This is a genomic window from Sphingobium agri, from assembly GCF_023051225.1.
GTDB classification, from domain to species: Bacteria; Pseudomonadota; Alphaproteobacteria; order Sphingomonadales; family Sphingomonadaceae; genus Sphingobium; species Sphingobium agri.
In genome coordinates, this window is sequence record NZ_JALKHS010000008.1 from 112,346 (window position 1) to 292,691 (window position 180,346).

Here is a 180,346-nt window from a genome sequence, read left to right on the forward strand (position 1 = left end):
TTCGGGCGTTACCGCGATTGCTCCGCCGTGCGGAGACAAGTGCAGGAGAAGTGCCATGCGTGCATGGATGTGTCTGGCGCCGCTGATGCTGGCAGCGTGCGCGGGTGGTGACGAACCCGCGCGTCTTACGGAAAAGCAAGCCGACCGGCTGGAAGCGGCGTTGGACGGCAAGGTCGCCGGTGATCCGGTCAGTTGCGTGAGCCGCTATCCCGGTTCCAGCCTGACCGCGATCAGCGAAAGCGTGTTGCTGTACCGGGTGAGCGGACGCCTCGTCTACCGCAACGACCTTAATGGCAGTTGCACCGGGCTTGGGCGGGGCGACACGCTCGTCATCAGGCCGACCGGCGCCGGGTCTCAATATTGCCGTGGCGACATCGTGCGAAGCGCCGATCTGGTTACCGGGTCCATCACGGGCGGTTGCGCGCTTGGCTCCTTCACACCTTATCGCACGCCGGATCGCTGACGTTCAACCTTTATACAAGGCGTCCAGCTGTTCGCTATAGCGCGCCTTGATGACATGGCGGCGGATTTTCATCGACGGTGTCATCTCGCCATTTTCTATGGTGAAGGGCTCCTCGGCCAGGATGATGCGGCGCACCCGTTCGGTCACGGAAAGCTCTTCATTCACCCGGTCCATCGCCGCCCTTAGCGCCGCCAGATATTGGGCGTCTTTCGCAAGCTGATCGGCCGTCTTCCCTCCGGCCAGCGCCCATTCGCGTGTCCACTCGGCATCCGGCACCAGCAGACCCACCAGATGCGGCCGCCGGTCGCCATAGACCATAGCCTGGCCGATCTCGGGCTGCAGCGTCAACATGCCCTCGACCTTCTGAGGCGACACATTGTCGCCCTTGTCGTTGACGATCAGGTCCTTCTTGCGGTCGGTGATCCGGATCCGGCCCTTGTGGTCGATCTCGCCAATGTCGCCGGTATGCAGCCAGCCGTTCTTCAGCGCTTTCTCGGTCTCCGCCGCGTTGCGCCAATAGCCCTGCATCACCAGTTCCCCGCGCACCAGGATCTCGCCATCATCGGCGATCTTTACCTCGACCCCGTCCAGCGGCGGCCCGACCGTGTCCATAGCGATGCCAACGCCGGGCCGGTTGCAGCTGACGACTGGCCCGGCCTCCGTCTGGCCATAGCCCTGTAGCAGCGTCAGCCCCATCGCATCGAAGAAGAGTCCGACATCAGGGTTGAGAGGCGCGCCGCCCGATACCAGAGCCTTCATGCGCCCGCCGAAGCGCTTGGCGATCTTGGGTTTCAGCGTCCGGTTCAGCAACAGCTTCACCGGCAGGTCGGCAATGGACCCCTCGCCCCTCTGCTCCTTGGCCGCGATCCGCAGGGACTGGGCCAGAAGCCAGGCCGGAAACTTGCCCTGCTTCTCGATCGATTTGATGATCCGTGCCCGCAGCACCTCGAACAGGCGGGGGACGACGACCATGATCGTGGGCCGCGCTTCCTCTATGTTGCTGGCGAGCTTCTCCAGCCCCTCGGCATAATAGATCTGCCCCGCCAGCATGATCGGCAGGAACTGGCCGCCGCTATGCTCATAGGCGTGGCTGAGCGGCAGGAAGGACAGGAAGACCTCGTCCCCCCATCCGAAATCCTCCGCCACCAGCTTTCCCGCGCCCTCGATATTGCACAGGATCGCTCCATGATGCTGCATGACGCCCCGAGGCGCGCCCCCAGTGCCGCTGGTGTAGATGATGCAGGCAAGGTCGTTCCGCCCGGCGGTCTGTTCCGCCGCGCAGGCATCCGGATCGGCGATGTGCGACGCGATCATGTCCGCCCACAGATGGCAGGACAGATCGCCCTGCGCGCCGCGCAGCGGTTCCATGCCGACGATGAAGCTCGCCTGCGATCGCAGGACGGCGGGCATCAGCGTCTGGGCCAGCTTGGCGGTCGACACGATCACCGCCCGCGCGCCGCTGTCGGTAAGGATATGTTGATGATCGCGTGTCGTGTTGGTGGTGTAGGTTGGCACCGTCACGCAACCGGCTGCCATGATGGCAAGGTCGGCGATGCAGAATTCCGGCCGGTTCTCGCTCACCAGCATCACCGGGTCGCCTGGCTTCAGCCCTTGTGCCTTGAGGGCGGCGGCAAGGCCCGCAACCTGCAACGCCACCTCGGTCCAGCTAAGCGATTTCCAGCCGCCTGCTGTCTTGCGCCACAGGAAAGGCAGGTCACCCATTTCCTTCGCCCGCGCGAAGAACATGGTCACCAGATTGGGATACTGTTCGATCGCCCGCAAGCAGCGCAACTCCTTGATTGAGGGCGCGTATCACCCGCGCATCCGCTCCTTCGGCCGCTATAGCCGTGCCTTGCCGTAGCGGTCACGCATTTTCAGTCGAACAGCCCGTCCTGGAGACCGCTAGGGGGATTGAGGCCGAGATGCTTCCAGCCCGGCCCGTTGAGGCAGCGTCCGCGCGCCGTGCGCGCGATAAGGCCAAGCTGGATCAGATAGGGCTCGATAACTTCTTCGATCGTGTCGCGCGGCTCCGACAACCCCGCCGCCAGCGTTTCGACGCCCACCGGCCCGCCGCGATAAATGTCGGCGATCATCATCAGGTAGCGGCGATCCATGAGGTCAAGGCCCAGTTGATCGACTTCCAGACGGCTGAGCGCCGCGTCGGCGGCCTTGGCGTCCACCGCTTCGACACCAGCGACGTTCGCGAAATCGCGCACCCGCCGCAGTAATCGCCCCGCGATGCGCGGCGTTCCGCGCGACCGCCGGGCGATCTCGATCGCTCCGTCAGACGTGATGCCAAGGTCGAGCAACCGGGCAGCGCGCCGCACCACCAGTTCCAGTTCCTCGACGGTATAGAATTGCAGCCGCACCGGAATGCCGAAACGGTCGCGCAGCGGCGTCGTCAGCAGTCCCTGCCGGGTCGTCGCGCCCACCAGCGTAAAGCGCGGCAGGTCGATGCGCACCGACCGAGCCGATGGTCCCTCGCCGATCATCAGGTCCAGCGCCCGGTCCTCCATCGCGGGATAGAGGACTTCTTCCACGGCTGGATTGAGCCGGTGGATCTCATCCACGAACAGCACGTCGCCTTCATCAAGGTTGGTGAGCAGCGCCGCCAGATCGCCCGATTTGGCGATCACCGGGCCCGATGTCGCGCGAAAGCCGACGCCCATCTCCTTCGCAACGATCTGCGCCAGGGTCGTCTTGCCAAGGCCGGGCGGGCCAAAGAACAGCACATGGTCCAAAGCGTCGCCGCGCTGCTTCGCCGCCTCGATGAAGACGCGCAGATTTTCGCGCGCTGCCTGCTGCCCGATAAATTCGGTGAGCGATTTGGGCCGCAGCGCTGCGTCCACATCCTCGGGACGGCGCGTCGAGGCGATCAACCGGTCCTCGCTCACTTGGCCGCCTTCCGCAGCGCCAGCCGCACCAGCGCATCCAGCGTCGCGCCTTCACCCAGCTCTTCTTCCGCCGCGGCAACCGCGCTGCTGGCCTCGACCGGCTTGAAACCGAGATTCTGAAGCGCAGACACGGCATCCGCGCCAAGCCCTCCGGCAGTCGCCGGGATGATGCCGGTGCCCGATATTCCACCCGCGCCCGGCGCGGCGCCGATCTTGTCCTTGAGCTCATTGACGATGCGCAGCGCCAGCTTGGGGCCGACGCCATTGGCGCGCGCCACCATGGCCTTGTCGCCCGTCGCCACCGCGCGATGTAGTTCGGCTGGTTCAAGCGCCGACAAAATGGCCAGCGCCACGCGCGACCCCACGCCCTGTACGCCGATCAGCAGGCGGAACCAGTCGCGCTCTTCTCCGCGCGCAAAGCCGACGAGCCGGATCGAATCCTCCGACACCAGCATTTCGGTATGCACGGTCACGGCTTCGCCCACCGGCCCCAGCGCAGCCAGCGTCCGGGACGATGCCCCGACCAGATAGCCCACGCCCGCCACATCGATGATCGCATGGTCCAGCCCGGTGCTGTCCAGCCGCCCTTTCAATTTCGCGATCATGCCCCGCACCCTTTGGTCATGGTCTGTTCTTTACAGCGTCTCCGGCGCAGCGCCAGTCAAAAGCGTGTTTGTCACGGCACCATTTGGTCTGCCGGGCGTAATGCAGCGAAATCCTCCCTTTTTTCAGGAAGCCATTGATGTCCATGCAAGCGCCGCTGCTCTCGCCGCAGGATTTCGTCTGCCCCGCCATTCGCCTTTCCGGCCCCGTCGACCAGGCGATGTATCTGCACTTCAAGGATGCACTCGCCGCCGCTCCTTCTGAAGGCTTGGTGGTAATAGAAATCGCGACGCTGGGGGGCGATCCCGAAATCGCCCGGATGATGGGCGAGGATATCCGGTTTCATTCCGAGCTTAGTCCCGGCCGTAGGCTCGTCTTCCTTGGCAAGACCGCCGTCTATTCGGCAGGAGCTACCTTCATGGGCTTCTTCGCCAAGGAGAATCGCTATCTCACCCGCGGGACGCGGGTCATGATCCATGAGCGGCTGATCACGAAGGACATCCATTTGCAGGGGCCGCTCACGACCTGCATCGCGCCGCTCAAAGCTGCGCTCAATGAGATAGAGTCTTCGATCACCATTCAAAATGAGGGCTTTTCGAACCTTATCCTTGGTTCCGACATCACGCTTGAGGAAGTCCTGCGCCGCGCCCCCGAAAACTGGTATCTGGAAGCCAATGAAGCTGCGTCGCTCGGTCTGGTGGCAGCCGTGCTCTAAAAGCGCGCAGCATTTGATCTGAAAGCTGAAATTGATCCGAAAAACTAAAAGCCGTTCAGGCTGAGCCTGTCGAAGCCTTTCTCATTTTAAAACGTAAAACCCTTCGACAAGCTCAGGGCGAACGGTAGGAGAAGCAAATTCAGGGCGAACGGTAGTGAAAAGAAAAGCCGATTGAGCGCGGTCCTGAAATCCTTCTTTTCGCTGCTCTTTGTGCAGTCAGGGGCGAACGGGCGCGCTCAGAAATAGCCCACCCTTGCCAGCCTCCGTTTTTTGCGGCTTCCTGATGGACATGAAGCCTGCCTCTTCGCGTCGCGCGCTTTTCCCCTGGCGCTATGGGATGTTCCTGATGCTTCTGGCGACGGCCTTGCCCTTCGGCCTGATGATGCCTTGGCATCAGGCGGTGATGGCGGGGTTCGATTGTGCCTCTTCCGCTTTCATCGCCGCCGCAGCATCGCTCATTCATGCCGATCCGGACAGCATGCGCCGCAATGCCGAGGTGAACGACGCCAATCGCCGCCTCATGCTCCTTCTCACGGGTATCGTCTCATTGGTCGTTCTGGTTGCCGTGGGCGCTGCCGTCAGCCAGCATGGCGGCCCGAACGCGGCGGTCATAGCCCTGCTGCTCGTGACACTGGCGCTCGCCTGGCTCTTTTCGAACCTTGTCTATGCCATGCACTACGCGCATCTTTTCTATCTGGCCGATGCGCAGGGTTCAGATAGGCAGGGGCTCGAATTTCCCGGCACGCCGGAGCCCGGCTACAGCGACTTCGTCTATTTCGCCTTCACCCTCGGCATGACATTTCAGACCTCGGACGTCACGGTCACCGGCACGCCCATGCGCCAGGTCGTCACGACGCACTGCCTCGCTGCCTTCCTGTTCAATCTCGGCATCCTCGCCTTCACGATCAACGTGCTCGGAGGCGCCTGAGCCAAGCTTCACGGCTTGCTTACCATTTGCAGGCATAAGCGCGATCATGCCTCCTGCTGCCGACCCCTGCCCCCCATCCGCCGTCAGTCATGGTGTCGGCCTTGTTGGCCTCGCGGGCCTGGCTCTTTGGGCAATGGTGGCTCGGCATTATGGCATGAACGGCCCCAATGCAGGCTTTGCCGCAGTCGTCGCCTGCGGACTGCCGATGGTATTGTGGTCGCTGCTGGTGGACAAGGTTCATCGCAATGCTTCGACCGGTATCGATTGGCAGGCTTCGCCCCGGCGGCTGCGCGCCGTGCTCGACATCAGCCTCGTAAAGGTCGCCGGACTTTGGGCGACATGGCTGGCGATCGCTATCTTCTACTGTCTCGCCCGCTGGTATTGGAACGGTAACTATCGCTACTCCATGGACCTGTTCATGGACGCCGCCCCTTGGCTGCTGCTGTTTTCCTTTCCTTATGTCGCATGGCTCGACCGGCGGCTGGTTGAGCCTCGTGACGCGACCTACGCTTTTGGCCAATGGGTCATCGGCGGCGCCGCAGGGAAACCTGACATGGCGCAGGTCGCCAATCACGCGCGCGCCTGGGCGGTCAAGGGCTTCTTCCTTGCCTTCATGCTCTCCATCGTGCCGGGCAATTTCGCCAGCATCGTCGACTGGCGGCTGGATCATGCCTTCGCGAATCCTGTGAGCCTGGCGGCCTTCCTGATCGCGGTCATGTTCATGATCGATGTCTGCATGGCAACGGTGGGCTATCTGCTGACATGCAAGCCGCTCGATTCCCACATCCGGTCAGCCAATCCGTTGCTCGCTGGCTGGGTCGCGGCGCTTATCTGCTATCCGCCCTTCGTGCTGATGGGGGGAGGGGGTCCGCTGGACTATCATGCGGGCGGCGCGGAATGGGACGTGTGGACGCAAGGGCACAGGGCGCTGCAATGGCTGCTCGGCGGCTGGCTGGTCCTGCTGACCGCCATTTACGCCTGGGCGACGGTCGTCTTCGGCATCCGCTTTTCCAACCTTACCCATAGGGGCATCCTGACCCACGGCCCTTATCGCTGGAGCCGTCATCCGGCTTATCTCTCGAAAAATCTTTTCTGGTGGTTTTCCGCGCTACCCTTCCTGACGGTTTCGGGAAGCCTCACCGACATGGTGCGCAACTGCGCGATGCTGGCGATCACCAACGCCGTCTATTATTGGCGCGCGCGGACGGAGGAGGCGCACCTCTCCACTGACTCCGCCTACCGCGCCTATAGTGATTGGATGGAGCGCAACGCCCCCGTGCCCCGCCTCTTCGCCTGGATGACGGGGCGCGGGCGCAAGGCCGAACCGGCACTTAACCCAGCGGAATAGGTCAGAAGCTCTCGTCGGCATAGGCGCGGGAAAGATCGCCCGCCCAGTCGCCATGATAGCGCTCCAGCAACTCTTCGGCATGCGTCCGCCCCGCCGCCACGATCGCGTCCAGCGGCGCCAGATAGGCCGCTTCATCCGCGCCGCCATCGTTCAGCCGCGCCCGCGCCTTGAGCCCGGTGCGGCTGATATCCAGCACCTGAGCGGCGATATCCCGCAACTTGCGCCCGCCGGGAACCGGCGCGTCGAGCGCCAGCTTCGGCGCTGCGTCGCGCAACATCTGCCGGTCCTCCATCGTCCAGTCCTTCACCAGATCCCATGCGGCATCCAGCGCGCCCTGGTCATAGAGCAGGCCGACCCAGAATGCGGGCAGCGCCGTGATACGATCCGCCCTTCCGCCATCGGCCCCGCGCATTTCCAGGAAGCTCTTCAGCCGCACCTCCGGAAAAGCGGTTGAAAGATGATCCTCCCAGTCCTTCTCCGTCGGCCGTTCACCCGGCAGCACCGATAGCCTGCCGTCCAGAAAGTCACGGAAGCTCAGCCCCGCCGCATCGATATAGCGGCCGTCGCGATAGACGAAGTACATCGGCACATCGAGCGCATAGTCCGCATAACGCTCATAGCCGAAGCCATCCTCGAACACGAAGGGCAGCATGCCCGTCCGGTGCGGGTCCGTATCCGACCAGATATGGCTGCGATAAGACAGAAAACCGTTGGGCTTGCCCTCTGTGAAAGGAGAATTGGCGAACAGCGCCGTCGCCAGCGGTTGCAGCGCCAGGCTGACGCGGAACTTCTGCACCATGTCCGCCTCGCTGCCATAATCGAGGTTCGTCTGGATGGTGCAGGTGCGCAACATCATGTCGAGGCCCATCGTGCCCACCCGTGGCATGTGCCGCAGCATGATGTCGTAGCGCCCCTTGGGCATCACCGGCAGTTCGTCGCGCGTCTTGTCCGGCCACATGCCAAGGCCCAGGAAGCCCAGGCCCAGCATGTCGCCGACATATTTGACCTGTTCCAGATGCCGCGCCGTTTCCGCGAAGGTCTGGTGCAGATTTTCCAGCGGCGCGCCGGACAATTCCAGCTGCCCTGCCGGTTCCAGGCTGACCGTCCCGTCAGAGCCCGACAGCGCGATGATATTGTCGCCCTCGAACACCGGGCTCCAGCCATAGCGGGTCAGGCCGATCAGCAATGTGTGGATGCCGCCCTGCTCGTCATAAGAGGGCGCATGATGATCGGCCTTGGAATAGACGAACTTCTCATGCTCGGTGCCGATGCGCCAGCGCCCCCTGGGCTTCGCGCCCTTGGAAAAGGCCAGGATCAGCTGATCGCGGCTTTCGATGACGGGATCGAGTCCCCCTGAGTCGGTTCTGGTGCTCATGCCCCGCCTTGTCTTGCCCCCCTTGCGCGTCAATCGACAGCGCTCGACGATCAAATAGGTTGCGCTGGCGGGGGCTGCAATCCAATTTCGGATTGCAACTGGCCCAGCTTTCCTATCGCCAGTCGCCGTTCAGCGTCATCCAGGCGGCCGTTGCTGCGATCGCGGCCGTCTCCGCTCGCAGGATGCGGGGGCCCAGCGAGACCGGAACGGCCTTGCCGACAGCGCGGATCGCCTCCCGCTCCGCCGGGTCGAATCCGCCCTCCGGCCCGATAAGGAACGCCGCTGCGCCCGGATGCGCGCGCAGCGTTTCGTTCAGCGGTTCGCCGCCACTCTCATCGGCAAAGAACAGCCAGCGGTCATCCGGCCACTCCCGCAGCAGTGCGTCCAATTTCACCATCGCGCCCAGTTCCGGCAAGGCGGTGCGGCCGCACTGCTCCGCCGCCTCGACAAGATGCGCGTGCAACCGGTCGAGGTTCAGCTTGTCCACAACAGCCCGCCGCGTCAGCACCGGCTGCAGCTTCGCCACCCCCAGTTCGCAAGCCTTTTCGGCGATCAGGTCTATGCGGCCCTTCTTGATCGGGGCGCAGCATAGCCAGAAATCGGGCACCTCTTCCGGCGCTTTCGTCTGGCTAATGCACTCCAGCACCAGGTCGCGCTTTCGCATGTCCCGCACCCGCGCGGCCCATTCGCCGGATCTGCCATCGAACAGCAATATGATGTCATCCGGCTTCACCCGCATGACGCTGATCAGATAATGGGCGGGATTGCCATCGACCGGCACGGCCACGCCATCGCCCAACTGCGTCTCGACATGCAGGCGCGGCGCGCTCTGCGGCGGCCAGGCGGGGGTTGCGGTCATCGAACATCCATCCCTTCGGGCTGCGCCATTCAACAAGCGCAGGACAGGCTTGTTGCGGCTCTCCACTCCTCTAAAGAGGAAGAACGGCCTTTCGACAAGCGAGCGTGACGTTGAGTGAGAGTATAGTACCCGACACCCAGGCGCGCAGCCTGCTTGCCCGCCTGCCCGCAACGCCTCGCGCCCTCGCCCTGCTCGCCCGCCTCGATCGTCCGATCGGCTGGTGGCTGCTCTTCTGGCCGGGTGCCTGGGCGGTGGTTCTGGCGGGCGGGGCAGGGGAACGCTGGCCGCTCATCCTCTGGCTGTTGCTCGGCAGCATAGCCATGCGGGGCGCTGGCTGCGTGTTCAACGACATCGTCGATCGTGACCTTGACCGAAAGGTCGCTCGCACTGCCGCAAGACCGCTTGCCAGTGGTGCGGTGAGTTTGAAGGCGGCCTGGGCATGGCTGATCTTTCTCTGCCTCATCGGGCTGGTCGTCCTGCTGCAACTGCGCCCCTATGCGCAACTCGTCTCGCTCGGCAGCCTCGCGCTGGTTGCCGCCTACCCCTTCATGAAACGCATCACCGGCTGGCCGCAGGTCTGGCTCGGGCTCGTCTTCTCCTGGGCGGCGCTCGTCGGCTGGAGCGAGGTCGCGGGCGCGCTTACCCTGCCGGGGCTACTCCTTTACGCAGGCACCATCTTCTGGGTTGTAGGTTATGATACCATCTATGCATTGCAGGACAGGGAGGATGACGCGTTGATCGGTATCGGGTCGAGCGCCCTTTCCATGGGCCGCCATGTCCGTGCTGGCGTAACATTCTGCTATATGGCCGCACTTGCCCTATGGGCCGCAGCGCTGTGGCAGATCCGGCCGCAATGGCTTGCTCTCGCCGCGTTGCTGCCGATGGCGGCGCATCTCCTCTGGCAGGTGGGAACGCTGAAGGAGGATGGAGCCGATCCTCTCACCAAATTCCGGTCGAACCGTTTTGCCGGGCTCCTCATGTTCCTCGGCTGTCTGGTGGTAGGCAGCGCATGAGCAGCGGTCCCCTCCCGGGCGAGGATTGTTGGCGCATCGCCCGCGCCACCAAGGCCAGCGTGATCATCGACGCGGAAGCCTATTTCCGCCACGCCCGCGCCGCCATGCTCAAGGCGAAGCGCCGCATCATGCTGATCGGATGGGATTTCGATGCAGCCATAAGCCTCATCCGCGAAGATGAGGCGAAAGATGACGCGCCCGTCATCATCGGCGACTTCATCAGTTGGCTCGTCGCAGAGAAGCCGGAGCTTGAGATTTTCCTGCTGCGCTGGGACGTTGGCGCGATGAAGTCGATGGTGCAGCCCGCCAATCTCTTCACCACCGTCAAATGGATGGCCAACAAGCGGATTCAGGTGAAGCTGGACAGCCATCATCCGCCCGCGGCTTCGCACCACCAGAAGATCGTCGTGATCGACGACTGCTTCGCCTTTTGCGGCGGCATCGACATGACCGGCGACCGTTGGGACACGCGCCACCACCGTGACGAAGACCCTGGCCGCCACCATCCGGATGGCTCGCCCTATGGCCCCTGGCATGACGCCACCACCGCGTTGCAGGGCGATGTGGCGATGGTGCTGGGCGACCATGCCCGTGCCCGATGGCAGGGTGCAGGCGGTGGCGAGTTGGAGCCCATCTTCGGCGAACATGATTGCTGGCCCGACGCGCTGGCGGTGCAGTTCGAAAATGTCGACATCGCCATTTCCCGGTCAGCGCCGGAAATGGAGGATCAGCAGCCGCACCGGGAGATCGAGAAGCTCTATCTGAACCAGATCGCGGCGGCCCGGCACAGCATCTATGCCGAAAGCCAATATTTCGCGTCGCGCCGCATAGCGGAGGCGATCGCTGCACGGCTCGGCGATCCCGACGGCCCGGAAATCGTCATCATCAATCCCGAACAGGCTGATGGCTGGCTGGAACAGCAGGCGATGGACACGGCCCGCGCCCGGCTGGTGGAAGCGCTGCGCGCCCGCGACACCTATGGCAAGCTGCGCATCTACCATCCTTTCACCGTGCGCGGCGAACCCATCTACGTCCATGCCAAGATCATGATCGTCGATGACCGCAGCGTGCGCGTCGGGTCATCCAACATGAACAACCGCTCGCTGCGGCTCGACACTGAATGCGACGTGACGATCGACACGGTACTGCCTGCGAACGCCGGGCAGAAGGCGACCATCCTTGCCATCCGCGACGACCTCATCGCAGAGCATCTGGACCTGCCTGCGGAACGCGTCTCCGCCGTCATCGCAGAGCGTGGACTGATCGCCGCCATCGAACAGTTGCGCGACAAACCGGGCCGAACCTTGCGTCCCTATGTGACGCCGGACCTTAACGACGTGCAGGCCTGGCTCGCCGACAATGAGGTGCTCGATCCCGAAGGTCCTGAGGAAATGTTCGAGCCCGTCGCTGACCGCAGCCTGTTCCGGCGGTTGCGCAAGAAGCGCTGACGGCGCGCTCTTTCACCTGAACCAATGTGCTTTTAACCGGCGCTCCGTTTAATTCCGTTCGCCCTGAGCTTGTCGAAGGGCTCAGGCCGAACGGCCGAGTGCTCGGATTTGACGCCCTCTGCTCTATTCAGCCGCCAGCAGCTCTTCCGCACCACCCAAACTGACGGATACCAGACGGCTCACGCCGCGCTCGACCATTGTCACGCCGAACAGGCGGTGCATGCGCGCCATCGTGACCGCGTTGTGACTGACGATCAGGTAACGGGTATCGGTCTGGCCGACCATCACGTCCAGCAGGTCGCAGAAGCGCTCGACATTGGCATCGTCCAGCGGCGCGTCCACTTCGTCCAGCACGCAGATGGGCGCCGGATTGGTGAGGAACAGGCCGAATATAAGCGCAACGGCCGTCAGCGCCTGCTCACCGCCCGACAAAAGGGTCAGCGCCGCCAGCTTCTTGCCCGGCGGCTGCGCCATGATTTCCAGTCCGGCCTCCAGCGGATCGTCGCTGTCGATCAATTCCAGATGCGCTTGCCCGCCGTTGAACAAGGTGGTGAACAGACGCCGGAAATGGCCGTCCACAGCCTCGAAGGCCGCGAGCAGCCGCTGCCGTCCTTCGCGATTGAGGCTTCCGATCGACCCGCGCAGCCGGTTGATGGCTTGAGCCAGCTCCTCGCTTTCGGCCCGGCTGGCGGCCTGTGTGGCCTCCAGTTCTTCCAGCTCCTGCGCCGCCACCAGATTGACCGGCCCGATCCGCTCGCGCTCCGCGGACAAACGATCATGTTCGCCTTGCTCGCTTTGCGCGATCCGGATTTCGGCGCTGGCGAAGCCCAGCTTTTCGGGAAGAACTGGCGGCGGACATTCAAAGCGTTCGCCTGACAGGCGATTGGTCTCTATCCGCTTCTCGTCCGCCGCTTCGGCCCGCGCTGCGGCAGTGGCGCGCCGTTCGCGTGCCTCAGCCAGTGTTTCGCCCGCTTGCGCGGCCTTGGTCTCGGCAGTGCGCAAAGCCGCTTCCGCCTCGCTCTCCGCGCGCCGCGCCGCCTCGGCGGTGTCCACCAACGCCGCGCCCTCATTGGAAAGCCGTGCGATCGCTTCCGCCAGCTGCTCCGGCTGATCGGTCAAAGCGTCGCGTTCGGCAGTGATCGTCTGGCCCCGATCGACCATGGCGGCGATTCGCTTTGCCGCTTCCCCCGCGCGCGCGCGCCACCCTTTGGCCTCCGCATCGGCCGCCGCCATCCGTTCCCGATCGCTCGCCAACGCCCTGTCGGCCAGCGCCTGATCCGCCTGCAACTGACTGACGGAAAGACGCGCCTTGTCGCTCAGCTGCGAAAGGGACGCGACCAGCGCCCGTGTCTCCGCGCCATCCGGCACCGCCGCCCGGGCGGCATCCGCCTTGTCATGCTCGATCCTGGCGGTCTCCAGGTCAGCACGGGCTTCCGCCAGACGTTCTTCGATCGCCTCCCGCCGACCGGCAAGCCGTTCGAGCGCGGTGGCGGCCTCATCGGCGGCGCGCAGGGCCGCCCGCAAGCGTTGGTCGGCCGCGCCAAGCTGCGTGCGGGCAGTCGCCAGCGCTTGCGCTGCCGCCTTCTCCTGCGCCGCGGCTTCATCCTGTGCCTGGCGAGCTGTTTCGACCTCCGCTTGCGCCGCTGGCCGGGTGGCCTCGATCGCCTCCAGCCGGTTGAGCCGGATCAGCCGCTCGGCCGCCGCCGCTCCGCCCTCGGCCGCGACATAGCCGTCCCAGCGCCGGAGCTGCCCGTCCTTCGTGACCAGCCGCTGTCCCACCGCCAACGGCTGTCCCTGATCTGTGTCCACAACGGCCACCTGCGACAGCCGCCGCACCAGTTCCTCGGGCGCGCTGACATGGGCCGCCAGCGCCGTGCACCCGGAGGGCAAGGCTGGGTCACCTTCCAGCAGCACCGCGCCTCCCCAGCGCCGCGTGCCCTGCGCACCCACCGCAGCTTCCAGGTCGTCGCCCAGTGCAGCGGCCAGCGCGCGTTCGAACCCCGGCGCTGCCTTCACCTGATCCAGCGCCCTTTTCCGCCCGCTGCCGCTCTCGACAGCGCGTTTTAGCGCGGCGGCCTCGCTGTCGAGCGCGGCCAGGCCTGCCCGCGCGGCCGATAGCGCTGCTTCCGCCGCTGCGCGTGCCTCGGACGCCCTCTGCCGCGCGGCTTCCGCCTGCCCGATCGCCCCCTCCGCGCTATCGCGATCCGCTCCTGTCTGCGCCTGGGCGGTCAGCGCGTCGTTTCGCTTCGCTTCCAGCGGCGCAACATCGGGCAGGGCAGCCGCCTCGGCGCCGAGCCGCGCCACCTCACGCTCCGCTCGCTCCAATCGGCTTCGCGCTGCCGCCAGCGCCGCTTCGGCGACGCGCAACTCGGCCTGTTCGCTCGCCTGCAGCGCCATCGCCTTGGCCAGTTCCAGTTCCGCGTCGCGCGCCGCATCCTCCGCCTGCGCGATCCGGCCTGCAAAGTCGGGCCGCATCGCCTCAGTCTGCGCAATTCGCTGTTTCAATCTTGAAATCTCACCCGAAAGCCGGGCAATCGCCTCCGCCGCGTCGTTGGCGAGGGTCCCTTCCCGCGCGCGATCCTCTTCCAGCCGTTCGGACTGCTGCGCCAGATCATGCAGCCGCCGCACCACGCCATCACGCTCGGTCTTCAGCGCCGATAGTCTATGGCCCGCCTCATTGGCCTGATCCCGCGCTGCCTGCGCCGCCGCCCGCCGCTCAGCAAGCGTCTCGACCGCAGCATTGGCATGCACGGCCGCCGCCGCTTGCGCCTCCTGAGCAGTCCGCACCGCGCCTTCAGCCTCGGCGGCTTCCTTCCGCGCGGCATCTGCACTCGCCGACGCTTCACGCCAGCGCGCGAAGATGACGCGCCCTTCGGCGACCCTGATCTGCTCGGACAGCTTGATATAGCGTTCGGCGGCCTTCGCCTGCCGCCGCAGGCTGCTCGCTCGCGCTTCCATGTCGGTCAAAATCTCGTCAAGGCGGGCGAGATTGGCCTCGGCCGCGCGCAGCTTCTGCTCCGCATCCTTGCGCCGGACATGCAGGCCGGAAATGCCCGCCGCTTCCTCCAGCATGGCCCGCCGTTCCTGCGGACGCGCGGCGATAACGGCGGCGATCCGGCCTTGGCTTACCAGCGCCGGGCTATGCGGCCCGGTGGCGGCATCAGCGAAGATCAGCGATACGTCCTTCGCCCGCACGTCGCGGCCATTGGCGCGGTAGGCGCTGCCTGCGCCGCGCTCGATCCGCCGCGTGACTTCCAGTTCACCGTCCGCGCCGACCTCGACCGCATTGAACAGCTCGCCCTGCTCCTGCACGGTCAGCAGCGACACTTCGGCAAAGTCACGCTGCGGCCGGGTGGAAGTACCCGCGAAGATCACATCCTCCATGCCAGCGCCGCGCATCGACTTGGCGCTGGATTCGCCCATCACCCAGCGGATCGCCTCAAGCAGGTTGGACTTGCCGCAACCATTGGGACCGACGATCCCGGTAAGGCCGGGTTCGATGCGCAACTCCGTCGGATCGACGAAGCTCTTGAAGCCGGAAAGCTTTAGGCGCTTTATCTGCATGACCGTCCGCCGGGGCAGCGCGCGGCCGCCCCGCCTTCAGCGGGCAAGCTCATTGCAGATGTCCGCCCCCCTTCAGTCAATCAGAGACCCGCTTCCTTCAGCTTGGGCTGCAATGTCGCCCAGTTTGCGACATTGTCCACCTTCACATCGTTGAGGACGAAGGTGGGCGTACCGTCGATCTTATATTGATTGCTTGCGGTTTCGACACCCTTGGCCAACTTTTCAGCCGCCGCCGTGTCGGCAAGGCACTGCTTCGCCCTGTCTTCCGCTATGCCGCGCTGCTTGGCGAAGTCAACCAGCCCAACGGCCTCGGCGAGATTGCCGAAGCGCTGCGCCGGGGGGCTGCTCATCAACCGCTGATAATTCGCATCGCCCAGCGCCTGCGCCTTTTCGAACATGGCATTCTGGTTGGCAAAGAACTGTTCGCTCAGCGGATAGAAGACATCCTTGCCGCCGCAGCGAGCGAGGAGCGAGGTCGAGATGTCGATCGGATCGCGCACGAAGTTGCGCAATTCATAGCTCATCTTGCCGGTATCGACGATCTTGCGGATTTCCTCGGAAGCCTCGGCGGAAAAATCGCGGCAATGGCTGCAAGTATAGCTCGCATATTCGACCAGCTTCACCTTCGCCTGCGGGTTGCCCATGACGAAGCCGCCCTCGGGCGTTTCGGTCACTGTGCTGGACCAACTGGTCCCTGCCGGCGCGGCAACCGCGGCGACGGGCTCGGCGGAAGAGTTGCTGGCCGCGTCCTTTTTCCCGCAGGCGGAAATGGTCAGCGAGAGGGCGATAAGGGCAAGTCCGGTAATGGCTTTCACTGGGTGCAGGCTCCGTTGCTCGGGCGTCGGTATCGGGGGTTTAGTTCACTGTGCGGCGGCGGGCAATGCATCGCGCAAGCTCGTCCAGCTTGATCCCCCGGCCCGCGTCCCGTTGATCGTGAAGGCAGGCGTTCCACCGATCTTCACCTTGTTCCACGCCTCGTCGGTCATCGCCAATATCTGCTTCATCGAGGCCGGATCGGCAATGCACGCATCAAGCTGCGCGGGCGTGAAGCCCCGCTTGCCCATCAACGTGTAAAGCCCGGTATTGCGCCCGATGTCCTTGAGCGCAGGGATTTGCTCGGATGGCTTGGCAGCACCCCGGTCATAGGCCTGCAACTGCGCCATCCAGGCGTCCTGATTGGCAAACAGTGCCTCATGATTGCCAAAGAAGCGCCTTGGGCCTCCACAGCGGGCCAGCAGCGCGGCGGCAAGGTCATATTTATCGCGCACGGCATTGCGCACTTCGACTCTCACCTTGCCGCCCTTCACATAGTTCGCCTTCAAGGGGGCACTCGCCTCACCCACGAAATGTGCGCAGTGCGAACAGGTATAGCTTACATATTCGACCAGCTTCGTCGGCGCGGCAGGATTGCCGAGCACGTGGCCGCCGATGGGTGAAAGCGCGACCCGCGCGGTCCAGTTGGCAGCGGGAGCCGCCATCAGGATGGAGGGCAGGGCAAATAGAGCAAGCACGGCAAAGCGGAGTTTCATCATGCGATCACCCAATGAAGCGCCGCCCCTGTACGGCTGTTGAATTGATGCAGGCGGCAGTACCGGTCGCAGCATAGCTGTCAGAACCACGCCCTTCTTTTGCTAGCTGATTTTCGGCAAGCCGTTCGAATTGGCAAGCCCCTGTGCCAGGGATTCCAGCACGGCGCGCAGTTCCGGGTCGCCGATATCCCGCAGCGAATCGCCGAGCTCGATCGGGACCGGCCGCAAGTTGCGCGGCGGTGGCCGCCGCTCGGCCGCTGTTCCACGTACTTCTCCCTGCTTCATCGCGATCTTCGCCACGGCGGCATAGCCGAAGAATCGGTTCACCCGCTCGATAATGTCCGGCAGCACATGCTGGATCATCGGGGCATGGCCACTCATGACCGTGAGCTGGAGCGTCCCGCCTGCCTTCTTGCCAACGGGGAAGCGGATCGATTCAGGCGCGGAAATCTCCGCATAATGCGATCCGACGATCTCGGCCCAGCGGGTGACGATGCTGGATTGGACAAAACCGAACTTGCGAAAGGCCGCAGCGCCAATTTGCGGCATCAGGTCGGCGATCTGGCGCGGGCCGCCGACCCGGGGCCGTTCGGCCGCAGCTTCTGCACGGCTTTTCAATTTGGGTGTCGCGGGCCGTTCCGTCATGCGCCGCTTAATGGCATAGGGCGGCCATGCACGTCGAGGGGACCCCGCAGAAAATCGCAGAAGATCTGCTCGCGCATTATGATGTGCATGCCCGCCGCCTGCCATGGCGCGCGCCGCCCGGAAGCAACGCAACAGATCCCTATCGAGTCTGGCTGTCCGAGATCATGCTTCAGCAAACGACGGTGGCGGCGGTCGCCCCTTATTTCGCGAAGTTCACGGCCCGCTGGCCCACGGTGCAAGCACTTGCGGCAGCCGAGGATGCCGATATCATGGCGGCATGGGCGGGCCTTGGCTATTATGCCCGCGCTCGCAACCTGCTCGCCTGCGCCCGCGCCGTGGCGCAGCAGCATGACGGCATCTTTCCGGGTGATGAAGATGGGTTGCGTGCCCTTCCAGGGGTTGGCGCCTATACCGCCGCTGCGGTGGCTGCGATCGCCTTTGGCCGCCGCGCCGTCGTGGTGGATGCCAATGTGGAGCGCGTGGTTGCTCGCCTGTTTGCGATCGATACCCCGTTGCCCGCAGCGCGTCCCGCGATCCGCGCTGCCGCCGATCGCATTACCCCCGATGTGCGTGCTGGGGACTTTGCCCAGGCTATGATGGACCTTGGCGCGACCATCTGCACGCCCCGCAACCCTGCCTGCGGCATCTGCCCGTTGCGCCAGGATTGTGCGGCCTTCCGCACCGCCGATCCAGCCGCCTTTCCGGTCAAGGTCGCGAAGAAGGCAAAGCCACACCGTCTGGGCCATGGCTGGTGGATCGAGCGACCGGACGGCCATGTCTGGTTGATCCGCCGTCCGGCCAAGGGCCTGCTCGGCGGCATGCGCGCGCTCCCGTCTTCGGACTGGAGCGACGCGCCCACCGCCGCCCCACCCATGGCTGCTGAATGGAAAACAGTTTCCCAACCTGTCGGCCATGTCTTCACCCATTTCTCGCTGGCCTTGACCGTCCATGTCGCCCATGTGGCAAATGAAAGCATACCTCCCGGCGAGGGGGAATGGTGGCCGCTCGCCCGGTTGGAAGAGGCGGGATTGCCGACCTTGTTCCGTCGCGCGGCAGATGTGGCGATGAAGGAGAGTGAAACACATGCCCCTTGAGCAGCTTGGCTATGTCGGCGGCCGTCTCGACAGAGCCGATCATATACGCATGAACCCCGATCAGGCAGCGCAAGCCCTCGCTTCGCCCGGCGCGCGTTGCCTCGTACTCGATGGACTGGATCCCGTCACGCAGGATGGCCATCTGCTGATGGAGCCGGTCGCTACAGACGCCAGCCTAGACGATCATCTGCTGCTCGGCCTCGACGACGAACAGCGCCCGGTCTTCGTCCGCCTTGCTCAGGAAGTCGGCAGCAATTTCTTCCCCAGCCCCCGTAGCCGTGCCATCGTCACTGAAATCCCGGCCGACGAAGTTGCGCTCTATGGCGCGGCTCGCAGCCTCGTCCATTGGCATGGCCGTCACCCCTTCTGCTCGGTGTGCGGATCGCGCACATCGCCCGAAAAGGCCGGGTGGGCACGCCGTTGCGGCGCCTGCAACGCGGAGCATTTCCCCCGTGTCGACCCGGTCGTCATCATGCTTGCCGAGCATGAGGGCCGCGTGCTTGTGGGGAGGCAGCATAGCTGGCCCGAAGGCTTCTATTCCGCTCTCGCAGGCTTCGTCGAGCCTGGTGAGACGATCGAAGAAGCGGTCATGCGTGAGATCAAGGAAGAAGCGGGCGTCACCGTCCATGCCGTCCGCTATGTGATGAGCCAGCCCTGGCCTTTCCCCTCCTCGCTCATGATCGCCTGCATCGGACAGGCCAACGATGATGCGTTGAAGCTGGACGAGACTGAAATCCAGCATGCCTTCTGGTGCGATGCGGCGGGTGTTCGCGCGGCTCTGGCGGGTAAGGCCGACGCACCCTTCACCGCGCCGCCGCCCATGGCGGTCGCGCATCATCTGCTTAAGCATTGGGCTGATGCGCAGGTTGCCCCGCCCGGCCCAAGCGCGTAAGGCCAAAGCCCGACCCCTTATCAGGAACGCCCCGCACATATGCTCAGCCTCGAAGAAGCCCAGTCGCGCGCGCAGGATCTGGTGACGGCGGCACGCAGGGCAGGGGCTGATGCGGCAGATGCCATCTATGCCTGCAATGCCTCCACCACTGTAGCCGTACGCCTTGGCACGCTGGAGGATGTGGAGCGGTCCGAAGGTGAGGAAATCGGCGTGCGCGTTTTCGTCGGCCAGCGCTCGGCCAGCATCGCCGCGTCGGACATGAATCCAGCCACCCTTGCTACGCTGGTCGACCGCTGCATCGCCATGGCGCGGGAGGCCCCGGAGGACCGCTATGCGGGACTCGCGCCCGAAGATCGGCTGTTGCGCGGCAGCTTGCCGGAACTCGATATAGCCGACCCGAGCGACCCGGAACCTGCGCTGCTGCGCGCCCGCGCTCTCGAGGCGGAAGGAGCTGCTCGCGGCGTGTCGGGCGTCACGAACAGCGAGGGCGGTGGGGCATCGAACGGCCGGAGCCAGGTTGCCCTCGCAACCAGCCACGGCTTTGCCGGCGCGTATGCTGGTACGAGCCATTCGACCTGGGCCAGCGTCCTCGCAGGCACGGGCGCGGATATGCAGCGTGACCATGCCAGTCACAGTGCGCGCTACCTTGACGACCTTGATGACCCTACGGCGATCGGCCAGCGCGCCGGGGAGCGGGCGGTTGCTCGCCTCAATCCCGCCAAGATTGAAAGCGGCGTCCTGCCCGTTGTCTTCGATCCGCGCATTGGCTCCGGCCTGCTCGGCCATTTGATCGGCGGGATGGTCGGCGCTGCCATTGCGCGGCGGTCGAGCTTCCTCCTCGACTCCCTCGGAGAAACACTGTTCGACAGGGCCATCACCATCATCGACGATCCGTTGCGCCCGCGCGGCCTGCGTTCGCGTCCTTTTGACGGGGAAGGGCTTCCCGTCGCTCGCAGCGCCTTGATCGACAAGGGCGTGCTGACCGGCTGGCTGATGGACAGCGCCTCCGCCCGCCAGCTCGGCCTAGAACCCACGGGTCATGCGAGCCGGGGCGGCAGCGGCGCGCTTGGCGCTGGTGTCACCAACGTCCATATGGAGCCGGGCAGCGTCTCGCCAGCCGAGCTCATGGCGGACATCAAGCGCGGCATCTATGTCACAGAATTGATCGGCATGGGCGTCAACGGCGTCACGGGGGATTATAGCCGCGGCGCGGCCGGTTTCCTGATCGAGGATGGCGAAATCACCCGGCCGGTGTCCGAAATCACCATCGCCAGCAATCTCAAGGACATGTTCCGCGTCCTTGTTCCTGCAAACGACCTTGTATTTCGCTATGGCATGAACGTGCCAACTATCCGCATCGACGGGATGACCGTTGCCGGGGGCTGAGATCGATCTGCGTGCGCTCGTCGGCGCGGTATCGGATGCGGCTGACCGGGCGCTTACCCTCTGGGCGGGCGGGCAGACCCAGGTGCGCCAATGGGAAAAAGTCCCGGGCCATCCCGTGTGCGAAGCGGACCTCGAAATCGACGTCATGCTCCGCCAGAGCCTCAGCCTCATCGATCCTGCGGCCGGATGGTTGTCCGAAGAAACCGCCGATACCGTTCACCGGCTGGACCTTGCCCGCGTCTGGGTCGTCGATCCGATCGATGGCACCCGCGACTATTTGCGTGGGCGTCCTGGATGGGCGGTTTCGGTCGCACTGGTCGAACATGGGGCGGTAAGCATAGGAATACTCGCTGCGCCCGCGCGCAATGAGTTGTGGATTGCCAGGGCAGGGGAGGGCGCTACTCGAAACGGCCGAACCCTCACCGCCGGTTCGCGCATGATCCTGCCGGGCGCCCGCGTGCCCGCCGACCATCTGCCCCGTCACGACAGCGATCTTCGCGCCGTCCACAAACCCAACAGCATCGCCCTGCGCATGGCGATGGTCGCCGCTGACGAAGCCGATATCGTCGCCACTGTCCGTTGGGGCAATGAATGGGACGTCGCCGCAGCCGCCCTGATCGCACAGGAAGCGGGCGCAATAGTCACCGACGCGCTCGGCGATCCCCTGTCCTTTAATCGCCCCGAACCCACCGCCTTCGGTCTGCTTTGCACGGCCCCAGGCATCCACGAAGCCGCCACCAACCGCCTCGCCCCCCGCGCGCGTGAGTTGCTGGGGCGGGCTTAGCGCGCGGCCTGTGCCGGTTGTTGGAAGAATTGGGCTGACCTCAGCCGCAGCGCTCGCGGCTTAGAGCTTGCCATACTTGGCTTCGAAACCGGCGAAATCTCCCGCTGCGAGATATTTCGCCTGATCGATCCACTGATCGCGGACCGGACGCCCTTTGAAGTTGCCGAGTTTCGCGTCGATCGCCGTTAAGTCAGCGTCGGTCCAATTGGCGATCTGCTCATAGCGGGTGACACCCAGTTCGATAAGCAGCTGGTTGAGCTTTGGTCCTACGCCCTTCATTCTCAGCAGATTATCCTGACCGCCTTGCACGGGGGCGGTGGCCTGAGACGCGATTGGCGGGGGTGCCACTGGTGCGACTAACGGCTGGAGCTCGGCCGCAATAATCGGGGGAGCGGGCGTTACCGGCTCTGGAATGGCCGCAGCTGTCGGCGCTACTTCCTTCTCGACCAAGGCGGGCCGTTCGGCGGCAGGCGAGTCAACCGACGCCTTGCGCCCCGCGAGCAGGAATATGGCGCCGATCAGGACGAGCAATCCGATCAGCAGCCAAAGGCCATAGTCCATGAAGAATTCCTGCATCGCGCTCCCTCCAGCTTTCAGCCTTTATCTAGTGGCGCTCGACGGGAATGAGCAAGAGGCCGTGTTGAGCGTCTCTCACCGCCCCTCGCGTTCAACCTCGCGCCATCCGATGTCCCGGCGGCAGAAGCCCGTCGGAAAGTCGATTGCATCTACTGCGCGGTAAGCGGCTGCCTGGGCTTCATTGACGCTGTGGCCGCTGGCGGTGACGTTCAGCACGCGTCCGCCATTGGCGACCAGCGTGCCATCCTTTGCTGCCGTGCCAGCATGGAAGACCAGCGCGCCGCCTGCTTCTGCCGCATCGATGCCGGCAATCGCCCCGCCCTTTTCAGGCGTGCCGGGATAACCATTGGCTGCCATCACTACGGTCAAAGCCGTCCGGTCAGCCAGCTTCACCGGGCCCTGCTCCGCAAGCCGTCCCTGCGCAACGGCAAGCAGCAGGTCCACCAGATCGCCGTCAAAGCGCATCATCAGAACCTGGCATTCCGGGTCCCCGAAGCGCGCATTATATTCGATGAGCTTGGGCCCCTCTTCGGTCAGCATGAGCCCGGCATAGAGGACGCCGGAATAAGGCGTCCCTTCAGCCGCCAGCGTTTCCACCGTCGGCCGGATGATCTTCTCTACGACTTCGGCTTCCAGTTCGGGCGTCAGCACCCGCGCTGGGCTGTAGGCGCCCATACCGCCGGTATTGGGACCGGTGTCGCCATCGCCGACGCGCTTATGGTCCTGGGCGGAACCAAACGGCAGTATCGCGCTGCCGTCGGTGAGCGCGAAGAAGCTCGCCTCTTCACCGATCATGAATTCTTCCAGCACAACTTCCGCGCCCGCTGCGCCAAATGCGCCAGAGAACATATCCTCTATCGCTTCTACGGCCTGGCTGTGCGTTTCGGCGATGATGACGCCCTTGCCCGCTGCTAGGCCATCTGCCTTGATGACGACCGGCAGCCCGAAATCGGCCAGCGCTGCAATCGCGCCGTCCTGGCTGTGGACGCGCTCATAGGCAGCGGTGGGGATGCCGGCGCGCTTGCACAGATCCTTCGTGAAACCCTTGGACCCCTCCAGCTGCGCCGCCTTCTTGCCCGGCCCGAATACCGGATATCCCTTCACCCGAAGATTATCGGCAAGGCCGTCGACCAGCGGCGCTTCCGGCCCGATCACCACCAGTCCGATGGAGTGGCGCAGGCAGAAATCGACCACAGCACGATGATCGGTGACATCCAGATCGACCAAAGTCGCATGCTGGGCTATGCCGGGGTTGCCTGGTGCGGCATAAAGGGTCGTGAGGCTGGGCGATTGCGCCAGCTTCCAGGCCAGAGCATGTTCGCGGCCGCCGCTGCCCAATAAAAGGATGTTCATTTCGCCCATGTCCCCGGAATATGAAGCTGGTTTCGATGTGTCGGGCCGCCTGTTAGCGGAGGAAAGGGCGGGGGACAACGCGCCGCCGCTTTCGGTGAGCGAATTGTCCGCCGTGCTGAAGCGCACGGTCGAGGACCGCTTTGGCCATGTTCGTCTGCGTGGCGAGATTTCCGGGTTCAAGCGCGCTGCATCGGGCCATCTGTATCTGTGCCTGAAGGACGACAATGCGGTCATAGATGGAGTGATGTGGAAGGGCGGAGCACAACGGTTGCCGTTCGCGCCTCAGGACGGCGTCGAGGTGATCGCCACCGGCAAGCTAACCACCTATCCCGGCCGCTCCAAATATCAGATCGTGATCGACCGCATGGAACTGGCGGGCGAAGGCGCGCTGATGGCGCTGCTCGAAAAGCTGAAGGCAAAGCTCGCCACCGAGGGGTTGTTCGACCGCTCCGCCAAGCGGGCGATCCCGTTCATGCCTCGCACCATCGGCGTCGTCACCTCGCCAACCGGCGCGGTGATCCGGGACATCCTCCACAGGCTGGAAGATCGTTGCCCCACCAATGTGTTGCTCTGGCCAGTTCTGGTGCAAGGGCAGGGCGCAGCCGACCAGGTCGCCCGTGCGGTTCGCGGCTTTTCGGCAATGCAGCCCGGAGGCCCCCTGCCGCGCCCCGACCTGGTGATCGTTGCGCGTGGCGGCGGCTCCATCGAGGATTTGTGGAGCTTCAACGAGGAAATCGTCGTGCGGGCGGTGGCCGAATGTTCGATCCCGGTCATCTCCGCCGTTGGTCACGAAACGGACACGACGCTTTGCGACTATGCCGCCGACATGCGCGCGCCCACGCCGACCGCCGCTGCGGAGATGGCGGTGCCTGTTCGCGCCGATCTGATGGCGATGCTGACTGAGCAAGGGCTGCGTATGGACAGGGCCGTGCGGCGCGGTGCTGCGCAAGCCCGCGAACGGCTGGAGATGCAGGCCCGGCTCATGCCGACGCCAGACATGCTGCTGGCTCCGCAACGTCAGCGGCTCGACCAATTGTCCGGCGAGCTTGGCAACTGCCTGCGTCATCGCGTGTCGGACGCGCGGGCACATCTCAATCAAGCGGGTGGCGCTCTGCGACCGGCTCTCCTGCACCAGCATCTGGCCCGCGCTAAAGAGCGGCTTGATCGTCAACGGCTCCGCCCGGACTATCTGTCGCGCGTTTTTCGTGACCGCGCCACTGCCTTTGACAGGCTTTCCCGCCTGTTCGTTTCGGTCAATCCCGACTTGCCGCTTGCGCGTGGTTTTGCTCGGGTGATGGCGGAAGGCCGACTCGTCAGATCGGTCGCGGAAGCTCAAGCTGCGGGGGCCGTGTTGCTCCATTTCAGCGACGGAGCAGTCGGTGCAGACGTAGGACCAAGATCTACATCGCCAACCCTTGAGATGGCACCGCCGCAAGCTATATCCCCTTCATCACGCTCTTCTCACAAAGCGCAGGAGAGAGGGGAAAATCGCCAACAGGATTTGTTCTCCTGATGTGCATGACCAAGAAGAAGGCCGTTTGATCTCATGCTGATGTCCAACCGCGATCGTCCGGCTCGTCTCCACTATATGGCCTACAGCTTCCGTGTGCTGCAGGCGGGCGATCATGTCGTGTGCGCGGTCACTGGGCAGAAAATCCCCCTCGACGATCTGCGCTATTGGAGCATCGCCCGGCAGGAGCCTTATGCCAGCGCGGAAGCCTCGGCGCAGGCTGAACTGAAGGCGCGCGGCCTGCGATGAGGCGTTGGGCGGTCGCGCTCCTGCTGATGATAGGCAGTGTAGGGGCGGCAAAAGATCCAACCTCCAACTCCATTACCGGCATCATCCTTGATGGTGAAGCACAACAAGGCGGCGTCCTCATCGGCACAGCGCCGGCCGCGACAGCGGAACTGCGCCTTGATGATCAGCCAGTCCGTTTCGATCGGGACGGACGCTTTCTCATCGCTTTCGACCGTGACGCCAAGCCGCAGGCGCGCCTGACCGCGCGCCTCGCCGATGGCCATATGCTTAGCCAGATCATCAACGTCGCCCCTCGTGCTTGGCGGATAGAGCGGGTCAACACGGCACTTCGCCCTGTGCGGGATAATAAAGCCTATCTTGCGCTTCGCCGACCCGAACTGGCCCGGATTGCCGCAGCGCGCAGCGTGGACACAGGCGCGACCGGTTGGCGCCAGCGCTTCCTGTGGCCCCGGGTCGGCCGTATTTCCGGATTGTTCGGATCGCAGCGCGTTTACCAAGGCGTGCCGGGCGCCTATCATGGCGGCATCGATGTCGCGGCGTTGACCGGAGATACAGTCCTTGCTCCTGCCGACGGCGTCGTGGTTCTGGCCGCCGACCGGCCACTCACGCTTGAGGGCAATCTGCTGATGATCGACCATGGTCATGGTCTCAGCAGCGCTTTCCTTCATCTGTCCCGCATCGACGTGAAGCTTGGGCAAAGCATCCGCCAAGGTCAGCGCATCGGCGCCGTGGGCGCAACCGGCCGCGCGACGGGGCCCCACCTTCATTGGGGTATGCGGTGGAACGAGGCGCGGATCGACCCGCTTCTTCTGGCAGGCCCCATGCCTTAGCATGAATGGGCGATGCAATCGCGCAACTTAGCGCCACCAGCCGCAACCGTGGAGCATCAAAGTTCTACCGGCCTGCTCCCTTCGCCAATAATATTGTTAAACAGCGGTAAAATCGCCGTTTTCCAAGATGTGGCAAATTTACGACAGTGCAACAGCAAAGTGTCTGTGTGTCTGTAGCATTGCTTTACACGCATAAAACGACTGCGCAGACTGTCGCACAGCACGGATGAAGAGGGGTCTGCTGTCGGGCTCCAATGCCCCTCTTCATGCGTCAAACAAAGGACGCGGGTTCGCTTGCGTCGCTCCAGAGCAAGGGACTGGATTGTGAAGAAACTCTCGAACAATGCGTGGCTGCGCAATAGCGCGGCGCTGCAGGCGCTCGCATGCGCGGGCGCGGGCTTTGCGGCGCTCGCCGCCCCTGCCTTTGCGCAGGATACTCCGGCCGGTACGGTGGCCGAAGAACCGGAGGCTACGATCGTCGTCACTGGTTCCATTTTGCGGCAGGACGTCAACAACACGCCCTCGCCTGTTTCCGTTCTCACCTCCGAGTCGCTCGAGCAGCGCGGCATTCAGACGACCCAGGAAGCGCTTCAGCGCATTTCGTCCAACAACGGCGCGGCGCTCACCAACAGCTTCTCGGCCAACGGCGCTTTTGCCGCCGGCGCATCCGCCGTGTCGTTGCGCGGCCTGACCACCAGTTCCACGCTTGTGCTGTTCGATGGTCAACGCGCCGCTTATTATCCGCTCGCGGATGACGCGACGCGAAACTTCGTCGATCTCAACACCATCCCAGATGACATCGTCGACCGTGTCGAAGTGCTGCGCGATGGCGCATCATCGACCTACGGCGCGGACGCCATTGCGGGCGTGATCAACGTCATCACGAAAAAGCAGTTCAAGGGCATCGGCGGCCGAATCGAAGGCGGCCTCACCGAGCGCGGCGATGGTGAAAACTATCGCATCAGCCTGACGGCGGGCACCGGCGACCTCGGCCGTGATGGCTACAACATCTACGCCAGTGGCTTCTGGTATCGCCAGAACGCTCTTTATAATCGTGACCGACCATATCCGTATAATTCACAGGATCTGTCCGGTATCTGCCGCGACGGCGTCTGCGGACCGCAGGTTGGCCCGAATGGCGGTTCGATCAACCCGTCCAGCACTGGTTATGTGGGCTGGGCAGACGCGACCTCGTCGAGCGACCGCCGTTCGTTTGCCACGACCTTCTTCGTTGCGCCCACCAACTCCAACAGCGCGCTCGATGACCCGCTTGGCCGATATCAATTCCTCAATCCTGCCGCCGGCTGTATTGCCGGGGAGACGCCTTACACGCTCACTGCGGCCGAACTTGCGGACACGGAGCAGAATGCCTTTGCGCCGACCACCGTCTGCCAAGGTGATTTGGTTCGTCAATATGGCGTCATTTCGCCACGTATCGAACGCTTCGGCGGTGCGTTGAAGGCGACTGTCGCGGTCACGGACGATATTGAAGCGTCCTTCACCGCCAACTATCTGCAGAGCAAGGTCAGCTATACCGGCGAACCGGCGACCATCCGGGCCAATGGGCCCGCCGGCATCGCCTTCCCCCGATTCAGCACGTACAACAGCGGACCCCCCAACGCACCTGGCTCCTTTGCCTTGGCGCTGCCGGTCTTTGTCTGCCCCTTGGTCAATGGTCTCCCGCAAGCGACTTGCGATGCGACCAACGGCACGCTTAACCCCAACAACCCCTTTGCGGCACAGGGATTGCAGGCACGAATTCTCGGACGCATTCCGAACCTGACCGAGTATAATGAGACGCTCAGCCGCACTTATCGCGGTGCCTTCTCGATTTCCGGACCCGTGACCGACAACTGGAACTTTGCGGCGGATGTCGTGGGCATGGTCACCGATCTCACCCGCACGTCGAAAGGCTACGTTTACATCCAAAATCTGCTGAACGTTGTCGCCGACGGCAGCTATAATTTCGTCAATCCGCTGTCGAACAGCCAGTCAGTGCTCGATTATCTGGCGCCAGACAACATTACCAAGTCCAAGTCGGAGCTTTACGCCGCACAGGTCAGCTTTAACGGCACACTGTTTGAACTACCCGCAGGCCCAGTGCAGCTTGGCTTTGGTGGTCAAATCCGTCTGGAAGCGATCGACGCCCCCAGCGCCAACCCCGACTTTGCAGGTCCGACAAACCGCTATTTTGTTCTCAATGCCTTCGGCACAAAGGGTGAACGCGTGGTGCGGTCGGGCTTCTTCGAACTGAACGTGCCTGCGTTCGAAGGTTTCGAAGTCAATGCTTCCGGTCGTTATGACAATTATAACAGCGGTCAGGATGCTTTCTCGCCGAAGATTGGGTTCCGCTACAAGCCGATCGATGCGCTCACGCTCCGCGGCACCTGGTCGCGTGGCTTCCGCATTCCGAGCTTTGCAGAAGCGAATGCGCTGCCAACAACGGGCTTCGTCAACAACACTGCATCGACCTTCCCCGAATCCTATCTGGCTCAATTTGGTTGTACCCGGGACACTTTTACCAGCTGCCCGACCTATCTCAGCTCCAGCAGCTATGGTCAGACGCAATTGGCCAGCCCTGACCTCAAACCAGAAAAGTCGACCAGTTGGACAGCGGGCGTGATCTTCGAGCCAACCCGCAACATCCGCCTCAGCGTCGACTATTATAACATCAAGAAGAAGGGCGCGATCATTCCGGCCCCATTCGGCCCGGCTTTGGCGGCCTACTACTCGGGCCAAGCGATCCCGGCGGGGTATAACATCATTCAGGACTCCCCTGATCCGCAGAATCCCGGCGTTCTGCCCCGTGTCGCCTATGTTCAGGCACCGCTGATCAACGCCACGACGATCCGGTCCGAAGGCCTGGACTTCGCCGCTACTGGCAGGTTCGATTTTGGCGATGTGCGTTTCACCAGCTCAGTGGAAGCAACTTACATCATCAATCTGGACACGACCTTCGCAGACGGTAGCCGCGAAAGCTATGAAGGCACGATCGGAAATTACAGCCTGACGGCGGGTTCCGGCACGCCCGAATGGCACGGCAGCTGGACCAACACGCTAGAATGGAAGAGGTGGACCCTATCTGCCACTGCCGAATTCTTCGGTGGATATAACCTTTCGGCAGAAGACGTCGAAGGGCCCGGTGCATCGGGCGGTTGCGGCTTGCTCTCGCCCCGCTTCGTGAAGTGCAACGTTGACGACTACGTCACTGTCGACCTCACCACCAGCTACAAGCTCAATGACAATTTCACGCTCTACCTGAACGTGCTCAATGTCTTTGACGACCTGCCGCCTATCGATCCGGTCACCTATGGCGCGAACAACTACAACCCGGTTCAGGGTGGAACGGGCATTTATGGCCGCGCTTACCGGCTGGGCGTCCGCGCCAACTTCTAGGCAAGCGGATATTCAGGAAGAAAGGGGCGCCACTCCGGCGCCCCTTTTTCATGCGAGGCTGAGTTTCAGCGCTCCATCGCCTTCATCCACGCGCACTCGTGATCCATCCGGCACTTCGCCCCGCAGAATCAGGTCCGCCAGCGGATCTTGCAGATACCGCTGCACCGCCCGCTTCAATGGCCGCGCGCCATAGACCGGATCATAACCGACCCGCCCCAGCCACGCCCGCGCGCCGTCTGTCAGGTCCAGCGTCACCTTGCGGTCCTTCAGCAGCTTGCCGATCCGCGCCACCTGGATATCGACGATCGGCGCCATGTGCGTTGCACCGAGCCGATGGAACAGGATCACCTCGTCCAGGCGGTTGAGGAACTCAGGCCGGAAATGCGCGCGGACGATGTCCATCACCTGATCTTCGACCTTCTCCACCGGTTCATCATCGGCAAGGCCCGCGATGAACTGGCTACCCAGGTTCGACGTCAGAACGATGATCGTGTTGGTGAAGTCCACCGTCCGGCCCTGCCCATCGGTCAGGCGGCCGTCGTCCAGCACCTGCAACAGCACATTGAACACGTCGCCATGCGCCTTCTCGACCTCATCGAACAGCACGACCTGATAGGGCCGCCGCCGCACCGCCTCGGTCAGCACGCCGCCCTCCTCATAGCCGACATAGCCCGGAGGCGCGCCGATCAGCCGCGCGACCGAATGTTTCTCCATGAACTCGCTCATGTCGATCCGCACCATCGCGCTGTCATCGTCGAACAGGAATCCGGCGAGCGCTTTGGTCAATTCGGTCTTGCCGACGCCGGTCGGTCCCAGGAACAGGAACGACCCAAGCGGCCGGTTGGGGTCCTGCAAGCCCGCGCGCGAACGTCGCACTGCGGTCGACACGGCCTTCACCGCATCGGCCTGCCCGATCACGCGCTTTCCGAGTTCCTCCTCCATGGCCAGCAGCTTCTCGCGCTCACCCTCCATCATCTTGTCGACGGGAATGCCGGTCCAGCGTGACACGACGGAGGCGATATCCTCACTCGTCACTTCCTCGCGCAGCATCGCGTCTTCGGTCGCGCCCTCTACTTCGGCGATCTTGCGCTCCAGTTCAGGGATGCGGCCATAGGCAAGCTCGCCCGCCTTGGTGAGGTCGCCGGCTCGCTGCGCCTGCTCCAGTTCGACGCGCGCGGCTTCGAGCTGTTCCTTCAGCTTGCTTTCGCCTGCGATCTTGTCCTTCTCCGCCTGCCAGCGTTGCGTCAGCGCGGCGGATTGCTCCTCCAGATTGGCCAAGTCTTCCTCAAGCGCCTCCAACCGATCTTTCGACGCCTTGTCAGTCTCCTTGCGCAGAGCCTCGCGCTCGATCTTGAGCTGGATGATCCGCCGGTCGAGCGTCTCAATCTCCTCGGGCTTGCTCTCCACTTCCATCCGGAGCCGCGAAGCCGCTTCGTCCATCAGGTCGATCGCCTTGTCCGGCAGGAAACGGTCGGTGATGTAGCGGTTGCTGAGCGTTGCCGCTGACACGATCGCGCCATCGGTTATCCGCACGCCATGGTGCAGCTCATATTTCTCCTTAAGCCCACGCAGGATGGAGATGGTGTCCTCCACCGTCGGTTCACCCACGAACACGGGCTGAAACCGCCGCTGGAGCGCAGGGTCCTTCTCGACATATTTGCGATATTCATCGAGCGTCGTCGCGCCAATGCAGTGCAACTCGCCACGCGCGAGGGCAGGCTTCAAGAGGTTGCCCGCGTCCATCGCGCCCTCAGACTTGCCCGCGCCGATAAGCGTGTGCATCTCGTCAATGAACAGGACGATCTGGCCTTCGCCAGCTTTCACCTCGTCAAGGACGCCCTTGAGGCGCTCTTCAAATTCGCCGCGATATTTGGCGCCCGCGATCAGCGACCCCATGTCGAGCGCCATCAGCGTACGGTCCTTCAGAGTGTCGGGCACGTCCCCATTGGCGATGCGCAACGCGAGGCCTTCGGCGATCGCGGTCTTGCCGACGCCAGGGTCGCCGATCAGTACAGGATTATTCTTGGTCCGCCGCGCCAGGATCTGGATCGTCCGCCGGATTTCCTCGTCCCTGCCGATTACGGGATCGAGCTTGCCCTCACGCGCCGCCTCGGTCAGGTCACGGGCGAATTTCTTGAGCGCGTCGTAACGATCTTCAGCGCCAGCAGTATCGGCGGTGCGCCCACCGCGCAGATTGTTGATCGCCGCGTTCAGTGCCTCCGCCTTCACGCCCGCTGCGGCCAGCGCCTTGCCCGCCATGCTCGTGGTTGCCAGCGTCAGCGCCAGCAACAGCCGTTCGACTGTCACAAAGCTGTCGCCAGCCTTCGCCGCCACCTGCTCCGCGCTGTCCAGCACCCGAACGGCATCATTGTCGAGCCCCGGCGTCTGCTGCGCCCCGCTGCCCGACACGGCAGGCACCTTGGCCAAAGCCGCATCGGTTTCGCGCAATGCGACCGCCGGGTCGCCGCCCGCCGCCTTGATAAGGCCGGACGCCATGCCCTGATTGTCTTCCAACAACGCCTTGAGCAGATGCTCGGGACTTATCCGCTGATGGCTCATACGGATCGCGACGGTCTGCGCCGACTGGAGGAATCCCTTGGCGCGATCAGTGAATTTATCGAGGTTCATAAGAAGCCCTTCGTGAAACTTGCCACGATGTAATGTTGCATAAAAGCAACACAAGAGGCGCTACGCAAATATCCTTGCCATCGGTCAAAAATCCACCACGAACTCGTTTGCTCCAACGCGGACCACCATCCGCAGGTCGGCGATGCCTGTTGCGCCGTGGACCTTCGCCGCTATGTTGCTGCAATCCCTGGCCGGTTCTGCGGCTATGACCCCGACCTTGATGAGGGCGCTTCATGAGATTCTTCCCCCGTCCGTTGACGCTCGGCCTTTGCTCCTTGGCTTTCACAGCCATGGCAGTTGCGGTCCCGGCCATATCGGCTGCTTCGGCGAAAACAGATGCAGCGGCACCCGCGGCGCTCTCTAGCTTAGTCGCAGCCGTGAATATTCCCTATGAGCAGTTCACGCTGAAGAATGGCCTTCGCGTGATCGTTCATACCGACCGGAAAGCGCCCGTCGTTGCCGTGTCGGTCTGGTATCATGTGGGTTCGCGCTTTGAACCGGCAGGCAAGACCGGCTTTGCCCATTTGTTCGAACATCTGATGTTCTACGGCTCGGAAAATGCGGACGGCCCTTTCTTCGGGCGCCTGGAGGATATCGGCGCGACCGATTGGAACGGGACGACCTGGTTCGACCGCACCAATTATTTCGAAACGGTCCCGACCGGTGCGCTCGACCGCGCGCTGTTTCTTGAAGCCGACCGCATGGGCCATCTGCTCGGCGCGGTAACGCAGGCGAAGTTGGATACGCAGCGCGGCGTCGTTCAGAATGAAAAGCGCATGGGCGAAAACCAGCCTTACGGCCTTGTCGAATATGCTCAGCTTGCCGCCATGTTGCCGGTAGGCCATCCCTATCGTCACTCGACCATCGGTTCGATGGCTGACCTGAACGCGGCCAGCCTGGCGGACGTGCAGAACTGGTTCAAGACTCATTATGGGCCCAACAACGCCGTTCTGGTGCTTGCTGGCGACATCGATGTGGCTACGGCAAAGGCAAAGGTGGAGAAATGGTTTGGAGCCATTCCATCCGGCCCGGTTCCAAAAGATGTGGATGCGACCGTCCCAACCTTGCCGCGAGACGCTGAAAAGCTGATGCACGACAATGTCGCGGCGACCCGGCTCTATCGCAACTGGATCGTGCCCGGCGTCAATTCCGCCGACCTGCCACAGCTGGATCTCGCGATGGCGGTGTTTGGCGGGCTCAAATCATCGCGGCTCGACAATATCCTGGTCCGCGGCGAAAAAGTCGCCGTAGGCGTGAGCGCAAGCATCCAGCCTTTTGAAAAGCTGAGCATCGCCGAAATTACCGTCGATGTGAAACCGGGGCAGGATGCTGCGGCCGTGGGCAGGCGGCTCGACCAGTTGCTGGCTGACTATCTTGCCAAGGGGCCGACCGCCGATGAGGTGCAACGCGCGGCCACCCGTCAGCTTTCCGGCACGATCGGCGGTCTTGAGAAAGTCGGCGGATTCAGCGGCAAGGCTGTGACCCTGGCGGAAGGCGCCGTTTATTCCGGCGATCCGGGGAAATACAAGAAGGACCTTGCGCTCTATGCAGCGGCAACACCGCAGTCCGTCGGTGCGGCTGCCCGGAAATGGCTGGGGCGGCCAGTGTTCCGCCTGACCGTGGCACCGGGTGAGCGCTCGGCTGAAGATAATGCGCTTGCGGGCAACGCGACCCATCGCCCTGCCTTCTTCCGGGACCCGAAGAAGCCCGCCCCCTCCGCTGGCACGCCGCCGCCGCCAACCAAGATCGCTGAACCTGCCATTGAGCCAGTCAAGGACCTGGAGTTTCCAGAGGTGGAGCATGCCACCTTGAAGAATGGCATTCCCATCCTGTTCGCGCGCCGGGCGACCGTGCCGGTGGTCCGAGTATCGGTTGCGTTCGACGCGGGTAATGCCGCCGATGACAAGGCAAAGCTAGGCACGGCCGGATTGGTGACTGCCTTGCTCGACGAGGGGACCAGGAGCCGCAACTCGATCCAGATCGCCGAGGAGCAGGAGAGGCTGGGCGCATCGATAAGCGCGGGCAACGGCATGGATACGACCAATGTCGGCCTCTATGCGTTGAAGCCCAATCTGGACGCGTCGCTCGAACTGCTGGCGGACGTGATCCGCAATCCCGCTTTCGATCCGAAGGAGGTGGAGCGGCTGCGCGGTCAAGTGCTGACGCGGATCGCTGCTGAAAAGACCGAGCCGATGCCGATCGCGCAGCGCCTGCTGCCGCCGCTCCTCTATGGGGAGGCGCACCCCTATGGCATCCCCTTCACGGGATCGGGAACGGAAAGCGGGGTCAAGGCGGTGACGCGGGCGGATTTGGCCGCCTTCCACGGCAAATGGATCCGGCCCGACAATGCGACCATTTTCGTGACGGGCGACACGACATTGGCCGAGATCCTGCCGCTGCTGGAGAAGCGCTTTGGCGACTGGAAATCTCCGCAGGGAGAGAGGGGCAGCAAGCTGTTTCGCATGGACAGGATGATGCGGCCAGCACGGATCATCTTGGTCGACAAGCCGCAAAGCCCCCAGTCTCTGATCCTGGCCGGACTGCTCACGGGCAAGCGCGGGACCGACAATCCGCTGACCCTGCTGACCGCCAATGAGGTGCTTGGCGGCAGTTCGACATCCCGTCTGATCATGGATCTGCGCGAAACCAAGGGGTGGGCCTATTCCGCCGGCACCGCCATGCCGGGGGTCAAGGAAACGATTCCGCTGCTCGTCTATGCGCCGGTGCAAACCGACAAGACTGGCGATTCGATCATTGCCGCGCGCAAGGACATCGCCGAATTCCTGACGAGCAAGGGCACGACAGCCGCCGAACGGAACCAGACGATCAACAGCCAGATCCTGTCTCTGCCAGGCAGTTTCGAAACCTCATCCGACCTCCTGGGCGCGATGATGCGCAATCGGCTGCTGGGGCGGCCTGATGATTTTTATGAAAAGCTGCCGGGGATCTATCGGGCGATGACGCCTGTTGACCTGGACAAGGCGGCGCGTGAGGCGATCGATCCTGATCGGCTGATCTGGGTGGTGGTAGGTGACGCGAAACTGGTGCGGCCGCAGCTTGACGCTGTCGGGCTGCCGGTCGAAACGGGCACGCTCGCGGATTGAGGGTTGATAAGGAGAATGAAGATGGCAGGTGTCGATGGAGCTTATGATTGCGTGGCGAAAACGCCGCTGGGTGAGCAGAAGGGCGTGCTGACCGTCATCAGCTCGGGCGACAGCTTTCACGGGACCTTCGCGGGCATGATGGGATCGCTGGATGTTGCCGAGGGCAAGGTTCAGGGGAACAAGCTCAGCTGGAAGATGAACATGACCATGCCGATGCCGATCACGATGGATTGTGAGGCGGAAGTCAGCGGAGACAGCATCAACGGGACGATGCAGTTGGGTGCGTTTGGGGCGGCTGGTTTTTCCGGGACGCGGCGGGTTTGAGCCACGGATTCCGGGAGTTTTGAAGCTCCCGGAATTTAAATGCATTAATGAAGTGGCGGATTAACGGGGTGCAGACTTGAACAGGGGTATTAGTTAGCTATCTAAGCGCCATGTCGAGATCGGAAATGAAGCGGGTGCTGGCGCACAAAATGCCGCAGGTGGCGCGCAACTGGCGCATGTTGGCGGATGAGGCGCTGGCGGAGTTTCGTGTGTCAAACAGCGCGGGCTGGTGCCTGGTCCATCTGTCCAGGATGGAGCCGGAGGCGCGGCAGGCGGACCTGGCTGAACAGTTGGGGATTACCCAACCGTCGCTGGTACGTACACTCGATCAGTTGGAGGCGATGTCCTTGGTGGAGCGGGTTCCCAACCCCGACGACAAGCGATCGAACCGTATTGCCCTCACTCCTACCGGCAAAGAACTGGCGGGCCGGATCGAAGAACGGCTCGACAATCTGCGCCGCGAACTGCTCGACGGCGTGCCGGACGCCGCGATCGAGATCACCGTAAACCTTATGGAGCTGCTCGGTCGCCGCATCGCCGAGCGCCGCCAACAGGCATGAGCGCGCGCTTCGGCTGGCCCGCGGCGCTTTTTTCCCTGAAATGTTTCGGGGCCAGCATGTTGGCCTTGTTCGTTGCACTCAGCATCGGGCTGGAGCGGCCCTATTGGGCGTTCCTGACATCCTATATCGTGGCCCAGCCCATGGCGGGCGCCGTGGTCTCGAAGGGATTGTTCCGGGTGATCGGCACCATGGCCGGCGGCGCGTTCGCGGTCGCGATCGTGCCGCCGCTCGTCAACGCGCCGGAACTGCTGTCGCTGGCGATGGCGTCGTGGCTGGCGCTCTGCGTCTTCGTGTCGCTGCTCGACCGCACCCCGCGGGCCTATATGTTCGTTCTGGCGGGTTATACCGCCTGCCTCATCGTCTTTCCCAGCGTCGATGCGCCGGATACGATCTTCACCGTGGCGAGCCTGCGCGTGCAGGAGATCATGATCGGCATCGCCAGCGCGAGCCTGGTGCATAGCGTCATATTTCCCGGATCGGTCAGCAACGTCCTGCTCGCGCGGGTGAAGGCGATGCTGGCCGATGCCGAGCGATGGTCGCATGACGCCATCGCCATCCATCCCGTCGAGGGGCTGGAGGATGAGCGGCGCAGGCTGGCGCAGGACATCAGCGAACTGCACCAGCTGTCGATCCACTTGCCGTTCGACACGTCGCGCCTTGCGCCGCGCGTGCGGACAGTGCGCGCCTTGCAGGATGAACTGGCCCAATTACTGCCCCTTGGCGCGGCGGTCGAGGACAGGCTGGCGGCGCTGAAAAGCGCGAGCGGCGGCGTGGTGCCGCCCGAAACGCAGGCGCTGATCGCCGATGTGCGGGATTGGCTCGCCGCGCCGGGCGAGGACCGGCCCGAGCGCAGCGCGGCGGCGCAGGCGCTGATCGACCGTTGCGCCGCGATGGAACCGGCGGCCCGGCGCGACATGGATTGGGGCGAGATGATGCGGATGAGCCTGTTCGCGCGGCTCGCCACGCTGATCGCCGCGCATCGCGACTGCCGGGACCTGTATGAACAGATGGCCGTCCACAGCCGGGAACCGGTGACGCCCCGCGTGGCCGAACTGTTGGAGGGAAGGCGCAGCCGTGAGCTGCACAGGGACGTGGCCGGTGCCGCGCGAGGCGCGTTCGGCGCCTTCGTCACCATCATCACCGGCTGCGCGCTGTGGATCGGCAGCGGCTGGACCGACGGCAGCACGGCGGTCATGCTGGCGGGCGTTTTCCTGGCGCTGTTCGCCGGGTCGGACAATCCCGCCGCGCCGATCAAGGGTTTCATGATGGGCACCCTGATCGCCTCTGCACTGGCGGCGGTCTATGGCTATGCGATCCTGCCCCGGCTGGACGGCTTTCCGATGCTGGCCGCCGCCTTCGCGCCGATGCTGCTGGCGCTCGGCGCAATGCTGGCATCGCCGCGCTTTTCCGGTATCGCCCTGCCGGTGCTGCTCGGGCTCGGGAGTCCCGCGCTGATCGCCGATCGCTATGTCGGCGAGTTCGCGGCGTTCCTGAATGGCACGATCGCGCAGCTGGTAGGGGTCTGGTTCGCGATCATCATGGCCGGGCTGTTGCAGTCGGCGGGGGTCGAAAATGCCATCCGGCGAACGATCCGCGCCACATGGACCGACCTGGCCACGCGCAGCACGATGATGACCACGCCCGATGTGCGCGGCTGGGTAAACCGGATGCTCGACCGCATCGCCCTGCTGGCGCCACGGCTGGCGACCGCGCGGCGGGACGGAGGCGACCTGCTGTTCCATGCGCTGCGGGATCTGCGCACCGGCGTCGCCATCGGCGAATTGCGGCAATTGCGGCTGACATTGCCGGCGCAAGAGGGGCAGCCGCTGGCGGAGGTGCTGTCGGGCGTCGCCCGCCATTATCGCGGGCTGGACCCGGACGCGCCACAGCCTGCCGAACCGGCGCTGCTGACCGGGATTGACCATGCCGTGGACGCGTTGTCGGACAATGAGAGCGCGGCGGTGCGCAGGCAAGGCGTGCTGGCGCTCGTCAGCCTGAGGCGGAACCTGTTTCCAGAAGGGCCACCCTATCGGAGGATGGCGGCATGACAGGCGAGATCGCCCTGGGTGGGGTGTTCATGCCGACCCTGCTGCTGCTGGGCGTGATGGCGCTGGTCATCAGCTGGGGCGTCACGCGGCTGATAGGCGCCTTCGGGCTCTACCGTTTCCTTGCCTATCGGGCGATCGTCGACCTCAGCATCTTCGTCCTGGTGCTGGGCGGCCTTAGCCTCCTTCTCCCCTTCCTTGGGATTCGTCCATGAACCGTCTGTCGAGCGGGCTGGCGCGCAGCGCCGCCACCATCATCATCGTCGCCCTGGCTGTCATCGCCGCCATCGCCATGTGGAACCATTATGAGCGAAGCCCGTGGACGCGCGACGGGCGGGTGCGCGCCGATGTGGTGCGGGTGACGCCGGACATTGGCGGGCTGGTCACGTCCGTCGCGGTGCGGGACAATCAGGAAGTGAAGGCGGGCGATCTGCTGTTCGTGATCGATCGGCCCCGCTATGCACTCGCGTTGCAACAGGCCGATGCGCAGGTAGCGAGCGCAAGGGCGACGCTGGGGCAGGCGCGGCGGGAGGCGAAGCGCGATCTGGCGCTGGGCGATCTGGTGGCGGCGGAGGCGCATGAGCAGAATGTCGCGCGGGTTGCCACGGCTGACGCGGCGCTTGCGCAGGCGATGAGCAGCCGCGATGCCGCCGCGCTCAATCTGAAACGCACTCAGGTGACGGCATCGGTAAACGGCGTTGTGACCAACCTCGACCTGCATGTCGGCGACTATGTGGCGGCGGGCAAGCAGGCCATGGCGCTGGTGGATCGCGACAGTTTGCGGGTGGAGGGCTATTTCGAGGAGACCAAGCTGCCGCTGGTGTGCGTCGGCGCGCCGGTGACAGTTCGGCTGATGGGCGAAGCGGCGGACCTGCATGGGCGGGTGGAGAGCATCGCCTATGGCATCAACGACACGACGCGCAGTGATTCGGGCAATTTGCTGCCGACGGTGCAGCCGACCTTTTCCTGGGTGCGGTTGGCGCAGCGCATTCCGGTGCGGGTGAAGCTCGACAAGGTGCCGGCCAGCGTGCGCCTGATCGCTGGGCGTACGGCGACGGTGACGGTGGAACCCGTGGAGAAGGATCGGGCGGGGAGCTGCCGCCATGCGTGAGGGCGATATCAGTAATTCATACTCATCTGCGTTCGGGCTTTTTGAACGAGCCGCTCATCTCGTGCGAATGTCGAAGCGCTTCTTTTACCTGACGGGAAGGAAGACCCCTCGACAAGCTCAGGGCGAACGGGGGAGAGGGGGTGTCTGGCCACTCGGGGCGGCTTTGGCGCTCACCGCTTGTTCGACCGCTGGCCCCGATTATCGCCCGCCCGAACATGACGTCGCCACGGCTCCAGCGGCGCAAGGGAGCTTCCAGTCCGCGCAAGGGACCGTGTTCAGCAATGCCGATCTGCCCGATCACTGGTGGCGGCTTTACAATGATCCGCAGCTGGATGGTCTGGTCGAGCAGGCGCTGATCGCCAATGCCGACCTTCGCCGGGCCGAAGCGAATGTGAATGCAGCCCATGCCGTGTTGCGCGAGGCGGAAGCCGGGCGGTCGGTCAGCACGGCGTTGAGCGGCGGCGCGACGCTGGCGCGGCCTTCGGGAACGGCTGAAAGTCTGCCGGGTGTCGTGGGCTATGACCTGGGGCTGAGCGCATCCTATCCGCTCGACCTCAACGGTCGGATCAGGCGGGCGATCGAAGCGAGCACGGCTGACCTGGAGGCGATGGTGGCGGCGCGCGACTATTTGCGGGTGAGCGTCGCTGCGGCGACGGCGCGGGCCTATGCGCAGGTGTGCGCGGCCAATTATTCGCTGGCCGTCAACCGGCAGGTGGTCGGCCTGCAGCGGCAGACGCTGGACGCGACGGGGCGGCTGTTCCGGGGTGGACGAGGAACGGCGTTCGACGTCAGCCGCGCGCAGGCGGCGGTTGAAGCAAGCGCGGCGAACCTGCCCGCTTTCGAAGCGCAGCGGCAGGTGGGGCTTTATCTGCTGGCAGCATTGCTGGGGCGGCCGCCTGCCGACTACCCGCGTGAGGTGGAGGGCTGCGCTGTCCTGCCGGTGCTGGGCGGCGCTTTGCCGGTGGGCGATGGTGCGGGGCTGATCCGGCGGCGGCCCGACATCAGGCAGGCGGAGCGGACGATCGCGGGCGACACGGCGCGGCTGGGGGTCGCGATGGCGGACCTTTACCCGCAGGTGCGGATTGGTGGGTCGGTCGGCCTGTCCGGGCCGCTGGAAACTTTGGGGTCCGGCACCGCGCTGGGGATCAGCCTTGGGCCGATCCTTAGCTGGAGCTTCCCCAACCGTCCAGTGGTGCGGGCCAGGATCGCGCAGGCCGATGCGCGGGTGCAGGGCAGCATCGCCTCCTTCGATGCGGTGGTGCTGGAGGCGCTGCGGCAGGCGGAAACGGCGATGGAAACCTATCGGCGGGATACGCAGCGGGCGGCGGCGCTGGAACGGGCACGGGCTAGCGCGGCGGTGTCGGCAGGGCAGGCGGGCAAGCTGTTCCGCTTCGGGCGCGGGGACTTCCTGTCGCTGCTCGACGCGCAACGGAGCCTGGCGAGCGCGGAAGCGGCGGCTGCTGCGGCGCGAGTGCAGTTGGTGCAGGATCAGGTGGCGGTATTTCTGGCGCTGGGTGGCGGCTGGAGGTGAGGGGCATGAAAAAGCCCGCCGATGCTGTGACCGGCGGGCTTTCCCGTAGCTGTTGAGGGACCGATGGCCTCAATATTGGACAGTGACCGTCACCGCGCGGCGGTTCTGTGCCCAGGCGGATTCGTCCGAACCGAGCGCGGCGGGGCGTTCCTTGCCATAGCTCACGGTGTTGATGCGGCTGGGGTCGATGCCGAGCGAGGCGAGATAGTTTTTCGCGGCGTTGGCGCGGCGGTCGCCCAGCGCGATATTATAGTCGCGGGTGCCGCGCTCGTCGGCATGGCCTTCGATCGTGACGCGGACATTGGGGTTCTGCTGGAGCCAGGCGGCTTGGCTTTGCAGCGTCTGTTGGTCCTGCGCGTCGACATCATATTGATCGGTGTCGAAGAAGATGCGGTCGGACGAGACGGAGGCGACGAAATCTTCCTGGCTGCCCTTGACCGGGGCGCCCGTGCCGGTGCCCGTGCCGGTCCCGGTCTGCGCGCTGCTGTCAGTCGCGGGCGGGGGCGGCAAATCCTTGGGCGCTTTCTTGCCACAGGCGGCGAGCGCCAGGACCGAGACGGCGATGAGGAGGGGGCGGTTGAGTTTCATCAGGGGTCTCCTTGAAGAGCATAGGGTCGTTACGTCTGCGCGACGATGTTGTTCCCGATCAGGGGAGCAGCGGACCCCAGGCGGGGTCTGAACCGCTCAGCGGCGTGGGGATGCGGCGTTCGTTGACGCCGGTCAGGTCGACTTGCCAGACCTGGCTGGTGCCTTCGCGCCCGGCGGTGGTGCGGAAATATTGCAGGACGCGGCCGTTGGGCGACCAGGTGGGCTGCTCATCCTGCCAGCCATTGGTGAGGATGCGTTCATTGCCACCATCCGGCGTCATGACGGCGATCTTGAAGTCGCCGCTGATCTTGGTGAAGGCGATGAGGTCGCCGCGCGGGCTCCATTCTGGCGTCGCATAGCGGCCGCCGCCATGGCTGATGCGGCGCTGGCCCGAACCATCGGCGTTCATGACATAGATTTGCTGGCTGCCCGAACGGTCGCTTTCGAACACGATGCGGGTGCCGTCGGGCGAATAGCTGCCGCCGACGTCGATGCCCGGCGCGGTGGTGAGGCGGACGGGTTGGCCGCCCTGCGCCGAGACGCGGTAGATGTCGGTATTGCCCGCGACCGCCATCGAAAAGAGGATGTTGCGGCCGTCGGGCGACCAGCGCGGCGCGAAGGTCGCATTGTTGCTTTCGGTGACGAGCCGCTGACGACCGGTGCCGATGTCATAGACATAAATGCGCACCCGGCTGCCGATATAGCTTACATAGACGATCGACTTGTAGTCGGGCGAAAAGCGCGGGGTGAGCGCGATCGACTGGCCGTTGGTGATGAAGCGGTGGTTGGCGCCATCGCTATCCATGATGGCGAGGCGCTTGGTGCGGTTCCCCTTGGGGCCGCTCTCCGCGATATAGGCGATGCGGCTGTCGAAGAAGGGGCTTTCGCCCGACAGGCGGGCATAGATGGCGTCGGCGCATTTATGCGCGGCGCGGCGCCAGTCGCGCGGGGCAACGACATAGCCCTGGCGGGTCAGTTCCTGCTTCAACGCGACGTCGTAGAGATAGCAGCCGACCGTGATGTCCGCTTCCCCGCCAGTGGTGCGGACGAAGCCCTGCACCAGCGCCTGGTAAGCGCCCCATTTGTCATAAGCGGGATTGGTGACTTCCGGGAAGCCGATGGCGGGAATGCCGGCCGGGCCGGATGGATCGAACAGGCCCGATCCCTTGAGGTCCGTGGCGATCACTTCGGCGATCTTGCGGCCAAGTTCGGATGACGAGCCAGCGGGCGTCGATACTTCGGCCTGCGGCGGCAGGGCGGGCACGACGATCTTGAGGTTGCTGTCGATCTCGCCCGTCACATCGACCGACAGCTGCGCCATCGCAGGGCTGGCAAAGGCTGCGCAAAGGGCGAGCAGTGCGGTTATTCCAAAGCTTCTCATCGCGCTTTCCTTGCGTAGACTCTCAACGGTTTGAGCCATTTCCATTGTTCATAATATTCGTCCGGCAGCCCCTGGAAAGGGGAAGCCTGCATAACCGCTTGCACGGCGCGTTCCTTGTAGATGGAGACCTGCGGCTTGTTGCTGGCGGTCTGGCCCTGCACGTCGATGACTTCGGGCCTGCCGATCACCCGGCCGTTGCGGTCGATCTTCACCTCCAGGAATGCCACCAGCTGCTCGACATCCGCGCCGGAAGGGAGCTTCAGGTGCCGGTATATCTGGTCCCCGATCAAGCGGTCGAGCGCGGCCTTTTGCGCGGGGCCCATCGCCGCGGCGGGCGGCGGCGCGGCCTTGCGCGGGGCGTCGGCTTCGGTGTCGATGCCCTTCAGGAAGTCCTTGCCGAGTAGCGAACCCTTGGGCTTTTCCGCCTTGCCCTGACCGGATGCGCGGGCCGGGGCATCAGGTTTCGCCTTGGCAGCAGGCTTTTGCGCCGACTTGGCTGGGACGGGCTTAGCGGCGGCGGCGGGCTTCGCCTTGGCTGGCGTGGGCTTGGCCGCTGGCTTTTCGGGCGCGGGCTTGGGCTTTGGCTTGGCCTTGGCCACGTCCTTCTTCGCCGGAGCGGGTTCGGGCTTGGCAGGAGCAGGCTTCTCCACCTTCTTGGGTGGAGCAGGCTTTGGCGGCGGCGGCGCGGGTGAAGGCTCTGGCTCGGGAACAGGCGCGGGCTCTGGAACGGGCGCAGGGGCCGCGTCCTCGGTCGGTCCTTCTTCCGGCGCGACGCTGGGCGGGGGCGGCTGGGTCGAGATTTGCGGCGCGGTCGATTGGAGCGCCGCTTCATCCACCAGGCTGACGTCCATCGGCGGGGAGTTCAGCTTGAGCGGATTGGGCGTGGCCAAGAATCCGGCGGACAGCAGGCCGAACAGCAGGACATGTCCCGCCGTCGCGACGCCAAGGCCGATCTTCTCCGCGCGTTCCATTCGTTAAGTCCCTATGGCCCTATTCCGAACCGCCGCTGGCGGCGGCTTCGTCGCCGCCGGTGCTGACCAGCGCGACCTTGTTCAGACCGGCGCGGTTGAGTTCGCCCATCACGCGCATCACCCGGCCATAGTCCAGCCCGGTGTCGGCGCGCAGGAATATCTGAGGCGGCTCGGCCTTGCCCGCATTGGCGGAAACGATCTCCGCCAGACGGTCGGGCAATTCCGCGTCGCTGATCTGCGTCTCGTCAATATAGAGGCCGCCGTCGCGATCGATCGAGACCACGGCTGGCTTGTCGTCCTGATCAAGGCCCTTGGCGCGGGTTTCGGGCAGGTTCACCGGCACGCCCGTGACGAGCAGCGGGGCAGTCACCATGAAGATGATGAGCAGCACCAGCATGACGTCCACCAAGGGCGTGACGTTGATGTCCGCCATCGGCGCGCGGCCACGGCCACGGCGATGGGATGGGGGGCCGGACATTGCCATTTACGCAATCTCCGCCAAATTCGTCATCCCAGCGAAAGCTGGGATCGCAGGCCGGATAGGGCGGAGGGTGAGGCATGAGATGCCAGCGTTGGCTAACGCCGCCCTTCGGGTCGCTGGCATGACGAAAATGGTCGGGTTGACTTGTGCTGCCGTCATCACCGCTGCGCCTCCAGCTCCCGGCTCAGCGTCGAATAAAAGCCGTCAGCAAAGCGGGTCAGCTTGGATTCCATGCGGTTGATGCCATGGCTGAAGCGATTGTAGGCGATGACGGCCGGGATCGCCGCGAACAGGCCGATGGCGGTGGCGAACAGCGCTTCGGCGATGCCGGGCGCGACCACGGCAAGCGAACTATTCTGTTCCTTCGCGATGGCGGTGAAGGCGCGCATGATGCCCCAGACGGTGCCGAACAGGCCGACGAAGGGCGCGACCGAGCCGATCGTTGCCAAGATGTTGAGCCGGTCGGACAGGCGATCGACCTCGGCCGCGATCATGCTGGACATGGATGTGGCCAGCCGGTCGCGCGTGCCGTCGCGGTCGATCACCTTTTGCGCGGTCGACCGGCGCCATTCGGTGACGCCCGCTGCCATCACTTTGGCAGCAGGAAAATCGGCCTTCCCGCGTGCTTCGTAGAAGCGGTCGATGTCCTCCGCTTTCCAGAAGTCGGCTTCGAAGGCGCTGCTCTGGCGGCTCGCCTTGCGCAGCGTGAAGCTGAAGCCGATGATCATCGCCCAGGTCCAGATGCTGGCGAGCAACAGCCCCAGCATCACCAGCTTCACGACGATGTCCGCCTGAAGGAACAGGGCCAGCGGCGAAATGGTCGCGGCTTGGGTGGCAGCGCCCACCGCTGCGCCAACGTCAGGCATCGAAAGGCTCATGAGTTGATGTCTTCCCCTCTCATCAAACGGCTGAAAATGTCGGTCCAGGGCTTTGGTTGCCGCGTCGGGCGGCCCTGATCGTTAAGGAAGGCGACCGAGACTTCGCCGTCCGTCAGTATTTCATCGCCGCGCCTGACTCTTTGATGAATGGTGCAGGCGACAGGGCGGATTGCGGTTACGCGGCTTTCCACCATCAGATCATCGTCGAGCCGGGCCGGGCGCTTGTAATCGATGTGCAGGCTGGTCACGGCATAGACGCCGGTTCCATCTTCCTGCGCGGCGCGCTGATTGATTCCCGCGACCCGCAGCATGTCGGATCGCGCGCGTTCCATGTAGCGCAGGTAATTGGCGTGATAGACGACGCCAGACAGGTCCGTATCCTCAAAATAGACGCGCACGGGATAATGATGCACGGCGGCGATGAACCTTCCGGCCGCCGGCTCGGGCATGGGCGCTGTAACGGACATGCGCGGCCTTTTAACCATCAAGCAGGCGGCAGGCAAAGGCGGAAATGAAAGAAGCGTGCGCGTCCTGCCGGGCAGCCGGGGCAATCCATCCCACAAAGGGATCACGCTAAGCCCTGATTAACACGGCGCCTGTTGTGATGATGTTCAAAAGCGCTGGCCCCCTGCTTGCCATGGCGCTAGTGGGCGGCAAATTGATTTATGCAAGGACATTTTGGCATGACCGACATTCAGACCGTTGGCGTCATCGGCGCTGGTCAGATGGGCGCCGGGATAGCGCAGGTCAGCGCGCAGGCTGGCTATGACGTGATCCTGTGCGACGTCGATCTGGCGCGCGCGCAAAAGGGACTTCAGGGCATTTCCAAGCAGCTCGGCCGGGCCGTGGAGAAGGGCAAGCTGACCCCGGAAGAGTCCGAAGCCGCCTTCGCCCGCATCCGCCCGAGCGGCGATCTGGCTCCCTTGGCCGGTGCGCAGCTGGTCATCGAGGCGGCGACCGAACGGGAAGATATCAAGCGCACGATCTTTACCAATGTCGGCGCGGTGATCACGCCCGGCACGATCCTGGCGAGCAATACATCCTCCATCCCCATCACCCGGCTGGCGCAGGTGGTTCCCGATCCGGCGCTGTTCGTCGGCATCCACTTCTTCAACCCTGTCCAGGTCATGGCGCTGATCGAATTGATACGGGGCCTTGCGACCTCGGATGATACGGTGGCCACCGTGGAGGCCTTTGCCGCCAGCCTCGGCAAGAATGTCGTGCAGGCGTTCGACTCCCCCGGTTTCGTGGTCAACCGCATCCTGTTGCCGATGATCAATGAAGCGATCTTCGCCCTGGGCGAGGGGGTCGCGAACATTCGCGACATCGACATGGGCGTGCGGCTGGGGCTCAACCATCCTATGGGGCCGCTGACGCTGGCGGACTTTGTAGGGCTCGACACCTGCCTTGAGGTGCTGAACGTGCTGCGGTCGACCACTGGCGATTCCAAATATCGCCCCGCGCCGCTGCTGGTCAAATATGTCGAGGCTGGCTGGCTGGGGCGGAAGACCGGCAAGGGCTTTTACGACTATTCCGGGGCGGAGCCTGTGCCGACCCGCTGAGCGGGGAGGGTGGCAAGGGGGTTTCAGTCTGCCCCCAGGCGATGCTTCCGCATGCAGTGGCGCAGCTGGTCATAGCTGAGGCCAAGCGCCTTGGCGGTGGCGCGCTGGTTGTAGCGGTGGCGCTCCAGCGCCGCTTGCACGATGGCGGCTTCATGTGCGTCCACGGCGGCGCGCAGATTGCTGACGGGGGCGAGGCTGGGCACGGGGGCGGGTTGGGGGTCCTCGCCCGCTTTTGCCGGCGGTTGCGGCTGCCAGGGTGAGGCGAAGGGATCGAAGACGATCTGCGCGACGGCGCGACTTGGCTCATTCCAGCGGTATACGGCGCGCTCCACGACGTTGCGCAGTTCGCGGACATTGCCGGGCCATGCATGTGCTTCCAGCGCGCTCAGGCAGTCCGTGGAGAAGCCGGGCCATTGCGGCCATCCCAATTCAGCCGCCATGCGCCTGCCGAAATGATCGGCAAGGACGGCCACGTCGCCGTCGCGGGCGCGGAGCGGCGGGAGGGTGATGACCTCGAAGCTCAGCCGGTCCAGCAGATCGGGGCGGAAGCGGCGTGCTTCGGCGAGTCCGGGCAGATCTTCGTTGGTGGCGGCGATGATCCGGACATCCACCGTCATCGGCCGCGACGCGCCGATGCGGGTGACTTCGCCATATTCGATGACGCGCAGCAGCCGTTCCTGCGCCGCCATGGATAGGGTCGCCAGTTCATCGAGGAACAGCGTCCCGCCATCGGCCTCCTCGAACCGGCCTGCGCGCGATCGGGTGGCGCCTGTGAATGCGCCCTGTTCATGGCCGAACAGCTCAGCTTCGATCAATGTTTCCGGCAGCGCGGCACAATTCATCACGATCAGCGGCTCGCCCCAACGGGGTGAGAGGCGGTGGAGCCGCTCGGCTACCAGTTCCTTGCCGGTGCCGCGTTCGCCGACGACCAGCACGGGGCGGTTGAGTTCGGCTGCGCGGCCTGCTTGCTCCACCGCGTCCAGGAAGGCGAGGGACTGGCCAACGAATTGCGTGTTGCGCTCCATTCCTAACATATGGCGAAAATTACCATTATTTGGCAATGATCTTCGCCGTGATGATTCTGGAATCTCCGAAAAATGCGGCGGGATCGATCTGGCACGGCTCCTGCAAAGGAGGGGCAAAGCCGCTTGAACGGAAGGATCGCAGTTCCGATGGGTATTTTTTCTCGCACGCGCGACATCATCGCCGCCAATGTCACCGACCTGCTCGACCGGGCCGAGGACCCAGCCAAGATGATCCGCATGATCATCCTGGAAATGGAGGAGACGCTGGTCGAAGTGCGCGCGTCTGCCGCGCGGACCATCGCCGACCAGAAAGAGATGCGTCGTCATATCGGCAAGCTTCGGGGCCTGCAGGACAGCTGGACCGAAAAGGCGCAGCTGGCCTTGAGCAAGGATCGCGAGGATCTGGCCAAGGCCGCGCTGGTCGAAAAGCAGAAGGCGGCGGACATGGCGGAAAAGCTTGGGGCGGAAATCGAGCTGCTGGACGAGGCGCTGAAAGCGTCCGAAGAGGATATCGCCAAGCTTCAGGCCAAGCTGAGCGAGGCGCGCAACCGGCAGAACAGCCTGGTCAGCCGGATGGAAAGCGCGCAGAACCGGCTGCGGATGCGCGAAGCCTATGCCGGTGAAAAGGTGAACGAGGCCTTTGCCCGTTTCGACATGCTCGAACGGCGGGCGGACCTGGCAGAAGGGCGGGCGGAAGCCTTCAACCTTGGCCAGCAGCCCAAGACGCTGGAGGAGGAGATTGCCGAATTGCAATCCGCCGACAAGGTCGACGCCGAACTCGCGGCGCTCAAGGCCAGCATGAACCGGCCCGCCTGAACCCGCCAGACGAACAGGGAGTGTGACGCATGGAGGATGTGTTTCTGCCGATCATGATCTGCGGCATGCTGTTCATAGGCATGCCCTGGCTGATCCTGCACTATACGACCAAGTGGAAGCAGGCGCCCAAGATCACCGACGAGGATGAGCGGCTGCTCGATGAGCTGCACCTGCTCGCCCGGCGGCTGGAGGACCGGTTGCAGACCGTCGAGCGGATCGTCGCCGCCGACAATCCCGATTTCCGTCCGGCGCGCCCCGCGCCCGACGATAGCTATGATTTCGATCGCCCGAACCTCGACAGGAGGAACTGACATGGCTGCGCGCCGTACCAAATTCTACCTCGACAAGCAGAATGGCAAATGGATGGGCGTATGCGCGGGCATCGCCGATTATACCGGCATCGACGTGACGTGGGTGCGCGTCGGCGCGGTATTGGTGACGCTGATGGGGGCCTTCCCCTGGTCGCTGATCGCCTATTTCGCCGTCGCCTATTTTGGCGAGAACAAGCCGCTTGGCCTTTATGCCGATCGGGACGATGAGAAATTCTGGCAGGGCGTGCGCACCAATCCCGCGCGGTCGGCGCGCGATGTGCGGTCGAAGTTCCGCGACATCGACCGGCGGCTGGCCGACATCGAGACTTTCTACACCAGCCGCAACAAAAGGCTTGCGGACGAGATCGAAAGCCTGCGCTGAACGGAGCGTCGGAGGGTCATATGCAGGACATGGCTTTCACGCTGACCATGGTAATGGGAAGCCTGCTGGGGCTGCTGATCGTCGCGGGGGCGGCGCTGCGCGGATGGGACGGGTGGCTGGCGCTCAAGCGCGCGGAGCTTGGCCGTCCCGTGGAGGGCGTTGCAGCCATGGGAAGCACGCGGATCGAGATGGCGGACCTCAAGGAGCGCATCCGCAAGCTGGAGGCGATCGCGGCGGGCGTTGATCCATGACGTGAGGAAAAGCGGCTTTCGCGGGCCACTTTTCTGCCTATATGCGGGCTATGACCAAAGCGCCCGCCCTTGCCGATCTTCAGGAAGAATATGAATTTCTTGATGCCGATGACCGCTATCGGCTGCTGATCGACCTTGGCCGCGCGCTGGAACCGATGCCCGATGCGCTCAAGACCGATGCGACGCTGGTGCGGGGCTGTTCGGCGGCGGTGTGGGTCTATCCCACCGTGCGCGATGATGGCCGCCTCCATTTCCTCGCCGACAGCAATGCCGCGATCACCAAGGGGATCATCGCGCTCGTCCTGCTGACGGTGCAGGACCAGCTGCCAGCGGAAATCGCGGCGGCCGAGATCGAAGGCGATCTGGCGCCCTTCGACCTCAAGAATCAGCTCAGCTCCAACCGGACACAGGGCATCCCCAACATGATCGCGCTGATCCGGCAGACGGCGGAACGCTACAGCTGACATAAGGAAACCTGCTGACGTCCCGGCGTTCTCCTTCCGTGATCGGAACGGATGAAGAGGAGATGCGCGATGCGAAGCCTGTGGATGCTGGCGGCTATCGGCATGCTGGCGGGCTGCTCTGGCGGTGAGAAAGAAGGGCCGACGCAGCGCGAGCAGATCGGCCAGCAATGGAAATATGAAGGCGGGCAGGCGGGCAAGCCCAAGGTCGCTTATATCGGCAGCGCCAACAGCGTGCAGACCATGACGGCGCAAGACACTTTCTCGGTGCTGCTGGTCCAGCCGATGGCGGAAGGCGGCGCGCAGGTGACGGTGAAGCTGGTGGGCGCGCCCTTCAGCTGCGACCTGTCCGACTGCCGCGTGACCGCCGTGACCGACGACGGCAAGAGCCATGAATGGCGCGGGCGGATGACGGAGAATAAGGACGGCATAGAGGTGCTGCCCGCAGCCAAGGCGGATCAGGCGATCAAGGGGACCAAGCTGCTGAAGGTCAATCTGGTGATCGGCCCCAAGGACAAGAGCTTTCCGTTTGAGTTCAACGTCGCGGGGCTGGATTTGAAGGGGTGATGTTTCCGTCCACAACCCGTGGGGGGGAGCGGGCTGTTCACTGAGCGGGGGAAGGCTATTCCTGGAGCGACACGCCGGGGCTTCTGGGGTCAGCCGCGCCCTGCCACCGCCCGTCAGTTCCGCGTTCCGCCGCATTCGCCTTGAGGCCAAGCGGTGCGATAGTGACCGTGTGGCCCCAGGCCTCCAGCGGCGCCTTCATTGCCTCCAGCGCCGTCCCCTTCTCCAGCACAAGGCCTTTGGCGTCGAAGAACTCCAGCCCTAGCGCGATCGAGTCCTGTGCTGACAGGCCCCAGTCGAAATGCGCGATGATCGCCTTTGTCACCTGCATGATGATCGTCCGCCCGCCAGCCGCGCCGATGGTGAAGACAGGCGTTCCCTTGCCGTCATAAACGATGGTGGGGGACATGGAGGACAGGGGCCGTTTGCCCGGTTCCACCCGGTTGGCGACCGGCGCGCCATTTTTCTCGGGTGTGAAGCTGAAGTCGGTCAGTTCATTGTTGAGGATGACGCCGTTGGCAATCAACTGGCTGCCAAAGAAGCTTTCGATGGTGGACGTCCAGGCGGCGATGTCGCCGTCGCGGTCGATGGCGACGAAATGGCTGGTGCCGCTTTCCGGCTGCGGCGCGGCGGCGGTGCGGGCTTCAGCGCCGGGCGGCGTGCCGGGGCGATAGTCGTTGAGCGACCGGCCAAGCGCAATGAGCGCCGACCGCTTCCTGAGATAATCGGGATCGATCAGCCCGGCGATCGGCACGGACACATATTCCGGATCGCCGAGCCACTTGTCCCGATCGGCATAAGCCAGGCGCATGGCTTCACCGATGACATGCCAGGAACGCGGATCATCCTTACCCCATTGTTTGAGGGGAAAGCGTTCGACCATGCCCAATATCTGCAGCACGGTGATGCCGCCCGCAGAGGCCGGCCCCATGCCGCAAATGCTGTAGCCGCGATAAGGGCCGCAGACGGGCTTGCGCGCCTTCACCTGATAGGCGCCAATGTCGGCCTCCGTCATCGGCACGGGATTTTTGGGGGCGCTGGTGACAGTGGCGGCGATCGCCCGCGCGGTTTCCCCCTTGTAGAAGGCGTCAGGCCCTTCTGCCGCGATGCGTCGGAAGAGGGCGGCAAGCGGCGGGTTCCTGAGCGTCGTCCCGATCGGGGCAGGAGCGCCATCCACCCAGAAGAACTTCTGTATTTCCGGGAAATCGGCCCAGATCGGCGCCACGGCCTTCATCGCGGTGTCGAGACGCTGGCGCACTTCGAACCCTTCTTCGGCAAGGCGGATTGCGGGCGCAAACAGGCTTGCCCAGGAGAGCTTGCCCCATTTGCGATGCGCTTCCCAGGCGAGCCGCACATTCCCCGGCACGCCCACCGAATAGCCGCCGGGCCAGGCGGAGCGGAAATCGAGCGGCTGGCCATCCGCCCCGATGAAGCGATCCGGCCGCGCCGCCGCAGGCGCGGTCTCGCGCCCGTCGATCGATTCAAGCACTCCCGTCTCGCCATCATGATGCATCAGGAAGCCGCCGCCGCCGATGCCGCTATTATGCGGCTCGACGACATTGAGCGCGAGCATCATGGCGATCGCGGCGTCCGTCGCGCTGCCGCCCTGCCGAAGGATGTCCTGCCCCGCCGCCGCGGCGCGTGGATCGGCAGCCGAAACCGTCGCATTGAGCGAAACGGGTTCGCGCGCCACGGCCGGCGCAGTGTAGAGGAAAGCAAAGGCAAAGGGGGCCAGCAGGCCAGCGAGACGAGGCGTCATCCCCCGCACACTATCGTCCAGCCGGTCCGCCGCAACCCCCTGAGATCAAAGGTCAAGATCAGCTGTCGATGCCGACGACATCGCTGATATGCGTGAAGCCGTCCCGCGCCATCAGCTTTTTCAGTCCCGCATTGATGCGTTTGGCGAGATAGGGCCCTTCATAGACGAGCGCGCTGTACAGCTGGATCAGGCTCGCCCCCGCGCGAAGACGGGCATAGGCCTGTTCCGCATTGCCGATGCCGCCAACGCCGATCAGGGGCAGGCGATTGCCCAATATCCGCCGAAAATCCCTGATCCGCTGAAGCGACAGGTCGGTGAGAGGCGCACCCGACAATCCGCCGCTTTCCCCCGCATGGGCGGAGCGGAGCGGCGGGCGCGAAATGGTGGTGTTGGACACGATCAGCGCATCGACTTGATGGTCAAGGCAGGCGGCGGCGATATCCTCGACATCGGCTGGCTCAAGGTCGGGGGCGACCTTCAGGAAAATGGGGGTGCGGTCCGCGCCGCGCGCTGCCATTACCGCCGCCAGCAGCTGGTCCAGCGCCGCCCTGTCCTGCAACGCGCGCAGGCCCGGCGTGTTGGGCGACGAAATGTTGACCGTGAGATAGTCGGCGAGCGGCGCCATGCAGGTGACGCCGGTCACATAGTCCGCGATGCGATCGGCCGCGTCCTTGTTCGCGCCGATATTGATGCCGATCACCGGCGCTGCACCCTGACCGGCCGGGCGCCGGCGCTTTGCCACCCGCTCGGCCGCAGCAGCGAGGCCGCCATTGTTGAAGCCCATGCGGTTGATGACGGCGCGATCTTCCACCAACCGGAACAGGCGCGGCTGGGGATTGCCCGGCTGCGGCATGGGGGTCAGCGTCCCGAGCTCCGCAAAGCCGAAGCCCAGCGCATGCATCTTGTGCGCGACCAGCCCTTCCTTGTCATAGCCCGCAGCCAGCCCGACCGGGTTGGGGAAGCTGATGCCTGCCACGGTCTGGGTCAGGGCAGCGTCAGGCGCTGGGGGAGCGGCGAATGGCATCATGCGCAGCAGCGCGACAGACAGATGATGCGCGCGCTCTGCATCAAGCGCGAAAAACAGCGGGCGAACGAGGCGGTAGGACATGGGCGCGCTATGCCATCGCCGATCTTCCCCGTCGAGTCGCTGTGGTAATGGCGCAACAGTTGGCTGCGAAGGGTAAATTAGCTGCCAAATCATTCATATTGGTCGCATTTTCGCGCCCTTAATGTCCGATTCATCCAATCAAGCCGATCCGATTCGGATTTATGACCGTGCTGCGACCCGAAGGCTCTTGGCCATATGGCTACGAGACCTTTTACTGGCCCGGCGTGTAAAAACGCCGGGTCATTTTTTTCGAACCGGTTCGGAAAAAACCTTCGTTGCCTCAGTATCTCTCTTGCGCAGCAGCAAAGAAGCTTCATAGTACAGCTGTGGGGTGAATATGGGGCCGCATCGCGACAGCGCATCCGGGGGGATGCCACAGAGAGTGGAAAAGGGTGGCGATCCGTCGCTTTCCTATACTGTGGAAGCGGCGCAGGGGCCGGTCAAACTCCGCTATTTCGCTCCGCCTGACCCGCTGCATGCCTATTTCGGCTCCGTCTACATCTTTACCGAAAGCGCCGACCGCTACCTTGACGTGACGCGTGCGGATGTTCCGCAGTTGCGCTTCATGGTCGCGGGGGCGGGTGATTATCATTTCCATGACGGTACGGTGGCCGCGACTCCGGAAATTTGCCTGCTCGGCCCCACTTTGGGAGCGACGCGGTTCGAGCTGAACGGCCCCGCCTGCGTCGTCGGCATCTCACTCCTGCCCGCAGGCTGGGTCAGCCTGGGCGGAGGCGATGCCAGCCTGCTCGCGGACCGGCTGCGCGACATGAGCGCGGAGAAAAACGGCGCCATGGCCGCGCTGCTGACCCGGCTTAAGGGCATGCACGATCCCGAAGCGATCGCCGCCTGCTGCTGGTCGGTGCTGGCGCAATGGGTTAGGCCTTTGCCGGAAACAAGCTGGCGGCTGCTGGAAGCCGTGGACAACTGGCTGATGGGGGAAGGATCGCCCCGGATCGAAGCGCTGGTGGAGCAAACCGGATTGTCTCCGCGCCAGCTCGCCCGGATGACCAACCGCTATTATGGTTGCCCGCCCAAGCTGCTGGCGCGCAAATACCGGGCGCTGCGGTGCAGTGCGCGTATCGCGCTCGACCAACATAGCTGGCAGGAATTGTGCGAGGATGGCCGCTTCTACGACCAGTCGCATTTCATCCGGGAGATCAAGCATTTCATCGGCTTGACCCCGCATCAGTTGCAGACCGAGCCGACGGCGGTCGCCCAGCTTACCCTGTTGCGCCGCTCGCTGGGCGGGGACGTGGCCGTGCTGAACCGTTTCAGTTGAGGCGGCTGCCACTTTAGAAATGGCTTGATTCCGCGTGCCCGCGCGACCACATGCGCAATCGGATTGATTCGATCCGATTTGAGAATGGTTCGCAACCGGGACGCTTGCCCAGGATGAGGCTTTCGAGTTTCGCAGATTATGCCGTGGTGCTGATGTCGGCCGCCGCCCGCCATTGCGGTGGCGCTAAGATGAATGCGACCACGCTCGCCAGCGAAACGGGCATTCCTCTGCCGACAGCGCAGAAGCTGGTGAGCCGCTTGTCGGCTGCGGGGCTGCTCGAATCGAGTCGCGGGACCGGCGGCGGGGTTCGGCTGGCGCGGCCTGCGGCGGCCATCACGCTGGTGGATGTCGTGGAGGCGGTGGAAGGACCCATTGCCATGACCCCTTGCGCCGAACAGGGCGCGCACGACTGCACGCTGGAACAGGGTTGCCGCGTACGCCCGCACATGAATGTCGCGAACAATGCGATCCGGTCGGCACTGGCCGGGGTGACAATCGCCAGTTTGACACGAGAAATGGCATGACCGAAGAGACGACCACTATTCGCAACCTGGAAGCGCATGAGGCTGCCGAGCGCGCCTCGGCCTACGAACATGGCTGGTCATCCGCCATCGAGCAGGACTTCGCGCCCAAAGGGCTGAATGAGGACACGGTCCGCTTCATTTCCGCCAAGAAGAAGGAGCCGGAATGGCTGCTCGACTGGCGGCTGAAGGCCTTTGCCATGTGGCAGAAGATGGAAGCGCCCGACTGGGCCAAGCTCAACATCCCGCCGATCGACTATCAGGACGCCTATTATTACGCCGAGCCGAAGAAGAAGGCGGAGCTGGAGTCGCTCGACGAACTCGATCCCGAGATTCGCGCGACCTATGAGAAGCTCGGCATCCCCATTGCCGAGCAGGAAGTGCTGGCAGGCGTCAAGAGCAGCCGCAAGGTCGCGGTGGATGCGGTTTTCGACAGCGTTTCCGTCGCCACCACGTTCCGCAAGGAACTGGAGGAAGCGGGCGTCATCTTCCGCTCGATCAGCGAGGCGGTGCGCGAATATCCCGAGCTGATAAAGAAGTGGCTGGGCAAGGTCGTGCCGATGCATGACAATTATTTTGCCACACTGAACTGCGCTGTCTTTTCCGACGGCACCTTCGTCTACATCCCCAAGGGCGTGCGCTGCCCGATGGAGCTGTCCACCTATTTCCGCATCAATGCTGAGAATACGGGTCAGTTCGAACGCACGCTGATCGTCGCGGACGAGGGTAGCTATGTAAGCTATCTCGAAGGCTGCACCGCGCCGATGCGCGACGAGAACCAGCTGCACGCGGCGGTCGTGGAACTGGTCGCGCTGGACGATGCGGAGATCAAGTACAGCACCGTCCAGAACTGGTATCCGGGCGATGAGCAGGGCAAGGGCGGCATCTATAATTTCGTGACCAAGCGGGCGCTGTGCCAGGGCAAGAACAGCAAGGTCAGCTGGACCCAGGTCGAGACCGGCTCCGCCATCACCTGGAAATATCCCAGCTGCGTGCTGAACGGCGAGAACAGCGTCGGCGAATTCTACTCGGTGGCGCTGACCAACAATTTGCAGCAGGCCGATACCGGCACGAAGATGATCCACAATGGCAAGGGGTCGCGATCGACCATCGTATCCAAGGGGATCAGCGCGGGCCGTTCGAACAACACCTATCGCGGGCTGGTGCGCGTAGCGCCGGGCGCGGAGGGCGTGCGCAACTTCACCCAGTGCGACAGCCTGCTGCTCGGCGACAAATGCGGCGCACATACCGTGCCTTATATAGAGGTGCGCAACCCGAGCGCGCAGATCGAGCATGAAGCGACGACCAGCAAGATCAGCGATGATCAGCTGTTCTACGCGATGCAGCGGGGGCTGGACCAGGAGGCGGCTGTTGGCCTGATCGTCAACGGCTTCGCCCGCGAGGTGCTGCAACAGCTGCCGATGGAGTTCGCAGTGGAGGCGCAGAAGCTGTTGGGGATTTCGCTGGAGGGTTCGGTCGGTTGAGGGATTTGACGCCTCTCGACCAAGCGAAGCGCTCAAACTCCCCTCCCCTTCAGGGGAGGGGCCGGGGGTGGGGGCTATCCTCTGGACGCCTCGCTGAACTGGCAGGCTTCGCCCGCGAGATGCGCCGCGAACCGACGGAGCCAGAGAAGCGCCTGTGGACGAAACTCACCCGCACGCAACTCGGTGGCTACAAATTCCGCCGTCAATCCGTGATCGGCCCGTACGTCGCTGACTTCCTCTGCCCGCAAAAGGCGCTGATCGTCGAAGTGGATGGCGATACGCATGTGGCGGGATCCGACGATCGGCGCGACGCCGTGCTGAGCGAGATGGGCTACCGAATCATCCGCATCGCCGATCAGGAGGTGATGCACAATATCGATGGGGTCTGCGAAACCATCCTTCGCGCGCTGGAACGGGCGCCGGATCGTTGGGCGAGCCCCCACCCCAACCCCTCCCCTGAAGGGGAGGGGCTTTCCCTTGTTGAGGACCAAGACCTTTGAGCGACGAAGACGATATTCAGGATGCCCTGGCCGATTTCGCGGAGGATGTCGGCAATGGCCAGTCATGGACGGCCGCGATCCGCATCCTGACCGAGGATTATGAGTTGGAAGACGGCGAACTGGAAGCGCGCGCGCGCAAGGATTTCGGCGATCTCGACGCCTATGAGGCCGAATGCCGTGCGGCTCTGGAGAAGGGCGACGTCGCCTTCACCGAAAAGCTGAAGAGCGACAAGGCTTTCCACAAGGCGAAGGCGCCGAACCTCGCCCGCATGGGTCCGGTGACGGAGTTCGTGACCGGGCTGCTGGAAAAGGGTTCGCCTGAACCCGGGGCCGACTGGTGGCCCTATATGCCGATCAAGCGCCATATCGACACGCTGTTCCCCGCGCCGGGCGACGTGCGGGACATGGCCTTCTGGACCGCGCGGACGCTCCAGCGCGCGCATAAGGGATAACGCATGCTGACGATCGAAAATCTGGCCAACGAGATCGACGGCAAGGCGATCCTGAAAGGTCTGTCGCTCTCCATCAATGCGGGCGAGGTCCATGCGATCATGGGGCCGAACGGCGCGGGCAAGTCGACACTGGCCTATACGCTGGGCGGGCGTCCGGGCTATGAAGTGACCGGCGGCGCTGCCTCGCTGGACGGTGTGAACTTGTTCAGCATGGAGCCGCATGAACGCGCCGCGGCAGGCCTGTTCCTCGGTTTCCAGTATCCGGTCGAAATCCCCGGCGTATCCAACCTGCAATTCCTGCGCGAGAGCCTGAATTCGCAGCGCAAGGCGCGCGGGCAGGAACCGCTATCAGGGGGCGAGTTCATCAAGCTCGCCAAGGAAAAGGCGGGTCTGCTCGGGCTCGACATGGAGATGCTGAAGCGCCCGGTGAATGTCGGATTTTCGGGTGGTGAGAAGAAGCGCGCCGAAATGGTGCAGATGGGCATTCTCGATCCGAAAATGGCGATCCTGGACGAAACCGACTCCGGCCTGGACATCGACGCGCTCAAGATCGTGGGGGCAGGGATCAACGCGATCATGCGCAAGCCGGACAAGGCGGTGCTGCTCATCACCCACTATCAGCGGCTGCTCGACTATGTGAAGCCGGACTATGTCCATGTGCTGGCTGGCGGCCGGATCGTGAAGTCCGGCGGCCCCGAACTCGCGCTGGAACTAGAGCGCGAGGGCTATGCGGAGGTGGTCGCTGCATGAGCGCCGCAAGCACTTCCCTTTCTCTCCGTGGCTCCGCCTCTCAGCGTGAAATGATTGTGCTCACGCGGAGGCGCGGAGGCGCGGAGGAGGTTCGGTCATGACCGCACTCGCCCTGCCCACGCGCAAGCAAGAGGAATGGCGCTATAGCGATCTGGAGGCTGTCGCCTCCATTTGGCCGACGCCTGCGCCGACGCGGATCGACGTCGCGGCCGGAGAAACGTCGCGCCACCATCTGTTGCAGAACGCCAGCGATGGCGCAGCGGCGGTGCATGATTATGTCATCACGATCGCGGACGGAGCGCGGTGCGACTTTCATGTGCTGAACATCGGCGGCAAGCTCGGCCGCGTGACCTTTAAGGTGACTCTGGGCAAGGGGAGCCATTTCGAACTCAACGGCGCGATCATCGGCGGCGGGGATCAGGTGCTGGAAATCATCACCTCCGTCACCCATGCCGAGCCGGACGCGACCAGCGGGCAGACGATCCGCTCCATCCTGGGCCAGCGGGCGACGGGCAGCTATCTCGGGTCGATCAATGTCGCGCGCGATGCACAGCGCACGGATGCGTTTCAGTCTGTGAAGGCCATGTTGCTCGATCGCACTGCCACGGCCAATGCCAAGCCGGAGCTGGAAATCTACGCCGACGATGTGAAATGCGCCCACGGCGCAACCGTGGGTGAACTGGACCGTCAGGCGCTGTTCTACATGGCGTCGCGGGGAATGGACCCGGCGACTGCCAAGACGCTGCTGTTGAAGGCCTTCGTTGCTGGCGTGTTCGACGATGTGGCTGATGAGGCAGTCAAGGACAGGCTGGAAGCGGCTGCGCTGGCCAAGCTGGAAGATTTGGTATGAGTGGTGATCCCTCCTTCGTTCGCCCTGGGCCTGTCGAAGGGCTTCAACTCTCTTCAAAGACAGGAGAAGGCTTCGACAGGCTCAGCCCGAACGGTTTGCTGAGTTTAAGGGACGATTTTCCCGGCGTCGGCAGCTGGCACTATCTTGACAGCGCCGCCACCGCGCAAAAGCCCACCGCCGTTATCGACGCGATTGCCCGCGCCTACGGCCCCGACTATGCGACCGTCCATCGCGGCGTTTATGAACGCTCCGCCAACATGACGCTCGCCTATGAAGCGGCGCGGCGCAAGGTCGCGCAATTCATCGGCGCGGCTTCCGATAGCGAGATCGTCTATGTCCGCGGCGCGACCGAGGGGATCAACCTGGTCGCGCATAGCTGGGCAGACACGCAGTTGAAGGCGGGCGACCGCATCCTACTGTCGATGTTGGAGCATCACAGCAACATCGTCCCCTGGCAGATCGTCGCCGAACGTGTCGGCGCGGCGATCGATGTCGTGCCGCTCACGGCGGATGGCAGGATCGACCTCGAAGCCATGGCCGCGATGATCACGCCTGCGCACAAGCTGGTCGCGCTAGCCCATGTGTCGAATGTGCTGGGCAGCGTGCTTGATGTGCGCCGCGCAGCAGACATCTCCCACAGCGTGGGCGCGAAGATATTGATCGACGGATGCCAGGCGGTGCCGCGCCTTGCCGTCGATGTGCAGGCGCTCGATTGCGACTTCTATGTCTTTTCCGCGCACAAGCTCTACGGCCCGACCGGGATTGGCGTGCTGTGGAGCCGCAAGGAACTGCTGGACGCCATGCCGCCCTATCAGGGTGGCGGGTCGATGATCGACAAGGTGACGTTCGAGAAAACCACCTACGCGCCCGCGCCGACCCGGTTCGAAGCGGGGACGCCGCATATCACCGGCGTCGTCGGCCTGTCCGCCGCGATCGATTATGTGCAGGCGATCGGCCTCGACGCGATCCATGCGCATGAATGCGCGCTGGTCGGCAAGGCGCGGGCCGCGCTGGAGAGCATCAACAGCGTGCGGGTTTTCGGGCCGGAGGACAGTGCGGGCATCCTGTCCTTCGAAGTCGAGGGGGTGCATCCGCACGATGTTGGCACCATATTGGACGAAACGGGTGTCGCGATCCGCGCCGGGCATCATTGCGCGCAGCCGCTGATGCGGCATCTGGGCGTCGAAGCGACGGCGCGGGCCAGTTTCGGCATCTATAGCGACGAGGGCGATGTCGATGCCCTGGTCAAGGGCATAGAGCGAGTGAGGAAGATCTTCACCAATGACTGAGGTAAATTCCGGGGAACGCCAGATCCGGGTGGAAGAGGTGGAGGCGGTTGACGCCCCGCCCAAGGCGCGCGTGGAGGAGACGGCGGCTGAGGCGGCTCCGCGCCAGCGCGACTATCTGGACGGCTTCCTGAACGCCAAGCCGAGCGAAGCGCCGAAGGGCGAGCCGGGCGGCGACCTGTATGAAGCGATCATCGACACGCTCAAGGAGATATATGACCCGGAAATTCCGGTGAATATCTATGATCTCGGCCTCGTCTATGGCGTCGATGTGACGGAAGACGGCCATGCGGTCGTGACCATGACGCTGACTACGCCGCATTGCCCGGTCGCTGAATCAATGCCCGGCGAGGTCGAACTGCGCGTCGGTGCCGTGCCGGGCGTGGGAGACGCGCAGGTCAATCTCGTCTGGGACCCGCCTTGGGACCCGCAGAAGATGAGCGACGAGGCGAAACTGGAACTGGGGATGCTCTAACCATTTCCCCTCCCGCAAGCGGGAGGGGGCCAAGGGGTGGGCGCGAGCGGAGCGAGCTTTGCGCGGCACGAACCCACCCCCGACCCCTCCCGCAAGTGGGAGGGGAGAAGAGGAACTAGATGACCGAGACGACCACCAAGACCCGCGCCCGCCCTGCCGCCGTCATCCTGACGCCGAGTGCGGAACAGCGCATCGCCGACCTGATGCGTCAGGCTCCTGAAGGCGCGATCGGCGTCAAGCTGTCGACGCCGCGCCGCGGTTGCTCTGGCCTCGCTTATTCGGTCGACTATGTGACCGAGGAAGCGAAGTTCGACGAGAAGATCGAAACGCCCGGCGGCGTCTTCTATATCGACGGCGCGTCGGTGCTCTATCTCGTCGGATCGACGATGGATTGGGTGGAGGATGACTTCACCGCCGGGTTCGTCTTCAACAACCCCAATGCAAAGGGCAGCTGCGGCTGCGGCGAAAGCTTTACCGTCTAGTTCGGGAGGGTCGCTGCCATCCCTCATATGCTGATCCTCGGCATGGGTTACACCGCGTCCCGGCTGGCCGCTCGCCTGAGCGGAGAGGGGTGGGAGGTCACGGGGGTCCGCCGCTCCGCCGATGCCGAGGCGATCGCCTTCGATGACGGCGATGCCGTGCGCGCCAGTATCGCCAAGGCGACGCACATCCTTTCCTCCGTGCCGCCTGAGGGCGGGGCGGATCCGGTCCTAACCCGTTACGGCACGGCGATCGCCGCCGCCCCGGCGCTGTGGAGCGGCTATCTTTCCGCGACCGGCGTCTATGGCGATGCTGCGGGGGCGTGGGTGGACGAAGCCAGCCCCATCGGCTCCGGCCGCCGTGCCGCGCGGGTGCAGGCAGACGGCGACTGGCGCGCGCTGCGTGAAGACATGCGCTGTTTCCGCCTCCCCGGCATTTACGGCCCGGGCCGGTCGGCGATCGAGCGGGTGCGCGAGGGCAAGGCGCATCGCATCGATCTGCCCGATCAGATTTTCAGCCGCGCTCATGTGGATGATATCGTCAGCGGCATTATCGCGTCCTTCGATGGCCCGCCCGGCATCTATAATCTTTCCGACGATCTGCCCTGCGCTCAGAACCGTCTGATCGAGGCGGCCTGCGCCATGCTCGGCGCGCCGCTGCCGCCGCTATTGTCGTTGGAGGAGGCGCAATTGTCGCCCATGGCGCTGTCCTTCTATGCGGAGAACAGGCGGGTGGCGAACGGCCGGGCCAAGCGGCTTCTCGGCTGGGCACCGCGCTACCCCACCTATCGCGAAGGCCTGGCCGCCTGCCTTGCCGTGGCGAAATGACTCAGGCTGTCGCATCGCTTACGCCCCGTTAACCAAAGCGCCCCATGGATGGTCCCACAGCTTTTGCAGGGACTTGTCGCCATGGAACGGATCGACCGCAACTTCGCCGCGCTCAGCCAGCGCATGAGCCGCTTGGCGATGCCCGAAGCCGTGACTCCCGCTCCGCAATCGCTCGCCAGCCTGATCGATCGGGTTAATGCGGCAAAGCGCCATTATGAGCCGGGCCTTCGCCGCTAGGCCGTTTTCGCCCGTAGCGCGATCACCATGCCAGCCACCGCCAGCACCGCGCCTGCCGCACTCAGCGTTGACCAGCGATAATCCTCGAAAACCGTGGAAATCAGCATGGCGATCACGGGAATCAGCACGCTGCTATAGGCTGCCCGTCCCGGTCCCACCCGCTGGATAAGCTGAAAATAGAGTGGGAAGGTCACCACCGACCCCGCAATGCCCAGCCAGGCGATGCCGAACAAATAGCCCGCGCGCCACTCAATCACAGGCGGTCCCACGGTCGCCCATGCATAGGCCGCGTCGACTGCGCTGCCGATCAGCATGCCCCAGGTGAGCACAGCCGCCATAGGCAGGCGGCGGGCGATCTGCATCCCCTGCATGACGTTCGCGCTGGACGCGCTGAGCAGGCCAGCGACGCTGAGCGCGATGCCGACCAGCACGGCGTCGGCGGACACCGGCGCAGCGCGATATTCGCGCAGCAGCAGCAACATGATGCCCGCGATCGCCACCAGCGACCCCAGGATGAAGGCGCGGCTGACCGGCTGGCGAAACGCGATCCAGGCGAGGATAGTATTGGGGATCAGCAGCAGCGCGTAGACGGTCGCGACGACGCCGGAGGTCAGATAATGTTCTGCCCGATAGACGAAGTTGAAGTTGAGTACGAACTGCGCGACGCCCAGAGCGCCCGCAAAGGCGATCCCGGCGGGCGGCAGCCGCAACGGCACACGGCGGATCATCGCGAACAGCGCCATGCCAGCCGCCCCCAGGAGGAACCGGTAGCAGACCGACCAGCTCGGCGGCACCGCGCCCAGCTGATCGCGGATGACGATCCAGGTCGAACTCCAGATCAGCGTGACAAGCAGGAAAGGCAGGATGACGCCGCCCTTCGCCTCCGACGATCCGCTCATGCAAGCGACCTGAGTGCGTCGGCGAGCGGCTGGACCGCGCCCGCATCCTGCGCCCAATTGGTGACGAGGCGTGCCGCTCCCTCTCCCCAGTCGTAAAAGTCGAAGCCCTGCGCGCGCAGGCTTGCCGCTTCGGCAGAAGAGAGGCGGATGAACAGCTCGTTAGCCTCGACGGGATGAAGCAGCCGATCCGGGACGGCTTGGGCCAACGCAGCGGCTGCGGCATTGGCGGCCCGCGCATTGCGCAGCCAGAGGTCATCCTCCAGCATCGCCAATATCTGCGCGGCAAGATAGCGCCCCTTGGACAGCAGATGTCCACCGCGCTTGCGCCAGCGTGCCGCTTCGGACGCGCGCGCATCCGCTTGGCTGCCGAAGAAGAGCAGTGCTTCACCCACCATGCCGCCATTCTTGACGCAGCCAAAGGTCAGGACATCGACGCCTGCGCGCCAGCTGATATCGCCTGGATGACAACCCAGATGCGCGACAGCATTGGCGAAGCGCGCCCCGTCCATGTGCAGGTCGAGGCGGTGATCCCGCGCCACCTCGCCAATCGCCGCGACCTCCTCCGGCGTATAGACGCGGCCATATTCGCTGGCTTGGGTGATGCTGATCGCGCGGGCCGGGATCTGGTGCACGTCCGGGCGGATCGCCTTCAGCCGCTCGATCAACGTTTCGGGGGAGAGCTTCGCGCCATCGCCGGGCAAGCTCATTAGGCTTGCGCCATGGGTGTAAAAGCCGGGCGCTCCACATTCGTCCACCATGATATGCGATTCTTCATGGGCCAGGATGCCGCCATAGGGCGGACACAGGCAGGCCAGAGCAATGCTGTTCGCCGCGGTGCCGGTCGCGACCCACAGCGCGCGAACCGGGGTGCCGAACAGGTCGGAAAATGCGCCATCCAGCCGTGCGCTCCACGCGTCGCCATCATAGCCATGGTCCGCGACATCAGCCGCAGCCATCGCCGCCATCACTTGCGGGCAGACCGGTGTCGCATTGTCCGAGAAAAAGTGCATGGCTGCGGCATAAGCGCGCCGCCGCCCTGCGCCAAGATGCCAGCAGGCAGCGAGCGGCCCTTTCGAAAGCGCAACAAATTGGTCAGTATTGATGACCCATTGTTTCCGCCAGCCGTTTGTGACATAGGCGGCCGGTCCTACCAAAGGAGCATAGATCATGGACGTCCAGCAGAAGTCGCGCTTTACCGTCAACCCGAGCAGCAAGGCTGTATCGGCTGACCAGCGCGCCGTATTGCTGGAGGACCCGGGGTTCGGGCGCCTGTTCACCGATCATATGGTGACGATCCGCTATACGGAAGGGCAGGGGTGGCACAGCCATGCCATCGGCCCGCGTGAGCCGTTCCAGCTCGATCCGGCCTGCGCCGTGCTGCATTATGCCCAGGAAATCTTCGAAGGGATGAAGGCGTACCGGCTTGAGGATGGCAGCATCGCCATGTTCCGGCCGGAGGAAAATGCCCGCCGCTTCGCCGAGTCGGCGGAACGCATGGCCATGCCGGTCCTGCCGGAGGACATCTTCCTGGAGGCCGTCGAAGAACTGGTGAAGATCGACGCCGATTGGATCCCCAGCGGCGAAGGAAGCCTGTATCTGCGCCCCTTCATGTTCGCGAGCGAAAGCTTTCTGGGCGTGCGCCCGGCGGCGGAGTATATCTTCTGCGTCATCGCTTCGCCCGCTGGCGCCTATTTCAAGGGTGGGAAGAAGGCGGTCACGCTCTGGGTGTCGGAACATTATACCCGCGCGGCAAAGGGCGGCACGGGGGCTGCCAAGTGCGGCGGCAATTATGCCGCGAGCCTGGTGGCTCAGTCGGAAGCGACGAAGCATGGCTGCGATCAGGTCGTCTTCCTCGACGCCGCAGAGCATAAGTGGGTCGAGGAACTGGGCGGCATGAACGTATTCTTTGTCATGGACGACGGGTCGATCGTTACCCCGCCGCTGTCGGGCACGATCCTACCCGGCATCACCCGCAACAGCATTATTACGCTGGCCCGCGCCAAGGGGCATGAGGTTCGCGAGGAGCCCTACAGCTTCGCGCAATGGCGCGACGATGCGGCGAGCGGTAAGCTGCGCGAGGCGTTCGCTTGTGGCACGGCGGCGGTCGTCACCGCGATCGGCACGGTGAAGAGCGTCGATGGCGACTTCACCATCGGCAATGGCGATGGCGGCATCGTAACCGAAGCACTGCGCACGGAACTGACCGGCATTCAGCGCGGGACGGTGGCCGACCCCGCTGGGTGGGTGCGCAAGCTTTGAAAAATTTTCTTTGCCGTGCTCCTGCGGAGGCAGGAGCCCAGCTTAAATAAACGCCTAGGCTCCTACCTTCGCAGGAGCACGGATGAATAGGCGGCTCGCGCCGCTTCCTATTCCCCGGCCGAGCGCCTAGATAGATCATATGCAACGTTTTGACGTCGTCATCTTGGGCGGGGGCCTTGTCGGGCTGACCTTGGGCATCGCGCTTTCCGGTCATGGGGTGCGCTGCGCCGTCATCGATCCCGCCGATCCGGTGGAGACCAGCGCCGTCGGGTTCGACGGGCGCGTGTCCGCCATTTCCTCGACCAGCTATGCGATGCTTTCCGCCATCGGTGTAGCTGAACTGCTGGACGGGAAAGGCTGCCCCATCGAGCGGATTTGGGTAAGCGACGGGCTGGAACCCGGCGCTCTCGATTTCGCGCCTGATGCGGACGATGGTGTCATGGGGATCATGTTCCCCAATCGCGACCTGCGCATCGCCCTATCCCAAGCGGCCGAGAAGGCGGAGAATCTGATCCGCTTCCAGCCGGACCGTGCCATCCATGTCGATCGCAATGCCGACGGCGTCAGCCTGACGCTCGCCAGCGGGCAGATGCTGTACGGCGCGCTGCTGGTGGCGGCCGAAGGGCGGAACAGCCCAACCCGCGAGGCCGCGGGCATCCGCACCACGCGCTGGCAGTATAAGCACACCGCCATGGTAACGGCGATCGATCATGAGGTGCCGCACGCCAACACGGCTTATGAGATTTTCTATCCCGGCGGCCCCTTCGCGCTGCTGCCGATGCTGCCGGGGACGCGATCGGCCATCGTCTGGACAGTGCCGACCGAGCAGGCGCCGGTGATGCTGAAATTGTCCGAGCGGGCATGGCTCGCCGAAGCGCAGAAGCGGATGGGCGGCTTCCTGGGCGAGATTTCACTCGCCGGGCCGCGCTCCAGCTATCCGCTGGGTTTCCACCATGCCGCGCGGATCACCGATACGCGGCTGGCGCTGGTCGGCGACAGCGCCCATGCGATCCATCCGATTGCGGGGCAGGGCCTGAACCTTGGGTTTCGCGACGTCGCGGCGCTGGTGGAGGTTCTGGTCGATGGCATGCGCCTTGGCCTTGATCCGGGCGATGCGCAACTGATGGCGCGCTACCAGCGCTGGCGGGGGCTGGACGCGATGTCGGTCAGCGTTGCCATGGACGGGCTCGTCCGGCTGTTCGATGTGCCCGGCCGCGTTCCTTCTGCCATCCGCCGTTTCGGCCTCGCCGCCGTCCAGCGCACGCCGATGCTCAAGAACCGCTTCATGGCCGAGGCAAGGGGTGAAAGCGGCGCACTGCCCAAGCTGCTGATCGGGGAAATGGTCTAAAGCTGTTCCGTCATGCCAACGAAAGCTGGCATCGGGGTGAAGAGGCCAGGGGGGGTCTACCCCAACATCCGCCGCAGCACGTCATCCTTCAGGATGAAGTGATGGCGCAGCGCCGCCGCGACATGCAGGATGAGGAGGGCGATCCAGGCGAAGGCAAATATCTCATGCGCTTCGGCGGAAAAGCCGACGATCGCATCATCCTTCGTGACCGCAAACTTCGGCACATCGAACAGAAAGAACCAGTTCAGCGGATATTTGCCCGCAGAACTCATGATCCAACCAGTCAACGGCACCAACAGCATGAAGCCGTAGAAGGTATAATGCGTAACCTTCGCAGCCAGCCTTTCCCAGGCGGGTAGTCCCTCGGGCAAGGGTGTCTGGCGGTGGGTGAGACGCCAAACCAGGCGAAGGATCGCCAGCGCCAGTACGGTCAGGCCCACCGATTTATGCACCGGCATCACCTGCCAGTCGCCCGGCAGGGATTCGTGCGCCAGTCCCAGCCATAGATTGAAGAGGATCAGGATCGCCATGACCCAGTGCAGCGTACGGGCAACCAGGCTGTAGCGTTGCAAGGACGTCTCCTGATCCAGATCAGGCGTCATCCTTGCCGATTGGCGACCAGATTGTCCACCACCGAGGGATCGGCAAGGGTGCTGGTGTCGCCCAGCGCCTGTGCCGACACTTCGCCTTCAGCGATCTTGCGCAAGATGCGGCGCATGATCTTGCCCGACCGGGTCTTGGGCAGGCCCGGAGCGAACTGAATGACGTCGGGCGTCGCGATCGGGCCGATCTCGGTGCGGACCCAGGCGACCAGCGTCTTGCGCAGGTCCTCGCTCGGTTCCTCGCCGCTGTTCAGCGTGACATAGGCGTAGATGCCCTGCCCCTTGATGTCGTGGGGGAAGCCGACCACGGCCGCTTCGGCGACCGCTTCGTGCAGCACCAGCGCGCTTTCGACCTCGGCGGTGCCCATGCGGTGGCCCGACACGTTGATGACGTCATCGACGCGGCCGGTGATCCAGTAATAGCCGTCCGCATCGCGGCGGGCACCGTCGCCGGTCGTATATTTGCCGGGGAAGGTCGTGAAATAGGTCTGGAAGAAGCGCTCATGATCGCCCCAGACGGTGCGCATCTGGCCCGGCCAGCTTCCGGCGATGACCAGGTTGCCCTCCGCCGCGCCTTCCAGCACCTTGCCTTCGCTGTCTACGATCTGCGGGATCACGCCCGGCATCGGCAATGTGGCGGAGCCGGGCTTCAGGTCCGTGGCGCCCGGCATCGGCGCGATCATCGCACCACCCGTTTCGGTTTGCCACCAGGTATCGATGATCGGGCAGCGATCCTCGCCCACGACATGATGATACCAGCGCCACGCCTCGGGATTGATCGGCTCGCCCACGGTGCCGAGCAGGCGCAGCGATTTGCGGCTGGTGGAGCGCACGAACGCGTCGCCCTCCTTCATCAACGCGCGCAGAGCCGTGGGCGCTGTGAAGATGGTCTGCACCTGATGCCGGTCCACCACCTCCCAGATGCGGCTAGCGGTGGGATAGTTGGGAACGCCCTCGTACATCAGTGTCGTCGCGCCATTCGCCAGCGGGCCATAGACGATATAGCTGTGACCCGTGACCCAGCCGATGTCCGCCGCGCACCAGTAGATATTGCCGGGGCGATAGTCGAAGCACAGCTCATGGGTAAGGCTCGCCCACAGCAGATAGCCGCCGGTCGTGTGCAGCACGCCCTTGGGCTTGCCCGTCGAACCGGAGGTGTAGAGGATGAACAGCGGATCTTCCGCGTTCATCGGCTCGGGCGCGCAGTCGGCGGAGACCTTTGCCGCTTCCTCATGCAGCCACAGGTCGCGGCCCTCCTGCATGGCGATGGCGCCGCCGGTCGCTTGCACCACGACGACCTTCCTGACGCTTGGGCAATCCTTCAGCGCGGCATCGACATTGGCCTTGAGCGGCACCTGTCTGCCCGCGCGGCAGCCTTCATCGGCGGTGATGACGATGTTGGAATCGCAGTCGATGATCCGGCCCGCCAGCGCTTCGGGAGAGAAGCCGCCGAAGACGACCGAATGGATGGCGCCGATCCGCGCGCAGGCGAGGAGGGCGAAGGCCGCTTCCGGGATCATCGGCAGATAGACGGTGACGCGGTCGCCCTTCTTCGTGCCTGCGGCTTTCAGGACATTGGCGAAGCGGCAGACTTCCTCATGAACCTGTTTGTAGGTGAAGCGGCGCGGCTCCGCGTCCGGCGAGTCCGGCTCCCAGATGATCGCGGTCTGGTCGCCACGCTCGGCCAGATGCCGGTCGATGCAGTTGGCGCTGACGTTCAGCACGCCGTCGGCAAACCATTTCACGCCGAAATCCGCTTCGTTGAAGCTGCTCTCGTCCGTCCTGCTGGGGAAAGTCAGCCAGTCGAGGCGCTCTGCACGCTCCAGCCAATAGGCCTCCGGATCATCGATCGACCGCTGATAATCTGCCTCACGTCCATCCCGGTCGAGCAGCGCCGAAGCGGCCCATTCCGAAGGGACCGGGAAAAAATCGTCAGACATCGATCATCCTTTCCTATGCGTTGCCTGACCCTCTAGAGGGTAGAGGCGATCATCGGAAGCCCCGGATTGTCGCCCCGCCGCCAAAGTTTCCGCGACTATCGTCCCCCATTTAAGCGAGTGTCAGCCATTTGCCGCTTTTCGCAGCGCTTGGCTCCGCTTAACAGGAGGCCATGTGGCAGCTCTTCCAATTCCCGCTTTGTCCCTTCTCCCGCAAGGTGCGCCTGCTGCTGGGCGAAAAGGGGATCGGCTATGATCTGGTACGCGAATCGCCCTGGGAAGCGCGAGACGAATTTCTTGATCTCAATCCGGCGGGCACGACGCCCGTCATGGTTGACCAGGAAAAGGGATCGACGCTGATCGACAGCCAGGCGATCTGCGAATATTTCGAAGAGACGGTGGAAAAATTCCCTCTGATCTCCGGCACGGCGGCGGGCAGGGCGGAGGTGCGGCGGCTCGTCGCCTTCTTCGACCAGAATTTCTACGGCGATGTCGTGGGCCCACTACTGCACGAGCGGATGAAGAAGCGGCTGATCGAACGGGCGCCGCCAGACGCCCGGGTGCTGCGCGAAGCCATGAAGCGGGCCAATGTCCATATGGATTATATGGACTATCTGCTCGATCACCGCAGTTGGATGGCGGGTGGCACGATGAGCCTGGCCGACATAACGGCGGCCGCGCACCTGTCGGTTGCCGACTATCTGGGAGGCATCGACTGGGCCGGGCATGAGACGGTCAAGCGCTGGTATGCAGGCTTCAAGTCGCGCCCGTCCTTCCGGCCCCTGCTGTCGGAGCGGATGGAGGTGATCACCCCGCCGCCCCATTATGAGAAGCCGGATTTCTAAGGCAGGATCACTCGCCCTCGACCGCGAGATAGACGCGGTTGCGGCCATGTTCCTTGGCCAGATACAACGCCCGGTCAGCTGCCTTCAGCGCCGTGCGCGGATCGTCGTGGGCGAGCACATTGGCGACGCCCGCCGAAAAGCTTACCCGCTCCATCCGCTCGCCATTGGTGCGGTTGACGAGGCTACGGGTCGCCAGATCCTGCCTGACGCTGTCCACCGCCTCGCACGCTTCCGCGGCCGTCTTGCCGCGAAACAGCATGACGAATTCCTCGCCGCCGTGACGGGCCACATGGCATTGGTCGTCGCTTGCCTTGGCCAGCAGCCCGGCGACGAATTTCAGCACCCTGTCGCCCGTGTCATGCCCATGGGTGTCGTTGATCAGCTTGAAATGATCGATATCGCAGAAGGCGACAGCGAGTGGCTGTCCTTCCTTCCGCGCCGTGGCAACTTCCTCGCGCAGCCTGCCTTCGAACGCGCGCCGGTTGGGAAGGCCGGTCAGATGATCATGTTCGGCCGCGCGCCGCGCATTGGCGAGGCTGGAGCGGAGCGCGTGATTCTGCTTCTGGTTCTGCCGCAGCTGCCCTTCGACCTGCCGCGTCTTTTCCACCATGGACCGGGTGAGCGCCACAAGGCGGGACAGGACCGGTTCATTGTCCGCCCGTGCCGCCAGGCCCTTCACCTCCTCCTGCAACGCCGCGCCATAATCCTTCGCGGAGTTGCGCGATTCGGTCATCAGGCCGGTAAATTCGGAGAGATTCTCTTCGACCTTCGCCAACATGGTCGACAGGGCTTCGGGCGTCACTTCGTCGGCGCGCTGTTCGGCGACGATCTCCTCGACCCAGCTGTTGCTGATCTTGCCGCGCTCCGCCAGCACCGCCCTGATCGCCTTTTCAACGGCGATCTGCGATCCGGTAAGGTAATCATGCGCGACCCCGAAATTGAGCGGAGTCAGGTCAAGGTCATGCGCAAAGAGGAAATTGCCGATCTCGTCATACAGCTTGCGGCGGCGATTGACCTCGCGATGCACCGTGCTGCCTGATCGGGTGCGCTGGCTTTCCGCCTCATCCGCTTCCTCTTCTGCCTCAAGCTTTCCCGACAGGCCACGCGCCCACCGTGTCAGGCGGTCGGCCAGGCCGTGCTGCGGATTTGCGGATGATGATGCCCCAGTCATGCGGCTAATAACGGCGCGAGCGTGACAGGGTTAAGAGCGCGGCAGGCAAAAATCGCCAAGCCGCTGATCAGCCGCCGATATTGAGCGGAATCAGATATCCGCCGCGATCAACCAGTCGCGGAAAATGCGCACGGCGCGGGTCTGCAAGGCGCGCGGACGGCACACGAAATAATAGCGATAGGGGCTTTCCACCCGCGTCTCCGGGAACAGACGGACAAGACGCGAGTCACCGGCTTCCTTGAAGTGGCTCGCATGCATGACGGCAACGCCCAGCCCTTGCGCGGCGGCCTCCAGCATCAACTGACCCGAATCATAATTGTCGATCGCCAGCGGCTGCAGGTCGGGCAAGCCCACCGCATCCTTCCATGCGTCGAAGGACAGGTTCATGTCGCGGTGGAGCAGGATCGTGTGCTGCGCCAGATCCGCCGGAGATCCGATCTTTTGCGGGGCGTCGAGCAGCGCCTTGCGGCCGATCAGATAAACTTCGTCATGATCGAGCTCATGGGCATAAAGCGCCGGATCGATATCCTTGGCAAGCACGATCGCCGCATCCAGCCCTTCGCCCAGACGCGCGACGGCATGCGGCGTCGTTTCGATATCGATATGCAACTGGGGGTGCTTCTGCCGCAAGGCGCCCAGATGGGGGAACAGCCGCTGGGTCGCGAACAGCGGCATGACGGCCAGGCGCAGGCGCAGCTGATTGCCGCCGCTCTGGATATTCTCCAGCGCCTGGCTCAGCGAATCCAGCGCGGGGGCGATGTCGTCGAGCAGCTTCTGCCCATCGGCGTTGATCTCCAGCGCCTGATGCTTGCGATCGAAAAGGGGGCGGCCGATGAACCGCTCCAGCGCCTGCACGCGGCGGCTGAGCGCGGGCGTGGACAAGGCGAGTTCTTCCGCCGCAGCCTTGACCGACCCAAGCCGGGCTACCTGAACAAAGGCCTCAAGGGCAGTAAGGGGCGGCAGTCTGCGCATAGTCAATCTAATAGCCAAGCCACCGCTCTGCTGCGACGCGTCATCGTCGCGGTGCGGGCAGGCAGCAGCCCGGTTTCAGTCATCCTCTTTTCACCAGCATGAAAAAGCGTCAACCGGTAAGATGCAAAATTTGCAACTCTTCAATCCTTTTCGCAATTGCAAAATACCATGCTGCAACGCACATAGGAAAGGCCTTTCAGGCATCCTCTCCTAAAACTTTCCGGGCTGGCCTTCGGGTCGGCCCTTTTTTTATCCCGGGTTATCATGATCGCGGGGCTCTTTCCTCGCGCTTCGACGTTTCCTATCTCGTTACGCAGTGACAAGAATGGGGATGGCAATGGCCGAACAGGAAAGCCCGGAACGCAGGATTCAGGTAGCAAATGCACGGCCTGAGGACGCAGGTCGCGGGCTCGCGCGCATTCCGGTCGCCGTCATGGCGGAACTTCAGCTTGCTGAAGGGGACGTGATCGAGATCGCGGGAAAACGTTCAACGCCCGCGCGTGTCGTGCGGCCCTATAAGGAGGATGAAGGGCTCGACGTCCTTCGGCTCGACGGTTTGCAGCGCGCGAACGCAGGCGTGGGCTCCGGTGACTTCGTCCAGATCAGCAAGATCGAACCACGGCCCGCCCAGCGTGTCGTCTTCGCGCCTGCACAAAATAACCTGCGGCTTCAGGGCAATCCGGAGGCGCTGAAACGCGTCTTCTTCCAGCGCCCGCTTGCCGCTGGCGACATCGTCGCCACGGCTGGACAGCAACAGGTCCCGCCTAGCGACATGCCGCCGCAGCTGCGCCAGATGCTGGCCGCGCCCGCCTATGCCTTGCAGGAAATCCGGTTGGTCGTCGTATCCACCACGCCCAAAGGCTTCGTGCAGATCGACGCCGATACGGAGATCGACCTGCGCGCCGAATATGAAGAGCCTAAGGAATCCCGGCGGGCCGACGTCACCTATGACGATGTAGGCGGCATGGCCGAAGCGATCGACCAGCTCCGCGAAATGGTGGAGCTGCCGCTGCGCTACCCCGAATTGTTCGAGCGGCTGGGCGTCGATCCGCCCAAGGGCGTGCTGCTCCATGGCCCGCCCGGAACGGGCAAGACACGGCTCGCCCGCGCCGTCGCCAATGAATCGGAGGCGGAGTTCTTCCTGATCAACGGGCCGGAGATCATGGGATCGGCCTATGGCGAATCGGAAAAGCAGCTGCGTGAGATATTCGAGGCAGCGGCGAAGTCCTCGCCATCCATCCTGTTCATCGACGAAATCGATTCGATCGCGCCCAAACGCGGCAATGTGACCGGCGAGACGGAGAAGCGGCTGGTGGCCCAGCTGCTGACCCTGATGGACGGCCTCGAACCGCGCACCAATCTGGTCGTGATCGCCGCCACCAACCGGCCCGAAGCGATCGACGAAGCGTTGCGGCGTCCCGGCCGCTTCGATCGCGAGATCATCGTCGGCGTGCCCGACGAGCGCGGACGGCGCGAGATCATGGGCATCCACACGCGCGGCATGCCGCTGGGCGAGGGAGTCGATCTCGGCGAACTGGCGCGCATGACCTATGGCTTTGTCGGTGCTGACCTTGCCGCGCTGACGCGCGAGGCGGCGATCGAGGCGGTACGCCGCTTCATGCCGCGCCTCAACCTTGAGGAAGGCACCATCCCGCAGGATGTGCTGGAGGAACTGTCGGTCACCCGCGATGACTTCATGGCCGCCATCAAGCGCGTCCAGCCGTCCGCCATGCGCGAGGTGATGGTGCAGGCGCCCAATATCGGCTGGTCCGACATTGGCGGCCTGGACGAAGCGCAGATGCGCCTCAAGGAAGGGGTCGAGCTCCCGCTCAAGGACCCCGACGCCTTCCGCCGCATTGGCATCCGTCCCGCCAAGGGCTTCCTGCTCTACGGCCCCCCCGGCACCGGCAAGACGCTGCTGGCAAAGGCGGTGGCGCGGGAAGCGCAGGCGAACTTCATCGCGACCAAGTCCAGCGACCTCCTGTCCAAATGGTATGGCGAAAGCGAGCAGCAGATTGCCCGCCTGTTCGCCCGCGCGCGCCAGGTGGCGCCGACGGTCATCTTCATCGACGAGTTGGACAGCCTCGTCCCGGCGCGTGGCGGCGGGCTGGGCGAACCGGCAGTGACGGAGCGGGTGGTGAACACCATCCTTGCCGAAATGGACGGGCTGGAGGAGCTGCAGTCGGTGGTCGTTATCGGCGCGACCAACCGGCCGACGCTGATCGATCCCGCACTGCTGCGGCCGGGCCGCTTCGACGAGCTTATCTATGTGCCTGTGCCGGACAAGGCGGGGCGCAAGCGCATCCTTGCCATCCACACCGGTAAAATGCCGCTGGCCGACGATGTCGACCTCGATGATCTGGCGGAACGGACCGAGCGGTTCACCGGCGCTGACCTTGAAGACTTGGTGCGCCGCGCGGGCCTGATCGCGCTGCGTCAGTCGCTGTCGGTGGAGCGCGTCGAGCAGGCGCATTTCAACGAGGCGCTGGAAGAAACCCGCGCATCGGTGACGCCCGAAATGGAACAGGAATATGAAAAAATCCAATCCCAGCTGAAGCAAAGCGCCATGCGGGTCGATCCGATCGGCTTCGTCGCGCCGGGCATGCTCCGGTCGCGCGATCGTCCCTCTTAACAAGGGCTAGCGGATTGCGGATTGAACCCATCCGCGCTCCGCGCGTTCGCTTACCCATGGCCGGGCCACAAGCCCGCCAGCGCAAAGCGGCTTGCAAGGCGGGCCGTTATTTGCAAGGCCCAGACAGAAGGCAGACAGGCGAGTATTGATGGCCTCCATTCCCCTGAAGACAAAAGCAGTTCCGGCTTCATTCCTTGGCCAATGGAGCATGTTCTTCCGTCAGTTCGTGAAGCATCCCGGCATGATCGGATCGGTGATCCCATCCTCTCCCGCGCTGGTGAGCAGCATGCTCGATCAGGTGGATTGGCAGCGCACGCGGCTGTTCGTCGAATATGGGCCGGGCGTCGGCACCTTCACCCGGCCGATCCTGGAGCGCATGCACCCGGACGCCAAGCTGCTGGCGATCGACCTCAACCTCGATTTCGTCGCCTGGCTGGAAGCGCAGATCGATGATCCCCGGCTCCGGGTGGTGCACGGATCGGCGGCGGACGTGCGCCGCTTCATCAGCGAAGCTGGGCATCAGCAGGCCGATTACATCCTGTCGGGCATTCCCTTCTCCACCCTGCCGGATGGCGTGGGCGAACTGATCTGCGCGGAAACGCAGCGGGCGCTGCGGCCGGGCGGCGAATTTCTTGTGTATCAATATTCCGCCTTCGTCCGGCGGCTGCTTACCGGGCAGTTCAACGACATCGCCGAACGTATCGAATGGCGCAATATTCCGCCCTGCCGCACTTTCCGCGCGATGAAGGCGGTGAGTTTGGCGCAGGCGGCTTAGGGCGTCAGGAGTCACCCCACCACCGCGTTCGCCCTGAGCCTGTCGAAGGGCCTTACTTCTTTTAGGAAGAAGAGGCTTCGACAAGCTCGGCCCGAACGATTGGGTGACGCCGGTAAAAGATCAGCGCTCAACAGGCCATCCATTGCAAGTCTCAGCGCCTTTCGCCGCATCACGCTTTCATGCTAAGGGCGCGGGCGAAAGGCTCGACCAGATGAATGACCTCACTCAGACTCCCGAAATGCTCATCGCCGCGATGGGCGCACGCGCCCGTGCCGCCGCCACGGCGCTGGCCAGCGCGAGCGACGCGCAGAAGATAGATGCGCTGCGCCGTGCCGCCCAGGCGCTTCGGGATCAGGCGCCGCAAATCCTTGCTGCCAACGCGCGCGACGTGGAAAATGCCGCCGCCAATGGTCTTTCGCCAGCCATGCTCGACCGGCTGCGCCTGGACGAAGCCCGTGTGGAAGCGACTGCGGCTGGCGTCGATCAGGTTGCGATCCTCGACAATCCGCTTGGGCGCATCATCGACAAGCAGGTCCGGCCCAACGGCATGGAGCTGTCGCGCGTGCGCGTGCCCCTGGGCGTGATCGGCATCATCTATGAAAGCCGTCCCAATGTGACCGCCGACGCCGCTGCGCTGTGCCTGCGCGCGGGCAATGCCGTCATCCTGCGCGGGGGAAGCGAGGCGAAGGAAAGCAATCGCGCCATCCACGCCGCCATGGCGGAAGGGATAGCCGCCGCGGGTTTGCCCGCCGACGCGGTGCAGCTGGTGCCGACGACTGATCGCGCCGCCGTGGGCGCTTTGCTCAAGGCGTCGGACTTCATCGACCTTATCGTCCCGCGCGGCGGCAAGAGCCTGGTCGCGCGCGTGCAGGAAGAGGCGCGCGTGCCCGTGCTGGCGCATCTTGACGGCATCAATCACAGCTATGTCGATGGCGCCGCCGATCCTGACATGGCCGTCAAGCTGATCGTCAATGCCAAGATGCGCCGGACGGGCATTTGCGGCGCGACCGAAACGGTGCTGATCGACCAGGCCTTCGCAGCTGCGCCCGCCATCGTGAAAGCGCTGCTCGACGCCAAGTGCGAAGTGCGCGGCGACGCTGCGGTGCAGGCGCTGGACGAGCGTGTCGTTGCGGCATCGGACGAGGACTGGGATACCGAATATCTCGATGCCATCGTCTCGGTGCGGCTGGTCGATGGGCTTGACGAAGCGCTCTCCCATATCGCCGCGCATGCGAGCCATCACACCGACGCGATCATCACCGAAGACGCACAGAAAGCCGAGCGCTTCCTCAACGCGGTCGACAGCGCGATCGTCATGTGGAACGCCTCGACCCAGTTCGCCGATGGCGGCGAGTTCGGCCTTGGCGCGGAGATCGGCATTTCAACCGGCCGCCTTCACGCCCGCGGTCCGGTGGCGCTGGAAGGCCTCACCACTTACAAATGGCTGGTACGCGGAACGGGCCAGACGCGGCCGTAGGCGAGTAAATTTGGTTCACGCGGAGTCGCAGAGGGCGCAGAATGGATGAAACAGGGCTACGCCCATTCCTCCGCGTCTCCGCGCCTCCGCGTGACCCTATCCCTTCACCACCTCATCAATAGCTCTGAGCTTCTCTAGCAGCGGCCCCATCCACTTCAGCGGCAGCATGACCGGCCCATCCGATGGCGCCCGATCCGGATCATCATGCGCCTCAGCAAAGATTGCAGCGACGCCAGCCGCAACCGCACTGCGCGCCAGCACAGGCGCAAATTCCCGCTGCCCGCCTGACGCGGATCCCAATCCGCCCGGCTGTTGCACCGAATGGGTGGCATCGAACACCACCGGATAGCCGGTCTCACCCATTACCGGCAGCGACCGCATGTCGCTGACGAGCGTGTTATAGCCGAAGCTCGCCCCGCGCTCGGTAAGCAGTATCCGCTCATTGCCGGTAGAGGCGACCTTCTGCGCCACCGCAGCCATGTCCCAGGGCGCGAGAAACTGGCCCTTCTTCACATTGACGACTGCGCCCGTCTTTCCCGCCGCCAACAGCAGGTCCGTCTGACGGCACAGGAAGGCCGGGATTTGCAGAATATCCACCGCCTGCGCCGCTGCCTCTACCTGGCCTGCCTCATGCACATCGGTCAGCACCGGACAGCCGAGCTGGGCCTTCACCTCGGCCAGGATCGCCAGACCCGCATCGATCCCCACGCCACGCTGCCCCGACACGGACGTCCTGTTTGCCTTGTCGAACGAGGATTTGAAGATGAACGGCACGCCCGCCTTACGCGCGACATCCGCCAGCTTCTCCGCCATCATTATCGCATGATCGCGGCTCTCGATCTGGCAGGGGCCGGAAATCAGGATGAGGGGCAGGTTATTGCCGATCGTGATCGGCCCCAGGGAAACATGCTTGGGATTGGTCATGCCGCTCACTTCGGCGCTTTCACGAAGCGGCGCAAGAGCTGTCCCCGCCACGGACCTTTACCGGGATGATAGTTCCAGCAGAACCAGCCAAACGCCAGGCAGGCGAGCAGGGAAGGCAGTGCCATCGGGTCGCCATTGCCGCGCATGTGCCGGTAAAAGGCGAAATCCGCCCGCCACCGGTCCCGCTCGCTGCCCCCACCATTGATGCCGTAGGCATTGTCATGTTTCCGGCAGCCGATGTTTCGGTTGTATTTGCGGTGATCTATGAAATAGCAGTAATCGCGTTCGGGTGTCGTCATGGCCCGATGTGGAACAGGGCCGTGCAGAAGTTCAAGCGTAAAGTATTCTACCTTGGCGGTTTCGATCCGCGCGGGGTGCGTTTTTATCACCAACTCTATCGTGAGCAGGCGGAGCGCTATGCCGGGCTGTCAGGTGAGCAGGTGGAGGTAAGCGCGCGCCGTTCAGGGCCCGCTTCCTCCGCGATCTGGACCGTCACCAACCACAGCGCGGAGGTCGAGACCGACTATGAATTCCTCCGCTGGGAGGATCTGGTCGGCAAGGTGTGGATCCGCAATCCGCTGCTCCTCGCCTGGCGGTCGATCGCGACCTATTTTGCCCATGCGCGGCACATGCAGTTCCTGCGCATGCGAAAGCTGCGGTCCGGCCCGGTCATCACTATCCTTTACCCGCCGCTGCTGGCGATTCTGGTCCCGCTCGCGCTCGCGCTGATCCCAGCCTTGCTCCTGTCTTTCCTGATGCCGTTCTGGGCTGCCGCTCTAATCGGGATCGGCATCAGCATACTGCTTTCCGGCCGATTGCTTAACAAACTAATCGTGCCGTGGCTGCTTCGCTTCATGTATTATAATCATAGCGTGGCAGCGCGAGGCCCCGGCGAGGAGATGAACGCCCGGCTCGACCAGTTCGCCGCGCGCATCGTGCAGGAAATGGACGGCCCTTGGGACGAAGTCATCTTCGCTTCACACAGCAATGGCACCATCTACGCGATGAGCGTCCTTCGCCGCATCCTTGAACTGCGCGAAGGCAAGCCCCTGCCTGATCACTTCACGGCCCTCACCTTGGGACAGGTCGTGCCCGTCGTCGCCCTGCGCAAGGATGCCCACTGGTATCATGCCGACCTCAAGGCACTGGACGAAGGGCAATTCCGCCTCGTCGATCTTTCCGCGCCTCCCGATGGCGCCGCCTATTATGACGTCCATCCCATCCGCCTGGTATCGGACCGTTGCGCCGCCCGCGTCGATCTGCTCTCGCCACGTTTCCACCTCTTTTATGACCCGGAAAATTACCACAGCGGCTGGTCGAACAAATATGAGGCGCATTTCGATTATCTGCGCGTCGGCGACCGCCTGTCCCCCATCGACTATGTCAGCCTGACCGCTGGCCGCCGCACGATTGACCAAGCCATCACAGCCTTCAGGGCCATAGCGTGACCGAACCTTTCACTCCGCCCTATCCGCAACCGCCGCGTACCCGCCGGGGCCTTTTCAAGCGATTCCTGCGCGGCTGGCACAGCTGGATCCATGTGCTGTTCGAAAAAAGCTACACCATGAAGCTTGGCGAAATCCGCATGCCCGGCCAGATCATGTATATCGCCAATGAACTGCCGCTGGTGGACAAGGTTCTGCGCGGCGGCACTGCCTTTCCCAAGCATCGCGAACTCGTCCGTAACCTTTCGCCCCTGATCGGCAACAGCGTCTTTTCCGCCAATGGCGAGGATTGGGAAAGCCAGCGCGCCATGGTGAACCCGGCCTTTGCGCATACCGCGCTGCATCGGTCGATGCCGCTGATGGTTGCGGCTGCCGACGATCTGCTCGCCCGCATCGATGCCGCCGACCGTACAAAGCCCGTCGATATCGACCCGATGATGACCCATGTCGCGGCCGACATCATCTTCCGCACGCTCTTTTCCGAAGCTTTGGACGAGCATCGATCCAACATCATCCACAACGCCTTCGGCCGTTTCCAGCGCTACGCCCACAGCGCCTCGATGCTGCGCCTTTACGGCTTCCCCGCCCGCTGGTTCGAGCAGCGATCGCTCAAACCCGCAAAGGCGATCCACGACGTGTTCCGCCCGATCGTGGAGGCGCGCTATCAGGGCTTCCACGATCGGGCGGAATCGCCGAACAAGGACATCCTCCAGTCGCTGATCGAGGCGAAGCACCCCGAAACGGGCGAGCCCTTCACCCTGCAACAGTTGATGGATCAGGTCTCCACCGTCTTCCTCGCCGGGCATGAGACATCGGCCAGCACCATGACCTGGGCGCTCTACATGCTCGCCGAATGTGCCCATATCCAGAATGCGGCACGTGCCGAGGTCGTGGCACTTGCCGGAAACGCCCCGCTTACCGCCGCGATGCTCAAGGACATGGGGCATGTCCGCAACATCTTCCGCGAAACGCTGCGCCTCTATCCGCCCGTCGCCTTCTTCCCGCGCGAGGTGCCTTGCCCCATGCCGATGCGCGACAAGCAGTTGGAGGAGGGCGCGATGCTCGTCGTCGCACCGTGGCTCACCCAGCGGAACAAGGATAATTGGGGCTGCCCACATAGCTTCGATCCCGACCGCTTCGACGATCCCGCCAATGCCGAAATGGTTCGCCAAGCCTGGTTCCCCTTCGGCCGCGGCCCCCGCGTCTGTGTCGGCGCAGGCTTCGCCCAGCAGGAGGTGATGACCGTCATCGCCAGCGTCCTGCGCCGCTATCGGCTGTCGGTTCCGGAAGGATTCAAGCCGGAGCCGATCAGCCGCCTGACGATCAGGCCCAGGACAGGCATGAAGCTGATGTTCGAGGCGATGCCCTAAACGGGCGAGGCACGACGTTCCCCCTCCCGCAGGCGGGAGGGGAGAAGACAGCCGACCTACCCCCTGATCCGCCCGACCATAACCTGCCCCGCCGCCCGCTCGCGCACATAGCGTCGCTTCAGCACCACGCTCGCCACCAGCAGCGGCACCCCGACAATCACGCAAACCGCCCCCAGCATCGGCGGCCACAGCCCGAACAGGCTATGCACATCCAGCGCGGAGGGCGTCAGCACCAGCAGGAACCCGGCGGTGAGCAGCCATAGCCCCCAACGCCTGGGCCGCACCGCGACCATGCGCATTTCATGCCGGTGCGCTTTGCGGCCTTCCTTGGTGGACAGATCATGATGCTTCATCTCCTGCCATAAAAGCGGCAAAGCCCGTCCCATGTCCAGCGCAATGGGCTGGCGTGATCGAACCATTTCGGCTATCGACTCTCCATCCCCGGGGGACCGCTCACAGGCGGTTGAGAGGCGGCTGATGTGGCTGCGACCCGTTGAACCTGATCCGGATGAGACCGGCGTAGGGAGGGACGGCTTGTCACCGGCATGCCCGCACCCTCCTTCCGCCCAGCGAAGAAGAGGAGGACGGAGCTGCCATGGACACCATCTCCATCCTCACCCTGCGCCTATCCGAAGCCATCGGCCTGTACATGATCGTCTTGGGCATCGGCGGCCTCATGGCGCCGTCGCGCTGGCGAGCGGTGATGGACGATCTGGAGCGCTCGCCGGGTCTCGTCATGGCGCTCGGCTTCCCCGTCTTCGTGGTCGGCGCGGCCCTCGTCCTCATCCACAGCATCTGGACCGATCCACTCGCCGTCATCGTCAGCCTGATCGGCTATGCCGCGCTGGTCGAAGGCGCGCTGCTGCTCGCAGTCCCAGCTCCGCTGCTCCGCATCGGCCGCTGGTCGCTCAATTTCACCCGAGCCTGGGCTGCTGTCAGCATCGTCCTTGGCCTCTTCCTCTTCCTCGCTGGCCTCACTGGCCGCGCCACCGTTATCGCCTGAAAGGAACCACCATGGCAGACATTCCAGCCCGCACTGAAATGCGCGTAACCACGGGCCCTATCCGGGGCAGCCGCAAGATTCATGTCGGCCCGCTCAAGGTCGCCATGCGCGAAATCGATCTGGAGCCCGGCAGCGGCGAGCCCCCGGTCCGCGTCTATGACACGTCCGGCCCCTATACCGATCCCGACGCGCGCATCGACATCATGGCTGGCCTGCCAGCGCTGCGCCGCGACTGGATCGTCGGCCGTGGCGATGTCGAGGAATATGACGCCCGCGCGATCCAGCCGGAAGATAACGGCCTCAAGGGCCCCGACCGGTCAGGCGGCGTCCAGCCTTTCCCCCATGTCGTGAAGCGCCCCTTGCGCGCCAAGCCGGGCATGAACGTCTCCCAGATGCACTATGCCCGGCGCGGCATCATCACGCCGGAGATGGAATATGTCGCGACACGCGAGAATCTCGGCCGCGCCCGCCTCGCTGAATATGTGCGCGACGGGCAGGATTGGGGTGCATCGATCCCCGACTATGTGACGCCGGAATTCGTCCGTGACGAGGTCGCGCGCGGCCGCGCCATCATCCCCAACAACATCAACCACCCGGAATCGGAGCCGATGGCGATCGGCCGCAATTTCCTGGTCAAGATCAACGCCAATATCGGCAACAGCGCCGTCGCTTCCGATGTGGCGAGCGAGGTCGACAAGCTGGTCTGGTCGATCCGCTGGGGCGCGGATACGGTCATGGATCTGTCGACTGGCCGCAACATTCACGACACCCGCGAATGGATCATGCGCAACTCGCCGGTCCCGATCGGCACCGTGCCGATCTACCAGGCGCTGGAGAAGGTCGGCGGTATTGCCGAAGAGCTGACCTGGGACATCTTCCGCGACACGCTGATCGAGCAGGCCGAACAGGGCGTAGATTATTTCACCATCCATGCCGGTGTGCGGCTGCCCTATATCCCGATGACGGCCAAGCGCGTCACCGGCATCGTGTCGCGCGGCGGGTCGATCATGGCGAAATGGTGCCTTGCGCATCACAAGGAAAGCTTCCTCTACGAACATTTCGACGAGATCACCGAGATCATGAAGGCCTATGACATCGCCTATTCGCTGGGCGACGGTCTGCGTCCCGGATCGATCGCCGACGCCAATGACGAGGCGCAGTTCGCCGAACTCTACACGCTGGGCGAACTTACCAAGCGCGCCTGGGAACAGGATGTGCAGGTGATGATCGAGGGGCCAGGCCATGTGCCGATGCACAAGATCAAGCAGAATATGGACAAGCAGCTGGAGGCCTGTGGCGAAGCGCCCTTCTACACGCTTGGGCCGCTCACCACCGATATCGCGCCGGGCTATGACCATATCACCAGCGGCATCGGCGCGGCGATGATCGGCTGGTATGGCACGGCGATGCTTTGCTACGTCACGCCCAAGGAGCATCTGGGCCTGCCCGACCGCGATGACGTCAAGGTTGGGGTCGTCACCTACAAGCTCGCCGCACATGCCGCCGACCTCGCGAAGGGCCACCCGGCGGCCAAGGTCCGCGATGATGCGCTCAGCCGCGCCCGTTTCGAGTTCCGCTGGCGCGACCAGTTCAACCTGTCGCTCGATCCCGACACGGCGGAGAAATATCACGACCAGACTCTGCCTGCCGAGGGCGCGAAGACGGCGCATTTCTGCTCCATGTGCGGTCCCAAATTCTGCTCGATGAAGATCACGCAGGAGGTGAGGGACTTCGCCGCCAAACAGAATCAGCCGAGCGACCAGTTCCTCGCTGCCGAAGACGCCGAAAAGGGCATGGCCGAGATGAGCGAGACATTCAAAAACAAGGGGAGCGAGATTTACCTGCCCGCTTCGGAATAGCTCCAGCTGAGCTAAGTCGATGATTAGTGCCAGCTATGGAGGGAGGCGGAAAGGTTATACCTTCTGATATACCCCTCCATAGCAGTGCGGTGGACTCGGCCGGGATGATAGCGTGCCTCAATCCTGAACAAGAGGAGGCTACCCTTGGCAGAGGAACCGACCATTCTCGCTGCGGCCGATGACCGCCGCAATTTCCTGAAGACCTGCGGGCGCTTTGCCGCGACCGTTCCTCCGGCGATGACGATCATGTTGTCGACCTCCCTGTCATCTCCGGCGATCGCGGCATCGGGCGGCGGTGGTGGCGGCGGGCCGAAGGGCAATAACGGCGTCGGCAATGGCTATGATCCCCAGCCTCCGGGCAACCCGCCGATCAACGACGGCCCCGGCACTGGTCCTGGCAATCCCGGGAACAAGGGTGGCAGCGGCGGCAAGGGTAAAAAACCCTGAGCTCGCTAGTCCGGCGATCAAATGGCGAATGGGCGGAGCGCCCTCAAAGGGCGGAATTGATGCTGCGCCTTACTCCCGGGACTTCCATGACTTTCATCGGCGATCAGCCGCTGATCGTTTCGCAGTCCCGGCACGCCATCTATGAACTGAACCAGATCGCGGGCTATATCGGCTGCCGCCTGGAAGACGGCATATCCGTTTCGCAACTCGCTCAGGAAGTGGCTGACCGGGGTGTCAGTCACTCATCGGTCATGCTGCACAAGGTGCTGGCGGACTGGTCCCAATCGGGGCTGGTCCACGCCACCGTCCGACCGCCCACAAGCCCGCCCATCCTCACCCAACGGATGTCGCTGGGTGCCCGAACTTTCGCGCTGCGCTATCATGACGAGGCGTTGGCGCGGCAGATATCCCCGCTGTTCGCACATGTGGAAACTGATCCGCCTCCTGAAGAGGCCCTGACGAGCTACGACCTCTGGCAGAATAACGGCCTCTGCCTGTTCAGCCGCGACGGCGGGCCTGCCGCGCTGCTGCAACTCAATCAGGCCGCCACGCTGGTCAAGGCGCAGGTGGTGCAGGACATCATCGACGATCCCCGCTGGACGCTCGCACTGCATGCGGGATGCGTCAGCCGCGATGGAAAGGCGCTGCTCTTGAGCGGGCCTCCGGGGGCGGGCAAGACCACGCTGATCTCCTGGCTGATCGGCGACGGCTTTGCCTATCATGGCGACGACATCAGCATGCTCGGACCCGATGGGCGGGTGCGGGGCCTGCCCTTCCTGCCGACGGTCAAGTCCGGCGCATGGCCGATGATGGCCGCGCGTTATCCGGGACGGCTTCAGCCGCTGATCCACTGGCGGCCTGACGGACGGCGCGTCCGCTATCTCGATCTGCCCGAGAAGGCAGCCCAGGAGCCGCTACCGGTCGGCTGGATCGTCAAGTTGCGGCGGACCAAAGGCGCTCCAGCCCGGCTCATCCAGCAACACCCGGCCGCACTCGTCAAACATCTTCTCTCCGAAGCCGCCTCGTCCAGCGGCGAAGCTGACCGGAGCGCGATCGATATAATGATCCGTACCGTGGGCGCGGCCCGTACCTGCATGCTGGAATATGATGATCTGAACGAGGCCGCGGCCCTTCTCGGCGAATTTTGTGGCCCGGCTTGATCCTCTTCATGGCCTTCTCGCCTGCCTGCGCGGCCAACTGCCTGCGCATGCCGACTGGCCCCGCATCATCGGTCTGGCGAACAAGACCTTGTGCACGCCCGCCGTCTCGGCGCGCCTTCGGGAGGCGGGGCTCTTTCCCGAACTCCCTGCGGACGTAACCTTGTTCTTCAGCGAGATGGAGAGGCGCAATGGCGATCGCAACGATCGTCTCATGGCACAGCTGGACGAAGCGGCCGTCGTCATGAACGCCGCTGGCGTGTCACCCCTCCTGTTGAAAGGGACCGCCTGGCTCGCCCATGCGCCGCCTGAACGGCGTGCGGCACGCATGCTGGCCGACATTGATCTCATGGTTCCCGCAGGCCGCTTTCATGCCATGATCGATCAGCTTCGCGGCATCGGCTATCATCTGGAAACCACCGATCTCGAACCGGGCGTCCCAGCCGTTCTTTTCCGCCCGCAAGATGCGGCGACCATAGATCTCCATTCGGAATATGGCAGTATCAACACCCTCTTCTATCGCTTCGACGATCTCGCAAAGGATGCTGCCCTGCTGGACCTGAAAGGCGGCATCATATCGTTGCCTTCGCCCGTTGCCTGCACCGCCATCCTCCTGCTGCATGACCAGCTGAAGGGCAGGGACTATCTGCGCGGCCGGATCGACCTGCGTCACCTGCTCGACATCCAGTCTTTCGCCAGCCAGTTCACCCGCGCGGACTGGGATGAGCTCAACCGGCTCTTCCGCTCGGGCTATGCCCGCAACGCGATGCGCACCCAGTTGCTGACCGCCAAGAAATTGCTGGACATGGATGTTCCACGCACCGCGACGCACGGCGCGCGCGCGCGGCTCCAATATCTCAGGCGCTTGATTCAGCTGCGCTGGCCCAGCCTCGCGCCTTCTCTCACCTTCCTCTCCCTGCTGGACCCCAGCTATCTGATCGCCCGCCATGTCGCGCGGCGCGCCGGGAAGGACGGGCTATCCAAGGGCGCAACCGGACTGCCTCGGCGCGAAAGCCTACAGCGGCTGTTCATTCGCAATGAGCTTGGCAAAATCTAGCAACGCCTAACGCGCGAACGCCCGCCGCGCTTGGCGGTATCACATGTACAGCTGTTTGAGAGAAAGATGGTGCGCGACGCAGTCCAGAGCGGTCCGGTCTCAGTGTCGTGAATTCCCTAAAGAACCGGAATTTAGGGAATTATGGCCGAAGAGGGGGCTGCCCCGGCCCTCCGCTCCCGCAGAAGACCCTGAATTAAAGGGCTTATGAACACAAAATCCCTGTCGGAGGTTTAGGGAAATCGTGCGCAATCTTAGGGAGCTGGCGGCCGAAATATAGGCATTGTGTCGTCCCGCATTTCATTGAACTTGCCGAGAGACAATCAGGAAAAGCGCGCTGGGCCGACGGCGGCCGACCCGTGCCATATTCACTCCGACAGATCGCATGTTCCTGGCCGTCTCGAACCGTGACCCGGACATATGTCTCTCGATACAACTGGCTCAACAAAGAGGATCTCGACTTCGGAAGCTCGCCGCTTCTGAAGTGCCATGGATCACGCTGTAGCGCCTGCCGTAGCCGTGAGCCTGCCCCGGTCGGTGGTCGCAGCCTGATCCGCGCTCGCTGCCCTTTCATAGCTGTCATGCAGCGCGGCATAATGTCCGCCTTTCGCAATCAGTGCTGGATGCGAACCCGTCTCGATCACCTGACCGTTTTCGATGACAGCAATCCTGTGCGCCGACCGGATTGTTTCCAGCCGATGCGCGATGACCAGGGCGGTCCGTCCTTCGCACAGCACTCTTAGGGCTTGCTGAATCCTGCGTTCGGTACTCACGTCGATGGCGGATGTGGCTTCGTCCAGTACCAGAACGGAAGGATCGGCCAGATAGGCGCGCACGAGGCAAACGAGCTGGCGCTGCCCTTGACTCAGCTGGTTTCCGAGCGCCCCCACTTGCGTTGCATAGGCGTGCGGAAGTGCGCTCAGCACTTCATGGGCGCCGATGCGTTTCGATGCTGCGATCAGATCTTCATCGGCCGCATCCGGCTTGGCGAGACGGAGATTGTCCAGCACTGTGCCGCCGAACAGCACATTGTCCTGCAGCACGACACCAATGTGGCTGCGCAGGCTTCGTTCAGCGAACCTCCTGATGTCCTGTCCGTCCAAAAAGACTGCACCAGCATCCACATCATAGAAGCGGGTTAGCAGCTGCACGAGCGTGCTCTTGCCATGCCCCGTCGGTCCCACGATCGCCAGCGACTCGCCGGGTTGGATCGTGAGGTTCAGGCCACGGATGACGGGCCGGTCCGCATGATAACCGAAGGTGACATCCCGGAATTCGATATGACCTTCGACTCTCGGGGGATTGAGAGCTGCGGGGGCATCGGCAATTTCCGGTTCGGTATCCAGCAGCAGGAAGATGCGCTGGGCGCAGGCAGTCCCATTGGCGAAGCGCTCGAAAAGGTCGCTGAACTCCTGTAGCGGGGCAAGGAAAAGGAACACGTAGAACAGGCTTTGCGTCAGCTCCCCCAGCGTGAGGGTGCCCAAAGCCAGCCCGCGACCGCCGATAACCAGTGTCATCGCCAGGCCGACCGTCGTCAACAAGCCGGTGAACGGCGCGAACCAGCCGGACCGGATCGAGCCGTAGATCAGCGAGGAGTTGAAGTCTTCGAGCAGGCCCTGATATTTCGCGAGATTTTCCCGGTCGCGCCCCGATTGCTTGATCAGGCGAACGGCCGCTACCGTCTCGACGAGATGAGCGGTGAAGCGGCTGCGATTTTCCGCCACCCTGGCCCAGCTGCGCTGCGCCACGCGTTTGAACAGGATCGTGGCAAGAATTAATATGGGCACCACTGCGGCAAGGCCGGCCAGAAGCACCGGGGCGATGAGCCAGAGAAGGAGGCCCGAAAGGCAGAGGCGCAGCACGGCCGAGAGAAATTCGGGCGGCCCCTGGATCAGCAGCGGCTCCAGCGTATCGACGTCCCGATCGGCGCGAGCGATGATGCGGCCTGCCTTGGTGCGATCGAAATAATCGACGCCGAGGCGCTGTACATGGGAAAATACGCGTGTGCGCAGATCATTCAGGACGCGGATCGCGGCGACGCCGGCCCAATATTGAGACAGTCCGCCGAGGACGAAGCGCAAGCCCCATGTTGCCGCGAGACCGGCGCATGCCCAAGCGATCAAAGGCGCGGCGACGCCTGCCTGTCGTAGCCCCCGGTCAATGACCAGCCCGATCAGCAGCGGCCGCGCGAAAATGGCGAGGACCTGGATCAGTTCGATCCCGATCACAGCCGCGATAGGCTTCCAGACGGGCGCGATCAGCGGAAGGAGACGGGACGTTACGCTTTGGTCGAGCGATCGCTGCGAGAATTTTTCTTCAAGTTCGATATCGGACAGGGCGCTGTCGCCGCGGAATGCATTCATGGCCTTAGAGCCCCATCAAGGCGCGATAGGATGCGCTGTTATTCGCCAGATGTTCAGGCGAGCCCTGCGCAATGATCCGGCCTTCGCCTAGCACAGCCACCCGATCCGCAATCAGGGCGGTCGACAGGCGGCTCGCCACGATCAACATCGTGAGCGGCCGAGTTCGGCCGCTGCGCAGAGCGCGGATATTGTCGATCGCGCGCCGTTCGGTGCGGGCGTCGAGCGCGCTGGTCGCGTCATCCAGCACAAGGATGTCGACGTCAGCCAGCAAGGCTCGGGCGAGGCAGACGCGCTGGCGCTGGCCGCCCGAAAGGGTCGCGCCGCGATCGCCGACGCGAGTGTCCAGCCCTTCGCTTAGTCGTTCGAGCAATTCTCCAGCGGCAGCATTGTCCAGCGCCTCGCGCAGCTGCGCCTCCGTTGCATGAGGCGCGCACAGTCGTAGATTGGCGGCCAATGTATCGGAAAAGAGGAAGCTTTCCTGAGGCAACACATGGACGCGGCGGCGCAGTTCGCGCAGGTCGGTTTCCCGTACATCCTGCCAGCCCGCTTGATCCGACCCAACCTCGACCGCACCCTTGTCCACTTCGACCAAGCGGGGGAGGAGCGCTGTAAGAATGCTCTTGCCCGATCCGGTCGCACCGACCAGCGCGACGATCTCGCCAGGCTGCACCGAGAGGCTCAGATCGCGCAGCACCGTAGCGCCATCGCCCAACGGGGAGGCGGAAAGGTTGCGCAGGCGGATTCCGAGCGGACCAGTGGGCAGGGGCTGCGCGCCTGAGCGGATCACCGGGTGGGCATCCAGCACCTCCCAGATGCGGGCAGCCGACGCACGCGCGTCGGCGATCACCTGTAGGAGCCGACCGATCCCCTCGATCCGCAGCACAAGCGTGTTGACCACAAGCATTGCCGCTACCACGGCGCCCAGACCAAGCGTTCCGTGCGCGACCATCCACGCGCCAAAGCCAAGCACCCAGGCGTGGGACAGGGCTATAATCGTTTGCGGCAGCGGCACCCGGCGCGAAGCATGGCGGATCGCGGCGCGCGCTTCGGCGCGGAAGAGATCGACATGATGGCGGAAGCGGTCGGCGCGCGCTTCGCCCAGCGAGAAGGCCTTGATCACCCGGACGCCGTTGACGCCTTCGGAAAGATCCTGCGTCACCGCGTCATAGGCATCGCCGATGCGCCGGTCGAGCGCGACCAGCGTGTCGGCTTCCGACCAGAGCAGGGCGATGCCGATCGACAACAGGATCGCGGGAACCAGCGCCAGCCAAGGCGAATAGAGGAACAGCAGGCCGAGTGAGATGACGACGATCAGGCCGGTTTCGAAAATCTGCCGCCAGAAGTTGATGAGCGCGTCGCGCACCTTGTCGGCATCGCGCGTCATTCGGGTCACCATCTCGCCGACGCCATGGCGCCAGTGATAGGCAAGGTCGAGCCGCTGGATCTGCGTCAGGATGCGTCCCCGCAGGATGGTCAGCAGCCGCTGGCCGATAGAGAGGGAAAGGAGGCCGGCGCCATATTGCACCGTTGCGCGGGCAAGCGACAGCCCCAGCAGCAGCATGACCCAGAGCCAGGCGCGGCTATAATCAAGCCCGCCTGACCCGGCGATCACCAGCTTGCCATGCTGCGCCTCCTGCACGGCATGGCCGACCAGCACCTGCTGGCCGACCAGCGCGATGTTGACCGCCGCCAGCAGGACGGCGGTCAACAGGAAGCGCCCCGGCATCTCGCCATAAACGGCGAGGCAGCGCAGCAAAGGGCTGCGGCGCAATAACCCCCTATCCCCCATGGTCGCGGTCAGCTGGCCAAAGCGAGCGACTGCGCCGCTTCGAGCGGGCGGGCGTCGACCCAGTCGCGCACGTCAAAGCTCTGCGGAATGAAGTTCCAGCGGTGCAGGAAGTTGGTAAAGTCCTGGATCGCGGTGACCGACTGTTCGGCAAGGTCGGTTTTCAGCTTCGTCTGCGCATCTTGGCCATAGGCGATGCTCACCCAATATTCGCTGCTGTTGGTTTCCCGCGCGAGATAACGCCGCACTTCCGAAGGGTGGGACTGAGCCCAATGTTCGGCGCGCAGGACCTGCTCAACTATGGTGACCGCGGCGTCGAAATGATTGTCGATCAGATGGCCGTCCACAGCCAGCGTGCGCGGCGTGCCGTTGTTCGAGCGAACCAGCGGATCGGGGTGTATTCCGGTGTCTATCACCGTCGTCAGGCCGAACTGATGCGCGATCTGCGCACCGCTCGCGCCTTTGAGGAAGATCGCGTCGACCTCGCCGCGCAGCAGGGCGATGAGTTCCAGATTGTTCGCGCGCGCCCGGCTGGTGCTGCGGCCATTCCAGGCGAGCGTGCCGCCAACGGTCTGCGCCTGGCCGTCGCTATAATGGGTGTCGATATCCTGATCCACCAGTTCGACGTCCGATACTTCCAGACCTTCGAGCCGCAGCGCATTTTCCAGGCCGCGAATGGCTTGAGCCCGGGAAAAGTCGATCTCCACATTCTTCCAGTTGGGCAGGCCGAAGCGGCGGCCCTTGAGGTCGTCCACCGTCTTGATGCCGGACTCCGGGCTGGCCAGGATCAACTGGGTCTCATCGGCCCAGGACAGGCCGATTACGCGGGTGTCGCGGCCTCGCGCTCGCGCGCTGATCGCCGGGATGTTGCCGCCATGGCGGACGCTGTTCTGGACGGTGTGGGAGAAGTGGGACTCTCGTTTCGAGAAATCGCTGGATTCGAGCAACGAAGACAGGCTGGTGCCCTGCGCCCGAAAGGCGTCTTCCAGCCAACCCTGCTGGATGGCGATGCCAAGGCCGGTCGGCACCGGACAGCGTGTGTACCAAAGGGTGTCGAGTTTCTGGCTCATGCGTCTCTTCCTTTATTGTGCGGCTTCGAGGATGGGGGCTTCGGCTTGACCCGTCCGGGCGTTGGGATTGGCGGGACGCGGCAGGTTCAGATGCTCGCGCAGCGTCGCGCCTTCATATTCGGTGCGGAACAGGCCGCGCCGTTGCAGCTCCGGCACCACCAGATCGACGAAGTCCTCCAGCGAACTTGGCAGCAGCGGTGGGATGAGGTTGAAGCCGTCGGCCGCGTCGCGTTCGAACCAATCCTGCATCTGATCGGCGATGTCGGCCGGTGTGCCCAATACCACGCGATGCCCGCGCACGGCGTTGAAGCGCAGGAAGAGCTGGCGGATGGTAAGATTCTCGCGACGCGCGAGTGCGGTGAGTTGTCGCCAGCGACCCTTGCCATTTTCCGGCTCCGGCAGATCGGGCAACGGCCCGTCGAGCGGATAGGCGCTGACATCCTGGCCCATGAGATTGAGGTCGCCGGAAAAATCGACCTTCTCCTCCAGCGCGCCGAACTTGTCCTGCGCTTCCTGCAAGCTGGAGCCGATGGTGAAGGAGAGGCCAGGCATGACCTTGAGCGTATCGGGGTCGCGGCCATAGGCGGCCACACGCGCCTTCACATCCTTGTAGAAGGCCTGTGCATCCTCGATGAATTGCGCGGCGGCGTAGATCATCTCGGCATGCCGGGCGGCGAAATCGCGGCCGACTTCCGAATTGCCCGCCTGCGCGAATACGGGATAGCCCTGGATCGGGCGGGGCATGTCGAGCACGGTGTCGATGCCATAATAAGGCCCGCGATAATGGACCGGGTGGACGGCATCGGCATTGAGATAGATGCCGCTATCCTTATCCGCGCCCTCAAAGGCGTCATCTTCCCAACTGTTCCAGAGAGCCTTGGCCAATTCCACAAAGTCGTGGGCACGGGCATAGCGTTCCGCATGGCTGGCGGGCTGGTCGATACCAAAGCTTTTCGCTGCCCCGTCCGCGAGCGACGACACGATGTTCCAGCCGATGCGCCCGCCACTGATGTGATCGAGCGAGGCGAAACGCCGGGCCAGCGCATAGGGCTGCTCGAAATTGGTGTTCACCGTCGCGACCAGGCCGATATGACTGGTGATGCTGGCCAAGGCGGCGGTCGCAGTCAGTGGTTCGAAATCGAGGAAGGCGTGGCGGCGAGCGATGCCTTTGGTGCTGTCGCCGCTCTGTCCCACGAAGTCGGCGAAGAATGCGGCGTCCAGTTTGCCGCGCTCGGCGGTGCGGACCAGATCGGCCCAATAGCGGAAATCAGGCTGGCCGGTTTCGGCTGTGCCCGGCTGGCGCCATGCGCCGGGATGATGGCCGTGGCGGGTAAGGAATACGGCGAGCGCAAGCTGGCGCTTCTTCTGGGACATGGGAGATGCTCCGGGGCAGGAGGTGGCCGGCGCGAAGAAGCGCCGGCCGTCGTGATCATTCGGCGGCTTGTGCCGTCTCGGGCAGATGGATCGTGCCGTCGTCGTCGACGCGCGCGTCCGGCGGCACCAGCTTGCCCATCTTCCACTGCTGCTCCAGCACGCCGGGGCCGAAAGGCTTGGAGCCGCCCAGCGCCGCCGCCAGGATCTGGAACTGTGCGCCTTCCTCCAGCAGCACGATATTGTTGGTGAGGTCGCGCAGCCCCTTCCAGCTCCAGATCGTCGCGCCGCCATTGGCTTCCACGATGCCGGGCACTTCCCGGTCCTGCTCGATCGAATCGAGGATAAAGTCCGGCTCGGGCTGGCGGCGGTTGACATAGACCGGCAGCTGCGCGGTGAAGCGGAACCGCCGGTTGGGCACATAGAGCAGCGGCAGCTCCGAATGGGCCTGCGAATAGGCGCCCAGATGCGGCGTGTGAACGTGGCTGATCGCCTGGAAATCAGGATATTTCTTGAAGATCTTGAGGTAACGGGCCGCGCCGCCCGGGGCGTTGCCCCAATAGAGCGTCCCGTCGAAGCCGATCACGCTGGTGACGGCCTGATCCGGATCGTCTTCCCACAGCCCGGCATAGTTCAGCGTGATGATCTTCTCTTCATCAGGCACGCGGACGGCAAAGAACAGCGTGCCGCTGGCAGAAATGGTGCGGGTTTCGCGCAGGACGCGGAAGGCGCGGCACGCGTCCCTCTCCGTTTGCAGCACGAAGTCGATCGTAGCTTTCGAAAGTCCGTTGACGTCAGACATGATGTTTCCTTTCAGGCGGGAATGGCGACCGGTGCTGGACGCTGTTCGTTGAGGGCGCGGGCGGCTTCGAGCGGGCGAGGATCGATCCAGTCGGACAGCGCGAAATCCGCGTCGAGGAAGCCGTGGGTGAACAGGAATCTCTTCTGCTGCTCGAGCAGGACTAGCCGCTCCTCGTCGAGGGTCGGATGAAGCCCTTCGTGCAACTTGGCATAGGCTTGGTCGACCGCCGCAGCGCTGCCATCCGTTTCATAGGCCAGGATATCCCGCAGGCGATCGGGCTGCTCGGCCACCCAGTCCGCCGCGCGTAGCGTGACAGCAAGGAAGCGTACCAGCAGGTCGAAATGATCGTCGATCAGGCTCTGATGCACGGTGATCGGGCGGGGCGTGCCATTGTTCACGCGGAAGCGCGGGTCGGGCAGCGCGTCGAGGTCGATGGCGACCACCAGCCCGTTCTCGCGCGCTTGGTCCAGCGCGGCCGCGCCCTTGACGTAGATAGCATCGACTGTGCCCTCCACCAGCGCCTCGATCGGCCAGAGCCGCCCGACGCCGCTGCGCCGGCCTTCCCCACGCGGCAGCAAGTCGCGCCCGCTGCCGCCTATGTTGGGCAGCCGGTCGGGCGTTTCGATCAGGTCCACGTCATCGAACGTGAGCCCGGCCGAAGCCAGAACTCCCTTGTAGCCGGCGAGGGACATGCCACGTGCGATGCTGGTGCCGCGCACATGGCTAGGAATATCGTTGTGGCTCCAGCCGGGCAGGGCTAGCCGCTTGCCCTTGAGGTCGGCGGCGCTACGGATGCTGGAGTCCGGGCGAGCGAGGATCAGCTGGCTTTCCTCGATCCAGGTCAGGCCGATGAGCTTGGTCGGTTCGCCTTGCGCGCGCGCGGCGATCGCCAGCATGTTGCCGCCCTCACGGATCAGCGTCGGCAGGCGATGGTCATAATGGTGGCGGCCTAGCTCCGATCGGGACTCCTGCAAGGTCTTGAGCGCGATGCCGTCCGCCTCGAAACTCTCGGTCAGCCAGCCCAGCTTGTAAGCGATGCCCGTAGCGGTTGGTACGGGGCAGCGGGTGAACCAGATTTCGTCGGGCTGGCTGGCCTTTATGGCGGTACTGTTGGGCTGGGTTGGCACGGCTCGCATGTCTCCGATTGATTGTTCAGAGGAGTTCGCAAGAGCTGTGCCAACCCAGAAAACGGCGGAAATCTGGACAACCGGGTCGTCAGTGAGTGGCGCGGCTGCGGCTTATTGAGCAGCGGCGCTGTTGCATTTTCAGCGGGGGCCAATGCGAAAGCGAGAGAGCGAGAGAGCGAGAAAGCGAGAAAGCGAGAAAGCGGCAGCGTGAGTGGTATCGTCCCGGCCCTGACCGGAATGACGAGAAGGTCCGCCTTCAGATCAGATCGAGATTCTTCAGATGGGTACGGACCACATTGCGCGTGATGCCCAGCACCTCGGCCGTCTTGATCTGGTTCTCACCGCACTGACGGAATGCTTCGGTCACCGTGAAGGCCACCAGCCTGTCGAGCAACTGGTCATGCTCGCCCTTCAGCAGCCGTCCAATGAACGGACGCACCGCTTCCTCCAGCGAACTACCATCACCGCTCGACTCCGCAGTTCCCGCCACTTCCCCGAGCCCGAGATCGGCAGGCTGGATGCGACCTTCCTCGCAGATCAGCGTGCCACGGTGAATGGCGTTTTCCAGTTCACGGATATTGCCTGGCCAACTATGCTGAAACAGGGCTTCCTCCGCTGCGGCGCTCAACTCCAGGCGGTTGGCGCCAGCGCGCGTGCCGTATATCTCAAGGAAGTGGCGGGCGAGCGGCAGGATGTCGGCACGCCGTTCGCGCAAGGGCAGCAGCGGTATCGACACGACCTGAAGCCGATAGAACAGATCGGACCGAAAGCGCCCTTCATTGACCGCCTGTTGCAGTTCGACATTGGTGGCCGCGATGACGCGAACGTTCAGGGGCACCGCCTTACGCGAACCGAGCCGAACCACTTCCCGCTCCTGTAGCACCCGCAGCAGCTTCACTTGCAGCGGCAGCGAGAGGTCACCCAGTTCGTCCAGGAACAGCGTCCCGCCGTTGGCCGCTTCGAACCAGCCGGGGCGTGCAACATTGGCGCCCGTGAAGGCGCCCTTTTCATAGCCGAACAGCTCGCCTTCGATCAGCGATTCGGAAAAAGCTCCGCAATTGACCGCGACGAAAGGCGTATGCGCCCGGTTGCTGAGGCTGTGGACATACCGCGCGACCAGTTCCTTGCCCGTCCCCGTTTCACCCATGATCAGTACGTTGGCGTCGCTCGGCGCAATCCGTTCGATCAGCGGCAGCAGCGCGCGCGAACGCGGGTCGTTGAAGATCAGCGCGCGGGCACGAGGCCCCACGGCATGATGCTTGTCGCAATCATAGGCGAGCAAGGGCCGACCGTCGCCATTAGTGGCGGAAACCAAGCCGACCTCGGCGCGATCATCGACCCGACTGTGCGAACTGTTCCTCATGCTTCCTCCATCTGCGGCGTGGCATGGATAGCAGCTAATTGTCTTCCAATTTAGTAGAAAATAAAGTCAGCCGACTAGCTGAGCTATCAGCGGGATGTTCAGAGCGAGCAAGCTCGTTTCGCGCGGCGCTCCAGCACGGTCGTGAGCGGCTCTGAACAGATCCATTCTTCAACATCGACCGGTTGTTCCAGAAAGCCATGCAGCCACAGGAATCGCGCCTGTATCTTCAACATTTCTACCCTCTCATCGGACAGGTCCGGATGGAGTGCGCGATGGAAATTGTTGCGGTAAGCGGCTTCCACGCCATCGATGCCGGACAATGTTTCCTGCGCGATGATCGCATTGAGTTCAACGGGATGTGCGGCTGCCCAATCGGCCGCGCGCAGGCTCTGTTCCAGGAACCGCTCGACCAGCTGGGGATGGTGATCGATCATGTGCTGGTGGACGACGATGGGTCGTGGTGTGCCGTTGTTCACGCGCGCGAGGCGGCTGGGATAGGCGTCAAGGTCAATGCCGATCTCCAGCCCCAGCCGCTGGGCCGCCTCGGCGCCGGCGGCACCCTTCACATAAACCGCGTCGACACGTCCTGATGCGAGCCATTCAAGACCAAGCCACAGGCGCCTCATACCCTCCACGCTCGCCTGTTCTACGGGAGGAGCGGGAAATTCGGTCATCTGGATGTCATCTAGGGTCAGCCCCCCCAGCGCCAGCGCGCTCTTGATCCCGTGCAACGCCATGCCGCGCGCGATGCTCTCGCCACGCGTGCGGCCATAGCCCGGCAGGGCGAAGCGCAGCCCTTTGAGATCGGCCGGATCAAGCACGCCGACGTCGGGTCGAACCATGATGGCCTGCCTCTCATCGATCCATGTGAGGCCGATGATGCGCGTCGGGGTTCCCAGCGCGCGCGCTGCCAGCGCCTGGATATTGCCGCCCTCGCGGAACAGGTGGCGAGCCTGGTTTTCGGGATCGCTGGCGACCAGGTTCAAGCCCAATTCCAGCACGCGCTTGACGGTAATGCGGTCCCGGCCAAAGGCCTCTGTCATCCAGCCCTTGGCACAGGCCACGCCGGACGCAGCGGGTACGGGGCAGCGGGTCACCCATATGCTGTCCAGACCGGCTGGTCCGTCCTTATGCGCGACGCTGTTCGACATCCTCGTTTCTCCACGCGGGGATTGCCCCGATTCGACCATAGGGCAAATGGCATCGCAAGGGGCGTGCCAGATGGAAGAGCCGTTCACAGGCAGGCGGAACCGAGTCGTGAACGGCCACGACCGCTTCATTTCGCGCAGTGGGCCGGCCGCTCCTGCGGCGAAATCAGCAGCGGGATGCCCATGGCTTCGCCGAAGTCACGCAGAACCGCGCGAATGACCGCTTGGCACACGACATGCATGGCCTTTCGTCAAACCCGGTTCGCAGCATGGAGCCTTGCAGAGTGGCCTATCAATATAGCGCGTCTTTCCTTTCCAAATGCCGTCATGCCCTGGCGCTGCTCCTGGCCATGCTAGGCGGCGCCCTGCTGACCGGGTGCGGAGGATCGGGCGGAGCAACAGGCGGCGAGGCGGTCAAGACCCTGACCATCGCGTCGATCGCTTACCCCTATCAGGGCAAGCAGGTGTTCAACGGCCTCAATGGCGTGGTGATCCAGCAAGGCTGGCTCAAGGATCAGCTGGCGAAGAAGGGGGTGAACCTTGTCTTCACCCCCGTCTCGACGGCCGTTGGCGGACCGCTCATCAACGAAGGTTTTTCGGGCAAGCGGATCGATTTCGCCTCCTATGGCGACTTTCCAGCTGCCATTGCGGTAGCAGGCGGCGTGCCGTTGAAGATCGTGGCGCCGGTTGGCCAAGGGCAGGACGTCTATATCGTCGTGCGTAAGGGGCTGGCGGCCAGAAGCATCGCTGACCTCAAGGGCAAGCGGATCGCGCTGCATCGCGGGCGCCCCTGGGAGCTTCCTTTCTCCAAGCTGGTGGATAGCAGCGGCCTGAAGCTCAGCGACTTCAAGATCGTCAACATCAATCCCTCGGCCACGCCAGCAGCGCTGGAGTCCGGCAGCGTGGATGCCGCCGTGCTGCTGTCCGACGGGTTGCTGGTCGAACAGAATGGCATCGGCCGGGTGATCTGGTCGACGAGGCACGCGCCGGCCGACTGGAAGATGCGCGCCGAACTGTTCGGCCGCGCCGATTTTGTCGATGCGCATCCTGATCTGACGCAGCTGGTGGTGGACGCCTTCGTCCGCGCCGCCGCCTGGTCGTCGGATGAGGCGAACAAGGCCGAAGTCATCCGCAACGCCGCGCGCGGCGCCCTGCCCGAGCGGATCGTAGCCAAGGATTACGCCAATAGCGGCATCCCATGGCGTGAGCGCTTCTCGCCCGTGTTCAATCCTGCAGTGCGCACCCATTATCGCTCCGTTGCCGACTATGCGTTGCAGCGCGGCCTGATCCGCAAAAAGGTCGATGCCGACGCGCTGATCGACGAACGCTTCGTCGACAAGGCGCTGAAGGACCTGAAGCTGGAACAGTTCTGGACGCATGAGGCGCGAAGCTGATGGCCAGCCTTCCTCTCGCCACGACCCCGCCCACTGGATTTCGCCTGAGGCATGTGTCTCTGGCGGCCTTCATTGCCCCGGCGCTGCTGCTCGCCCTATGGCAGCTTGCCTGCGCCAGCGGCCTCTTTCCGCCGCAGGTGCTGGTGCCGCCCAGCGGCGTTGCCAAGGCGCTGATCGACATGGCTGCGTCGGGTGAGTTGCAGCGGCATGTGGGCGACAGCCTCTACCGGCTGCTCGTCGGCTTCGCGATCGGGGCGAGCGCGGGTATGGCGTTCGGCGCGGCGCTTGCCTTGTCGCGACTGATCGAGGCTGCGCTCTCGCCCCTCTTCCACACCATATGGCAGGTGCCGGTCATCGCGTTTGTGCCGCTGATGGTCATGTTCCTCGGCATCGACGAGCCTTTCAAGATCGCCGTCGTGGCGATCGCCGCCTTCTTCCCGATGGCGCTGGCAACATTCGATGGCATCAGGAGCGTGCCCCGCAATTGGTTCGACGTCGCCAAAGTCTATCGTTTGGCGCTGCATCAGCTGATCGGTCGCATCCTGCTGCCCGCCACCGTGCCCGCCGTTTTAACAGGGCTGCGCATTTCGCTCACCCGCGCCTGGGTCGTGCTTGTCGCGGCGGAACTGCTCGCCGCCGACAGTGGCATTGGCCAGATGATGGAGATGGGGCGGCAGCTGTTCCAGATCGACGTGGTGCTGGCCGGAGTCGTGGTCAGCGGGCTGATCGGCTTCCTGCTCGACCGCGGGGCACGCTGGGTCGAGAGCTGGGCCACCCGGTGGAGGGCCGCATGAGCGCGTCTCTTTTCCGCTGGCCGGTGCGGCTCGCCATCGGTCTTGTCGCGCCGCTGCTCTTGATCCTGTTGTGGCAAGCGAACGCCCACAGCGCGACCTTCACGCCGCCCGCTGCCGTCATTGCGGCCCTCGCCGAACTGCTACGTAGCGGCGATCTCGCCCGCGACACGCTGGCGACGCTGCAACGCGCCTTCACCGGCCTGACGATCGGCGCTCCTCTCGGCGTTGCGGCCGGTATCGCCATGGGTATCTGGAAGCCAGTCGACCGGCTGCTGGGACCGCTGCTCCACGCGTTGCGGCAGGTGCCGATGATCGGCTGGCTGCCTCTCATCGGCCTGTGGTTCGGAGTCGGCGAGGGGACGGAATTGATCGTCGTCGCCATGTCCGCCTGCTTCCCGTCGATGCTGAACAGCCATGCGGGCGTGGCACAGGTCGAGCGGCGCTATCTGGAAGTGGGCGGCATCTACCGCTTCACCACGCTCCAGCGCATCCGCTTCATCCTGCTGCCCGCCGCCATGCCGCTGGTGCTGACCGGCATCACCCAGGCGCTCGCCTTTGCCTGGATTTCCACCATCGGCTCGGAACTGCTCACCGGCGCAGGCTCCGGCCTTGGCGTAGCCATGCAGACCGCGCAGGTGCAGCAGCGTCTCGATGTCATGTTGGTCGTCATCAGCGTCACTGCCGTCCTAGGCTTCCTCATCAACCAGTTGTTCCGCCGCCTGCGCCAGTCCCTGCTGCGCTGGCAACCGTCCCAGTCATGATCCGGAGAAACGGCATGAGCCCTCACCCCCATGCCCGCGAAGAGCGTGCCGCCGCCACATCCAGCCGGGGGGCACTGACCGTCAGCGGCCTCGACAAGAGCTTCGACATCGGCGGCCAGCCGCGCAAGATCCTCGACAACATCAATCTCGACGTCCGCCCCGGCGAATTCGTCAGCATCGTTGGCGCATCGGGTTGCGGCAAGTCCACGCTGCTGCGCCTGATCGCCGGACTCGACACCGACTATAGCGGCGAGTTGCGGCTCGACGGCGACCGCATCGCCACCACCAGTCTCGATCGCGGCATTGTGTTCCAGGACCACCGGCTTTTCCCGTGGATGACGCTGGAGCAGAATGTCGAACTGGCGCTGCTCAACACCGAAACGCCCAGGTCGCGCCGGGCGCAGATCGTCGCCGATCATATCGCCCTGGTGAACCTCAAGGGCTTCGAGAAAGCCTATCCGCATCAACTCTCGGGCGGCATGGCGCAGCGCGCCGCCATCGCTCGCGCACTGGTGACCGAGCCCAAGCTGCTGCTGCTGGACGAGCCGCTGGGCGCGCTCGACGCGCTGACCCGCGTCCATGTGCAGAACGAACTGCAACGCATCTGGATGACGCAGCGATCGACCATGGTGATGGTGACGCATGATGTGGAGGAGGCGCTGTATCTGGGCGACCGGGTCATCGTGATGTCGCCCAATCCCGGCCACATCCGCCGTATTGTAGAGGTTGACCTGCCGCATCCGCGTGACCGTCGCGCGCCGCTGCTGCACCGGCTGAAGGACGAAATCCTGGCCGAGCTCACATCCGGCGCGGATGCGGCCCAAACCCCCGATAATCTTGTCCACCTGCCCAGCAGAGAGGCCCGCTGATGAGCCGTATTGCAGATCATCCCGTCGACCCCCTTTTCACCAACCGCTGGTCGCCGCGCAGCTTCACCGGCGAACCCGTACCGGACACCGTGCTGCGGACGGCCTTTGAAGCGGCGCGATGGGCGCCCTCAGGCATGAACGCGCAGCCGTGGCGTTTCCTTGTCACCAGACCAGATGACGCCTGGTGGGGGACCTATCTGGGCCTGCTGATGCCGCGCAACCGGCTCTGGGCGGCGAAGGCGTCCGCGCTCATCCTGATCCTTTCCGCGCGCGAACTGGAACGGCGCGGCGAGCGTGTTCCCAACAGTTCACACAGTTTCGATGCAGGCGCCGCCTGGGCGAACTTCGCGCATCAGGCGCTGCTTTTGGGGTGGCACACGCACGGTATTGGGGGCTTCGATCGCGAGGCCGCGCGTGCGCGCCTGAACATCTCGCAGGATTTTTCGATCGAGGCCATCATCGCACTTGGCCGCAAGGGGGAACTTGAAGGGCTGGACCCCGAATTTCACGGCAGCGAAGCGCCCAACGGCCGCCGCCCGCTCGACGAAACCGTTTTCGCCGGAACGCTCGACAGCCCGGCGTTCGCAGAGGAAAGGGACGCCGCGTGACACTGAATATCTATTGGCGGCTCGACCCCGCCGCCGACCCGCAGCGCTCCGAACCGCGCAACTGGCCTTTGCCTGCGCTCGCCCGTGACCGCCGCGTGAGTCACCAGAACCGCTTCGACTATTATCTCCAGGTCGGGCAAGCTGCCGCGCAGACTGCCTTTGACGGTTTGTTCGTGCGCCACCGAATCGAGGCCGACGAAAGCCGCATCATCGCCGCCATCGTGGCGCGCGCGGTACCGCGCCTGACCGTCGTGGCGGAATTTCCCGTCTCGGTTGGATCGGCTGTCTATGCGGCCAAGCAGGCGACGACCTTCCAGCGCTCGACCCACGGTCGGCTCGGCTGGGCGATCGCGCCGGACGCCGAACCGGCAATCCGCAAGGCGGAGGCCGATTTCGTGGACGAAGATGATCTGGGGCGGCGGCTCGACGAATTTCTGACCGTTGCCCGCGGCGTGCATCAGCAGCGCCCCTTCAGCTACAAGGGCGCGCATTTCGAGGTGGAGAATGGCGGCTTCGACGCCCCGCTCAACCGCGTGCCTTTCCCGCGCATCTTCCTGCAAGGAGAGGGCGAGCAGGCGCTGGCGGTTTCGACGCGTCATGCCGATGTCCATCTCTTCCAGCCCGCTCCCGCTGACGCGCTTGCCCATGGCGTCGCACGGCTTCAGGCGCTGACAGGTGGACGGATCGGCGCGGGTCTGATCCAGCCGCTGCTGATCCGCGAGGACAAGGCCAGTGCCGAGCGCGATGCAAAAGGCCGCGATCTCGCGCCCGGCACGCTCCTCGCCAGCTATGACGAGGCGGCCGAACAACTCGCCGGGATCGTTCACGCCGGTATCAGCGAACTGGTGCTGGAAGCCGGGCCTTCGCTGGAGGAAGCCTATCGCATCGGCCAACATCTTCTGCCCCGTCTGCGCGAGCTGACCGCCACAGTGCGCGCTGCCGCCTGAAGGAGACTACTCCCATGTCCATCGACTTCTATTGGCGCCTGCCGACGCATGGCTGCCACAACAGCATCCAGACCAGCGGCTATGAACGGGGCGACTGGTCGGCGCTCCAGCCCGGCAATATCGCGCCCGGTCTGGATCGTGCAGGTCAGCCCGACGGCTTCACCTATATCGACCATCTCGCGGGGATCGCGCAGGCGGCGGAGAGCGTCGGCTTTCAAGGCGGGCTCATACCCTCCTTCCCCAATACCGACGATCCGTGGGTCATTTCATCCCTTCTTGCGCGCGAGACGAAAAGCTTCCGCTTCATGATCGCCTTCCAACCGGGGTTCGGCAATCCGGTTCATACAGCGCGCATGGCTGCGAGCCTGCAGCGGGCGACGGGCGGACGGCTGCTGTTCAACATCATTACCGGAGGTGGCGGCCCGGCCCAGCTCTGGTGGGGCGACAGCTTCGCTCATGATGACCGCTACGGTCGTACCAGCGAATTTCTCGACATCTTCAAGGGCGTCTGGGACTCATCCGACTTCTCCTATGACGGGAACTTCTACCAGCTGCGCGACGGCGGGTTGGCGCCGGTCCTTCAGGGCGAGGTGTTCCCCGAAATCTGGTTCTCCGGCTCCTCGGATGCCGCACTCCAGACGGCGGCAAAGCATGCCGATTACTATCTCTCCTGGCTCGAGCCGTTCGACCAACTGGGCGACAAATTTGCGCGAGTGAAGGAGCGCACAGCAGCGCTGGGCGGCGAACAGAAATGCGCCGTCCGCGTCGATCTGGTCGCCCGCGCCACCGAGGAAGAAGCCTGGGCGGACATCGCCAAGGGCTTCGACAATGTGAGCGAGGAAACCCGCCAGCGTTGGCGCGGACAGGCAACGGACTCGGTGGGCGCCGCCCGGCAAGCCGCGCTTCGGCCCACTGATGCGCGGCGTTATGATGAGCTGATCGTCGCGCCTAACCTCTGGGGCGGGTTCAACCTGTTGCGTGGCGGACCGGCACTCGGCATCGTCGGCAGCTATGAGCAGTGTGCGGCCCGGCTTGACGACCTGATCGCGCGCGGCACCGATGCCTTCATCCTTGCCGGCACGCCGCATCTGGAAGAAGCCTATCGCGTTGGCGAAGAAGTGCTGCCGCTGCTCGGACGTCACGCGCCGGCTCTGCTGGCTGCGGCAGAGTAATCCACCCTTCGTCAGGTAAAAAAAGAGGCGTCGGGAAATCCTCCCGGCGCCCCTTTTGCGTTAGGAGGCCGGGGATCGCCCGGCCTCCGTCTTCAGAAACGGAACAGCGCAGCCATCCCCGCTGTGCGCGGGTCGGCCCAGGCCACCGTGTCTCCGGTGATGTTCTGCGCCGCGTTGGCCGCCGGCAGCGAGTGGTTGAGGTAGCGAACGTCGAACAGATTGTTGATGAAGCCCGTGACGCTCAGCTTCTCGTTCGGCGTCGTGTATGTGGCGCGCAGATTGGTAACAGTGAACGGCTTCTGCTGAAGATAGGAGCGATTCACCGGGTCCTGCGGCGTCACATAGTAGAATTGCCGCGACTGATACCGGGCATCCGCGGCCAGTTCGAGCGACCCGAGATCGGCTAGGCCGAACTTGTAGGAGCCACCGACATTAAGCGTGACCTTGGGAGACCGCACGAAGCGGTTACCGGCAAGGCTCGTCGCGCTGTTCTGGACAATGAAGCTCGTATATTCCGTATCGAGCAGACCCAAGGCCGCGTTGAACTTCAGCCCATCGAGCGGTGTGAGGCCCAGTTCGAACTCCGCGCCATCCACTTTCGCCTTCGCCGCGTTCTGGAGATAGGACACGGTCGCTCCGCCCACCGCGCCCGGGTTCGGGCCAACGACATTCACCTGTACATTCTTGTAGTCATAATGGAAGGCGGTAGCGTTGAATGTCACCAGCCCGTCGAACCAGCTTGACTTGTAGCCGATTTCATAGGCGTCTAGCTTTTCCGGTTCGACTGCGGTCAGCGCGACCGCCAGCGTCGCCGCAGTGTTGAAGCCGCCCGACTTCACCCCGTGCGAGAATTTGGCGTATACAAGGTTGTTGCGGTCGATGTTCCAGGACGGTGTCACATCATAGGTGAAGGCGTCCCAGGTGCGCTTGAGATTGCCGGCAAAATTGCTGCCGACAGGGCCAATGGGCCCGAAATTGCCGGTATAGCTGTCCCACCACCGGGCATAATTGCTCCAGCTGGTGACTGCACCGTTTACGTTGGACGCTTGCGAAGCGCGGCGGACGAGGTCCAGCGTCTTCGTCTCGCGCGTAAAGCGCGCGCCCAGCGTCAGTTTCAGCGCGTCGGTGAAGCGGAAGGTCGTGCTGCCGAAGACCGCGCCGCTTTCCGCCTTGTGGTTGTACGCCGTGTTGCTGAAGGCGACAGCCGGGCCGGTGGGCGTGATCTGCCGTGCCGGCACCGCAGACTGCGGCAGCGTCGCGGAAAAAGCGTTGGACCGGATCTTCTCGTTGAAATAGAAGGCGCCCACGATCCAGCTCAGCCGGCTCTCCCCGGTCGATGCCAACCGCAATTCCTGCGTCCATTGGCTTGTCCGCGCCTCTGTGAAGCTGCGCGAAATTTCCAGCGGCGTATAGTCGGTGTCGCCCGCGCCTCGCGTCTTGAACCGTTCATAGCCAGCGATCCAGGTCAGCGCCGCCGGACCGAGGTCCCAGTCCACATGCAGCGACCCGCCGAACTGCTTGTTGCGGCTATATTCAGGCGCATTGGTGCTGATGTCGTTGATGTCGGTCGACGGCACATAGCCGCTGCGGAATTCGCCACTGGGCAAATAGCTGGCGGTCGTCCAGTAGGTGCCGTTGGTGTCATAATCCCGATAATGAACGCTCAGCAGCGCCTGCAGATTGTCGGTCGGCTTGGCGAGCAACTGGCCCCTGAGCACATTGTCCTTGATCTCGTTCGACTTGTTGCCAGTGTAGAGATTGTCGAAGCGCCCGCCACGGTCGTCAAAGCGGAACGACACGCGCGCCGCCAGCTTCTCATCGACCAAAGTCGTGCCCACGCCGCCCTCGGCGATCTTGTTGTCGTAGCTGCCATATTCCAGCTTCACATAGCTGTCGTCCTGACCATTGAGCGACGGACGCTTGGAAATGACGTTGATCGCGCCACCGGTCGTGTTCTTGCCCCACAGCGTGCCCTGGGGGCCGCGCAGCACTTCCACGCGTTCCAGGTCGAACAGCGGCAGGCCAGTGGCGCTGGAGTTGCTGATATAGACATCGTCGAGGTAGAAGCCGACCGGATTGGCGAGGTCGAGTTGTTGCTGCCCCGCACCGACACCACGGATCCACCAGCGTGGGCGGCCATGCTGCTGCGTGCCGGCAGACGCATTGGGGACATAGTTCAGCACTTCGTTCGCAGATCGGCCGAGGCCGCCCACCGAAAAGAGGTCCTTGTCAAAGGCGGTGACAGCAACTGGCACATCCTGCAGACGCTCTTCCCGACGCTGGGCGGTCACGACGATACCCGCGCCGGAATCGGCATCGGCAGCATCAGCCGGTATGGCGCTGTCCGCAGGCGCGGTGGTTTCGCTGGCGATAGCGGCCGGTATCTGCCCTGCTGCCAACAGGGCGAAGGCGCTGGCGCCCACTATACGACGGGTTCGGGACGAGTGGACAGGTCTGGACAAGGAGGTTCCCCCATTTGTTGAAACAAGTCCGCGTTGCGCGGATCGGACGGGGGAATCCGTCGCAAATGCTGTGCCATTTTATTAACAGATTGTTTTTAAAAGATATTGATCAACATCATGCCGAAGCGCTGGTTGAAATTGCACACTCGGCAAAGATGTTGCTGTTATGTCAGCAACAACGGAAGGTCCGGCTGGCCTGCTTTGGGAACGCGGCCTACAGCCCTTCCGCTTCGACCCAGTGTGCGCCGGTGATCTCGCGCGCGAGCGCCCAGACCTGCCGGCGGATGTCGGGAACCGCGACGATCTCCCCAATGCGCGCCGCGCGTCATGGGACCTACTACGAACAGGCGTTGTTGCGCGGTGCCGTCGCTGGCGATGGCGCGGCACTGGCGGTCCACATCGATGCCGATGGAAAGCGGATCGGGCCGGATATCGCCTCGTTCCGCCAAGCGCTGCAGCAGCGGTTCACGCGTCCGGTGCAAATCTCCCAGCGGACCCGTGCAGTTGATGACCCGCGCGACGTGTAGCGCTTCGACCTTTGTCTGCCCGCGAGCGCGCAGTGCGACGACGAGCGACGTTCCTTCGGGCACCACCTTCACTAGCGTTCCGGCTCGTACCTGCAGCCGGCCATCCGCTCGCATGCGGCCAAGTCGCTCTGCGACCTGCGGCGCGATGCGGTGGCGATGCACGTCCCAATAGGGGCGCAGGTGGCGCAGGAATCGGCTCCGCTCGTCCGTGGTTGCGGCCCGCCACATGTCCTGAATGAAGGGGCGCAGTTCGTCGACCGCGCCGCGCCAGCCAATCTCCGCGCTGCGGGTCCTTATCTGCTGGACGAAGCTGGAGAGGCTGCCCGTTGGCCGTTCGTTGCGCGGGGCATAGGGCGAGGGCGCACGATGATCATGAGGCGCCAGTCCTCGCCGGGAAAGCGCCGTTATGCGACCTCGGAAACCCGCATTCTCCAGACTGAGCGCGCAGTCTACGGCAGTAAGCCCGCTCCCGAGCAGGAGTATCTCGTCGGCCGGTTGCAAACCCTCCGCCACGTCCTGCGCCCATGGGTCGTTGACATAGGCGCTGCTGTTTATCCCGCTGAAGGCAGCCATGTCGTGGGGCGGCAAATTGCCCGGGGCGAGCGCCGCTACGTCGGCATCCACATGGCCGCCGGACCGCAGCATCACGCGAACGCCGGCTTCGGTTCGAAGCAGGTCTACGGCGTCATCGGTCAGTGCCGTGAGCCTTCCCGGCGCGTGGCTGCTCACCTCCTGCAGCAGGGCGCACAGATAGGCGCCATAGTCGCGCCTGGTCGCGAAGCTGCCTTCGCCTCCCATCCCCTGCTTCTTCAGCCACTCGACGAAATGACCTGGCTGGTCGGGAAGCGCGCTCATGTTCGCAGCCCGGACGTTGAGGATGTGTCCCTCCTGCGCCGCTCCATAGGCGAGGCCGCGCCCTAGTCGATCCGCTCGCTTCTCGATGATCGTGACCCTGAGCGACCCGTGGCGCAGCAGGTTGATCGCCAGCAGGGTTCCGCTGAACCCTCCACCAATGACGACGGCGTGATCAACCTTCAGCATGGCAAATCATTCGCGCAGGCTGAACCGCCGAGTCAAACTGTGTTTTCCGCTTAGAGGTTGCCCTGCGCTGTGCCCCTTTGTCAGCAATCGTATCCGATGGGAGCCGCAGGGGGAGGGGGCTTCCAATCACGGAAAGGCATGGTTTAACTCTCGCGACGGGCAAGGAGGCGAGCGATGGAGGACAATGACGAACGGACCAAGAGACGAGGAAAAGGGCGGCCGCCCGCCCCGTTCAAGATTGAACGGCTGGCTATCGCTACCCACCTGATCAATCAGGGCTGGACTTTTCAGGCAGCGGCAGAAGAAGGGGTGACCTTCTACAGATATGATCGGGCCTCGGGCAAATATGTCCCGGACGATGATGTGAACGCACTCATGCCGCAGACGAAGAAGCGTCGCAGGGTAGCACTTCACCAGATTCGCAACGAACTGCTGGCACCTAAGTATCTGGGTGATGGGCCGCCAGTGGCACATCTGCATATCCTGCCGACGCCCTTGGCGTTTCGCTTGGAAACCCCGCTGAAGCGAGGCCGGCCCAAGAAAAATCGCGCACCCTGACTTTTCGCTTTATCCATACATTTTTCTCGTTCCAATGAAGCGTCCTCCATCAATCAAAGGGGGACAATATGAGTTTGCGCAGTGGTGAACTGGAAGAGATCCCGGGGCTGGGAGACAATCTCTCCGCCGCGGTTGAAATCCGGGTGAATGACCTCCGGGCATTCCCCGGTCATCCATGGAAAATCAGCAAAGCGGATATCGACCGCGCGAAGCCGATAGTCGCACGATATGGCGACAGGGTGCTCCCGGTCCTGGTCGATGACGAAAACCACCTGATGTCCGGCGAGATATTCGTCGAGGCGGCGCGGCTGCTTGGACGCAAGACGATCCGGGTGATCAGGCAATCCAGCCTGCCCAAGGCGGAAGCGCTGATGCTGGGGACAGCCATCACCAAACTTCAGACGCTGGGCGGCTGGGATGGTGCGGCGATAGAGACAGCGCTTCGCGAGTTCGAGGAGTTCGTCGAGGATTTTTCCGCCAGTCTGATCGGCTTCGCGCCGGGAGAACTGGACCGGATTATCGGCGCCGCTTCCGCTGGAGTGGAGGCCGACAAGATCCCGGCCATTCAGACACTTCCGGTATCCCGGCCGGGGACGGTCTGGAAGTGCGGCAACCATATGGTGCTTTGCGGCGACGCGACCGATCCCCAGGCAATCCAGGCGCTGCTGGCCGGTGAAAAGGTGTCGGTCGCCCTGTGCGATCCACCTTTCGGCTGCAAGATAGACGGTTTTGTCTCGAAGAAGGGCCGGCACCGGGAGTTTGTGCAAGCGTCAGGAGAAATGGATGATGGCGCGCTGTTGAACTTCTTCGCCAACTTCTGCCGGGCGATGGCCACGGTTCTTGCCCCCGGGGCACTTGTCTATCTCTTCATAGACTGGCGGAGTTTGCGTCTGCTGCAGCAAGCGGCGGAGGCTGTGTTTGGAAAGCTGATCAACCTGTGTGTCTGGGCCAAGGACCGGGCGGGCATGGGCAGCTTCTACCGCTCGCAGCACGAACTGGTTCTGCTGTTCGCCATGCCCGGTGCGCGCCATCGCAACAATGTCGAGCTTGGCCGTCACGGTCGCGATCGATCGAACCTGTGGTCGTGGCCCTGTGCCGCCTCGAGCCGGAAAGGGCGAGAGGGCGACATGCTGGGCAACCACCCCACCCCCAAGCCGGTCGAGATGATTGCGGAAGCGATCATCGACAGCAGCCTGAGAACCGAGATCGTGTTCGACTGCTTCCTTGGCTCGGGCACGACGCTGATCGCCGCGGAACGCACAGGGCGCAGGTTCAGGGGCATGGATCTCGATCCGCTCTATGTCGATCTGGCCGTTCGCCGGTGGCAGGAATGGACGGGAAAGGAGGCGATCGAAGCCGCTTCCGGCCGCAGCTTCAACGAGATTGCGCTGGAGGTGCAAGATGGCACGCAAGACTGATGACTATGAGGTCGGCTATGGCAAACCACCCAGGCACAGCCAGTTCCCTCCCGGTGTCTCGGGCAACAAGGGGCGTCGACGCAAGACGGAGAATTCAGCCGAGATCGTGGCGAGGGTGCGCGACGAATTGGTACTGGTGAATGGCAGGCATGTGACGAAGTTCGAACTGGCGATCCAGCAGACCGTCAATCAGACCATCCGATCAGGGAAGCCTCGTGACCTTAAGCTGCTGTTCGAACTGCTGGACATAGACGTATGCGTTCGGAGCGCGACCTGCGGCGCCGACAGAGGCGACATTCTCGGCCCCGAATTGGTTTACCGATATCTGCCATTCATTCAGCAACTTACCGACGACGGTAGCTGGCCCGATAGGAGACTGACAGCTTTCGTTATCCGGGCAACCAAAACGGACGAGGTCACTCGACTCTCATTCGGGCGGGGTGCGGCGAACGAGCGCCACGGTCGCGGCTTCGGCCGCCGCCGTGACACGGCCCTCCAGATCATGCGCTTCGGCGACACCGACCGCGACCAGTTGCCCCAGCGCCCGATCGATCCGCGCACGCGCCGGATGCGCTGGTGCGAGCAACCCCGGGTCCTCGACCACCACCGCCTCGAACCATTGCACGACCTGACGGCCGACGCCCGCCGCGATCCAGAGGCCCGGCGATGTCGTGCGGCCGAACCAGGCCTCGGCTGCGTCGAGCAGGAAGTCGAGATGCCGCGCGCGCGGCGCAACCAGCAACAGGTTCATCGTGCAGCGCGCCACGAACACGGTCTGCCCGCCAGGCAGCATCGGGCGCAGCACCGGCAGAAAGGGATCGACCCTGTCGAACAGGGCGCGCGGCAAATAGCTGTGCGTCCCGTTGATCATTCCATAGGTGTTGAACAGCATCTTCGCGATGATGCCGCCGCTCTCCATGTCGATCCGCGCTTCGGCAGGGTCGCGGGCATGCTGCCACCGGTTGAGGGTCATCACACGGCCGACCAGCTTTGCGCGTAGCGCCACCGGTCGCGCCGCCGCACGGCCGCTGTCGTTGAAATAGAGCGCGTCGGCAGCATGCTGCACCGTTTGCGCGACTTCGCCGAACGGCGTGTCCGGCAGGTCAGTCACGAAGGGCAAGTCGGCCGCGAACGCCGCATCGTCCCCGTCGAGTAGCCGCTCGGCGTAGAAGGCGTAATAGTGCATATTCCAGTCGTTCGGGTCGCGGCTGACCTCGGCATCTGCCGCATAGCCCAGCCCGTTCATTCGCCCCGTCCACTCGGCATAGGCCGAGACGATCTCCTGCCGCCAGCCGATCGCGCCGGCAGGCGCCGACTGTATCATCGCGAGCCATTGAGCCGCCGCCCGATGATCGGCATGAAGGATGGCTGGCGACGCGTCGATCGCGGTCGCGAGCGCGTCGTCGGCGTCGAGCTCCTCCGGCGTGACCGGTCCCGGCACTCGCATCCGGCTAGCCCTGCGCAGTTTCGGACGCTCGTCGGGCCAGGCTGGCCAGTCCGGCTCCGCACTGCCGTCAAGCCAGGCCAGCTCGGCGGCTACTGCCGCATCGATCCCGGCGGCACGTTCCGCTTCGAACGCCGGGTGGGGCGCCTCGTCTTCCCGCTCGTAGCTTTTCCAGCGCCACGTCATGCTGGCAAAAGCCGCGCGCATCATCGCCTTGAAGAGGCGTGGCTCGATCTCGAGGATGCGCTGGACCGCCGCCGCCACCGCGGGGGCCGGCGCCCGGTCCTGTCGTGTCGCCAGCGCGACCAGCGCATCGCGGTCGGCGGTCTGGCCCTGCCGCGCCCAGAGATGGATCAGCGCTAGGATCGCGATCGCCGGGCGGTTGTAGCGCAGCGTGTCGCGCGAGCCGCCGCCGCGATCGGATTTCTCCTCAAGCGCGATGGCGATCACTTGCCGGACCCAGGCTTCGTTCGCCGCGAGCAGCGCGTCGTCGCCGTCGCGCGCGACCAGCAGCGCCGTCGTGATCAGCCGCGTCGAGCGTGACTGGAGCACGTCGGTATCGCTGCCATCGGGCACGCCGCCCTCGGCATAGGCGACCGCGTCGCGCGCGGTGTCGGCAGTCGCGTAGTCGCCGCCCTCGGCGGCCATCGAAATGCGCGCTTCCATGCCGCTTGCCTGGACCGACACGTCGCGCTTGGCTTCGAGTGCCGCGAAATGCGCGGCCTCGACCGGCGGCGAGCGATATTCGAGATTGCCGTCGTCCCGCTCGAACCAGTTCGCCCGGGTAAGGAGGTTGAGCGCGTTCCGTCCGGCCAGCTCCGGGTCGCTCAACGTCGCGTGCGCGCCATAAGGCTCAAGCGTCTCGACCGCGGCCGCGAGCGCTGTCCGCAACCCGTTGCCGACCGGCTCATCGGCGAGGAAATTCGGCAGGGTGTCGATCAGCGAATAGCCGCGCGAGGGGCGTGCTCGAAGATCGGCCATGCGCACCGGACCCTTCGGCTCTTCCTTCAGCCCAAACGTGTCGAGCCCCGACCCCATCTGATCATGGATCTGCCGGGTGCGATCGTCGGCGAGCAGCCGCGGGCTGGCGAGGAACGGCGCGAGCGGCCCGCGCGCGACCGTTCCGTGCGACAAGAGAACATCGATCGCGATCAGCAGATAGGCGGCGGCGCTCGCCTCGGGTCCGAGAATGTCGGCCAACACCGCCTCGACCGTATCGCCGTCATCGAGCCGCTTCTGGCTCCACGCCTCCAGCGCCAAAAGCCCGGAGGCGGCCGCATATTCATTGCCGCGGCCCCGCGACCAGCCATAGCTCCAGGCCCAGGGGAAGAAGCGCGGCCCCTCGCCAAAGTCGACTGCGATACCATCGTCGCCGGGCTCGCGCCCGTCGGTGCGAAACGCGATCGCCTCCTCGACCAGTGCCCGGATCAGCGCCAGTCCTTCAGCCGGCGCGGCATTCAGGAGGTCGAGAAACGGCGGTTGTGCGGGCGACGGCGGCAGATAGTCGCTGTTGGCAAAGCTGAAGGCGCGCTCCATCGCCCGGTCCCGCCCGCGCCGTTTGTCCTTCTTCTCGATCAGGCTCGCCTTGACCATCGCCGCGAGCTCGGCCGGCGCGACCGGCGCGATCACGCTAGAGAATTGGCGCAGATCCTTCATCTTGTGATGGTCGCCGTCGCTCGTGATCGCGGTGAGATAGGCCTTGAGCGCGTCCGGCGCGAACGACCCGATCAGCATCGTCATCAGCCGGAGCTTGTCGATCGTCTGCCGCCGTACGTCGCTCGCCCAGCGTGCGCGACCGTCCATTCCTGGGATCGTGACCGGGGTGTCGCGCAGATCGAGCTGGCAGAGCCAGCCGAACAGCAGCCGGGCGGTGCGCTCGGCGAGCGAGGGGAGCATCTTGAGGAAGAAGGTCTGGACCTCGACCAGCTCGACCACCGCGCCGATCGCCGACATGGGGATCTCGGCGGCGTGGCCGAGCACCCAGCGCAGCACCAGGACCGACGATCCCGTCACATCGGTCCGGTACGACCGTGGCAGATCGACCTTCGATCCGTCAGGCAGGGTGATGACGTCTGCCGCCGCCTGCGTCTCGACCGCGACGATCGTGGTGGACAGTTCGGCGAGAAGCGCGCCTCCCTCGGCAAGGAGCGAGACGCTCGCCTTATCGAGCACGTCTATGGCGACTTCGGATCGGACGAGGGCAAGGATCGCCTGGCGGCGCCACGACCCGTGCGCGCTCGGCGGCGAGAGATGCGCAAGCAGGTCGAGCCAGGCGCTCGCATCCTTGCCCGTCTCGAGCATGAGCCGCGCGGCGATTTCGACGCCCCGGGCGACGCGCGGCGATACGGGCCCGCTCAGGTCGAAACCGGCCAAGCGGGACGGGTCTTCGACGAGATAGGTCCCGATCGCCCAGTCGCGCAGCACGTCATGGTAGAAATCGAGCCGGTCGCGCCTGGCCTCGCGGACCGACTGCGCAGCCAGCAGATGGTCGCGGGCCGGCGAATCCTCGGCGAGATCGATCCCGGTCTCGCCCTTGAGCGCGGCGGTCGCCAGCGCCTCGAGGATGCGCTGCGCTGCCCGCACCTGGGCCGCAGGCGCGCCATCGGCACTGGTCCACCACAGCTGCGCGAGCTCGGCTTCGGTCCGCACCGACGCGGCGCTCGGCTCGCGGAGTAATCGCGACAGGCGGTAGAGATTGCGCGCAAGCTGGGCCGCGGGATGGCTGGCATCGAGCAGCATGCCGAGTTCGGGCGCCTGGTCGACCAGGATCGCGACTTCCTCGTCCGACAGCGCCCCGACCTCGACCGCATGCAGCCCGCCAAGCGCGGTCGCGATTCCAGCGTCGAGCCAGGGAATGGCGTCGCTGGCGCCGCCCCGCCGTGCGGTCGCGATCACCGTGAAGCCGGGAATAGTGGAAGCTGCCCGCAGCAACTCGCTGATCGTGCGCTGGCGCCCCGCATCGTCGATCATGTCGATGCCGTCGATGAAGAGATACGCCCCGCCGCTCGCCGCCAGATCGGTCAGGAAGGCGTCGGCCGATCCGGGGATTCCGAGCGCGTTCGCCAGGTACAGCCAGCCGCTTGGCGGTGTCGCCTCACGGTCGAGGACGATGATCGGCGCGCGCGCGGCGACGCGCTCGGCATGGTGGCGCAGCACCCAAGACTTGCCGACACCGGTATCGCCGCGCACGACGATGAAGCGCTGCGTCTCCGCCGCCTCGTCGAGCGCCGCGACCTCCATCAGCCGCGGCAGCGTCACGCCCGCGACGCTCGTACCGATCTGCGCGAGGGTGTTATGCGCGAGTTCGGCGAGCCGCGCGCGCGCCGGGCCGTAATCGCGTTCGCCGGCGAGCTTGAAATCGGCCTCGGCGAGATTGGCCTTGAGCGCGGCAGCGTCGATTTCGCCACCCCGCGTGCCTGTCTGGATCGAGAGATCGACCAGCCGGCTCCACAGCGCCTCGGCGCGTGCGACTTGCTCGTCGGCCAGCGCCATCCGCGCAAGCGCCAGACCATAGGTCCGCGCGATCGGCGCACTTGCCTCGAAATCGAATTCGAGGATCAGCATCCGGCGGAGCAGCCGCCAGATCGCCTCATCCTCGTCGGCGACACCGCCCGCGACCAGATGCGCGCGCGTCGTCGCGACGAACGCGCGCATGTCGTCGTTCGCCACGCCCTTGGCGCCCAGCCGAGTGAAGAACTCGTACGCTGTTTCTGCGCTGCGCGCCCAGCCCAGCACATCCTGATAGGCGCCCGAAATCTTGCGGCTGGTACGCTGCGTGGCGATCCCGAACAGATGGCGCTCCGCCGGCACGTCGCCGATCGTGCTGCTGGCGATCTGATGGGTGACGTCCTTGTAGACCGCGTCCTTTGGCGAAAACTGGATGTCGCGCTTCGACTGGATTTCGAGCAGCGCATCCCCTCTGGCGCCGACGCCCTTGATGATGAGGTCGTCGAGCTTGAAACCTTGCTCGACTCCCTGGAGGCGCACGCTGGTTACGCGCGCATCGGGCAGCCCCGGCGCCCTATTGCCGGTCAGGATCGCCAGCAGATAGAGCGCGCCGAGCTCGCCTTCGATATAGGCGCCGGCCGCACCGCGCGATGCCGGGCTCGATCCATGCTCGGTGTGGATACTGGACCCCTCTTCTGCCATCCCCCAGATGTGCGAGCGATCGCTCGCGCGTTCAAGCGAAACGCGCAATAGCGAGGATCGCGATTGCAACGACGCGGACCGATCATGGTTCAGCGGCGGTCACTGTTCGCAAACGATGGCTCGCAGAAAACACACTGGACTAAGCTGTGCGCCGATGTGAGGAAGTTAGCCTCAACAGGTGGGCAATGTAGTGGATTTTTTAGACAAGCAAATCGCACCACCCAGCAACTGGGAGACGTTCGAAGAACTCTGCCGCGCCTTATTTGCAGCTGTCTTCAAAAACCCCCTCGCTTCGAAAAACGGTCGCCGGGGACAGCCCCAGCATGGTGTTGACGTCTTTGTCGAGCTCTTGGATCAGCCCGGTAGCTGGGTTGGCGTTCAGTGCAAGGGCAAGGATCTCGGATACGGATCCAAAGCCACCAAGGCCGAGTTTGATGCGGAGCTTGTTAAGGCTGGCAATTTTCAGCCGGACCTATCCCGTTGGATTTTTGTCACCACCGCGCCTGACGACGCCAAACTTCAGGAACATGCGCGAAAGACAAGCACGGCGCGGGTTGCTGTTGGGCAGTTCCCGGTGGAAGTCCTGGGATGGGGTTCGCTGCTGGCGCTTATCGCGCAGCACCACCCTGTCATCCGGCAATTCTACCCTGAGCAGGCCCCGGCGGCACAGGATGACCTCGCGCGGGTCGCGACGGCCGGGGACGCCGCGCTAGCCAGCATCTACGACACGCTCCGGCTTGGCTCAACCGAGATTGCCATAGAACGGCCCGAGACCTGGAGACGCGCGAGCGAGGCCTTTGCCGAGGAACGCGTTGTCCGGCTGACGGGCGACGGCGGCACGGGCAAGTCCGCGATCCTGAAGCGTCTCGCGCAGGCCTTCGATGGGCCGCGTATCGTGCTCAAGGACAATCGCGTGTCCGCGACCAGCCTCGTCCAGCATTGCTCGCAACTCGGCGTCGATAGCGACCCGGCGGAATTGATCGATCTGGCCAGTAGCGATGGCGAGGCATTGTGCGTGATCGACGGCGCCGATCGCTTGCTGATGTCGGCCGGACGCGGGGTCGTCCTCGATCTCTTCCGCGCAATTGCAGGCTCTCAAAACCGCGACCGCTGGCGGATCGTTACCAGCGCCCGCTCTTACCAGGATCGGGACTTGGTCGCGGACGCGCTCGTCGAAGCCGGGATCACCGAAACGGGAACCCCGGTCGCCGTCGAAGGCATCACCGATGCTGATACCAAACTGCTGGCCCAAGCGTTTCCAAGCTTTGCACCGCTATTGGCGCGTCGCGACCTGGGCCGCCAGAACCGTTCGCTGTTCCTGATCCGGGAACTGCTCAAGCGGGGGACACCGCCGGCCGAGACATGGACCGAGCTCGACATCGCCGACGCCTGGGCGTCTGGGGAGGCGCGGCGAAGCAGGGCGCTGGCCGAAATCGGAGCGGCGCTCGTGTCGGTGCCCGTCCGGCTCCCCGGCCGATCCGAGATAGATCCGGACGGGCTGCAGGCGCTGATCGACGAAGGTACCGTCCTTCAGCTCCCGAACCGCGATGCGTTTCGCCTGGTCCATGACGTGCACGAGGACTGGCTGCTCGCCCGGCACCTCAATGCCCGGCGCAGCGAACTCCCGGCAATCCTTGCCGCCGCCGATCAACCGCTCTGGTGGCTCCGGGCCGTCAGGTTGAGCGCCCAGCTGCTCCTGGAGACGGGTGACGTCGCAGGATGGCGGGAAATGCTCGCCAATCTAGACGCCGCAGAAGGGCTGGACCCGGCCTGGGCTCGCGCGGTGCTCGCGGCACCACTCTATTCGGAACGCTCCGACGAGATATTGGCGCGCCTGTCCGAGAACCTCCTCTCCGACAAGGCCAGCCTGTTGTTGCGCGTGCTCGACACGCTGATCGTCTTCGAAACGCGCCTCGACGAACGGATGTTTGCTCTGCTCGCGGACCGGGATGAAGAGACCCGCTACACCATGGCGGCCTATTGGCGGCAGCCCCACTACCCGAGCTGGGTTCCGTTCCTGAGGTGGTCGCTACCGCATTGGCGGGAATGGCCAGGAAAGCTTGTGCCGCGGCTCTCGGAGGTCGCAGCGATATTCGCGCGGGCCACGGCGAATATTCCCAATGGCTTCTCCGAAGGCCTCGCCAAGATCGTGCACGAATGGCTGATCGAGATCGAGGACGCCTGCTATGTCGAGACGTTTGACGATCGCCGAGAGCCGTTCGGGGTAAAGCTTGACCACTATCGTGGCTGGGAGAAGGTCGAAGACCGCCTCCGCGAGGTGCTCGTCGCATGCGTGGAGTCCTCGCCCTCGACGGTTAATGCCTATCTGCGACGCCTCACGACCGGAAAGAGTCTCGGACGCCCGCGAACGGATATCATCGAGTCGCATGGCAGAGTTCCGGCAAAGCTCCCGCAGGCATGGACCGACCTTTGCCTGCGCCAGTTCCTCCCCCGCCGGCGCCGCGCGCGCCGCGATGGCCCGTTAGGCGGGGAGCTGTTCCAATGGCATGATTATGAGCGCGCTGGTCTCGGCAGCGACCAGGGCATGTCGCCCTCCTCAGCCTTGCGGGCCGGCCTCGATCAATTATTCGAAGCGGATTCGGCACAGGCGCTTCGCCTGTTCCATGCGCTCGAGCGGCGTGCGAGCGTGCATTGGCGGTGGCGTTCCAAATGTTACGATAGGAGGCGACCCCGGCCCCTTGTCATCGACTTGGGCCACCGCAAGGTCACGCTGTGGGGCGACGATCCGGTCTATCGATGGTCGCGCGGCATTCTCGGATCGAACGTTCTGGGATCGGTCTATCTCGCGCTCGACGACTGGCTTGGCCGTCAGGCCGAAGTCGGCCGCCCCGTTGCCGAGCTGATCGATCTAGTGCTCCAAGATCAGGGCCTTGTCGCCACCGCAACGCCCCTGATCGCGATCGTGAGCGAGCAAGTGAACACGGCGGGCGCCATCGACTCCGCGGGCGCCTTCCTCGCACTGCCCCGCCTTTGGGAATATGACATCCACCGGCACATCGACGATCAAGGGGGAGCGCATCGGATCGGTGTCTTCTCGGCCGAGAATATCCATTTTCAGGCGAACGAGCGCAATCATCAGCGCCACATGAAGCGCAGTCCGCTCCACCATGCTCTGCTTCTGCCGTTCCGGCTGATGACCGGCGGCGAGGTGCGCCAGCGCTTCGATGCCGCGCGGCTCGCCTGGACCGCAGATGATCTCTCCAGCTTCGAGGACGAGTTGGATAACCAGGCGCTCGTGTCGGAGCGGACCGCGCAAATCGAACGATTCCGGTCGGATGGCGATCCCGGGCAACTCGTCTTCGAAGAAGCCAAGCAAGGTGTGAAGGTCAGCATCTCCCCACCCGAGGAAGCGCTGCCCGAGATGGAAGCGATGGGCACGGCCAACCGCTTGCTCGGCGAGGCCACCGCGCTTGCGAACTGGATCCGCGCCACCCGCGAACAGCGAAGCCTCTCGCAGGCCATACCCATTGCCGACGCGATCGAGCGCGCAACCCAACTCGCCGCCGCGCTCGAGGATGCCGATAATGCTCATCTGGATCTTGCGCGCACGTTTGGCGCCGCCGCCATCGTCGGCACGGCAGCAGTTGCTGCAAGGCATTTGAACGAAGCGGAACTGGCCACCCGTCGCGCCTGGATCGAACACTGGCTTTTGCTCGGAGCATCGGGGGGCGAGCGTGAGGATGTCGACGGCTATGCGATATTGTTCGACGACTTTCAGGTCTTGGCCGCATGGGGCTTGGCAAGCCTAGCGAGCCGAGGGCCTGCGAACGCGACCATCGACGTCCAAGTCACTTTCCTTGCACTGCACCGCGTGCACGCGATCGCCCAAGGGGCTCTTGAAGGACTGCAATGGTCGCTGCGCCCTGATTTCGTGCGGGCGCTGCACATCGCCGCGCTCGACACCTGCGTCGTCAATATAGGCTGGTGGTGGCGCGGCGACCGGCAGCGCGACAAGGCGAAGCTCCAAAATGCCCGGGAGCGCAGGCGAGCGATGCGCTGGGCGCTTGGTTCTCACGGGGTTCGCGCGCCACTGCTGCCTCCCGCCCCCGATAGCTGGAAATGGGTCTGGACCGGCAAATGGCCGCGCCCGCTGCAACGGCTCTATATGCCGGCCAAACGCGTCCTCAGTTGGGGTCGAGCGCTGGCGCTGACCAAGGGCCTCGACTGGGCCCGCCTCACCGATGGCGGCAAGTACCACGCGCTATTTTCGACCTATTTGACCAAGCTTGTCGAATGGACACGCGCCTATTCGGAGGACACCGATCGGCACGATCGCCAGTTTCCCTATGAATGGGGTCACGGGCTCGCCAAGGAACTGGGCCGGTTCACGGTCGCCCATGGGGGCGGGGATGAATGGACGGCGTTGATCGCATTTTCCCGTCACGACCGGCCCGAAGATCTGGTCGGCGAGTATCTCGAAGGTGCGATGGCATCCCTCGTGGAAAGCGGCGAACGGCCTGACGCCGGCTTCTGGTCAAGCTGGCAGCCTGCCGCGGACTGGATGCTAGAGCACGCGATTCCAAAGCGTCGCGGTCGGTACGATCACCTGTCGCATGGCGCCGGGGCGGCGGGTTTCGTCGGGCCTTACTACACACCATTGCCCCCGGACTGGCCCCATCTGGAGGATGTTCTCGGCGCGGTCGATCGCTGGGTGCGCGCGACCGCGCATCTGCCGGCGGGCGCCTATTCGGTGATCCAGATCGTCGAACGCATGAGCCCCGACCAGCGGGTGCGCTGGTTCCTGCCATGGCTGGCGCATTGGACCCAGCTCCACGGGCCCGATGAAAGCTTCTGGTCCTATAACGGGTTGGCGAACAAGGCGGCCGTCTTGCTCAAGCCTCTTTCCGACTCGAGTAATGATGTACGCACCAGTGGGCGCGCGGTCCTCGCCATTCTAGCAGACTCCGGGTCGACCGCAGCCAGAGAAGTGGTAGCGGCGTTTGCTACACGGCGAGATTAGACCCATCTCAGACCACTCCGGCGGCAGCTTTTGGGATCAAGATCAGCTCATTGAACGGCAACTCTTGAGGCGCGTTGCTGACGCTGCCGCCGATCGTCGTAAACGGCAGCTTTTCGCCTTTTCGATCTCCAAAGGGGACTAACCGGAGTGTTGTCTAATTGATTTTCGCATGGTCATTCCTTTTCCCGGTGCCAATGGTTGTCTTCGAGGTCATCGGACGGCGTTTGGTGGCGTTGTATCCGAGCCTTCATGATCGCGGCCGGGCGAATAGGGTGGGTGTCTCTGGGTCAACTCGAGGTCGTCGCCTCTACAGTCCGGGCGAGATCACCCTGGCATGGCTGACCGGGAAGAGGGCCGCTGGCGTCATACCCAGCGGAACTCCGTCTCGTTCAACCATAGCGAATGAAGTAGAACGGCGAGCTTGCGTGCGACCGCGATCCTCGCTCGCTTGTTGCCCCTGGATTCGGCGATCCGCTGCCCCCATTGCTGCAACGCGAATGGTCGCTGCACACGGCACAGCATGATGTTGGCTGCCTCGTAAAGTGATCGGCGCAACATCGGGTCGCCCGCCTTGGAGATGTTGCCGCGCACGTCACGCTCACCGGATTGGCTTCGCCGTGGAGCTAAGCCGGAATAGGCTCCGACATCCTCACTACGGGCGAAGCGACGAGGATCTTCGATGGTAGCCGTGAAGGTCAACGCTGTGATCGGCCCGACACCAGGAACAGTCATGAGCCGGCTACAAACAGGGTCTTCGGTCGCCCGACTTTCCAGCAGTCGGTTGGAAGCACGCAGCTGGTCTTCGATGACCTCGATCGATGCAACGAGAGGTGCAAACAGCAGCTCGAGATCCGGCCGCTGCTGGTACAAGGCATTCAGCCGCTCGCGACGCTTGCCGGGAGTGTGGGTGGCGCCCAGGCGCAGGCCGAACAACTTCAGCAGTCCGCGCAGCTGGTTGCCCATAGCGACCCGCGCAGTGATCAGTTGCGCGCGGATGCGCAGCGCCGCCCGATCGATATGCGTCGCGGATGCCTTCATGTGCACGCGCTTGAACCAGCCCGTGCGCGCCAGCTGCGCCAGTCCTTCAGCGTCATGCACATCGCTCTTGTTCACGCGCGCCGCCAACACGCCGTTGGCGTGGCGGGCGCAGATGCACTCCACCGGGATGCCGCGCTCGACCAGGCCATGATACAAGAATGTCGATAGTGGTCCGGTCTCCAGCACCACGCGGACCAGCCCCGGGCAATGCTTGCCGAGCCACTTTGCAAGTGCCTCGGGATCGCTTGCTCCGACATCCCTCTTCAAAACCGCGCCGTCGGCATCGACCACACAAAGGTGGGTGGTCTTGTCACTCACATCCAAACCAGCAAAGATCGACATCGGTCACCCTCCTGCATTGAAGCGCCAAGGCGACTTCGTACCATCCAGGAGGGTGGCTAAATCAATTACGCGGTGTCCAACGAACCCGACATTCCCCTCGACTTCTGTGACACGCCGAGCATTGGTGTTGTCACTGAATCGCAGCCGCTGTGCGGCTGGAGCCCTGACCGATGGAATCGGCAGGGCCTCGGGTCGTGGAAGCGGCGCAGGGCCGCTCCATGTCAGGAGACCACCCGATGCCCGATACCATCGAAATCAAACCGGCCCCCAAGCAGCACGCCAGCAAGACCGACCTGGTCCTTGAACTGCTCTCACGGGCAGATGGCGCGACGATCGAACAGATCGTGGAAGCAACCGGATGGCTGGCCCACACGACCCGCGCCGCTCTGACCGGCCTTAGGAAGAAGGGGCATGTCATTATCAGCGAGAAAAGGAAGGGTGCGGGCCGCGTGTATCGCGTGGAAGCCGTCTGATGGCGCGCAGGCCCCATATGACCCTTGAACGGCTTGCCGAGCTGCCATTTGAGGTTCTTAAAGTGGAGTGGGCGCGTTGTTATGGCGCGCCCGCTCCCAACATGTCAGTTGATCTGCTACGCATGGGCATCGGCTACAAGCTGCAGGCGCAACGGCTGGGCACGGTCAAACGATCGACCAGGTCGCTGCTACGACAGATTGCGGCAACGCCCAACGAGGACCGCGCAACGAAGCCGATGCCACGCAAGTTGACCGTCGGCACCCGGCTGGTACGCGATTGGCATGGGGTCGGCCACACGGTGATCGTGCTCGACGAAGGCTTTGAATATAACGGGCAACGCTGGAGATCGCTGACTGCGGTGGCCAAGGCGATCACCGGCTCGCATTGGAACGGCAATCGCTTCTTCGGGCTGACGGAGCCCAGGAAGTGAAATTGCTGCGCTGTGCGGTTTACACTCGCAAGTCCACTGAAGATGGGCTGGAGCAGGAATTCAACAGCCTCGATGCTCAGCGTGAAGCTTGCGAAGCATATATCCTGAGCCAACGCCACGAAGGCTGGAATCTCGTTCTAGGTCACTATGACGATGGAGGCTTCTCGGGCGGCAACATGGAGCGCCCAGGTCTCAAGGCATTGCTTGGCGATGTTGACGCCGGGCTGGTTGATGTCATCGTCGTCTACAAGGTCGACCGGCTGACCCGCAGTCTTGCCGACTTCGCCAAGATCGTCGAACGGCTCGATGCGAAGCAGGCCAGTTTCGTATCGGTAACGCAGGCATTCAACACGACTACCAGCATGGGACGGCTGACGCTGAATGTCCTGCTGTCGTTTGCCCAGTTCGAGCGCGAAGTCACCGGGGAACGCATCCGCGACAAGATCGCTGCCTCGAAGAAGAAGGGCCTGTGGATGGGCGGGCCTGTACCGCTCGGCTATGAGGTGGTCGAGCGCAAGCTGATGCCGGTGCCAGAGGAGGCCGAGCGGGTCAGGACGATCATGCGACGCTACCTCGAGACCCGGTCGGTACCGGCTTTGCTTGAGCAGCTTCGAGCGGAAGGCGTCGTCACCAAGGTGCAGCGCCGAGTGAGCGGTCCGCATCGCGGCGGCATCCCGTTCCGGCGGGGCAGCCTGTTCTACCTGCTCAAGAATCCGGTTTACCGGGGTAAGATCGTCCACAAGGACAAAGCCCATGACGGGGAGCACGAGGCGATCGTGGACGAGGATCTATGGGAGCGCGTCCAGATGCAGCTCCGGGAGAAGGCTCCGCCGCGTAAGCGATCCAAGAATGACCGGCAGAACGCGCTGCTGGTTGGTTTGGTCGTCGATCGGCACCAACGGCAGATCGTACCGACCTATACCACCAAGGGAACTCGCCGTTACGCCTATTACGAGACCCGGAAAGACCTTGCCCGCCCTGCAGATCCGCCATCGACCCGGTTTACGCAGGGCCTGCTCGACGGGCATGTTCTGCTTCACCTTGGCATGCTGCTCGGCGATGATCATCGCTTGCGTTGGTTGGCAAACCTCGAACAGGCCGACCTGCTCCGCGCCATGTTCGAGGGAGCCAAACTCCTCGCTACGCGCCTCACGCGGCCAAGCGATGCACAGGCTGCGATCCGATCACTGGTCGCGCTGATCAAGGTGGAGAGCGGCGGTCTTGATCTGACCCTCAAGCCTGCCGCTCTCGGTCTGGCCAATCAGCCATGCTGGCGTTTCAGCATTCCCCTCCCGGCCCGCAAGCCGTTCCGCGAGGCGAAGCTGAGGATCGATGGCGGAAAGCCCGGAAAGCCAGTGAAAGACGACTTGCTCGCACTGCTGGCCGACGGGCACGTCGCTCTGGAGCTTGTCCAATCCAACCCCGAGCTCAGCCTTCACCAGATCGGCAAGCGCGAAGGGCGCTGCCGGACCCATCTCGCCCGCCTGCTGCGCCTCGCGTGGCTCAGTCCGCGGATTGTCGAAGCGATCGTTGAGGGTTCCCAACCCCAGAATTTCAATCGCCAACTCCTCCTCGCGGCGAACCTGCCGATCGAATGGGCTGAGCAGGAGCGGCTGTTCGGCTTCGCTGGCTGATCGCCCAACCATCAAGCAAACCACAGTGAAGCCGGGTTATTCTCGACAGAGAATCCGGCCGTTCTTGTGCCGCCAACCAAGGCCGGAGCCGCGTCTCTGCCTTCAGGCTGGAAAGGATGCGCCGCGAAATGCCGCGGAACCGCGCCGCATTCACGCGGGACGCCCCCGAGGGGGTGAATTTGGTTTGCTTCGAAAACTGTTTGGTGCGGTCGAGAAGACTCGAACTTCCACGGCCTTTCGGCCACAACGACCTCAACGTTGCGCGTCTACCAATTCCGCCACGACCGCACATCTGAAGGGAAACCGGCGGGGCCGGTGCCTTGGTAGGAGGCGGCCCTTAGCAAAGGCTTCAAGGCCATGCAACAACCGATCGTCATGCGCGTTTCTTTTGCCGAAGGATGGTGAAGTCCGTGGGCGAGGGCGGAAAAGGAGAAGGTCGCATGTCCGCTCGATTCTGGTTGTTCAGCCTGGCAAGCGCCGGAGCCGCATTGACGAGCGGACTGGCGCTCGGCCTCTATGCGACGACCCCGCCGCGCGTGGCGTTTACCGACATCGAATCCTCCTATTCCGCATCTCCTGATCCTGTCATTGCGACGGATGGCGGTGATCTGGCCGGGCCCGAGGAAATCGACTGCAAGGGCTGCGGCCCAACCTTGGCGCAGCGGCAGATGACCGCGATGATGGGAAGCTGGAGCGGCTATGACGATCCGGCGGTTCAGCGGTATGAAGCGCAGGATGTACAAACCGATACCGACTGGCAGCCTCTGGCCGACGCGCCGCCCTCACCGGTTCACCGCCTGCCCGCGAATATAGAGCGTTTCGCAAACGGCGATGATGCGCCGCCCCACCCCGCTCAACTGGCGCAAGGCAGCCAGCCGGCATTCGATCGGACGCCCGCAGCAACAGTGACTTCCTATTAGCTGAGCTAAAAAGCAAGGGGCGGGACGAGGCCCTTCGCACCGTCATAGAAAAAGGGGAGGAAGCATTTCGCTTTCCTCCCCTTCCTCTTACTCGGCGGCCACTACCGCGGCAGGCGGATCGCTCAGCGGATGAGCGAGCCGGTGCACCATCTCCTTGGGGCACACTTGCCAGAAATACCGCCGCCAGCGATCCCAATCATCCAGGATCGTGTTCGACCATTTGCTGTCGGTCGTCACCGCATGTTCGGCGATCAACGCCTTGAGCTGCGCTTCCCAATGGGCGCTTTCCAGCCGCTGCCATACAATGCTTTCGGGATTGGCCTGCTGTTCGAAGCTGCCATCCTCGTCCAGGATGAACGCCATGCCGCCGGTCATGCCCGCGCCGAAGTTCGCGCCCGTCTTGCCCAGGATCACCGCCATGCCGCCGGTCATATATTCGCAGCCATTGGCGCCGCAGCCTTCCACCACCACCTGCGCGCCCGAGTTGCGGACGGCGAAGCGCTCACCGGCCTGGCCCGCCGCGAACAGCTTGCCCGCCGTTGCCCCATACAGCACGGTGTTACCGATGATCGTGTTGTCCTTGCTGGTCAGCGGCGAGGACACGGTGGTGCGCACGACGATCGTGCCGCCCGACAGGCCCTTGCCCACATAGTCGTTGGCGTCGCCAAAGACTTCCAGCGTGATGCCCTTGCAAAGGAATGCGCCCAGCGACTGACCGGCCGACCCACGCAGGCGCACGGTCAGATGCCCGTCCGCAAGGGCAGACATGCCGAACCGCTCCGTTACCGCCGCCGACAGCCGCGTGCCCACGGCGCGATGCGTGTTGCGGACCGTATAGGTCAGCTGCATCTTCTCGCCCCGCTCGAACACCGCCTTGGCATCGCGCATCATCTGCGCGTCCAGGCTGTCGGGCACCTCGTTGCGCCATTCCGTCAGGCTGAAGCGCCGCTGATCGTCGGGCGCATCCACCTTGGCAAGGATGGGGTTGAGGTCGAGGTCGTCGAGATGCTCGGCGCCGCGATTGACCTGCTTCAGCAGTTCCGTCCGCCCGATCACCTCGTCCAGGCTGCGATAGCCCAGCCGCGCCAGGATCTCGCGCACTTCCTCGGCGATGAAGGTCATGAGGTTGATGACCTTCTCCGGCGTGCCGGTGAACTTCTGGCGCAGCTTTTCATCCTGCACGCAGACGCCCACGGGGCAGGTGTTGCTGTGGCACTGGCGCACCATGATGCAGCCCATGGCGACCAGGCTCAGCGTGCCGATGCCGAACTCCTCCGCGCCCAGGATCGCAGCGATCACGATGTCGCGGCCGGTCTTGAGACCACCATCGGTCCGCAGCTTGACCCGATGGCGCAGGCCATTGAGCGTCAGCACCTGATTGGCTTCCGACAGGCCCATTTCCCAAGGCGTGCCCGCATATTTGATCGACGTCTGTGGGCTTGCGCCCGTGCCGCCGACATGGCCCGCGATCAGGATGACGTCGGCATGCGCTTTCGCCACGCCCGCCGCCACTGTGCCGATACCAGCCTGGCTCACCAGCTTGACGCAGACCCGCGCGCGCGGGTTGATCATCTTGCAGTCGTAGATGAGCTGCGCCAGATCCTCGATCGAATAGATGTCATGGTGCGGCGGCGGCGAGATCAGCGTCACGCCGGGCGTCGAATGGCGCAGCCTGGCGATGAACTCGGTCACCTTGAAACCGGGCAGCTGGCCGCCTTCGCCGGGCTTGGCGCCCTGCGCGACCTTGATCTCGATTTCCTCGGCGCTGCCTAGATATTCGGCATGCACGCCAAAGCGGCCGCTAGCGATCTGCTTGATCACGCTGTTGGCATTGTCGCCATTCTCATAGGGCTTGAAGCGGTTCGCATCCTCCCCGCCTTCGCCCGACACGGCCTTCGCACCGATGCGGTTCATCGCGATCGCCAGAGTCTCATGCGCCTCAGGGCTGAGCGCACCCAGCGACATGCCCGGCGTCACGAAGCGCTTGCGGATTTCCGTTGTCGCCTCGACCTCGTCGATCGGCACAGCCTCCCGCGCGAAGTTGAACTCCAGCAGGTCGCGCAGATAGACCGGCGGCAGATCCCGCACACCGCGCGAGAATTGCAGATAGGTCGAATAGCTGTCCGTTCCCACCGCCGTCTGCAACAGATGCATCAGCTGCGCGGAATAGGCGTGGCTCTCCCCGCCATTGCGCTGGCGGTAGAAGCCGCCGACCGGCAGGCGCACGGCCGCGCTGTCATAGGCCGCTTCATGGCGCAGCACCGCATTATGGTGCAGCGACGCATAGCCTTCGCCGGAAATCTTCGCGGGCATGCCGGGGAACAGGTCGTTCACCAGCGCGCGCGACAGACCCACCGCTTCGAAATTATAGCCGCCGCGATAGCTGCTGATGACCGCGATGCCCATCTTGGACATGATCTTCAGCAGACCTTCGTTGATGGCCGTGCGGAACCGTTCGAAACACTGCTCAAGCGCCAGATCTCCGAACAGGCCGCGCGCATGGCGATCCGCGATGCTCGCTTCGGCCAGATAGGCGTTCACCGTGGTCGCGCCGACGCCGATCAGCACCGCGAAATAATGGGTGTCGAGCGCTTCGGCGCAGCGGACGTTGATCGACGCGTAGCTGCGCAGGCCCTTGCGGACGAGGTGCGTGTGCACCGCCGCCGCCGCCAGCACGCCAGCGATGGCGACCCGGTCGGCGTTGATATGCTCGTCGGTCAGGAAGATTTCCGTGCGGCCTTCACGCACCGCCTGCTCGGCTTCCTCGCGGATGCGGGCGATGGCGGCGCGCAGCTGCTCCTGCCCGCCTTCCGCCGGGAAGGTGCAGTCGATTTCCGCAACCGCCGGGCCGAAATGGGCCTTCAGCCGCGCCCATTCGGACGAAATCAGCACCGGCGATTCCAGCACCAGCACATGGCTGTTCTGCGCTTCCTGCTCCAATATGTTGTGCAGGTTGGAAAAGCGCGTGCGCAGGCTCATCACATGCCGTTCGCGCAGCGAGTCGATCGGCGGGTTGGTGACCTGGCTGAAATTCTGGCGGAAGAAGTGACTGACGGTACGCGGCTTATCGGAAATGACCGCCAGCGGCGTGTCGTCGCCCATCGATCCGACGGCTTCCTTGGCGTCCTCGACCATTGGGGCGAGGATCAGCTCCATATCCTCCAGCGACAGATTGGCGGCCACCTGGCGGCGCGTCAGTTCCGCCTTGTCCCATGCGGGCAGGGCGCTGTCAGCCTGGGGCAGATCACCGACCTTCATGAAGTCCTTGATCAGCTCGGCATAGGGCCGCTCACCCGCGATCTGGTCCTTGATCGCGCGGTCGTCGTAGATTTCGCCTTCCTGCAGGTCCACCGCGATCATCTGGCCGGGGCCCATGCGGCCCTTCTTCACAATGGTGGTTTCGGGCACCACGACCATGCCGGTTTCCGAACCCACGATCAGCAGATTGTCGCCGGTCAGCGTGTAGCGCAGCGGACGCAGCGCGTTGCGGTCTACGCCCGCCACGACCCAGCGACCATCGGTCATCGCCAGCGCGGCCGGACCGTCCCACGGCTCCATGACGGAGGCGAGATATTCATACATGTCGACATGGCTCTGCGGCGTTTCGCCAGCGGCGGCCTGCCAAGCTTCGGGCACCAGCATCAGCTTTGCCGTCGGCGCGTCACGGCCCGACCGGCAGATCGCCTCGAACACGGCGTCAAGCGCAGCGGTATCCGAAGCGCCCGCCGGGATCACCGGCTTGATGTCCTCGCTATGATCACCGAAGGCCAGCGAGGCCATCTTGATCTCGTGGCTCTTCATCCAATTCTTGTTGCCGCGAATGGTGTTGATCTCACCATTATGCGCGAGCGTGCGGAACGGCTGGGCCAGCCACCATTGCGGGAAGGTGTTGGTCGAATAGCGCTGATGGAAGATCGCCACCCGGCTCTCGAACCGCTCGTCCTGCAAGTCGGGATAGAAGACCGACAGCGATTCGGCGAGGAACAGCCCCTTGTAGATGATCGACCGGCAGCTCAGCGAGCAGATGTAGAAATCCTGGATCTGCGCGGCGATCACCTTCTTCTCGATCCGGCGGCGGATGAGGTAGAGGTCCTTTTCGAACTCGGTCTGGTCGCGCTCTTCAGGCATCGGCCCGGCGATCATGATCTGCTCGATTTCCGGACGGGTGCGCTGCGCCTTCTCGCCGATGACCGACACGTCGACGGGCACCTGGCGCCAGCCATAGATGGTGTAGCCCGCGTCGATGATCTCGCTCTCGACGATCGTGCGGCAGGTCTCCTGCGCGCTCAGATCCGTACGCGGCAGGAAGATCATGCCGACGGCGAGGCGGTTGGGCAGGGGCTTGTGGCCCGAATCGGCAATCGCATCGTCAAAGAAGCGCACCGGCAGGTCGACATGGATGCCCGCGCCGTCGCCAGTCTTGCCATCCGCATCGACAGCGCCACGGTGCCACACGGCCTTCAGTGCATCGATCGCCGAAGCGACGACGCGGCGGCTCGGACGACCATCCGTCGCGGCGACAAGGCCGACGCCGCAGGCATCGCCTTCCATCTCCGGATGATACATGCCCTCGGCGGCAAGGCGCGCGCGCTCTTCGGGGCTCGCCATATAGGGGGTCTGATCGCTCATCACTTCGTTCCTTCGTCACTCGTGGCGGCGCCGTCCTTCAGGTCGCTCGCCTTGACACCCAACAGCTTCGCCAACTTGCCGCGTTCCTCTTGCGACAGGTCGGCGATCTTGCGCGGCGGCGGCAGGCTTTTTGTCGCCGCCTCCGCCTTGGCTGCCATTTCCGGCATCTTCTTCATCATTTCGGGCATCAATGCCTGCATTTCGCCCATGATCTCCGGATCCATGAACATCATCATGGACTCGCGGGCATACAGGTCCCCGGTCGACGTCTTGAAGAACGCTGATAATTCGCCAAGCTGCTTGCCGTCGAACTTGCGCGCATAGGCGCGGGTCAGCGCGTCGCGCACCTTGGGCTCGAAGCTGTCCATCATGTCGACCATGGACCCCATCATCGCATCCATGCCCAGCTTCGTACGCTGGCGGAAATTGGGATCGATGATCGCGCTGATCTGCTCCATCGAGGATTCCTCAAGCGCCGCCAGCTTCTCTTCCGGCACACCGCCAATGCGGGCGAACTGAGCGATCGGCATCTTCATCATGCCGTCCATCATGCTGTCCATCATCTTGGACATGGTGCCGTCCATCATCCGGCGATAGGTGCCGACCGGGAAGATCTTGTCCACGACCGGGCGCGCAGCCGCCACCCGCGCGGCGTCAGGCGCGCCCTGCGCAAGGGCGGCCGGCGCGGCCAGCAGCGCCACCCCGATCAGGGAAAAGCGGAAAGCCCGCCTCACGCCGCTTGCCTTTCCCCGGCGGCCGCCTTCGCCTTGGCTCGCAGATAGCGGTGCATATGCTCGGTCACGTCGCGGCCATCGCGGATCGCCCATACGACCAGCGAAGCACCACGCACGATGTCGCCCGCAGCGAACACGCCGTCCATCGACGTCATCATCGTCTTGTGATCGACGCGCAGCGTGCCCCAACGCGTGACCGACAGGTCATCCGCGCCGAACAGCTTTGGCAGCTCTTCGGGGTCATAGCCCAGCGCCTTGATGACCATGTCGGCTTCGAGCGTATATTCCGTGCCCGGATCGGCTTCCGGCGCGCGGCGGCCGGACGCGTCGGGCTGGCCCAGGCGCATCTTCGTCACCTTGACGCCGGTCACATGTTCCGTGCCTTCGAACGCGATCGGCGCGGAGAGCCAGACGAACTCGACGCCTTCCTCCTCCGCATTCTGCACCTCGCGCTGCGAACCGGGCATATTGTCCCGGTCGCGGCGATAAAGGCACTTCACCGACGTCGCACCCTGGCGGATGGCGGTGCGGACGCAATCCATCGCCGTGTCGCCGCCGCCGATGACTACGACCTTCTTGCCATTGGCGTGCAGCGTGCCGTCCTCATGCTCGGGCACTGCATCGCCAAAGCCCGCCTTGTTGGACGCGGTGAGAAAGTCGAGCGCCTTTATCACGCCCTTGGCTCCGACGCCCGGCGCCTTGATGTCGCGCGGCTTGTAGACGCCGGTCGCGATCAGGATGGCGTCATGGCGGCTGCGCAGTTCCTCCATCGACGCATCGCGGCCGACTTCGAAGCCCTCATGGAAGATAATGCCGCCATCCTTCAGCCGCTGGACACGGCGCATGACGACGTCCTTCTCCAGCTTGAAACCGGGGATGCCGTAGGTCAGCAGCCCGCCCGCGCGGTCATGCCGGTCGTAAACATGCACGTCATAGCCAGCGGCGCGCAGATATTCGGCAGTAGTCAGGCCCGCTGGACCGGCGCCGATCACGCCGACCGACTGGCCGAGCGGCTGGCCGGGCACCAGCGGCTCTACCCAGCCTTCCTTCCAAGCCGTGTCGGTGATGAACTTTTCGACCGACCCGATCGTGACCGCGCCATGACCGGAAAATTCGATGACGCAATTGCCTTCGCACAGGCGGTCCTGCGGGCAGATGCGGCCACAAATCTCCGGCATCGTGCTGGTCAGGTTGGAAAGTTCATAGGCTTCGCGCAACCGTCCCTCGGCCGTCAGGCGCAACCAGTCGGGGATGTGGTTGTGCAGCGGACAGTGGGTCGCGCAATAGGGCACGCCGCATTGCGAGCAGCGCGACGCCTGTTCTTCCGCCTTCTCCAGCAGGAAGCTGCGGCTGATTTCCATGAAGTCGTCGGCGCGATCATCCGCCGAACGCTTCTCGGGATAGGCTTGGCCCGTTCCCACGAATTTCAGCATTGGATTGTCAGCCATGATGAGTCCCTAAAATGAATTCAGGGCGCACATAGCAGAAAAACCGGCGGAGTCACGTGGATTCTGCGATATAGGACAGCCTTAATTACCTAAAATAGCGGCGTTTGCAGCACGCCCTATCAGTCACAAGTGCAGATCACGCCATCATTGGTCCACATCGGCCCTATCGCATCGCCAGCCACAGCAGTGCTGCCGTTCCAGCGATGATCCTGTACCAGGCGAAAGGCACAAAGCCTTGGCGCGAGACAAGGCCGACAAACCAACGGATTACCAGCAGCGCGACGATGAAGGAGACGACGAAGCCCAGGGCGATGCTGCTCCAGCCAACCGTGGCAGAAGTGATGTCGCTTCCCTTTTTAAACAGTTCCAATGTCGACGCGCCCAACATGGTCGGGACCGCCAGGAAAAAGCTGAACTCCGCTGCCGTCCGCCGCTCCACCCCAAGCGACAAGGCGCCCATGATCGTCGCGCCCGACCGGCTGACGCCCGGAATCATGGAAATGCACTGGATAAGGCCGATGCCCACGACCCGAGCCAGCGGGATATCGGCAATGCCGTGGAAGCGATTGTCCTTCGCCATCCGTTCGATCAACAATATCGCGACACCGCCGATGATCAGCGCCCAGGCGACGACTTGCGGCGCGCCCAGCAGCACCTCGATATAATCATGCATCGCCAGCCCGATCACGACGGACGGCAGGAACGCGACCAGCAGATTGCGCAGGAACCGCCAGCTCGTCGGCTCCTTGCGGAACAACCCCATCGCAACGGCGCAGAATGTCCGCCAGTAAAGCACCACCACCGCCAGGATCGCGCCCAGCTGAATGATGACGTTGAACATCGCCCATGTCGCGGCGTCATAGCCCAGCAACTCGCTGGCCAGGATCAGGTGCCCGGTGGACGATACCGGCAGGAACTCGGTCAATCCCTCGACAATGCCAAGCAGGATGACCGTCAGATAATGGTCCATGGGCGGCTCTGGTCCTTGAACTGATAGGGGAAATCGGCCCGGAAGAGGGCGGAGGGATGGTCCCGCCTATTGTGCAGATGCGCCGCGCTGGCGCAATGCGGGCGCGACGCTCACCGCCGCGCCATCCCGTCAGCCCATCGACAGTTTGCCTCGCGGCGATGAATGCACCCTTTTGATTTCAGGCCTTCACGCGTCCTGCAAAGCGCCCGTGGCGGCGATAGCGGACCAGCCAGCTGTCGGCGATGGCTTCCATCGGTGTCGGCGACACGCCCAGCTCCGCCAGTCCCGGCGCGCCCGGCGACACGACATTGTCCCGCTGCAACATCGCATATTGATCGCGCGTGATCGGCGCGCCCGGCAGCCAGCCCAGGCTTGCGATCGCCGACGCGATCGAGGGCGGCACCGCCACCAGGCTGCGATCCCGGCCGATCGCCTTGCCGATCCAGCGGTTGAGTTCCATCATGCTGATCTGGCGCGGGCCGCCCAGCTCGAACGTCTGGCCGCCATGCCGGTCCGGGTCGGCCGCCGCGTTCGCGATCGCCTGTGCGACGTCGGCGACATAGACGGGCTGGAACTTCGTGTCCGCACCGATCACCGGCACTACAGGCAGTCGGCTGATCAACTCGGCAAAGCGGTTGAGGAACTGATCTTCCGGGCCGAAGATGATGGACGGGCGAATGATGGTCGCGTTCGGGAACGCCGCTTTGACCGCCGCCTCGCCCGCGGCCTTGGACCGGCCATATTCGGACTGGCTCTGCGCGTCGGCACCGATCGCGGACACATGGACCAGGGCGCGGGCTCCGGCATCCGCCGCAGCCTTCGCGACATTGGCCGCGCCGTCATGATGCGATCCTTCCAGATCGCCGCTCAGGACGCCCACCAGATTGATGACGATGTCGCTGCCCGCGACCGCCCGTGCAACGCTTTGCGCATTGCGGATGTCGGCTGCCACGAACTGCTTCTGGCCAAGAGCGCCCAGCGGCTGCACGCGCAGCGCCCCCGCCAGATCGCGCTGCGCGATGCGGACGCGCGCGCCTCGCTCCATCAGGGCCTGGGCGACCTGCCGGCCAAGGAAGCCGCCGCCGCCGAACACCGTAACCAGACTGTCCTTCATCACGCGTTCCATGCCTGTCCTGCTTGGGGGAAGAGTCAGCTCCCCTTGCAACAGCCGCCGCCTGCTGACAACAGCCGGGCGGCCGCCGATGTTCCTTTTTTAGCCGATCCACCCCTGCAGGCCCGCGATCATCCACAGGCCAAGGACGAAGAACAGCAGCGCCGCGCCGATCTGCAAGGCGCGCATCGGCACCTTCTGCGCCAGGGCCTCGCCGAACAGGACGGCCGGGACGTTGGCGATCATCATGCCCAGCGTCGTGCCCGCCGTCACCGCCAGGACATCGTCGAACCTTGCGCCCAGCGCCACCGTCGCGACCTGCGTCTTGTCGCCCATCTCGACGAGGAAGAAGGCGACCAGCGTCGTCACGAACACGCCCGCCTTCGACGGCGCCTTCAGCGGCTCATCCTCATCGATCTTGTCGGGGATCAGCGTCCATGCCGCCATCGCGATAAAGCTCGTCGCCACGGCATAACGGAACCAGGGCTGCGTCAGCACCCCCGCGATCGAATGGCCGACCAGCGCCGCCAGGAAATGATTGGCCATGGTAGCGAACAATATGCCCATGATGATCGGCACCGGCTTTCGAAAGCGGGTGGCGAGCAGCATGGCCAGCAATTGCGTCTTGTCGCCCATCTCGGCAAGCGCGACCAGGGCAGTGGAGGTGAAGAGAGCGTCCATCATGTGCATATCCGGGGCCGGGCGAAGGGTTGAAGACGCAATGCCACCGCCTCCTCCCGCCCGGCCGGACAGGGAAGAGCCGATGCCATTGGTCTCGCCCGATACGGCCGCGCAGGCTTTCGCCCCGACGTTCCGCATCCCACATGCCACGGCCTCTCGGCCAAATATGTTGACAGGCGGTCCGTTCGACCGAGGCGAACGGCTGGCTACTCCCCAGATGACGGGGTGCACTTAGGGGAGATTGGTGGCGGATGCAATGTTGCAGAGCTCGGAAACGGCTTGCCGCAGTGAACGCGGAACGGCTGGCTCTATCCTCCTCCCGCCAGCAGGTGAGGGCAAGCAGCTTTACTCCGCAGCGTCCGCTACCGCCTCCGGCAATGCCCGCACCGCTTCAGGAGAGGCAGGCTCCCGCACCAATGCTTCCACTGGTTCCAGCGACTCCAGTTCGCGTCCGCCCGTCTCGATATTGAGGTCGCGCAGCTTGCGCCCAGTCACCAGCACCCGGCCTTCGAAGCTGCCGACGAACGCATTATAGTCGCTCACTGCCCCCGTCAGCCGATTGCCGAGCTTCTTGAGCGATCCCGCCGCGCCCGCCAGCCGCTCGTACAATTCCTTGCCGAGTGCGCCGATCCGCTTGGCTTCGTCCGCCATCTTCTCTTGCCGCCACACTGCCGCGACGGTGCGGGCGATGGCGATCAGGTTGGTGGGCGTCGCCAGCAGCACGCGCTTGCCAAAGGCGTGATCCCAAAGCTGCGGATCATGCTCCAGAGCGGCGGAAAGGAAATGCTCGCCCGGCACGAACATGATGACATAGTCCGGCGCATCGTCGAACTGGTCGGCATAGCTTTTCCGCCCCAGCGTCTCGACATGCGCGCGCATCGCGGCGGCGTGAGCGGACAGCAGCCGCTTGCGCTCATCCTCGCCCTCTGCGCCATAAGCGTCCTGATAGGCATTCAAGGACACCTTGGCGTCGATCACCAGCGCCCGCCCGCCCGGCACGCGCAGGATCGCGTCGGGCCGCAGCCGCCCATCCTCGCCCTCGACGCTGACTTCGGTGCGGAAGTCGACATGTTCCGAAAGCCCGCACGTCTCCAGCACGTTGCGCAACTGCTGCTCGCCCCAGCGGCCGCGCGCCTTGGGGGCATGGCGCAGCGAATCGACCAGCCGCTGCGCTTCGGCGCGCACGGCTTCCTGGCCCGACTTCATCGACTCGATCTCGCCGCGCAATATGCCATAGGCTTCGGTGCGCTGCTGCTCGATCTGGCTGATCTTCTGGTCGTAGCGCTGGATCGTCTCGTTGACCGGATGCAGCAATTGCTTGAGCTGCGCCTCGCTCTTCTCATGCGCCTGCGCCAGCCGCTGGTCGGCGCGCTCCAGGAAATGGCTCTGCGCCTGATGCAGCAGCTTGCCGCCGATCTCGCTGAACTGCGCCGACAACTGCTCCTTCGCATCCTTCAGCGCCACGATCTGCGCCTCGAAAGCTTCCGCCCGCGCCTGCGCCTCGGATCGCAGCGCCGCGAGCTCCCGCTCGGCAAGTCCCCGCGCCGCCCGCTCATCCTCCAGCCGCTGCGCCAGCACCCCTGCCTGCGCGGCCCGGTCCTGCGCCACAACCAGCTCTTGCAGGGCGCCGTTCCGCTGCGCCTCCGCCTGGGTCAGCCGCGACGTCAGCTCTGCCTTCTCCGCCGCCAATGGCGCCAGCGCCTTGCCGCGAAACAGCCAGCCGAGCCCCAGCCCCGCGACCAGGGCGGCCAGACTGAGAATGATGGCTAGGCTGTCCATGAAGATCCCCCTGTGGAACGAAAGGTGAACCTAGCCGCCCGGCCATCAGGCCGCAAGAGCTAGTTACCCCACCGCGTCGCGAAAGTGGCAAAGGCGCGCCACCGCCTCGTCGATCACTGCATCGCTCTTGGAAAAGCACAACCGCACCAGATGCTTGACCGCCGCATCGGGATAGAAGGCGGAAATCGGGATCCCCGCCACCCCAGCCTCGCCGATGATCCGCTCGCAAAACGCCACATCGTCCAACGCGATGCCCGACCCGCGAAGATCGAGCGTCACGAACCAGGTCGCGGCGCTCCGCTGCACATCATATCCGCCCGCGCGCAAGCCATCGACCAGCCGGTCGCGCGAAGCCTGATAGCCCGCCCGCATGGCCGCAAACCAGTCATCGGGTTTCGCCAGCCCCTCCGCCACCGCCCATTGCAGGTTCGGCGCGCTGGTAAAGGTCAGGAACTGATGCGCCCGCCCCAGCAACCGCGCCACGGGCGGCGCCGCGCACATCCAGCCGATCTTCCAGCCGGTTAGCGAGAATATCTTGCCTGCCGATCCGATCTTCACCGCCCGCTCCGCCATGCCGGGGAAGCGCATCAGCGGCTGATGGGTGCGGCCGTCGAAGGTCACATGCTCCCACACCTCGTCGCAAATGGCGATCAGGTCATGTTCGACGCAGAAGGCTGCCAGCATCGCCAGCTCGGCCTCATCCATGATGCTGCCGCTGGGATTGAGCGGATTGTTGAGGATCAGCAGGCGGGTGCGCAGCCCGACCGCTGCCTCCAGCGCCTCTTGCGTCACTCGCCAGTCGGGCGGCGTCAGCCTGATCACCCGAGCGATCCCGCCCGCGCGCTCCACCAGCGGCAGATAGGCGTCATAAAGCGGCGCGAGCAGCAGCACCTCGTCGCCCGGCTGCACCAGCGCGAACAGGGTGGCCGCAATCGCCTCGGTCGCGCCGGAAGTGACGATCACCGCCTCGGGCTCAAGCGCCAGCCCCTGATGCCGCCCATAATGCGCTGCCACCGCCGCCCGCAATTCCGGCAAGCCGTCACTTGGCGGATATTGGTTGGACCGGGTCATCAAGGCGTCGGCGGCCGCGCGCAATATGTCCTCGGGCCCTTGCGCGTCGGGAAATCCCTGGCCGAGGTTGATCGCACCCGTCTCCCGCGCGCGGGCGGACATTTTCTCGAAGATGGTGGCGGGCATCTCCCGATAGACGGGATGGCCCAGAGGCGCGCTGGTCATGGAGCGAGACTATCGCGCGCAACTGTCGGAGTATAGCGCGCTGGAAGACGTCAACTCATCTAACCCCGTTCGGGCTGAGCTTGTCGAAGCCCTCTACTTCTTCAAGCGGAAGAGCGGAAGTAGCGAACGCCACTCGGGAGAGGCTAGCTCTCACCCACGGCACATCCCGGTGCCGAATAAACCGGATGACCGCCCCCCCCGGACGGTCATGTTATCCGGTTTATTCCCACTCGATCGTGCCCGGTGGCTTCGAGGTATAGTCGTAAACCACGCGGTTGATGCCCTTGACCTCATTGATGATCCGCGTCGCCACGCGGCTGAGGAAGGCGGCGTCGAACGGATAGATGTCCGCCGTCATGCCATCGGTCGATGTCACCGCCCGCAGCGCGCAGACGCTGTCATAGGTGCGATGGTCGCCCATCACGCCGACCGTGCGCACCGGCAGCAGCACGGCAAAGGCCTGCCAGATCGCGTCATACAGCCCGGCGTTGCGGATTTCCTCCAGATAGATGAGGTCCGCCTTGCGCAGAATGTCGCAGCGTTCCTTGTTCACCTCGCCCGGAATGCGGATCGCCAGGCCGGGGCCGGGGAAGGGGTGACGCCCTACGAACACCTCGGGCAGGCCAAGCTCACGGCCCAGAACCCGCACTTCGTCCTTGAAAAGCTCGCGCAGCGGCTCCACCAGCTTCATGTTCATGCGCTCGGGCAGGCCGCCGACATTATGGTGGCTCTTGATCGTCACCGAAGGGCCGCCGGTGAAGCTCACGCTCTCGATGACGTCGGGATAAAGCGTCCCCTGCGCCAGGAAAGCCGCGCCGCCGATCTTCTTGGCCTCATCCTCGAACACGTCGATGAAGGTCTTGCCGATGAACTTGCGCTTGGCTTCCGGGTCGGTGACGCCCTCCAAGCCCTTCATGAACAGCGTCTCGGCATTCACATGGACGAGCGGGATATTGTAGCTGCCCCGGAACAGGCTCACCACCTGCTCGGCTTCCCCGCTGCGCATCAGGCCATGGTCCACGAAGACGCAGGTCAGCTGGTCGCCGATCGCCTCATGGATCAGCACGGCCGCAACGGCACTATCGACGCCGCCGGAAAGGCCGCAGATCACCTTGCCATCACCCACCTGCTCGCGGATCTCGGCGATCTTGGTCGCGCGGAACTCGGCCATGGTCCAATCGCCCTTCAGGCCGCAGACATGGCGCGCGAAATTGGCGATTAGCTTGCCGCCGTCGGGCGTATGCACGACTTCGGGATGGAATTGCGTGGCGTAGAAGCGCTTTTCCTCGTTCGCGGTCATCGCAAAGGGCGCGCCTTCGCTCACCGCCACCACTTCGAAACCGGGAGCCAGGCTCGTCACCTTGTCGCCATGGCTCATCCACACCTGGTGGCGTTCGCCTTCCGCCCACAAGCCGTCGAACAGGGCGCAGCGCTTCTTGATCTCGATGAAGGCGCGGCCGAACTCGCCGCTTTCGCCGCCTTCGACATTGCCGCCCATCTGCTGCATCATCGTCTGCTGGCCATAGCAGATGCCCAGGATCGGGATGCCCGCGTCAAAGAAGGACTCCGGCGCACGCGGGCTGTCTTCCCACATTACCGACGAAGGCCCGCCTGACAGGATGATGCCCTTGGGCTGCATCCGCTTGAAGGCTTCATCCGCGCTGTTGAAAGGTGCGATCTCGGAATAGACGCCCGCCTCGCGCACGCGCCGCGCGATCAGCTGCGTCACCTGGCTGCCGAAATCCACGATAAGGATGGAATCCTGAAGGGGCAGCGTCATCGAATCGCCTTTACGAACCGGAGGAAATGGGATGCCGCGCGGTTAGTGCGCTTGGCTCCTCTTGTCCAGCGAAGGCACGGCCTGCGCCCGTCCCGCCGCCCAGCCGAGCAGCGCCGCGCCGCCCAGCACCGCCGCCGCGATCAGGAAGGCGCTGCCAATGAAGGGCAGCACCGGCCGCTCACCCACCGATATGGAATAGATCGCGCCGAAGAAGATCGGGGAAAGGACCCCGGCGATTGATCCCACGCTGTTGTTCGCGCCCTGCAACTGCCCCTGTTCGGACTCGGACACGCGCTGCGTCATCAGCGACTGGATGGTCGGCATCGCCAAGCCCCAGAAAGCGCTGGGGAATACAGCCGCGATGAACATCTCCTCGGTGGGCGCGAGGCCCATCATCGCCAGGCCCAGCGCGCCAAAGGCAAGGCCGATCACCATCGTCCGCCGATCGCCCAATCGCTTCGTCACCGGCCCGACGAGCAGCCCCTGTACGCTCATGTCCAGCGCGCCGACCAGCGCGAACAAAGTGCCGACCTGCCATGGTCCCCATCCATAGCGATCGCCTGCATAGAGCACGAACACCGCTGAAAACAGGTGATGCGCAAAATGCAGCAGAAAGTTGACCGTGGCGAGGCTCGACAGTTCGGGATGCGATCGCAGCAGCCTTAGCGCGCCGAAGGGATTGGCCCGCTTCCACGAAAAGGCCATCCGCTTCTCAGGCGCCAGCGACTCGGGCAAGACGATCAGGCCATAGAGGAAGGCGAGCGCGGAAAATCCCGCCGCGGCCCAGAATGGCACCCGCACCGAAATTTCGCCCAGCATGCCGCCCAGCAGCGGCCCGGCGACGAACCCGCCGCTGAACGCCGCGCCGATCAGGCCATAGCCGCGCGCCCTTCTTTCGGGCGGCATGATGTCGGCCATATAGGCGAAGGTCGATGTGAAGCTGGACGACGTTACGCCCGCCAATATGCGCCCTAGCGCCAGCCACCACAGATTGGGCGCGAGCGCCATCAGCAGGAAGTCGAGCGCCAGCCCCGCCACCGAAATCAGGATCACCGGCCGCCGCCCGAAACGATCGGACAACGATCCGATGATGGGCGAGCACAGGAACTGCATCACCGCCCACAGCGCGACCAGCAGGCCGTTCCACAAGCCGATATTATTCGTCGATCCCGTCAGCTCCTCGATCAGCTGGGGCACGACCGGGATGACGATGCCCATCGACATCACATCGAGCAGCGCCGTCAGCAGAATGAAGACGATCGCAGCAGTGCGGGGAGGGGCGGGGGTTGACGACATGATGGCCCGCCTACCCGATTCCCGCCCCGCGTGGAACCGCCGGAAGCAAAATGGGCGAAATTTCCGAATTGGACTCGAAAGTTCGTGTGAGATGCGTCGGGGCAGCAGGACCGGATCGCTTCCTGCCCCTAGCTTTTGACGCCGCTATCGCGCGGAGGCCCCACGAGGGATATTCAATTTGACGATGCGGCCATTCTCGACCGAGCAGGTGAAGTGGAGCGTCTTGCCATCGGTCGCGCGCCAGCTGGATCGGGCGTCGATGTCCCCCTCCACCTCATAACCGTCGCGGCTTTCCCGCGGCTCCTGCACTTGCCGAACCTCCGCAAAGCCGCCGTCCCGCTCTGCCTCCTCGCGCGCGGCAACCGCGCATTCGGTGGTGGCCTCTTCCCGCTCCCGATCCGCCCAGGCGTCCTGCGTTGGTGCCGAGGGATCGCCATCACGCCCGGCTCTCGCATCGGTCTGCGCCTGCTCATACGGCTCGCCGGTGACGTCGGAAAAATCATCATCCGCGCGCGGCTGCGTTGACGGCCTGTTGTCCCGCTGCGCTCCTTCGGCAAGGTTATCGTCCGCGTAACCCTCATCCTGCGGCTGGCGGTCGTCGGCTCGCGGATATCCATAGTCCGATCCCTGCCCAGACTGGGCCATCGCCGCGCCGTTCACCAGCAATGCCGCGCCCAGCATCGCTCCCGTCATCCACCCCGCCTTGCCGCTCATGCCATCGCTCCTCTCCAAATGCGCCGCTGGTCTAGGCTGCCCCGGCTGTCACATGGCTGAACGCAGGGCACGGCTCGTCGCGGATAGCGGGGTGGCAAAGGCATAGCCCCGGTCCTGTACCGCGATCAGCTCGTCCACCGGCCTTCCCGGCTCATGGCCAGCCGGAAAGCGCATACTTCCTCTTTTCTAGCCCCGAAAAACAAAACAGGCTGCGGCTTCATCGAGCCGCAGCCTGTTTCTCAATCCATCAGCCCGCTTTCAGGAAGCGCGCCGTTGCCTCTGATCAGGCCGCTTCCAGCTCGTCCGCGTCAGCGTTCTGAACCGGGCCCGAATCCTTGCCCTTGGCATCGACGTCGCGATCGACCAGTTCGATGATCGCGATCGGCGCGGCGTCCGAAGCGCGGATGCCGGCCTTGATCACGCGGGTGTAGCCACCGTTGCGATCCTTGTAGCGCTCGGCCAGAACTTCGAACAGCTTGGTCAGCTGCGTGTCGTCCTGCAGACGGGCATGGGCCAGACGGCGGTTCGACAGACCACCCTTCTTGGCGAGGGTGATCAGCTTTTCGACGTAGGGACGCAGTTCCTTCGCCTTGGGCGTGGTCGTCAGGATTTGCTCATGCTTGATGAGCGAAGCGGCGAGGTTGCGGAGCAGCGCGTTACGATGCCCGGCGCTGCGCTGCAGCTTACGATGACCAACCTTGTGACGCATAAGTCTTTCCTTCCGTTCGTTAAGGGCCCGTATGAGGTAGCCCAGACCAGGCGGTGTTAAGGGCCACCGCCCACCAGCCCATTTTCGTCATCCCAGCGGAAGCTGGAATCTCGCGCCGCTAGGTCGCCCGTAGCGGCCGGAGGCCTCGTAGCGAGGCACGTGACTCCCTGCGACATCCGCTGGGGCGACGGGTCGGATTTAACCCAGCAGCTCCTGTTCGAGCTTCTTGGCCATTTCCTCGATATTTTCCGGCGGCCAGCCGGGAATGTCCATGCCCAGGCGCAGACCCATGGACGACAGCACTTCCTTGATTTCGTTCAGCGACTTGCGGCCGAAATTGGGGGTGCGCAGCATCTCGGCTTCGGTCTTCTGAACCAGGTCGCCGATATAGATGATGTTGTCGTTCTTGAGGCAGTTGGCCGAACGGACCGACAGTTCCAGCTCGTCCACCTTCTTGAGCAGATAGCGGTTGATCTGGTTCGTGTCGCTCTCGCCTTCCGCAGCAGCCGAAGCAGCGGCGCCAGCAGCCGGAGCGGCGACGGGCAGGGCGTCTTCGAAGTGGACGAACAGCTGCAACTGGTCCTGCAGGATGCGGGCGGCATAAGCCACTGCGTCTTCCGGCGTGACGGTGCCGTCGGTTTCGACGGTCAGCGACAGCTTGTCATAGTCCAGTTCCTGGCCGACGCGGGTATTGTCGACCTTGTAGGCGACCTGGCGCACCGGCGAATAGAGCGCGTCGATCGGGATCAGGCCGATCGGCGCATCGGCCGGGCGATTGGCGACGGCGGGGACATAGCCCTTGCCGACGTCGGCGGTCAGTTCCATGTTCAGCGTCGCGCCCTGGTCCAGGTGGCAGATCACCAGGTCGGGGTTCATCACTTCGATGTCGCCAACGGTGGTGATGTCGCCCGCGCGCACTTCGGCGGGGCCGGTCGCGGACAGCTGGAGACGGCGAGGGCCATCGCCTTCCATCTTCAGCGCGACCTGCTTGATGTTGAGGACGATGTCCGTCACATCTTCACGCACGCCGGCCAGCGACGAGAATTCGTGGAGCACGTTCTCGATCTTGATCGAGGTGACCGCCGCGCCCTGGAGCGAGGACAGAAGAACCCGGCGCAGCGCGTTACCGAGCGTCAGGCCGAAACCGCGCTCCAGCGGCTCGGCAACGAAGGTCGCCTTGCGCCTGCCGTCGCCCGCCGCCTTGATCTCAAGGCTGTTGGGCTTCTTCAATTCCTGCCAGTTCTTCATGTTGACAGTCATGTATTTCCCCTGGGGATGAGGCCGGAACGTTTGAAATCCTGAACCCGACAGGACCGCCCGGCGATGTAAGTGGGTTAAACGGGCGGCGCGTCCGCCGCCCGGAAAACGCAAGCCCGGCGGTTAGACGCGGCGGCGCTTGGAAGGACGCACGCCATTGTGCGGGATCGGCGTCACGTCGCGGATCGATGTGATGTGGAAGCCGACGGCCTGCAGGGCGCGCAGAGCCGATTCACGGCCCGAGCCCGGACCCTTCACTTCGACTTCCAGGGTGCGCACGCCATGTTCGGCGGCCTTGCGGCCCGCGTCTTCGGCGCAAACCTGCGCAGCGTACGGGGTCGACTTGCGGCTGCCCTTGAAGCCCATCATGCCGGCCGAGGACCAGCTGATTGCATTGCCCTGGGCGTCGGTGATGGTGACCATCGTGTTGTTGAAGCTGGCGTTGACGTGCGCGACGCCAGCCGAGATGTTCTTGCGCTCGCGCCGCTTAATGCGCTGTGGTTCGCGTGCCATGTTGCTCTATCCTACTGAAATCGTTGAAAGCGGAAGTGACCGGAGGACCATGCCAAAAGGCTGGCCCTCAACGATTACTTCTTCTTGCCGGCAATCGGCTTGGCCTTGCCCTTGCGGGTGCGCGCATTGGTGTGCGTGCGCTGGCCGCGAACCGGCAAGCCCTTGCGGTGACGCAGGCCGCGATAGCAGGCGAGGTCCATCAGGCGCTTGATGTTCATCGCGGTTTCGCGGCGCAGGTCGCCTTCCACCGTGTGATCGGCGTCGATGGCTTCACGGATCTGCAGGACTTCGGCGTCCGACAGGTCCTGCACGCGACGGCTGTGGTCGATGCCCAGCTTGTCGGCGATCGCAACCGCGGTGTGACGGCCGATGCCGTGGATGTAGGTGAGCGCGATGATCACGCGCTTGTTGGTCGGGATGTTGACACCCGCAATACGTGCCATGGTAATCTGTACTCCTGCTCCACGGGGCGGTTGGCGCCACCCCATCTCAAAGCGTCCGGGCCGAGCCCTAGAAGGACTGCGGCCGATTCGATAGACCCCGAGACGCAAAAAAGACGGCCAGTGCCATGCACTGCCGCTCACCAGCGTGTCCGGGATGGCTGTGCCCCTAGCGATTCGCCGGGAAACTGTCAATCGGCGAGCGCCTCATGACTGGGTATTCTGGATGGCGCACTGCCACTCCCCTCCCGCAGGCGTTCAAACGAGGCGCGTGACTCGTTTGAAGGGTAGGGGGGGCTAGTGCAACGCTGATGCGATGAAAAGAACCTCGCTCCCGCTCTCGCCACCCTCGGCTGCGGCGGGGTGGATGTTCCTTCCCTCCCATCTCGCAACCCACCAACAGAAAAATGCTTTTCCCGGTTGAACCCGTTCCGTGCCCTCGGGCATTGAGGGACCCATGCGTACGATCCCCGCCTCCGCCGCCCTTGCATCCCTGCTCCTTCTCCCCGCTTGCGTCAGCGCCCCTGACGCGCCGCCTCCACGGCAAGCAGCCCCGCGCCCGTCGCCGCCCTCGGCCAGCGCGCCTCTGCCGACACCTGCGCCGGTCGAATGGCAATATCGCCCGGCAACGCCCGGCACATGGAGCTACCGCGCCGAGGGCTCAGGTTCCGTCGCCGCTTTCTCCAGCCCCGCATCGGGCACGCTGCTGTCCGTCCGGTGCGATCCCGCTGCCGGGCGCGTCAGCGTCCTGCGCACGGGGGCAGGGCAGGGGAGCCTCACGATCCGCACCAGCTATGGCGCGACCAGCTGGCCCGCCACACCGGGCGGCGCCGGCACGCTGGCCGTTCGCGCCGCGAGCGACACGGTGCTTGATCAGATCGCATACAGCCGTGGCCGCTTTGCCGTGGAGGCGCAGGGGCTCGACACCTTGATCCTCCCCGCCTGGGCAGAGGTCGGCCGCGTCATCGAAGACTGCCGCCGCTAAAGAGCAGATCAGTCTCTCACCGCATCATCTTGTGGGGAAATCATCGCCAAGGCACCAGATCGGCTTTTCAGGCGGACGCGCAAGTATGATTCGAAAAAAGAAATTTACAAGTCTTGATCGTGCGTCCCGTCTGATTCACAGTCCATTTCGTGGCCAGGTGAAAGGTCGATTTTTGAGCCGGGTCGCGCGGGCTTAAACAAGCGAAAGGAGGTGATCCGATGTCTCATGGTTCAGCAGTGAGGTCGGTCAAGTCCATTCGGGAAACGCGCCGCTGAGCGACGTCATAACGTCGGTTTTTGCAGACATCGAAACAGCCTCCGCCGCGACATGTCGCGAACGGGCGTTCCTTGTCCGCCAAGATAGCGCGATCAACGTTTCCCTTGGGCCGCACTTCCGGCCACTGTGACCATGTCAATGATGGGCCGCTGGGTCGATCTGCCCAGCGGCCCCTCTCATTTATGGAGTTTGGTTGCAAACCGTTGAGGCTGGAGCGCAACCAGAGCCCCTCTCCCCTTCAGGGGTCGGCCAGAGGCACGTGACTCTGGCCGAGGTGCCGAGCGAAGCGATGGCAGGAGAGGGGGGAACGCTCAAGACGCTCCCAACTACCGCTCCACCCCCTTAACCTTCCCCCATGTCCGCGCCGCGGTATATCCAAGATAGCCCGTACCGAACAGCGCATAGAGCGGCTCGGGCAATGCCTCGAAATAGCCCCGCATCGCCCGGACGATCGCCGCTGCGCCGTCCGGCCAGACCCCGCCGATCAAGCCCACCGGCACCGACCAGAGCAGCAGGCCATACATGACGTAGAGAAAGGCAGGCCGCGCCCGCAACGTCCAGCGATCGGCCCGCCCCCGCACATGGCGCCTAACCAACGCGGTTCGCCAGCCAGCCATAGAGAAAGGCTTCGTTAGCGGGCCTGCTCTCCGCCAGCGCCAGATAGCGCTCCCCCTGCAACGCCTCGATCGCCTTCAGCAGCACCTTCTCCCCAGCCTTGCCGCGCAAGGCCATGAAGGCCCTCAACGCCGCCAAGGTCTTTGCGCCGATGACCCGGTCGACCTTGAGGTCCGGATAATCCTTCTGGTTCCGATTGAGCGCGTTGAGCGCCCGCTGCAGGAAGCCGGTCGCGGTTGCCGCGCCCATGTTGACCGCGCTGTCGAACAGTTCGGCGGCAATCTCCGGCACCATCTCCGCGACGAAGGCATAGCCTGGCCTCTCCCAGTAGAGCCGCCGGTAGATGCTCTCCGCCAGCGCACGGGGCAGCCGACGCATGTCGCCCGCATAGCCGTTGGCGCGCGCGACTGCTTCCGTGATCCCGAAATTGGTGGCCCCACCGCGATCTGCCGGATGGTGACTGAAGCCGCCCTCGCGCGCGATCACCTCGTCGATCAATGCCGCAATATCCATCAACCCGCCTCCTTCATCGAATGAGGCAGGGCATTTATCCCATCTGGTTAGCTGTAGGACAGCGCAAAATCGCTCGCCACGCTAAAAATAGGAAAAATAGGAAAGGGCATGAAGCGCCAGGCCGATTCCGAAAATCGGCTTTTCTCGCTACTTCATTCGTGAATTTTGGTCGGGACGAGAGGATTCGAACCTCCGACCCCCACACCCCCAGTGTGATGCGCTACCAGGCTGCGCTACGTCCCGACCGGAGCGGCGGCACATAGAAGCAGTTTTCAGAACATGCAAGCCTTTCGGCAAGCCTTTTCGCGCCTTTCTTCCTTCCCTAATGATATTGCCTCCCTGTCCCGATCTGTGTTAGCCGCGCGCCCTTGATCCGCAGGCATTTGCCTGTCTGCGGCCGGACAAGAGAATAAGGCGATAGTCCCATCATGTTCATTACCCCAGCCTTTGCCCAGACCGCGGGCGAGCAGTCTTCCGGCGCATCCATGCTGGTGCAGATGGCGCCGCTCGTTCTCATCTTCGTCGTCTTCTACTTCCTCCTGATCCGTCCCCAGCAGAAGCGGATGAAGGAGCATAAGGCGAAGATCGACGCGGTGAAGAAGGGGGATCAGGTCGTCACCGGGGGCGGCCTGGTGGGCAAGGTGACCCGCGTCGATGAATTTTATGTCGATGTCGAGCTCGCGCCGGGCATGAAGGTGAAGGCGGTCAAGTCAACGCTCACCGATGTCGTCGATCCGGCCACCGCCAAGCCCGCGAACGACTGACCGCCCGATGCTGAACTTTTCGCGCTGGGCTGTCGCGGCAATCCTGCTGCCCCTGGTTATCGGTATCGTCTGCGCAATCCCCAGCTTCCTGCCGGATGCGGCGGTGCAGCGGCTGCCCGGCTTCATGCAGACCCGGGTGAACCTGGGCCTTGACCTCTCAGGCGGCAGCCATCTTCTGCTCGAAGCATCGACACAGGACGTTGCCAAGCAGCGCCTCGCCAATATGGAAGAGCAGGTCCGTACCGAGCTTCGCCGTGGCACGCCGCGCATCGCGATCGGTGATATTTCCAGCCGTGACGGCAAGCTCAGCTTCATGGTGCGCGATCCGTCGCAGGTTGATGCCGCGGTCGAGCGCATCCGACCGTTGACGCAGGGCGCGGGACTGACCGGCCAGCGCGACTTCAATGTCGAGGTCGTGAACAGCTCGACCGTCGTCATCACGCCTACCGAGGCCGGGATCGACAATGCGGTCAAGAGCGCCATGGAAGTGGCGACCGAAGTCATCCGCAAGCGCATCGACGAAATGGGCACGCGCGAGCCGACCATTCAGCAGCAGGGTGGCAATCGCATTGTCGTGCAGGTGCCTGGGCTTCAGAACCCCAAGGCGTTGAAGGACCTGCTCGGCCAGACCGCCAAGCTGGAATTCAAGCTGGTGGATACCAGCGCCAACCCGTCGGATGTCGCGCAGGGCCGCGCACCTGTCGGCAGCGAAGTGCTGCCTTATCCCAATAATCCCTCAGGGATTCCGGCCATCGCGGTCAAGCGACAGGTCATGGTATCCGGCGAGGACCTGACCGACGCCACGCAAGGATATGACCAGAGCAACCAGGCAATCGTCAATATCCGCTTCAACGGGTCAGGTGGGCGCAAGTTCGGTCAGGTGACGTCGCAAAACGTAAACCGTCCTTTCGCGATCATCCTTGACGGCACTGTATTGTCTGCGCCGAATATCAACGAGCCCATCCTCGGCGGCTCTGCCCAGATCAGCGGCAGTTTCACCGTCGAAAGTGCGAACCAGTTGGCCATCGCCCTGCGATCGGGCAAGCTGCCTGTTGCTCTGACCGTGGTGGAAGAGCGCACGGTAGGTCCGCAATTGGGTGCCGATTCGATCCGGGCGGGTTTGCTGGCATCGGTTATCGCCGTGGCCGCGGTCGCTGCGTTCATGTTCGTCAGCTACGGTCGTTTCGGCATGTATGCGAACCTCGCCGTCGCCATCAATGTGCTCGTGATCCTTGGCGTCATGGGCATGCTGGGAGCGACATTGACCCTGCCGGGGATCGCGGGCTTCGTGCTCACCATCGGTACGGCCGTGGACGCCAACGTCCTTATCTACGAACGCATCCGGGAAGAGAGGCGTCGTGGGCGCGGCGTCGTTCAGGCGATCGAGTTCGGCTATAAGGAAGCCAGCCGCACCATCTTCGAAGCGAACGTCACCCATGCGATCGCAGGAGGCATCATGCTCGCGCTTGGGTCAGGGCCGGTCAAAGGCTTCGCGATCGTTCTGCTGATCGGCATCGCGACCAGCGTGTTCACCGCCGTGACCTTCACCCGCCTGCTCGCGTCCCGCTGGCTTCGCGCCAAGCGTCCGACCGAGATCCATATTTAAGGGGCCGGGAGAGAACCCATGAAACTTCTAAAGCTCGTCCCCGACAACACGAATATCGGCTTTGTGAAGCTGCGCCATTGGGCTTTCGCCCTGACGGCTTTGCTTACCCTTCTCGCGGTAGGCGCGACGATCCATCGCGGCCTCAACCTTGGCGTCGATTTCGTCGGCGGCCTGATGATCGAGGCCAAGTTCCAGCAGCCTGCCGAACTGGACCGGGTTCGCACGACGATCGACAGGCTTGGTGTGGGTGACGGATCGCTCCAGCAATTCGGTGATCCCAAGACGGTGCAGATCCGCCTTCCCCTTCCAGAAGAAGGTGGCGCGGGTGCGGCCAACGCGATTGTCGAGAAGGCGCGCAAGGCGCTCAGTGCGGAGTTCCCCGGCGTCGCCTTCTCCCGTTACGACACCGTGTCGGGCAAGGTTTCGGGCGAGCTGATCCAGAATGGCGTGCTGGCCGTCATGCTAGCGGTGATCGGGATCGCGATCTTCTCCTGGTTCCGCTATGAATGGCAGTTCGGCGTCTCCACCTTTGTCGCGATCATGCACGACGTGCTGATGACGCTCGGTTTCTTCGCGATCACCCAACTGGAATTCGACCTCAACATCGTCGCGGCGGTCCTCACGATCGTCGGCTATTCGATCAACGACAAGATGGTGATCGACGACCGCATCCGCGAAAATATGCGGAAATACCGCAAGATGGACATGAAGGCGTTGATCGACCTGTCGGTCAATGAAACGCTGCCTCGCACGGTGATGACATCGGTCACGATCATGTTGGCATTGGGCGCCCTGCTGCTCTTCGGTGGTCATGTGCTGCGTGGTTTCACCGCTGCCATGATGCTCGGCATCGTGGTCGGCACCTATTCTTCGGTCTATGTGTCCTCCTCGCTTCTGATCACGCTGGGTCTGTCGCCGCAGGTGGGAGAGAAGAAGGCGGGCAAGACGAATATCGCAGCGCAAGCCGAACGCATGGGCCCGCGCGACGACGGGGCGCGGCCCTGACCGACAAGCGCACCGGCATCGAACTGCGCCGCGATGACACGGGGCAGGGGCCGATCGTTACCGGTTTTTCCGGCAGGGGCTTTCGCGTCAAGGACGATGTCTTTCCGGACGGGCTGCTGCTCACCCCGGCCAAGGCCTTGCGATGGAGCGATGCTCCTGCGCCTGAACAGCTGACGCTTGCTGCCTTGGGCGATCTGCTGACGATTGATCCGCTGCCTGAATTCCTGTTGCTCGGGACTGGGGCGGGCTTGCGCCAGCCACCGCGCGCCTTTGTGCGCGAACTGGAAAATATGGGCATTGGCGTCGAAGCGATGGACAGCCGCGCGGCGGCTCGCGCGTGGGGCGTGTTGCGCGCCGAGGAGCGCTGGATAGTGGCGGCTCTCCTGCCACTTTGACGGGCGGCACTCGTCCGCACCTCTATGTCATTGGATTTCTGGCCCCGTCTTGCGCTTTGCGTGGCATCCGCATAGTCTGACGCCAAGTTCCGTCACCTGTCGGTGCCGGCGAAGAAGAAAAGTGATCCGGCCATGGTGCAGCAAAGCCGCCCATCGCCGCAGAGTTCCGGTCCCGCCGGGGGCGCTTCGGGCAAGAACGCTCGTTCCGGCCAGGGTAATGGGAGCAAGGCTGCGGCCATACCTCCCCCGTCAAAGCAGCGGGGCTCATTGCCTCATCCATCGCGAGGGCGGCGTTCCTATGCGGCGATCGATCTCGGCACCAACAATTGCCGCCTGCTGATTGCCAAGCCCTCCGCAGATGGCTTCATCGTTGTCGATGCCTTTTCACGGATCGTCAGGCTGGGTGAGGGGCTGGCCGCTACGGGCCGGATCAGCGATGCTGCCATCGAACGCGCAATCGCGGCGCTTTCCGTCTGCGCTGACAAGTTGCGGCGCAGGCATGTGACGCTTGCGCGATCCGTCGCGACCGAAGCTTGCCGCCGCGCAGCCAACGGTGCGGAGTTCATCCAGCGCGTCTATCGGGAGACGGGGATTGCTCTCGACATCATCAGCGCGCAGGAAGAGGCGCGGCTGGCGGTCATGGGCTGTCACGCACTGCTTGAGCCCGGCGATGGCCCTGCCTTGATCTTCGATATAGGCGGCGGGTCGACCGAACTGGTTCTGGTCGACGCAAATAGGGAAGGTGCGCCGCACATCGTCGATTGGGTCAGCGCGCCTTGGGGCGTGGTTTCCCTAACCGAAAGCGAACTGTTCGATCATGCGGACCAGAGCGAACGACTGGCCGCATATGCGCGCATGCGGTCGCGCGTGGCGAAAGCCTTTGCGCCTCTCGCCCGCCGCTTGCCGCAAGCCGATTGTTCGATGCGCCTGCTCGGCACGTCGGGAACGGTGACGACGCTGGCGAGCGTCCATCTCAATCTGCCGCGCTACGACCGGCAGGCGATCGACGGGCTGATCGTACCATCGACATCGATGCGGTCGATCTCCAGCAGATTGTCCACCATGTCGCTCGCCGAACGGCAGAAGCTGCCTTGCATCGGATCGGAGCGCGCCGACCTTGTGGTGGCGGGATGCGCGATCCTTGAATCAATTCTCGATATATGGCCCGCCGAGAGGTTGGGCGTCGCTGATCGCGGTATTCGCGAAGGTATATTGCGCGGCCTGATGGATCGCGATGGAGCAATGATGTGAGAGGCGGGGGAGCCGGCAAGGTTCGGGTCAAATCGGCCAAGGGACGGACGGCGCAATCGACGCGCTGGCTCGAGCGGCAGTTGAACGATCCCTATGTCCGCAAGGCGAAGGCGGAAGGCTGGAGAAGCCGGGCAGCCTTCAAGCTGATCGAACTTGATGAGAAGTTCCACTTCGTGAAGGGCTCTCGCGCGGTAGTCGATCTGGGGGTAGCGCCGGGGGGGTGGGCACAGGTGGTGCGCAAGCTGTCGCCCAGGGCCAAGGTTGTGGGCATCGACCTGTTGCCGACGGACCCGATCCCTGGCGTCACCCTGTTCGAAATGGACTTCATGGATGACAAGGCGCCTGTTGTTCTCGCCGAAGCGCTAGGCGATGCACCCGATCTTGTGATTTCAGACATGGCCGCGAATACCGTGGGTCATGCGCAGACAGATCATTTGCGCACCATGGCCCTGGTCGAAGCAGCGGCATGGTTTGCCGTGGAAAATCTTCGCAAAGGCGGCACCTTTGTCGCGAAGGTGTTCGCGGGCGGCACGGATGCCGATCTGCTGGCGGTGTTGAAGCAGCATTTTACGACGATCAAGCATGCCAAGCCGCCCGCCAGCCGCAAGGGCAGCGTGGAATGGTATGTCGTCGCGCAAGGGTTCAAGGGGCGGCCCGGCGAACAGGGCTGACGCTGCTTTAGAGCGCGCTGCGTTCATCGGACGCAGGTCGCGCGCGTTAGTTTTTGTTATCGCATCGTTTTAAGCTGGAAACCGGTTCCCACTTTTGCGCACGATGCTCTAGAGCGGCATTTTCAGGATAGCGGGGGCACATTGGTTTCGACGGTATCGACGGTCGCCTATCTCGGGCTGGATGCGCGCAGCGTGGAAGTGCAATGCCAGCTTGTTCCGGGCCTCCCGAACTTCATCCTGGTTGGTTTGCCGGACAAGGCCGTGGCGGAAAGCCGCGAGCGGGTGCGCAACGCCATTGCGGCGATCGGCCTCTCCTTGCCGCCCAAACGGATCACCGTGAACCTATCGCCCGCCGACCTCCCCAAGGAAGGTTCGCATTTCGATCTGCCGATCGCACTGGCCTTGCTGGGCGCCATGGGGGTGATCAATGCCGAGACGCTGGCGGGCTATGTCGTCGTGGGTGAGCTGGGGCTGGACGGCCGCATCGCTTCGACGCCCGGCGTGCTGCTTGCAGCACTGCATGCGGGCGAAAAGGAACTCGGCCTCATTTGTCCCGTCGCTCAAGGACCGGAAGCCGCTTGGGCAGGGCAGGTGGAAGTTGTCGCAGCGCCTGATCTGCTGAGCTTGCTCAACCATCTGAAAGGAAGCGCCGCGCTGTCCCCTCCGCAGCCTGGAACAGTGGAAGTCCCTCCGCGCGCCGCTGACCTGCGTCAGGTCAAGGGGCAGGAAACGGCCAAGCGTGCGTTGGAGATTGCGGCAGCTGGCGGACATAATCTCCTGATGGTCGGACCGCCAGGTGCGGGCAAGTCGCTGATGGCGAGCTGTCTGCCCGGCATTCTTCCCGAACTGACTCCGGGCGAGGCGTTGGAAACGTCCATGGTGGCTAGCGTGGCCGGATCCCTTGAAGGCGGCCGCATCAGCCGGGCGCGGCCTTTTCGTAGCCCACATCACAGCGCTTCGATGGCGGCGCTGGTCGGCGGCGGGCACAAGGCCCGGCCCGGTGAGGTCAGCATGGCCCATCTGGGCGTCCTTTTTCTCGATGAATTGCCGGAGTTCCAGCGCACCGTCCTTGATTCCTTGCGTCAGCCGCTTGAGACGGGAGAGGTCACAGTGGCGCGTGCGAATGCGCATGTGACATTCCCTGCACGGGTACAGCTCGTTGCGGCGATGAACCCCTGCCGTTGCGGCCATCTGGGCGATCCCGCCCTTGCCTGCTCCCGCGCACCACGTTGCGCTGCTGACTATCAGGCCAAGGTCTCCGGCCCGCTGCTCGACCGCATCGATTTGCATGTGGAGGTGCAGGCGGTCACGGCGGCGGACCTTGTCTTGCCTCCCCCAGTAGAAGGGTCGGCAGAGATCGCCGCCCGGGTGTCGGCGGCGCGTGAGATACAGACCCAGCGTTACGCCGGAACGCGCGTCCGCACCAATGCGGAAGTGGGCGGAGAGAAGCTGGAGGATATTGCCGGACCGGATGCCGCCGGACGGGAATTGCTGGCACAAGCGGCAGCCGCGATGAAGCTTTCTGCGCGGGGCTATACCCGCGTGCTACGCGTCGCGCGAACCATAGCGGATCTCGCGGGATCGGAGCAGGTTGGCCGAGTCCATGTGGCCGAAGCGCTCAGCTACCGTCGACGCGCTCCAATCAACTGATCCTTGCGCGTGCCAGGCAGAGGTTAGCCGCGGTTACGGACTCCGGCGGCTCGGGTGGCTGCTAGTTGCTGGACCTGCCGTACGTTTCGGGACGCCTGGAGGAATGGGCGTGGATTGACGGGCTGCCCGTTTATCCGGACCTCGAAGTGAAGATGGTCACCGGTCGAGCGGCCAGTCGATCCCATGCGTGCGATTTGCTGGCCTTGCGTCACCTTCCTGCCCACGCTGGTGCTGAAGCCCGACAGATGAGCGTAACGTGTCATGATGCCGTTGCTGTGCGCAACCTCGACCACATTGCCATAGCCGCTACGCTGCCCGACGAAGGTGACCTTGCCCGCTGCAGCGGCGAGTATCGGCTCTCCATGCCTGCCGGGGAAGTCTATGCCGGCATGAAAAGCCGCGTGGCCGTTGAAGGGATCGCGGCGGTAGCCATAGGAGCTTGACTGCATCGGCGCCATCGTTGGACGGCCGGACGGAATGGTCTTCAAGCTGGCTTCCAAAAGCTCCATCCGCGCCAGAGCGTCGGCAAGATGTTCCATTTCCTGCGGCATCGAAGCTTGTGCTTCAGGCCACGGTACGAAGGGGCCGCCCTGCGCCCGGGCGGCGGTGCGCACCAATGCCTCCGGATTGAGGCCGAGGCTCCGGATGGCGTGCGCCGTTTGGTCCGCCCGGCGCCTGACTGCATGCGTTAGAAGCGCTGCGAAGCGGCGCTGCCGCGCATCGATGGCTTGCAGGGGTTTGGCATCCACAGCCGCACCGAGGCGCAGCTTTTCCGAACGTGCGCCCGCTACCTGTTTCGATGCCTCAGCCCGCGCGCCGTCAACCTCCGCCTCGTCTTCGCCAAAGTGGGCACGATAGAGGTCGTCCATGAAGTCCTGCCGTGCCTCCAACTCGCGTGTGCGTTGTTCCACCGACTTGCGATAGCGCGCGCTTTTGCTGGCAGCGGCAGCAACGGCCCTGCTTTGTGCAGTGATCGCGGCGCGTTCCCGCGCGATATCGGCGCGGGTCGTCGCCACCGACAGGATCAGAGCCATTGCACCCAGCAGCAGCGAAAGCAGGATGGCTGCAATTCCGAATTGGGCAGCACTGGTGACGCGTATGGACCGCAGCTCCCCGCCCGTTCCGACGACAATTTCGCGCTCTGGGCAGAAATCCATGATCCTGCTCATCAAGCCCGACAGGCGCAACTTACTCCGCTGTAACAATGACGACCCCACACTCGATCCTTGGAGAATCGGGCCGCTAGCAAAAGGAGCACGGGCAAGCGAATCCGCCACGGCTGAGTCGTGACGAATCGAAATCTGCGCGGGGCGAAACGTGCCTGAGTTCCCCTGGTTCCTCCTCAGGAGAAATAATTATGCCTTTTTCGGCTGCATCTCGGGGAAGAGGTTAAGCAGCGCGGGAACAGCATCAGCCGGCACTGCCGCGCCGAAATGAAAACCCTGCGCATAATGGCAGCCTCCGGCGCGGAGATAGTCGACCTGGCGGATATTCTCGACGCCTTCCGCAACGGTGCGAATGCCCAGGCTATAGGCTAGGTTCAGCAAGGTTCTGACGATCGCGGCGTCGTCCGGGTCCGTTTCGAGGTCGCGGACAAACCGCTGGTCGATCTTTATGATGTCGATCGGGAACTGCTTGAGGTGCGAAAGCGACGCATAGCCGGTTCCGAAATCGTCCAGCGCGATGGAAATGCCTGCAGCACTCAATTGGTGAAGGCTTCGCTCCACGACCTCGGCGTTACGGCCCAGAAAGACTGATTCGGTTACCTCTAGCTCGATGCCAGAAGCCGGCACGCCCCTCTGTTCAAGCTTGGATAGCAATCGATCAGGAAAACTGCTGTCGTGAAGTTCGACGCCCGGCACATTGATCGCGACATGCCCGATGACCATCCCCTGATCCTGCCATTGTCGGCAGTCCAGTAGAACCCTGTCCAGCATCCTGTCATTGATCGTGCGGCCCAGTTCCGAATGTTCGAACGCCGCCGCGATTTCGGCGGGCATGATCACGGAGCCATCGGGCCGCACGCATCTCAGCAGTGCCTCGAAGCCGATGACGGCGCCGGTCGATAGATCGATCTTGGGCTGATACCACGGGACAGGGGGCGCATGGAGCAAAGCGTCTCGGGCGCGATCCAGCATTCGCGCTTCCCGCTGCCAGCGATCGAGCAGGCCAGGTTCGAAAAGGCATGCGCGTCCTCGTCCGCCGTTCTTCGCCTCGTAAAGAGCGATGTCGGCAAACTTCATCAGTTCCGCAATGTCCCCGGCATGCTCAGGGAACAGGGCGACGCCCATGCTGACACGGCAATCGACATCGCGGTTGCCGTAGGCAAGCGGTTGATGAAGTTGGGCTGTCATCCGTGCCAGCACCACCTCCAGATCGGACGCATTGCGCAGGCGCGTCAACAGGACAGCGAATTCGTCGCCGCCCATGCGTGCGACGAGGTCACCGGGCCGCACCGCTTTGCGCAGCCGTTCCGCCACGGCGCTGAGGAGGGCGTCGCCGACATCATGCCCGGCGCTGTCGTTGATCCGCTTGAACTCGTCGACATCGATCAACACGACTGCCATCTGGCCGCCAGCATGGCCTGTCGAACCCGCAGCCTGCGTCAGCGTCGCCATGAAATGGGAGCGGTTGGCCAAGCCGGTGAGCGCGTCAGTCATGGCAAGATGCGCAAGGTGCCGCTCGGCATCCTTGCGATCAGTGATGTCGACGATGCTGGAAAGAACGCAATCCTCGTCATCCACCCGGATGGAGCGGGTGGCGAGCAGCACGTCGTGGATCACCCCATCCTTACCCGCAATGCGGCATTCCTGATTGTCGAGAGGTTCACCGCTGGCAATCCGCTCGCGAAGGTTGGCCTGCGCCGAAGATCCTTCGCCCAGCAGGTGAACGCGGGAAATATCCTCAGAGCCAAAGGTGCGTGCTGCGGCATTGTTGAAGCGCACAACGGTCCCGTCCTGCCGCGTCACCAGCAGGGGGATGGGGACGCTCATGAACATGCGCTCCAATGTTTCGCCGTTGCGGGCCAGCGCGGCTCTGGCCGTGTTGGCGGCTTGGCTTGCCATCCATGCCAAACGCTGCAGCCGGTTGGTCCGCACGATGGTGATCCACATGCCGCAATGCAGGATCAGCACGGCCAGGATCATGCCGGGCATCGTTGCTGAAATGGGGGCAGGTGCCAGATAGCCTATGAGGAGCGCAACGCCGCATCCCAGACCGCCGCCGAAATTGCCCCTGAAACTCGTAGGCACCACGAGGTAGAATATGAGCGGCAGCATGAGCAGCACAAACAGTGCGATGTCACTGCGGGAGGTGACAAGGAAAGCCACGCCGACCGCGGTTACGACTTGCCAGGCGCAGCAAAGCCGCTCGACCTTCTGGAACGAATCCAGCTCGCGGCTGAGATACAGGCAGATGAGGGACCACAGCACAACGGCGACACGTGCTGGCACCGCGATCCAGAAATGCGAAGTGCCCGCAAAGCGCCAGTCGCTCAGCAGGAACAGTGCGTTGAGGACGACCGAAAAGATAAAGAGCGTGCGGGCGTGGCGGCGCGACTCAGGGAGACGCTCTGCTTGAAACGCCGTTTCCTGCGCCCGGCTGAGAAACTCACCGGTAAAGAGAGAAAGATGGGTCACGGCCAGTCCATGTCGGCGCTCCCAGTGGCGCCACCGGAAAAACAATAGGTTGACCCGGTTATCAATTTCCTAAGAGGCCGTTCACCATGTCGGAACGTTTCCGGAACAAGCCCGTGTCGCGCCGTCCTTGACTGGGTAACGCTGCGCCGTTATAGGCGCGCCTGCCCAGCGTTTCTCGGCCGGTGAAGATTCGTTTTCCCGGTGGATGCTATGTGAGGCGAAACAGAGCTGAACATTGCCGGTGCTCTTGCGGCTCCAGACGGTTCATCCGTCGGGGCTTTTGCTGTTTGGAGGCTTGTCCTTTTCAGGCTGCGAAAAACGCGGGAATGCTTGCGGTAAAGTAACTGAAAAGGTGAAGGGCTTCATGCCAACAATCAACCAGCTGGTCCGCAAGGGCCGCGAGCTGCAGAAGACCAAGTCGAAGGTCCCTGCAATGGAAGCGAACCCGCAGAAGCGCGGCGTTTGCACCCGTGTTTACACGACGACCCCGAAGAAGCCGAACTCGGCTCTCCGTAAGGTGGCGAAGGTGCGTCTGGTCAACCAGCGCGAAGTCATCACCTACATCCCGGGTGAAGGCCACAACCTTCAGGAGCACAGCGTTGTGCTGATCCGCGGCGGCCGCGTGCGCGACCTTCCCGGTGTGCGCTATCACGTGCTGCGCGGCGTTCTGGATACCCAGGGCGTCAAGGACCGTAAGCAGAGCCGTTCGAAGTACGGCGCGAAGCGTCCGAAGTAAGGGAGACTAAAGCATGTCACGTCGTCGTCGCCCCGAAAAGCGCGTTATCCTGCCCGATCCCAAGTTTGGCGATATCGTGCTGTCGAAGTTCATGAACAGCATCATGCAGGACGGTAAGAAGGCCGTCGCCGAGTCCATCGTTTACGGTGCGCTCGAAACTGTCGAAGCGAAGTCCAAGAAGGACCCGATCGGCATGTTCCATGATGCGCTCAACAATGTGAAGCCCGGCATCGAAGTCCGCAGCCGCCGCGTTGGCGGTGCGACCTACCAGGTCCCCGTCGAAGTGCGCCCCGAGCGCGCTCAGGCGCTGGCGATCCGTTGGCTGATCACGGCTTCGCGCAACCGCAGCGAAACCACCATGGCTGCTCGTCTCTCGGGTGAACTGCTGGACGCTGCCAATAACCGCGGCAATGCCGTCAAGAAGCGCGAAGACACGCACCGCATGGCGGAAGCGAACCGCGCCTTCTCGCACTACCGCTGGTAAAGAGGGGCGGGCGCTGACGTGCCCGCTTTTCATTTCTGGTTTTGAATATCGGTCCGTTCGCCGTGGGGCTACCCATGGCGGACGGATTGGTTTAGGGGCCAGCCGCAAGACTCATTCACTTGACCGCCGGCGCGCCGGCAACGGAGAAGCATCATGGCCCGCAGCCATCCGCTCGAACGCTATCGCAATTTCGGTATCATGGCGCATATCGACGCCGGCAAGACCACCACGACCGAGCGTATTCTTTACTACACCGGCAAGTCCTACAAGATCGGCGAAGTCCATGACGGTGCCGCCACCATGGACTGGATGGAGCAGGAGCAGGAGCGTGGTATCACCATCACGTCGGCTGCGACCACCTGCGTGTGGAAGGCCGAAGAGGGCAAAGGCCCCGAGCATCGCCTGAACATCATCGACACCCCTGGCCACGTCGACTTCACCATCGAAGTCGAGCGTTCGCTGCGCGTGCTTGACGGCGCGGTCGCTGCGTTCGACGGCGTTGCGGGCGTTGAGCCCCAGTCGGAAACCGTGTGGCGCCAGGCGGACAAGTACAAGGTTCCGCGGATGTGCTTCATCAACAAGCTCGACCGCACCGGTGCCAACTTCTATTATTGCGTGCAGACGATCATCGATCGCCTGGGCGCGACTCCCGCTGTCCTCTATCTGCCCATCGGCGCGGAATCGGATTTCAAAGGCCTGGTCGACCTCGTCAATGATCGCGCGATCATCTGGAAGGACGAGAATCTGGGTGCAGAGTTCACCTATGAAGCGATCCCGGACGATCTGGCCGACAAGGCCGCTGAATATCGTGAAAAGCTGATCGAACTCGCCGTCGAGCAGGACGACGAGGCGATGGAAGCCTATCTCGAAGGCAACATCCCCGACGCCGCCACGCTCAAGAAGCTGATCCGCAAGGGTACGCTCAATCAATCGTTCGTGCCGGTACTGTGTGGCTCGGCGTTCAAGAACAAGGGCGTCCAGCCGCTGCTCGACGCGGTCGTCGATTATCTGCCTTCGCCGCTCGACATCGAGGACGTGCAGGGCATCAACCCGAATACCGAAGAGCCCGACAGCCGTCCGACCTCGGACGACGCGCCCTTCTCGGGTCTGGCGTTTAAGATCATGAACGACCCGTTCGTGGGCTCGCTCACCTTCCTGCGCATCTATTCCGGCACCCTGACCAAGGGCACCTATCTGAACTCGGTCAAGGACAAGAAGGAAAAGATCGGCCGCATGCTGCTGATGCATGCCAACAGCCGTGAAGACATCGAGGCGGCCTATGCGGGTGACATCGTCGCGCTGGCCGGCATGAAGGAAACCACCACCGGTGATACGCTGTGCGCCGAGCGCCAGCCGATCATCCTGGAGCGGATGGAATTCCCTGAGCCGGTTATCGAACTGTCGGTGGAACCCAAGACTAAGGCTGACCAGGAAAAGATGGGCGTGGCGCTCAACCGTCTGGCTGCCGAAGATCCGTCCTTCCGCGTTACGACCGATCACGAATCGGGTCAGACGATCATCAAGGGCATGGGTGAACTTCACCTCGAAATCTTGGTCGACCGCATGAAGCGCGAGTTCAAGGTCGAGGCGAATGTCGGCGCGCCGCAGGTGGCCTATCGCGAGTATCTGAAGAAGCCCGTCGATATTGACTACACCCACAAGAAGCAGTCGGGCGGCACTGGCCAGTTCGGCCGCATCAAGGTGAAGCTGACGCCGGGTGAGCGCGGTGCGGGCATCATCTTCAAGGATGAGATCAAGGGCGGTAACATTCCCAAGGAATATATCCCCGCGATCGAAAAGGGCATGCGCGAGACGGCGGCCACTGGCTCGCTCATCGGCTTCCCGATCATCGACTTCGAAATCCTGCTCTATGACGGCGCCTACCACGACGTCGACTCGTCTGCGCTGGCGTTCGAAATCACCGGTCGCGCAGCGATGCGCGAAGCGGCGCAAAAGTCGGGCATCACCTTGCTCGAGCCGGTCATGAAGGTCGAAGTTGTCACCCCGGAAGAATATCTGGGCGACGTCATCGGCGACATGAACAGCCGTCGTGGCCAGATCCAGGGCACCGATACGCGCGGCAACGCGCAGGTGGTCGAGGCCATGGTGCCGCTGGCCAACATGTTCGGCTATGTAAACTCGCTGCGTTCCTTCACCCAGGGCCGTGCGAATTACTCGATGATCTTCTCCCATTATGACGAAGTGCCGCAGAATGTGGCGGACGAAGTCAAGGCGAAGATGGCCTGATGATTTTCCTTGGCCGGGCCGTGCAGGCGGCTCGGTTAGGGGCTGGTAATCTGTAAATTTGCTGCTATGGACGCGCCTTCGCGAGGCGCGGCCGAGCGGTCTGACCAAGCTGATTTGATTAGAAGGTAGGAAAAAATGGCTAAGGCTAAGTTTGAGCGGAACAAGCCGCACTGCAACATCGGCACCATCGGTCACGTTGACCATGGCAAGACCTCGCTGACCGCGGCGATCACCAAGGTTCTCGCCGAAACCGGCGGCGCGACCTTCGTCGACTACGCCAACATCGACAAGGCGCCCGAAGAGCGCGAGCGCGGCATCACCATCTCGACCGCGCACGTCGAATATGAGACCGAAGCCCGTCACTACGCGCACGTCGACTGCCCGGGTCACGCTGACTACGTCAAGAACATGATCACCGGTGCGGCCCAGATGGACGGCGCGATCCTCGTCGTTTCGGCCACCGATGGCCCGATGCCGCAGACCCGTGAGCACATCCTGCTCGCCAAGCAGGTCGGCGTTCCCCAGCTGGTCGTGTTCATGAACAAGGTCGACCTGGTCGACGATCCGGAAATCCTGGAACTCGTCGAGCTGGAAATCCGCGAACTGCTGTCGTCCTACGACTTCGACGGCGACAACATCCCCGTCATCCCCGGTTCGGCCGTGAAGGCGCTGGATGGTTCGAACGACGAAATCGGCCGCGAAGCTGTTTTGAAGCTGATGGCTGCCGTCGACAGCTTCATCCCGCAGCCGGAGCGTCCGGTTGACAAGCCCTTCCTGATGCCGATCGAAGACGTGTTCTCGATTTCGGGTCGTGGTACGGTTGTGACCGGCCGCGTTGAAACCGGCATCGTCAAGGTTGGTGAGGAAGTCGAGATCGTCGGCATCCGCGACACCCGCAAGACCACCGTCACCGGCGTTGAAATGTTCCGCAAGCTGCTTGATCAGGGTGAGGCTGGCGACAACATCGGTGCTCTGGTTCGTGGCGTTGGCCGTGAAGACGTTGAGCGTGGCCAGGTTCTGGCAAAGCCCGGTTCGGTTACACCGCACACCGAGTTCGACGCTGAAGTCTACGTGCTGTCGAAGGAAGAAGGCGGCCGTCACACCCCGTTCTTCGCGAACTATCGTCCGCAGTTCTACTTCCGCACCACGGACGTCACCGGCGAAGTTATCCTGCCCGAGGGCACCGAGATGGTCATGCCCGGTGACAACGTTAAGCTCGGCGTGAAGCTCATCGCGCCGATCGCGATGGACTCGGGTCTGCGCTTCGCCATCCGCGAAGGTGGCCGCACCGTCGGCGCCGGGGTTGTCGGCACGATCTCGAAGTAATATAGGACCGCAGCGGCGCGGATCGCCTGATTCGCGCCGCTCGAATTTTCTACCGCCCCGGATCGCCTTTCTCCGGCTCTTGCTGAGCTAGAAGGGCAGAAAACGGGGCGGATATTTTTTGATGGTGCATTCTCACAAGTCATCGGCTGCTCCAGCTGATTTCTGAAAATGCTCCAGGTTTTTGGCTCTTTCGCATCGGTACAGGAACAATGGACAGCAACATCCGCATTCGCCTCAAGGCGTTCGATCATCGCGTGCTCGATCAGGCGACCGGCGACATCGCCGACACCGCCCGCCGCACCGGCGCCCTCATTCGCGGTCCGATTCCCCTTCCGACGCGCATCGAAAAGTTCACGGTCAATCGTGGCCCGCACATCGACAAGAAGTCGCGCGAGCAGTTCGAGGTCCGTACATACAAGCGCATGCTTGACATTGTGCAGCCGACGCCGCAGACGGTCGACGCGCTGATGAAGCTGGACTTGGCTGCCGGCGTGAACGTGGAAATCAAGCTGGCCTAAAGCTGGCAAGTCCCTGCCAACCCGAAAGGCTGGCAGGGTATCGGGCGTTCTGGCTTGCCAGGAGCTCAAACGACACAAGGGATACCGCACGGCCCCTCCGGTGACCCGGAATGGCTCGTGGTCCTGGTCCCCCGTCGCCTTCCCCGAGCAGGGGTCGGCATCCAACCCGGACGGGGTGATTGTTAATTGGGTTGGCCGCGAGGGAGGATCCTGAGCGGTTTTTTCGTTGGATACGCCCGCTGCTAAGGCGGGCCTCTATGGGAGTAATCAGTGATGCGCACAGGCGTGATCGCTAAGAAAGTCGGGATGACCCGTCTGTTCCAGGAGGACGGACGTCATATTCCCGTTACGGTTCTGGCCCTTGAGGGCAATCAGGTCGTGGCTCGCAAGGAAGTCGATCGTGACGGTTATGTCGCGGTTCAGCTCGGTGCGGGCGTCGCGAAGGTCAAGAATGTCGCCAAGCCGCAGCGTGGCCATTTCGCCAAGGCGGAAGTGGAGCCGAAGGCGCGTCTGGTCGAATTCCGTGTCGCCGAGGATGCGCTCCTCGATGTCGGCGCCGAGATCGCAGCCGATCATTTCATCGCCGGCCAGCTGGTCGACGTCGCTGGCCACACCCAGGGTAAGGGTTTCGCCGGTGCCATGAAGCGCTGGGGCTTCGGCGGTATGCGCGCCACGCACGGCGTGTCCATCAGCCACCGTGCCCATGGTTCGACCGGTAATCGCCAGGACCCGGGCCGCGTCTTCAAGAACAAGAAGATGGCGGGTCACATGGGTGATCGCGAGCGCACGCAGCAGAATCTCGAAATCGTCCGCACGGACGTCGAGCGTGGCCTGCTGTTCGTCAAGGGTAGCGTTCCGGGCGCAAAGGGCACCTGGCTGACCGTCAGTGACGCCGTCAAGGTGAAGCGTCCTGCCGACGCTCCTTATCCGGCGAGCCTCAAACAGGCTGCCAACAGCAACAACGCTCCGGCCGAGACGCCCGCTGAAGAAGCGGCTGCTCCCGAAGCGACCGAAGGCCAGGAGGGCTAATCATGAAGGTCAATGTACAGACCCTCGACGCGCAGGCCGCTGGCGATGTGGAGCTGAACGATGCCGTGTTCGGTGTCGAGCCCCGCACCGACATCCTGCACCGCGTCGTGCTCTGGCAGCTCGAGAAGCGCCGCGCTCCGGCGCGTGCTACCCGTGAGCGTTCGGACGTTGCCCGCACGGGCAAGAAGTTTGGCCGCCAGAAGGGTGGCGGTACGGCTCGTCACGGCGACCGCAAGGCGCCGGTGTTCATCGGCGGTGGTAAGGCGCACGGTGCCCGTGCCCGCACGTTCGGTCACGACCTCAACAAGAAGGTTCGTGCGCTCGGCCTGAAAATGGCCCTGTCGTCGAAGGCCAAGGACGGATCGCTGATCGTTCTCGACAATCTCGACGTAGCGGAAGGCAAGACCAAGGCTCTGGTCGCGCACCTCGCCAAGCTGAACCTCAACAAGGCGCTGTTCATCGACGGTGACGCAGTGAATGTCAGCTTCGCGAAGGCTTCGGCGAACATCGTCGGCGTGGACCTGCTGCCGGCCGTCGGCGCCAATGTCTACGACATCCTGAGGGCGGATTCGCTGGTGCTGACGCGCGCCGCGGTCGAAAAGCTGGAGGCGCGTTTCAATGGCTAAGAAAGAAGCCGCGAAGGTCGACAACCGTCATTACGACGTCGTCGTCGCCCCGGTCATCACCGAGAAGTCGACCCTTCTCTCCGAGAACAACGCCGTGGTCTTCAAGGTCGCCAATGACGCGACCAAGCCGGAGATCAAGGCTGCCGTCGAAGCGCTCTGGGGCGTGACCGTGAAGAGCGTGAACACGCTGGTGGCCAAGGGCAAGACCAAGAAGTGGAAGGGCAAGCCCTACACGCGGTCTGACGTGAAGAAGGCGATCGTTCGCCTGGCTGACGGCCAGTCGATCGACATCACCGAAGGAGTGCGCTGACCATGGCGCTTAAGAGCTACAACCCGACGAGCCCGGCCCAGCGCGGCCTGATCCTCGTCGACCGCAGTGGCCTGCACAAGGGCAAGCCCGTCAAGGCGTTGACCGAAGGCAAGCGCAAGACCGGTGGCCGCAACAACAAGGGCCATGTGACCTCGCGCGGCATCGCCGGTGGTCACAAGCAGCGTTACCGCATCATCGACTTCAAGCGTCGCCTGTGGGACGTCGAAGGCACGGTTGAGCGTCTGGAATATGACCCCAACCGCACCGCCTTCATCGCGCTGGTCAACTATCCCGACGGCACCCAGGCCTATATCCTGGCGCCGCAGCGTCTGGCTCCCGGTGACAAGGTCGTCGCGGGCAAGAAGACCGACGTGAAGCCAGGCAACGCGATGGAACTCGGCCAGATGCCAGTCGGCACCATCATCCACAATATCGAGATGAAGCCCGGCAAGGGTGGGCAGCTCTGCCGTTCGGCGGGCACCTATGCCCAGCTGGTCGGTCGCGATCGTGGCATGGTGATGGTCCGTCTGTCTTCGGGCGAACAGCGCTACATCCGTTCGGATTGCATGGGCACCGTCGGTGCCGTGTCGAACCCGGACAATGCCAACACCAACCTCGCCAAGGCCGGCCGTAACCGCTGGCTCGGCAAGCGTCCGCTGACGCGCGGTGTGGCGAAGAACCCGGTCGATCACCCGCATGGCGGTGGTGAAGGCCGGACCTCGGGCGGCCGTCATCCGGTCACCCCCTGGGGCAAGCCGACCAAGGGTGCGCGCACCCGCCACAACAAGGCGACGGACAAGTTCATTATCCGTAGCCGCCACGCGAAGAAGAAGAGGTAAGCGAGATGGCTCGTTCCGTCTGGAAAGGTCCGTTCGTGGACCTCAGCCTTCTGAAGAAGGCGGAAGTCGCTCAGGATGCCGGTGGCCGTTCGGGTCCGATCAAGACCTGGTCGCGCCGCTCCACCATCCTGCCGCAGTTCGTCGGCCTGACGTTCAACGTCTATAACGGCCGCAAGCATGTTCCGGTCTCGGTGAACGAGGATATGGTGGGTCATAAGCTGGGCGAATTCGCTCCGACCCGCTACTTCCCCGGCCACGCCGCCGACAAGAAGGGCAAGCGCTAATGAGCAAGGAAAAGGCTCCCCGTCGCGTCGCCGACAATGAGGCGCTGGCCGTTGGCACGCAGATTCGTGGTTCGGCGCAGAAGCTGAACCTGGTGGCTACGCTCATCCGCGGCCGCAAGGTCGAGGACGCGCTGAACATCCTCGCCTTCTCGAAGAAGGCGATGGCGGTCGACGTGCGCAAGGTGCTGGCTTCGGCCATCGCCAATGCGGAAAACAACCACAATCTGGACGTCGACAGCCTTGTCGTCGCGGAAGCATCGGTGGGCAAGAGCTTCACCATGAAGCGCTTCCACGCTCGCGGCCGTGGCAAGTCGACCCGGATCCTGAAGCCCTTCAGCCGCGTGCGCATCGTCGTGCGTGAAGCAGCTGAAGAAGCGGAGGCGTAAGAGACATGGGTCACAAGAGCAATCCGATCGGTCTGCGCCTGCAGATCAACCGTACCTGGGACAGCCGCTGGTTCGCGGAAGGCGCCGACTATGGCCGTCTGCTGCTGGAGGATCTGAAGATCCGCCAGTATATCATGAAGAACCTGCCGCAGGCCGCGATCTCCAAGGTCGTGATCGAGCGTCCCGCCAAGCTGTGCCGCGTGTCGATCTACGCTGCCCGTCCCGGTGTCATCATCGGCAAGAAGGGCGCGGACATCGAGAAGCTGCGCAAGAAGCTGGGCAGCCTGACCTCTTCGGACGTCAGCCTGAACATCGTCGAAATCCGCAAGCCGGAAATCGACTCCAAGCTCGTTGCGCAGGGTATCGCCGACCAGCTGGAACGCCGCGTTGCTTTCCGTCGCGCCATGAAGCGTGCGGTGCAGTCGGCTCTTCGCTTGGGCGCTGAAGGCATCAAGATCACCTGCGGCGGCCGTCTGGGCGGCGCAGAGATCGCGCGTGTCGAATGGTATCGCGAAGGCCGCGTTCCGCTGCACACGCTGCGCGCGAATGTCGACTATGCCGAAGCAACCGCGCACACCGCTTATGGCGTTTGCGGCATCAAGGTGTGGATCTTCAAGGGCGAGATTCTCGGCCATGATCCGTTCGCGACCGACCGGCTGATGCTGGAGGCTCAGACCTCCGGCGTGCGCCCGGCACGCTGAGAATAAGGTAGGTATAGCGTCATGCTGCAACCGAAAAAAATGAAGTTCCGCAAGACCTTCAAGGGTCGGATCAAGGGCGACGCCAAGGGCGGTTCGGCTCTGAACTTTGGCGCCTATGGTCTGAAGGCTCTGGAACCCGAGCGCGTTACCGCACGCCAGATCGAAGCGGCCCGGCGCGCGATCCAGCGTCACCTTCGCCGTCAGGGCCGTCTGTGGATCCGCGTGTTCCCCGACGTGCCGGTGTCGAAGAAGCCCGCCGAAGTCCGTCAGGGTAAGGGTAAGGGTTCGGTCGAATATTGGGCAGCTCGCGTCAAGCCGGGCCGCATCCTGTTCGAACTGGACGGCGTGCCCGGCCCGCTCGCAGCAGAGGCTTTCTCGCGCGCCGCGATGAAGCTGCCGATCAAGACGAAGGTTGTCGCTCGCCTCGGCGACACCTCCCACCTGGAGGGTTAATCCGTGGCGAATGTAGCTGACCTCAAGACCAAGACGGACGACGAGCTGTCGACCGAGCTCAACAACCTGAAGCGTGAGCAGTTCAATCTGCGCTTCCAGGCGGCCACCAACCAGCTGGAAAAGCCCAGCCGCGTGCGTGAAGTCCGCCGGTCGATCGCGCAGATCAAGACCCTTCAGTCCGAGCGTTCGCGCTCGGCTGCGAAGTAAGAAGGAAATCACACGATGCCCAAGCGCGTGCTGACGGGAACGGTGGTTTCCGACAAGACCGACAAGACGGTGGTGGTTCGCGTGGAGCGCAAGGTTAAGCATGCGCTCTACGGCAAGATCATTCGCCGTTCGAAGAAGTACCATGCCCATGACGAGGGCAATGTCTACAAGGAAGGCGAAACGGTCCGCATCGAAGAGACCGCTCCGATTTCCAAGCTCAAGACCTGGAAGGTTATCGAGCGCGTGGACACCCACAAGTCGCCCGAAACGGCGGCCTGAGGTTAGTCACCGGCCGTAAGGGTCGAAATTTCGGACGCGGGGCTGGCCTTTTCCTTCGGGAGAGGTTACAGGCCCGCGCTTCGTGTTTCGAATCTTCCGGTCGAAACTCGAATTCGGAACCGCCGGGATAGTCTCGGTAGGCCAGACAAGAAGGAACCGGATCCATGATCCAGATGCAATCCAATCTTGACGTCGCTGACAACAGCGGCGCCAAGCGCGTCCAGTGCATCAAGGTGCTGGGCGGCTCGAAGCGTCGCTTCGCGAGCGTGGGCGACATCATCGTCGTCTCGATCAAGGAAGCTGCGCCTCGTGGCAAGGTGAAGAAGGGTGACGTGCATCGCGCGGTCATCGTGCGCACCGCCAAGGACGTGCGTCGCGCTGACGGCAGCGTGATTCGCTTCGACGGCAATGCCGCTGTGCTGATCAACAAGAACGAGGAGCCGATCGGCACCCGTATCTTTGGCCCGGTCGTTCGCGAACTGCGCGCCAAGAAGCACATGAAGATCATCAGCCTTGCTCCTGAGGTGCTGTAATGAGCGCTGCTAGAATCAAGAAGGGCGACAAGGTCGTCATCCTGGCTGGCAAGGACAAGGGCCGCACGGGCGCCGTCCTCCAGGTCATGCCGAAGGACGATAAGGTGCTGGTAGAAGGCATCAACGTGCATGCGCGTCATCGCAAGCCCGACCAGGCGAACCCGCAGGGTGGCATCGAGCGCAAGCCCGCGCCGCTTCACATTTCGAACGTCGCTGTCGCCGACAAGGATGGCAAGCCGACCCGCGTCCGTTTCGAGGACCGCGACGGCAAGAAGGTCCGCGTCGCCGTTAAGTCCGGTGAGGTGCTGTAATGAGCGAGAAGTACACTCCGCGCTCCAAGTCGCTGTATGATGCCGAGATCGCGAAGGCGATGACCGAAAAGTTCGGTTACAAGAACGTCATGGAAGTGCCCAAGATCGAGAAGATCACGCTCAACATGGGCGTTGGCGAAGCGACCCAGGACAAGAAGAAGGTCACGTCGGCCGCCGAGGAAATGGAACTGATTGCTGGCCAGAAGCCGGTGATCACCAAGGCCCGTAAGTCGATCGCGCAGTTCAAGCTGCGTGAAGGCATGCCGATCGGTGCCAAGGTCACGCTGCGCCGCGAGCGCATGTACGAGTTCCTTGATCGCCTGATCAACATCGCTCTGCCCCGCGTGCGCGACTTCCGTGGTCTCAATCCGAAGAGCTTCGACGGCCGCGGCAACTATGCCTTCGGCATCAAGGAGCAGATCATCTTCCCCGAGATCAACTATGACCGCATCGACAAGGTGCGCGGCATGGACATCATCGTGACCACCACGGCGAAGACGGACGAGGAAGCGCGCGAACTGCTGCGTCTCTTCGGCTTCCCCTTCCCGATTGAAGAGAAGCAGGCGGCCTGATCGGGTCCCGCTTCTCTTTCCAGACACCCAAGGAAAGAGAACTTAAGTCATGGCGAAACTGAGTTCGATCAACAAGAATGAGCGCCGCAAGAAGCTGGTCAAGAAATATGCCGGCCGCTATGCGAAGCTCAAGGCGATCGCGAATGATACCGCGGCCGACGACAGCGATCGTCTGATCGCGCGTCTGAAGATGGCGGAGATCCCCCGCAACGGCAATCCGACCCGTATCCGGAACCGCTGCGAACTGACGGGGCGTCCCCGCGCTTATTACCGCAAATTCCGCCTCTGCCGCGTGCAGCTGCGTGATCTGGCCAACAAGGGCCTGATCCCCGGCGTCACCAAGTCGAGCTGGTAAGGATCATTTGAGATGGCATTGACCGATCCCCTGGGTGATATGCTCACCCGCATCCGCAACGGGCAGCAGGCGAAGAAGGACAGCGTTGTGTCCCCCGCTTCGAAGCTCCGCGCCCGCGTGCTCGACGTGCTCCAGCGCGAAGGCTATATCCGTGGTTATTCCGAGGAAGCCCTCGGCAAGCACCCCGGCCTGCGCATCGAGCTGAAATATTTCGAAGGCCAGCCGGCGATCAAGCACGTCGCCCGCGTCTCGAAGCCCGGCCGTCGCGTCTATTCGGGTTCCAAGGAACTGCCGGTGGTTCGCAATGGCCTGGGCATCACCATTGTCTCGACGCCCCGTGGCGTTCTGTCCGACGCCGAAGCGCGTGAGCAGAATGTCGGCGGCGAAGTGCTGGCGGAGGTGTTCTGATGAGCCGTACTGGTAAGAAGCCGGTTGCCGTCCCGTCGGGCGTCACCGCCGCCATCGAAGGCGGTCAGCTGTCGGTGAAGGGCCCGAAGGGCACCCTGTCGCTGCCGCTGGCTGACGAAGTGACCTACAGCATCGAAGACGGTTCGATCGCGGTAAAGCCCGCCAATGACAGCAAGCGCGCTCGCGCTTTCTGGGGCATGCAGCGCACGCTGATCGCAAACCTGATCACCGGTGTGACCGAAGGGTACACCAAGAAGCTGCTGATCACCGGCGTCGGCTACCGTGCCAACGCTCAGGGCAAGACCCTGAAGCTTCAGCTCGGCTATAGCCACGACGTCGATTTCGCGGTGCCCGAAGGCATCGAGATCAAGACCCCGGATAACACCACGGTCGAGATCAGCGGCATCGACAAGCAGAAGGTGGGTCAGGTTGCCGCCGAGATCCGCCGCTGGCGTAAGCCCGAACCCTATAAGGGCAAGGGTATCAAGTACGCCGGCGAGTTCATCTTCCGCAAGGAAGGGAAGAAGAAGTAAGATGGCAAAGCTTTCCCTCTTCGCGCGGCGTCGCCGCCGCGTCCGCACCGCGCTCAAGGCTGTTTCGGGCACGCGTCCGCGCCTCAGCGTCCACCGTTCGGGCCGTCATATCTACGCCCAGGTCATCGACGATGCGCAGGGCAAGACCCTGGCCGCCGCGTCGACCCTGGACAAGGATGTGCGCGGCAAGACCGGTGCCACTTCCGAAGCCGCTGCCGATGTCGGCAAGCGCGTCGCTGCTGCGGCGACTGCTGCTGGCGTTACCCAGGTCGTGTTCGACCGTGGTGGCTTCCTGTTCCATGGCCGCGTCAAGGCGCTGGCCGATGCGGCCCGTGAAGCCGGGCTGGAGTTCTGATCATGGCTGACGAAAACGATATCCAGGCCCAGCCGGGCGCACCTGCTGCCGTTGAAGGCGGCGAGCAGTCCGAAAATCGCGGTCCCGGCCGTGGTCGTGGCCGTGGCGGCGACCGCAACCGTGGCGAGCGCGGCGGCCGTGGCCGTCGGGACGACCGTCGGGGTGGCAACCGTGACGAGGAGCAGGGTGAAGAGCTGATCGAGAAGCTGGTTCACATCAACCGCGTCTCGAAGACCGTCAAGGGCGGTAAACGCTTCGGCTTCGCGGCTCTGGTCGTCGTCGGCGACGGCAAGGGCCGTGCGGGCTTCGGTCATGGCAAGGCGCGCGAAGTGCCGGAAGCCATCAGCAAGGCGACCGCTTCGGCCAAGAAGGCGATGGTTCGCGTTCCGCTGAAGGAAGGCCGCACGCTGCACCATGATGGCCTTGGCCATTTCGGGGCGGGCAAGGTGACGGTTCGTTCGGCTCCGGCCGGTACGGGCATCATCGCCGGTGGCCCGATGCGCGCTGTGTTCGAAAGCCTCGGCGTCGCTGACGTCGTGACGAAGTCGAACGGCACTTCGAACCCCTACAACATGATCCGGGCGACCTTCGCGGCGCTGGGTGAACAGGTCAGCCCCAAGGCTGTGGCGCAGCGTCGCGGCAAGAAGGTTGCCGACCTGCTTCGTCGCGGTGGTGCCTCGGCCGAAGTCGCTCAGGCCGACGCCGAAGCGATTGCGGAGTAAGACAGCATGGCGAAGATCAAGATCAAGCAGATCGGTTCGCCGATCCGCCGTCCCGAAGCCCAGAAGAAGATTCTGATCGGCCTCGGCCTTGGCAAGATGCACCGCGTGGTGGAGCTGGAAGACACCGCGGAAGTCCGCGGCGCCATTGCCAAGCTGCCTCACATGGTGGCGGTGGTCGACTGACCCGTTCCTCTCCGCAAGCAGGAGTGGATATGCAGCCTGTCCGCGAAGCGGTTAGGCGGAGTTGGAGAGGGCTGGACCAGGCGCAACGTTTCGGCAAGCCCTCACAATTGCAACTAAGGGCCGCTGCGCGTCCCTAAGTATCCTTGCCTCTCCCGCCTGCGGGAGGGGCATCATCTTTTCAGCGCGAACATAGCGAAAGCGAGTGCACAATGACGAAGCTCAACGAACTCAATGACAATGCCGGCGCCCGCAAGGGCCGGATGCGCGTCGGCCGTGGTATCGGCTCCGGCAAGGGCAAGACCGCCGGTCGCGGCCAGAAGGGCGCGAAGGCGCGGTCGGGCGTCAGCATCAACGGCTTTGAGGGTGGCCAGATGCCGCTCCACATGCGTCTGCCGAAGCGCGGCTTCAACAACATCTTCGCCAAGGATTACGCGATCGTGAACCTGGGCGCTCTGCAGAAGGCAATCGACGCGGGCAAGCTCGACGCCAATGCTATGATCGACCATGCAGCGCTCAAGGGCGCTGCGCTGGCGCGGGGGGGCAAGGACGGTGTCCGTCTGCTCGCCAAGGGCGAACTGACGGCCAAGGTCAACCTGCTCGTTGCAGGCGCATCGAAGGGCGCTGTCGAAGCGGTCAAGAAGGTGGGCGGCAAGGTCGAAGTGATCGCCGTCGTTCCGGCTGCCGAAAAGGCCGCTGCCAAGAAGGGTAGCGCCAAGGCCGCCAAGAAGGCTTGAGCCAGGCCGCAAGGCTTGCAAGCATGGCCCCGCTGCCCGATATGGGTAGGCGGGGCCTTGTATTTGGGATCAAAAAGACCCTCATTGTCGGCTCCGATAGAATTCAGAATGAACGGTGTGAATTTCCGAGTTCGACAGCGTGCGATCACCCCGCTAAGGGGTTAGCGATTCCGCTCCGGGTATCTCAATCCGGCAAGATGTTTTGAAGGGCAGCCAAGATGGCATCGAGAGCCGACCAGCTCGCATCCAATCTCAGCCTGGCGAAGTTCAGCCAGGCGACCGACCTCAAGAAGCGCTTATGGTTCACGCTGGGCGCGCTGATCGTGTTCCGCTTTCTGAGCTTCGTTCCGTTGCCAGGAGTCGATCCCACCGCGCTCTCGCAGCTTTATGCGCAGACCAATGGCGGTGTCCTGGACATCTTCAACACCTTCTCTGGCGGGTCGCTTTCGCGCATGAGCCTGATTGCGCTCGGCGTCATGCCCTATATCACCGCCTCGATCGTGGTGCAGCTCGCGGCCAGCCTCTCGCCCCAACTCGCGGCGATCAAGAAGGAAGGCGAGAGCGGGCGTAAGAAGCTCAACCAATATACCCGTTACGGCACCGTCGGTCTGACCGCCGTGCAGGGCTATTTCATCGCTGTAGGCCTCGAAAGCTTTGGGGCGCAGTCGGGCGTTCAGGCGGTGGTCGATCCTGGCTTCCTGTTCCGGATCGCGGCGGTCGTTTCGCTGATCGGCGGAACGATGTTCCTGATGTGGCTGGGTGAGCAGATCACGTCGCGCGGCATCGGCAACGGCGTTTCGCTTATCATCATGGCCGGCATCGTCGCCCAGCTTCCGGTAACGCTGAGCAATTTGTTCAAGTCAGGCAGCGAAGGGTCGATTTCCGGCCTGCTGATCGTGATGGTCATCGCTCTGGCCGTAGGCCTGATCCTGCTGATCTGCTTCATGGAGCGTGCGCAGCGCCGGGTGTTGATTCAATATCCCAAGCGCCAGACGCGTCAGGGTTTGATGCAGGCTGACCGGAGCCATCTGCCGCTCAAGGTCAATACCGCAGGCGTGATCCCGCCGATCTTTGCCAGCTCGCTGTTGCTGATGCCGCTCACCATCTCGCAGTTCGCGGGCAATACCGTTGCTGGCGAGAGCAGACTCGGCGATTTCGTGCTGACGCTGAACCAATATCTGTCACACGGCAGCCCGGTCTACATGGCGTTGTACGGCCTCGGCATCGTGTTCTTCTGCTTCTTCTACACGGCGGTTGTGTTCAATCCGGAAGAGACTGCCGACAATCTCAAGCGCAACGGCGGGTTCATCCCCGGCATCCGTCCAGGCAAGAACACGGAAAATTATCTGGACTATGTGCTGACCCGGATCACGGTCATCGGTGCGGCTTACCTGGCTATCATCTGCCTGGTGCCGGAATTTGCCATCGCGCGGGCGGGTATCCCCTTTTATCTGGGCGGAACTAGCCTGCTAATTGTGGTGAACGTCACCGTCGATACCGTGACCCAGATCCAGAGCCACTTGCTGGCCCATCAATATGGGGATCTGATCAAGAAGGCCAAGCTGAAGGGACGGCTCCGTTAAAGGCGCATCAGCGCCAGCGCGAGAACAGGGGAGTATGCGCACATGAATATCATTCTGCTGGGCCCTCCGGGAGCAGGTAAGGGCACGCAGGCGAGCCGTTTGGTCGAAGATCGCGGCATGGTGCAGTTGTCGACGGGCGACATGCTGCGCGCAGCGGTCAAGGCTCAGACGCCGGTTGGCCTGAAAGCCAAGGCGGTAATGGAAGCGGGCGAACTCGTGTCTGACGAAATCGTCTCCGGCATCATCGGGGAAGCGTTGGATGGGCTCGCTACCGGCACGGGCGTGATCTTCGATGGTTATCCGCGTACCGAAGCGCAGGCGCATTCGCTTGACTCCATCCTTGCTGACCGCAGCCGTACGCTTGCTCATGTCATCGAACTTGATGTTGATGAGGACGCTCTGGTCGAGCGCATCACAGGCCGGTTTACCTGCGCGAGCTGTGGCGAAGGCTATCATGACAGCTTCAAGCAACCCAAAGTCGAGAATGAATGCGATAAATGCCACGGGCATGAGTTCAAGCGCCGCCCGGACGACAATGAAGAGACTGTCCGCACCCGCATGGCGGAATATCGCGCCAAAACCGCTCCTATTCTCCCTATCTATGAGGCGCGGGGCATCGTGTCTCGAGTCGACGGCATGGCCGACATGGACGATGTGACCGCGGCGATCGCGGCCATATTGGATCGGCCCTGAGCTTGCGCTAGTTTCTCCCGTCGGTCATCGACGGGGGAAAGAGGATGCGAGCTTGTATCCGGGCTGTCTTCATTACGGCTCTCGCTGCCGGAACGGTCGCGCAAGCCGAAGTCAAATCGGTCAATGATGCCGGCTTCTCGATCGCCAGCAACGTCCGCATCGATCGGGATGCCCGGTCGGTCTACTCGCTGATCGTCAAGCCTGCGCGGTGGTGGAGCAGCGAGCACAGCTCTAGCGGTGATGCCGCTAACCTCAGCATGGATCCGCGAGCAGGTGGATGCTTTTGTGAGCGCCTGCCGGGAGCAAACGGCAACGCTGGTAGTGTCGAGCATGCACGTCTGATCTTGGCCGAGCCCTACAAGCGGGTGAGATTGTCCGGGGCTCTAGGGCCTTTGCAAGCCGATGCCGTCATCGGCACGCTTGAACTCACGATCATGCCATCCGATCGCGGTGTGGAGGTGACCATGAGCTATATAGCAGCAGGCTATATGCGGATAGATTCGAAGCAGATGGCGCCAGCGGTAGACAAGGTCTTGACTGAGCAACTCATGCGATTGAAGCGCGTCGCGGAGCAGGGGGGCTGACGCCAGCCCACGAACACATACCGCCTTGGCCCTATCCCCCACGGTAAATTGTTCTTCCCATCTTAACCGATTGATTGCTGTTTTATTGCTAATATGTCCGGGTGACTGGTTTGCCTCCCCGCGCCCGCTTGGTGGAACTGGATGCCCTGCGGGGCATCGGGGCGCTATGCGTCCTCGTTTTCCACTATTCGACCCGTTTCCACGAGTTGTTCCCCCAAGCGGCCCATGTGCCATTCAGCTTCCCGGGCGGCAATTATCGAGTCCTTCTATTCTTCACCATTTCTGGCTTCGCGATCTTCTTCACGCTCGACCGTATTCGAAGCGTCGCTGATTTCATGGTCAACCGCGTCGCGCGGCTCTATCCCGCTTATCTCATCGCGATGCTGCTTACCTTGTCGATTGAATATCTGGCGAAAGCCACCCAGTTGCTGGTTGGGCCCGGCGCGATCGTCGCCAACATCACGATGCTGCAAGGTTTCGCCTTCCTTCCCGAAGTGGACGGCGCCTATTGGACGCTGACGGTCGAAATCGCCTTCTATTTCTGCATGATATCCATCTGGAAATGGGCCGGGTTGAAAAGGCTGGAACCTGTACTCGCGCTGTGGCTCGCGGTCCGCGCGATCTATGGTTTTTGGCCGGACATGCCGGAGCGGATCATCATGCTCTTCGTGCTGCGCAACCTTCCCTTCTTCGTCATAGGGATGCTGTCCTATCGAGTCTGGTCCGGACAGCGGCATTGGCGCGAGCAGGCGCCCTACGCGATGATCACCCTGCTCTCTGTCGCCATGATGGAGACGTGGGACGTCACGATCATGGCCTGCGTCTTGCTGGCAGGCTTTGCCGCGCTCATTCAAGGTCGCCTGCGATGGATTGCGGCACGTCCGCTGCTTTGGATGGGAGGCATCAGCTATTCCTTCTACCTCATTCACCAGCATGTCGGCTTCGTCGTGATGCTGAAAATGACGGAGCAAGGCTATAGCCCCTGGCTCGCCTTCTTTTCCGCTTTCCTTGTCGCGCTGATCTTAGGCGCGGGGATCAACAGGCTGGTGGAGCGTCCCGCGGGCGAGGCGATATTGTCGTGGTGGCGGCGGCGGCGCGAAAGAAGGTTGGTGCAGCCGGAAGTCTCGTCCCGGCCGATTTGATAGCGGTGTCTGTTCTGACAACGGCAGCGATGCTGAGCCAAGAAGAGCAGAACAGGGGCTCGGCGACGCTTCGCCAAGCCCCTGCATTGAAGCCTTACTGTGCGCGCGGAGCAGCGGCTGCCGCGTTAGCGGGCAGGCCGCCCATCTGCGTGACGAGCTTGGTATAGGCATCGAGATAGGCGAGCACGATCACCTGGCCAATTTCGGTATTCTGGTAGCCGCTGGCACCGGCGGCCGCAAAGCCGCCCCACCACCCGGCACCGCCGCCGCCGCCAAAGCCGATGTCGGTCTTGCGCGCATAGCCTTCGGTCAGCGCCTCTTCTTCCGTCGTGCGGGCGTTCACGATGGAAAGCGTGACGTTCGCTTCCTTCTTCTTGATGTTGAGGCCTCCGGCAAGTGCGCCGAACGTGCCGCCCATCAGGCCGCCAAGTGCAGCGCCGAAGCCGCCACCGCCAGAATTGCGGTTGGACGATACGATATCAGGCTCCAGATAATAGTCGGCCGCCTTGACCTGGCCCCGGCCCAGGTTCGATCCGGCCTGCAATTCGCCGGAGTCCGCCATGGCGCGTTCCATCGCCCGGCTCTGCATGGCGCGGCCGCGATTGACGATGCCGAAACAGCCGGACTGCTGGATCAATACCTTGAGCACCGCTTCCGGGCTGCCCAGGTTCAGTTCGCGCCACCACTGGTTGTCGGGCTCGACGATCGCGACGGTGCCAAGGCGGCGGGTGCAGCGGGGAATCTCCTGCTGAGCGCGTTCCTGCGCCCTGCGGCCCGAAGACGCGCCCTTGGTGGTGCCATCCTTATAGGTCTTGCCGGAAGAACTCATATTCGTCTGCGCCATCGCAGACATCGGCGTCGCAAGCATCGATGCTGCCGCGACGACCGCGGAAACCGTCTTGAACATTGCCCCAAATCCCCTTTTCGAGCGGTTAATTACGGAATTTCTTATGTGGTACGACCCGCTTAAAGCTCGCGTCACTTACCATAGCTCGCGGCCTTTTCCTACTGATGGCCTGGCTGTTTCTAAGCTCTGCTGACAGGCCCGCAAATGGCTGCTATCGGCGCGGGCCATGACCGACCTTTCGCATATCCGCAACTTCTCGATCATCGCCCATATCGACCATGGCAAGTCGACCCTGGCCGATCGCCTGATCCAGCGCACCGGCGGCCTGACCGACCGCGAGATGAGCGCGCAGGTGCTCGACAATATGGATATCGAAAAGGAACGGGGCATCACCATCAAGGCGCAGACGGTGCGTCTCGATTATGTCGCGAAAAATGGTGAGACCTATGAGCTCAACCTCATGGACACGCCGGGGCATGTCGACTTTGCCTATGAGGTGAGCCGGTCGCTTGCCGCCTGCGAGGGCGCGCTGCTGGTGGTGGACGCGGCGCAGGGCGTGGAAGCGCAGACGCTGGCCAACGTCTATCAGTCGATCGAACACGACCATGAGATCGTGCCGGTGTTGAACAAGATCGACCTGCCCGCCGCCGAACCGGAGAAAGTGCGCGCGGAAATCGAGGAGGTCATCGGCCTGGACGCGTCCGAAGCGGTGCTGGCGAGTGCCAAGTCGGGCATCGGCATCGACGACATCCTTGAAGCGATCGTTGCGAAAATCCCGCCGCCCAAGGGCGATCGCAACGCGCCGCTGGAAGCGATGCTGGTCGATAGCTGGTACGACCCTTATCTGGGCGTCGTCATCCTGGTGCGCGTCGTCAATGGCGTCATCAAGAAGGGGCAGCAGATCAAGTTCATGATCGGCGAGACCGAGCATCTGATCGATCGCGTCGGTTGCATGCGGCCCAAGATCGAGCAGCTGCCGGAACTCGGCCCGGGTGAGATCGGCTTCATCACCGCGCAGATCAAGGACATAAGCCAGACCCGCGTCGGCGATACCATCACTACGGTGAAGAACCCGGCCGCCAATCCGCTGCCGGGCTTCAAGGAAGTGCAGCCGGTCGTGTTCTGCGGCTTGTTTCCCGTCGATGCGAACGATTTTGAAAAGCTGCGCGACTCGATTTCCAAGCTCCGGCTCAATGATGCGTCCTTCTCCTTCGAGATGGAGACGTCGGCGGCGCTCGGCTTCGGCTTCCGCTGCGGCTTCCTGGGGCTGCTGCATCTGGAGATCATCCAGGAGCGGCTGACCCGCGAATATGATCTCGACCTTATCACCACCGCGCCGTCGGTGGTCTATGAGATGCATATGAAGGACGGGACCGTGCGCCATTTGCACAACCCGGCCGACATGCCAGACCCCAATCATATCGAGATGATCGAGGAGCCCTGGATCGAGGCGGTGATCTACTGCCCCGATGAATATCTGGGATCGATCCTGAAGCTGTGTCAGGATCGGCGCGGGATTCAGAAGAACCTGACCTATGTCGGTGGGCGGGCGCAGGTGACCTATGAACTGCCGCTCAACGAAGTGGTGTTCGACTTCTACGACCGGCTGAAGTCGATCAGCCGGGGCTATGCCAGTTTCGACTATCACCAGATCGGCACGCGGGAGGGCGACCTGGTCAAGATGAGCATCCTCGTCAACAACGAGCCGGTCGACGCGCTGTCGATGATCGTTCACCGCTCGGCGGCCGAGGCGCGTGGGCGGCATATGTGCGAGCGGCTGAAGGACCTGATCCCTCGCCACCTGTTCAAGATCCCGATCCAGGCGGCGATCGGCGGCAAGGTGATTGCCCGTGAGACGATCGCGGCGATGCGCAAGGATGTCACCGCGAAATGCTATGGCGGCGACATCACGCGCAAGAAGAAGCTGCTGGAGAAGCAGAAAGAGGGGAAGAAGCGGATGCGCGAATATGGATCGGTGCAGATCCCGCAGGAAGCCTTCATCGCGGCGCTGCGGATGGGGGATGAGAGCTAGAGTATCCGTGATGATCAAGCTGGAGATTGCGTCCAGCATCGATCGGCTTTGAGCAGGGCG

The 180,346-nt window shown here is 63.6% G+C and carries 168 protein-coding genes, 2 tRNA genes, 1 pseudogene and 2 riboswitches; of the genes and pseudogenes, 106 read left to right on the forward strand and 65 right to left on the reverse strand.

Features of this window, described 5'->3' with window-relative positions; genetic code table 11:
• Positions 1-55 precede the first annotated feature (55 nt).
• Positions 56-463, forward strand: a complete 408-nt coding sequence (locus tag MU848_RS11720; RefSeq protein ID WP_201515378.1) for a hypothetical protein — start codon at positions 56-58, stop codon at positions 461-463.
• A 3-nt stretch (positions 464-466) separates the two neighbouring features.
• On the opposite strand, the gene MU848_RS11725 is transcribed toward MU848_RS11720, so the two are convergent.
• The 3 genes from MU848_RS11725 to ruvA form a co-directional block, all read right to left on the reverse strand.
• Positions 467-2,209 carry an AMP-dependent synthetase/ligase gene (locus MU848_RS11725; protein WP_380800786.1) on the reverse strand — a complete coding sequence of 581 codons (1,743 nt, stop codon included), beginning with the start codon at positions 2,207-2,209 and terminating at the stop codon, positions 467-469.
• Positions 2,210-2,337: 128 nt separating this feature from the next.
• Complete coding sequence (ruvB, locus tag MU848_RS11730; RefSeq protein ID WP_201515377.1) at positions 2,338-3,357, reverse strand: Holliday junction branch migration DNA helicase RuvB; 1,020 nt, start codon at positions 3,355-3,357, stop codon at positions 2,338-2,340.
• Positions 3,354-3,962, reverse strand: a complete 609-nt coding sequence (ruvA, locus tag MU848_RS11735; RefSeq protein ID WP_201515376.1) for a Holliday junction branch migration protein RuvA — start codon at positions 3,960-3,962, stop codon at positions 3,354-3,356. The genes ruvB and ruvA overlap by 4 nt, the downstream gene beginning before the upstream one ends.
• A 137-nt stretch (positions 3,963-4,099) precedes the next feature.
• Between ruvA and MU848_RS11740 the strand changes: the two genes are divergently transcribed.
• From MU848_RS11740 to MU848_RS11750, 3 genes are all read left to right on the forward strand, one after another.
• A complete protein-coding gene (locus MU848_RS11740) occupies positions 4,100-4,675 on the forward strand; it encodes a peptidase S14 (RefSeq protein ID WP_201515375.1) in 576 nt (191 codons plus the stop codon).
• A gap of 289 nt (positions 4,676-4,964) precedes the next feature.
• On the forward strand, positions 4,965-5,603 hold the full coding sequence (locus MU848_RS11745; RefSeq protein ID WP_247232220.1) for a DUF1345 domain-containing protein: 639 nt from the start codon (positions 4,965-4,967) through the stop codon (positions 5,601-5,603).
• A gap of 46 nt (positions 5,604-5,649) precedes the next feature.
• Positions 5,650-6,951, forward strand: coding sequence for a methyltransferase family protein (locus MU848_RS11750; RefSeq protein WP_247232223.1), 1,302 nt, complete (start codon positions 5,650-5,652; stop codon positions 6,949-6,951).
• Position 6,952: 1 nt separating this feature from the next.
• Here the strand turns inward: MU848_RS11750 and MU848_RS11755 are convergent, their stop codons facing one another.
• Positions 6,953-8,326 (reverse strand): glutamate--cysteine ligase, encoded by a 1,374-nt coding sequence (locus tag MU848_RS11755; RefSeq protein ID WP_247232231.1) that lies wholly within the window; start codon positions 8,324-8,326, stop codon positions 6,953-6,955.
• Positions 8,327-8,438: 112 nt separating this feature from the next.
• A complete protein-coding gene (locus MU848_RS11760) occupies positions 8,439-9,185 on the reverse strand; it encodes a 16S rRNA (uracil(1498)-N(3))-methyltransferase (RefSeq protein WP_247232235.1) in 747 nt (248 codons plus the stop codon).
• Between the two features lie 110 nt (positions 9,186-9,295).
• Between MU848_RS11760 and ubiA the strand changes: the two genes are divergently transcribed.
• Entirely contained in the window at positions 9,296-10,198 is a 903-nt protein-coding gene (ubiA, locus tag MU848_RS11765) for a 4-hydroxybenzoate octaprenyltransferase (protein WP_247232237.1), read from the forward strand.
• Complete coding sequence (locus MU848_RS11770; protein ID WP_247232240.1) at positions 10,195-11,646, forward strand: phospholipase D-like domain-containing protein; 1,452 nt, start codon at positions 10,195-10,197, stop codon at positions 11,644-11,646. Before ubiA ends, MU848_RS11770 begins: the two co-directional genes overlap by 4 nt.
• A gap of 123 nt (positions 11,647-11,769) precedes the next feature.
• Here the strand turns inward: MU848_RS11770 and smc are convergent, their stop codons facing one another.
• From smc to MU848_RS11790, 4 genes are all read right to left on the reverse strand, one after another.
• Positions 11,770-15,210 (reverse strand): chromosome segregation protein SMC, encoded by a 3,441-nt coding sequence (gene smc, locus MU848_RS11775; protein ID WP_247232242.1) that lies wholly within the window; start codon positions 15,208-15,210, stop codon positions 11,770-11,772.
• Between the two features lie 80 nt (positions 15,211-15,290).
• On the reverse strand, positions 15,291-16,025 hold the full coding sequence (locus MU848_RS11780) for a thioredoxin domain-containing protein (protein WP_247232251.1): 735 nt from the start codon (positions 16,023-16,025) through the stop codon (positions 15,291-15,293).
• Between the two features lie 45 nt (positions 16,026-16,070).
• A complete protein-coding gene (locus MU848_RS11785) occupies positions 16,071-16,742 on the reverse strand; it encodes a thioredoxin domain-containing protein (RefSeq protein ID WP_247232254.1) in 672 nt (223 codons plus the stop codon).
• A 99-nt stretch (positions 16,743-16,841) separates the two neighbouring features.
• Entirely contained in the window at positions 16,842-17,384 is a 543-nt protein-coding gene (locus MU848_RS11790) for a DUF721 domain-containing protein (protein ID WP_201515365.1), read from the reverse strand.
• Between the two features lie 26 nt (positions 17,385-17,410).
• Between MU848_RS11790 and mutY the strand changes: the two genes are divergently transcribed.
• Genes mutY through MU848_RS11810 form a run of 4 tightly spaced genes read left to right on the forward strand, consistent with a single transcriptional unit; the run spans position 17,411 to position 21,540 of the window.
• Positions 17,411-18,478: an A/G-specific adenine glycosylase gene (gene mutY / locus MU848_RS11795; RefSeq protein ID WP_247232264.1), complete on the forward strand. Its 1,068-nt coding sequence runs from the start codon at positions 17,411-17,413 to the stop codon at positions 18,476-18,478.
• On the forward strand, positions 18,468-19,370 hold the full coding sequence (nudC, locus tag MU848_RS11800; protein ID WP_247232267.1) for an NAD(+) diphosphatase: 903 nt from the start codon (positions 18,468-18,470) through the stop codon (positions 19,368-19,370). The genes mutY and nudC overlap by 11 nt, the downstream gene beginning before the upstream one ends.
• A gap of 39 nt (positions 19,371-19,409) precedes the next feature.
• Entirely contained in the window at positions 19,410-20,756 is a 1,347-nt protein-coding gene (locus MU848_RS11805) for a TldD/PmbA family protein (RefSeq protein WP_247232270.1), read from the forward strand.
• Positions 20,743-21,540: an inositol monophosphatase family protein gene (locus MU848_RS11810; protein ID WP_247232272.1), complete on the forward strand. Its 798-nt coding sequence runs from the start codon at positions 20,743-20,745 to the stop codon at positions 21,538-21,540. The genes MU848_RS11805 and MU848_RS11810 overlap by 14 nt, the downstream gene beginning before the upstream one ends.
• A gap of 60 nt (positions 21,541-21,600) precedes the next feature.
• On the opposite strand, the gene MU848_RS11815 is transcribed toward MU848_RS11810, so the two are convergent.
• Positions 21,601-22,116 carry a hypothetical protein gene (locus tag MU848_RS11815; RefSeq protein ID WP_247232275.1) on the reverse strand — a complete coding sequence of 172 codons (516 nt, stop codon included), beginning with the start codon at positions 22,114-22,116 and terminating at the stop codon, positions 21,601-21,603.
• A gap of 75 nt (positions 22,117-22,191) precedes the next feature.
• Positions 22,192-23,469, reverse strand: coding sequence for a phosphoribosylamine--glycine ligase (gene purD, locus MU848_RS11820; RefSeq protein WP_247232278.1), 1,278 nt, complete (start codon positions 23,467-23,469; stop codon positions 22,192-22,194).
• A gap of 7 nt (positions 23,470-23,476) precedes the next feature.
• Between purD and xseA the strand changes: the two genes are divergently transcribed.
• From xseA to MU848_RS11840, 4 genes are all read left to right on the forward strand, one after another.
• Complete coding sequence (gene xseA, locus MU848_RS11825) at positions 23,477-24,982, forward strand: exodeoxyribonuclease VII large subunit (RefSeq protein WP_247232289.1); 1,506 nt, start codon at positions 23,477-23,479, stop codon at positions 24,980-24,982.
• A 33-nt stretch (positions 24,983-25,015) separates the two neighbouring features.
• Positions 25,016-25,228 (forward strand): DUF2093 domain-containing protein, encoded by a 213-nt coding sequence (locus tag MU848_RS11830; RefSeq protein ID WP_097090628.1) that lies wholly within the window; start codon positions 25,016-25,018, stop codon positions 25,226-25,228.
• Positions 25,225-26,058 carry a M23 family metallopeptidase gene (locus MU848_RS11835; protein ID WP_380800742.1) on the forward strand — a complete coding sequence of 278 codons (834 nt, stop codon included), beginning with the start codon at positions 25,225-25,227 and terminating at the stop codon, positions 26,056-26,058. The genes MU848_RS11830 and MU848_RS11835 overlap by 4 nt, the downstream gene beginning before the upstream one ends.
• A gap of 324 nt (positions 26,059-26,382) precedes the next feature.
• The gene (locus MU848_RS11840; protein WP_236576378.1) at positions 26,383-29,454 is read left to right on the forward strand and encodes a TonB-dependent receptor plug domain-containing protein; all 3,072 of its coding nucleotides are present in this window, start codon (positions 26,383-26,385) and stop codon (positions 29,452-29,454) included.
• Positions 29,455-29,502: 48 nt separating this feature from the next.
• Here MU848_RS11840 and clpB read toward each other — a convergent pair whose 3' ends face one another.
• On the reverse strand, positions 29,503-32,082 hold the full coding sequence (gene clpB, locus MU848_RS11845; RefSeq protein ID WP_247232303.1) for an ATP-dependent chaperone ClpB: 2,580 nt from the start codon (positions 32,080-32,082) through the stop codon (positions 29,503-29,505).
• Between the two features lie 233 nt (positions 32,083-32,315).
• Here clpB and MU848_RS11850 point away from each other — a divergent pair, with 233 nt between their 5' ends.
• The 7 genes from MU848_RS11850 to MU848_RS11880 all read left to right on the forward strand — a co-directional run bounded on the left by MU848_RS11850 (position 32,316) and on the right by MU848_RS11880 (position 40,757).
• Positions 32,316-35,186 (forward strand): M16 family metallopeptidase, encoded by a 2,871-nt coding sequence (locus MU848_RS11850; RefSeq protein ID WP_380800745.1) that lies wholly within the window; start codon positions 32,316-32,318, stop codon positions 35,184-35,186.
• Between the two features lie 21 nt (positions 35,187-35,207).
• Positions 35,208-35,510 carry a hypothetical protein gene (locus tag MU848_RS11855; protein ID WP_097092627.1) on the forward strand — a complete coding sequence of 101 codons (303 nt, stop codon included), beginning with the start codon at positions 35,208-35,210 and terminating at the stop codon, positions 35,508-35,510.
• A 110-nt stretch (positions 35,511-35,620) separates the two neighbouring features.
• Positions 35,621-36,070 carry a MarR family transcriptional regulator gene (locus tag MU848_RS11860; protein WP_247232307.1) on the forward strand — a complete coding sequence of 150 codons (450 nt, stop codon included), beginning with the start codon at positions 35,621-35,623 and terminating at the stop codon, positions 36,068-36,070.
• Positions 36,067-38,118, forward strand: a complete 2,052-nt coding sequence (locus tag MU848_RS11865) for an FUSC family protein (RefSeq protein WP_247232309.1) — start codon at positions 36,067-36,069, stop codon at positions 38,116-38,118. The genes MU848_RS11860 and MU848_RS11865 overlap by 4 nt, the downstream gene beginning before the upstream one ends.
• On the forward strand, positions 38,115-38,330 hold the full coding sequence (locus MU848_RS11870) for a DUF1656 domain-containing protein (RefSeq protein WP_097090634.1): 216 nt from the start codon (positions 38,115-38,117) through the stop codon (positions 38,328-38,330). The genes MU848_RS11865 and MU848_RS11870 overlap by 4 nt, the downstream gene beginning before the upstream one ends.
• Positions 38,327-39,226, forward strand: a complete 900-nt coding sequence (locus MU848_RS11875; protein ID WP_097090635.1) for an efflux RND transporter periplasmic adaptor subunit — start codon at positions 38,327-38,329, stop codon at positions 39,224-39,226. The genes MU848_RS11870 and MU848_RS11875 overlap by 4 nt, the downstream gene beginning before the upstream one ends.
• A gap of 67 nt (positions 39,227-39,293) precedes the next feature.
• Positions 39,294-40,757 carry an efflux transporter outer membrane subunit gene (locus MU848_RS11880; protein WP_247232311.1) on the forward strand — a complete coding sequence of 488 codons (1,464 nt, stop codon included), beginning with the start codon at positions 39,294-39,296 and terminating at the stop codon, positions 40,755-40,757.
• A 69-nt stretch (positions 40,758-40,826) separates the two neighbouring features.
• Here MU848_RS11880 and pal read toward each other — a convergent pair whose 3' ends face one another.
• From pal to ybgC, 6 genes are all read right to left on the reverse strand, one after another.
• Entirely contained in the window at positions 40,827-41,345 is a 519-nt protein-coding gene (gene pal / locus MU848_RS11885) for a peptidoglycan-associated lipoprotein Pal (protein ID WP_201515351.1), read from the reverse strand.
• Positions 41,346-41,403: 58 nt separating this feature from the next.
• Entirely contained in the window at positions 41,404-42,726 is a 1,323-nt protein-coding gene (tolB, locus tag MU848_RS11890; protein ID WP_097090638.1) for a Tol-Pal system beta propeller repeat protein TolB, read from the reverse strand.
• Positions 42,723-43,697: a cell envelope biogenesis protein TolA gene (locus MU848_RS11895; protein ID WP_097090639.1), complete on the reverse strand. Its 975-nt coding sequence runs from the start codon at positions 43,695-43,697 to the stop codon at positions 42,723-42,725. The genes tolB and MU848_RS11895 overlap by 4 nt, the downstream gene beginning before the upstream one ends.
• Before the next feature lie 19 nt (positions 43,698-43,716).
• The gene (tolR, locus tag MU848_RS11900) at positions 43,717-44,181 is read right to left on the reverse strand and encodes a protein TolR (RefSeq protein ID WP_201515348.1); all 465 of its coding nucleotides are present in this window, start codon (positions 44,179-44,181) and stop codon (positions 43,717-43,719) included.
• A gap of 155 nt (positions 44,182-44,336) precedes the next feature.
• Positions 44,337-45,056 (reverse strand): protein TolQ, encoded by a 720-nt coding sequence (gene tolQ, locus MU848_RS11905; RefSeq protein ID WP_201515347.1) that lies wholly within the window; start codon positions 45,054-45,056, stop codon positions 44,337-44,339.
• Positions 45,053-45,523 (reverse strand): tol-pal system-associated acyl-CoA thioesterase, encoded by a 471-nt coding sequence (gene ybgC, locus MU848_RS11910; RefSeq protein WP_281494422.1) that lies wholly within the window; start codon positions 45,521-45,523, stop codon positions 45,053-45,055. The genes tolQ and ybgC overlap by 4 nt, the downstream gene beginning before the upstream one ends.
• Before the next feature lie 216 nt (positions 45,524-45,739).
• Between ybgC and MU848_RS11915 the strand changes: the two genes are divergently transcribed.
• Entirely contained in the window at positions 45,740-46,618 is an 879-nt protein-coding gene (locus MU848_RS11915) for a 3-hydroxyacyl-CoA dehydrogenase NAD-binding domain-containing protein (RefSeq protein ID WP_247232318.1), read from the forward strand.
• A 23-nt stretch (positions 46,619-46,641) separates the two neighbouring features.
• On the opposite strand, the gene pspF is transcribed toward MU848_RS11915, so the two are convergent.
• Positions 46,642-47,643, reverse strand: coding sequence for a phage shock protein operon transcriptional activator (pspF, locus tag MU848_RS11920; protein WP_247232321.1), 1,002 nt, complete (start codon positions 47,641-47,643; stop codon positions 46,642-46,644).
• A gap of 147 nt (positions 47,644-47,790) precedes the next feature.
• Here pspF and pspA point away from each other — a divergent pair, with 147 nt between their 5' ends.
• The 6 genes from pspA (at position 47,791) to MU848_RS11950 (ending at position 50,431) form a co-directional block, all read left to right on the forward strand.
• Positions 47,791-48,459: a phage shock protein PspA gene (gene pspA, locus MU848_RS11925; protein ID WP_247232336.1), complete on the forward strand. Its 669-nt coding sequence runs from the start codon at positions 47,791-47,793 to the stop codon at positions 48,457-48,459.
• 29 nt (positions 48,460-48,488) lie between these two features.
• Positions 48,489-48,770 (forward strand): envelope stress response membrane protein PspB, encoded by a 282-nt coding sequence (gene pspB, locus MU848_RS11930; protein ID WP_201515344.1) that lies wholly within the window; start codon positions 48,489-48,491, stop codon positions 48,768-48,770.
• 1 nt (position 48,771) lies between these two features.
• On the forward strand, positions 48,772-49,152 hold the full coding sequence (gene pspC, locus MU848_RS11935; RefSeq protein WP_097090646.1) for an envelope stress response membrane protein PspC: 381 nt from the start codon (positions 48,772-48,774) through the stop codon (positions 49,150-49,152).
• A gap of 20 nt (positions 49,153-49,172) precedes the next feature.
• The gene (locus MU848_RS11940) at positions 49,173-49,403 is read left to right on the forward strand and encodes a hypothetical protein (protein ID WP_097090647.1); all 231 of its coding nucleotides are present in this window, start codon (positions 49,173-49,175) and stop codon (positions 49,401-49,403) included.
• Positions 49,404-49,453: 50 nt separating this feature from the next.
• Positions 49,454-49,867 (forward strand): SufE family protein, encoded by a 414-nt coding sequence (locus MU848_RS11945; protein ID WP_097090648.1) that lies wholly within the window; start codon positions 49,454-49,456, stop codon positions 49,865-49,867.
• Positions 49,868-49,936: 69 nt separating this feature from the next.
• The gene (locus tag MU848_RS11950) at positions 49,937-50,431 is read left to right on the forward strand and encodes a hypothetical protein (RefSeq protein ID WP_097090649.1); all 495 of its coding nucleotides are present in this window, start codon (positions 49,937-49,939) and stop codon (positions 50,429-50,431) included.
• A gap of 55 nt (positions 50,432-50,486) precedes the next feature.
• Here MU848_RS11950 and ggt read toward each other — a convergent pair whose 3' ends face one another.
• A complete protein-coding gene (ggt, locus tag MU848_RS11955; RefSeq protein ID WP_247232338.1) occupies positions 50,487-52,187 on the reverse strand; it encodes a gamma-glutamyltransferase in 1,701 nt (566 codons plus the stop codon).
• Between the two features lie 58 nt (positions 52,188-52,245).
• A complete protein-coding gene (locus tag MU848_RS11960) occupies positions 52,246-53,295 on the reverse strand; it encodes a quinone-dependent dihydroorotate dehydrogenase (RefSeq protein ID WP_247232345.1) in 1,050 nt (349 codons plus the stop codon).
• 337 nt (positions 53,296-53,632) lie between these two features.
• Here MU848_RS11960 and MU848_RS11965 point away from each other — a divergent pair, with 337 nt between their 5' ends.
• The 12 genes from MU848_RS11965 (at position 53,633) to MU848_RS12020 (ending at position 62,439) form a co-directional block, all read left to right on the forward strand.
• Positions 53,633-54,577, forward strand: coding sequence for a helix-turn-helix domain-containing protein (locus tag MU848_RS11965; RefSeq protein ID WP_380800753.1), 945 nt, complete (start codon positions 53,633-53,635; stop codon positions 54,575-54,577).
• Positions 54,578-54,690: 113 nt separating this feature from the next.
• Positions 54,691-55,101, forward strand: coding sequence for an RrF2 family transcriptional regulator (locus MU848_RS11970; protein ID WP_247232347.1), 411 nt, complete (start codon positions 54,691-54,693; stop codon positions 55,099-55,101).
• The gene (gene sufB / locus MU848_RS11975; RefSeq protein WP_247232349.1) at positions 55,098-56,582 is read left to right on the forward strand and encodes a Fe-S cluster assembly protein SufB; all 1,485 of its coding nucleotides are present in this window, start codon (positions 55,098-55,100) and stop codon (positions 56,580-56,582) included. The genes MU848_RS11970 and sufB overlap by 4 nt, the downstream gene beginning before the upstream one ends.
• A gap of 98 nt (positions 56,583-56,680) precedes the next feature.
• Positions 56,681-57,082, forward strand: coding sequence for an endonuclease domain-containing protein (locus tag MU848_RS11980; RefSeq protein WP_281494432.1), 402 nt, complete (start codon positions 56,681-56,683; stop codon positions 57,080-57,082).
• Positions 57,079-57,534, forward strand: coding sequence for a hypothetical protein (locus MU848_RS11985; RefSeq protein ID WP_097090653.1), 456 nt, complete (start codon positions 57,079-57,081; stop codon positions 57,532-57,534). The genes MU848_RS11980 and MU848_RS11985 overlap by 4 nt, the downstream gene beginning before the upstream one ends.
• A gap of 3 nt (positions 57,535-57,537) precedes the next feature.
• The gene (gene sufC / locus MU848_RS11990) at positions 57,538-58,284 is read left to right on the forward strand and encodes a Fe-S cluster assembly ATPase SufC (protein WP_097090654.1); all 747 of its coding nucleotides are present in this window, start codon (positions 57,538-57,540) and stop codon (positions 58,282-58,284) included.
• Positions 58,285-58,381: 97 nt separating this feature from the next.
• A complete protein-coding gene (locus tag MU848_RS11995) occupies positions 58,382-59,134 on the forward strand; it encodes a SufD family Fe-S cluster assembly protein (RefSeq protein WP_201515335.1) in 753 nt (250 codons plus the stop codon).
• Positions 59,131-60,423, forward strand: a complete 1,293-nt coding sequence (locus MU848_RS12000; protein ID WP_247232354.1) for an aminotransferase class V-fold PLP-dependent enzyme — start codon at positions 59,131-59,133, stop codon at positions 60,421-60,423. Before MU848_RS11995 ends, MU848_RS12000 begins: the two co-directional genes overlap by 4 nt.
• Positions 60,416-60,895 (forward strand): SUF system Fe-S cluster assembly protein, encoded by a 480-nt coding sequence (locus MU848_RS12005; RefSeq protein WP_247232356.1) that lies wholly within the window; start codon positions 60,416-60,418, stop codon positions 60,893-60,895. Before MU848_RS12000 ends, MU848_RS12005 begins: the two co-directional genes overlap by 8 nt.
• 119 nt (positions 60,896-61,014) lie before the next feature.
• On the forward strand, positions 61,015-61,377 hold the full coding sequence (locus MU848_RS12010) for a HesB/IscA family protein (RefSeq protein WP_201515333.1): 363 nt from the start codon (positions 61,015-61,017) through the stop codon (positions 61,375-61,377).
• A gap of 18 nt (positions 61,378-61,395) precedes the next feature.
• Positions 61,396-62,202, forward strand: coding sequence for an SDR family NAD(P)-dependent oxidoreductase (locus MU848_RS12015; protein WP_247232603.1), 807 nt, complete (start codon positions 61,396-61,398; stop codon positions 62,200-62,202).
• 48 nt (positions 62,203-62,250) lie between these two features.
• On the forward strand, positions 62,251-62,439 hold the full coding sequence (locus MU848_RS12020; RefSeq protein ID WP_097090659.1) for a hypothetical protein: 189 nt from the start codon (positions 62,251-62,253) through the stop codon (positions 62,437-62,439).
• Here MU848_RS12020 and MU848_RS12025 read toward each other — a convergent pair.
• Both MU848_RS12025 and MU848_RS12030 read right to left on the reverse strand, forming a co-directional pair.
• Entirely contained in the window at positions 62,436-63,338 is a 903-nt protein-coding gene (locus tag MU848_RS12025; protein WP_247232358.1) for a DMT family transporter, read from the reverse strand. The genes MU848_RS12020 and MU848_RS12025 overlap by 4 nt on opposite strands.
• Positions 63,335-64,348: a threonine aldolase family protein gene (locus tag MU848_RS12030; protein ID WP_247232605.1), complete on the reverse strand. Its 1,014-nt coding sequence runs from the start codon at positions 64,346-64,348 to the stop codon at positions 63,335-63,337. Before MU848_RS12030 ends, MU848_RS12025 begins: the two co-directional genes overlap by 4 nt.
• A 157-nt stretch (positions 64,349-64,505) precedes the next feature.
• On the opposite strand from MU848_RS12030, the gene MU848_RS12035 reads away from it, so the two are divergent.
• Together MU848_RS12035 and MU848_RS12040 are read left to right on the forward strand one after the other, a co-directional pair.
• A complete protein-coding gene (locus MU848_RS12035; protein ID WP_247232360.1) occupies positions 64,506-65,597 on the forward strand; it encodes a branched-chain amino acid aminotransferase in 1,092 nt (363 codons plus the stop codon).
• Between the two features lie 139 nt (positions 65,598-65,736).
• A complete protein-coding gene (locus tag MU848_RS12040; protein WP_247232362.1) occupies positions 65,737-66,945 on the forward strand; it encodes a UbiH/UbiF/VisC/COQ6 family ubiquinone biosynthesis hydroxylase in 1,209 nt (402 codons plus the stop codon).
• A 56-nt stretch (positions 66,946-67,001) separates the two neighbouring features.
• Here the strand turns inward: MU848_RS12040 and MU848_RS12045 are convergent, their stop codons facing one another.
• Positions 67,002-67,517, reverse strand: coding sequence for a cytochrome b (locus tag MU848_RS12045; RefSeq protein WP_247232607.1), 516 nt, complete (start codon positions 67,515-67,517; stop codon positions 67,002-67,004).
• 26 nt (positions 67,518-67,543) lie between these two features.
• Complete coding sequence (gene acs, locus MU848_RS12050; RefSeq protein WP_247232364.1) at positions 67,544-69,487, reverse strand: acetate--CoA ligase; 1,944 nt, start codon at positions 69,485-69,487, stop codon at positions 67,544-67,546.
• A 170-nt stretch (positions 69,488-69,657) separates the two neighbouring features.
• On the opposite strand from acs, the gene MU848_RS12055 reads away from it, so the two are divergent.
• Positions 69,658-70,329 carry a glutathione S-transferase family protein gene (locus tag MU848_RS12055; RefSeq protein WP_097090664.1) on the forward strand — a complete coding sequence of 224 codons (672 nt, stop codon included), beginning with the start codon at positions 69,658-69,660 and terminating at the stop codon, positions 70,327-70,329.
• Positions 70,330-70,336: 7 nt separating this feature from the next.
• Here MU848_RS12055 and MU848_RS12060 read toward each other — a convergent pair whose 3' ends face one another.
• Both MU848_RS12060 and MU848_RS12065 read right to left on the reverse strand, forming a co-directional pair.
• Positions 70,337-71,500 carry a GGDEF domain-containing protein gene (locus tag MU848_RS12060; protein WP_097090665.1) on the reverse strand — a complete coding sequence of 388 codons (1,164 nt, stop codon included), beginning with the start codon at positions 71,498-71,500 and terminating at the stop codon, positions 70,337-70,339.
• 90 nt (positions 71,501-71,590) lie between these two features.
• On the reverse strand, positions 71,591-72,472 hold the full coding sequence (locus tag MU848_RS12065) for a LysR substrate-binding domain-containing protein (protein WP_247232373.1): 882 nt from the start codon (positions 72,470-72,472) through the stop codon (positions 71,591-71,593).
• Positions 72,473-72,809: 337 nt separating this feature from the next.
• On the opposite strand from MU848_RS12065, the gene MU848_RS12070 reads away from it, so the two are divergent.
• The 3 genes from MU848_RS12070 (at position 72,810) to MU848_RS12080 (ending at position 77,356) form a co-directional block, all read left to right on the forward strand.
• Positions 72,810-75,104 (forward strand): CDC48 family AAA ATPase, encoded by a 2,295-nt coding sequence (locus tag MU848_RS12070; protein ID WP_247232375.1) that lies wholly within the window; start codon positions 72,810-72,812, stop codon positions 75,102-75,104.
• 148 nt (positions 75,105-75,252) lie between these two features.
• Complete coding sequence (locus tag MU848_RS12075) at positions 75,253-75,879, forward strand: class I SAM-dependent methyltransferase (protein ID WP_201515324.1); 627 nt, start codon at positions 75,253-75,255, stop codon at positions 75,877-75,879.
• Positions 75,880-76,090: 211 nt separating this feature from the next.
• On the forward strand, positions 76,091-77,356 hold the full coding sequence (locus tag MU848_RS12080) for a glutamate-5-semialdehyde dehydrogenase (protein ID WP_247232378.1): 1,266 nt from the start codon (positions 76,091-76,093) through the stop codon (positions 77,354-77,356).
• A gap of 96 nt (positions 77,357-77,452) precedes the next feature.
• Here MU848_RS12080 and kdsA read toward each other — a convergent pair whose 3' ends face one another.
• Both kdsA and MU848_RS12090 read right to left on the reverse strand, forming a co-directional pair.
• A complete protein-coding gene (gene kdsA, locus MU848_RS12085; RefSeq protein WP_247232380.1) occupies positions 77,453-78,280 on the reverse strand; it encodes a 3-deoxy-8-phosphooctulonate synthase in 828 nt (275 codons plus the stop codon).
• A 5-nt stretch (positions 78,281-78,285) separates the two neighbouring features.
• A complete protein-coding gene (locus MU848_RS12090; protein ID WP_097090671.1) occupies positions 78,286-78,579 on the reverse strand; it encodes a hypothetical protein in 294 nt (97 codons plus the stop codon).
• A gap of 21 nt (positions 78,580-78,600) precedes the next feature.
• Here MU848_RS12090 and MU848_RS12095 point away from each other — a divergent pair, with 21 nt between their 5' ends.
• Both MU848_RS12095 and MU848_RS12100 read left to right on the forward strand, forming a co-directional pair.
• Positions 78,601-79,728: a hypothetical protein gene (locus MU848_RS12095; protein ID WP_247232382.1), complete on the forward strand. Its 1,128-nt coding sequence runs from the start codon at positions 78,601-78,603 to the stop codon at positions 79,726-79,728.
• A complete protein-coding gene (locus MU848_RS12100; RefSeq protein ID WP_247232384.1) occupies positions 79,725-81,095 on the forward strand; it encodes a cytochrome P450 in 1,371 nt (456 codons plus the stop codon). The genes MU848_RS12095 and MU848_RS12100 overlap by 4 nt, the downstream gene beginning before the upstream one ends.
• A gap of 56 nt (positions 81,096-81,151) precedes the next feature.
• Here MU848_RS12100 and MU848_RS12105 read toward each other — a convergent pair whose 3' ends face one another.
• On the reverse strand, positions 81,152-81,448 hold the full coding sequence (locus tag MU848_RS12105) for a hypothetical protein (RefSeq protein WP_201515320.1): 297 nt from the start codon (positions 81,446-81,448) through the stop codon (positions 81,152-81,154).
• A 79-nt stretch (positions 81,449-81,527) separates the two neighbouring features.
• Positions 81,528-81,638, forward strand: a riboswitch (TPP riboswitch).
• Between the two features lie 52 nt (positions 81,639-81,690).
• Here MU848_RS12105 and MU848_RS12110 point away from each other — a divergent pair.
• The 5 genes from MU848_RS12110 (at position 81,691) to MU848_RS12130 (ending at position 86,618) form a co-directional block, all read left to right on the forward strand.
• Positions 81,691-82,098: a DUF2065 domain-containing protein gene (locus MU848_RS12110; RefSeq protein ID WP_247232400.1), complete on the forward strand. Its 408-nt coding sequence runs from the start codon at positions 81,691-81,693 to the stop codon at positions 82,096-82,098.
• 11 nt (positions 82,099-82,109) lie between these two features.
• Complete coding sequence (gene thiC / locus MU848_RS12115; protein WP_247232402.1) at positions 82,110-83,957, forward strand: phosphomethylpyrimidine synthase ThiC; 1,848 nt, start codon at positions 82,110-82,112, stop codon at positions 83,955-83,957.
• A gap of 144 nt (positions 83,958-84,101) precedes the next feature.
• The gene (locus MU848_RS12120; RefSeq protein ID WP_201515317.1) at positions 84,102-84,404 is read left to right on the forward strand and encodes a hypothetical protein; all 303 of its coding nucleotides are present in this window, start codon (positions 84,102-84,104) and stop codon (positions 84,402-84,404) included.
• An 86-nt stretch (positions 84,405-84,490) separates the two neighbouring features.
• Positions 84,491-85,564: a hypothetical protein gene (locus MU848_RS12125; protein WP_247232410.1), complete on the forward strand. Its 1,074-nt coding sequence runs from the start codon at positions 84,491-84,493 to the stop codon at positions 85,562-85,564.
• Positions 85,551-86,618, forward strand: a complete 1,068-nt coding sequence (locus MU848_RS12130) for a nucleotidyltransferase family protein (RefSeq protein WP_247232412.1) — start codon at positions 85,551-85,553, stop codon at positions 86,616-86,618. Before MU848_RS12125 ends, MU848_RS12130 begins: the two co-directional genes overlap by 14 nt.
• Positions 86,619-87,109: 491 nt before the next feature.
• On the opposite strand, the gene MU848_RS12135 is transcribed toward MU848_RS12130, so the two are convergent.
• The 8 genes from MU848_RS12135 to MU848_RS12170 form a co-directional block, all read right to left on the reverse strand.
• A complete protein-coding gene (locus MU848_RS12135) occupies positions 87,110-88,978 on the reverse strand; it encodes an ABC transporter ATP-binding protein (RefSeq protein WP_247232414.1) in 1,869 nt (622 codons plus the stop codon).
• A 4-nt stretch (positions 88,979-88,982) separates the two neighbouring features.
• On the reverse strand, positions 88,983-90,749 hold the full coding sequence (locus tag MU848_RS12140; protein ID WP_247232428.1) for an ABC transporter ATP-binding protein: 1,767 nt from the start codon (positions 90,747-90,749) through the stop codon (positions 88,983-88,985).
• Positions 90,750-90,775: 26 nt separating this feature from the next.
• A complete protein-coding gene (locus MU848_RS12145) occupies positions 90,776-91,834 on the reverse strand; it encodes an ABC transporter substrate-binding protein (RefSeq protein ID WP_201515312.1) in 1,059 nt (352 codons plus the stop codon).
• Between the two features lie 12 nt (positions 91,835-91,846).
• Complete coding sequence (locus MU848_RS12150; protein ID WP_247232429.1) at positions 91,847-93,208, reverse strand: LLM class flavin-dependent oxidoreductase; 1,362 nt, start codon at positions 93,206-93,208, stop codon at positions 91,847-91,849.
• 55 nt (positions 93,209-93,263) lie between these two features.
• Positions 93,264-94,007, reverse strand: a complete 744-nt coding sequence (locus MU848_RS12155) for a class II aldolase/adducin family protein (RefSeq protein ID WP_201515310.1) — start codon at positions 94,005-94,007, stop codon at positions 93,264-93,266.
• Positions 94,008-94,018: 11 nt separating this feature from the next.
• On the reverse strand, positions 94,019-95,143 hold the full coding sequence (locus MU848_RS12160; RefSeq protein ID WP_201515309.1) for an ABC transporter substrate-binding protein: 1,125 nt from the start codon (positions 95,141-95,143) through the stop codon (positions 94,019-94,021).
• A gap of 247 nt (positions 95,144-95,390) precedes the next feature.
• On the reverse strand, positions 95,391-96,497 hold the full coding sequence (locus MU848_RS12165) for a sigma-54 interaction domain-containing protein (protein WP_201515308.1): 1,107 nt from the start codon (positions 96,495-96,497) through the stop codon (positions 95,391-95,393).
• A 98-nt stretch (positions 96,498-96,595) separates the two neighbouring features.
• Positions 96,596-97,648 (reverse strand): ABC transporter substrate-binding protein, encoded by a 1,053-nt coding sequence (locus tag MU848_RS12170; protein ID WP_247232431.1) that lies wholly within the window; start codon positions 97,646-97,648, stop codon positions 96,596-96,598.
• A gap of 281 nt (positions 97,649-97,929) precedes the next feature.
• Between MU848_RS12170 and MU848_RS12175 the strand changes: the two genes are divergently transcribed.
• The 7 genes from MU848_RS12175 to MU848_RS12205 are packed head-to-tail and all read left to right on the forward strand — an operon-like array spanning position 97,930 to position 104,190.
• A complete protein-coding gene (locus tag MU848_RS12175) occupies positions 97,930-99,039 on the forward strand; it encodes an ABC transporter substrate-binding protein (protein WP_247232433.1) in 1,110 nt (369 codons plus the stop codon).
• A complete protein-coding gene (locus tag MU848_RS12180) occupies positions 99,039-99,833 on the forward strand; it encodes an ABC transporter permease (protein ID WP_247232434.1) in 795 nt (264 codons plus the stop codon). Before MU848_RS12175 ends, MU848_RS12180 begins: the two co-directional genes overlap by 1 nt.
• The gene (locus MU848_RS12185; protein WP_247232436.1) at positions 99,830-100,594 is read left to right on the forward strand and encodes an ABC transporter permease; all 765 of its coding nucleotides are present in this window, start codon (positions 99,830-99,832) and stop codon (positions 100,592-100,594) included. The genes MU848_RS12180 and MU848_RS12185 overlap by 4 nt, the downstream gene beginning before the upstream one ends.
• 14 nt (positions 100,595-100,608) lie before the next feature.
• Positions 100,609-101,463 (forward strand): ABC transporter ATP-binding protein, encoded by an 855-nt coding sequence (locus tag MU848_RS12190; protein ID WP_247232438.1) that lies wholly within the window; start codon positions 100,609-100,611, stop codon positions 101,461-101,463.
• A complete protein-coding gene (locus tag MU848_RS12195) occupies positions 101,463-102,071 on the forward strand; it encodes a nitroreductase family protein (protein ID WP_247232445.1) in 609 nt (202 codons plus the stop codon). Before MU848_RS12190 ends, MU848_RS12195 begins: the two co-directional genes overlap by 1 nt.
• Positions 102,068-103,018 carry an LLM class flavin-dependent oxidoreductase gene (locus MU848_RS12200; protein WP_247232447.1) on the forward strand — a complete coding sequence of 317 codons (951 nt, stop codon included), beginning with the start codon at positions 102,068-102,070 and terminating at the stop codon, positions 103,016-103,018. The genes MU848_RS12195 and MU848_RS12200 overlap by 4 nt, the downstream gene beginning before the upstream one ends.
• Positions 103,019-103,032: 14 nt before the next feature.
• Positions 103,033-104,190: an LLM class flavin-dependent oxidoreductase gene (locus tag MU848_RS12205; RefSeq protein ID WP_247232449.1), complete on the forward strand. Its 1,158-nt coding sequence runs from the start codon at positions 103,033-103,035 to the stop codon at positions 104,188-104,190.
• A 92-nt stretch (positions 104,191-104,282) separates the two neighbouring features.
• On the opposite strand, the gene MU848_RS12210 is transcribed toward MU848_RS12205, so the two are convergent.
• Together MU848_RS12210 and MU848_RS12215 are read right to left on the reverse strand one after the other, a co-directional pair.
• Entirely contained in the window at positions 104,283-106,652 is a 2,370-nt protein-coding gene (locus MU848_RS12210) for a TonB-dependent receptor (RefSeq protein WP_247232450.1), read from the reverse strand.
• Between the two features lie 164 nt (positions 106,653-106,816).
• Entirely contained in the window at positions 106,817-108,220 is a 1,404-nt protein-coding gene (locus tag MU848_RS12215; RefSeq protein WP_315862463.1) for an FAD/NAD(P)-binding protein, read from the reverse strand.
• 174 nt (positions 108,221-108,394) lie between these two features.
• Between MU848_RS12215 and MU848_RS12220 the strand changes: the two genes are divergently transcribed.
• From MU848_RS12220 to MU848_RS19135, 3 genes and pseudogenes are all read left to right on the forward strand, one after another.
• Complete coding sequence (locus MU848_RS12220) at positions 108,395-108,778, forward strand: hypothetical protein (RefSeq protein WP_247232452.1); 384 nt, start codon at positions 108,395-108,397, stop codon at positions 108,776-108,778.
• A 68-nt stretch (positions 108,779-108,846) separates the two neighbouring features.
• Positions 108,847-110,196, forward strand: coding sequence for a DNA modification methylase (locus MU848_RS12225; RefSeq protein ID WP_247232454.1), 1,350 nt, complete (start codon positions 108,847-108,849; stop codon positions 110,194-110,196).
• A pseudogene (locus tag MU848_RS19135) lies at positions 110,180-110,431 on the forward strand (DUF5681 domain-containing protein); the annotation flags it as partial. The gene MU848_RS12225 and the pseudogene MU848_RS19135, both read left to right, overlap by 17 nt.
• Positions 110,432-110,623: 192 nt before the next feature.
• Here MU848_RS19135 and MU848_RS12230 read toward each other — a convergent pair.
• On the reverse strand, positions 110,624-115,789 hold the full coding sequence (locus MU848_RS12230) for a hypothetical protein (protein ID WP_247232456.1): 5,166 nt from the start codon (positions 115,787-115,789) through the stop codon (positions 110,624-110,626).
• 349 nt (positions 115,790-116,138) lie between these two features.
• Here MU848_RS12230 and MU848_RS12235 point away from each other — a divergent pair, with 349 nt between their 5' ends.
• Entirely contained in the window at positions 116,139-120,770 is a 4,632-nt protein-coding gene (locus MU848_RS12235) for a hypothetical protein (RefSeq protein ID WP_247232458.1), read from the forward strand.
• Positions 120,771-121,133: 363 nt separating this feature from the next.
• Here the strand turns inward: MU848_RS12235 and MU848_RS12240 are convergent, their stop codons facing one another.
• Positions 121,134-122,150, reverse strand: a complete 1,017-nt coding sequence (locus MU848_RS12240) for an IS110 family transposase (RefSeq protein WP_247232466.1) — start codon at positions 122,148-122,150, stop codon at positions 121,134-121,136.
• A 236-nt stretch (positions 122,151-122,386) separates the two neighbouring features.
• Between MU848_RS12240 and MU848_RS12245 the strand changes: the two genes are divergently transcribed.
• Genes MU848_RS12245 through MU848_RS12255 form a run of 3 tightly spaced genes read left to right on the forward strand, consistent with a single transcriptional unit; the run spans position 122,387 to position 124,688 of the window.
• The gene (locus tag MU848_RS12245) at positions 122,387-122,623 is read left to right on the forward strand and encodes a DUF3489 domain-containing protein (protein WP_247232468.1); all 237 of its coding nucleotides are present in this window, start codon (positions 122,387-122,389) and stop codon (positions 122,621-122,623) included.
• Positions 122,623-123,054 carry a DUF2924 domain-containing protein gene (locus MU848_RS12250; protein ID WP_247232475.1) on the forward strand — a complete coding sequence of 144 codons (432 nt, stop codon included), beginning with the start codon at positions 122,623-122,625 and terminating at the stop codon, positions 123,052-123,054. The genes MU848_RS12245 and MU848_RS12250 overlap by 1 nt, the downstream gene beginning before the upstream one ends.
• Positions 123,051-124,688, forward strand: a complete 1,638-nt coding sequence (locus MU848_RS12255; protein ID WP_247232477.1) for a recombinase family protein — start codon at positions 123,051-123,053, stop codon at positions 124,686-124,688. The genes MU848_RS12250 and MU848_RS12255 overlap by 4 nt, the downstream gene beginning before the upstream one ends.
• Positions 124,689-124,889: 201 nt before the next feature.
• Here MU848_RS12255 and MU848_RS12260 read toward each other — a convergent pair.
• Positions 124,890-124,976 (reverse strand) — tRNA-Leu (locus MU848_RS12260).
• A 152-nt stretch (positions 124,977-125,128) separates the two neighbouring features.
• Here MU848_RS12260 and MU848_RS12265 point away from each other — a divergent pair.
• The gene (locus tag MU848_RS12265; protein ID WP_247232485.1) at positions 125,129-125,608 is read left to right on the forward strand and encodes a hypothetical protein; all 480 of its coding nucleotides are present in this window, start codon (positions 125,129-125,131) and stop codon (positions 125,606-125,608) included.
• An 87-nt stretch (positions 125,609-125,695) separates the two neighbouring features.
• Here the strand turns inward: MU848_RS12265 and gltB are convergent, their stop codons facing one another.
• From gltB to rpsM, 16 genes are all read right to left on the reverse strand, one after another.
• Positions 125,696-130,237, reverse strand: a complete 4,542-nt coding sequence (gene gltB, locus MU848_RS12270) for a glutamate synthase large subunit (protein WP_247232487.1) — start codon at positions 130,235-130,237, stop codon at positions 125,696-125,698.
• Entirely contained in the window at positions 130,237-130,971 is a 735-nt protein-coding gene (locus MU848_RS12275; protein ID WP_247232489.1) for a DUF2059 domain-containing protein, read from the reverse strand. The genes gltB and MU848_RS12275 overlap by 1 nt, the downstream gene beginning before the upstream one ends.
• Positions 130,968-132,419, reverse strand: a complete 1,452-nt coding sequence (locus tag MU848_RS12280; RefSeq protein WP_247232491.1) for an NAD(P)-dependent oxidoreductase — start codon at positions 132,417-132,419, stop codon at positions 130,968-130,970. Before MU848_RS12280 ends, MU848_RS12275 begins: the two co-directional genes overlap by 4 nt.
• A 163-nt stretch (positions 132,420-132,582) precedes the next feature.
• Positions 132,583-133,389 (reverse strand): undecaprenyl-diphosphate phosphatase, encoded by an 807-nt coding sequence (locus MU848_RS12285; protein WP_247232493.1) that lies wholly within the window; start codon positions 133,387-133,389, stop codon positions 132,583-132,585.
• A 178-nt stretch (positions 133,390-133,567) separates the two neighbouring features.
• On the reverse strand, positions 133,568-134,515 hold the full coding sequence (locus MU848_RS12290) for a complex I NDUFA9 subunit family protein (protein WP_247232502.1): 948 nt from the start codon (positions 134,513-134,515) through the stop codon (positions 133,568-133,570).
• A gap of 87 nt (positions 134,516-134,602) precedes the next feature.
• Complete coding sequence (locus tag MU848_RS12295; RefSeq protein ID WP_247232609.1) at positions 134,603-135,181, reverse strand: TMEM165/GDT1 family protein; 579 nt, start codon at positions 135,179-135,181, stop codon at positions 134,603-134,605.
• Between the two features lie 100 nt (positions 135,182-135,281).
• A riboswitch (yybP-ykoY riboswitch) is annotated at positions 135,282-135,409 on the reverse strand.
• A gap of 117 nt (positions 135,410-135,526) precedes the next feature.
• Complete coding sequence (rmuC, locus tag MU848_RS12300; RefSeq protein ID WP_247232504.1) at positions 135,527-136,960, reverse strand: DNA recombination protein RmuC; 1,434 nt, start codon at positions 136,958-136,960, stop codon at positions 135,527-135,529.
• Positions 136,961-137,023: 63 nt separating this feature from the next.
• The gene (locus MU848_RS12305) at positions 137,024-138,196 is read right to left on the reverse strand and encodes an aminotransferase (RefSeq protein ID WP_247232506.1); all 1,173 of its coding nucleotides are present in this window, start codon (positions 138,194-138,196) and stop codon (positions 137,024-137,026) included.
• Between the two features lie 220 nt (positions 138,197-138,416).
• On the reverse strand, positions 138,417-139,976 hold the full coding sequence (gene guaA / locus MU848_RS12310) for a glutamine-hydrolyzing GMP synthase (RefSeq protein ID WP_247232515.1): 1,560 nt from the start codon (positions 139,974-139,976) through the stop codon (positions 138,417-138,419).
• A gap of 42 nt (positions 139,977-140,018) precedes the next feature.
• Positions 140,019-141,272, reverse strand: a complete 1,254-nt coding sequence (locus tag MU848_RS12315; RefSeq protein WP_247232524.1) for a TCR/Tet family MFS transporter — start codon at positions 141,270-141,272, stop codon at positions 140,019-140,021.
• Positions 141,273-141,416: 144 nt separating this feature from the next.
• Complete coding sequence (locus MU848_RS12320) at positions 141,417-141,986, reverse strand: hypothetical protein (protein WP_247232525.1); 570 nt, start codon at positions 141,984-141,986, stop codon at positions 141,417-141,419.
• 48 nt (positions 141,987-142,034) lie between these two features.
• The gene (locus tag MU848_RS19005) at positions 142,035-142,160 is read right to left on the reverse strand and encodes a hypothetical protein (RefSeq protein ID WP_281494425.1); all 126 of its coding nucleotides are present in this window, start codon (positions 142,158-142,160) and stop codon (positions 142,035-142,037) included.
• A gap of 109 nt (positions 142,161-142,269) precedes the next feature.
• Complete coding sequence (rplQ, locus tag MU848_RS12325) at positions 142,270-142,695, reverse strand: 50S ribosomal protein L17 (RefSeq protein WP_097090687.1); 426 nt, start codon at positions 142,693-142,695, stop codon at positions 142,270-142,272.
• A gap of 198 nt (positions 142,696-142,893) precedes the next feature.
• Entirely contained in the window at positions 142,894-143,955 is a 1,062-nt protein-coding gene (locus MU848_RS12330) for a DNA-directed RNA polymerase subunit alpha (RefSeq protein WP_097090688.1), read from the reverse strand.
• Between the two features lie 120 nt (positions 143,956-144,075).
• Complete coding sequence (rpsK, locus tag MU848_RS12335; protein WP_004208752.1) at positions 144,076-144,465, reverse strand: 30S ribosomal protein S11; 390 nt, start codon at positions 144,463-144,465, stop codon at positions 144,076-144,078.
• A 74-nt stretch (positions 144,466-144,539) separates the two neighbouring features.
• Positions 144,540-144,908, reverse strand: a complete 369-nt coding sequence (gene rpsM, locus MU848_RS12340; protein ID WP_097090689.1) for a 30S ribosomal protein S13 — start codon at positions 144,906-144,908, stop codon at positions 144,540-144,542.
• A gap of 454 nt (positions 144,909-145,362) precedes the next feature.
• Here rpsM and MU848_RS12345 point away from each other — a divergent pair, with 454 nt between their 5' ends.
• Positions 145,363-145,890 carry a hypothetical protein gene (locus MU848_RS12345; RefSeq protein ID WP_247232528.1) on the forward strand — a complete coding sequence of 176 codons (528 nt, stop codon included), beginning with the start codon at positions 145,363-145,365 and terminating at the stop codon, positions 145,888-145,890.
• Positions 145,891-146,492: 602 nt separating this feature from the next.
• On the opposite strand, the gene MU848_RS12350 is transcribed toward MU848_RS12345, so the two are convergent.
• The 3 genes from MU848_RS12350 to MU848_RS12360 form a co-directional block, all read right to left on the reverse strand.
• Positions 146,493-146,762, reverse strand: coding sequence for a 3TM-type holin (locus MU848_RS12350; RefSeq protein WP_247232530.1), 270 nt, complete (start codon positions 146,760-146,762; stop codon positions 146,493-146,495).
• A complete protein-coding gene (locus MU848_RS12355; RefSeq protein WP_247232532.1) occupies positions 146,755-147,294 on the reverse strand; it encodes a glycoside hydrolase family 108 protein in 540 nt (179 codons plus the stop codon). Before MU848_RS12355 ends, MU848_RS12350 begins: the two co-directional genes overlap by 8 nt.
• 166 nt (positions 147,295-147,460) lie before the next feature.
• Positions 147,461-147,537: transfer RNA gene (locus MU848_RS12360), tRNA-Pro, on the reverse strand.
• A gap of 185 nt (positions 147,538-147,722) precedes the next feature.
• On the opposite strand from MU848_RS12360, the gene yajC reads away from it, so the two are divergent.
• From yajC to MU848_RS12395, 7 genes are all read left to right on the forward strand, one after another.
• Complete coding sequence (yajC, locus tag MU848_RS12365) at positions 147,723-148,058, forward strand: preprotein translocase subunit YajC (protein ID WP_247232546.1); 336 nt, start codon at positions 147,723-147,725, stop codon at positions 148,056-148,058.
• 7 nt (positions 148,059-148,065) lie between these two features.
• On the forward strand, positions 148,066-149,664 hold the full coding sequence (gene secD, locus MU848_RS12370; protein WP_247232548.1) for a protein translocase subunit SecD: 1,599 nt from the start codon (positions 148,066-148,068) through the stop codon (positions 149,662-149,664).
• An 18-nt stretch (positions 149,665-149,682) separates the two neighbouring features.
• Positions 149,683-150,669: a protein translocase subunit SecF gene (gene secF / locus MU848_RS12375; RefSeq protein WP_247232550.1), complete on the forward strand. Its 987-nt coding sequence runs from the start codon at positions 149,683-149,685 to the stop codon at positions 150,667-150,669.
• A 53-nt stretch (positions 150,670-150,722) separates the two neighbouring features.
• Positions 150,723-151,064, forward strand: a complete 342-nt coding sequence (locus MU848_RS12380; protein WP_315862464.1) for an Mth938-like domain-containing protein — start codon at positions 150,723-150,725, stop codon at positions 151,062-151,064.
• A 132-nt stretch (positions 151,065-151,196) separates the two neighbouring features.
• A complete protein-coding gene (locus tag MU848_RS12385) occupies positions 151,197-152,315 on the forward strand; it encodes a Ppx/GppA phosphatase family protein (RefSeq protein ID WP_247232558.1) in 1,119 nt (372 codons plus the stop codon).
• Entirely contained in the window at positions 152,312-152,986 is a 675-nt protein-coding gene (locus MU848_RS12390) for an RlmE family RNA methyltransferase (RefSeq protein ID WP_201515263.1), read from the forward strand. Before MU848_RS12385 ends, MU848_RS12390 begins: the two co-directional genes overlap by 4 nt.
• Positions 152,987-153,127: 141 nt before the next feature.
• Positions 153,128-154,636 (forward strand): YifB family Mg chelatase-like AAA ATPase, encoded by a 1,509-nt coding sequence (locus MU848_RS12395; protein ID WP_247232560.1) that lies wholly within the window; start codon positions 153,128-153,130, stop codon positions 154,634-154,636.
• Between the two features lie 23 nt (positions 154,637-154,659).
• Here the strand turns inward: MU848_RS12395 and MU848_RS12400 are convergent, their stop codons facing one another.
• The gene (locus MU848_RS12400) at positions 154,660-155,805 is read right to left on the reverse strand and encodes a M23 family metallopeptidase (RefSeq protein WP_247232562.1); all 1,146 of its coding nucleotides are present in this window, start codon (positions 155,803-155,805) and stop codon (positions 154,660-154,662) included.
• Positions 155,806-155,991: 186 nt separating this feature from the next.
• Positions 155,992-158,274 carry a putative bifunctional diguanylate cyclase/phosphodiesterase gene (locus MU848_RS12405; protein WP_247232570.1) on the reverse strand — a complete coding sequence of 761 codons (2,283 nt, stop codon included), beginning with the start codon at positions 158,272-158,274 and terminating at the stop codon, positions 155,992-155,994.
• A 364-nt stretch (positions 158,275-158,638) separates the two neighbouring features.
• Here MU848_RS12405 and rpsL point away from each other — a divergent pair, with 364 nt between their 5' ends.
• From rpsL to MU848_RS12550, 29 genes are all read left to right on the forward strand, one after another.
• Entirely contained in the window at positions 158,639-159,010 is a 372-nt protein-coding gene (gene rpsL / locus MU848_RS12410; RefSeq protein WP_007686591.1) for a 30S ribosomal protein S12, read from the forward strand.
• A 13-nt stretch (positions 159,011-159,023) separates the two neighbouring features.
• A complete protein-coding gene (rpsG, locus tag MU848_RS12415; RefSeq protein WP_013847768.1) occupies positions 159,024-159,494 on the forward strand; it encodes a 30S ribosomal protein S7 in 471 nt (156 codons plus the stop codon).
• A gap of 153 nt (positions 159,495-159,647) precedes the next feature.
• Positions 159,648-161,741, forward strand: coding sequence for an elongation factor G (gene fusA, locus MU848_RS12420; RefSeq protein WP_097090701.1), 2,094 nt, complete (start codon positions 159,648-159,650; stop codon positions 161,739-161,741).
• Positions 161,742-161,876: 135 nt separating this feature from the next.
• Positions 161,877-163,067: an elongation factor Tu gene (gene tuf / locus MU848_RS12425; RefSeq protein ID WP_097090702.1), complete on the forward strand. Its 1,191-nt coding sequence runs from the start codon at positions 161,877-161,879 to the stop codon at positions 163,065-163,067.
• A 209-nt stretch (positions 163,068-163,276) separates the two neighbouring features.
• Positions 163,277-163,585 carry a 30S ribosomal protein S10 gene (rpsJ, locus tag MU848_RS12430; RefSeq protein ID WP_007686587.1) on the forward strand — a complete coding sequence of 103 codons (309 nt, stop codon included), beginning with the start codon at positions 163,277-163,279 and terminating at the stop codon, positions 163,583-163,585.
• A 273-nt stretch (positions 163,586-163,858) separates the two neighbouring features.
• Entirely contained in the window at positions 163,859-164,614 is a 756-nt protein-coding gene (gene rplC / locus MU848_RS12435; RefSeq protein WP_097090703.1) for a 50S ribosomal protein L3, read from the forward strand.
• A gap of 2 nt (positions 164,615-164,616) precedes the next feature.
• The gene (gene rplD, locus MU848_RS12440; RefSeq protein WP_247232572.1) at positions 164,617-165,240 is read left to right on the forward strand and encodes a 50S ribosomal protein L4; all 624 of its coding nucleotides are present in this window, start codon (positions 164,617-164,619) and stop codon (positions 165,238-165,240) included.
• On the forward strand, positions 165,233-165,550 hold the full coding sequence (locus MU848_RS12445) for a 50S ribosomal protein L23 (protein WP_021239762.1): 318 nt from the start codon (positions 165,233-165,235) through the stop codon (positions 165,548-165,550). Before rplD ends, MU848_RS12445 begins: the two co-directional genes overlap by 8 nt.
• Positions 165,551-165,552: 2 nt before the next feature.
• A complete protein-coding gene (rplB, locus tag MU848_RS12450) occupies positions 165,553-166,389 on the forward strand; it encodes a 50S ribosomal protein L2 (protein ID WP_021239761.1) in 837 nt (278 codons plus the stop codon).
• A gap of 5 nt (positions 166,390-166,394) precedes the next feature.
• Positions 166,395-166,673, forward strand: a complete 279-nt coding sequence (gene rpsS, locus MU848_RS12455; RefSeq protein WP_007686576.1) for a 30S ribosomal protein S19 — start codon at positions 166,395-166,397, stop codon at positions 166,671-166,673.
• Positions 166,673-167,059: a 50S ribosomal protein L22 gene (gene rplV / locus MU848_RS12460; protein ID WP_025547267.1), complete on the forward strand. Its 387-nt coding sequence runs from the start codon at positions 166,673-166,675 to the stop codon at positions 167,057-167,059. Before rpsS ends, rplV begins: the two co-directional genes overlap by 1 nt.
• A gap of 5 nt (positions 167,060-167,064) precedes the next feature.
• Positions 167,065-167,760, forward strand: a complete 696-nt coding sequence (rpsC, locus tag MU848_RS12465) for a 30S ribosomal protein S3 (RefSeq protein WP_022682110.1) — start codon at positions 167,065-167,067, stop codon at positions 167,758-167,760.
• A gap of 21 nt (positions 167,761-167,781) precedes the next feature.
• A complete protein-coding gene (gene rplP, locus MU848_RS12470; protein ID WP_007686573.1) occupies positions 167,782-168,213 on the forward strand; it encodes a 50S ribosomal protein L16 in 432 nt (143 codons plus the stop codon).
• A 3-nt stretch (positions 168,214-168,216) separates the two neighbouring features.
• Positions 168,217-168,420, forward strand: coding sequence for a 50S ribosomal protein L29 (gene rpmC / locus MU848_RS12475; protein ID WP_013847759.1), 204 nt, complete (start codon positions 168,217-168,219; stop codon positions 168,418-168,420).
• A 15-nt stretch (positions 168,421-168,435) separates the two neighbouring features.
• The gene (rpsQ, locus tag MU848_RS12480; RefSeq protein WP_006960320.1) at positions 168,436-168,699 is read left to right on the forward strand and encodes a 30S ribosomal protein S17; all 264 of its coding nucleotides are present in this window, start codon (positions 168,436-168,438) and stop codon (positions 168,697-168,699) included.
• A 164-nt stretch (positions 168,700-168,863) separates the two neighbouring features.
• Positions 168,864-169,232, forward strand: a complete 369-nt coding sequence (gene rplN, locus MU848_RS12485) for a 50S ribosomal protein L14 (protein ID WP_007686569.1) — start codon at positions 168,864-168,866, stop codon at positions 169,230-169,232.
• Positions 169,232-169,543, forward strand: a complete 312-nt coding sequence (gene rplX / locus MU848_RS12490) for a 50S ribosomal protein L24 (RefSeq protein ID WP_097090706.1) — start codon at positions 169,232-169,234, stop codon at positions 169,541-169,543. Before rplN ends, rplX begins: the two co-directional genes overlap by 1 nt.
• Entirely contained in the window at positions 169,543-170,115 is a 573-nt protein-coding gene (gene rplE / locus MU848_RS12495; RefSeq protein ID WP_097090707.1) for a 50S ribosomal protein L5, read from the forward strand. Before rplX ends, rplE begins: the two co-directional genes overlap by 1 nt.
• A 49-nt stretch (positions 170,116-170,164) precedes the next feature.
• Positions 170,165-170,470 (forward strand): 30S ribosomal protein S14, encoded by a 306-nt coding sequence (rpsN, locus tag MU848_RS12500; RefSeq protein ID WP_009820643.1) that lies wholly within the window; start codon positions 170,165-170,167, stop codon positions 170,468-170,470.
• 12 nt (positions 170,471-170,482) lie between these two features.
• Complete coding sequence (rpsH, locus tag MU848_RS12505; protein WP_021239751.1) at positions 170,483-170,878, forward strand: 30S ribosomal protein S8; 396 nt, start codon at positions 170,483-170,485, stop codon at positions 170,876-170,878.
• Positions 170,878-171,411, forward strand: a complete 534-nt coding sequence (gene rplF / locus MU848_RS12510) for a 50S ribosomal protein L6 (RefSeq protein WP_201515256.1) — start codon at positions 170,878-170,880, stop codon at positions 171,409-171,411. Before rpsH ends, rplF begins: the two co-directional genes overlap by 1 nt.
• A 1-nt stretch (position 171,412) precedes the next feature.
• Positions 171,413-171,766, forward strand: coding sequence for a 50S ribosomal protein L18 (rplR, locus tag MU848_RS12515; RefSeq protein WP_097090709.1), 354 nt, complete (start codon positions 171,413-171,415; stop codon positions 171,764-171,766).
• A gap of 2 nt (positions 171,767-171,768) precedes the next feature.
• Entirely contained in the window at positions 171,769-172,488 is a 720-nt protein-coding gene (gene rpsE / locus MU848_RS12520) for a 30S ribosomal protein S5 (protein ID WP_201515255.1), read from the forward strand.
• 6 nt (positions 172,489-172,494) lie between these two features.
• On the forward strand, positions 172,495-172,671 hold the full coding sequence (gene rpmD, locus MU848_RS12525) for a 50S ribosomal protein L30 (RefSeq protein WP_013847753.1): 177 nt from the start codon (positions 172,495-172,497) through the stop codon (positions 172,669-172,671).
• Between the two features lie 209 nt (positions 172,672-172,880).
• A complete protein-coding gene (gene rplO, locus MU848_RS12530) occupies positions 172,881-173,405 on the forward strand; it encodes a 50S ribosomal protein L15 (protein WP_247232574.1) in 525 nt (174 codons plus the stop codon).
• Between the two features lie 218 nt (positions 173,406-173,623).
• Positions 173,624-174,988, forward strand: a complete 1,365-nt coding sequence (gene secY / locus MU848_RS12535) for a preprotein translocase subunit SecY (RefSeq protein WP_201515253.1) — start codon at positions 173,624-173,626, stop codon at positions 174,986-174,988.
• Positions 174,989-175,030: 42 nt separating this feature from the next.
• Positions 175,031-175,681 carry an adenylate kinase gene (locus tag MU848_RS12540; protein ID WP_097090713.1) on the forward strand — a complete coding sequence of 217 codons (651 nt, stop codon included), beginning with the start codon at positions 175,031-175,033 and terminating at the stop codon, positions 175,679-175,681.
• Between the two features lie 44 nt (positions 175,682-175,725).
• Entirely contained in the window at positions 175,726-176,265 is a 540-nt protein-coding gene (locus MU848_RS12545) for an SRPBCC family protein (RefSeq protein WP_247232582.1), read from the forward strand.
• Positions 176,266-176,366: 101 nt separating this feature from the next.
• A complete protein-coding gene (locus tag MU848_RS12550) occupies positions 176,367-177,407 on the forward strand; it encodes an acyltransferase family protein (RefSeq protein ID WP_247232590.1) in 1,041 nt (346 codons plus the stop codon).
• A 94-nt stretch (positions 177,408-177,501) separates the two neighbouring features.
• On the opposite strand, the gene MU848_RS12555 is transcribed toward MU848_RS12550, so the two are convergent.
• Positions 177,502-178,314 carry a CsgG/HfaB family protein gene (locus MU848_RS12555; RefSeq protein WP_176502157.1) on the reverse strand — a complete coding sequence of 271 codons (813 nt, stop codon included), beginning with the start codon at positions 178,312-178,314 and terminating at the stop codon, positions 177,502-177,504.
• Between the two features lie 166 nt (positions 178,315-178,480).
• Between MU848_RS12555 and lepA the strand changes: the two genes are divergently transcribed.
• Positions 178,481-180,286, forward strand: a complete 1,806-nt coding sequence (gene lepA, locus MU848_RS12560; protein WP_097090715.1) for a translation elongation factor 4 — start codon at positions 178,481-178,483, stop codon at positions 180,284-180,286.
• Positions 180,287-180,346 lie beyond the last annotated feature (60 nt).

Excerpts from the sequence above, each read along its gene's own strand:
- tolB (WP_097090638.1), bottom strand. The coding sequence starts at position 42,726 with ATGAGAAGCTTTGGAATAACCGCACTGCTCGCCCTTTGCGCAGCCTTT.
- MU848_RS12060 (WP_097090665.1), bottom strand. The coding sequence starts at position 71,500 with ATGACTGGGGCATCATCATCCGCAAATCCGCAGCACGGCCTGGCCGAC.
- MU848_RS11725 (WP_380800786.1), bottom strand. The coding sequence starts at position 2,209 with ATGTTCTTCGCGCGGGCGAAGGAAATGGGTGACCTGCCTTTCCTGTGG.
- MU848_RS12090 (WP_097090671.1), bottom strand. The coding sequence starts at position 78,579 with ATGACGACACCCGAACGCGATTACTGCTATTTCATAGATCACCGCAAA.
- MU848_RS12280 (WP_247232491.1), bottom strand. The coding sequence starts at position 132,419 with ATGGCTGACAATCCAATGCTGAAATTCGTGGGAACGGGCCAAGCCTAT.
- MU848_RS11805 (WP_247232270.1), top strand. The coding sequence starts at position 19,410 with ATGCTCAGCCTCGAAGAAGCCCAGTCGCGCGCGCAGGATCTGGTGACG.
- pspA (WP_247232336.1), top strand. The coding sequence starts at position 47,791 with ATGGGTATTTTTTCTCGCACGCGCGACATCATCGCCGCCAATGTCACC.
- xseA (WP_247232289.1), top strand. The coding sequence starts at position 23,477 with ATGTCCCCGGAATATGAAGCTGGTTTCGATGTGTCGGGCCGCCTGTTA.
- MU848_RS12105 (WP_201515320.1), bottom strand. The coding sequence starts at position 81,448 with ATGAAGCATCATGATCTGTCCACCAAGGAAGGCCGCAAAGCGCACCGG.
- rplV (WP_025547267.1), top strand. The coding sequence starts at position 166,673 with ATGAGCAAGGAAAAGGCTCCCCGTCGCGTCGCCGACAATGAGGCGCTG.
- MU848_RS12055 (WP_097090664.1), top strand. The coding sequence starts at position 69,658 with ATGTGGCAGCTCTTCCAATTCCCGCTTTGTCCCTTCTCCCGCAAGGTG.
- ybgC (WP_281494422.1), bottom strand. The coding sequence starts at position 45,523 with ATGTCCGTTACAGCGCCCATGCCCGAGCCGGCGGCCGGAAGGTTCATC.
- MU848_RS11960 (WP_247232345.1), bottom strand. The coding sequence starts at position 53,295 with ATGTCCTACCGCCTCGTTCGCCCGCTGTTTTTCGCGCTTGATGCAGAG.
- kdsA (WP_247232380.1), bottom strand. The coding sequence starts at position 78,280 with ATGACCAATCCCAAGCATGTTTCCCTGGGGCCGATCACGATCGGCAAT.
- secD (WP_247232548.1), top strand. The coding sequence starts at position 148,066 with ATGCTGAACTTTTCGCGCTGGGCTGTCGCGGCAATCCTGCTGCCCCTG.
- MU848_RS12315 (WP_247232524.1), bottom strand. The coding sequence starts at position 141,272 with ATGTCGTCAACCCCCGCCCCTCCCCGCACTGCTGCGATCGTCTTCATT.
- rpsS (WP_007686576.1), top strand. The coding sequence starts at position 166,395 with ATGGCTCGTTCCGTCTGGAAAGGTCCGTTCGTGGACCTCAGCCTTCTG.
- MU848_RS12040 (WP_247232362.1), top strand. The coding sequence starts at position 65,737 with ATGCAACGTTTTGACGTCGTCATCTTGGGCGGGGGCCTTGTCGGGCTG.
- MU848_RS12185 (WP_247232436.1), top strand. The coding sequence starts at position 99,830 with ATGAGCGCGTCTCTTTTCCGCTGGCCGGTGCGGCTCGCCATCGGTCTT.
- rplB (WP_021239761.1), top strand. The coding sequence starts at position 165,553 with ATGGCGCTTAAGAGCTACAACCCGACGAGCCCGGCCCAGCGCGGCCTG.
- rpsM (WP_097090689.1), bottom strand. The coding sequence starts at position 144,908 with ATGGCACGTATTGCGGGTGTCAACATCCCGACCAACAAGCGCGTGATC.
- MU848_RS12250 (WP_247232475.1), top strand. The coding sequence starts at position 122,623 with ATGGCGCGCAGGCCCCATATGACCCTTGAACGGCTTGCCGAGCTGCCA.
- MU848_RS12230 (WP_247232456.1), bottom strand. The coding sequence starts at position 115,789 with ATGGCAGAAGAGGGGTCCAGTATCCACACCGAGCATGGATCGAGCCCG.
- MU848_RS11915 (WP_247232318.1), top strand. The coding sequence starts at position 45,740 with ATGACCGACATTCAGACCGTTGGCGTCATCGGCGCTGGTCAGATGGGC.
- MU848_RS11965 (WP_380800753.1), top strand. The coding sequence starts at position 53,633 with ATGGGGCCGCATCGCGACAGCGCATCCGGGGGGATGCCACAGAGAGTG.
- MU848_RS11815 (WP_247232275.1), bottom strand. The coding sequence starts at position 22,116 with ATGCAGGAATTCTTCATGGACTATGGCCTTTGGCTGCTGATCGGATTG.
- MU848_RS12135 (WP_247232414.1), bottom strand. The coding sequence starts at position 88,978 with ATGAATGCATTCCGCGGCGACAGCGCCCTGTCCGATATCGAACTTGAA.
- rpsC (WP_022682110.1), top strand. The coding sequence starts at position 167,065 with ATGGGTCACAAGAGCAATCCGATCGGTCTGCGCCTGCAGATCAACCGT.
- clpB (WP_247232303.1), bottom strand. The coding sequence starts at position 32,082 with ATGAACCTCGATAAATTCACTGATCGCGCCAAGGGATTCCTCCAGTCG.
- sufC (WP_097090654.1), top strand. The coding sequence starts at position 57,538 with ATGCTGACGATCGAAAATCTGGCCAACGAGATCGACGGCAAGGCGATC.
- ggt (WP_247232338.1), bottom strand. The coding sequence starts at position 52,187 with ATGACGCCTCGTCTCGCTGGCCTGCTGGCCCCCTTTGCCTTTGCTTTC.
- MU848_RS12265 (WP_247232485.1), top strand. The coding sequence starts at position 125,129 with ATGTCCGCTCGATTCTGGTTGTTCAGCCTGGCAAGCGCCGGAGCCGCA.
- MU848_RS11770 (WP_247232240.1), top strand. The coding sequence starts at position 10,195 with ATGAGCAGCGGTCCCCTCCCGGGCGAGGATTGTTGGCGCATCGCCCGC.
- MU848_RS11880 (WP_247232311.1), top strand. The coding sequence starts at position 39,294 with ATGTCGAAGCGCTTCTTTTACCTGACGGGAAGGAAGACCCCTCGACAA.
- MU848_RS11785 (WP_247232254.1), bottom strand. The coding sequence starts at position 16,742 with ATGATGAAACTCCGCTTTGCCGTGCTTGCTCTATTTGCCCTGCCCTCC.
- rpsQ (WP_006960320.1), top strand. The coding sequence starts at position 168,436 with ATGCCCAAGCGCGTGCTGACGGGAACGGTGGTTTCCGACAAGACCGAC.
- MU848_RS19005 (WP_281494425.1), bottom strand. The coding sequence starts at position 142,160 with ATGCGCTTTCCGGCTGGCCATGAGCCGGGAAGGCCGGTGGACGAGCTG.
- MU848_RS11875 (WP_097090635.1), top strand. The coding sequence starts at position 38,327 with ATGAACCGTCTGTCGAGCGGGCTGGCGCGCAGCGCCGCCACCATCATC.
- MU848_RS12540 (WP_097090713.1), top strand. The coding sequence starts at position 175,031 with ATGAATATCATTCTGCTGGGCCCTCCGGGAGCAGGTAAGGGCACGCAG.
- MU848_RS12160 (WP_201515309.1), bottom strand. The coding sequence starts at position 95,143 with ATGCGAGCCGTGCCAACCCAGCCCAACAGTACCGCCATAAAGGCCAGC.
- MU848_RS11835 (WP_380800742.1), top strand. The coding sequence starts at position 25,225 with ATGAGGCGTTGGGCGGTCGCGCTCCTGCTGATGATAGGCAGTGTAGGG.
- mutY (WP_247232264.1), top strand. The coding sequence starts at position 17,411 with ATGCACGTCGAGGGGACCCCGCAGAAAATCGCAGAAGATCTGCTCGCG.
- MU848_RS11945 (WP_097090648.1), top strand. The coding sequence starts at position 49,454 with ATGACCAAAGCGCCCGCCCTTGCCGATCTTCAGGAAGAATATGAATTT.
- rpsN (WP_009820643.1), top strand. The coding sequence starts at position 170,165 with ATGGCGAAACTGAGTTCGATCAACAAGAATGAGCGCCGCAAGAAGCTG.
- gltB (WP_247232487.1), bottom strand. The coding sequence starts at position 130,237 with ATGAGCGATCAGACCCCCTATATGGCGAGCCCCGAAGAGCGCGCGCGC.
- smc (WP_247232242.1), bottom strand. The coding sequence starts at position 15,210 with ATGCAGATAAAGCGCCTAAAGCTTTCCGGCTTCAAGAGCTTCGTCGAT.
- MU848_RS11940 (WP_097090647.1), top strand. The coding sequence starts at position 49,173 with ATGCAGGACATGGCTTTCACGCTGACCATGGTAATGGGAAGCCTGCTG.
- MU848_RS12205 (WP_247232449.1), top strand. The coding sequence starts at position 103,033 with ATGTCCATCGACTTCTATTGGCGCCTGCCGACGCATGGCTGCCACAAC.
- MU848_RS12320 (WP_247232525.1), bottom strand. The coding sequence starts at position 141,986 with ATGAGCGGCAAGGCGGGGTGGATGACGGGAGCGATGCTGGGCGCGGCA.
- MU848_RS12400 (WP_247232562.1), bottom strand. The coding sequence starts at position 155,805 with ATGAGCAGGATCATGGATTTCTGCCCAGAGCGCGAAATTGTCGTCGGA.
- MU848_RS12070 (WP_247232375.1), top strand. The coding sequence starts at position 72,810 with ATGGCCGAACAGGAAAGCCCGGAACGCAGGATTCAGGTAGCAAATGCA.
- secY (WP_201515253.1), top strand. The coding sequence starts at position 173,624 with ATGGCATCGAGAGCCGACCAGCTCGCATCCAATCTCAGCCTGGCGAAG.
- MU848_RS12545 (WP_247232582.1), top strand. The coding sequence starts at position 175,726 with ATGCGAGCTTGTATCCGGGCTGTCTTCATTACGGCTCTCGCTGCCGGA.
- MU848_RS12295 (WP_247232609.1), bottom strand. The coding sequence starts at position 135,181 with ATGGACGCTCTCTTCACCTCCACTGCCCTGGTCGCGCTTGCCGAGATG.
- MU848_RS12225 (WP_247232454.1), top strand. The coding sequence starts at position 108,847 with ATGAGTTTGCGCAGTGGTGAACTGGAAGAGATCCCGGGGCTGGGAGAC.
- MU848_RS12005 (WP_247232356.1), top strand. The coding sequence starts at position 60,416 with ATGACTGAGGTAAATTCCGGGGAACGCCAGATCCGGGTGGAAGAGGTG.
- pspB (WP_201515344.1), top strand. The coding sequence starts at position 48,489 with ATGGAGGATGTGTTTCTGCCGATCATGATCTGCGGCATGCTGTTCATA.
- rplF (WP_201515256.1), top strand. The coding sequence starts at position 170,878 with ATGAGCCGTACTGGTAAGAAGCCGGTTGCCGTCCCGTCGGGCGTCACC.
- MU848_RS11830 (WP_097090628.1), top strand. The coding sequence starts at position 25,016 with ATGCTGATGTCCAACCGCGATCGTCCGGCTCGTCTCCACTATATGGCC.
- MU848_RS12035 (WP_247232360.1), top strand. The coding sequence starts at position 64,506 with ATGGACGTCCAGCAGAAGTCGCGCTTTACCGTCAACCCGAGCAGCAAG.
- MU848_RS12110 (WP_247232400.1), top strand. The coding sequence starts at position 81,691 with ATGGACACCATCTCCATCCTCACCCTGCGCCTATCCGAAGCCATCGGC.
- rplC (WP_097090703.1), top strand. The coding sequence starts at position 163,859 with ATGCGCACAGGCGTGATCGCTAAGAAAGTCGGGATGACCCGTCTGTTC.
- MU848_RS12010 (WP_201515333.1), top strand. The coding sequence starts at position 61,015 with ATGACCGAGACGACCACCAAGACCCGCGCCCGCCCTGCCGCCGTCATC.
- yajC (WP_247232546.1), top strand. The coding sequence starts at position 147,723 with ATGTTCATTACCCCAGCCTTTGCCCAGACCGCGGGCGAGCAGTCTTCC.
- rpsH (WP_021239751.1), top strand. The coding sequence starts at position 170,483 with ATGGCATTGACCGATCCCCTGGGTGATATGCTCACCCGCATCCGCAAC.
- MU848_RS12145 (WP_201515312.1), bottom strand. The coding sequence starts at position 91,834 with ATGAGCCAGAAACTCGACACCCTTTGGTACACACGCTGTCCGGTGCCG.
- MU848_RS12445 (WP_021239762.1), top strand. The coding sequence starts at position 165,233 with ATGGCTAAGAAAGAAGCCGCGAAGGTCGACAACCGTCATTACGACGTC.
- MU848_RS11950 (WP_097090649.1), top strand. The coding sequence starts at position 49,937 with ATGCGAAGCCTGTGGATGCTGGCGGCTATCGGCATGCTGGCGGGCTGC.
- rpsJ (WP_007686587.1), top strand. The coding sequence starts at position 163,277 with ATGGACAGCAACATCCGCATTCGCCTCAAGGCGTTCGATCATCGCGTG.
- fusA (WP_097090701.1), top strand. The coding sequence starts at position 159,648 with ATGGCCCGCAGCCATCCGCTCGAACGCTATCGCAATTTCGGTATCATG.
- tuf (WP_097090702.1), top strand. The coding sequence starts at position 161,877 with ATGGCTAAGGCTAAGTTTGAGCGGAACAAGCCGCACTGCAACATCGGC.
- guaA (WP_247232515.1), bottom strand. The coding sequence starts at position 139,976 with ATGACGCTGCCCCTTCAGGATTCCATCCTTATCGTGGATTTCGGCAGC.
- sufB (WP_247232349.1), top strand. The coding sequence starts at position 55,098 with ATGACCGAAGAGACGACCACTATTCGCAACCTGGAAGCGCATGAGGCT.
- rplQ (WP_097090687.1), bottom strand. The coding sequence starts at position 142,695 with ATGCGTCACAAGGTTGGTCATCGTAAGCTGCAGCGCAGCGCCGGGCAT.
- MU848_RS11895 (WP_097090639.1), bottom strand. The coding sequence starts at position 43,697 with ATGGAACGCGCGGAGAAGATCGGCCTTGGCGTCGCGACGGCGGGACAT.
- MU848_RS12025 (WP_247232358.1), bottom strand. The coding sequence starts at position 63,338 with ATGAGCGGATCGTCGGAGGCGAAGGGCGGCGTCATCCTGCCTTTCCTG.
- MU848_RS12170 (WP_247232431.1), bottom strand. The coding sequence starts at position 97,648 with ATGTCGAACAGCGTCGCGCATAAGGACGGACCAGCCGGTCTGGACAGC.
- tolQ (WP_201515347.1), bottom strand. The coding sequence starts at position 45,056 with ATGAGCCTTTCGATGCCTGACGTTGGCGCAGCGGTGGGCGCTGCCACC.
- MU848_RS12330 (WP_097090688.1), bottom strand. The coding sequence starts at position 143,955 with ATGACTGTCAACATGAAGAACTGGCAGGAATTGAAGAAGCCCAACAGC.
- MU848_RS12220 (WP_247232452.1), top strand. The coding sequence starts at position 108,395 with ATGGAGGACAATGACGAACGGACCAAGAGACGAGGAAAAGGGCGGCCG.
- rpsG (WP_013847768.1), top strand. The coding sequence starts at position 159,024 with ATGTCACGTCGTCGTCGCCCCGAAAAGCGCGTTATCCTGCCCGATCCC.
- rplX (WP_097090706.1), top strand. The coding sequence starts at position 169,232 with ATGAGCGCTGCTAGAATCAAGAAGGGCGACAAGGTCGTCATCCTGGCT.
- MU848_RS12555 (WP_176502157.1), bottom strand. The coding sequence starts at position 178,314 with ATGTTCAAGACGGTTTCCGCGGTCGTCGCGGCAGCATCGATGCTTGCG.
- MU848_RS12150 (WP_247232429.1), bottom strand. The coding sequence starts at position 93,208 with ATGTCCCAGAAGAAGCGCCAGCTTGCGCTCGCCGTATTCCTTACCCGC.
- MU848_RS12240 (WP_247232466.1), bottom strand. The coding sequence starts at position 122,150 with ATGTCGATCTTTGCTGGTTTGGATGTGAGTGACAAGACCACCCACCTT.
- MU848_RS11790 (WP_201515365.1), bottom strand. The coding sequence starts at position 17,384 with ATGACGGAACGGCCCGCGACACCCAAATTGAAAAGCCGTGCAGAAGCT.
- ruvA (WP_201515376.1), bottom strand. The coding sequence starts at position 3,962 with ATGATCGCGAAATTGAAAGGGCGGCTGGACAGCACCGGGCTGGACCAT.
- MU848_RS12020 (WP_097090659.1), top strand. The coding sequence starts at position 62,251 with ATGGTCCCACAGCTTTTGCAGGGACTTGTCGCCATGGAACGGATCGAC.
- MU848_RS12385 (WP_247232558.1), top strand. The coding sequence starts at position 151,197 with ATGGTGCAGCAAAGCCGCCCATCGCCGCAGAGTTCCGGTCCCGCCGGG.
- MU848_RS12165 (WP_201515308.1), bottom strand. The coding sequence starts at position 96,497 with ATGAGGAACAGTTCGCACAGTCGGGTCGATGATCGCGCCGAGGTCGGC.
- pspF (WP_247232321.1), bottom strand. The coding sequence starts at position 47,643 with ATGGAGCGCAACACGCAATTCGTTGGCCAGTCCCTCGCCTTCCTGGAC.
- rplD (WP_247232572.1), top strand. The coding sequence starts at position 164,617 with ATGAAGGTCAATGTACAGACCCTCGACGCGCAGGCCGCTGGCGATGTG.
- rplO (WP_247232574.1), top strand. The coding sequence starts at position 172,881 with ATGACGAAGCTCAACGAACTCAATGACAATGCCGGCGCCCGCAAGGGC.
- rpmD (WP_013847753.1), top strand. The coding sequence starts at position 172,495 with ATGGCGAAGATCAAGATCAAGCAGATCGGTTCGCCGATCCGCCGTCCC.
- rpsE (WP_201515255.1), top strand. The coding sequence starts at position 171,769 with ATGGCTGACGAAAACGATATCCAGGCCCAGCCGGGCGCACCTGCTGCC.
- MU848_RS12125 (WP_247232410.1), top strand. The coding sequence starts at position 84,491 with ATGACTTTCATCGGCGATCAGCCGCTGATCGTTTCGCAGTCCCGGCAC.
- acs (WP_247232364.1), bottom strand. The coding sequence starts at position 69,487 with ATGTCTGACGATTTTTTCCCGGTCCCTTCGGAATGGGCCGCTTCGGCG.
- MU848_RS11755 (WP_247232231.1), bottom strand. The coding sequence starts at position 8,326 with ATGAGCACCAGAACCGACTCAGGGGGACTCGATCCCGTCATCGAAAGC.
- MU848_RS11970 (WP_247232347.1), top strand. The coding sequence starts at position 54,691 with ATGAGGCTTTCGAGTTTCGCAGATTATGCCGTGGTGCTGATGTCGGCC.
- MU848_RS12000 (WP_247232354.1), top strand. The coding sequence starts at position 59,131 with ATGAGTGGTGATCCCTCCTTCGTTCGCCCTGGGCCTGTCGAAGGGCTT.
- rplP (WP_007686573.1), top strand. The coding sequence starts at position 167,782 with ATGCTGCAACCGAAAAAAATGAAGTTCCGCAAGACCTTCAAGGGTCGG.
- MU848_RS11720 (WP_201515378.1), top strand. The coding sequence starts at position 56 with ATGCGTGCATGGATGTGTCTGGCGCCGCTGATGCTGGCAGCGTGCGCG.
- pal (WP_201515351.1), bottom strand. The coding sequence starts at position 41,345 with ATGAAACTCAACCGCCCCCTCCTCATCGCCGTCTCGGTCCTGGCGCTC.
- MU848_RS12155 (WP_201515310.1), bottom strand. The coding sequence starts at position 94,007 with ATGTCTGACGTCAACGGACTTTCGAAAGCTACGATCGACTTCGTGCTG.
- MU848_RS11865 (WP_247232309.1), top strand. The coding sequence starts at position 36,067 with ATGAGCGCGCGCTTCGGCTGGCCCGCGGCGCTTTTTTCCCTGAAATGT.
- thiC (WP_247232402.1), top strand. The coding sequence starts at position 82,110 with ATGGCAGACATTCCAGCCCGCACTGAAATGCGCGTAACCACGGGCCCT.
- purD (WP_247232278.1), bottom strand. The coding sequence starts at position 23,469 with ATGAACATCCTTTTATTGGGCAGCGGCGGCCGCGAACATGCTCTGGCC.
- MU848_RS12065 (WP_247232373.1), bottom strand. The coding sequence starts at position 72,472 with ATGCGCAGACTGCCGCCCCTTACTGCCCTTGAGGCCTTTGTTCAGGTA.
- MU848_RS11860 (WP_247232307.1), top strand. The coding sequence starts at position 35,621 with ATGTCGAGATCGGAAATGAAGCGGGTGCTGGCGCACAAAATGCCGCAG.
- lepA (WP_097090715.1), top strand. The coding sequence starts at position 178,481 with ATGACCGACCTTTCGCATATCCGCAACTTCTCGATCATCGCCCATATC.
- rpsL (WP_007686591.1), top strand. The coding sequence starts at position 158,639 with ATGCCAACAATCAACCAGCTGGTCCGCAAGGGCCGCGAGCTGCAGAAG.
- MU848_RS12180 (WP_247232434.1), top strand. The coding sequence starts at position 99,039 with ATGGCCAGCCTTCCTCTCGCCACGACCCCGCCCACTGGATTTCGCCTG.
- rplR (WP_097090709.1), top strand. The coding sequence starts at position 171,413 with ATGGCAAAGCTTTCCCTCTTCGCGCGGCGTCGCCGCCGCGTCCGCACC.
- MU848_RS11850 (WP_380800745.1), top strand. The coding sequence starts at position 32,316 with ATGAGATTCTTCCCCCGTCCGTTGACGCTCGGCCTTTGCTCCTTGGCT.
- MU848_RS12245 (WP_247232468.1), top strand. The coding sequence starts at position 122,387 with ATGCCCGATACCATCGAAATCAAACCGGCCCCCAAGCAGCACGCCAGC.
- MU848_RS12215 (WP_315862463.1), bottom strand. The coding sequence starts at position 108,220 with ATGCTGAAGGTTGATCACGCCGTCGTCATTGGTGGAGGGTTCAGCGGA.
- MU848_RS12075 (WP_201515324.1), top strand. The coding sequence starts at position 75,253 with ATGGCCTCCATTCCCCTGAAGACAAAAGCAGTTCCGGCTTCATTCCTT.
- MU848_RS11995 (WP_201515335.1), top strand. The coding sequence starts at position 58,382 with ATGACCGCACTCGCCCTGCCCACGCGCAAGCAAGAGGAATGGCGCTAT.
- rplE (WP_097090707.1), top strand. The coding sequence starts at position 169,543 with ATGAGCGAGAAGTACACTCCGCGCTCCAAGTCGCTGTATGATGCCGAG.
- MU848_RS12290 (WP_247232502.1), bottom strand. The coding sequence starts at position 134,515 with ATGGAACGCGTGATGAAGGACAGTCTGGTTACGGTGTTCGGCGGCGGC.
- MU848_RS11745 (WP_247232220.1), top strand. The coding sequence starts at position 4,965 with ATGAAGCCTGCCTCTTCGCGTCGCGCGCTTTTCCCCTGGCGCTATGGG.
- MU848_RS12305 (WP_247232506.1), bottom strand. The coding sequence starts at position 138,196 with ATGACCAGCGCGCCTCTGGGCCATCCCGTCTATCGGGAGATGCCCGCC.
- rmuC (WP_247232504.1), bottom strand. The coding sequence starts at position 136,960 with ATGGACAGCCTAGCCATCATTCTCAGTCTGGCCGCCCTGGTCGCGGGG.
- rpsK (WP_004208752.1), bottom strand. The coding sequence starts at position 144,465 with ATGGCACGCGAACCACAGCGCATTAAGCGGCGCGAGCGCAAGAACATC.
- MU848_RS12190 (WP_247232438.1), top strand. The coding sequence starts at position 100,609 with ATGAGCCCTCACCCCCATGCCCGCGAAGAGCGTGCCGCCGCCACATCC.
- MU848_RS11760 (WP_247232235.1), bottom strand. The coding sequence starts at position 9,185 with ATGACCGCAACCCCCGCCTGGCCGCCGCAGAGCGCGCCGCGCCTGCAT.
- tolR (WP_201515348.1), bottom strand. The coding sequence starts at position 44,181 with ATGGCAATGTCCGGCCCCCCATCCCATCGCCGTGGCCGTGGCCGCGCG.
- MU848_RS12285 (WP_247232493.1), bottom strand. The coding sequence starts at position 133,389 with ATGGACCATTATCTGACGGTCATCCTGCTTGGCATTGTCGAGGGATTG.
- rplN (WP_007686569.1), top strand. The coding sequence starts at position 168,864 with ATGATCCAGATGCAATCCAATCTTGACGTCGCTGACAACAGCGGCGCC.
- MU848_RS12345 (WP_247232528.1), top strand. The coding sequence starts at position 145,363 with ATGCGTACGATCCCCGCCTCCGCCGCCCTTGCATCCCTGCTCCTTCTC.
- MU848_RS12195 (WP_247232445.1), top strand. The coding sequence starts at position 101,463 with ATGAGCCGTATTGCAGATCATCCCGTCGACCCCCTTTTCACCAACCGC.
- MU848_RS12030 (WP_247232605.1), bottom strand. The coding sequence starts at position 64,348 with ATGCACTTTTTCTCGGACAATGCGACACCGGTCTGCCCGCAAGTGATG.
- MU848_RS12080 (WP_247232378.1), top strand. The coding sequence starts at position 76,091 with ATGAATGACCTCACTCAGACTCCCGAAATGCTCATCGCCGCGATGGGC.
- MU848_RS11870 (WP_097090634.1), top strand. The coding sequence starts at position 38,115 with ATGACAGGCGAGATCGCCCTGGGTGGGGTGTTCATGCCGACCCTGCTG.
- MU848_RS12355 (WP_247232532.1), bottom strand. The coding sequence starts at position 147,294 with ATGGATATTGCGGCATTGATCGACGAGGTGATCGCGCGCGAGGGCGGC.
- pspC (WP_097090646.1), top strand. The coding sequence starts at position 48,772 with ATGGCTGCGCGCCGTACCAAATTCTACCTCGACAAGCAGAATGGCAAA.
- nudC (WP_247232267.1), top strand. The coding sequence starts at position 18,468 with ATGCCCCTTGAGCAGCTTGGCTATGTCGGCGGCCGTCTCGACAGAGCC.
- MU848_RS11740 (WP_201515375.1), top strand. The coding sequence starts at position 4,100 with ATGTCCATGCAAGCGCCGCTGCTCTCGCCGCAGGATTTCGTCTGCCCC.
- secF (WP_247232550.1), top strand. The coding sequence starts at position 149,683 with ATGAAACTTCTAAAGCTCGTCCCCGACAACACGAATATCGGCTTTGTG.
- MU848_RS11750 (WP_247232223.1), top strand. The coding sequence starts at position 5,650 with ATGCCTCCTGCTGCCGACCCCTGCCCCCCATCCGCCGTCAGTCATGGT.
- MU848_RS11855 (WP_097092627.1), top strand. The coding sequence starts at position 35,208 with ATGGCAGGTGTCGATGGAGCTTATGATTGCGTGGCGAAAACGCCGCTG.